General features: G+C 62.1%; 205 protein-coding genes, 4 pseudogenes and 1 riboswitch (2 of these 210 running past the window's edge). Of the genes and pseudogenes, 92 read left to right on the forward strand and 117 right to left on the reverse strand.

Annotation, left to right across the window (positions count from 1 at the left end; all coding sequences use genetic code 11):
* The 10 genes from F3J20_RS00005 to F3J20_RS00050 form a co-directional block, all read left to right on the forward strand.
* Positions 1-593, forward strand: a 593-nt coding sequence (locus F3J20_RS00005) for an MFS transporter (RefSeq protein ID WP_167281252.1), incomplete at its 5' end; no start/stop codon positions are given.
* 93 nt (positions 594-686) lie between these two features.
* Positions 687-1,562: a glyoxalase/bleomycin resistance/dioxygenase family protein gene (locus F3J20_RS00010; RefSeq protein ID WP_167281254.1), complete on the forward strand. Its 876-nt coding sequence runs from the start codon at positions 687-689 to the stop codon at positions 1,560-1,562.
* A 466-nt stretch (positions 1,563-2,028) separates the two neighbouring features.
* Positions 2,029-3,147: an iron-containing alcohol dehydrogenase gene (locus F3J20_RS00015; RefSeq protein WP_167281255.1), complete on the forward strand. Its 1,119-nt coding sequence runs from the start codon at positions 2,029-2,031 to the stop codon at positions 3,145-3,147.
* A 109-nt stretch (positions 3,148-3,256) separates the two neighbouring features.
* The gene (locus tag F3J20_RS00020) at positions 3,257-4,030 is read left to right on the forward strand and encodes an aldolase/citrate lyase family protein (protein WP_167281257.1); all 774 of its coding nucleotides are present in this window, start codon (positions 3,257-3,259) and stop codon (positions 4,028-4,030) included.
* Positions 4,027-5,478, forward strand: a complete 1,452-nt coding sequence (leuC, locus tag F3J20_RS00025; protein ID WP_167037127.1) for a 3-isopropylmalate dehydratase large subunit — start codon at positions 4,027-4,029, stop codon at positions 5,476-5,478. The genes F3J20_RS00020 and leuC overlap by 4 nt, the downstream gene beginning before the upstream one ends.
* Positions 5,475-6,098 carry a 3-isopropylmalate dehydratase small subunit gene (gene leuD / locus F3J20_RS00030; protein WP_167037130.1) on the forward strand — a complete coding sequence of 208 codons (624 nt, stop codon included), beginning with the start codon at positions 5,475-5,477 and terminating at the stop codon, positions 6,096-6,098. The genes leuC and leuD overlap by 4 nt, the downstream gene beginning before the upstream one ends.
* 137 nt (positions 6,099-6,235) lie before the next feature.
* Entirely contained in the window at positions 6,236-7,027 is a 792-nt protein-coding gene (locus tag F3J20_RS00035) for an ABC transporter ATP-binding protein (protein WP_345889813.1), read from the forward strand.
* A gap of 107 nt (positions 7,028-7,134) precedes the next feature.
* Positions 7,135-7,773, forward strand: coding sequence for an ABC transporter permease subunit (locus F3J20_RS00040; protein WP_205299163.1), 639 nt, complete (start codon positions 7,135-7,137; stop codon positions 7,771-7,773).
* Positions 7,770-8,567 carry an ABC transporter permease subunit gene (locus tag F3J20_RS00045; protein WP_167037133.1) on the forward strand — a complete coding sequence of 266 codons (798 nt, stop codon included), beginning with the start codon at positions 7,770-7,772 and terminating at the stop codon, positions 8,565-8,567. Before F3J20_RS00040 ends, F3J20_RS00045 begins: the two co-directional genes overlap by 4 nt.
* A gap of 32 nt (positions 8,568-8,599) precedes the next feature.
* A complete protein-coding gene (locus F3J20_RS00050; protein WP_167281258.1) occupies positions 8,600-9,610 on the forward strand; it encodes an ABC transporter substrate-binding protein in 1,011 nt (336 codons plus the stop codon).
* 129 nt (positions 9,611-9,739) lie between these two features.
* On the opposite strand, the gene F3J20_RS31940 is transcribed toward F3J20_RS00050, so the two are convergent.
* Positions 9,740-10,036, reverse strand: coding sequence for a hypothetical protein (locus tag F3J20_RS31940; RefSeq protein WP_240162653.1), 297 nt, complete (start codon positions 10,034-10,036; stop codon positions 9,740-9,742).
* Between F3J20_RS31940 and F3J20_RS00055 the strand changes: the two genes are divergently transcribed.
* From F3J20_RS00055 to F3J20_RS00085, 7 genes and pseudogenes are all read left to right on the forward strand, one after another.
* Positions 10,013-10,717, forward strand: a complete 705-nt coding sequence (locus tag F3J20_RS00055; protein WP_240162654.1) for a substrate-binding domain-containing protein — start codon at positions 10,013-10,015, stop codon at positions 10,715-10,717. The two genes, F3J20_RS31940 and F3J20_RS00055, sit on opposite strands and share 24 nt — an antisense overlap.
* Positions 10,718-11,253: 536 nt before the next feature.
* Positions 11,254-13,581, forward strand: coding sequence for a 4-hydroxythreonine-4-phosphate dehydrogenase PdxA (pdxA, locus tag F3J20_RS00060; RefSeq protein WP_167281262.1), 2,328 nt, complete (start codon positions 11,254-11,256; stop codon positions 13,579-13,581).
* A 270-nt stretch (positions 13,582-13,851) separates the two neighbouring features.
* Complete coding sequence (locus F3J20_RS00065) at positions 13,852-15,078, forward strand: porin (protein WP_167037145.1); 1,227 nt, start codon at positions 13,852-13,854, stop codon at positions 15,076-15,078.
* Positions 15,079-15,280: 202 nt separating this feature from the next.
* Entirely contained in the window at positions 15,281-16,069 is a 789-nt protein-coding gene (locus F3J20_RS00070; RefSeq protein ID WP_167281263.1) for a DeoR/GlpR family DNA-binding transcription regulator, read from the forward strand.
* On the forward strand, positions 16,065-16,520 hold the full coding sequence (locus F3J20_RS00075; protein WP_345889827.1) for an IS4 family transposase: 456 nt from the start codon (positions 16,065-16,067) through the stop codon (positions 16,518-16,520). Before F3J20_RS00070 ends, F3J20_RS00075 begins: the two co-directional genes overlap by 5 nt.
* A 124-nt stretch (positions 16,521-16,644) precedes the next feature.
* A pseudogene (locus F3J20_RS00080) lies at positions 16,645-17,162 on the forward strand (DUF2778 domain-containing protein).
* Positions 17,143-17,400 carry a hypothetical protein gene (locus F3J20_RS00085; RefSeq protein WP_167037151.1) on the forward strand — a complete coding sequence of 86 codons (258 nt, stop codon included), beginning with the start codon at positions 17,143-17,145 and terminating at the stop codon, positions 17,398-17,400. Before F3J20_RS00080 ends, F3J20_RS00085 begins: the two are co-directional and overlap by 20 nt.
* A gap of 76 nt (positions 17,401-17,476) precedes the next feature.
* On the opposite strand, the gene F3J20_RS00090 is transcribed toward F3J20_RS00085, so the two are convergent.
* The gene (locus tag F3J20_RS00090; RefSeq protein WP_167281265.1) at positions 17,477-17,800 is read right to left on the reverse strand and encodes a hypothetical protein; all 324 of its coding nucleotides are present in this window, start codon (positions 17,798-17,800) and stop codon (positions 17,477-17,479) included.
* A gap of 65 nt (positions 17,801-17,865) precedes the next feature.
* Positions 17,866-18,534, reverse strand: coding sequence for a hypothetical protein (locus F3J20_RS00095; RefSeq protein WP_167281267.1), 669 nt, complete (start codon positions 18,532-18,534; stop codon positions 17,866-17,868).
* Between F3J20_RS00095 and F3J20_RS00100 the strand changes: the two genes are divergently transcribed.
* A complete protein-coding gene (locus F3J20_RS00100; RefSeq protein ID WP_167037160.1) occupies positions 18,533-18,676 on the forward strand; it encodes a hypothetical protein in 144 nt (47 codons plus the stop codon). The two genes, F3J20_RS00095 and F3J20_RS00100, sit on opposite strands and share 2 nt — an antisense overlap.
* A 59-nt stretch (positions 18,677-18,735) precedes the next feature.
* Here the strand turns inward: F3J20_RS00100 and F3J20_RS00105 are convergent, their stop codons facing one another.
* Positions 18,736-19,776, reverse strand: coding sequence for an AraC family transcriptional regulator (locus F3J20_RS00105; protein ID WP_167281268.1), 1,041 nt, complete (start codon positions 19,774-19,776; stop codon positions 18,736-18,738).
* A 395-nt stretch (positions 19,777-20,171) separates the two neighbouring features.
* Between F3J20_RS00105 and F3J20_RS00110 the strand changes: the two genes are divergently transcribed.
* Positions 20,172-20,426, forward strand: coding sequence for a hypothetical protein (locus F3J20_RS00110; protein ID WP_167281270.1), 255 nt, complete (start codon positions 20,172-20,174; stop codon positions 20,424-20,426).
* Between the two features lie 123 nt (positions 20,427-20,549).
* Entirely contained in the window at positions 20,550-20,699 is a 150-nt protein-coding gene (locus F3J20_RS32490; RefSeq protein ID WP_345889814.1) for a hypothetical protein, read from the forward strand.
* 142 nt (positions 20,700-20,841) lie between these two features.
* Here the strand turns inward: F3J20_RS32490 and F3J20_RS00120 are convergent, their stop codons facing one another.
* From F3J20_RS00120 to F3J20_RS00150, 7 genes are all read right to left on the reverse strand, one after another.
* Positions 20,842-21,639 carry a 3-ketoacyl-ACP reductase gene (locus F3J20_RS00120; protein ID WP_167281273.1) on the reverse strand — a complete coding sequence of 266 codons (798 nt, stop codon included), beginning with the start codon at positions 21,637-21,639 and terminating at the stop codon, positions 20,842-20,844.
* Positions 21,640-21,675: 36 nt separating this feature from the next.
* Entirely contained in the window at positions 21,676-22,647 is a 972-nt protein-coding gene (denD, locus tag F3J20_RS00125) for a D-erythronate dehydrogenase (protein WP_167037172.1), read from the reverse strand.
* A gap of 135 nt (positions 22,648-22,782) precedes the next feature.
* Positions 22,783-24,063 (reverse strand): 3-oxo-tetronate kinase, encoded by a 1,281-nt coding sequence (otnK, locus tag F3J20_RS00130; protein WP_167281274.1) that lies wholly within the window; start codon positions 24,061-24,063, stop codon positions 22,783-22,785.
* Positions 24,064-24,247: 184 nt separating this feature from the next.
* Positions 24,248-25,099 carry a fumarylacetoacetate hydrolase family protein gene (locus F3J20_RS00135; RefSeq protein WP_167037177.1) on the reverse strand — a complete coding sequence of 284 codons (852 nt, stop codon included), beginning with the start codon at positions 25,097-25,099 and terminating at the stop codon, positions 24,248-24,250.
* A gap of 33 nt (positions 25,100-25,132) precedes the next feature.
* Complete coding sequence (locus F3J20_RS00140; protein ID WP_167037180.1) at positions 25,133-25,813, reverse strand: DUF4286 family protein; 681 nt, start codon at positions 25,811-25,813, stop codon at positions 25,133-25,135.
* 30 nt (positions 25,814-25,843) lie between these two features.
* Positions 25,844-26,653 (reverse strand): ThiF family adenylyltransferase, encoded by an 810-nt coding sequence (locus F3J20_RS00145; protein ID WP_167281276.1) that lies wholly within the window; start codon positions 26,651-26,653, stop codon positions 25,844-25,846.
* A complete protein-coding gene (locus tag F3J20_RS00150; protein WP_167281278.1) occupies positions 26,650-28,257 on the reverse strand; it encodes a CoA-transferase in 1,608 nt (535 codons plus the stop codon). The genes F3J20_RS00145 and F3J20_RS00150 overlap by 4 nt, the downstream gene beginning before the upstream one ends.
* A gap of 283 nt (positions 28,258-28,540) precedes the next feature.
* Between F3J20_RS00150 and F3J20_RS00155 the strand changes: the two genes are divergently transcribed.
* Both F3J20_RS00155 and F3J20_RS00160 read left to right on the forward strand, forming a co-directional pair.
* The gene (locus F3J20_RS00155; protein WP_167037189.1) at positions 28,541-28,996 is read left to right on the forward strand and encodes a MaoC/PaaZ C-terminal domain-containing protein; all 456 of its coding nucleotides are present in this window, start codon (positions 28,541-28,543) and stop codon (positions 28,994-28,996) included.
* Between the two features lie 90 nt (positions 28,997-29,086).
* Positions 29,087-30,145 carry a LacI family DNA-binding transcriptional regulator gene (locus F3J20_RS00160; protein ID WP_240158669.1) on the forward strand — a complete coding sequence of 353 codons (1,059 nt, stop codon included), beginning with the start codon at positions 29,087-29,089 and terminating at the stop codon, positions 30,143-30,145.
* Positions 30,146-30,149: 4 nt separating this feature from the next.
* On the opposite strand, the gene F3J20_RS00165 is transcribed toward F3J20_RS00160, so the two are convergent.
* Positions 30,150-31,106, reverse strand: coding sequence for an aldo/keto reductase (locus F3J20_RS00165; RefSeq protein ID WP_345889815.1), 957 nt, complete (start codon positions 31,104-31,106; stop codon positions 30,150-30,152).
* Positions 31,107-31,269: 163 nt separating this feature from the next.
* Between F3J20_RS00165 and F3J20_RS00170 the strand changes: the two genes are divergently transcribed.
* Together F3J20_RS00170 and F3J20_RS00175 are read left to right on the forward strand one after the other, a co-directional pair.
* Entirely contained in the window at positions 31,270-32,544 is a 1,275-nt protein-coding gene (locus F3J20_RS00170) for an MFS transporter (protein ID WP_167037198.1), read from the forward strand.
* A gap of 74 nt (positions 32,545-32,618) precedes the next feature.
* Positions 32,619-33,539: a DMT family transporter gene (locus F3J20_RS00175; protein WP_167281279.1), complete on the forward strand. Its 921-nt coding sequence runs from the start codon at positions 32,619-32,621 to the stop codon at positions 33,537-33,539.
* Positions 33,540-33,607: 68 nt separating this feature from the next.
* Here F3J20_RS00175 and F3J20_RS00180 read toward each other — a convergent pair whose 3' ends face one another.
* The 8 genes from F3J20_RS00180 to F3J20_RS00215 all read right to left on the reverse strand — a co-directional run bounded on the left by F3J20_RS00180 (position 33,608) and on the right by F3J20_RS00215 (position 41,076).
* Positions 33,608-34,423: an IclR family transcriptional regulator gene (locus F3J20_RS00180; protein ID WP_167037205.1), complete on the reverse strand. Its 816-nt coding sequence runs from the start codon at positions 34,421-34,423 to the stop codon at positions 33,608-33,610.
* Positions 34,424-34,590: 167 nt separating this feature from the next.
* Positions 34,591-35,331: a hypothetical protein gene (locus tag F3J20_RS00185; RefSeq protein ID WP_167037208.1), complete on the reverse strand. Its 741-nt coding sequence runs from the start codon at positions 35,329-35,331 to the stop codon at positions 34,591-34,593.
* A 38-nt stretch (positions 35,332-35,369) separates the two neighbouring features.
* Positions 35,370-36,164, reverse strand: coding sequence for an enoyl-CoA hydratase-related protein (locus F3J20_RS00190; protein WP_167281281.1), 795 nt, complete (start codon positions 36,162-36,164; stop codon positions 35,370-35,372).
* Positions 36,165-36,215: 51 nt separating this feature from the next.
* The gene (locus F3J20_RS00195) at positions 36,216-37,067 is read right to left on the reverse strand and encodes an ABC transporter ATP-binding protein (protein WP_205192501.1); all 852 of its coding nucleotides are present in this window, start codon (positions 37,065-37,067) and stop codon (positions 36,216-36,218) included.
* Positions 37,067-37,588, reverse strand: coding sequence for a MaoC/PaaZ C-terminal domain-containing protein (locus tag F3J20_RS00200; RefSeq protein WP_240162655.1), 522 nt, complete (start codon positions 37,586-37,588; stop codon positions 37,067-37,069). The genes F3J20_RS00195 and F3J20_RS00200 overlap by 1 nt, the downstream gene beginning before the upstream one ends.
* Before the next feature lie 13 nt (positions 37,589-37,601).
* Positions 37,602-38,609, reverse strand: coding sequence for an ABC transporter substrate-binding protein (locus tag F3J20_RS00205; protein ID WP_167281283.1), 1,008 nt, complete (start codon positions 38,607-38,609; stop codon positions 37,602-37,604).
* Between the two features lie 95 nt (positions 38,610-38,704).
* On the reverse strand, positions 38,705-39,571 hold the full coding sequence (locus F3J20_RS00210) for an ABC transporter permease (RefSeq protein WP_167281284.1): 867 nt from the start codon (positions 39,569-39,571) through the stop codon (positions 38,705-38,707).
* Between the two features lie 725 nt (positions 39,572-40,296).
* Positions 40,297-41,076 carry a YkgJ family cysteine cluster protein gene (locus F3J20_RS00215; protein WP_167281286.1) on the reverse strand — a complete coding sequence of 260 codons (780 nt, stop codon included), beginning with the start codon at positions 41,074-41,076 and terminating at the stop codon, positions 40,297-40,299.
* Between the two features lie 541 nt (positions 41,077-41,617).
* Between F3J20_RS00215 and F3J20_RS00220 the strand changes: the two genes are divergently transcribed.
* From F3J20_RS00220 to F3J20_RS00245, 6 genes are read left to right on the forward strand one after another with little or no spacing between them, the layout of a single operon-like run.
* Positions 41,618-42,136, forward strand: coding sequence for a DUF2778 domain-containing protein (locus tag F3J20_RS00220; RefSeq protein ID WP_167281287.1), 519 nt, complete (start codon positions 41,618-41,620; stop codon positions 42,134-42,136).
* Positions 42,117-42,377, forward strand: coding sequence for a hypothetical protein (locus F3J20_RS00225; protein ID WP_167281289.1), 261 nt, complete (start codon positions 42,117-42,119; stop codon positions 42,375-42,377). The genes F3J20_RS00220 and F3J20_RS00225 overlap by 20 nt, the downstream gene beginning before the upstream one ends.
* Before the next feature lie 49 nt (positions 42,378-42,426).
* Positions 42,427-42,600 (forward strand): hypothetical protein, encoded by a 174-nt coding sequence (locus F3J20_RS32495; protein WP_345889816.1) that lies wholly within the window; start codon positions 42,427-42,429, stop codon positions 42,598-42,600.
* 20 nt (positions 42,601-42,620) lie between these two features.
* On the forward strand, positions 42,621-42,881 hold the full coding sequence (locus F3J20_RS00235) for a hypothetical protein (RefSeq protein ID WP_167281291.1): 261 nt from the start codon (positions 42,621-42,623) through the stop codon (positions 42,879-42,881).
* Positions 42,835-43,104: a tlde1 domain-containing protein gene (locus F3J20_RS00240; RefSeq protein ID WP_240162656.1), complete on the forward strand. Its 270-nt coding sequence runs from the start codon at positions 42,835-42,837 to the stop codon at positions 43,102-43,104. Before F3J20_RS00235 ends, F3J20_RS00240 begins: the two co-directional genes overlap by 47 nt.
* Before the next feature lie 20 nt (positions 43,105-43,124).
* A complete protein-coding gene (locus F3J20_RS00245) occupies positions 43,125-43,433 on the forward strand; it encodes a hypothetical protein (RefSeq protein ID WP_205192503.1) in 309 nt (102 codons plus the stop codon).
* Here the strand turns inward: F3J20_RS00245 and F3J20_RS00250 are convergent.
* A complete protein-coding gene (locus F3J20_RS00250) occupies positions 43,423-45,429 on the reverse strand; it encodes a gamma-glutamyltransferase family protein (RefSeq protein ID WP_167281292.1) in 2,007 nt (668 codons plus the stop codon). The two genes, F3J20_RS00245 and F3J20_RS00250, sit on opposite strands and share 11 nt — an antisense overlap.
* 413 nt (positions 45,430-45,842) lie before the next feature.
* Between F3J20_RS00250 and F3J20_RS00255 the strand changes: the two genes are divergently transcribed.
* Positions 45,843-46,904 (forward strand): porin, encoded by a 1,062-nt coding sequence (locus F3J20_RS00255; protein WP_167037238.1) that lies wholly within the window; start codon positions 45,843-45,845, stop codon positions 46,902-46,904.
* Between the two features lie 46 nt (positions 46,905-46,950).
* Positions 46,951-47,325, forward strand: a complete 375-nt coding sequence (locus F3J20_RS00260; protein ID WP_240158677.1) for a BON domain-containing protein — start codon at positions 46,951-46,953, stop codon at positions 47,323-47,325.
* Between the two features lie 40 nt (positions 47,326-47,365).
* Here F3J20_RS00260 and F3J20_RS00265 read toward each other — a convergent pair whose 3' ends face one another.
* The 4 genes from F3J20_RS00265 to F3J20_RS00280 form a co-directional block, all read right to left on the reverse strand.
* Complete coding sequence (locus F3J20_RS00265; protein ID WP_205192505.1) at positions 47,366-49,297, reverse strand: alkyl sulfatase dimerization domain-containing protein; 1,932 nt, start codon at positions 49,295-49,297, stop codon at positions 47,366-47,368.
* Between the two features lie 73 nt (positions 49,298-49,370).
* Positions 49,371-50,672: an MFS transporter gene (locus F3J20_RS00270; protein WP_167281294.1), complete on the reverse strand. Its 1,302-nt coding sequence runs from the start codon at positions 50,670-50,672 to the stop codon at positions 49,371-49,373.
* Between the two features lie 82 nt (positions 50,673-50,754).
* Positions 50,755-51,939: an acyl-CoA dehydrogenase family protein gene (locus F3J20_RS00275; protein WP_167281489.1), complete on the reverse strand. Its 1,185-nt coding sequence runs from the start codon at positions 51,937-51,939 to the stop codon at positions 50,755-50,757.
* A gap of 12 nt (positions 51,940-51,951) precedes the next feature.
* On the reverse strand, positions 51,952-53,502 hold the full coding sequence (locus tag F3J20_RS00280) for an AMP-binding protein (protein ID WP_167037243.1): 1,551 nt from the start codon (positions 53,500-53,502) through the stop codon (positions 51,952-51,954).
* Positions 53,503-53,595: 93 nt separating this feature from the next.
* On the opposite strand from F3J20_RS00280, the gene F3J20_RS00285 reads away from it, so the two are divergent.
* Positions 53,596-54,513 (forward strand): LysR family transcriptional regulator, encoded by a 918-nt coding sequence (locus tag F3J20_RS00285; RefSeq protein WP_167037246.1) that lies wholly within the window; start codon positions 53,596-53,598, stop codon positions 54,511-54,513.
* A gap of 125 nt (positions 54,514-54,638) precedes the next feature.
* Here F3J20_RS00285 and F3J20_RS00290 read toward each other — a convergent pair whose 3' ends face one another.
* Together F3J20_RS00290 and F3J20_RS00295 are read right to left on the reverse strand one after the other, a co-directional pair.
* A complete protein-coding gene (locus tag F3J20_RS00290; protein ID WP_167037249.1) occupies positions 54,639-56,045 on the reverse strand; it encodes a sensor histidine kinase in 1,407 nt (468 codons plus the stop codon).
* Positions 56,032-56,697: a response regulator transcription factor gene (locus F3J20_RS00295; RefSeq protein ID WP_167037252.1), complete on the reverse strand. Its 666-nt coding sequence runs from the start codon at positions 56,695-56,697 to the stop codon at positions 56,032-56,034. The genes F3J20_RS00290 and F3J20_RS00295 overlap by 14 nt, the downstream gene beginning before the upstream one ends.
* Positions 56,698-56,939: 242 nt before the next feature.
* Here F3J20_RS00295 and F3J20_RS00300 point away from each other — a divergent pair, with 242 nt between their 5' ends.
* The 6 genes from F3J20_RS00300 to F3J20_RS00325 all read left to right on the forward strand — a co-directional run bounded on the left by F3J20_RS00300 (position 56,940) and on the right by F3J20_RS00325 (position 69,317).
* Positions 56,940-57,953 (forward strand): ABC transporter substrate-binding protein, encoded by a 1,014-nt coding sequence (locus F3J20_RS00300; RefSeq protein ID WP_167281296.1) that lies wholly within the window; start codon positions 56,940-56,942, stop codon positions 57,951-57,953.
* A 27-nt stretch (positions 57,954-57,980) separates the two neighbouring features.
* On the forward strand, positions 57,981-59,384 hold the full coding sequence (locus F3J20_RS00305; RefSeq protein ID WP_345889817.1) for an MFS transporter: 1,404 nt from the start codon (positions 57,981-57,983) through the stop codon (positions 59,382-59,384).
* Positions 59,385-60,497: 1,113 nt separating this feature from the next.
* Positions 60,498-61,352 (forward strand): hypothetical protein, encoded by an 855-nt coding sequence (locus tag F3J20_RS00310; protein WP_167037261.1) that lies wholly within the window; start codon positions 60,498-60,500, stop codon positions 61,350-61,352.
* 208 nt (positions 61,353-61,560) lie between these two features.
* Entirely contained in the window at positions 61,561-62,460 is a 900-nt protein-coding gene (locus F3J20_RS00315; protein ID WP_167037264.1) for a hypothetical protein, read from the forward strand.
* A complete protein-coding gene (locus tag F3J20_RS00320) occupies positions 62,460-68,822 on the forward strand; it encodes a type I polyketide synthase (RefSeq protein ID WP_167281300.1) in 6,363 nt (2,120 codons plus the stop codon). Before F3J20_RS00315 ends, F3J20_RS00320 begins: the two co-directional genes overlap by 1 nt.
* Positions 68,823-68,885: 63 nt before the next feature.
* Positions 68,886-69,317 (forward strand): DUF4188 domain-containing protein, encoded by a 432-nt coding sequence (locus tag F3J20_RS00325; protein WP_167037269.1) that lies wholly within the window; start codon positions 68,886-68,888, stop codon positions 69,315-69,317.
* A 270-nt stretch (positions 69,318-69,587) separates the two neighbouring features.
* On the opposite strand, the gene F3J20_RS00330 is transcribed toward F3J20_RS00325, so the two are convergent.
* Positions 69,588-70,712, reverse strand: coding sequence for an NUDIX hydrolase (locus F3J20_RS00330; protein ID WP_167281301.1), 1,125 nt, complete (start codon positions 70,710-70,712; stop codon positions 69,588-69,590).
* 632 nt (positions 70,713-71,344) lie between these two features.
* Here F3J20_RS00330 and F3J20_RS00335 point away from each other — a divergent pair.
* Both F3J20_RS00335 and F3J20_RS00340 read left to right on the forward strand, forming a co-directional pair.
* Positions 71,345-72,525, forward strand: a protein-coding gene (locus F3J20_RS00335) for an IS3 family transposase (RefSeq protein ID WP_167281303.1) whose coding sequence is annotated in 2 segments (ribosomal slippage) — positions 71,345-71,597 and positions 71,597-72,525 — 1,182 coding nt in all. Because the reading frame shifts where the segments join, the coding sequence is not laid out codon by codon here.
* A 161-nt stretch (positions 72,526-72,686) separates the two neighbouring features.
* Complete coding sequence (locus F3J20_RS00340; RefSeq protein WP_167281305.1) at positions 72,687-73,418, forward strand: hypothetical protein; 732 nt, start codon at positions 72,687-72,689, stop codon at positions 73,416-73,418.
* Between the two features lie 43 nt (positions 73,419-73,461).
* On the opposite strand, the pseudogene F3J20_RS00345 reads toward F3J20_RS00340, so the two are convergent.
* The 3 genes and pseudogenes from F3J20_RS00345 to F3J20_RS00355 form a co-directional block, all read right to left on the reverse strand.
* Positions 73,462-73,872 (reverse strand): annotated as a pseudogene (locus tag F3J20_RS00345) (transposase); the annotation flags it as partial.
* 228 nt (positions 73,873-74,100) lie between these two features.
* Entirely contained in the window at positions 74,101-76,761 is a 2,661-nt protein-coding gene (locus F3J20_RS00350; protein WP_167281307.1) for a glycosyl hydrolase family 28 protein, read from the reverse strand.
* A 106-nt stretch (positions 76,762-76,867) separates the two neighbouring features.
* A complete protein-coding gene (locus F3J20_RS00355) occupies positions 76,868-77,023 on the reverse strand; it encodes a hypothetical protein (protein WP_167281308.1) in 156 nt (51 codons plus the stop codon).
* Between the two features lie 626 nt (positions 77,024-77,649).
* Between F3J20_RS00355 and F3J20_RS00360 the strand changes: the two genes are divergently transcribed.
* Positions 77,650-79,335 (forward strand): methyl-accepting chemotaxis protein, encoded by a 1,686-nt coding sequence (locus F3J20_RS00360; RefSeq protein ID WP_240162657.1) that lies wholly within the window; start codon positions 77,650-77,652, stop codon positions 79,333-79,335.
* A 56-nt stretch (positions 79,336-79,391) separates the two neighbouring features.
* Here F3J20_RS00360 and F3J20_RS00365 read toward each other — a convergent pair whose 3' ends face one another.
* From F3J20_RS00365 to F3J20_RS00400, 8 genes are all read right to left on the reverse strand, one after another.
* Entirely contained in the window at positions 79,392-79,649 is a 258-nt protein-coding gene (locus F3J20_RS00365) for a hypothetical protein (RefSeq protein WP_167281310.1), read from the reverse strand.
* Positions 79,630-80,148: a DUF2778 domain-containing protein gene (locus F3J20_RS00370; protein ID WP_167037283.1), complete on the reverse strand. Its 519-nt coding sequence runs from the start codon at positions 80,146-80,148 to the stop codon at positions 79,630-79,632. The genes F3J20_RS00365 and F3J20_RS00370 overlap by 20 nt, the downstream gene beginning before the upstream one ends.
* Before the next feature lie 123 nt (positions 80,149-80,271).
* Entirely contained in the window at positions 80,272-80,661 is a 390-nt protein-coding gene (locus tag F3J20_RS00375; protein WP_167281312.1) for a hypothetical protein, read from the reverse strand.
* Between the two features lie 57 nt (positions 80,662-80,718).
* A complete protein-coding gene (locus F3J20_RS00380) occupies positions 80,719-81,477 on the reverse strand; it encodes an SDR family oxidoreductase (RefSeq protein WP_167281313.1) in 759 nt (252 codons plus the stop codon).
* Between the two features lie 129 nt (positions 81,478-81,606).
* A complete protein-coding gene (locus F3J20_RS00385; RefSeq protein ID WP_167281315.1) occupies positions 81,607-82,608 on the reverse strand; it encodes a substrate-binding domain-containing protein in 1,002 nt (333 codons plus the stop codon).
* Positions 82,609-82,645: 37 nt separating this feature from the next.
* Positions 82,646-83,605 (reverse strand): ABC transporter permease, encoded by a 960-nt coding sequence (locus tag F3J20_RS00390; RefSeq protein WP_167037294.1) that lies wholly within the window; start codon positions 83,603-83,605, stop codon positions 82,646-82,648.
* Between the two features lie 37 nt (positions 83,606-83,642).
* Positions 83,643-85,133 (reverse strand): sugar ABC transporter ATP-binding protein, encoded by a 1,491-nt coding sequence (locus tag F3J20_RS00395; protein ID WP_167281316.1) that lies wholly within the window; start codon positions 85,131-85,133, stop codon positions 83,643-83,645.
* A 147-nt stretch (positions 85,134-85,280) separates the two neighbouring features.
* On the reverse strand, positions 85,281-87,401 hold the full coding sequence (locus F3J20_RS00400; RefSeq protein WP_167281318.1) for a bifunctional rhamnulose-1-phosphate aldolase/short-chain dehydrogenase: 2,121 nt from the start codon (positions 87,399-87,401) through the stop codon (positions 85,281-85,283).
* 182 nt (positions 87,402-87,583) lie between these two features.
* Between F3J20_RS00400 and F3J20_RS00405 the strand changes: the two genes are divergently transcribed.
* Both F3J20_RS00405 and F3J20_RS00410 read left to right on the forward strand, forming a co-directional pair.
* Complete coding sequence (locus tag F3J20_RS00405) at positions 87,584-88,375, forward strand: DeoR/GlpR family DNA-binding transcription regulator (RefSeq protein WP_167037303.1); 792 nt, start codon at positions 87,584-87,586, stop codon at positions 88,373-88,375.
* On the forward strand, positions 88,372-89,784 hold the full coding sequence (locus tag F3J20_RS00410; protein WP_167281320.1) for an FGGY family carbohydrate kinase: 1,413 nt from the start codon (positions 88,372-88,374) through the stop codon (positions 89,782-89,784). Before F3J20_RS00405 ends, F3J20_RS00410 begins: the two co-directional genes overlap by 4 nt.
* 149 nt (positions 89,785-89,933) lie before the next feature.
* On the opposite strand, the gene F3J20_RS00415 is transcribed toward F3J20_RS00410, so the two are convergent.
* A complete protein-coding gene (locus F3J20_RS00415) occupies positions 89,934-90,893 on the reverse strand; it encodes a D-glycerate dehydrogenase (RefSeq protein ID WP_167281321.1) in 960 nt (319 codons plus the stop codon).
* A 272-nt stretch (positions 90,894-91,165) separates the two neighbouring features.
* On the opposite strand from F3J20_RS00415, the gene F3J20_RS00420 reads away from it, so the two are divergent.
* The 4 genes from F3J20_RS00420 (at position 91,166) to F3J20_RS00435 (ending at position 95,080) form a co-directional block, all read left to right on the forward strand.
* On the forward strand, positions 91,166-91,924 hold the full coding sequence (locus F3J20_RS00420; RefSeq protein WP_167037311.1) for an SDR family oxidoreductase: 759 nt from the start codon (positions 91,166-91,168) through the stop codon (positions 91,922-91,924).
* A gap of 53 nt (positions 91,925-91,977) precedes the next feature.
* Complete coding sequence (locus F3J20_RS00425) at positions 91,978-93,300, forward strand: MFS transporter (RefSeq protein WP_167281323.1); 1,323 nt, start codon at positions 91,978-91,980, stop codon at positions 93,298-93,300.
* 38 nt (positions 93,301-93,338) lie between these two features.
* Positions 93,339-93,731, forward strand: coding sequence for a VOC family protein (locus F3J20_RS00430; RefSeq protein ID WP_167037316.1), 393 nt, complete (start codon positions 93,339-93,341; stop codon positions 93,729-93,731).
* 104 nt (positions 93,732-93,835) lie between these two features.
* Entirely contained in the window at positions 93,836-95,080 is a 1,245-nt protein-coding gene (locus F3J20_RS00435; RefSeq protein ID WP_167037319.1) for a citrate/2-methylcitrate synthase, read from the forward strand.
* Between the two features lie 123 nt (positions 95,081-95,203).
* On the opposite strand, the gene F3J20_RS00440 is transcribed toward F3J20_RS00435, so the two are convergent.
* Positions 95,204-96,106: a LysR substrate-binding domain-containing protein gene (locus F3J20_RS00440; RefSeq protein WP_167281325.1), complete on the reverse strand. Its 903-nt coding sequence runs from the start codon at positions 96,104-96,106 to the stop codon at positions 95,204-95,206.
* A 115-nt stretch (positions 96,107-96,221) separates the two neighbouring features.
* Between F3J20_RS00440 and F3J20_RS00445 the strand changes: the two genes are divergently transcribed.
* Both F3J20_RS00445 and F3J20_RS00450 read left to right on the forward strand, forming a co-directional pair.
* Complete coding sequence (locus F3J20_RS00445; RefSeq protein WP_167037325.1) at positions 96,222-97,388, forward strand: mandelate racemase/muconate lactonizing enzyme family protein; 1,167 nt, start codon at positions 96,222-96,224, stop codon at positions 97,386-97,388.
* A 236-nt stretch (positions 97,389-97,624) separates the two neighbouring features.
* Complete coding sequence (locus tag F3J20_RS00450) at positions 97,625-99,037, forward strand: DUF2252 domain-containing protein (protein ID WP_167281326.1); 1,413 nt, start codon at positions 97,625-97,627, stop codon at positions 99,035-99,037.
* A gap of 15 nt (positions 99,038-99,052) precedes the next feature.
* Here F3J20_RS00450 and F3J20_RS00455 read toward each other — a convergent pair whose 3' ends face one another.
* The 8 genes from F3J20_RS00455 to F3J20_RS00490 all read right to left on the reverse strand — a co-directional run bounded on the left by F3J20_RS00455 (position 99,053) and on the right by F3J20_RS00490 (position 109,488).
* Positions 99,053-99,400: a DUF190 domain-containing protein gene (locus F3J20_RS00455; protein WP_167281328.1), complete on the reverse strand. Its 348-nt coding sequence runs from the start codon at positions 99,398-99,400 to the stop codon at positions 99,053-99,055.
* Between the two features lie 263 nt (positions 99,401-99,663).
* On the reverse strand, positions 99,664-100,446 hold the full coding sequence (locus F3J20_RS00460) for an ABC transporter substrate-binding protein (protein WP_167037333.1): 783 nt from the start codon (positions 100,444-100,446) through the stop codon (positions 99,664-99,666).
* 178 nt (positions 100,447-100,624) lie between these two features.
* Entirely contained in the window at positions 100,625-101,650 is a 1,026-nt protein-coding gene (locus F3J20_RS00465; protein ID WP_167281330.1) for an iron ABC transporter permease, read from the reverse strand.
* Entirely contained in the window at positions 101,647-102,636 is a 990-nt protein-coding gene (locus F3J20_RS00470) for an ABC transporter substrate-binding protein (RefSeq protein WP_167281331.1), read from the reverse strand. The genes F3J20_RS00465 and F3J20_RS00470 overlap by 4 nt, the downstream gene beginning before the upstream one ends.
* A complete protein-coding gene (locus tag F3J20_RS00475; RefSeq protein WP_167037340.1) occupies positions 102,633-103,439 on the reverse strand; it encodes an ABC transporter ATP-binding protein in 807 nt (268 codons plus the stop codon). Before F3J20_RS00475 ends, F3J20_RS00470 begins: the two co-directional genes overlap by 4 nt.
* An 11-nt stretch (positions 103,440-103,450) precedes the next feature.
* Positions 103,451-105,649, reverse strand: coding sequence for a TonB-dependent receptor (locus F3J20_RS00480; protein WP_240162658.1), 2,199 nt, complete (start codon positions 105,647-105,649; stop codon positions 103,451-103,453).
* 279 nt (positions 105,650-105,928) lie between these two features.
* Positions 105,929-105,992, reverse strand: a riboswitch (cobalamin riboswitch).
* Positions 105,993-106,060: 68 nt separating this feature from the next.
* The gene (gene zigA, locus F3J20_RS00485; protein WP_167281334.1) at positions 106,061-107,272 is read right to left on the reverse strand and encodes a zinc metallochaperone GTPase ZigA; all 1,212 of its coding nucleotides are present in this window, start codon (positions 107,270-107,272) and stop codon (positions 106,061-106,063) included.
* Positions 107,273-107,361: 89 nt separating this feature from the next.
* Positions 107,362-109,488 (reverse strand): TonB-dependent receptor, encoded by a 2,127-nt coding sequence (locus F3J20_RS00490; protein ID WP_167281336.1) that lies wholly within the window; start codon positions 109,486-109,488, stop codon positions 107,362-107,364.
* A gap of 172 nt (positions 109,489-109,660) precedes the next feature.
* Here F3J20_RS00490 and F3J20_RS00495 point away from each other — a divergent pair, with 172 nt between their 5' ends.
* Positions 109,661-110,104, forward strand: coding sequence for a Fur family transcriptional regulator (locus tag F3J20_RS00495; RefSeq protein ID WP_167281338.1), 444 nt, complete (start codon positions 109,661-109,663; stop codon positions 110,102-110,104).
* Between the two features lie 100 nt (positions 110,105-110,204).
* Here the strand turns inward: F3J20_RS00495 and F3J20_RS00500 are convergent, their stop codons facing one another.
* Complete coding sequence (locus tag F3J20_RS00500) at positions 110,205-111,095, reverse strand: LysR substrate-binding domain-containing protein (protein WP_167037985.1); 891 nt, start codon at positions 111,093-111,095, stop codon at positions 110,205-110,207.
* A 179-nt stretch (positions 111,096-111,274) separates the two neighbouring features.
* On the opposite strand from F3J20_RS00500, the gene F3J20_RS00505 reads away from it, so the two are divergent.
* Positions 111,275-111,793, forward strand: a complete 519-nt coding sequence (locus F3J20_RS00505) for a lipocalin-like domain-containing protein (protein WP_167281340.1) — start codon at positions 111,275-111,277, stop codon at positions 111,791-111,793.
* A gap of 261 nt (positions 111,794-112,054) precedes the next feature.
* Here the strand turns inward: F3J20_RS00505 and F3J20_RS00510 are convergent, their stop codons facing one another.
* The 3 genes from F3J20_RS00510 to F3J20_RS00520 form a co-directional block, all read right to left on the reverse strand.
* Entirely contained in the window at positions 112,055-112,561 is a 507-nt protein-coding gene (locus F3J20_RS00510) for a hypothetical protein (protein ID WP_167281342.1), read from the reverse strand.
* Between the two features lie 644 nt (positions 112,562-113,205).
* The gene (locus F3J20_RS00515) at positions 113,206-114,060 is read right to left on the reverse strand and encodes a restriction endonuclease (RefSeq protein ID WP_345889818.1); all 855 of its coding nucleotides are present in this window, start codon (positions 114,058-114,060) and stop codon (positions 113,206-113,208) included.
* A gap of 767 nt (positions 114,061-114,827) precedes the next feature.
* Positions 114,828-115,391 (reverse strand): hypothetical protein, encoded by a 564-nt coding sequence (locus F3J20_RS00520; RefSeq protein WP_167281346.1) that lies wholly within the window; start codon positions 115,389-115,391, stop codon positions 114,828-114,830.
* 734 nt (positions 115,392-116,125) lie between these two features.
* On the opposite strand from F3J20_RS00520, the gene F3J20_RS00525 reads away from it, so the two are divergent.
* Positions 116,126-117,496 (forward strand): hypothetical protein, encoded by a 1,371-nt coding sequence (locus F3J20_RS00525; protein WP_167281347.1) that lies wholly within the window; start codon positions 116,126-116,128, stop codon positions 117,494-117,496.
* Between the two features lie 265 nt (positions 117,497-117,761).
* Complete coding sequence (locus F3J20_RS00530; RefSeq protein WP_167281349.1) at positions 117,762-119,192, forward strand: cytochrome c peroxidase; 1,431 nt, start codon at positions 117,762-117,764, stop codon at positions 119,190-119,192.
* Positions 119,193-119,267: 75 nt separating this feature from the next.
* Here the strand turns inward: F3J20_RS00530 and F3J20_RS00535 are convergent, their stop codons facing one another.
* Positions 119,268-120,419, reverse strand: coding sequence for a hypothetical protein (locus tag F3J20_RS00535; protein ID WP_167281351.1), 1,152 nt, complete (start codon positions 120,417-120,419; stop codon positions 119,268-119,270).
* A 363-nt stretch (positions 120,420-120,782) separates the two neighbouring features.
* On the opposite strand from F3J20_RS00535, the gene F3J20_RS00540 reads away from it, so the two are divergent.
* Positions 120,783-122,081 (forward strand): hypothetical protein, encoded by a 1,299-nt coding sequence (locus tag F3J20_RS00540; protein WP_167281353.1) that lies wholly within the window; start codon positions 120,783-120,785, stop codon positions 122,079-122,081.
* Between the two features lie 211 nt (positions 122,082-122,292).
* Here the strand turns inward: F3J20_RS00540 and F3J20_RS00545 are convergent, their stop codons facing one another.
* From F3J20_RS00545 to F3J20_RS00585, 9 genes are all read right to left on the reverse strand, one after another.
* Positions 122,293-122,892, reverse strand: a complete 600-nt coding sequence (locus F3J20_RS00545; protein WP_167037374.1) for an amino acid synthesis family protein — start codon at positions 122,890-122,892, stop codon at positions 122,293-122,295.
* Between the two features lie 73 nt (positions 122,893-122,965).
* Positions 122,966-123,742, reverse strand: coding sequence for an alpha/beta hydrolase (locus tag F3J20_RS00550; RefSeq protein WP_167281355.1), 777 nt, complete (start codon positions 123,740-123,742; stop codon positions 122,966-122,968).
* Positions 123,739-124,839 carry an ABC transporter ATP-binding protein gene (locus F3J20_RS00555; protein ID WP_167037988.1) on the reverse strand — a complete coding sequence of 367 codons (1,101 nt, stop codon included), beginning with the start codon at positions 124,837-124,839 and terminating at the stop codon, positions 123,739-123,741. Before F3J20_RS00555 ends, F3J20_RS00550 begins: the two co-directional genes overlap by 4 nt.
* Positions 124,836-125,627, reverse strand: coding sequence for an ABC transporter permease (locus tag F3J20_RS31945; protein WP_167281357.1), 792 nt, complete (start codon positions 125,625-125,627; stop codon positions 124,836-124,838). The genes F3J20_RS00555 and F3J20_RS31945 overlap by 4 nt, the downstream gene beginning before the upstream one ends.
* Positions 125,624-126,565: an ABC transporter permease gene (locus F3J20_RS00565; protein ID WP_167281359.1), complete on the reverse strand. Its 942-nt coding sequence runs from the start codon at positions 126,563-126,565 to the stop codon at positions 125,624-125,626. The genes F3J20_RS31945 and F3J20_RS00565 overlap by 4 nt, the downstream gene beginning before the upstream one ends.
* A complete protein-coding gene (locus F3J20_RS00570; protein ID WP_167037386.1) occupies positions 126,451-127,554 on the reverse strand; it encodes an ABC transporter substrate-binding protein in 1,104 nt (367 codons plus the stop codon). The genes F3J20_RS00565 and F3J20_RS00570 overlap by 115 nt, the downstream gene beginning before the upstream one ends.
* Before the next feature lie 53 nt (positions 127,555-127,607).
* Complete coding sequence (locus F3J20_RS00575; RefSeq protein WP_167037389.1) at positions 127,608-128,651, reverse strand: LLM class flavin-dependent oxidoreductase; 1,044 nt, start codon at positions 128,649-128,651, stop codon at positions 127,608-127,610.
* A gap of 37 nt (positions 128,652-128,688) precedes the next feature.
* A complete protein-coding gene (locus F3J20_RS00580; protein WP_167281360.1) occupies positions 128,689-130,203 on the reverse strand; it encodes an aldehyde dehydrogenase in 1,515 nt (504 codons plus the stop codon).
* A complete protein-coding gene (locus tag F3J20_RS00585; RefSeq protein ID WP_167281362.1) occupies positions 130,204-131,181 on the reverse strand; it encodes a flavin reductase in 978 nt (325 codons plus the stop codon). It lies immediately after the preceding gene.
* 198 nt (positions 131,182-131,379) lie between these two features.
* On the opposite strand from F3J20_RS00585, the gene F3J20_RS00590 reads away from it, so the two are divergent.
* On the forward strand, positions 131,380-133,161 hold the full coding sequence (locus tag F3J20_RS00590) for a helix-turn-helix domain-containing protein (RefSeq protein WP_167281364.1): 1,782 nt from the start codon (positions 131,380-131,382) through the stop codon (positions 133,159-133,161).
* Positions 133,162-133,200: 39 nt separating this feature from the next.
* Here the strand turns inward: F3J20_RS00590 and F3J20_RS00595 are convergent, their stop codons facing one another.
* The 6 genes from F3J20_RS00595 to F3J20_RS00620 all read right to left on the reverse strand — a co-directional run bounded on the left by F3J20_RS00595 (position 133,201) and on the right by F3J20_RS00620 (position 139,560).
* Positions 133,201-134,190 (reverse strand): ABC transporter ATP-binding protein, encoded by a 990-nt coding sequence (locus F3J20_RS00595; RefSeq protein WP_167037401.1) that lies wholly within the window; start codon positions 134,188-134,190, stop codon positions 133,201-133,203.
* The gene (locus tag F3J20_RS00600; protein WP_167281366.1) at positions 134,187-135,248 is read right to left on the reverse strand and encodes an ABC transporter ATP-binding protein; all 1,062 of its coding nucleotides are present in this window, start codon (positions 135,246-135,248) and stop codon (positions 134,187-134,189) included. The genes F3J20_RS00595 and F3J20_RS00600 overlap by 4 nt, the downstream gene beginning before the upstream one ends.
* Positions 135,245-136,033: an ABC transporter permease gene (locus F3J20_RS00605; protein WP_167037407.1), complete on the reverse strand. Its 789-nt coding sequence runs from the start codon at positions 136,031-136,033 to the stop codon at positions 135,245-135,247. Before F3J20_RS00605 ends, F3J20_RS00600 begins: the two co-directional genes overlap by 4 nt.
* 9 nt (positions 136,034-136,042) lie before the next feature.
* Positions 136,043-136,981: an ABC transporter permease gene (locus F3J20_RS00610; protein WP_167037410.1), complete on the reverse strand. Its 939-nt coding sequence runs from the start codon at positions 136,979-136,981 to the stop codon at positions 136,043-136,045.
* A 61-nt stretch (positions 136,982-137,042) separates the two neighbouring features.
* Complete coding sequence (locus tag F3J20_RS00615) at positions 137,043-138,527, reverse strand: aldehyde dehydrogenase (protein ID WP_167281368.1); 1,485 nt, start codon at positions 138,525-138,527, stop codon at positions 137,043-137,045.
* A gap of 52 nt (positions 138,528-138,579) precedes the next feature.
* Positions 138,580-139,560 carry an aldo/keto reductase gene (locus F3J20_RS00620; protein WP_167281370.1) on the reverse strand — a complete coding sequence of 327 codons (981 nt, stop codon included), beginning with the start codon at positions 139,558-139,560 and terminating at the stop codon, positions 138,580-138,582.
* A gap of 97 nt (positions 139,561-139,657) precedes the next feature.
* Between F3J20_RS00620 and F3J20_RS00625 the strand changes: the two genes are divergently transcribed.
* Both F3J20_RS00625 and F3J20_RS00630 read left to right on the forward strand, forming a co-directional pair.
* Positions 139,658-140,449 carry an alpha/beta fold hydrolase gene (locus F3J20_RS00625; protein ID WP_167281371.1) on the forward strand — a complete coding sequence of 264 codons (792 nt, stop codon included), beginning with the start codon at positions 139,658-139,660 and terminating at the stop codon, positions 140,447-140,449.
* 118 nt (positions 140,450-140,567) lie between these two features.
* Entirely contained in the window at positions 140,568-141,206 is a 639-nt protein-coding gene (locus F3J20_RS00630) for a GntR family transcriptional regulator (protein ID WP_167037422.1), read from the forward strand.
* Positions 141,207-141,328: 122 nt separating this feature from the next.
* Here F3J20_RS00630 and F3J20_RS00635 read toward each other — a convergent pair whose 3' ends face one another.
* The 7 genes from F3J20_RS00635 to F3J20_RS00665 all read right to left on the reverse strand — a co-directional run bounded on the left by F3J20_RS00635 (position 141,329) and on the right by F3J20_RS00665 (position 149,375).
* Complete coding sequence (locus F3J20_RS00635) at positions 141,329-141,922, reverse strand: amino acid synthesis family protein (RefSeq protein WP_167037425.1); 594 nt, start codon at positions 141,920-141,922, stop codon at positions 141,329-141,331.
* A 2-nt stretch (positions 141,923-141,924) separates the two neighbouring features.
* Positions 141,925-142,332, reverse strand: a complete 408-nt coding sequence (locus F3J20_RS00640) for a carboxymuconolactone decarboxylase family protein (RefSeq protein ID WP_167037428.1) — start codon at positions 142,330-142,332, stop codon at positions 141,925-141,927.
* 31 nt (positions 142,333-142,363) lie between these two features.
* A complete protein-coding gene (locus F3J20_RS00645; protein WP_167281373.1) occupies positions 142,364-143,209 on the reverse strand; it encodes a hypothetical protein in 846 nt (281 codons plus the stop codon).
* Entirely contained in the window at positions 143,206-144,960 is a 1,755-nt protein-coding gene (locus tag F3J20_RS00650) for a hypothetical protein (protein ID WP_167281375.1), read from the reverse strand. Before F3J20_RS00650 ends, F3J20_RS00645 begins: the two co-directional genes overlap by 4 nt.
* A 204-nt stretch (positions 144,961-145,164) precedes the next feature.
* Complete coding sequence (locus tag F3J20_RS00655; protein WP_167037436.1) at positions 145,165-146,337, reverse strand: porin; 1,173 nt, start codon at positions 146,335-146,337, stop codon at positions 145,165-145,167.
* Between the two features lie 241 nt (positions 146,338-146,578).
* Positions 146,579-148,120, reverse strand: a complete 1,542-nt coding sequence (locus F3J20_RS00660; protein WP_167037439.1) for an ABC transporter substrate-binding protein — start codon at positions 148,118-148,120, stop codon at positions 146,579-146,581.
* Between the two features lie 349 nt (positions 148,121-148,469).
* Positions 148,470-149,375 (reverse strand): LysR family transcriptional regulator, encoded by a 906-nt coding sequence (locus F3J20_RS00665; protein ID WP_167281492.1) that lies wholly within the window; start codon positions 149,373-149,375, stop codon positions 148,470-148,472.
* Between the two features lie 173 nt (positions 149,376-149,548).
* On the opposite strand from F3J20_RS00665, the gene F3J20_RS00670 reads away from it, so the two are divergent.
* Positions 149,549-150,994: an MFS transporter gene (locus F3J20_RS00670; protein WP_167281377.1), complete on the forward strand. Its 1,446-nt coding sequence runs from the start codon at positions 149,549-149,551 to the stop codon at positions 150,992-150,994.
* 156 nt (positions 150,995-151,150) lie between these two features.
* Here the strand turns inward: F3J20_RS00670 and F3J20_RS00675 are convergent, their stop codons facing one another.
* From F3J20_RS00675 to acnA, 10 genes are all read right to left on the reverse strand, one after another.
* A complete protein-coding gene (locus tag F3J20_RS00675) occupies positions 151,151-152,059 on the reverse strand; it encodes a DMT family transporter (protein WP_345889819.1) in 909 nt (302 codons plus the stop codon).
* A gap of 130 nt (positions 152,060-152,189) precedes the next feature.
* Positions 152,190-153,023: a shikimate dehydrogenase gene (gene aroE, locus F3J20_RS00680; protein ID WP_167281494.1), complete on the reverse strand. Its 834-nt coding sequence runs from the start codon at positions 153,021-153,023 to the stop codon at positions 152,190-152,192.
* The gene (locus tag F3J20_RS00685; protein ID WP_167281379.1) at positions 153,023-154,243 is read right to left on the reverse strand and encodes a CoA transferase; all 1,221 of its coding nucleotides are present in this window, start codon (positions 154,241-154,243) and stop codon (positions 153,023-153,025) included. Before F3J20_RS00685 ends, aroE begins: the two co-directional genes overlap by 1 nt.
* A complete protein-coding gene (locus F3J20_RS00690; RefSeq protein WP_167281381.1) occupies positions 154,243-154,704 on the reverse strand; it encodes a MaoC family dehydratase in 462 nt (153 codons plus the stop codon). Before F3J20_RS00690 ends, F3J20_RS00685 begins: the two co-directional genes overlap by 1 nt.
* A gap of 3 nt (positions 154,705-154,707) precedes the next feature.
* A complete protein-coding gene (locus F3J20_RS00695; RefSeq protein WP_167037450.1) occupies positions 154,708-155,100 on the reverse strand; it encodes a VOC family protein in 393 nt (130 codons plus the stop codon).
* Positions 155,097-156,047, reverse strand: a complete 951-nt coding sequence (locus F3J20_RS00700; protein ID WP_167281383.1) for a ketopantoate reductase family protein — start codon at positions 156,045-156,047, stop codon at positions 155,097-155,099. Before F3J20_RS00700 ends, F3J20_RS00695 begins: the two co-directional genes overlap by 4 nt.
* A 201-nt stretch (positions 156,048-156,248) precedes the next feature.
* Positions 156,249-157,475: a YeeE/YedE family protein gene (locus F3J20_RS00705; protein ID WP_167281385.1), complete on the reverse strand. Its 1,227-nt coding sequence runs from the start codon at positions 157,473-157,475 to the stop codon at positions 156,249-156,251.
* Between the two features lie 363 nt (positions 157,476-157,838).
* On the reverse strand, positions 157,839-158,573 hold the full coding sequence (locus tag F3J20_RS00710; protein WP_167281386.1) for an ABC transporter substrate-binding protein: 735 nt from the start codon (positions 158,571-158,573) through the stop codon (positions 157,839-157,841).
* On the reverse strand, positions 158,570-159,505 hold the full coding sequence (locus F3J20_RS00715; protein ID WP_167281388.1) for a GntR family transcriptional regulator: 936 nt from the start codon (positions 159,503-159,505) through the stop codon (positions 158,570-158,572). The genes F3J20_RS00710 and F3J20_RS00715 overlap by 4 nt, the downstream gene beginning before the upstream one ends.
* A gap of 30 nt (positions 159,506-159,535) precedes the next feature.
* On the reverse strand, positions 159,536-162,178 hold the full coding sequence (gene acnA / locus F3J20_RS00720) for an aconitate hydratase AcnA (protein ID WP_167281389.1): 2,643 nt from the start codon (positions 162,176-162,178) through the stop codon (positions 159,536-159,538).
* Positions 162,179-162,218: 40 nt separating this feature from the next.
* Here acnA and F3J20_RS00725 point away from each other — a divergent pair, with 40 nt between their 5' ends.
* The 3 genes from F3J20_RS00725 (at position 162,219) to F3J20_RS00735 (ending at position 165,799) form a co-directional block, all read left to right on the forward strand.
* Positions 162,219-163,328: a lactonase family protein gene (locus tag F3J20_RS00725; protein ID WP_345889820.1), complete on the forward strand. Its 1,110-nt coding sequence runs from the start codon at positions 162,219-162,221 to the stop codon at positions 163,326-163,328.
* A gap of 56 nt (positions 163,329-163,384) precedes the next feature.
* Positions 163,385-164,710 (forward strand): MFS transporter, encoded by a 1,326-nt coding sequence (locus tag F3J20_RS00730; RefSeq protein WP_167037467.1) that lies wholly within the window; start codon positions 163,385-163,387, stop codon positions 164,708-164,710.
* A gap of 72 nt (positions 164,711-164,782) precedes the next feature.
* Positions 164,783-165,799: an ABC transporter substrate-binding protein gene (locus F3J20_RS00735; protein WP_167281391.1), complete on the forward strand. Its 1,017-nt coding sequence runs from the start codon at positions 164,783-164,785 to the stop codon at positions 165,797-165,799.
* A 92-nt stretch (positions 165,800-165,891) separates the two neighbouring features.
* Here F3J20_RS00735 and F3J20_RS00740 read toward each other — a convergent pair whose 3' ends face one another.
* Both F3J20_RS00740 and F3J20_RS00745 read right to left on the reverse strand, forming a co-directional pair.
* Positions 165,892-166,917 carry a hypothetical protein gene (locus tag F3J20_RS00740; protein ID WP_167281393.1) on the reverse strand — a complete coding sequence of 342 codons (1,026 nt, stop codon included), beginning with the start codon at positions 166,915-166,917 and terminating at the stop codon, positions 165,892-165,894.
* Positions 166,918-167,625: 708 nt separating this feature from the next.
* Positions 167,626-168,396: an IclR family transcriptional regulator gene (locus F3J20_RS00745; RefSeq protein WP_167281394.1), complete on the reverse strand. Its 771-nt coding sequence runs from the start codon at positions 168,394-168,396 to the stop codon at positions 167,626-167,628.
* Between the two features lie 308 nt (positions 168,397-168,704).
* Between F3J20_RS00745 and F3J20_RS00750 the strand changes: the two genes are divergently transcribed.
* From F3J20_RS00750 to F3J20_RS00775, 6 genes are all read left to right on the forward strand, one after another.
* Entirely contained in the window at positions 168,705-170,060 is a 1,356-nt protein-coding gene (locus F3J20_RS00750) for an MFS transporter (RefSeq protein ID WP_167281396.1), read from the forward strand.
* Between the two features lie 19 nt (positions 170,061-170,079).
* Complete coding sequence (locus tag F3J20_RS00755) at positions 170,080-171,075, forward strand: asparaginase (protein ID WP_167281398.1); 996 nt, start codon at positions 170,080-170,082, stop codon at positions 171,073-171,075.
* A gap of 37 nt (positions 171,076-171,112) precedes the next feature.
* Positions 171,113-172,054 carry a polysaccharide deacetylase family protein gene (locus tag F3J20_RS00760; RefSeq protein WP_167281399.1) on the forward strand — a complete coding sequence of 314 codons (942 nt, stop codon included), beginning with the start codon at positions 171,113-171,115 and terminating at the stop codon, positions 172,052-172,054.
* Positions 172,051-172,812 carry a glucose 1-dehydrogenase gene (locus tag F3J20_RS00765; RefSeq protein WP_167281401.1) on the forward strand — a complete coding sequence of 254 codons (762 nt, stop codon included), beginning with the start codon at positions 172,051-172,053 and terminating at the stop codon, positions 172,810-172,812. The genes F3J20_RS00760 and F3J20_RS00765 overlap by 4 nt, the downstream gene beginning before the upstream one ends.
* 68 nt (positions 172,813-172,880) lie before the next feature.
* Positions 172,881-173,705, forward strand: a complete 825-nt coding sequence (locus tag F3J20_RS00770) for a phytanoyl-CoA dioxygenase family protein (RefSeq protein ID WP_167037518.1) — start codon at positions 172,881-172,883, stop codon at positions 173,703-173,705.
* Between the two features lie 103 nt (positions 173,706-173,808).
* Entirely contained in the window at positions 173,809-175,155 is a 1,347-nt protein-coding gene (locus F3J20_RS00775; RefSeq protein ID WP_167281402.1) for an MFS transporter, read from the forward strand.
* Positions 175,156-175,237: 82 nt separating this feature from the next.
* Here F3J20_RS00775 and F3J20_RS00780 read toward each other — a convergent pair whose 3' ends face one another.
* The 4 genes and pseudogenes from F3J20_RS00780 to F3J20_RS00795 form a co-directional block, all read right to left on the reverse strand.
* Positions 175,238-176,089: a phytanoyl-CoA dioxygenase family protein gene (locus F3J20_RS00780; protein WP_167037524.1), complete on the reverse strand. Its 852-nt coding sequence runs from the start codon at positions 176,087-176,089 to the stop codon at positions 175,238-175,240.
* A 463-nt stretch (positions 176,090-176,552) separates the two neighbouring features.
* Complete coding sequence (locus tag F3J20_RS00785) at positions 176,553-177,029, reverse strand: OsmC family protein (RefSeq protein WP_167281404.1); 477 nt, start codon at positions 177,027-177,029, stop codon at positions 176,553-176,555.
* A gap of 62 nt (positions 177,030-177,091) precedes the next feature.
* Positions 177,092-177,885: pseudogene (dapF, locus tag F3J20_RS00790) on the reverse strand (diaminopimelate epimerase).
* Positions 177,882-178,640, reverse strand: coding sequence for an NAD(P)-dependent oxidoreductase (locus tag F3J20_RS00795; protein ID WP_167281405.1), 759 nt, complete (start codon positions 178,638-178,640; stop codon positions 177,882-177,884). The pseudogene dapF and the gene F3J20_RS00795 overlap by 4 nt, the downstream one beginning before the upstream one ends.
* A gap of 282 nt (positions 178,641-178,922) precedes the next feature.
* Here F3J20_RS00795 and F3J20_RS00800 point away from each other — a divergent pair, with 282 nt between their 5' ends.
* Positions 178,923-180,395: a PLP-dependent aminotransferase family protein gene (locus F3J20_RS00800; RefSeq protein ID WP_167281407.1), complete on the forward strand. Its 1,473-nt coding sequence runs from the start codon at positions 178,923-178,925 to the stop codon at positions 180,393-180,395.
* A gap of 51 nt (positions 180,396-180,446) precedes the next feature.
* Here the strand turns inward: F3J20_RS00800 and F3J20_RS00805 are convergent, their stop codons facing one another.
* Entirely contained in the window at positions 180,447-180,587 is a 141-nt protein-coding gene (locus F3J20_RS00805; RefSeq protein ID WP_167281408.1) for a hypothetical protein, read from the reverse strand.
* Between the two features lie 141 nt (positions 180,588-180,728).
* Between F3J20_RS00805 and F3J20_RS00810 the strand changes: the two genes are divergently transcribed.
* From F3J20_RS00810 to F3J20_RS00840, 7 genes are all read left to right on the forward strand, one after another.
* On the forward strand, positions 180,729-181,256 hold the full coding sequence (locus tag F3J20_RS00810; protein WP_167281410.1) for a Na+/H+ antiporter subunit E: 528 nt from the start codon (positions 180,729-180,731) through the stop codon (positions 181,254-181,256).
* On the forward strand, positions 181,249-181,509 hold the full coding sequence (locus F3J20_RS00815; protein ID WP_167037540.1) for a monovalent cation/H+ antiporter complex subunit F: 261 nt from the start codon (positions 181,249-181,251) through the stop codon (positions 181,507-181,509). Before F3J20_RS00810 ends, F3J20_RS00815 begins: the two co-directional genes overlap by 8 nt.
* A 3-nt stretch (positions 181,510-181,512) precedes the next feature.
* Complete coding sequence (locus F3J20_RS00820) at positions 181,513-181,755, forward strand: hydrogenase subunit MbhD domain-containing protein (RefSeq protein ID WP_167037545.1); 243 nt, start codon at positions 181,513-181,515, stop codon at positions 181,753-181,755.
* A 3-nt stretch (positions 181,756-181,758) separates the two neighbouring features.
* Positions 181,759-182,103: a monovalent cation/H(+) antiporter subunit G gene (gene mnhG, locus F3J20_RS00825; protein ID WP_167037548.1), complete on the forward strand. Its 345-nt coding sequence runs from the start codon at positions 181,759-181,761 to the stop codon at positions 182,101-182,103.
* On the forward strand, positions 182,100-182,312 hold the full coding sequence (locus F3J20_RS00830) for a hypothetical protein (protein ID WP_240162660.1): 213 nt from the start codon (positions 182,100-182,102) through the stop codon (positions 182,310-182,312). Before mnhG ends, F3J20_RS00830 begins: the two co-directional genes overlap by 4 nt.
* The gene (locus F3J20_RS00835; protein WP_240162661.1) at positions 182,300-182,890 is read left to right on the forward strand and encodes a hypothetical protein; all 591 of its coding nucleotides are present in this window, start codon (positions 182,300-182,302) and stop codon (positions 182,888-182,890) included. The genes F3J20_RS00830 and F3J20_RS00835 overlap by 13 nt, the downstream gene beginning before the upstream one ends.
* A gap of 252 nt (positions 182,891-183,142) precedes the next feature.
* A complete protein-coding gene (locus F3J20_RS00840) occupies positions 183,143-183,409 on the forward strand; it encodes a DUF4148 domain-containing protein (RefSeq protein ID WP_167037559.1) in 267 nt (88 codons plus the stop codon).
* Positions 183,410-183,615: 206 nt separating this feature from the next.
* Here F3J20_RS00840 and F3J20_RS00845 read toward each other — a convergent pair whose 3' ends face one another.
* The 7 genes from F3J20_RS00845 to F3J20_RS00875 all read right to left on the reverse strand — a co-directional run bounded on the left by F3J20_RS00845 (position 183,616) and on the right by F3J20_RS00875 (position 191,676).
* Positions 183,616-184,524: a peptidyl-prolyl cis-trans isomerase gene (locus F3J20_RS00845; RefSeq protein ID WP_167037562.1), complete on the reverse strand. Its 909-nt coding sequence runs from the start codon at positions 184,522-184,524 to the stop codon at positions 183,616-183,618.
* Positions 184,525-184,651: 127 nt separating this feature from the next.
* Positions 184,652-185,839, reverse strand: a complete 1,188-nt coding sequence (locus F3J20_RS00850; protein WP_167281411.1) for a fumarylacetoacetate hydrolase family protein — start codon at positions 185,837-185,839, stop codon at positions 184,652-184,654.
* An 84-nt stretch (positions 185,840-185,923) separates the two neighbouring features.
* Positions 185,924-187,708 (reverse strand): IlvD/Edd family dehydratase, encoded by a 1,785-nt coding sequence (locus F3J20_RS00855; RefSeq protein WP_167281413.1) that lies wholly within the window; start codon positions 187,706-187,708, stop codon positions 185,924-185,926.
* Positions 187,709-187,919: 211 nt separating this feature from the next.
* Positions 187,920-188,915 carry a LacI family DNA-binding transcriptional regulator gene (locus tag F3J20_RS00860; protein ID WP_167037571.1) on the reverse strand — a complete coding sequence of 332 codons (996 nt, stop codon included), beginning with the start codon at positions 188,913-188,915 and terminating at the stop codon, positions 187,920-187,922.
* Between the two features lie 127 nt (positions 188,916-189,042).
* A complete protein-coding gene (locus F3J20_RS00865; RefSeq protein ID WP_167037574.1) occupies positions 189,043-190,614 on the reverse strand; it encodes an alpha/beta hydrolase in 1,572 nt (523 codons plus the stop codon).
* Positions 190,615-191,071: 457 nt separating this feature from the next.
* Positions 191,072-191,287, reverse strand: a complete 216-nt coding sequence (locus F3J20_RS00870; protein WP_167281415.1) for a YMGG-like glycine zipper-containing protein — start codon at positions 191,285-191,287, stop codon at positions 191,072-191,074.
* Positions 191,288-191,298: 11 nt separating this feature from the next.
* Entirely contained in the window at positions 191,299-191,676 is a 378-nt protein-coding gene (locus F3J20_RS00875) for a hypothetical protein (protein WP_167037580.1), read from the reverse strand.
* Positions 191,677-192,437: 761 nt separating this feature from the next.
* On the opposite strand from F3J20_RS00875, the gene F3J20_RS00880 reads away from it, so the two are divergent.
* Both F3J20_RS00880 and F3J20_RS00885 read left to right on the forward strand, forming a co-directional pair.
* The gene (locus F3J20_RS00880) at positions 192,438-192,950 is read left to right on the forward strand and encodes a helix-turn-helix transcriptional regulator (protein ID WP_167281416.1); all 513 of its coding nucleotides are present in this window, start codon (positions 192,438-192,440) and stop codon (positions 192,948-192,950) included.
* 2 nt (positions 192,951-192,952) lie between these two features.
* Positions 192,953-194,278, forward strand: a complete 1,326-nt coding sequence (locus tag F3J20_RS00885) for a type II toxin-antitoxin system HipA family toxin (RefSeq protein ID WP_167281418.1) — start codon at positions 192,953-192,955, stop codon at positions 194,276-194,278.
* Between the two features lie 25 nt (positions 194,279-194,303).
* On the opposite strand, the gene F3J20_RS00890 is transcribed toward F3J20_RS00885, so the two are convergent.
* Complete coding sequence (locus tag F3J20_RS00890; RefSeq protein ID WP_167037589.1) at positions 194,304-194,981, reverse strand: FCD domain-containing protein; 678 nt, start codon at positions 194,979-194,981, stop codon at positions 194,304-194,306.
* A 217-nt stretch (positions 194,982-195,198) separates the two neighbouring features.
* Between F3J20_RS00890 and F3J20_RS00895 the strand changes: the two genes are divergently transcribed.
* From F3J20_RS00895 to F3J20_RS00905, 3 genes are all read left to right on the forward strand, one after another.
* Positions 195,199-196,983, forward strand: coding sequence for a gamma-glutamyltransferase family protein (locus F3J20_RS00895; protein WP_167281420.1), 1,785 nt, complete (start codon positions 195,199-195,201; stop codon positions 196,981-196,983).
* Positions 196,984-197,052: 69 nt separating this feature from the next.
* Positions 197,053-198,474 carry an MFS transporter gene (locus F3J20_RS00900; RefSeq protein ID WP_167281421.1) on the forward strand — a complete coding sequence of 474 codons (1,422 nt, stop codon included), beginning with the start codon at positions 197,053-197,055 and terminating at the stop codon, positions 198,472-198,474.
* Between the two features lie 27 nt (positions 198,475-198,501).
* Entirely contained in the window at positions 198,502-199,065 is a 564-nt protein-coding gene (locus tag F3J20_RS00905) for a GAF domain-containing protein (RefSeq protein WP_167281423.1), read from the forward strand.
* 103 nt (positions 199,066-199,168) lie between these two features.
* On the opposite strand, the gene F3J20_RS00910 is transcribed toward F3J20_RS00905, so the two are convergent.
* The 4 genes from F3J20_RS00910 to F3J20_RS00925 are packed head-to-tail and all read right to left on the reverse strand — an operon-like array spanning position 199,169 to position 202,602.
* On the reverse strand, positions 199,169-200,299 hold the full coding sequence (locus F3J20_RS00910) for a betaine/proline/choline family ABC transporter ATP-binding protein (protein WP_167281425.1): 1,131 nt from the start codon (positions 200,297-200,299) through the stop codon (positions 199,169-199,171).
* Entirely contained in the window at positions 200,296-200,949 is a 654-nt protein-coding gene (locus F3J20_RS00915; RefSeq protein ID WP_167037605.1) for an ABC transporter permease, read from the reverse strand. Before F3J20_RS00915 ends, F3J20_RS00910 begins: the two co-directional genes overlap by 4 nt.
* 10 nt (positions 200,950-200,959) lie before the next feature.
* Entirely contained in the window at positions 200,960-201,829 is an 870-nt protein-coding gene (locus F3J20_RS00920) for a glycine betaine ABC transporter substrate-binding protein (protein WP_167281496.1), read from the reverse strand.
* A 56-nt stretch (positions 201,830-201,885) separates the two neighbouring features.
* Entirely contained in the window at positions 201,886-202,602 is a 717-nt protein-coding gene (locus F3J20_RS00925) for an ABC transporter permease (protein WP_167281427.1), read from the reverse strand.
* A 651-nt stretch (positions 202,603-203,253) separates the two neighbouring features.
* Between F3J20_RS00925 and F3J20_RS00930 the strand changes: the two genes are divergently transcribed.
* Positions 203,254-204,303 (forward strand): serine hydrolase, encoded by a 1,050-nt coding sequence (locus F3J20_RS00930; protein WP_240162662.1) that lies wholly within the window; start codon positions 203,254-203,256, stop codon positions 204,301-204,303.
* Positions 204,304-204,380: 77 nt separating this feature from the next.
* Here F3J20_RS00930 and F3J20_RS00935 read toward each other — a convergent pair whose 3' ends face one another.
* From F3J20_RS00935 to F3J20_RS00965, 8 genes are all read right to left on the reverse strand, one after another.
* Positions 204,381-204,716: an RcnB family protein gene (locus F3J20_RS00935; RefSeq protein ID WP_167281430.1), complete on the reverse strand. Its 336-nt coding sequence runs from the start codon at positions 204,714-204,716 to the stop codon at positions 204,381-204,383.
* Positions 204,717-204,928: 212 nt separating this feature from the next.
* A complete protein-coding gene (gene nhaC, locus F3J20_RS00940) occupies positions 204,929-206,431 on the reverse strand; it encodes a Na+/H+ antiporter NhaC (RefSeq protein ID WP_167281432.1) in 1,503 nt (500 codons plus the stop codon).
* A 148-nt stretch (positions 206,432-206,579) separates the two neighbouring features.
* Entirely contained in the window at positions 206,580-207,827 is a 1,248-nt protein-coding gene (arcA, locus tag F3J20_RS00945) for an arginine deiminase (protein ID WP_167281433.1), read from the reverse strand.
* Positions 207,828-207,877: 50 nt separating this feature from the next.
* Positions 207,878-209,299: a basic amino acid/polyamine antiporter gene (locus tag F3J20_RS00950; RefSeq protein ID WP_167037626.1), complete on the reverse strand. Its 1,422-nt coding sequence runs from the start codon at positions 209,297-209,299 to the stop codon at positions 207,878-207,880.
* A 681-nt stretch (positions 209,300-209,980) separates the two neighbouring features.
* Positions 209,981-211,306 (reverse strand): HAMP domain-containing sensor histidine kinase, encoded by a 1,326-nt coding sequence (locus tag F3J20_RS00955; protein WP_167281435.1) that lies wholly within the window; start codon positions 211,304-211,306, stop codon positions 209,981-209,983.
* On the reverse strand, positions 211,303-212,043 hold the full coding sequence (locus F3J20_RS00960) for a response regulator (RefSeq protein ID WP_167037634.1): 741 nt from the start codon (positions 212,041-212,043) through the stop codon (positions 211,303-211,305). The genes F3J20_RS00955 and F3J20_RS00960 overlap by 4 nt, the downstream gene beginning before the upstream one ends.
* Positions 212,044-212,050: 7 nt before the next feature.
* Positions 212,051-212,173, reverse strand: coding sequence for a hypothetical protein (locus F3J20_RS32355; protein ID WP_345889821.1), 123 nt, complete (start codon positions 212,171-212,173; stop codon positions 212,051-212,053).
* Complete coding sequence (locus tag F3J20_RS00965) at positions 212,170-212,541, reverse strand: GFA family protein (RefSeq protein ID WP_167037636.1); 372 nt, start codon at positions 212,539-212,541, stop codon at positions 212,170-212,172. The genes F3J20_RS32355 and F3J20_RS00965 overlap by 4 nt, the downstream gene beginning before the upstream one ends.
* Before the next feature lie 465 nt (positions 212,542-213,006).
* Between F3J20_RS00965 and F3J20_RS00970 the strand changes: the two genes are divergently transcribed.
* Complete coding sequence (locus F3J20_RS00970; protein ID WP_205192517.1) at positions 213,007-214,050, forward strand: patatin-like phospholipase family protein; 1,044 nt, start codon at positions 213,007-213,009, stop codon at positions 214,048-214,050.
* A gap of 2 nt (positions 214,051-214,052) precedes the next feature.
* Positions 214,053-215,552 (forward strand): GntP family permease, encoded by a 1,500-nt coding sequence (locus F3J20_RS00975; RefSeq protein ID WP_167037639.1) that lies wholly within the window; start codon positions 214,053-214,055, stop codon positions 215,550-215,552.
* A gap of 79 nt (positions 215,553-215,631) precedes the next feature.
* Here the strand turns inward: F3J20_RS00975 and F3J20_RS00980 are convergent, their stop codons facing one another.
* Positions 215,632-217,038: a replication initiation protein gene (locus F3J20_RS00980; protein WP_167038007.1), complete on the reverse strand. Its 1,407-nt coding sequence runs from the start codon at positions 217,036-217,038 to the stop codon at positions 215,632-215,634.
* Between the two features lie 1,040 nt (positions 217,039-218,078).
* Here F3J20_RS00980 and F3J20_RS00985 point away from each other — a divergent pair.
* From F3J20_RS00985 to F3J20_RS00995, 3 genes are all read left to right on the forward strand, one after another.
* On the forward strand, positions 218,079-219,290 hold the full coding sequence (locus F3J20_RS00985) for an AAA family ATPase (protein ID WP_167037642.1): 1,212 nt from the start codon (positions 218,079-218,081) through the stop codon (positions 219,288-219,290).
* Positions 219,287-220,261: a ParB/RepB/Spo0J family partition protein gene (locus tag F3J20_RS00990; RefSeq protein WP_167037646.1), complete on the forward strand. Its 975-nt coding sequence runs from the start codon at positions 219,287-219,289 to the stop codon at positions 220,259-220,261. The genes F3J20_RS00985 and F3J20_RS00990 overlap by 4 nt, the downstream gene beginning before the upstream one ends.
* A gap of 2,375 nt (positions 220,262-222,636) precedes the next feature.
* Positions 222,637-222,990 (forward strand): hypothetical protein, encoded by a 354-nt coding sequence (locus tag F3J20_RS00995; protein ID WP_167281436.1) that lies wholly within the window; start codon positions 222,637-222,639, stop codon positions 222,988-222,990.
* Positions 222,991-223,163: 173 nt separating this feature from the next.
* Here the strand turns inward: F3J20_RS00995 and F3J20_RS01000 are convergent, their stop codons facing one another.
* Positions 223,164-224,078 (reverse strand): LysR family transcriptional regulator, encoded by a 915-nt coding sequence (locus tag F3J20_RS01000; protein WP_167281438.1) that lies wholly within the window; start codon positions 224,076-224,078, stop codon positions 223,164-223,166.
* Positions 224,079-224,173: 95 nt separating this feature from the next.
* Between F3J20_RS01000 and F3J20_RS01005 the strand changes: the two genes are divergently transcribed.
* Entirely contained in the window at positions 224,174-225,241 is a 1,068-nt protein-coding gene (locus F3J20_RS01005) for an SDR family oxidoreductase (RefSeq protein WP_167281440.1), read from the forward strand.
* 290 nt (positions 225,242-225,531) lie between these two features.
* On the opposite strand, the gene F3J20_RS01010 is transcribed toward F3J20_RS01005, so the two are convergent.
* Positions 225,532-225,813 carry a hypothetical protein gene (locus F3J20_RS01010; protein WP_345889822.1) on the reverse strand — a complete coding sequence of 94 codons (282 nt, stop codon included), beginning with the start codon at positions 225,811-225,813 and terminating at the stop codon, positions 225,532-225,534.
* Positions 225,814-226,494: 681 nt separating this feature from the next.
* On the opposite strand from F3J20_RS01010, the gene F3J20_RS01015 reads away from it, so the two are divergent.
* The 3 genes from F3J20_RS01015 (at position 226,495) to F3J20_RS01025 (ending at position 230,262) form a co-directional block, all read left to right on the forward strand.
* A complete protein-coding gene (locus F3J20_RS01015; RefSeq protein WP_167281441.1) occupies positions 226,495-227,943 on the forward strand; it encodes a basic amino acid/polyamine antiporter in 1,449 nt (482 codons plus the stop codon).
* Between the two features lie 547 nt (positions 227,944-228,490).
* A complete protein-coding gene (locus F3J20_RS01020; RefSeq protein ID WP_167281443.1) occupies positions 228,491-228,943 on the forward strand; it encodes a Fur family transcriptional regulator in 453 nt (150 codons plus the stop codon).
* A 512-nt stretch (positions 228,944-229,455) separates the two neighbouring features.
* Positions 229,456-230,262 (forward strand): porin, encoded by an 807-nt coding sequence (locus tag F3J20_RS01025; RefSeq protein ID WP_345889823.1) that lies wholly within the window; start codon positions 229,456-229,458, stop codon positions 230,260-230,262.
* Between the two features lie 61 nt (positions 230,263-230,323).
* On the opposite strand, the pseudogene F3J20_RS01030 reads toward F3J20_RS01025, so the two are convergent.
* Positions 230,324-230,686: pseudogene (locus F3J20_RS01030) on the reverse strand (transposase) (its annotated part continues 7 nt past the right edge of the window); the annotation flags it as partial.
* Positions 230,682-230,686 carry the 5' end (the start) of an integrase core domain-containing protein gene (locus F3J20_RS01035; protein ID WP_167037664.1) on the forward strand. It continues 115 nt past the right edge of the window, so 5 of the gene's 120 nt are visible here — the first part of the coding sequence; the start codon lies at positions 230,682-230,684; its stop codon lies off the right edge, out of view. The pseudogene F3J20_RS01030 and the gene F3J20_RS01035 sit on opposite strands and share 12 nt — an antisense overlap.

The raw sequence follows: 230,686 nt of genomic DNA on the forward strand, positions 1-230,686 counted from the left end.
TCGGCCAGTTCGCCGGCAACTCGACCGTGGTGTTCTTTCTCACGTGGTTTCCGACCTATCTGGTCACCGAGCGTCATATGGCGTGGCTCAAGATCGGCTTCTTCGCGATCCTGCCGTTCCTCGGCGCTTCGGCCGGCGTGCTGTTCGGCGGCTGGGTGTCCGATCTGCTGCTGCGCCGTACCGGCAACGTGAACCTCTCGCGCAAGCTGCCGATCATCACCGGCCTGCTGCTGTCGGCGTGCATCGTGGTCGCGCTCTATGTGCAGAGCGATACCGCCGTGATCGCGGTGCTGTCGCTCGCGTTTTTCGGTCAGGGCATGGGCGGGCTCGGCTGGTCGATCATTCCCGATATCGCACCGAAGCGCCTGATGGGACTTACCGGCGGCATTTTCAATTTCACAGCGAACATCGCCGGCATCGTCACACCGATCGTGATCGGTGCGATCGTCTCACTGACGGGGTCGTTCTACTGGGGGCTGATGTTCATCGGCGCGGTGGCGATACTGGGCGCGGCGTCGTACATCTTCATTCTCGGCGATATCAAGCGGATCGAATTGCCGGACGACCATAACGTAGCAAGAAAGGCAGCATGAGTCATGGATGCGTCGAACGTCGAGACGCATCCTGATTGAATGCATTCGTATTCCGCTTGTTACTTATCGTTCCCATCTTCCGAGGGCCATGCAATGAATCGCTTTGATTACGCGCGTGAGGACACCGGCAATCTCGTGCTGCTGGAGCATCTCAACCTCACGATACCGGACCAGCGCGCCGCGACCGCGTTCTATGTCAGCGGACTTGGACTGACGCGCGATCCCTATCTGATGACCGGCGTCACCAATATGTGGATCAACGTCGGCCGCTCGCAGATTCATCTGCCGCACGGCGACGCGCAGCGTCTGCGCGGGCATGTCGGACTGATCGTGGGCGAACGCCAATCGCTCGTCGAACGCCTGAGAGCCGTGCAACCCCTGCTCGACGGCACGGCGTTCGGATGGACCGAGCGGGACGACCGCGTAGAGGTGAATTGTCCGTGGGGAAACCGCTATGACTGCCTCGACCCGGAGACGTATCGGCAGAACGCCGCCGGGCCGGCCATCGATCTCGGCATGGCCTATGTGCAACTCGATGTACCGGCGGGTTGCGCGCGTTCGATTGCGGCTTTTTATCGCGAGATGTTCAACGCTCCTGTCGAGCTTCTCGATGACGGCGGATTGCAACAGGCAGTCATCGCGATCGGCACGCATCAGCAACTCATCTATGCCGAAACGCTCGAGGCCAACCCCGAATACGACGGCCATCATATCCAGGTCTATGTGAGCAACTTCTCCGGGCCGTACGCACGACTTGCCGAACGCGGGCTGGTCTATGGCGAGGAACCGCATCAGTATCGCTTCGCGACGCTGATCGATCCCGAGAGCGGTGCGGACTGCTTCAAGCTCGAACATGAAGTGCGTAGCCTGCATCATCCGCTTTATGCAAGACCGCTTGTGAACCGCAATCCGGATCAAGGCAACCGGAATTATCGAAAGGGCGGCGACAGGCGCAACGGCGTGTTTTAGCGAGCGCCGCTGCCGCAGTGACCGACTGCTCTTCGCAACCGTGACCGTATCCGGCACGATCGACGCAAGCTCATCCAATACCGCCGGCTCGGCGCGAACAGGCTCATCCCGCACGACATGCCGTGGCTGTCGTGCAAACCCACGGCGCCGCAAGAACATCCTCGTCGGCGCCGGCGTGTCGCTATCACCCCCACCCTCTCGCCCCCCGCATCACCCAGCTTGGCGCCGATTCACCGGCGCTTCAGGCACAGACCGCCGCCACTCGCCGAAATCACGAATTCCTCTTACAAAACATCAGCTTAAATTCGCCCCGACGAAATTTCACGCATCTCTGTCATCCGTCAAAAAGTCTTCTTGCGCGAAAACTTATATTTAGTATAATCGTTTTCAAGGGATGAGAAGCGCGCCGCTGGCGCGACGAAGTGCGGGTCTGCCTATCCCTATCTACATGAGGGAATGAGCGTCCATGCCGATATCGTCGTCATCCATCACCCTGGTTCGTCCGCCGGTCATCGAGTTCGGGCCGGGCTCCGTCTCGAAGGTCGGGACATGGAGCGGTAGCCGTTTCAAGCGCATCCTCGTCGTCGCCGACGCCTTCAACGCCCAGCGCGTCGACGTGCTCGGTCTGAGCGGCGCGGTCACGGTTTTTGCGGATGTCTGCCCCGAGCCCGATGTCGCCAATCTGGAAGCGTTGCTGGCCGTCGCGGAAGAGGTGCGGCCGGACCTGGTGGTCGGCTTCGGCGGCGGCAGCGCCATGGACCTCGCCAAGCTCGCCGCGGTTTTGCCGGGCAGCGGTCAAGGCATCGCCGACGTAGTGGGTGTCGAGCGGGTTCCGGGCAAGCGCGCCGCGCTCGTTCAGGTGCCGACCACTGCCGGGACCGGTAGCGAGACGGGAACGCGTTCGCTGGTGACGGACCCGCTCACGCAGAACAAGCTGGCCGTGCAAAGCAACCACATGCTGGCCGACCTCGCGGTCATCGATCCCGCCTTGACCCTGACCCTTCCCCCGCAAGTGACGGCAGTGACCGGCGTCGACGCCATGGCGCATTGCGTCGAGGCATTCACGAGCCGGCGCGCGCACGTCACCATCGACATGTATGCGCTCGAAGGCGTGCGGCTCGTCGGGCGCTATCTCAAGCGGGCGGTGGCAGACGGCGCCGACATGGAGGCACGTTGCGGCCTGTCGCTGGCGTCGCTTTACGGCGGCTACTGTCTCGGTCCGGTCAATACGACTGCCGGGCACGCTGTCGCCTATCCGCTGGGGACGCGTTATCACGTCGCTCACGGCGCGGCGAACGCGCTGATCTTCCCGCACACGCTGGCCTTCAATGCCGACGCGGCGCCCGAAAAAACGGCCGCGGTCCTTGCCGCGCTAAACGCGCCGGAACGCGCCTCGGTCTTCGAGGCCGCCTATGAATTCTGCGTGGAACTCGGCTGCGAGATGAAGCTTTCGGGCTTCGCCGTGCCGCGCGACGATCTGCCCGCCATGGCGGAAGAAGCACACGCCATCCGGCGTCTGCTCGACAACAATCCACGCGACATCTCGCGTGACGACATCCTCGCCATCTACGAGGCGGCTTACTGACCAGGCTTGCTGAGCATTGCGCCACTGCGGCAAAACGCGGGGGCATATCGGCCATTTTTTAATACTTATACTAAATATAAGTAACATATCCGTTGGAGGCGACGAAGCCGTGACGAGAACGACAGAAAAGAAACCATCCTTTATTGGCGAAATGCGCGCCGGCCGCCAGCAGATCGGCCTGCGCTCGCAGCTGTGCAGCCCGATCGCCGCTGAAGCGCTCGGCTTCAGCGGTTGCGACTACGTCTATATCGACATGGAGCATTCCCCCAACGATCTGATGTCGGTGCTACAGCAGGCACAGGCCCTTGCGGGCACGCCAGCGCATGTCCTCGTGCGGCTTCCCAAGCTGGATTCGCTGCTGATCCAGCAGCTGCTCGATTTCGGCATCGAAAACATCGTCGTGCCGATGGTGGAGACCGTCGAGGAAGCGCAAATGGCCGTCGCGGCAACGCGCTATCCACCGCATGGCGTGCGTAGCGTCGCCAAGGTCCATCGCGGCAACCACTACGCGGGCGGCAGCGATTATTTCGATGAAATCGATGCGCGCGTCTGCCTGATCGTCATGATCGAGACGCGGGCGGCCTTGGGCCGTATCGAAGAGATCGCAGCCGTGGACGGCGTGCACGGCGTGCTGATCGGCCCGGCCGATCTCGCCGCCGATCTCGGCCATGCGCGCGCATCCGGCCATGCCGATGTCATCGCGGCTATCACCGGCGCAATTCCGAAGATTCGCGCCGCCGGTGCGTTCGCCGGCATGTCCGCGGGCGACGGCGCCACCGGCCGGAAATGGCTGGCGGCCGGCTGCCAGTTCGTCTCGGTCGCGGGCGATATCCAGATGCTCGCCAGCCAGGCGCGGTCGATGGTCGAAGAGGCGTCGGCATGAAAGGCGCCCCCTCGCATCCGGCCGCGCCCCTGACCCTGTTCGAGAAGCTCTGGAACAGTCATGTGGTGGTCGTCTCGCCGCACGGCGAGGACCTGCTCTACGTCGATTTCAACATGATCAACGAGGGCGGCGCGTTCCTCGCGTTCGACCAGCTCCGGCTGGAAGGACGCAAGGCACGCCGGCCGACGCAGCAGATGGCCGTCACCGACCACTATCTGCCGACCATCAACCGGGCGGCCGGAACGGCCGGCATCGCCAATCCGGAAATCCGCCGCGTCGTCGAAATGCAGGCGGAAAACGCCCGCGACTTCGCCTTGCCGCATATCGACATGCATCACCGCATGCAGGGCATCATCCACGTGATCGCGCCGGAACTCGGCATCGCCCAGCCCGGCATGATGATTACCTGCAACGATTCCCACACGGCGACCAACGGCGCCTTCGGCCTGCTGGCGTCGCCGATCGGCGCGTCGAACCAGCTGCGGCACGTCATCGCCACCCAGACGGTGTGGATGAGCCGCCCGAAGCCGATGCGCATCGTGATCGACGGCGAACTGCCGGACGGCGTGACGCCGAAGGACATCATTCTCAGCATCATTGCGCGCATCGGTGTGGGCGGCGCGGTCGGCCATGCCATCGAATATGCCGGCTCGACGATCCGCGCGATGTCGATGGAAGGCCGCATGACGATCTGCAACATGTCGGTCGAGGCCGGCGCCAAGATCGGACTGATCGCGCCCGACGACACCACCTTCGCCTATCTCGCAGGCCGCCCCAAGAGCCCGCAGGGCGACGCCTGGGACAAGGCGCTGGCGCACTGGCGCACGCTGCACAGCGACGAAGGCGCCGTCTTCGCCCGCGAACTGCACATCGACGTCTCGACGCTCGCACCGATGGTCAGCTGGGGAACGAGCCCGGAAGACTGTGCGCCGATCGACGGGACCGTGCCCGATCCGGCGGCCATCGCCGATGCCGACCGCCGCCGCCATGTCGAGCGCGCGCTCGAATATCTCGGTCTCGCGCCGCTGACGCCGCTACAGCAGATCCGCATCGATCGCGTTTTCATCGGCTCCTGCACCAACAGCCGCATCGAGGACCTGCGCAGCGCCGCCGCGGTTCTGAAGGGCCGCCGCTGCGTCGTTCCCGGCATGGTTTCGCCCGGCTCGTCGTCGGTCAAGCGCCAGGCCGAAGCCGAGGGGCTCGACCTCATTTTCAAGGCCGCCGGCCTGGAGTGGCGCGATTCCGGCTGCTCCATGTGCAACGGCTCCAACGGCGAACTGGTCGCGCCCGGCGAACGCTCGGCCTCGACCACCAACCGCAATTTCGAAGGCCGCCAGGGCCGCGATTCCCGAACCCATATCATGAGCCCCGCGATGGTTGCCGCCGCCGCCGTCGCCGGGCACCTGGCCGATGTCCGCAGCATGGCCGTCAAGGAGATAGCGTCATGAAGCCGTTCGTGACATTGACCGCAATCGCGGCGCCCGTGGAGATCGCCAAGATCGACACCGGCATGATCCTGCCGGGACGCTACATGCGCCGGCATCGCCGCCCCGGTCACGACTACAGTGAAGCCTTCCTGCACGATCTTCGCTTCGACGAAAAAGAGCAGCCGCGGGCCGACTTTTCGCTCAACCAGCCCGCCTATCAGCACTGCGAGATTCTCGTCACGGACGCCGATTTCGGCTGCGGCTCGTCGCGCGAGGGCGCCGCTTACGCGGTACTCGATTTCGGCCTGCGCGCGCTCATCGGACCGAGCTTCGGCGATATCTTCTACGCAAACTGTCTGCAGAACGGCGTGCTGCCGATCGTGCTGCCCTACCCGGCGATCCATGCCCTGTGGCGGCAACTGCGCGCGACGCCGGGCGCGACGATCACCATCGACCTGCCCGCGCAATCGGTCATCGCGCCGGACGGATCGACGTTCGATTTCGAGATCAACGCCCTGCGCAAGCAGCGGCTGATCGACGGCGTCGACGATATCGACGTCACCCTCGGCCATATCGAGGCCATCAGAGCCTTCGAGGAGGCACGCCAGGCCGATATGCCATGGCTGCCGACATCCGGGTGACACCGGGCGTATCGCTCATATTCAATATCAGTCCCGCGACGACGTAACACGGTCGTCTCCGGGACGAAGAGAAGGAGGAGATTCCTTTGCTTACCAATCTTGACAATTCCGCTTCCGCGTCGACGCATCCCGCCATCGTGCGGCTGAACGACGTCAGCCAGGTTTTTCCGTCGCGCGGCGGTGCCCCTGCCGTCCACGCGATGGGTCCGATCACGCTCGATCTGCGCCAGGGCGAATTCTTCTCGATCGTCGGCCCGTCCGGCTGCGGCAAGTCCACGTTTCTGGAAGTGCTGGCTGGCCTCGCGACACCGACGGGCGGCGAAGTGCTGATGGACGGCAAGCGGGTCCAGGGCAGCATTCCCGACGGCGTGGGCGTGGTCTTCCAGGAAGACGCGAGCTTCCCCTGGCTGACGGTCTGGAAGAACATCACCTTCGGCCTGAAGCGCAACGGCGTCGATCCGAAGATCGCAGCGGAACGCGCCGAGCGGGCGCTGGCGCTGACCGGTCTCACCGCATTCCGCGATTCCTATCCGGCGCAGCTGTCCGGCGGCATGCGCCAGCGCGTCTGCATCGCGCGCACGCTGGTGATGGAGCCGCGCCTCATTCTCCTCGACGAACCCTTCGCCGCCCTCGACCAGCAGACGCGATTGCTGATGGGCGACGAGGTCCTCAACCTGTGGCGGGCGACCGGGGCGACCGTCGTCCTCATCACTCATGCGCTCGACGAAGCGGCCATGCTGTCCGACCGCGTCGGCGTGATGTCGGCGCGGCCCGGCCGGTTTATCGAAATCATCGAAACGGGCTGGAGCCGCGAGCGCGACAGCCGGATCGCCTCGTCGGACAAGTTCGGCACCTTGACGGCACATCTCTGGTCGTTGCTGCGCGAGGAATCGATCCGCGCCAGCCAGTATGCGAAGGCGAAATCATGACACTCGGACGCATCAGACTACTTGTCGTCGTGCTGTGCGTCATCGCGCTCGAGATCGTCTGCCGTACGGGCCTGATCGACAGCTATACGCTCATTCCACCGAGCAAGATGGCGGTGGCGCTGTTTCACCTGCTGCGCGACGGCAGCCTGACCGCGGAGATCGTCGCGACCTTGGGCGCCGTTCTCATCGCCATCGTCGGCGCGGTGATCTTCGGCATTCTCGGGGCGGTGATCCTGCATGCCCTGCCCCGCCTGCGGCGCGCGATCGACCCGGTTCTGTCGATCTACTATTCGATCCCGATGTTCGTGTTCTATCCGTTGTTCATCGCCCTCTTCGGCCTGACGGATACGCCGAAAGTGCTGCTGGGCTTCCTGCTTGCCGTCGTTACCATGATCGCCAGCACGCTCAACGGGCTCGACCGCGTTCCCAAGGTGATGCGCAAGACGGCCAGGGTGTTTCGCCTGAGCAAATGGAGCACGGTGCGCGAGGTCATTCTTCCCTCGGCCGCCCCGCACATATTCAACGGCGTCAAGCTGGCGATCGCGCAGGCGTTCGTCGGCGTGCTCGGCGCCGAATTCATCCTGTCGACTGGCGGCCTCGGCTACCAGATCTTTTACGCGTTCCACGACTTCGACAACAACAAGATGTACGCGATCGTTCTGCTGGTGCTGATCATCGTGTCGATCGTCAATACGATCCTTCTTGGCTGGGAACGTCGCTTGCGCCAACGCAGAGGGCTCGCATGAACATCATCGGCAACTTCAATACGATCGACGGCACGGCCAGGCCCTCGATGTGGAAACAGCATCAACGTTCCTTCGACCTGCTGATGATCGCCGTGGCGTTCGTCGTGCTCTGGCAGGTTTTCTTCCAGATCGGCGGATCGGTCGCGCTTGCCTCGCCGTGGCAGGCGACGCGCACCGCCATCGCCATGCTCGGCTCGGCGGATTTCTGGGGCGACATCCGTACGACGTTCTCCGCCTTCGGCTTCTCGGTCGTCATCGAGGCGGTGCTCGGAATACTGCTCGGCGCGATCCTCGGTCTGCGGCGGCTGACCGGCGATGTGGTGGAGCCGATGATCGCCGGCCTCTATTCGATTCCGAAGCTGATGTTCTTCCCGATGATTACGCTGTTCTTCGGCATCGGCATCAGCTCGGAAGTCGCCTTCGGGGTCCTGCACGGCATCATCCCGATCATTCTTTTCACGATGAGCGCCGTGCGCAACATCAAGCCCGTCTATCTGAAAAGCGCTCGCACGATGGGCCTGTCGACGACGCAGACCCTGTTTTCCATCGCCTTGCCGGCAGCCATCCCGGAAATCTTCACGGGTTTGCGCATCGGCATTTCGGGCGCCCTGATCGGCGTGATCCTTTGCGAGATGTTCGGCTCCAGCAAGGGCGTCGGTTTTCGCCTGATGAACGCCGTGGCGAACAATGTCGTGACCGACATTTCCGCGATCACGCTGATCCTGATCGTGTTCGCCGCGGTTCTCAGCGGCGTGTTGATGAAGCTGGACGAGCGTTTGCATCACCGGATCTGAGCTAACCCAAACAGCAGAATGGAGAAGTGACAATGAAAGCAAATACAAGGAGACGCGGACTGTGGTCCGTCGTGGTCGCCGCGGCACTGACGTGCGGCGTGATGAGCACACCGGCGTCGAGCGTCGAGATCGCCGCCACGAATTACGGCAGCTCCGTCATCGGCATGCCGTGGGCGATCGCGCTGGCGAAGGGTTATTTCAAGGACGCCGGCGTCGACGTTTCAGCCGTGATCGGCTCGCCCGGCGGCAGCACCGAGGTGCGTAACCTGATCGCCGGCGATCTGCCCTACGCCGACAGCGCGCTGATTCCGACGCTGAAGGCGATCAAGAACGGCTCCGATCTCCGGATCATCAGCGACAACACCCAGACCTCGGCACAGTTCGTCTGGCTGGTCAAGCCCAATTCCCCGATCAAGACCCTGGCCGATCTGAAGGGCAAGCGCATCTCCTTCACGACCCCGCTGAGCACGAGCCAGTCGCTGGACTTCCTGCTGATCGAGAAAGCCGGTCTGAAGCCCTCGGATGTCAAGCTGATTTCGACGGGCGCATACGGCGCGGCGCTGACCGCGCTGCAAAACGGCGGCATCGACCTCGCGCTCGTGTCGGAGCCGACGTACACGATGAACAAAAACACGTTCAAGCCGCTCTTCTGGTCGCGCGATCTTTTTTCGGCGGTCAACACCTCGGTCGGCGTGACCTCCGTCAAGACGATCAAGGAGCATCCGGACATGCTCAGGGGCATCATCGCGGCGCGCCGGCGGGCGGTGAATTTCATCAAGACCAATCGCGATGAATCGGTAGCCATCATCGCCAAGGTCTACAAGATGGACCCCAACGTCGTGAGAGCGATGCTCGCCGAACTGGTCGACCGTCCGTCTGCCGACGGCTCGGTCTTCTTCGGCCAGGGCGACATCAACCCGAAGGGTCTCGACGCGCTTGTCGACCTCTCGCAGAAGACCGGCGACCTGAAGGAGAAAGTCGACTGGCGCGACTACGTCGACCAGAGTTTTCTGCCCGCCGACCTGCAGCGCAAGCTGAAGTAGGCCACGGCTCGACGCATCCTGAGCAGTTGAAAACATGAGAAAATCCCGGCGCGGCGGGCGCCCCCGGCGCGCGGGTCCAACTGGAAGTGGAGAGCCTCGACATTGAACACCCCGAAAGTGCCGCGTTCTTCATCGACGGACGGATTGTTTGGCGACAAGATCAATTTGCATCGGCTTGCGATCTTCGTTTCGGTTGCCGAAACGGGCAGCATGAGTGCGGCGGCCGAGAAATTCGGCCTTTCGCAGCCGGCCGTTTCGCAAGCCATCGTCAAGCTCGAGGAAGCAAGCGGCATCGATCTGTTCGATCGCTCGATCCGGCCGCCGGTCCTGACACTGCGAGGGGCCGCCTTCCTCAAGCAGGCTTCCGCGGTCGTGGAAAGCATCCGGCGGCTGCAAAGCAGTTTGCGCCTCGACAACGCGGCGCAACTGCCTATCCTGCGCGTCGGCATGCTCAACAGCTTCGCCACGACCCTCGGCCCGTTCATGCTCAAGAGCCTGCAGGAAACGGCGGTGCAGTGGTTCGTGGACACCGGCTACGAAGCTTCGCGAATCATCGCGCTCCTCGATCGCCGCTGCGATTTCGTAATCACAGCCGACGATGCGCCGCCTCCGCAAGGGTTGATCGCGTTGCCGGTCTTCTCCGAGTCCTACCGCATCATCCTGCCCGACGAACCTGAGAAGGCGCACATACCGGTTCTCGAACGCATCGCCGGCATGAGCATGATCCGCTTCGGCCGCGATCCCCATATGCTGTCCAGCATCGATCGCTGGCTGGCCGCAGCCGGTATCGAGACCTCGACCCGCTATCACCTGGATACGGTCGAAGGAGCGGCGCAGATGGTCGTCTCGGGGCTCGGCTGGAGCCTGCTGCCGCCGCTCGCGTTCTTCCGTCTGATCGAGCGCGGCGACCGCATAACCTCCGTGCGCTTTCCGGGCGTTCCGATCCGCCGCACGATCGTGGTCGTCGCGCGCGAAGACGAAGGCGCAAGCATTGCCAAGCGGATACAGCAGACTGCGCTCAGTCTGATCAACGACATCTTCCTGCCGAGCCTGCGGCAAAATCAGCCTGACGCGCTCGAGGATATCGAGGTCTACGACGGCAAATGAGCGAGTCGCGCGCCGTGGTGTACGGCCCCGGCGAGGCATTGGATCGCGCGCCCGCCGCCATTGCCATTCCATCGGCCGGCCAGCGTCGCGCGAACTTCCGCGATTGAGCCGCGACCACGCGGCCCGGCAACCTGCCCCGCTCCGGTAACTGGACCGCACGCTGTTTGTCTCTCCACAGCAAACGTGCAAACGCCCGTCAAAATCCCCTCAAATTGATCGATTCAATCATTTCAAGGGTTTTCCCTCGGTTGATTTGAGCATTTCGATTAAATAAAATGACTTAAACGGTCAATATTCGACCAGACAGGGGCCGCAACGCAACCCGAACTGACCGAATCAATCAGGCAATCTCGCTGGAAGCGATCAGGACAGGCAGGAGCATCGCGATGCCTCGTCCGTTGCACACCGCGATCGGCGCGCCTGCCTGACGCAGCGTCGCCCTGCACGGTTTGCCCGACACCTCGCCCGTGTCCGCGAACAGCCGGAAGGGCTCGGCACCGAACGCACTCCGCAAGACCGCAATCGAAACTCACGACATGAACACCGCCGCCCCCCGCAACGAGCGCCTGCTGATACTCGGAGACGACCTCTCCGGCACGGCCGACTGCGCCGTGAAGTGCACGCATCATGGCCTCGCGAGCGTGGTCTGTCTGAACGCCGCGGCGACGCCCGGCATCGCGGCCACAACCAACGTACTCGCGATCGACACCGATACCCGCCGCGCCGCGCCCGCCGAGGCGGCGAGTGCGAATGCGCAGGCGTGGCGCGCACACGGCGCCGGGCGACGGCTCTACAAGAAAATCGATTCGACGCTGCGCGGCAACGTTGCCGCGGAAGTGGCCGCGCTCGCGGCCCACGCGGGCATGGCGATCGTCGCGCCCGCGCTGCCCGAGGCTGGGCGCACCACGCGCAACGGCTGTCTCCTCGTGCACGGCGTGCCCGTCGAAGCAACGGAAGTCTGGCGCAACGAAGGCATCGGCGGCACCGGCCATCTACCGTCGATGCTCACGGACGCCGGCCTGAAAGTCGCGCACATCGATCTGCAAGCCATGCGCGAAGGAGCGGCGCCGTTGCGCGCGCGTCTCGAAGCCTTGCGCGCCGCGCAGTGTCAAGCCGTGGTCTGCGACAGCGAAACCGATGCGGACCTCGCCGTGCTCGCGCAGGCCTCGGCCGCGCTCGATGGCGTGTTCTGGGTCGGCTCGGCCGGACTCGCACAAACTTTGATCGCCACGCTGGCCGACGGGAACGGGCAGCGCAGCGTCATGCCCACCACGCCCGCTGTGCCCGTCACGACCGCGCAACACCCGCGTGGTGTGCTGGTGGTCGTCGGCAGCATGTCGGGCGTCTCGCACAAACAGGTCGCCACACTGCGTACAAACACGGGCGACACCTTCGATGTCTTCGATGTCGACGTCGTTGCGCTGCTCGATCCGCTGCACGCCGAATCGCTGACGCTGGGCACGCGCGTGGCGCACACGCTCACGCACGGCCGCCACGCGGTGATCGCATTGAGCCAGGCCGAGCGCGTGCCGGTTGCCGATGGCGAACTGCTCGCGCGCCGGCTCGCGGCGCACCTCGCCCCCGCCGCTGCACATGCCGCGGCGCTGATCGCCACGGGCGGCGAAACGGCACGCGCGCTGCTCGCCGCCATGGGCATCGCGAAGCTGCGCGTGATCGAAGAAATCGAAAACGGCGTGCCGCTCATGACCGCCGCCGAAGCGGCTCACACGCTGCCCGTCGTCACCAAGGCGGGCGGCTTCGGGGGCCCCGATACCCTTTATCGCGCATGGCAGCGGCTCGCCGCCATGACGCAAGCGGACGCGCAAGCGCCGCGCCAACCCTGCGAAGAGGAAACCATGGACTATCGTCCCGTAATCGGCATCACGATGGGCGATGCCGCCGGCGTGGGCCCGGAAATCATCATGAAGAGCCTCGCGCACCAGTCGGTGTATGACGGCTGCCGCCCGCTCGTGATCGGCGATGCCAGGCGGCTCGTCGACGCCGGACGGCGCACGAACGTCACGCTCGAAGTGCGCCCGATCAAGGCGCCCGCCGAAGCGCGCTTCCAGCCCGGCGTGGTCGATTGCATCGACCTCGGCCTGATTCCCGAATCGATGCCCTATGGCCAGCTTTCCGCCGTCGCCGGCGACGCCGCCTATCAGTACATCGCGCGCGCGGCCGAGCTGACCTCGGCAGGCGAACTCGACGCGATCTGCACCGCGCCGCTCAACAAGGAAGCGCTCCATGCGGGCGGCCACATCTTCCCCGGTCACACGGAAATGCTCGCGCACCTCACGGGCATCCCCGAAGTCTCGATGATGCTCGTCGCCCCCAAGCTGCGCGTGATTCACGTAACGACGCATATCGGCCTGCTCGACGCGATCCGCAAGATCGAGCCGGGCCTCGTACAACGCACGATCGAGCGCGCGCACGAAACGCTGCTGCGCGCGGGCATCGAACAGCCGCGCATCGGCGTGTGCGGCATCAACCCGCATGCCGGCGAAAACGGCCTGTTCGGCTATGGCGAGGAAGAGGAAAAGATCATGCCGGCGGTGGCCGTGCTGCGCGAGCGCGGCTGGGACGTGGAAGGCCCGCTGCCCGCCGACACGCTGTTCTTCCGCGCGGGCCGCGGCGACTTCGACGTGGTCGTGGCGATGTATCACGACCAGGGCCACGGCCCCGTGAAGGTGATGGGCCTCGAAGCCGGCGTGAACGTGACCGTGGGGCTGCCGGTGATCCGCACCTCGGTCGATCACGGCACGGCATTCGATATCGCCGGCAAGGGCATCGCCGACGAACGCAGCATGCTCGAAGCGCTGAAGCAGGCACAAGATCTCGCCACGCGCCGCGCGGACCGCCAGTAACGAACGGTTCGCGAACGCCGGCTTCCGGGTGTCCGGTCGATGACCGGAGTCGGCGCAACGGCAATCGGTAGAGCCGGTTTCGTGAGATCGGGCAAGGCATCAAACGGATGATCGGCCTGGGAGCGGCGCGAATTTTCGCCGCTCTCAGGGTATTTCAATTTGCATCCCTAACCGTATGGGAGGAAGCCGAAGCAATCCCCTGATGGTGTTGGCGTTTCAATTCTGGCGATACATGGCATCGCACTAATTAGAAATACTGGAGGAATGGAGATGAAGCAATACAACCCGCTCAAGCTCGCTGTCGCCGCCGTGGCGGTGATGACCGCAGTGCCGGCATTCGCGCAAAGCAGCGTGACGCTGTACGGTGTCGTCGATACAGGGATCGGCTATTTGAGCAACTCGAGCAGTCTGGGCGCAGTAAGCGGCGGCCGCTCGAAGGTCTACATGAATCAGGGCGTCTGGTCAGGCAGTCTGTTCGGCTTGACGGGCTCCGAAGATCTGGGCGATGGCACGAAGACCATCTTCAAGCTGGAAGGCGGCTACAACAGCGCAACGGGCGCCCAGCAGTTTGCGAACACGCTCTTCGGCCGCCAGGCCTATGTGGGACTGACGAACAATCGCTACGGTACGTTGACCGCCGGCCGTCAGTACACGTCGTATTTCCAGCTGCTTCAGCCGTACAGCTCGCCCAACTGGCTGAGCGGCGGATTCGGCGCACACCCCGGGGATATCGACGGGCTCGATAAAAGCTTCCGCATCAACAACAATTTTGTCTATACGTCGCCGAGCTTCGCGGGCCTGAAGGTGAGCGGCTCGTACGGGCTCGGCGGTGTCGCGGGTGCCACGGGCAGCGGGCAGACCTGGAGCGTCGCGGCTCAGTACGCACAGGGGCCGTTCGGCATCGCGACCGGATTCATGCGCGTCAACAATTCGACCGTGAACGGCGGTGCATGGGGCGCCAACTCCACTGCGCTCAGCGGTGGCGCGCAACCGGCGGTGTCGGCGATCAACTATGGCTATGCGACCGCGGCCAATCAGCAGCGCTTCGCCGTGACGAGCGGCTACACCTTCAGCCCGGTGTTCGATATCTCGGCTTCGTACTCCAACGTGCAGTACCTGCCCGGTATCGCGTCCGCCTTCCACGACAAGGCCATCTTCAATACGGGTGGCATCGTGCTGCACTGGAAGGCACTTCCGGCCCTCGATCTCGCAGCGGGCTATAGCTATACGGCGGCGACCAAGGCGAACGGCATCAGCGACGCGGCCAGTTATCAGCAGTTCAATCTGACGCAGTTCTATTCGTTGTCCAAGCGAACCGGTCTCTATGCGCTCGAGGCTTATCAGCGTGCGGGTGGCAAGACATTGACGCCGAATGCCGCCGGCACGAAGACCAGCATCATCGACGCGACGGCCTCGATTGGGGACGGTCAGAACAACACGCCGTCGTCGTCACGCAATCAGATAGCGATCATCCTCGGTATCGATATGAAATTCTGACGCACGATTCAGGCAGGCAGCAGGCATCCGGTCATACGCATCGCGGGATGCCTGCCTCGCAAGCCACCGGCATTCCATGCGTTAGCGACACGAGCAGCGCCGGAACGGGGATAAAGGACAAGGTAAACTACGTGCGCATCGTATTGCCCACGCCGTCTGCCTCGCCGCGCGGCGACGTCCCGAACCCAACGCCGAACATCTCATGAAAGTAGCCCGTCGCCGCGAAGCCATGCTCAAGGCCGTTCTCTCCGGCATGACCGAAGTGTCCGAGCTCTGCGAACACTTCGACATGTCGGAGGCCACCGTGCGCCGCGACCTGCGTGCGCTCGCCGACGAACGGCTCATTCTGCGCACCTATGGCGGCGCGGCTTCGGTCGGCAAGCATGCCCCCGAGGAGTCGCTCGAACAGCGCCGCCAGAGCTTTCAGGCGGAGAAGGATGCGATCGGCCACGCGGCAATGGCCCACGTGCGCCCCGGCGACACCATCTTCCTCGACAGCGGCACCACCACTGCCGCGCTCGCGCGCGCGCTCGCGCAGGCGGGCCAGCACGACATCCGCGTGGTGACGAACAACCTGCTCGCGGTTCAGGCGCTGGCGGGCAGCAGCGTGCCGCTCACGCTGATCGGCGGCGAGGTGCGCGAGCCGAGCATGAGCACCCTCGGGCCGATCGCGCACCTCGCGCTCACGCGCGTGACAGTCGACAAGGCGTTCCTTGGCGCCGATGGCGTGGTGCCGGGTCGCGGCCTGTGCGAAGCGACGGCCGACCAGGCCTATCTCAAGGAATGCCTGATGCGCCAGGCGGCCAGCCTCTTCGTGCTCGTCACCGCCGACAAGCTCAACCGCGACAGCCAGCAACACTGGGCGCCCATCGACAAGCCGTGGACACTCATCACCAACGCGAGCGCCTCGCACGCCGGGCTGCAAGCGTTCCGCAGTCTCGCGGGGCTCACGATCGAGACGATCTCGGTGCCCGGGGAAAGCGCGCATTGAAAGACGGAGCGTTCGGCAAACTCCCGAACTGATCAATTGGTATCGGACGCGATGGGAAATCGAAATCTATTTCCACGTGCTCAAGAATAGCTGCGAAGTCGAGACGCTGCAATTGGCCGCCGTCGACCGGATTGAGCGTGCGCTGGCCTTGTTCATGGTAGTGGCGTGGCATGCGACCTACCCGATGCGTAAAGGTCGCACCTGTCCGGATCTGGACGCCACTTTGTTCTTCGATCCAGATGAAATTCGCGGCGCCCATCTGCTGGCAAAAAAGAAGATGCCGGCGACGACGCCCACCGTGAACGAGGTCGTGCGGCTGATCGCGCAAATCGGCGAGCGCCCTGGCCGAAAGAGCGACGGCGAGCCCGGCGCCAAAACCATCTGGCGCGGCCTCGACAAAGTTCTCACTGCCGCTGACACGTTACGTGCGCTACGCGAAGGACTCGACTGACTTATGTATAACGCTATGCCTCTAATCCCACACAGATCGACAGCACGGATTAAGAATCGTCTGATTGCCCGCCGCCCGTCCTTGTCGCTACCGTGGGCGTTTCACCAACGGAAGTAGTTGAGTAATGGCTTTTACTGGCAAGTTTGTAGTAGATAACCAGGATATATGTAAGCTTGCTATTGTGGGACTCGGCACGTTTAAAGCTTACTCCGGGAACGATCAATACAAGAATCGCGGCGGCTGTACGGATGTTCCAGACAATGGACCGATTCCGGCCGGAAAGTATTGGATCGTTGACCGACCTACAGGCGGATTCAGGTCGCAAGCATGGGCCACAGCAAAGGATATAGGAAACTCCATAATCGGGTCGCCGGTAGACCATCGGGAATGGTTCGCGCTCTATCGCGATGATGGTGTGATTGATGACGTGACCTGGATAAACGTGTAGAGCGGGGTAATTTCAGGTTGCATCCGTTTGGAGGTCGCGGTATTTCGCCAGGATGCATTACTCTGCTAAACCATGCCGATTTTATGTTTATCCGGCGCGCCCTTCTGGGAACCACTACCGTCTCCGTCCGTAATTCTGGGCTTCGTGCATATGGAACAATTGAGGTAGTGACCTATGGCAACACTTGCCCGTAAGCTTTTCAAGGTTGCACTATTCTGCGTGCTGTTCCGCATCTCATTGGCCTACGTCCACACATACCCGATGCCTATGCCAGAAAGCCAGGGTATTGCTTGGTTGCATGCAGCAAATCGGCTCGGGATTCGCGACCCGGACGATTTATACATACCCGTTATCCTGGTAGTCAATCTGTTCGTTGCCGCATTGCTCTATATGGCGATCATGAAGCTATGGCGGCGGTATCGCTCAAAGTAAAGCCACGTCATGCAAAAGCCCGGACGCTACGCACCGTCCAGGCTGGTGCGGCCCTCCGTAGCGGGTGCGGTTGGCGTTACGCGGTAACTTCAAAAATGTTTTCGTTGATGTAGCGGCTAATTGCAGGTTTCAGGGTTCCGAATCCGGTACGCTTGCAAAGCGCCTCAAATTCCGTAATGTTCGCAGTCGCTATATATCGGGTGTCCAGATAGGCGCGCGCGATGATGACGGCGCAATCCTCGCCTACCTTGTCGCCGTTCGACATTTCATAACCCTTGATGATGCGCAATCCGCAGCAGGCGCAAATTTTCCAGGTGTTGCGCGGAGGCGAAACCTTTTTACCCGAAAGAAAATCAACAGCGCGATCATCAAACATCCTGAGTTGGCGAATCAATTGCATGTCGTTCCCCTTGCCCGCGTACCAGTGGGCAGAATTGGAGGCGCTGGGTGGTCTGAAGCATGTCGTTATACGCAACGTGCCCGTCGTTCGGCGACGGCGGAGATAACGGCAATGACGACAACCCAAAGTCCGACGGCACCCAGCCCTATTCGGTCGCCTACACGGAGCTCAATGCAGGCGCGGGCATTAGCGGAACGCCGTGGGCCGGCGCCTCGTTCGTCGACAACATGCCGACCAAAACCAATGCGCAGACGCTGACGCAAAGCGGCTGGACAGGCCAGATCACCTACGGCGTTTCCGGTAGCCCCAAAACCTTGCAGGTCAACAATACGGCCAGCGCCAACCTGAGCCCGATCGGCATCGTCGGCAATACGTCGGTCCGCCTCTTCGATCCTGACGACGCGACCGGCACGCCGCTCGGCACGACCACCGAGCCGAATCTCGACGGCGCGTTCGAAATCTGCGCTCCGGCTCCCGCAGGCAGCATCAGCGACAACGGCTATGCGACCACGGACATCCTGATTACCGGCAGTGCAAACCAGGCCACGAACGTCGCCGAGCTGGCGGGCAAGAGCTTCGTGTTCAACCAGTACTGCGACCCGATCACTCAGGCCGCGCCGCAAACGCTGACGTTCGACTCCGCCGGCAATGCCAGTTTCGAGCTGTACGGGCTCGACCAATTCCGGGCCGCTGACTGCCGTGCCGGTTCCCGCCGCAGCGTTCCAGAGCGCCATGACCGGCACACCCTATGGCGACGCGCAACAGGGACAGACGCTCTGGACGGTCTACCGCTTCGTGACCGCGACACAGACCGTGAAATACGTCGTCGTGGAGCGGGGCTCGGCGGACGGCAACTACATCGGCATGTGGTACTGAGCCCGGGCGCATCGGCGTGCCGTGCAGCCCCAGCCGGCACGACACGCCGATGCGAGCCGCTACCGCTCTGGCGCTACGCGCAGGCTGTCGTGATACTCCCGCATGTCCTGCGGCGCGAGGCCGTAAGCGCGCCGGAATGCCCGCGTGAAATCCGATGCGCTTCTGAAGCCGTGCGCATAGGCGACGTCCCGCACCTGTACACCAGGCCACGCGACGAGTTCCGCGGCGGCGGCACGCAGGCGCACATGGCGGATATAGGCGCCCAGTCCCCCGTCGTGCTCAAACAGGCGATAGACCGTGGGCCGCGAAAGGCCCAGCGACTCCACGACCCGCTCGGGCGAAAGATCGTCGTCGTGCAGGTTCGTCTGCACGTAGCGGCGCGCCTGGTCGAACGCCATGGCCCGCGCGAGCGCAACCTTGCTGCCCTTCAGCCCCGCCTGTTCGCCGAACGTATCCGCGATCTGCAGCACGATCTCGCGCAGAACGCGGTAGGCGTCCCAAGGCGCCATGCGGCGTATCTGCGCGGCAAACGACAACACGCGGCCCGTCAGATAACGCACCGCGGGCAGGTGCGGCGAGAGCGCGCGTCCATGCAGGGCCGAGGGGTCGGGAAACACGTCTTGCAGCAGTTCGCCCGGCAGAAAAATCGTGACGTGCCGGCAAGGCGCGCGCCGGCACTGCACCGGCTGGTCGAGATCGACGGCGAAGATGCCGCCTTCGAGCGCCGCGTCCTTGCGCTTGCCCAGATAAACGAGCTCGCTGCCGTGCGTGTCGCCCAGGAACACATGGAAGACGATGCTGCGCGCGTTGTCCCGCGAGATTCGCGCGATCGTGCGGTCTTGCGTGATGCGGTCCGTGTAGCAATCGGCAAACAGGAATTCGCCCACGACGTAGCGGTCGATCCAGCCTCGAAACGGCTGCCTGTGCTCATCGCGCGTCGTCAGGAGATCGACCACGCCGATCATGCGCTCGCACCACGCCAGAAGCTGCTGCGAGGCGGGCAGCGCGGCAACGTCGAAATGCTGGTGCACGATTTCGAGCTGCCGGGCCGGGTCGAGGGTGACGGGTAGATCCTGAAAGTGTGTCTTGACGGCGGACATAGCGAAAATTCAGTGGATCAGCCGGACAAGCGGAAAAACCGCTTTGCCTGCTCATGCGTGGCAAAGCAGTCATGATAGACGCATCCGCTTTTTCAAGCGGCGGCAATCATCGCGGCGCTCGAACCCGATTACTCGCCCACCTTGAAGATCGACACCGCCGCCCGTGGCGTTTCGGCCTGATTGGCCGTCGCCGGCGCCGCGAACGCGATTTCTCCCATGATGTCTGTGCCCCCTTGAAGCGTGCCTTGTGCGGGCTTTTTGGGATGACGTTAATTCTCGTCAATTCATATTCTTCTTGGCCCCGGATCACGGCCTCATCTTCCATCATTATGCAACGCCTATCCCTGCCCGCAATTCAGGGCTTAACGCCGACGGAATAATTGAGGTTATGACGCATGACAACACTTGCCCATAGGGTATTCAAGATCGCCCTGTTCATCGGGCTCTTTCTTATTTCAGTTCGTTATATCCCGCTATCGAACGAGTGGTCGACAAGCGAAACGCGTGCATGGTTTGCCGCTTCGGATTTGCTCGGTGTCCGCGATCCCGATGACCTGTATTTCGCGGTGTGGCTGACCGTCGAACTGATCGCGGCAGTGCTTGCCTATGTGGCAATTGTGAAGCTATGGCAGTGGTATCGCACGAAGTAATTGAGGTTATGACGTATGACAACACTTGCCCGTAGGGTGTTTAAGGTTCTGCTGTTTATAGGTCTGTACCTTCTGTCATTCCGCTTTGTCCGCCCGTACGACGATGGGTGGACAGAGTCCGAGATGCACGCATGGATACGCGCTTCGGAGCGGTTAGGCATCGACGATCCGGAAAACCTGTATATCGGCCTATGGATGACCATCGAACTGGTCGCGGCGGTGCTTGCCTATGCGGCGATCATGAAGCTATGGCGGCGGTATCGCACGAAGTAGATAAAGAAAGCCCCGGCGACGGGGCTTTCTTTTTGGATTTTTGGATATTACCTACGCGAGCCCCACCGCGTAGCGCGCGGGTCCACTGCCGAAGTGCGCGCCAACACCTGCCGCCGTCCACTCGTACCCGGGGCCGCGATCTTCAGACCCGATGAATATGAAGACCGCCGTCGATATGAAAAGAATCGCCCGTGCTGAACGGGAAACAGCCCGACGCCAATGACGCAACGGCCTTGCCGATCTCGTCCACGGTTCCCCAGCGCGGGATCGGCGAAAAACCTTGCCGCAGCTTCTCGTCGTAATCGGCCTGCGCCACTTCCGTCATTCTGGTCTGAAAGATGCCCGGCCGCACCTCGTACACCGGTACGCCAAGCTCGCCGAGCCGCGCGGCGAACAGCTTCGTTACCGTGGTCAATGCCGACTTCGAGATGCAGTACTCCGCTCTGTTCGGCGCGATCAAAAATGCGTTCGCCGAGGAGATATTGATGATCGAACGGGCGCGCCCTTCGGCATCGGCGTCCGCCGCAAAACGGCGAGCGAGGCGTTGCGTCAGAAAGAACGTGCCACGCAAGTTGATGTTCAGCAGCCGGTCAAAGCTCTCGGGCGTGACATCGAGCAGGTCGCCGCGTTTCTCCACGCTCACGCCCGCATTGTTCACGAGGCAATCCACGCTCCCCAACGACGCCTGCACTTCGTCGAGCAGCGCGTCATGTCTGCCGAGGTCGGCGATGTTCGCCTCGAAGAAAGCCGCGCGCCGCCCCGCTGCCCGTATCGTATTCAGCGTTTCGTCGGCGTCGCCATCGTGTTCCAGATCCGCGATGGCGATATCGAATCCGCTTGCGCAAAGCGCTCTCGCGATTGCGGCGCCGAGCCCGCGCCGGCCACCCGTAACCAGCGCGACCGGAGTCGATGAAACTTTCTTTTCGAGGGTAGGGTTCATATGCACATTGCTGGCTGAAGGATGTCTGTTCGGTACTTACGCGCTCAAGCCTTCATCGGCCAGGTACGCGCGAATGACGTCGGCGAAGTTCTCGTCACCGGCGAGACCGAGCGCATGCGCACGCGCGACGTCCCACTGGCCCGGCCAGCTCCCCACGATCTTTTCGACGCGCTCGTCGCGTTGCCAGTCGATGCGCGCCACGGCTTCGTCGCCCGCTACTTCGCGCAGCGCCGCGATCATCTCGTTCACGCTCACGGACAGGCCCGGCAGATTGATGACCGGCCGGTTGCCGAACTTCGCGCGATCGATCTCGCAGCCGGCGATCAGCGCCTTGACCGCGCTCTTCGGCGACAACAGCCACAGGCGCGTTGCGCCGTCGACGGGGCACACCGAGCGCTCGCCGTTCAGCGGCTCGCGGATGATGCCGCTCGCGAACGAAGAGGCCGCCGCGTTGGGCTTGCCCGGCCGCACGCTGATGGTCGGCAGGCGCAGCACGCGGCCGTCGACGAACCCGCGACGCGAGTAATCGCACAGCAGCAACTCGGCAATCGCTTTCTGCGCGCCATACGACGACTGGGGATTGAGCGCGGTGTCGTCCTGCACTACATCGGGCAACGCGCCGCCGTACACCGCAACCGAACTCGTGAACAAGACGCGCGGTGCATGACCCGCGGCACGACACACTTCGAGCAATGCGCGCGAGGCGTCGAGGTTGATCCTCATGCCGAGATCGAAGTCCGCCTCTGCCTGGCCGCTCACGATCGCGGCGAGGTGGAAGACGGCTTCCGTGCCCGTGTCGATGTAGCGCTCCAGCACCGCGCGATCGGAGATGTCGCCGGTCACGGCTCGCACGCGCGCATCGCCGAGCAGACGGTCGTTGGTCGGGCGAGCCACGTCGAGCAGCACGACTTCCGTGATGGTCTTGCCGTTCAGCGTGTTGCCCGCGAGCAGCTGGCTCGCGAGACGCTGGCCGAGAAAGCCGGCGCCACCGGTGATAAGGATCTTCATGGGGTTCGTTCCAGGTGTGTTCGGAGGTAGGGTTGGCCGGCCAGGGCCTTCGGATACGCGGGCTTTCGTGACCGGGCGAATCAATCGGAATCAGGCGAATTCAAAAGCAGATGCAAGCATGGCGCAGAGGCGCAATCACAACGCGCTCAACGCTTTCGCGAAGAAATCGATCGCGCCGAAATTGCCGGACTTGAGTGCAAGCGCGAGCGGCGCATCGCCGGCATTCGCATCGATGGACTGCGTCGCCGGTACGCCGGGATCGATCTGCGGCCCGATGCGCAATGAACGCACGCCGAGCGCCTGCACGACCGCGCCCGACGTCTCGCCGCCCGCGACGACGAACTTTCGCACGCCTTCGTCGCGCAATGTGCGCGCGATGGACGCGAGTGCGTCTTCGACGAGATGCCCCGCCTTCTCGACGCCGAGTTCCTTCTGTACGGCCTTCACTTCGTCCGGCGACGACGTCGCGTAGATCAGGACGGTTTCATCGTTTTTCATATGAGCACGCGCGAATTCGACGGCCTGTTCGACCACCGCCTCACCGCGCGACAACGCCAGCGGATCGATGCGAAAGCCCGGCTTCGACGCACGCCACTGCGCAACCTGTGCGTTCGTCGCTTTCGACGCACTGCCTGCCAGCACCACCGACTTGCCTTCGATCTTCGGCAGATCGGCCGCATGCTCCGCGTGCTCCAGCAGATTCGCCGCGCGGAAGTTGGCCGGCAAGCCAAGCGCGATGCCCGAACCGCCCGTAATGAGCGAAAGATCGCGGCATGCTTCTCCGAGCACGAACAGATCTTCGTCGCAAATGGCATCCGCAATCGCAACACGTACGCCGTCTTTTTTCAGCGCTTCGATACGAGCGCGAATCGCCTCGGCACCCTGCGCGATCGTGTCGTAGCGGATCAGTCCGACCTTCGAGCGGGTCTGCCGCTGCAAGACGCGCACGAGGTTCGCATCGCCCATCGGCGTGAGCGGATGATTTTCCATTCCCGACTCGTTCAGCAGCACGTCGCCGACGAACAGATTGCCGCGAAAGATCGTGCGACCATTTTCTGGAAACGCGGGGCAAGCGATCGTGAAATCGTCTTTCAACGCATCGAGCAACGCGTCCGCGACCGGACCGATGTTGCCTTTGTCCGTCGAATCGAAGGTTGAGCAATACTTGAAGAAGAACTGCCGGCAGCCTTGAGCGCGCAGCCATTCGAGCGCTTCGAGCGACTGGCTGACCGCGGCGTCGGCCGCGATCGTACGGGACTTGAGGGCGACCACGAGCGCATCGGCCTCAAGCGGCGCGCCGCTCGCCGGCACGCCGATGGTCTGAACGGTGCGCATGCCGCCGCGCACGAGCATATTGGCGAGATCGGTCGCGCCGGTGAAATCATCGGCGATACAGCCGAGCAGTGCCTGCGCCATTATTTCGCTCCCTTCGGGACTTCCATGTCCGCAAAAATCCTGATAACCGCAAGAACCATCCTGGCCTCCAAGGCCAGCGGCAACCGCCGCGCCTCGCTGCAAGCCTGTCTGCACCAAGCGAACCGACCCGGCCGGTCGTGTCGTTCGACTCATGCCGCCGGGTCGATGATGCCACTACTGATGATTACTGCTCGCCCCAACGGCCGACGACCTGCTCCTGCACGCCGAGACCCTCGACGCTCAGACGCATCACATCGCCGGGCTTGAGATACTTTTCCGGCTTCATGCCGAGCCCGACGCCCGGCGGCGTGCCCGTGGTGATGACGTCGCCCGGCTCCAGCATCACGAACTCGCTGATGTACGACACGAGCTTGCGGATCGGGAAGATCATGTCGGACGTCGACGAGTTCTGGATACGCTCGCCGTTCAATTCCAGCCACAGCGACAGGTTCTGCACGTCGCCGGCTTCGTCGCCGGTCACGAGCCACGGGCCGAGCGGGCCGAACGTCGGCGCCATCTTGCCCTTGACCCACTGCCCGCCCTGTTCGAGCTGGAACGCGCGCTCCGAGACGTCGTTGCACACACAATACCCTGCGACGTAATCGAGCGCATCCTGCTCGCTGACGTTGTGCGCGCGCTTGCCGATCACCAGTGCGATTTCCACTTCCCAGTCGGCCTTCGTCGACTTCAGCGGCAGCAGCACGCGGTCATTCGGGCCGCAGATGCAGGACGGCGCCTTGTTGAAGAGGATCGGCTCCGCGGGAATCGGCGCATTCGTTTCGATGGCGTGCTGTACGTAGTTCAGACCCACGGCAATGAAGTTGCCCGGACGCGAAATGCACGCGCCAATGCGAGGATTGCCCTCGACGACGGGCAGCGTCGCGAGATCCAGCGCGCGGATTGTCTCGACGCCGTTGTCGGCGAAGAACGCCGGATTGAAGTCGCTCACATGCGCCGACAGGTCGCGAATCTTGCCTTCCTGATCGACCAGACCGGGCTTTTCCTGCCCCGCGTTACCAAAACGTACCAGTTTCATGATGGATTTCCGTTATGCAAGGATGAACACCGATCAGCGCGACTGCCCCAGTCTGCTGATCTCGAGGGTATAGATCTGACAGGGGTCGCCTGCCGCCGAGTACTGCTGCCAGTCGACGTCGCCCAGCGCGCGCGCCGTTTCGCTCGCACCGTGTTCCGTCGTGCATTCGATCAGAAGCACACGCGAGGGCACCGCGAACGCGCCGCCGCGATGTTGCGCCTCCGTCGTTTTGACGTTGCTCGCATCCGTGTCGGCGGCGAACAGGTGGGCGGCCACCACATCCGGCCGCTTCAGGATGCGCGGAAACAGCTCCTGCGCGACGAATTCGATCAGCCGCTTCGCCGCGCCCTCTTCCACGCGCAGTTGCAGCGTGATCGCATAGGCGCCGGTGCTATCGCCAGTGGAATGCTCGATCTGGCAGATCGAGCGCGCGGTATTGCGGAAATGCTTGACGTTGGCCTGCGTCGACGGCGCCGGATTGTTCAGGCGTTCGAGATAGGCGGGCCCCGTCAGCGTATCCAGATCGACGGCCTCGTAGACCGTCAGCCATTCGGGCGACGCACTCGCGCCGCGATAACGGCGGCCGCGCAGGAACCCGTCGATCGACAGGCGTTCAGGAATATGGTCCTTGTTGTGCCATTCGTAGAAGTCCGCTCGCGCCTCTTCAACGATATCGTTCCAGATGAGAACGAAGGCGGAACCCAGCAACGACATGATGGATGTCTCCGGTTGTGATGACGGCGGTTAGCGGATATGGAAGAACTCGAGGATCGCGTCGATCTGTCCGGTGTGCATGTCGACACCCGTCGCGGTCGGACAGCCGTACCGGCGCGCATGAGCGATCAGCGCACTCGGGCGATCGGCCGGGCGCAGCACCACGTCGCCGACAATAACCTGACTGTCGAGCGGACCGAGGTCGACCGGCATGCCGTCGTCATCGCGCATCCCGACGATCGACGCATTGACGATCAGATCGTGACCGGCCGCGCTCGCGGCCGCGCTGCGCACGTCGCATCCATCCGCGTCCCGCGCAAGCAGGTTCGCGAGATTCGCCGCACGCGCCGTGTCCTTGTCATAGACGCTGAGCGCCTTCACGCCCGCGTCCAGCAGTGCGCCCGCTATCGCGCTGCCCGCCCCGCCGCAGCCGATCACAAGCGCGCGCTTGCCGGCCAGCTCGTGTCCATGCGCGATCAGCCCGCGCACAAAACCCTCGCCATCGAACATGTCGCCGAACCAGCCGCCGTCCGCTTCGCGGCGCAATGCATTGACCGCGCCCACGCGCTGCGCACGCGGATGCACACGATCGGCGATCGCGAGCGCGTCGGCCTTGAACGGCGCCGTCACGAGCACGCCGTCGAGATTGCGCAGCTTCAGCAGCGCCGGCAGCACCTCGTGAATCTCGGAAGCGGCGATGTGCACCGGCACGAGCACGGCGTCGATGCCCGCCTTCGCCAGCTCCCCGCAATAGACTTCCGGCGAGCGCACCTGCACGACCGGATCGCCGACGATGGCATAGAGGCGCGTCTTTCCTGTGATCGAAGGTAGCGTGCTCATGCGTGGCTCCCGTACCATTCGGCGACGCGCTGCGAGCGATAGCGGCGCGCCTTGCCCGACGTTTCCGCGGCGAGGCCCATGAGACCCGGCGCGAAGATGCGTGCGTCCATTTCGCGCAGATCCGTTGCCACGGGCGTGCGGAAATCCATCTGCGAGAAGATGTCGCGTTCGAGATCGACGCCCGGCGCGACTTCGATCAACTCCAGGCCCGCTGCGCCGACCCGGAACACCGCGCGCTCGGTCACGAAGAGCGCGGTATTGCCGCGTTGATGTGCGAGCGCCGCGTTGTAGCAGATCTGTTCGAGAGAACCGACGAATTTGCGGTGCCGCCCTTCCTGCACGATCGTCGTGCGGCCGCCGTTCCACTGCACGTCGAGACCGCCTGCGGTCAGCGTGCCGCTGAAAATCACCCGCTTCGCGTTCTGGCTGATATTGATGAACCCGCCGACGCCGACGATCTTGTCGCCGAAGCGGCTGATATTGACGTTGCCATGCGCGTCGACTTCTGCGAAAGACAGGAACGCCAGATCGAGGCCGCCGCCGTCATAGAAGTCGAACTGCGAGGGCTGCTCGATCATCGCCGCGAAGTTCTGCGCGCCGCCGGAGTCGCGCCCCGTGATCGGCGCGCCGCCGATCAGCCCCTGCTCGTTCGTCAGGATGACCGAATCGAGCAGACCTTCCTCGGCCGCGACGGTCGAGAGTCCGGTCGAAATGCCCGCGCCGAGATTGCAGACCGCCGCCGGATACAGTTCCATGGCCGCGCGCCTCACAATCACCTTACGCGGCCCGAACGGCAGCGGCTTGATTTCGCTCAGCGGCACGCGCAGCTCGCCCGCGTAGCTCGGGTCGTAGTCGGTCGCGTAGGTTTGCCGCTGTTCGGATTCGACCACCACGAAGTCGACGAGAATGCCGGGAATCTTGACCTGCTTCGGCGGCAGCGTGCCGCTACGCGCCATGCGCTTCACCTGCACGATCGTGATGCCGCCCGCGCGGCGCGCGGCCTGCGCCATCGCGATCATTTCGCCGAGCACCGCTTCCTGCTCCATCGTGATGTTGCCGTCCTCGTCGGCCGTCGTGCCGCGCAGGAAAGCGACGTCGATCGGGAACGGCTTGAAGCGCAGCCACTCTTCGTTGTCGAGCGTAATCAGTTCGACGAGCTGCTCCTCGGTGCGCGGACTTTGCCGGGCGCCCTGCTGGCGCGGATCGACGAACGTGTTCAGGCCGGTCTTCGTGATCAGGCCGGGGCGGCCGCCCGCCATTTCCCGCATCAACTGGGACAGCACGCCCTGCGGCAGCGTATAGGCCTCGATGCGATCCTGAGCGGCCATCTCCAGCAGCCCCGGCGAGTCGATCAGCGCGCTGGTGATCGCCCGCTTGAGCAGACCGTCGTGAGCGAGGTGGCTCGCGCCGAGCGCGGCGCGGTCGCCGATGCCGACGACGCTGATCGACGTGAGATCGCGCGGCTGCTGCTCGGCGAGAAAACGCCGCTCGACGGCCGCGAGCAGCGCCTCGGGGACCGCATGCCCGCCGCCCGATCCGCTGATCAGGACCGAGTCGCCTGTACGCACCAGGCTTGCCGCTTCGTCAGAAGTAATTCGTTGCATGAGAGTGTCTGCGTCCGGTTGAATTTGGAAGGCCGCCCGCGCGGCCCGGCAATCTCAATGTAACCGGTCTCATAAATATCCGCAAGAACGACCGCATTATTCCAGGGAAGACCCCTATGTTTTGCGTATTAGACGCATATTTCACTGGATAGACGTTGCGAAAAACAAAATGTAACCGGTATTATTTCTGCACCACGGCGGGTTTCATGCCGCGCCGGCAACCCGACCGGGTGCCGCCGGCGCGCGGCACCGCCGCCCCCAGCCACGTCACAGGAGAGATCAGATGGCAATCAAAGGTGTAGAAATTGGCGACGAATACCGTTTCGCGAAGACCGTCGGCGAGACCGACGTCACATTGTTCGCGGGCCTGACGGGCGATTTCAGCGATACCCACATCAACGAGCAGTACATGCAGGAGAAATCCGCGATCGGCCGGCGCATCGCGCACGGCGCCCTGCTGGTGGGCTATATGTCGACCGCGTCCACGATCAGCATCGCGCACATCATCCACCGCACCGATCTCGACGAATTCCCCGTGTCGGCCGGCTACGACCGCATCCGCTTCATCAAGCCGGTGCTGCTCGGCGACACCGTGACCGTCATCTACCGGGTCGCGGAAATCGACGAGGTGAAGCGCCGCAGCACCGCGGACATGGAAGTCGTCAACCAGCACGGCGAGGTCGTCGCGGCGGGCCGCCACCTGATGAAGTGGGCCAGCAAGCTGTCCAACAAGAGCTAGCCCGGGGGCGCGCTGCCGCACCGCTATAATTCGGACAGACAGCGCAAACGGACCGGGAACCGGCCACGCATGGTGAAGACGAAAACGACAATGGAAGATACGGCCACCGCCCGCAAGACCCGCGTGACGAGTGTCACCCTGCGTGACGTAGCGAAATTCGCCGGCGTGTCCTCGGCTACCGTCTCGCGGATGATGAACGCGCCGGAGCTCGTCTCGGACGAACTCCGGGCCCGCATCACCGCCGCGATCAATCACCTGGGGTGGGTGCCCCACGCCGCCGCGCGTGCGCTCGCCACCCAGCGCACGGCGACGATCGGCGCGGTGTTCCCGACCGTCTCCAACGAGCACTTCGCCACCGCGATCCAGGAGTTGCAGGAAGCGCTGGAATCCGCGGGCTATACGCTGCTGCTCGGCTGCTCCCAGTACGACGTCAAGCGCGAACTCAATCAGGTTCGCAACATGCTCGAGCGCGGCGTCGATGCGGTCGTGCTGGTCGGCGAATCGCATCACCCCGATCTCTACTCGCTGCTTGCGCAGCGCAAGGTCCCGTTCGTCAATACGTTTACCTTTCACAGGAACAGCGAGCACCTGTGCGTCGGCGTGGACAATCACCGGGCGTTTTTCGAATTCACCACGTATCTGCTCGGCCTCGGCCATCGGCGCTTCGCGATGCTGTCCCAAACGGCGGATTCGAACGATCGTGCGCTCGCGCGCCGGGAAGGCGTGCGCGATGCGCTCGCGGAACACGGCCTCGGCATTTCGGCGGCACATATGGTCGAAGGATTCTGGGGCGTGCGCGTCGGCCGCGAGCTGTTCTCGCGCGTAATGAGCACGCCGCAGCCGCCGACCGCCGTCATCTGCGGAAACGGCTCGTTCGCGATCGGCGCAATGCTCGAAGCAATGCAGGCCGGCTACGAGATACCGAAGCAACTGAGCCTCGCGGGCTTCGACGACTTCGAGGTCATGTCCGAGCTCCCCATTCCGATCACCACCGTGAGCGTGCCCAGCGCGCAGATCGGCCGCAGCGCCGCGCAGATGATCCTCGCGGAGCTGTCGGGCGGCGAACGCGCGCAGAGCATCGAATGCGAGGCGGAGATCATCATCCGCACCTCGTCGGGGCCGCCGCCGCGCAGCCGAAGCCCGAAGTAAGGCTTCAGGGAACGGGCCGGCCGCGGGCGGCTTCGAGAATCGCGTACCAGTCCTGCCGGTCCAGTGCGATCCGCAGCCCGTCGACGGCGGCCTGCACCGAGTCGAGCCGGCGGCTGCCGACGATCACGTACGGCGCGCCGGGCACGCGGAAAATCCACGCGTAGGCGATCGCCAGCCAGCTCGCGGCGCCATATTTCTGCTGCAAGCCGGCCATGACGCCGCGCACGCGCCGGGCCGCCTCGTCCGTCGCGGAGAACAGGCGTCCACCGCCGAGCGGCGACCAGATCATCGGCGACACCTTCGCCTGCGCGAGGACGGCGAGCATATCGCTATCCAGCGCACCGGTGGCGAACGGGGAGAATTCGATCTGGTTGGTGGCGAGCGCCGTCCTCGCGTGCAGCAGCTCGAATTGCCGCACCGAAAAATTCGACACGCCGAATGCGCGAATCTTCCCCTGCTCGACGAGCGACTGGGCGGCGAGCGCGATGTCATCCATGTTCATCAACGAATCGGGCCGATGGATCAGGAACAGGTCCAGATGGTCGGTCCCGAGCCGCCGCAACGATTGTTCGACGGCTTCGCGCAGATAGGCGGGGCTGGAATCGTAGTACTTGAGCGGGCCTTCGCCGGCCGGCGATGCGGCCGATGACGCGCCCAGCCGGATTCCCGCCTTGCTGACGATCTGCATCCGGCCGCGCAGCGACGGGTCCAGCGCCAAGGCCTCCCCAAAAAGGGACTCGACCGCCCCGCGGCCGTAGATGTCCGCATGATCGAAAGCCGTGACGCCGAGCTCGATGCAGCGGTGCATAAAATCGACGAGTTCGCCGGCGGACATGCGCCAATCGCAAACACGCCACATCCCCGCCACCACGCGTGGCATGCCGAGTTTCGCGAGTGCGTCAGTCGATTCGCCGGGCAACCGGTCTTCACTGGATTTTTCCATTTCTGTAAACGGTCTCATAAATCGGATTCAGAGTATCGGTGCGCCTTATTGTCACGTATATACCCCATGAATTCCAATGCTTTAGGTGTATTCCCTGGATTCGTGGAATCGTCGTTGCCTCCTTTAATGAGACCGGTTACATTACCGACTCGATCATAGAATCCGGTTGGGTGGAGACAACATGCAATCTGAAGTTACCTTGCCCCGAAAGACCTCCAAGCGCTGGTACCGTGAAATCACGGCGTCCCAGTGGCGTGTGCTGATTGCCGCATGGGGCGTCTGGGTCAACGATGCGCTGGACTTTCTCGCCATCACCTTCGTGCTGCGCGACATCGCGCGCACCTTTGGCGTTTCTCTCGACACCGCCTCGCTGCTGCTTCTGGCAACGTACGGCGTGCGCTGGATCGGCGGCCTGCTCTTCGGCGGCCTGAGCGACCGGATCGGACGCAAAATCCCGCTTCTCATCACGCTGACATGGTTCACGGCCGGGGCCATCGCCACCGGCCTCTCGTGGAACTTCACCTCGCTGGTGGTGTTCCGGCTGCTGCTCGGCTTCGGCATGGCGCCCGGCTTCTCGCTGGGCGCCGCGATGGTCGCGGAATCGTGGCCGGAGCGCTACCGGGCAATCGGCATCGGCATTCTCGATACGGGCTGGGGTGTGGGCGCGATCGGCGCCGCGCTCGCCTACGAGTTCATCTACCCGGCCTTCGGCTGGCGCGGCATGTTCTTCGTCGGCTTGCCGCCGGCGCTGCTGCTCGCGCTCTTCATCATCTTTTTCGTCCCCGAATCCGCGGCGTGGAAGGAAGGCCGGACCAAGTCCAGCACGCAGGGCCAGAAGAATCCTGTTGCCCAGCTCTTCAAACGCTATCCGGGCCGCGTCGCCTATCTCGCGCTGCTGATGTTCGTGCTGTGCTTCGGGTCGTGGCCGTTCCAGGCGCTGCTGCCCACGTATCTGCGTTCGCTGGATTTCCCCGCCGGCTTCGTCAGTTCGGTGGCCATGGCCTCCGCCGTCGGTCAGATCTTCGGCTTCGTGGCATCGGGCTTCATCGCCGAACGAGTCGGCCGGCGCCTCGCGATTGCGCTGATGATCGGCCTCGGTTCGCTATGCGTGGCCGGCGTAGTCATGACCGCCTCCAACACGCTGCTTGCGCTGGCGTGCGCCTTCCTCAGCGGATTCTTCCTCATCGGCTCGTCGGGCATCTGGGGCACGATCCTGACGGAAAACCTGCCGCGCGACGTCCGTGCCTCGGGGGTGGGCTTTCTCTACAACTTCGGCGTGATCGGCGGCGGTCTCGCACCGTTCATCGTTCTCTCGACCATGCATCGCCTGTCCCTGTCCATGGCTAACGGCATCATCGCGTTCACGATCGGCGCCGCGATTCTGGGGATGATCCTGCTGCGTTTCGCACGCGAAACGAAGGGTATCGATCTCGCGCAAATCGATATGGAAAGCTGATGAGCGTCTGGCCGACATAAGTCCCGGCCGATCCGACAGGTATCGCCACACGACAGCACACCGGGGGGAACCCAATGGCAACCTTGGAGAGCAAGGCAGGAATCCGGATCAACACCGACAGCACCGGTGCCGGCATCGTTCTCATGATTGTCACGACGGCAGTATTCGCGGCCAGCGATACGACCGTGAAAGTCATCGGCTCCACGGTTCCCCTTCTGGCGCTGCTCTGCGTGCGCTATCTGTTTCAGGTGATCGCGTTAGGCATCTGGCAGGTGCGGCGCGATCTCTCGGGACTCTTCCGCACCGGAAGCCTGCCCCTGCAGATGGCGCGCTCGTTGCTGCTGCTCAGCAATACCGCCTGCACATTCGCGGGCCTGAGGCATCTGCCGCTGCCCGTCACCACCTCGCTCGCCATGCTCGCACCGCTGATCTCCACGCTGCTGGCGGCGCTCGTCCTGAAAGACGACGTGCCGCTGCGCAAATGGGCGATGGTCATGCTCGGCTTCATCGGCATGTTGCTGGTCGTGCGGCCGGGGAGCAGCCAGTTCACGTGGACCGTCCTGTTCCCGATCGGCGCGGCCACGAGCTTCGCCTGCTATCAGGTCGTATCGAGCCATCTGTCGCGCATCGACGATCTCAACACGACGAACTTCCTGACCGCGCTCGGCGCGACCGTGGTACTCGGCGTGTTCCTGTGGCTGGGCCGGCATGACATGCTCCCGGCGCTGGCTCGCGTGCAGCCGAAGAGCTGGCTGCTGGTCGCGCTCATGTCGAGCGTGGCGACGGCGGGTCATCTGCTCATGTTGCAGGCGCTCAAGCGCGCGCCGCTCTCGCTGCTGACGCCCTTCGCTTACGGGCAGCTGGCATTCGCGGCGGTTTTTAGCTGGCTGATATTCGGTCAGACACCGGACCTGTGGACGGCCATCGGCATGTGCGTGATCGCGGCGAGCGGCATGGGCACCGTGCTCATGCGCAAACAGAGCGCCGCGCGATGACTGCCGATCTGTTCGATGCTTCGTTTAATGCGTCGCTTAATGCTTCGTTTGACGGCAGGTTCGAGAGCCTATGCGGCAACCATTCGGCTGGTCGAGGCGACCTGACTGGAACGAATCCGCAACGGCCAGAAGGAAGCGAGTTCGGTAGCGGTTTGCAGCACCAGCGGCGCCATTTCGCCGACCCGGTCCTCCGTCATGCGCGCACTCGGCCCTGCGATGCTGACGACGCCGAGCGCCGCGCCACCGCCAGCGGGACGAATCGCCGCCGCGATCGCGCTGACCCCGGGCTCCCCTTCGTTGACCGCGAGGCCATAACCGCGGCGCTTGGTGGCCTCCAGTTCCTTCAACAAGGCATCCAGCGAGCGGATGACGTTCGGGCCATATTTTTCGGCTTCCCCGAAGCCGACACGCAGCACGTTTTCCACGGCCTGCTCGAGAGGCAATGTGGCGAGCCACACCTTGCCGGTGGCCGTCGCATGCAATGGCACCGTGTTGCTGCCGAGGGTCGGCTGATAGAGAAGCCCGCCCGTTGCGCCTTGCGCGTGCGCGACCCAGGTCAACGAAGCGCCGTCGACCACGGCCAGCCGGACGAACTCGCGCGACTGGCCGGCGAGGCGATCCACCAGCGGCTGGCAAATATCGGGGATACCTGTCGCGACGAAAAACTGCTGCCCGAGGATCGCGAGGCGCATCGTCAGCCGATAGAAGCCGGTCTCCGCATCCTGCTCGGCCCATCCCAGGTCGACCAGCGTCGCGAGCAATCGATGCGCGCCGCTTTTGGCCAACTGCAACCGCGCTGCGATTTCGCCGAGCGGCATCGCAACGGCACCATCGGCGAGCAGTTCAATGATGTCCAGGCAGCGCTCTGCGGGTATGTGAGACATATGAGTACCGGTCAAAAAGATGAATGACGCGCGGCGTGCTGACTGATGTCGATGAAGCCGACGCCTCCAACGACGGGGCCATCGGAACGGCCGATATTAACATTGCCTCGCGCACGGCCCCCGGCGAACGGGAGCCTGCGAAGCCCTGTCGAATACGGCCGACGGGTTCAGCGTTCCGCCGCCGGCGAAGGTAGTCGGCAAATCTCCAGCGAATAAACCGCGCCATCCGGGCGCACCGTTGCGCCCAGGTCTGCGAGCTTGCGTACGTCGACGAGATCGCGGGCGCTTGCGGCGGCCTGCGGCGTGGTCGTCTCGATCAGCACGACCCACGCCGGCACGTCGAATTCACGCGTGTCGGACTCGGCCGTGTTCAGGTAGCTGCCCGGCTGGTCGGCCATATACAGATGACAGGCGACCACGCTGGTCAGCGTGGCGATGCGCGGAAACACGTCCGCGCAGAAGTACTCTTTCATTGCATCCGCTTGGGCCGCGGCGACGTCCACGCGCAGCGCAAGGGCGTAGCCGCCGCTGCTCGAACCGAGCGAATGCGCGATCCGGCACACGGCTCGCGACGTGTTGCGGAAATAGCGCAGCGTATCGACCGTGGCCGGCGTCGGATTGTTGAGCCGCTCCAGATAGGTCGGCGAGACGACCACATCGAGGTCCGCCGCTTCGTACAAGGTCAGCCATTCGGGCGAATGGCCGGGGCAAATGTAGCGCCGTCCGCGACGAAATCCCGGAATGGAGAGACGCTCCGGAATATGCTCCCGGTCATGCCACGCATAGAACGGGTCGAGTCCCGACGGGTCGACGTCGTTCCAGATAAAAACAGCGCCGTCGCCGAGCATTGCGCCGCTCGTGGTTTGAACGTCCCCAAGGGGCAAGGCTGCATGCTTCAGTTCGCTCATGATGTCAACCTGGTTCAGTGATTGTTTCAGTGGCCGCTTCAGTGCCCAATAAAGGACGGCGAACGCTTCGCGAAAAATGCCGCGACGCCCTCATGCAAATCGTTGCTGTCGAATATCTTCTGCTGGGCTACGGTCGACATCGACAGGCCCGCATCCAGCGGCAAATCCTGCGCGGCATCGGCCAGTTCCTTGCCGAGCCGGTTCGATACCGGGCCTCGGGCGACGATAGTCCGCGCCATGTCGTAGGCGAGGTCCAGCGCCGAACCGTCGCGCGCAACGCGGTTCACGACGCCCCAGGCCAACGCCTGGTCGCAGTCGATGGTCTCGCCGGTGAACAGCATTTCCTTCGCGCGCGCCGGACCGATCAGGCGTGTCAGCCTCACCGACCCGCTGCCGGCCAGGCCGCCCAGTCGCGACTCGGTCAGCCCCATGGCGATCCCATGCCGCGCCACGCGCAGATCGCAGGCGAGAGCAAGCTCGAGCCCGCCGCCGAGCGCCGCGCCGTCGAGCGCCGCGATGGTCGGCGTGGGCAGGCGTGCCAGCCGCCGCAGCACCATGTCCTCGAAAAGGATTTTGAATTCGCTGGCGTTCTCGCGAAGATGCGCGAATTCCTTGACGTCGCTGCCCGCGCAAAAAGCGCGTGCCTGACCGCCGTGCACGATCAGGCAGTAAATGTCGTCACGAGCCGCGATTTCCGATAACGCATGGTTCAGCGCACGCAACAGTTCGTGGGTGACCAGGTTGAGCGGTCCGTGGTGAATCCCAAGCGCGGCAATCGCTCCATCCACGTCGAGGGTGACCAGGCGACTCGCGTTTTCCGTTGCAGTGTTCATCTTGCTTCGCTCATGTTGTCCGGCTCATGTTGCCCATTGCAGCGCACAGGTTCAGGAAGCGTGCGTACCGGCCTTCGGAACCCCAATGCCGTGCAGCACGCCCATGCGTTCGAAGTGCCCATAGATGCGATCCACGTAGGCGGCGAATTCCGGCGCATCGCCGAGCACGATCGGCCGCGGACGCGGCAGGTCCACCACGATCTCGTCCACCACTTCGCCCGGGCTCGGACTCATGACGAAGATGCGGTCCGACAGGCCGACTGCCTCTTCCACGCTATGCGTGATAAAAAGAACGGTAGGCCGGCGGCGCAGCCACAGCGCTTCCAGATCCATCCGCACCTGGAGTCTCGTCAGTGCATCGAGTGCGCCGAACGGTTCATCCATGAAGATCACGGACGGGTCGTGAACCAGGGTTCTGACCAACGAGACACGCTGACGCATGCCGCCCGACAACTGGCGCGGATACTTCTGCATCGCATGCGTCAGGCGCAGCTGCTCGAAAAGCTCCTTCGCGCGCGCCTCGATCTTTTTCTTCGGCAGTCCGCGTATATCGGCCTGCAACATCACGTTCTCGAGGGCGGTGCGGAATTCGAGCAGCAGGTGATCCTGAAACGCAATGCCGACGTCGGTGATCGGTTTGGTCACGGCTTTCCCGTTGACCAGAATCTCTCCCCGGCTTTGCTTGAGCAGCCCCGCGACCATCAACATCAAGGTACTTTTTCCGCAACCCGACGGCCCCACGATCGAGATGAACTCTCCCGGGTTGACGTCGATGTTGACTTCTTTCAACGCATGAAACGGCTTGTCGCTTTCTTCGCCAAATGTTTTCGCTACTTGCCGAATGCTAATAGGCACACCCGATTGGGCATCCGCCTCCTGCCTGTCCGCGACTTGCCTGTTCATCACGTTGACTCCTGACTGGCCGAGGGCGACGCCGTACTGGCGGCAACGGCGGAGAGGGGGACCCTGGACACCAGCAAGGCCTTTTTGCCCTTCTGGACCACGCGGCCGTCCTGATCCACGATCTCGACGTCGAAGGTCGCGATCGCTTGCGTGGGCCGCGACTTGCTCTCGCGAAGTTCGCAGATCTGATAGTTCACGAAGATGGTGTCGCCGACGAAGATGGGATTGAGGAACTTCCATTCGCTAATGCCGAGGAAGGCAATCGCCGTTTCGCGCAGCTCGCCCGTGCGTGCCCACATCAAACCGTGCGCATAGGCGAGTCCGAGCATGCCGTGAGCGACACGGCGGCCGAACTGGCTGTTCTTCGCGTACACGTCGCTGGTGTGAAGCTCGGAGAAGTCGCCGGTGAGACCCGCGAATCCCACGAGGTCCGCATCCGTGATCGTTCGTCCGGGGCTGCGGAAATTCATGCCGACGTAGAGATCGGTGTAACGCAGTCCAATGTTCCGTTGTTCAGTCATAGTAGCCTCTGGTTTATTTGCAGGGACGCAGCGCCGAATCCGGCGGCAGGTAGTCGTTCGTGTAATAGCTCTTCGGGTCGCGTCCCTGCGGCAACAGCCCCACCTGAGACAACTGATCCTGTGTCTTCACCCACAGCGCGTCTTCCGCCTTGCCCACGTACTTCGCGCCGCCGCTGCAGAACAGCGGAGCGACGGCGGCCATCTCGGCGGTTGCCGTCTTCTCGCTCATGTTGGGAAATACCTTCTTCAACGACTTGACTGCCTTCGCCGGATCGTTGAGCGCGGTGCTCCAGCCCTTCAGGCTGGCCGCAATGAACTTCTTGACGACGTCCGGGTTTTCTTTCAGATACGTGTTATTGGCGAATATCGACGTGCTCACGGTCGGAACGCCGTAGTCGGCAAAGCGGAAGTTGTTCAATTGCGCACCCTGCGCTTCCAGTTGAATCTGGTATGAGTCGACCGAGCCCAGAATGGCGTCGACCTGGCCCTGCAGCAGAGTCGGCACCAGCGACGTAAGCGGCATGTTGACGAGATTGACATCGGATTCCTTGAGTCCGTTGGCTTTCAGGAACAACGGGAGCATCGTCGTCTGCGACGAGCCGGACGGCACGCCGACCCGTTTGCCGATCAGATCCTTGATCGATTTGATGCCCGACTTTTTCAGTGCTGACACTTCATTCGGATTGGACTGATAGAGCGTGGCGACCACTTTCATCGGCGCCCCCTTGGCAATGAGCTGGCTGACGGCGACCGCGTCGGCATAGGCGATCTGCGCCCGATTGGCGGCGACCAGTTGAGCCGTGGTGGCCGAGCCGTTGCCCTCCACCAGCGTGACGTCGAGGCCGGCGTCCTTGTAATAGCCTTCCGTCAGCGCGACCGCGAAGCCGGCGTTCGGACCGCCCGCCACCCAGTTCAACTGAAAAGTAACGGGCGTAGCTGCGGCTGCGGTGCCGGTGCTACCCATGACCAGGGCCGAGGTTACGGCTCCGGCGGCGACCAGATTGCGAATAAATCGGTTCATCGTTGTGTCTCCTTATTTTTGGATCGAACTCGGACCGTGTCCGGTTGTTGAGTCGTACTGGCTTGTGCGCCTGCTTGTGTGCCGGCTTCTGCGCTTTATTGCTTGCTGCGTTGCCACGGCGTCATGGCCCACTCCGCAAACTCGACGATATAGTTGATGGCAATACCGATCACTGTCAGCACGGCGATGACCGCGAACGTCAAACCGATATCCATCGTGCTGGTACCGCGCAGCAGCACGTAACCCAGGCCCTTGTTCGCGCCGACGAACTCGGCGACGATGGCGGCCGTGGCGGCGATGGTCGCCGAGGTCTTGATGCCGGAGAAGATGACCGGCAGTGCGGCGGGAAGACGCAGATAGCGGAAGGTTTGCCACGAGCTGGCGCCCATCGACTTCGTCAGATACAGCAGACGGTTATCGAGAATCTGAAAACCGCTCATGCTCGCCAGCAGCAACGGGAAGAAAGTCATCAGCACGGTCAGCAGAATCTTCGATTCGATACCGAAACCGAGCCATACGAGGAACAACGGAGCAACGGCGATTTTCGGCACGAGTTGCAGGAACATCAGCGGCGGATAAACCACCTGCTTCGCGATCGGAGACAAGGCGATGACCAGCCCGAGCGGAATGGCGGTCAGAATCGTCAGTCCAAAACCCCACACGATTTCGGCAACCGTGACGAGGGAGTTGTCCCACAGCTGAGGCACTTCCTCGATCAGACGCGAGAACACCAGACCCGGCCCGGGCAAAACATAGGACGGAATATCGAAGAGCCGCACCACTGCGGCCCAGAACGCGACGATGGCGACAAACGTCAGCGGCGGCAGCAAATTCCAGCAGATGCGCTTCAGCTTGCGCATCCCTCGCGACGGCCCGGCAGTCGAATTGCCGGCGCGGGCGGATGGGTCTTCGCTGGTGCTGCTTACGCCATCGACCTGGTGCGACGATACCTTGAGTGACATGCCGTCTCCTCTCTGATGGATAGAGTGCGATGCAGGTTTAGCCGATCCCTAACCAGAGCAGCGCGACAGTTGGGATTCATGCCTGAAACGTTGCGGTGTTGCGGTGCCGTGTCAGCCCATGAACAAAGATGCTATGACGTTCTTTGATTGAACTCTATTCCATCTTGAGAAAAACACCTCTAGGGAATTCCACCTAAGGGAAGCCGCCGACTGTCCTGGCGGGGTGTTCAGGCGAATGTCCAGGCAGAGGTGCAGGCGGATAGACAGGCCGGTTGGGGTCTGATTTCAGGCAATTGGGGCGGGATCGTGATGCGGCGCGAGCACGCTTTGACTTTGGCGGGATATTGAGGACGGCCTCGCCTGGTATCTGATTTGTACGTAGCAGATAACGGAAATCTTCTAAAGCCGCATGCCGGATTTGGCGACATCGAACACAGGGGTTGCATTCGAACCCCGCACACACAGGCAATCGCAAGCTTGAATGCCAGGAGCATCGAATTTGCACCGAGCTCTTTCACGATGCCCAATGGGATAACCGATAAGGCGTAACTGATCAATACGATCGCCAATGAATTCCGTCCAACCCTCACGCGCACTGAAGACTAGGCTGCACACAAAATTGCGACCACACGCGCAACCTGGTGCCCTGTTTTTTTAAAGTGTGGAATAAATAAGAACGAGCGCCGATGGTGCCGCGTCATCACGCAGAAAGTCCCGCATCACCATCAGTCAGCCGCATGAAACGCGAAATAGCGGAATCCGCTCGTGGCGCTGTCTTCCGATGGCGTGACCTTCGCGCCGATTTCATCGAGAACCTGACGCGTCGAAGAGCGGTTGCTCACGAACGACCATTGCATCGGGTCGACAGATTCGCTGCCGGTCGATTCGCGCGCAGCGGACAGTGCACGGAGCATCGAGTCGCGATCGGGTGAATGGATGGCGAAACCTTCATTCGCCAACGCCGCCGTCGAGATGCCGAGAGCGGCGCATGCTCTCGCTTTCGTGTCCACGTCCTGCGCGTCGACTCTTCTTGACTGTGCCGCAAGCTCCGCGATTTCCGCATCGACAATGACGCCGTGACGCGCGAGAACACGGTTGTCCTGACTCCATGCCTCGGGCGGACAGGCCTTGCTGCCGGGATCGAGCTCGATGAATGGATTGACTTCGGCGGGATAGATCCGGCAGACGCGTGGACGCTTCGTGTACGCACCGCATCGCATGTCCGTCTGCAGAAACGGACACGCCCCTTCGAACGAAGCCACCAGGTTGACGACAATCCGGACCGGAAGCTCGCCACTGGCTGTGGCAAACGATCGCTGCCGCTTATGACGGGCGAGCAGATTATCTTCGGGTGGCTCCTCCGGCCACGGAATCGCCTCGCAGAAGAACTCGACCTCGCCACCATCGCGAAGCCAGACGATCGCTTCATCGATACTCAGTGGCAATCGCAGGTCGTGGCAACACTTTCCGCACATCGTGCAGGCGAAATGAATGGTTTGGCTCATGGCAGGGACGTTGTCGAATTCGGGCTTGTGTGTGCCATGGTAACGTTAGTTCGCTTTTTTCGCGTTTTCTGGAAGACAGGAATCTGCAGAGACGGCTTATGCAATGTGCGTAAACCGTCATGTTGTTTTGGATTGGGTAGCGAACAGATCGGCTCGGTGTCCAAATACGCAGTCACTTTCTGGTTTTGCGACCTGAGATGCGTGAAGCCATAAACGGCTCAACGGCTGGGCAAGCAACCTGACACGCAAGACGGTACCTGGAACCAGGCGCACTGCAACGACCGCCATCTCCCCGGCGGTTTTTTGCGATGGCGTTAATTCTCGTCAATTCGCATTTTTCTTTGCCTTGGGTCACTTCCCGATTCTCCGTTATTGAGGCAGTGTAGCGAAGGCGTCGCCCAGGCCACGCGCGCCTTGACTGAAACGCCTCTCTCAATATTAGGATGTCTTACTTGTTATGATCGAATCACGTGGCATTACTTTGATTGCAATATCAAATACACAAACTCGTGCAATGAACGCGGATAAGGGTGCGTGAAAGATGGCTTATACAGGGAAGTTTGTGGTCAATAACGAGCCTCTATCACCGCTCACTATTGTCGGCCTCGGCACATTTAAAGCGTATTCGGGCGACCATCAATATAAAAATCGCGGCGGATGTACGGCGGTACCTAACGACGGCCCCATACCAGCGGGCAAATACTGGATCGTTGATCGCCCTACGGGTGGCATGCGCTCCCAGACTTACACGTGGGCTAAAGACACCTTCAATTCCGCATTCGGCACGCCATCGAATCACAATGAATGGTTCGCGCTGTATCGAGATGATGGCATCATTGATGACGTAACCTGGGTCAATGGTGTCAAACGCGGGCAGTTCCGGTTGCACCCGGCAGGCGGTCAAGGTGTTTCACTTGGCTGCATCACTCTGCCACGCCATACTGATTTTATGTTTATCCGGCACGCACTTCTGGGCACCACTACTGTCCCCGTCCGTAATTCGGGGCTTCACGCATATGGAACGATCGAGGTAGTGACATATGGCAACACTTGTCCGTAGGGTGTTCAAGGTCGCGCTGTTTGTCAGCTTGTTCTGTCTCGCCGTGCCCTATGTTCATACGTACCCTTGGCCGATGCCGGAAAGCCAGTCGGCGATATGGTGGGGTGTGTCGCGCTGGCTTGATATCCGTGATCCCGAAGATTTGTATTTCGTGGTGTGGGTCACCATTGATCTGCTTGTAGCTGCGCTCGTGTATCTCGCGCTCATGAGGCTATGGCGGCACTATCGGGCGAAGCAGTAATCACAGCGCATGTTTCGCCCTGTATCGGAATGACGGTGTAATCGATGATGTGACATGGATCAATGGTGTCAAGCGCGGGCAGTTCCGGTTGCATCCGGCTGACGGTCAAGATGTTTTGCTTGGCTGCATCACTCTGCCCGCCATACCGATTTTCTACGTGTCTGGCGCGCACTTCTGCACACCGTCACTATGCCGTCCGCAATTTTGGGTTTCATGCGTATAGAGCGATCGAGGTAATGACACATGGCAACACTTGCCCGTAGGATGTTCAAGATCGCATTGTTTTTCTGTCTATTCGTTCTTTCGGTTCGCTATGTCCGCCCGTCTCCCTATCCAATGACGGAAAGCCAGCTAGACGTCTGGTGGCGTGCTTCGGATTGGCTCGGCATCCGGGACCCAGAAGATCTTATTTTCGTGGTGTGGGTGACGATAGAACTGATCGTGGCAGTGCTTGCCTATGTGGCGATCATCAGGTTATGGCGGCACTATCGGGCGAAGCAGTAATCACAGCGCATGGTTCGCCCTGTATCGGAATAATGTGGCAATCGATGATGTGACATGGATCAATAGTGTCAAGCGCGGGCAGTTCCGGTTGCATCCGGCTGACGGTCAAGGTGTCTTACTTGGCTGTGTCACTCTGCACGCCATACCAATTTTCTGCGTGTCCGGCGCGCACTTCTGCATACCGTTACTATGCCGTCCGCAATTTTGGGTTTCATGCGTATAGAGCGATCGAGGTAATGACACATGGCAACACTTGCCCGTAGGATGTTCAAGATCGCATTGTTTTTCTGTCTATTCGTTCTTTCGGTTCGCTATGTCCGCCCGTCTCCCTATCCAATGACGGAAAGCCAGCTAGACGTCTGGTGGCGTGCTTCGGATTGGCTCGGCATCCGGGACCCAGAAGATCTTATTTTCGTGGTGTGGGTGACGATAGAACTGATCGTGGCAATGCTTACCTATGCGGCAATCATCAGGTTATGGCAACAATTTCCTCACATCCTGACCGCGCGGCGCACTACCAGCCGCCGCGCGGCCCCCATCATCAAGGCTTGAACGTATCGCCAAGCGCAACGCCTTCGCGGCGCGGATCAGTGCCGCCTTGCAGCACGGCGGACTGGCCCAGCGTGACACGCATCACCGTGTTGATGCCGCTTGCCTGCGCGGCCGTCGACACCTTATGTCCGAGCGCAGTCAGGCCTGCGATCAGCGGATCGTGCACGCCGTTATCCGACAGATCGAGATCCGGGTGTTCGCCGCCGATCGTCGTAGTCGGACTGTTGCTCGCGCCGAAGTCCATCAGGCCGGACGACTGCTGCGCGTCGAGCCCCCAGTCGAGCGTACCGACGAGCGTCTTCACCACGTATTGCGGAATCGTGCCGCCGCCCGGCGAACCGGTCGCCATCACGAAGTCGCCCCTGGAGCCGTCCGGCGCGATCTTGAACACCAGCGTCGGCGCCATCGAACTGCGCGGACGCTTGCCCGGCTGCACGCGGTTCGCGATCAGATTGCCGGCACTGTCCGTCGGGGCCGCGGAGAAGTCGGTCAACTGGTTGTTCAGCAGCAAGCCGTGCGTCATGTGGAACGAACCCATGCTCGACTCGACCGTCGTCGTCGCGGTAAGCACGCTGCCGTCGCCGTCGACGATCGTGAACTGGTTCGTGCCGTGCTCGATCTGATTGGCCGCGACACCGACCGGCACCGCGCCGAGATCGCCCGGCTGTGCGGTGCCCATACTCTTCGACATGCTGATCAATGCCGAGCGGCTCTTCAGATAGGGCTTGTTGAGCAGCGTATCCCAGGTGCCGCCCGGTAGCGGGACGAAATCGGTATCGGCAACGTACTTGTCGCGGTCGGCATACGCGAGCCGCTCGGCTTCTGTGATCAGATGCACGGCGGCAACGGTCGGCTTGCCGCCTTCGAGATCGAGCGCGGTCGGCGGCATCGATTTCAGATCGAAGTTCTCGAGAATCCCGAGCGCCGACGCAACCGCGATCCCGCCCGACGACGGCGGCGGCATCCCGCAGACCCAGTAGGCGCGATACGTCGTGCAGACAGGTTCGCGGACTTTCGCCTGATATCCGGCGAGGTCGGAGAGCGTCGTCTTGCCGGGCGTCAGCGTCGAACCGTCGGCGCCCTTCGCGACCGCGATCTTCGCGACGATATCCTGCGCGATCGGACCGGTATAGAGCGCGTTCGCGCCTGATTGCGACATCTGCGTCAGTGCGTCCGCATACGCCGGGTTCTTCAGGATCGTGCCGAGCGCCTTCGGCGAGCCGTCCGCATTCATGAAATACGCGGTCGCTTCGGCATCGCGCTTCAGGCTCGATGCGTTCGACGCGATTGCCGCGGCAAGGCGCCCGCCGATCGGAAAACCGTTCGTGGCAAGCGAAATCGCGTCGTCGAACAGGCCTTTCCACGGCAGCTTGCCATGATCGCGTTGCAGCGCTTCGATCAGGCGCGGCACGCCGATTGTGCCGATCGAGCGACCGCTCGCGCGCGCGTTGGGTTGCGGCGTCGAGTGATCGCTCGTGTCGTCGACATATTGCAGATAGTTTTCCGTCGCGGCAGCGGGCGCCGTTTCGCGGCCGTCGTAGGCCTGTAGTGTCTTGTTGCGGCCGTCGTAGTACAGCAGCACGCCGCCGGAACCGAGGCCCGTCGCCTCGGGTACCGTGAGGCCGAGCACCGCCTGCACGGCGACGGCCGCATCGGCTGCCGTGCCGCCCCGTTTCAGCACGGCGCAACCGGCCGCGCTGGCGTAAGCGTTCGAGGTCACGACCATATAGGTTTTTGCGTAGCTCGGTTTGAGTCCTGTCCGGTATCCGGACGCGGCTTCGGGAAGCGACGGATCGCCGGGCTGGTTCGAGCCGACCACGACGGTCGAGCCGTTGTTGTCGACCGCGAGGCAGCTTGTGTCGGCGGTAGGCGGCGACGTCGGAGACGGAGAGGTCGACGGCTGAGACTTCAGGTTATCGGAATCGCCGTTGCAGGCGCTCATCAAGGCAGCGGCGAACAGCACGGAAGCGTAAGGCCGGATCGTGTTGATTTTCATTGTCGAGGTTCGGCGTTGTCGTTCAGGAGATCGGAATCGAGGTGGGGCCTGCCGCTGAATGGTTTATTAAAATATTCGGAAAGGCAATTGGAATAAATCCCACTTACGGAGGGATTACAGCAATCGCCTGCGGTGCCGGCCACAACCCGCCGATATCTCGTCGCCGTCCGCATCGCGGCCCTTGCCGATACCCAACGCGACCACACGCTCTGCCGGAAACAGAGGCCCGGCTACCCCGGCCTCGCGTTAACACGGACATTTCCACAAGGAATGGTTCTATTCCCGACGCTTGATGGCCGAGGGCGTTCTCCTGCTCCACACTATCCGAAGGCGGCGACGAATCTGTCGGGACGAATCTGTCATCCCCCATCACTTCGCAGGCCTTATCGAATAACAACGAACGAAGGAGACACATGAAAAAGATCGTTTTATCCGCGCTGATTGCCGGTCTGTCACCCTGTCTGTCCCATGCGCAATCCAGCGTCACGCTGTATGGCGACATCGGCGCAGGCGTGCGCTGGGTCAATAATCAGAAGGGCGGTAGCGCAGTCATGTTCAACAACAACATCCTCGCCGTGAATCGTTTCGGCCTTTACGGCAAGGAAGACCTCGGTAATGGCCTCTCTGCGATCTTCAAGCTCGAAAACGCCTTCAACAGCGGAACCGGCGCCTTGAAGAACGCCGGCGTGCTCTTCTCGCAGGCAGCGTTCGTCGGTCTTTCAAACGACTTCGGGCGGCTGACCTTCGGCCGCCAGGTCAGCGCGAGCGAGTACTTCGCCACGCTCGTCGATCCCACCGGCGGTCAGGCACAGTCGCTCGCCATCCAGCCCAACGCGCTCTACTTCTTCAACTACTTCACCGACGACACGCGCTTTAACAACACGATCAGCTATATCGGCCACGCGGGCGGCTTCCACTTTGGCGGCAGCTATTCGCCGGGCGGCGTCGCCGGCAATCTGCGCTCGGGCACCAATGTCTCCGGAACCGCCATGTACCAATGGGGGCCGGCACTCGCCGGCTTCGGCTATCAGAAGACCTGGAGCGCGACCGCGACGCAATGGGCTCAGACCTTCCACACCGGCGGCTCGCTGCAACTCGGTCCTGCGCGCCTCTACATGAGCTACGCCGATTTCAGCGTAAGCGCCGCCACCGAAGGCCAGCCCACCCGGCGCGATCATATTCCGAGCATCGGCGTCATGGTCGTGGCCACCCCCGAGCTGCAATTCACGGCGGCCGCGTACTACGACAGCGCCCGTCATCTCGCCAACGCCCAGGACGGCAGCGGGCACAAGGTCACGACCTTTGCCATCGCCGAGTACTACCTCTCGAAGCGCACCGAGCTTTACGCCGAAGCCGACTACAACGGCTTCTCCGGCGCCTATCGAACCGATGCCCTGAACATCGCGGGGCTCGGCATGCGCAGCGGCGCAAGCTCGACGACCGGCGTCACGCTCGGCCTCATGACACGGTTCTAGGTAGTTTTGCCGCGCCTTTCCTTACTCTGCACTCACACGTCACAACATGAAGATATCCACTCGCATCCCATGCATCGCCGTCGCGGTGATGCTCGCCGTGCTCAGCGACTGCGCGAGCGCCCAACCGGCTGCCGCTGAGGCCGCGCCCTCGTCCGCGACCGGCACGAAGGCCGCCGCAAGCGACGCCAAAGCCGCCAGGGCCGCGAACCGCAAGCTCGCGCACCGCGTGGAAAACGCGCTGGCGCGCACGCGCGGCCTGAACTCCGCGCGCATCATCGTGACAGTACGCGACGGACACGTCACGCTCTCCGGCGCCGTGAACTACAACGAGCAGATTACGTTCGCGGTCGAGGCCGCGCGCAAGGTTGAAGGCGTCATCGACGTCGATAACCGCATTCGCGTATCGGGCGCCTCGCTCTGACGGTCGCATCCGGCTGCGCGCCGGATGCGCCTGCACGACATCACGGCTCGACGACGTTAAAACGTCCGTCGGGCTTTTCCAGCGTCTTGAGGAACGCGCCGAACAGCGCCTTGGTGCCTTCGAGCACGATCTCGCCTTCCGCCAGAGCGGCACCGAACTGCGTCTGGCCGAGCAGAATGCGGTCGAGCGTGGCACGCGTCATGGCGATATCCAGGTCGTGGCCTTCGCGATGCGGCGTAGCCGACCAGGTCAGCGCGCCATGCTTCAGATACAGCGCATAGCACGCATCGCGGTCGGTGAAACGCCACGTCATGCGAATGTCGAGCGTCTGCGCCTTGAGGCCGTCGACCATCACGGCCAGGTAGTCGAAAAAAGCTCCATCGCTCAGCACGCGCACGAGGTCCTGGCTGCGCATGATCTGCCCAGCCCCCGCTCCCGCGCCTTCGCGCAACTCGCGCGCGCCAAGCAGGTAGGCATTGCGCCACGTCGCGGATTCCGCCTGAAAGCCCATCTGTTCGAGCGCCGCCGCGCCCAGTTCGCGCGCCTCGCGCAGCGTCGGCTGCGCGAACACGAGGCGGTTCATCACCTCGGCGACCCAGCGATACTCGCCGCGCTCGAAATCGCGGCGCGCGCGTTCGAGCATCGCCTCGGCACCCCCCATGTACTCCACGTAGCGCGGCGCGGAAAGCTCGTCCGGCAAGGCGTGCAGATGCGCCGGATTGCCGTCGTACCAGCTCAGGTAGCGCTGATAGATCGCCTTCACATTGTGCGACACCGTGCCGTAATAGCCGCGCGTATGCCATTGCGCGGCAAGCGTATCGGGCAGCGTCATCCGTTCGGCGATTTCGGCGGCGGTTCCGCCGCGATTCATCATGCGCAGCGTCTGGTCGTGCAGATACTTGTAGAGGTCGCGCTGCTGTTCGAGAAAGCGCGTGAGGCGCGCGGTGCCCCACGTGGGCCAGTGATGCTGCGCGAACACGACGTCCGCGCCGCCCGCGTAGCGTTCGAGCGCCTGATGCAGATATCGCGACCAGGCCTTCGCGTTGCGCACCTGCGCGCCGCGCAGCGGACACAGGTTGTGCAGCGTGCGCGTGCCGTTCTCCGCCACGTTCAGCGCCCGCAGTTGCGGAAAGAAGAAGTGCATTTCGGCAGGCGCCTCGCTATCGGGCGTGAGCTGGAACACGATCTCGATGCCGTCGATCGTATGTGTTTCGCTTTCCTGATGAATCAGTTGGGTCGGCTCGATGAGCGTAACGGTGCCGTTCGGCATCGTCTTGCCGAGCCCCGCGTCGATCTGGCAGCAGGCATTGCGCGCGAGCGTCTGGCCGAACTGGAATTGCGAGCGCCGCTCCATGGCCGTGCCCGCCATCACGTTTTCCGCGACGGCCTCTTCCATGAAACCCGCCGGTGCGATCACGGCGACCTCGCCCGCGCGCACGCGTGCCTCGTCGACCACGCCTTTCACGCCGCCAAAGTGATCGGTATGGCTATGGCTGTAGATCACGGCCAGAACAGGCCGGCGCGGCCGGTGCGCGTAGAAGAGTTCGAGTGCCGCCTGCGCCGTTTCGCGGCACGTGAGCGGATCGATGATGATGAGCCCCGTATCGCCTTCGATCAGCGTCATGTTCGCGAGATCGAAGCCGCGTACCTGATAAATGCGCGGCGTGACCTCGAACAGCCCATGCAGGCGATTGAGCCGCGCCTGACGCCATAGCGCGGGATGCGCCGTGGGCGGCGCGGTTGCTTCGTCGAGAAACGCATAGTCGGCCATGCTCCAGACGAGCCGGCCATAGGCATCGCGAATCTCGGCGTCGGCAAGCGTGCCGATAAAGCCGCGTTGCGCTTCTTCCATGTCGAGATCGTCGTTCGCGGGCAGAGCCTGCAACGCATTGCGATGAGCTTGCCGGGTCGCCTCGGTCGCGCGCTGCACGGGCAGATCGGCAAGCGCCGATGAAGTCGGAGTGTTTTGCATGGCGTGATGAAATGAGAGACGCGCAGGACCAGCGGCCCTGCGCCGGGGAATAACCGCGAAAGCGCCGCCGCGCTCAGGACAAAACGGCTTCGGCTTCGCGCACGGTTTGCATGGCGGCGCGCGAGCGCTGCGGGTCGAGCCAGCGCGCGCACAGCACGCCGCAGCCGATCAGCACGAGGCCGCACAGTACGCACGATTGCTCGAAACCTTGCGCCGTGGCCGTCACGCCGTGCGCGTGCTGGATCAGCACGCCCGTGAGCACGGGCGCGGCGAGTCCGGCCAGCGAGCCAATCGCGTTGCTCAACGCGAGGACCACGCCGCGCTGACCATCCGGTGCGACTTCGCTGAGCATGGCGGGGCCGACCGAATACATCGCGAGCGTGAGCCCGCTGCTCAGCGTGAGCATCAGTACCTTCACGAGCGGCCCGAGCGCGGGCAGATACACCGCGAAGCGCAGAACACCGGCCGCCACCAGCGCAATGGCGATAAAAACGCCGCGCGACTTGCGCGACGGCACCCCCGCGCCCAGCAGATGCTGCGAGAACCACGCGAGCCCAAGGCCCATCGGCGTAGTGATCGCGACGAACAGCGCGAAAAGCCGCCCCGAATTCGCCGCGCTGAAGCCCAGTCCGGCCTGGAGATAGTGCGGCATCCACGTGAGGCTCGTGGCGAGCACCCAGTTGGCTGCGAAATGCCCGCAGAAATTGCCGGCCACGGTACGGTCGGCCAGCAGCGTGCGCCAAGGCACGCGCCGCTCGTCACGCAGGGCGCGCGGCCGTTCGAGCGGACCCTCGGCGCCGAAGAAAAACCAGCACACGCACCACACGAAGCCGAGCGCGGCCAGCACGGCGAAGTTGGCACGCCAGCCCCAGCGCGCGGTGATGACCGGTATCGCGAGGCCGGCAACGAACAGGCCCAGCGCGCTGCCCTGATAGAGCACGGCAGCGGGCAGCCCACGCTTCTGGTCCGGAAACCACTTGTAGAGCGCGTGCAGCGAAACGGGCGACGCCGGACCTTCACCGGCACCGAGCAGCACGCGCGTGACGAGCGCGACCGTCATCGAACCCGCGAAGAGCATCGGCAATTGCAGCAGCGACCACGAAAGCGCCATCAGCAGCAGGATGGCGCGCGTGGCAACGCGGTCCGCCAGCACGCCGCCCACCACGGCGGCAATCGCGAAGAGCCAGTTGAGGCTGCCGCCGATCAGCCCGAACTGCGTGGGCGTGAGGTCGAGGTCGCGCATCATCGGCACGGAGATCATGCCGAACACCACCTTGTCGAGGAAGTTCACCGTCATCAGCAACGCGAGCATGATGGCGATCGACCACGCGCGTGCGGGCCGATAGTTGTGGTTGTCTCTGCCGTATGCGGACATCCTTGTCTCCAGTCTTTTTCTCTTGCTCGCCGCCAGGCGGCAGCGCGAACCCCACGGGTTCATCCAGCCTGCTCTTTACCGCTTACGAGCCCTGCGCGCCGCCGGTATCGAGAATCGCGCGCGCAATCGTGTTGCGCTGAATCTCGCTCGTCCCTGTGAAAATGCGGAACATCCTCAGCTTGCGGAACGCCTGCTCCACCGGGTGATGACGCGTCACGCCCACGTTGCCGTGAATCTGCACTGCCTTGTCGGCAATCTCGAAGCAGCGTTCGGAAACGAACACCTTGCACGCGGCCGCCTTCATACGCAGGTCGCCGCCGGCATCCGCGAGCATGGCCGTCTGCGCAATCATGCTTTCGCAGGCCCACAGCGCGGCCGCCATGTCGGCCAGCATGTGCTGGATCGCCTGAAACCTCGCAATCGGACCGCCGAACTGCCGCCGGCTGCGCGCGTAATCGAGCGACGCTTCGTACACCGAGGTCGCGAGCCCGAGCATGGTCGGGCAATGTAGCAGACGGTTCACGTTGATGCGCGACATGCCGAGCTTGAAGCCGTTACCCGCGCCGCCGAACAGGTTGGCGCGCGGCACGCGCACGTTCTCGAAGCGGATGTCCGCGTCGATATGCTGGCCCGACATCGGCACGTACGCCTGTTCGACCGTCACGCCCGGCAGATCGAGATCGACGAGTACCGCACTGATGGCGTGCGGCGTGGCCGTGGCGTCGGTCACGCACATCACGATTGCGAAGTCCGCGAACGGCGCCCCGCTGATGTAGTGCTTATGGCCGTTCACGATCAGATCGTCGCCGTCCGCCACGGCGCTCGTCGCGATGCTCTGCGCGTCCGAGCCCGAATGCGGCTCGGTCAACGCGAAGCAGGTCGACTTCTCGCCGCGGATCACCGGCATGAAGTAACGCTGCAACTGGTCCGGCGTCGCGTACTTGAGCATGTTGCCCACACGCGGCGGCCCGCCCAGATCGCCGTGCACGTGCATCGCGAGCGAGCAGCCGCTCGCCGCGAGATCGGCTTTCAGCGCGCACTGCTGCAGAATCGAAAAGCCCTTGCCGCCCAGTTGCACCGGCAGGCACGCCGAGTAATAGCCGAGTTCGGCGGAACGCCGCCACACGCGCCGCAACACGTCCTTCGGCCAGACGCTCTCCGAATCGAGACCGAGTTCGCGCTCCATCGGCTTGAGTTCATCGGTCACGAAATGGCGAATGCCCTCGCGCGTGGCGTCGAATACCGCGTCGCCTACCTGTTCGAACATCATGGGGAATCCTCAGTTGATGCGCCGCTCCGCGCCTTGCCAATACTGTTCGCGCACGATCTTGCGCGCGATCTTGCCGCTCGCGTTGCGCGGCAGTTCCGCGACGAAACTGATCGAGCGCGGCAGCTTGTAGTCGGCGAGCAGGCTGCGGCAATGCTCGACCAGCGCGTCCTGATTCGCCGTACGTTGCGGCTTGAGCACCACCGCCGCTTTCACGCCCTCGCCCCAACGCTCGTCGGGCACGCTGAACACACAGGCTTCGAGCACGTCGGGATGCTGATAGAGCACGGCCTCGACCTCGGTCGGATAAACGTTGAAGCCGCCCGAAACGATCATGTCTTTCTTGCGGTCGACCAGATACAGGTAACCGTCTTCATCGGTGCGCGCGAGATCGCCCGTCATCAGCCAGCCGTTCACGAGCACTTCGGCCGTGAGGTCGGGCGCGCCCCAGTAGCCCTTGAAAACGTCCTCGCCGCGCACCGCAATCTCGCCGACTTCGCCCGCCGCCAGCGGCCGCCCGTCTTCGCCCAGCACGCACACTTCGGTCTCGCCCATCGGCCGCCCGCACGAGGCGAGACGTTCCGGCCGCTGCGCAATCGCATACGCGTGGTCCGCAATCGTGAGACGCGTGACGCCCGAGGTCGATTCGCTCGCGCCATAGCCTTGCGAGAGAATCGGCCCGAAGCGCGCCCACGCTTCCTGAATGCGCGCGGGAGCCATCGGCGCGGCGCCATACGAGAGCGACTTCAGCGCGCTCAGGTCGGTGTGCGCGAGCGCGGGCTCGTTGAGCAGCATGTTGATCATCGCCGGCACCATGAAGACGTGCGTGACGCGTAGCCGTTCGAGATCGGCGAGAAATTGCGCGGTCTCGAATGCGTCGAACAGCACGAGCGTGGCGCCGCAATAGAGAAACGGCTGCATGAGCATGCCCGACGCGTGCGTGATCGGCCCGACGAGCGCGAGCCGGTCACCGGGGCGCGGCTGCGTGTCCATGCCAATCAGCAGCTTGCGCAGCGACGCCATGCGGTTGCCGTAGCTTTGCATCGCGGCCTTGATCTTGCCGGTCGAACCCGACGAGAAATGCAGCACGGCGAGATCGTTCGCGTGACTGGCGAAATCGGGCGCGTGCGAGGCGGCCCGGCCCAACAGCGCTTCGTAATCGACATAGCCTTCGGCGCCGCCGATGGCGATGAACGTCTCGACGCTCGCAAAGCCCAGTGTGGCGCGCGTATAGCCCGTATAACCGCGGCCCGCGATCAGCACGCGCGGCGTGCAGTTTTCCACCACGTCCGACGCTTCGGCCGTCGTAAAGCGCGGATTGAGCGCCGCTTTCACGAGACCCGTCTTGTACAGCGCGCTTTCGATCTCGACCAGTTCCGTGCAGTTGCGCGACTGCACCGCCACGCGGTCGCCGCGTCGCAGACCAAGGGCGATAAGCGCGTGCGCAAGCTGGTTCGAGCGCGCCTCGAGTTGCCGGTAAGTGAGCGGGCGGTCGCGATGGATCACGGCGGGCACGTCACCCCAGAAGGCCGCCGCGCGCCGCAGAAAATACGGAAAGCTCATTCAGGTCTCCAATGAATGTCGAGCCAGTGTGTAAGATATCGCTCATTCCCGCAATGAAGCGGTGGCTATAAACCCATAACCAAGGGGAATGGCATGGAGACACGCGATCTGGACTATCTGCTGGAAGTCCGTCGCTGCGGCAGCATCGGCAAGGCCGCGGAAGCACTCGGCATGAGTCAGCCCGCGCTGACCAAAGCGATCAAGCGCATCGAGAATGAAGTGGGCCAGGCGGTGTTTCATCGCGGCCCGAACGGCGTCGCGCTCACGCCTGGCGGCGCGGTGTTCGTCGAGCGCGCGCAGCGTATCGCGCTCGAATACGAAGACGCGCTCAAGGAACTGCGCGCGATCCAGACCGGCGAGCAAGGCATTCTGCGCGTGGGCTATTCGCCCACGGTGCCCGACTCGATCGTGCTGCGCGCCTGCCGGCAGTTGATGAACGAGCGCCCGGCCGCGCGGCTGCGTCTGCGGCGGCGGCTCGCGAACGACCTGTTCACGCTGATGAAGGCCGGCGAACTGGACATGGCCGTCGCGCCCGAGCCGCCGGACATGAGCAAGGAGTTCGACACGCTGCCGCTCTTTCGCGATCGTCTGCATGTGATGGCCGACGAATCGCACCCGCTGCACCGCAAGACGCGGCTCAGGCTACACGATCTGGCGAATGAGGAATGGTTGCTGCCGGGCATGAACATCCCGCTGCGCCGCCAGGTGAACGACGCTTTTCGCCACCAGGGATTGCCTGAACCGGCGTTGCGGGTCGAAACGGACTTCGCGATTCCCGCGCTGCTCGAACTGGTGCGCGGCTCGCGCATGCTCTGCATCGCGGGCAATGCGACGGCCAACTCGCAGAGCGGAATCTTGCCTCTGAATGTCGACGAGACCGAGTTGAATCTCGCGCGCAACGTCGGCGCGGTGTTACGCACGGGCGGCTATGTCTCGCCGCTCGCGCAGCGGCTCGTGGAGTTGCTGCAACGCGCGCGGCCGCACGCGGGCCGGCTTGTGCCGATGGAGTGAGGTTGCGCGGTCGATTGCAAGCGGATATGCGATGGCAATGCGATCGGAAAACTAGCGGTGGTCTCGTGAACTGATTGAACGGGCTGAACTGACCGGGTTGGCTGAGTTGAGTTGCAATACCCCCGTTATTCGCTACCTGCCCCCGGTGGCCGTGGAAGTACCAGAACCACCGAGAATCCACCAGACGGGGGCAACGCGAAATGCACGCTTCCCCCGTGAGCCTTCATCACCTCGTCGACGATCGCCAGCCCAAGCCCGGAACCCGCGCGCGTTCCCTGCCCCGTTTCGCCGAGCCGCGAAAACGGGCGCAGCGCGGCATCCCAGTTCTCCGGCGCAATGCCCGGCCCGTTATCGGTAACGGTGACGTGGAGCGTGTCACCCTGAGCGCTTATCGATACGTCGATGGTATCGGCCTTCCCGTGGAGCAAGGCATTGTGCAGCACGTTGGAGATCGCTTCCTGCAGACTGATCGCGTCCGCGGACAGCCAGATCTGCTTGCAGCCGCTCTCGAACGACACTCTCACATCGCGCTCGCCGGCCAGAGGAATGGAGCGCCCCAGTACCTCCTTGACGAGACTCACGAGTTCCACGGGCTGAAAGGGAATGACTTCGTTGCGATGAATCACCATCGCGTGATTGAGCAATTGGCCCGTGAGCCGGCCGACATCCGAGCTGGTCTTGCGCAATGCCGCGAGGCGCGCGGCAACCTGCGCGGGATTCGTTTCGCTGTCGAGCAGTTCGATCTGCGCGTCGAGTCGAGCCAGCGGCGTACGCATCTGGTGCGCCGCGTCGGCGATAAACCGCTGCATGGCGGTAATCCGCTCCGCCAGGCGCGCGATCAGCCCGTTGATCGCGCCGATGATCGCCTGCATCTCGCTCGGCGTTTCGACCGCGACGGGACGCAGGTCGGCCGGGTCCCGCGCGGCGATGATGCTCTCGATCTGCGCGAGGGGCCGCAAACCGCGCCGTATAGCAAGCGCGCTCGCCACGATGGCGAGCGCGCTCATCAGCAGGATCAGTGTCCAGACCTTGAAGCTCATTTCGTTCGTCAGTTGCTGACGCGCGTTGGTTGTCTGCGCGACGGTGACCGATGCCCAGCCCGGCGTCCGTTCTTCCGGCATATAGCGGGCTATCGTCGCGATGCGAACAGGCTTGTTCTGGTATGAGCCGTTCGCGAATACCGGACCCTGCTTCGCCGCCGCGAGATTCGCCGCGCTGTCGAGGTCCGGGTAACCGGCGACCACCATGCCGCGCGAATCGATCACCTTGTAGTACACGCTGTCGTAGCGGGACAGCGTGGACAGTGCCGCGACCGGCGGGCTCAGCGCAAGGACGCCGCCCTGAACGTAAAGGTTCTCGGCAACCTGAATCGTCGCGCCGGCGAGCAGTTGATCGTAGGCGCGCTCGGCCGCGACGCCCGCATAAAACCGGGCGATGATGGCGAGGGCCGCCGCGCCCGTCGCCACGACCAGTGCGATGAAGAGCAACGTGCGGCCGAACAGGGTCCCGGCAAACCGGTCAAAGCGTCGCAATTTGATATCCCACGCCGCGTACGGTGCGAATCTCGACGCCCGCGCCCTGGAGCTTCTTGCGCACACGGGTCACGTACTGCTCCACGGCGTTCGCACTCGGCTCCTTATCGAAGTTGAACAGCAGCGTCAGCAACTCTTCCTTGGAAAACACGCGTTGAGGACGGCTCGCGAGAATCTCGAGCAGTGCGAATTCCTGGCGCGACAAAGGGAACGGCTTTCTGTCGCACTCGGCCAGCCGGTTGGTGCGGTCGATCACGAGACTGCCGAGCCTGATGAGGTCATGCGCCTGGCCGCTACCGCGACGCAGCAGTGCCTGGACACGCGCTTCGAATTCGCGGTAGTCGAATGGCTTGACGAGGTAGTCGTCGGCCCCGAGTGCCAAACCGCTCACGCGATCGTCGATTGCCGACCTCGCGGTCAGAAGCAGCAGCGGCGTTGTATTGCCGGCCGCGCGCAGGTTGCGCAGAATCGCGAAGCCGTCAAGCGTCGGCAGCATGACGTCCAGCACGACGAGGTCGAAGGTCTCGACCGCGAGCAGGTTATTTGCGACGCCCCCGTCCATCTCAAGGTCGACCGCATGACCCAGCCGGCTTAGCCGGCCCCGGATTGCAGCACCGATCTCCGCATCGTCTTCGACGACAAGAATGCGCATGTTGTCTTTCCGGCGCTTAGGTTCAGATTCCGGTTTTCCCGTGATTCATGGCAATTTTTCGAGCGCGGCGCCGGTATTCGACGATGACCGCACTGCCCCTTCCATGACGCGAAGACTCATATTGACGCCTTCGGCCCCGTGTCGGATCACGGGTTTTCCCCAAGGCTCGATGTCAGCATTTTCTCAGATTCAGCCGATAACCTGTACTGACCAGATAAGAATCCGATGGAGGAGACAGTTCGATGAAGCCGTCGTTGCGACGCCGTGCGCTCATCGCCGGGGGGCTTGCCGCGTCGATTGCGCCAGCGCTCGCTTTTGCGCGTCCCCGCACGGTTCGCATCTCGAAGGGTTACGGCCTGCTTTATCTGCCGCTCCTGGTGATGGAGAAGCAACGCCTTTTCGAGCGGAATGCCGCACGCCACGGTCAGCAGGCCGTCAACGTCGAATGGGTGCTGCTCGACGGCGGGAACTCGGTCGACGACGCGATGATGGCCGGCACGCTGGACTTCGCGAGCGCCGGTGCACCCGGCTTCATCGAGTTGTGGGCCCGCGCACGCGGCATACCGAATGTGGAAGTGATCGGCATATCGGGGCTATCGACAACCGCGTTGTCGCTCAACACGAACCGGCAACAGATCGTCTCATTGGGCGACTTCACCCAGGCTGACCGGATCGCCGTGCCGGGAATTCGCACGTCGCTGTCCGCAGTCGTGTTGCAGATGCTCGCGGCCAGGTTGCTCGGAGCGCAGCACTTCGCCCGGCTCGATTCCATCACCGTGAACCTGCCTCATCCCGAAGCAATGCGCGCGCTGTTGCAGCACGAACAGGGCATTACCGCGCACTTCACGTCGCCGCCGTTTTCGACGCTCGAACTGCGTCAGCCCGGTATTCACCAGGTCGCGGACTCGGTCGATGTGCTGGGGCCGCTGACGCTGGACGTCGTATTTTCGCCGAAGCGCCTAGTGGACGACGAACCCGCGATGGTATCGGCCTTCCTCGACGCACTGGCCGAGGCGAACCGGCTCATCCGTCAGGACCCTGGCGCTGCCGCCGCGATCTACGTCGCGGCATCGGGCCTGAAAGTGTCGAAGGAAGATGTCGTGCAAATGCTCGGTACGCCGCACACGCGCTTCTCGCTACAGCCGGATCAATTGATGGATTACGTCCAATTCCTGTCGATGGCGGGCACGATCAAGAACAAGCCTCGCGCGTGGCAGGACATGTTCGTCGCGGAGCTCGGCCAATACCCGGCCTAGCGCCCCGGCTGGCGGAGAGTCATTCGATTGCTTGTCCGCGATTTTTCATCGATACGCGCGACATCCTTTAAGGATGCCGTATCAGTTCATCAACATGAATATCTGGAGGAATACGCGATGAACGCCAATCCGGCCACAGAACAGCGCAATACGGAGGAACAGCAGGTCATGGCAAAGATGTCCCGACATCTTCTGCCGATCCTCGTCGTCATGTTTCTGATTTCATTTATCGACAGACAGAACGTCGGGTTCGCGAAGCTGCAGATGGTTCATAGCCTCGGCATGACCGAAGCCGCATTCGGCCTCGCCTCTTCGCTGTTTTTTATCGGCTACCTGATTTTCGAAGTACCGAGCACGCTGGCGCTGCATCGTTACGGCGCCCGTATCTGGCTTGCCCGCATCATGCTGACGTGGGGCCTCATTACCGTGTTGATGGGCTTCACCACGTCCGTGCCGGTTTTTTACGGCCTGCGCTTCGTGCTCGGCATCGCCGAGGCGGGCTTTTATCCCGGCGTCATTTATTACCTGACGCTCTGGTTTCCGCAAAGCTACCGTGCCCGCGTTCTCGGTGTCTTCACGCTCGGCAGCGCGCTTGCGAACATGCTCGGCTCGCTCGTGGGCGGCCTGCTTCTGAGCCTCGACGGTGCCGCCGGCCTCGCGGGCTGGCAATGGGTATTCATCGCGACCGGGTTGCCTGCCGTGCTCGTCGGGGTTCTCGTGTTTCGCATCCTGCCCGCGTCGTATCGCGAAGCGCGCTTCCTGAACGAGCGGGAAAAGCAGGTAGTCGCCGCGGCACTCGAGCGCGAAAAGCCCGCGAACGCCGTGCACTCGCAACCGTGGAAGGCACTGCTGGACCCGCGCGTCATGCTGTTCGCCGGTACGTACATGCTGATGTCGACGTCCCTGTATGGCGTGACCTACTGGCTGCCGACAATCGTGAAATCGTTCGGCGTGTCGAACACCACGAACGGTCTTCTGAGCATGCTGCCGTGGGCGCTCGCGGTCCTGTTGCTGCTGTATCTGCCGAAGCGGCTGCGTCATGGCAAAAGTATCCTGCGCACGATCGCAATCGTCGCCGCACTCGGCTCGCTCGGTTTTCTTCTCAGCCTGCTGCTGCCCACTACACCGTTGCGCTTTATTGCGCTGGTTCTTGGCGGTGCGTGCATTCCGCTGCTTTACCCGTGCTTCTGGTCGATGCCGCCGCGCTATTTCACGGGTGCCCGCGCAGCCGCGAGCGTCGCGGCAATCAATTCGATCGGCAATCTGGGCGGCTTCTTTAGCCAGAACCTCATGCCGCTCGCCGGCAAGCTCACGGGAACAGCGTTCGGTCCGATGATCGTGCCTATCGCCTGTCTCGCGCTGCTGGGGCTCGGCGCCATCGTGGCCTGGATGCGCGCGGGTGAAGAGCAACTGGCCGTTGCGAGAGCCTGAACGAGGCTCGATGTCGAACCACGAAGCCGATACGAGCGACGACGTTGTGTCGCCTGCCATGCCGCCTCGATTTGCACGCTCGGTCCGGATACGGTGAGCGCGTGCGGATCGAGGCACAATGATCGAACCCACGGGCGCCTGTGTTCCTGGTGTGACCCAGGCGTGCCTCAGGTGTGAAGGTGCGCACCACTCGCCAGCGTACGGTCGGAAAATCGCCCGACACAGTGCTGCGCGCATAGCAGCCGGCGTAACGTCCGGCCGCCCGTGGCCGCTTATTCTCCCCCTTTCTCCACGCCCCGATCTGCGCGAACTATCTCGCGCACGATGACGCACGCGGCGAGTCCCGTCGCTCATACCACTCGGCATCCGACGTTCACAAACGATGGTGTGCTTACTGACTGAGTGGCGCGATGAAATCCGTCCTGTGGCAGCGCATCCATATCGTCCCATGAACCGAACGTCGAGGATCGTTCTCGCGAAAGAACTTCGACAAGTTTCGGCATGCCTGGAAACATTTCAAACAGTAACCCGTAAGCATCAGGCCGATGCACCGCACCGGCCGGTGCACGTCTCGAATCTACCCTGCATAACCAAATCCCCAGCCGACGCGCCATCACATCGATCTCTTGACTGTCTCTTTATTCTGACTATGATTCACGCACTCGCATCGTGTTAAACAAGTTCAATCGAATACTTGATGCGCATGCGAGGCCGACATACGGGGGATCACTTTGACCACAGACCAGCGCAACGCAATCCACTCCCTATAGTCAGGATGGCAGATCAACTTGCCATTTCCTTACCGGATTTTTTTGACCGGCTGATGACAGCTCGCGCGTAGCCGATCCGGCGTTTGCCGATCGACGCACGACAGAACGATTCGACTGGATTTATCTGCACATAACCGTTGCGCCAATGGCTAGCCAGGCCGTCGGCTGGCTGTACGCACCTCTATGCAATAGACAGATTTTTCCCTGAACAGTGGGAGAAAGGCGTAGTAGACGTAGCTCGATCAGCATGGATTTTCGAATGGGTCATTTACTTCGCATACCTTATGGAATGAAAGCATGGCCCGAGTTCCATTCAGCGCAAGACTCTTTGGAGAAGAGAATCATGACGGACAAAGTCTTATCGTGGTTGACCCTGCACGACCCGGTATTGTTCACGGGCCCGAATGGCATTCATACGCCTGAAGTCAAGGACACGCTGCGCATGGTCGCAGCGGCAAATGGCTCCACCGAAAAGGCGCCGTCACAAGCGACGCTGACGGGTGCGGGCGCATCGGCCGCCATCGCCACGGACAAACAGGCGCAAGCGCTTCTCAAGGCGAAGGGTCCGAGCGATCCCGGCTTCCTCGACCTATGGAATCAGGACCTCGTCGGCGGCGCAATGACGCTCTCGGAAATGGCGCGCAACGCGGCCGGCTATCAGCCGCAAACGCTGACCAACGACTCGGCATCGGCCGCCGCCTATCAGGAATATCTGCGCCGGATCGGCAGCTGCCCGCTGTTCGTGCTGAAAATGTCGGACCGGCTGACCATCACGAAGCAGACCTCGGACTGGAACACGCTGATCGACGCGATCGCCGACACGTTCACGGGCATCGCCAACGAAGACAAGAACTCGATCGTGTCCGGCCTCAAGCAGTTGGCGCAGGCTGCTTCGAGCACGATGGAAACGACCGAGACCGAAAACGTGTTCGTGCAGAACGCGATGAACGTCGACGGCGTCATCAGCTTCTACCTGTACAACAGTACCGTCAGCTTCTACGAGAAAAAAGGTAAGGGCTACGACACGAAGCAGAGTTCCTACGACGTGACACGCCTGCGCCTCGAGTTCCAGAGCAAGCTGTGGCCGCAATATGCAGCAGCGGTTGCAGCCAAGTACACGTCGAGCATCGACGATTGGCTCAACAGCAACGCGACCAGCACGGCCGGCACGCAGCCGATCCCGGCGCTCAACGGCTAACCGCGCGGGTCGAGCTGGCCGGATGAGTGCCTGACAGCAGCCGTTTTGCTTCATCCGGCCGGATTGCATCAAGGCGCGCGGCAGCGCGCGTACGCGAGGTTCCGTTCAGTGTCATGACGGAATCTCGCGCATTGCCCTGCCGCGCCAGCGCGATCCTCATCGAATGTTCGCGCTGTTTTCCACGCCCTCGTCGTGAAGGTGAAAACTGATGGCTGAGATCAATACCGGTATCGCCGCGTTCGAACAATGGGTCGCTCGCAACGCCCACCCTCATGCGCCCGATACGGTTCGCGACGTCGCCCGCAAAATCGCCGTGGTGTCCAGCAGTGTGTTGGCCACCCTGCCTCACATCGAGTCGCTGGTGGCGACTGCGAACGGACAGCCGGTGGTGTCGAACGGCAAGCTGGTCGGGCCGAACGCACAGCAGGTATTGAACGCCGACCAGGCGGTTGCGCGCGCCCGCGCGTCGGGCCAGCCGCAACAACTGCAAGCCAGTCTCGCGGCCAGCCCCGCGACCGGCTGCGCGATGGCGATGAGCCTCGCGCAACGCGCCTCGGGCTTCAACCCGTCGAGTCCCGCGGCGGCCGGCAATCTCAACGGCTTTCTCGCCTACGTCGGTCAACTCCTGCAATGCCCGCTATTTTCCGCGCAACTCAAGGACGAAGTGACGCCGAACATGTCGGGCGACTGGAACTCGGTCATCAACCAGATCGTCGGGTATTACGTCGGCATCGCCGCTCAGGACCTGCAGGACATTCGCGCCGGACTCTGGTCTCTCGCACAGGCCGCGTCGAGCACGCCGTCGACCAACGAAACGCAGAACCTCTTCACGCAGAACACGCTGAATGCCGGTGCCGATTTGCAGGTGTACCTGTATCAGAGCTTCATCGATATGAGAACCGATGTTCAGCACGGCGGCAAGCATTCGCCCGATACCGTGACCAACAACGCATCGCTGCAGTTGTGGCGCACCATTCTGCGCTTCGACAGCCAGCATTGGCCCGCGTACGCGCCGGTCATCATGAGCCAGACCGACGCCACGCTGCAAAGCTGGCTGAACGATACGACCACGCCGCAAGGCCCCGTTAAAGTTAACTGGAATATCTGATGAACCGTCGCCTCGAAGACTGGCGTAGCGCCGACGCGTTGCGGCCAGATGAATCCGTTTCCGCGCGCGATGCGCGCATCGCGATCGTCGGCATAGGCTGCCGGTTCCCGGGGCCCGCCATCTCGCCCGACGCCTACTGGCGCATGCTGCTGGAAAGCACGAGCGCGGTTGGCGAAGTGCCCGCCGGGCGCTGGAGCCTCGAACGCTTTTTCAACCCGGACCCGAACGTGCCGGGACGCGCCTATGTGCGACGCGCGGCGTTCCTGCAGCAACCGCTCGACCGTTTCGACGCGGCCTTCTTCGGCATCTCGCCGCGCGAGGCGATGCTGCTCGATCCGCAGCAGCGTCTGCTGCTCGAAGTCGCGGCCGAAGCGCTCGACGACGGCGGTATTCCGCTCGACCGGCTGCGCGGCTCGCAGACCGGCGTCTATGTCGGCGGCTTCATGCTCGACAACCAGACGCATCTGCTCAACACCTACAACCGCGACACGATCACGACCCACACGGCGATCGGCTCGACGATGGTGATGCTGTCGAATCGCCTCTCGTACACGTTCGATCTGCGCGGCCCCAGCATGTCGATCGACACCGCGTGTTCGTCGTCGCTCGTCGCGCTGCATGTGGCTTGCAGCGCGCTTCTCGCGGGCGAATGCGAGATGGCACTGTGCGGCGGCGTCAACGTGATGCTGCGGCCCGAGTATATGGTGGCGATGTGCAAGGGCGGCTTTCTCGCGCCGGACGGCCTCAGCAAGGCGTTCGATGCGAGCGGCGACGGCTACGGCCGCGGCGAAGGCGCCGGCCTGCTGATCCTGAAGCCCTTGCATGCAGCGTTGCGCGACGGCGATCCGATCCGCGCGGTGATCGCCGGAACCGGCATCAATCAGGACGGCCGCACCGAAGGCATTACGACGCCCAACGCAGCGGCGCAAAGCGCATTGATCCGCCAGGTGCAGGCAAGCGCGGGCGTGAGCCCCGATGCAATTCAATACGTCGAGGCGCACGGCACCGGCACGCGTGCCGGCGATCGCGCCGAAAGCGGCTCGATCGGTGCGAGCATTGCGACACAGCGCAACGGTCGCGACGCGCTACGCATTGGCTCGGCAAAGACCCATATCGGCCACCTCGAAGCAGCGGCCGGCATGGCCGGCGTCATCAAGACCGTGCTCGCGCTCGAACATCGGGTGATCCCGCCGAACCTGCACTTCAACACACCGAACCCCGACATCGACTTCGCTGCGCTGCGCCTGCACGTTCCGGTCACGCCGGAACCGTGGCCCGAACACGACGGGCCCGCCGGTGCCGCGATCAACGGTTTCGGCTACGGCGGCACCAACGCGCACGCGATTCTCTTCGAAGCGCCGCAGCGCCCGTGCGCCGTGCCGGAAGAACGGACGCACCCCGCCGTGTTTCCGCTATCGGCCGCGAGCGAATCCGCGCTCATCGCACGAGCCCGTCAGTTCGCCGATCTGCTCGACGACAATCCCGCCATGACGCTCAACGACATCGGCTACACCGTCGCGCGCCATCGGACGCAATACCCGCACCGCGTCGGCATCGTTGCGGATTCGCCGGACAGGCTCGCGCAGCAGTTGCGCCTGCTCGCCGACAAACAGGCCGTGGATTCGCTGATCGTCAGCGGCCCCCATGCGGCGCACACGCGGCGCAAGGTCGCTTTCGTCTTCACGGGCATGGGCCCGCAGTTCTATGGCATGGGCGTCGAATTGCTCAAACAAGAGCCCGTCGCGCGCAGCCTGTTCGAACGTTGTGACGCAATCTGGCAGCCGCTCGCCGGCTGGTCGCTCGGCGAACTGTTCACGCACGCGAGCGGCGAGCCGATGACGGCGCCCGAGCATGCGCAAATCGGCAACCTCGTCTTGCAGTTGATGCTCACGGAAGTCGCGCGCAGCTATGGCCTGCACCCCGAGGCCGTGGTCGGCCATAGCGTCGGCGAAATCGCGGCGGCTTATGCGAGCGGCGCACTCAGCCTCGCCGATGTACTGCTGCTGACCTATCATCGCAGCCGGCTCATGCAGCGCACGGCCGGGCTCGGCAAGATGCTGGCGGTCGACCTCGGCGCGCACGAGATCGCGCCGTTCCTCAAAAGCGTCGAGGGCCGCGCGACGATCGCGGCGGTGAACAGTCCCACGTCGGTCACGGTCGCGGGCGATGCGGACGCCATCGTTCAGCTTAACGAAGTACTGACGGTCGAGCATATTTTCAGCCGCATTCTCAAGGTCGAAGTCGCGTATCACAGCCATCACATCGATCCGTTCGAGGCCGAATTCAATGCCTCGCTCGCGTCGCTCGTCGCGCATGTCCCGAGCTTGCCCGCGTATTCGACCGTGAGCGGCACGCTGCTCGACACGGCGGCTCAAACCACTGCGTACTGGTGGCAAAACGCGCGTCAGCCAGTGCGCCTCGCCGACGCGCTCGCCACGATGATTGCCGACGGCTACGACACTTTCGTCGAAGTCGGTCCGCATCCGGTTCTTGCTGTCGCGATCAATGCGTGTCTCCGGCATGCCGGCGCCGAAGGTATCAGCGTGCCGTTGCAGCGGCGCGATCAGGACAGCCGCGACACGCTGCTCGGCTGCGTCGCGCAACTCTATTGCCGTGGCGCCGCGATCGACTGGCGCGCGCATTATCCGGCGGGACAGCGCGTGGCGTTGCCCAACTATCCGTGGGATCGCGACGTGCTCTGGAGCGAGACCGAACTCTCGCGCGCGGACCGGCTCGGCAGCAACAAGGTACATCCCCTGCTCGCGCAGCGGCTGGACGAACCGCACGCGGCATGGGACGGCGAACTGGCCGCGCATCTCTACCCCTATATGCAGGACCACCAGGTTCAGGGCGAAGCGATTCTGCCGGCCGCCGCCTTCATCGAAATGGCGCTCGTTGCCAAGCGTTCGAAGGGCGAGCCCATTGCCATCGACGCATTGACGATTCATCGCTCGCTGAGCCTCGCGCATACGCCCATCGTGCGGCTGCAACTCGACGACGAAGGCTCGCGCTTCACGATTCACAGCCGTGCGCGCGACGCCGCATCGCCGTGGTCGCTCGGCGCGTCGGGACGGCTCTCGGCGATACCCGCGCCCGCGCGCAGTGCCGCGCTCGACCACACTGCGCTGGCGACCCGTTGCTCGCTGCCGGTCGATCTCGACTCGTTCTATCGCACCTTTGCCGGTCTCGGTCTGCAATACGGCCCCGCGTTTCGCTGCCTGCAAACGGTCCGCACGAATCCCGGCCGCGACGAAGCGCAAGCCAGCATCGAGATCCCCGTCGAGCATGCGGCCGATACGATCGACTACTACGTGCATCCCGTGCTGCTAGACGGCGCACTGCAAACCCTGCTCGCGCTGAAAACGGCGGATGCGCCGACGGATCGCTCGATCTACCTGCCCGTTTCGATCGATCAGGTTCGCTTCCAGCACAAGCCGGGCACGATGGCGATCTGCCATGCGCGGCTGACGCGCGAGCCCAGCGGAGAAGCCGACGAAGTCTCCGGCGATCTGGTTCTCTACGATGCGCACGGTCAGGTGGCGGTCGAACTCTTCGGCGTGCGCGCCCGAGCCGTAAAAGTCGTGGCCGAGGCGGAATCGTCACGCGATGCGCTTCTGTACAAGACCGACTGGCGCAAGCAGACCGCCAAAACCGGCAAGGCATTTCTCACGCAACAATGGCTCATATTCAACGATGCCGGCGGAATGGGCGACGAACTGGCCGCACGGGCGCACGAACAACGCATCGCCTGCATCACCGTGACACCGGGCGAGGGTTTCCGTCAGACCGGCGACGCCAGCTATGAGGTGGCGCGCGAGTCGCGCGACGACATGGCGCGCCTGATGGCCGCACTCGCCGACCGTAAGCTCGACGCGGCAATCTATCTATGGGGACTCGACGCCGCCACCAACATGTCGGCAAGCGAATCGCGCGTCGCGACCGGCATCGTCGATACGATCGACCTGCTGCATATCGTGCAGGAATTCGAGCGCGCCCGTCCCACCGACGATCTCGCGCTCAGTATCGCCACGCTGCGCACTCAGCATGTCGTGCGCGACGAACTTCACGACGCACCGGGCCAGCACGCGCTGCTCGGCGTCGGCCGCGTTCTGACGCTTGAGCGGCCGCAGTCGCGCGTGCGCATGATCGATCTGAACAGCGCGCAGCCGCTGAGCGCGGCCGGAACGCTGCTCGGCGAACTCGTGAGCGGCAGCGACGAAACCGAAGTGGCGTTCCGCGACGGCGAACGCTACGTCGCGCGCATCGTGCCCTGGCGCGAACCGCGCCGCGAACCGGCGCGCTCCACGCCGGCCACCGGCTACGCGATGCAGGCTGTCGCGCCGGCTCCGAACGCGAGCATCGTCTTCCATGAGATCGCGCGCTGCGCGCCACGCGACGGCGAAGTCGAGATTGCGTTGCAGGACTATGCAATCGACGTCTCCGATACCGGCGAACTCGACGGCCGCGCGAGCGGCATCGTCGTGACGGCGGGCCGCGAGGCCGGCGGCCTGCAAGTTGGCGACCGCGTCGCAGTGCTTGCGCCCACCTCGTCTCTCGTATCGCACGTCACAGTGCCTCATGCGTATGCGGTCCCATGCCGACCGGCGGTTGCCGCGCATCCCGCCGCGACCCGGCTCGACTGGGCGCTCGCGTGGCACGCGCTCTTCGACATCGCGCAGTTGCGTCACGGCGAGTCGGTGCTGATTCATCGCGCTGAAAGCGGCTTCGGGATCGCCGCGGCACAACTGGCGCGCTGGAAAGGCGCGACCGTGTTCGCGACTGCAGGCACGGCGGAACAATGCGACCTGCTGCGCGATTTCGGCATCGCCCATGTTTCCGATGGCCGCTCGCTGCGCTTCGTCGATGAAGTCAGCGCATGGACCTCGAACGCCGGAGTCGACGTGGTGCTGAACCGTGCATCGGGCAATCTGCGCGATCGATGCTTCGGACTGCTCGCCTCGCGCGGCAGGTTTGTCGACATCGCGAAAGCATCCAGCGCGCGGCAGCGTGCAAGCGTGCCGCCGGAGGTCTTCGAACGCGGCTTCGTCTATGTGCCGCTCGATCCCGAGCGCGTCCGCCGCGAGCAGGCCGACACATTACGCCGCGCGCTCGATACGCTGACACCGCTGCTCGACGACGCAACGTTCAAGCCTCTGCCGACCTCGGCGTTTCTTCTCACGCACGTCGACGAGGCCTGGCAGATGCTGGCCAAAGACACGCACAGCGGCAACGTCAGCATCGATTTGCGGGATCAGGTCGTCGAACTGGAAACGTGCCTGCCGCGCCCACTCGCGCATGAACAAGCCTGCTATCTCGTGACGGGCGGCTTCACCGGCCTCGGTCTCGAAACCGTCAAATGGCTCGCGATGAACGGTGCGCGCCATATCGCGGTATTGAGCCGCAGCGGTCCGCGCACGGAAGAGGCACAACGTGTGCTCGATTCGCTGCGCGATGAACAGGTACAGGTGTGGAGCGAACAACTCGACATCGCGGATGCGGCCGCCGTGCAACAGGCGATTGCGAAGATCGAACGGAATATGCCGCCGATACGCGGGGTGATCCATTCCGCCGGACTCGCCGAAGATGCCGGCATCGCCACGTTGCAGGCCGCGGCGGTCGAACGTGTGATGCAGGCCAAGGCGGTCGGCGCATGGAACCTGCATTGCGCGCTCGCGCAGTCGAAGCTCGATTTCTTCGTCTGCTATTCGTCGGTGAGCGCGGCGCTCGGCAATGCCGGCCAGCTCAACTATGCGGCGGCCAATGCGTTCCTCGACGGACTCGCGCTGTACCGGCGCGCGCAGGGTCAAGCGGGCACGAGCATCGGCTGGGGCGTCATCGGCGATGTCGGCATGGTCGCGCGCGATGCGTCGCTCGCCGGCCACCTCGACCTGCTCGGCTTGCGCGGCATGGCGTCGGCGCAGGCGCTCGCGGTTCTCGAAAGCGCGTTGCAGGAGCACTGGGGCCAGTTCGGCGCGTTCGACATCGACTGGCAACGCTGGCAGGAACGCCTCGCGGGACCACCGGCGCGGCGCCTGTCGGAAATGCTGTCGGTATCGGCCGACAATAGCCATCCCGCTGCGCCGTTCCGCCAGAACGTCGCGACGGCGGCATCGGAAGAGCGCTGGCAGAAGGTCTACGCCGAAGTCGCGGAGCGAATTTGCGGCGTGCTCAAGCTGCCCGCGAGCCGCGTCGATGCGCTCAGCAACCTGACCGATCTCGGCGTCGATTCGCTGATGGCGACCGAGATCGCACTCGTGCTCGAACGCTGCACCGGATACCGGTTCCGCGCGCTCTTTCTCGTGCGCGGCCCGACCATCGCCGAACTGTCCACGCAGATTCTCGATGACATCCTGCAAGCCTAGAGGCGTGACTCGCGACGGTGCGAATGCCGAAACACCGTCGTCGCGAGTCATGCAGACCCGGCGATGATTCACGGTCGCGTGACCGCTGAAATCGAGGGCGACTTCGTCGTGTTCATGATCGGCATGCGCATCAACCGGCTCTGGAAAATTCACCGCTGGTTACCGGTGGTGCGCGCGCTGCCGCGCATGCTGCGCGAGCTGAAGACGATGCCGGACGCAGGTCTGCTGTCGTACGAAATGTGGCCCGGACGCACTACCATCGCCGTGCAGTACTGGCGCTCGCTCGAACAACTGCGCGCCTATGCCGCGAATCCCGCAGCGAAACATCTGCCCGCGTGGCGCGCGTTCAGCCGTTTGAGCGGCACTCGCGGTGACGTCGGCATCTGGCACGAAACCTATCTCGTGACTGCCGGTTCGTTCGAGAACGTTTATGTGAACATGCCTCGGTTCGGGTTGGGGAGAGCCGGGGTGTTGAGGTCGTCGCGCAATACGTGAGGCGGGATGTGAACGTGCTTCGTGTGGTGGTCGGGCCCGGTGGGGCGCACTCGCCAGCAACTTAAGGTGCCTGAGTGTCCGAGGTTACAGGCTCAACTCCAATTCCTACGCAATTCGAGAGAAGTCGGTATGCCGCACAGCGACAACAGGCGACATACCGAACACTCGGTTAACGGATTCGAGATTCGCAGGAAACTTCAATGCCTCCTATGAGTTTCCAACGCCGCTCGATGGATGGTCATGAAATTCAGTGCACGCGTTATTGCCTATTCAGGAAGCACGACTATCAATCGGAGCCCCAATAGCCGGGGCGTTTACATTTTGCTTAAGCAGAGCCATAAACTGCTCCGGAGTGTGAGTGCCTTTGTGTGGAAGAATGCTAGCGAACGCGGCACCAAAAAACTCGTGCTTCAACGCGTCAGAATCAGATTCGAACAAGCGAATCGCAGATGCCAGGGAAGTCTCATCAATCAATTTGATCGAATCGTTTTCGGATAGATCGATGACCGCATTTAATCCCAGACTGACGCCGTCCTGGGTGTCATAATTCGAGTCATCGAAGCATTTTTCCAGATCGGAGGTAATCACATCTGAGCACTCGCTCTTAAATTTTCTGATGAGATCTGCTGCACGGTCGCGAACTTCCCGATTTCCCAGGTCTGCCGGCTCGAGGCCGTTGCTCTTATCGCCGAATACAAGCTCTACCGCTGCGGCATAGAAAGGTTTCGCTCTTGAGAGTTTTTCATTCAAGACAGATACCTCACGATTCAATTGGTCTGCCGGGACAATCTCTCTATTTACATAGAGCCCTGTAACATTAAGGAATAGATTTCCGGGTTTGGCCTGCACATCAACGATCCGCTTGGCGATCTCAGCAGCCGACGTTCCGATCTGATTACGCCCGTTTATAGCTCTCAAATTGCGCTCGTCAAGCGTATTGAACAGAGGACCACCGGGAGTGGGATTGCCGAGTTCTTCGAAAAATTCTCGCTTGGCGGTTTGTCCGATCGATTCATTCTTTTCGCACGCACCGTTAGTCTGGACAACCAGTTTTCTCCGTTGACTGTTTGCCGCGACCAGGAGTAAACCCGATTCAGTGTGCACCATCATCATGACAGCACCACTCGCATTCACGGAGTGGTTCATTGCATGTTCCAGCAGCCCTCGATTCTGTTGCGTCTGCCTCCTCGTCGGTAGAGCATCGAAGAGCGAGTCAATCACGCGCCATGTTGGGATTTTCAGCTGTCTCGCTGTGTAGTCCAGGATCGAACTGGATACAAAATCCGGGTTTTCATACACGTCACCTGGAAGCCACCCATCCTTGAGACCGACTTTCGGAAGCTCGTCGAATTTAATCGGACTGACAGGTCGAGTGGTGTGCTGGATTGCGTTCATATTTGGTACCGTGACAAGGTTCTTGTCCTTGACCAAACCGGCGAGTGGGCCATCGACGTTACGACGCGCCCGAGTCAGACTTGCCGTGGGAGGACCGCTCCGCTCAAGTGGGTCTGATAGGGCAGGGGAAACCGTAGTGCGGTTGGAAATGGAGGGTAATCTGGACATAAACGGGTAAGTTCGAGTTAAAAACGTTTTTGTACGGAAAAAATGAGTTCCGTACTCGGTGTAGGAATGCCGGCGACCAGCGGACTATCTGGGAAATGTTACATACACATCGTTTTTGCCTGAGTCGCTTTGCGAATACCGTGCACACGGCACGAAGTTAGTCCCGATGGTCGATCACATGGACCGTTTAACAGCAGGTAAACCTCGCAGGCCATTTCCGCCATGACCGCTTCGCATTTAATGAGCGGACTTCGCTTCTGTCGGGACTTTTCCAGTAGAAAGAATGAACCTAGCAGACAGTTGAAATAGCTCCTGCCATCATCATTGGAACGGAAGTGGTAAGTGTCGAAAAAAGAACGGACAACACTGAGATCGAAACTATGCGCAAAGCTGACGGTGAGCTTCCCCTGAAATTTCGTCTTCCAGCAGGTCGCGTATAAACTCGACCCAAAGGAAGAAAAGCAATGTTCAAGGTACCGCACCAGGTGTACACGGCGGAGTTCAAGGAAGCCGCCGTGCAACGAATCAAGGACGGGCAAGGCGTGAGCGCCGTGGCCCGCGAATTGGGTATGTCGACGCAGACCCTGCGCAACTGGCTGAAGGTTTTTGAGGCCGGCAAGCTGAATGGTCCCGGGGCGAAGGCCGTCACGGCGGAACAGATGGAGCTGTCGCGACTTCGAGCGGAAAACAAACGCTTGCAGATGGAGCTGGAAATCGCAAAAAAAGCGGCGGCGTTCTTCGCGAAGGACCTCCTGTGAAGTTCGCCTGGATTGACACACAGTGCCGGCAATATCCGCTTGCCGCGCTGTGCGAGGTCCTTTGCGTGAGCGTGAACGGTTATCGTGCATGGAAGCGCGGCGGCACGCCCGAGCGCCAGCGGCTAACCGATGCACAGATGCTCACGTTGATTCGGACGATTCACGCCGAGGTCAAGGGCGCCTACGGCTCGCCGCGCATGACCGAAGAGGTTCGCTCGCGCGGCTTCCCGGCCAGCAAGGCACGGGTCGAGCGGTTGATGAGCGCCAACGGTATTCGAGCCCGCCACAAGCGCCGTTACCGCGTGACAACCGATTCCCGGCACAAACTGCCCGTCGCGCCAAACGTGTTGAACCGCAACTTCACGCCGGTCGAGCCCAATCAGGTGTTCACCTCGGACATCACGTACATCTGGACCGACGAAGGTTGGCTGTACCTGGCTGTCACGCTGGACCTGTTCAATCGGGAGGTCGTGGGCTGGTCCGTCAAGCCGCGCATGACGACGGAGCTCGTGACCGACGCGCTGACGATGGCATGGTTCCGCCGCCGGCCCGCGCCCGGCGTGCTGCATCACTCGGATAGGGGCAGTCAATACGCCAGCCGCGACTTCCAGCGCAAGCTGGACTCGTACGGCATGCAATGCTCCATGAGCCGCAAAGGCAGTTGCTGGGATAACGCACCGACGGAGAGCTTCTTCAACAGCCTGAAGAACGAGCGGGTGCATGGCACGAGGTATCGCACGCATCGCGAAGCCGTCGCGGACTTGTTCGAATACATCGAAGTGTTTTACAACCGCAGTCGTCGTCATTCATCGCTTGGCTTCATGTCGCCAACCCAGTTCATGCAAGACTGGTTTGCGGCTCAGCGGACAAGGGATGCGGCGGCATAACCCGGGGCCTCTGGAAAGCGAAAAACCGGGGGAACCTCACTTGTGCTGTACAGCCGTTCAACCAGCATGCGGGTTGATCGATTTTTTCATCTATGCACTCGATTGTGATTTTCCGTGAATGCTATTTATAGGTTCTCAACCTCTACTTTTAGGTTTTCAAAATGCAACGAATTACCGATCAAGTTCGCCATCTTTGGGATCATGTAAAGGGCAAGTCGTCAAATATTAATGCAAACCCGACTACCTATTCCAATCGACCTGCACGAAGAGCCTCACTAGATGGCCTGAACAATTTGCCAACGGAATTGAAATCTCACATCGCGAGCCTCGCACAACCTGAAATTCGAAATAACTTGAGACTACTCAACCACGAATGGTCGGCCATCGCGAATTATGCAACGCAAGCAGTCGTCCTCCGGGACGTCGAACATCTGACAGATGTTCTGAATAAGTATCCGATGTTGCGTGATATTGAGGCGGTTGGTCACAGGCTGGAAGAAGCGAAAGATGATGTAAAACAGGAAAGATTGACCGACAAGGAAGCGCAAGAAATTGCGAATTCAGCCGTCAACGTCACCCACCTTGATCTAGGACACAATCGGATCGGTGACGCGGGCGCGCAAGCACTGGCGACGAATCGTACGTTTACCCGTGTGAATCTTGAACGCAACGCCATCGGGAATAGCGGCGCGCAGACCTTGGCAGAAAATGACACGCTCATTGCGCTTGATTTGAGCTTCAACAACATCAAAGATGCTGGCGCGAAGGCACTAGTGAACAGTACCTCCCTCGTCTATCTTGATCTGCGTCACAACCCCATCACCCCTGAAGCAAAGGAATGGATTCGGGATAAGGCAGCTGAAAATGAGATGGAGGTCCATCTGTCGGACTAGACCTGAAAGCCGTGGCGAAATTAAATTTCGGGTCTGTCTGTACGGGACGAACCTGTACAGCGGCAAAACGTGAGGAAAGTGTCGCGTTGCTGCTTTCCCGCCATGTAATCGTTTGCCAGGCGTTAAGGGGTAATTGCGTGGCCAGTTCCTTGACCGCGAACGGTTCATGGCCGGGCGCACGCCGCAACAATGTCGGCGGCTTGCTGCGGACCTGGATGGAAGTGGTGCCGTACCAAGCGCCCACACAGAGGTGCCCGACTGCCCCCTACCGCGTAGAACAAACCCAGTCCCGTTACGCCATCCCGGAAAGCGGTTTCGTCGCCGCATCCGGCATCGGCCAGCACGATCCCCGGCGCAACGCCGGATGCTATAGCCTCACGAAGCTGGGCCAGCGCAATCTATGGCCTGCTTTCGAAGGCCAGATCGTCTGGGGAATGCCAGCGCAGCGGGCACGTTCCCGGCCGCCAATCCATTCCCTGGAAACATACGTGTGACGTCAGGACCTCATCCACCAACGACTGTTTGAATTTCCGGCAAGTACTTTGCCATGTACTCCCCCAAAGAGAGCAGACGGGCGTCCAACATTTAATGGCATCGAGTTCACTCGCGGGGCTTTCCCTCCTGCATCCAGCAGGACTCGCGGCATCACACCGCGAGTCCCGCACCTTCAAGAGAACAATCTTTACTTCACATTCGGAAACACCGGCCAGGACGATGCCTGATCGCACAGCGACAGCTTCGGATTCTGCGCGACGATCGTCGCCGCGGGGTTCGTGTCGCCCGCCGCGCCCGCGTCGTCGCTGCCGTTGACGGTCAGGTTCAGCGTGTTCGTCGTGGCCGTGTACTTGCCAGCGCCGCTCGACGTGTTCGTCAGAATACCGCCTGTACCGTGAGCGAACGACTGGCCGATCAGGCTGACATTCGCGCCGAGGTTCAGCGTCGCATTGGCCGCCTTCGATTGCGAAGAACCGTCGGTCGAACCGATGTTCACCACGCCCTTGCTCAGGTTCGAGATGCCGAGCACGACGTCGTTATCCGCAACCACGTTATTCATGTTCAGCTGAATGACGCTTTGCGTATTGGCGAAGCTCGTATCGGCATGCAGGCCGCGGAAGGTCAGATTGCCGCCACCCGCTTTACCCGCCGACTTGTTGGCCGGGATGTTCATCATCCGGACGTTGCTGAGGTTGATGTCGTGGAAGCTCGGAATCAACCAGCCAAGACCGGTGTACGAAATCGGATCGGCACTCGGGCCCGTGTAGTACATGTCGAACACGAGGAAGTCCTTCACCCCACGCATACATGCGCCGTCGTAGTAGATGTTGCTGACGTCGCCACCGCGCGCCTGGCCGCTCTTGATGCGCAGACCCACGATGCCCATATCCGTCGACGCATTGGTGCCGTCGTAGATATTGTCGAAGTAGTTGTCGTAGAAGTGAATGTTTCGGACACCTGCATTGGTCGGGCTGCCGATCGACAGGCCGTGACCGTTGTAGTTGTGGTTGTGCGCAACCGTAATGCCGTAGGTGCGGTTCGACGAAACGTCGCGGTTGCCGTCGATGCCCCACGCCATATTGGCCGCCGCCGAGCCGTTCTGTGCGCCGTGCGTCGCGGCCGGACGCGGGTCCTGCAGGCCGCCCTTGAACGCGACGTTGTCGTCGGACGGGCTCAGGTAGTTGTAGACGATCGCGACGTTCTTCACATAACCGTCGAAGTAGACCTGCCCCGCCGACGTCGTCGTGCTGCCCGTGCCGAGCGCAGCGTGCTCCGGCCCCGCCGCAACGCTCGGATCGACGCCATCGGTATTCTTCACGCCGGTCGAGCTGGCGTCGATCGTCGCGCCCGTGTAGAGATGCGAGTACGAACCGCTGACGCCGTCGAAGCCGTCGTTGTTCATGCCGACGCTCGCCTGATTCGCCGCGTCGGGCAGCAACGGCGTGATGATCTTGATGCCCCACACGCTCAGGCCATCCACGCCGTCGGCTTCGACGGTGAAGAAGGTGCTGTTGCGCAGCGTGATCTGATACAGCGAGAGGTTCTTCGATTGTTGCATCCAGACCATGCCGGGGTTGCCCTGGAAGCTGTACGGGCCGCCGCCGATGTCCTTGTTGCCGTGATACGAGATGTCCCACCAGCTCGCCGGTACCCAACGCGCGCAACCGGCCGTGCCGGCATTGCAGCCCCCGCCCGTGACCGTCATGCCGCCCGGCACGCTGGTCGCCTGGCGGTTCACCACATAGGTGACGGCCGGCGTGGTGAGCGTCGTCTTGCCCATCGCGGTCACGACGTCGCAAGCGGTGCCTTCGGGCGCGAGCGTGCCCGCACGGTAAGCCGCGATCGTGTTCGTGCAGCTGAACTTCGGCGTCGTGACGCCGCTGATGTTGTTGCCCGAATACGTGAACGCCTCGGTGACGCCGGTTGCCCAGCGGATCGTCGGATACTGCGACGACGAGCTGATGAGCGGCATATAGCCACGCGCGTCGATCGAGCCGTTACCCATGATCGAGGTATTGACCGTATGCGTACCGCGAATCAGCGGATAGCAGTTCTGCATGCCGCTGACGCCCGCGAGCGTCGCCTGGCCCGCGTTGACAGTGCCGGCCGGTGCGGGCAGCCCGCTCGGATTGTTGATCGCGGCACCGCAGGTGATCGCGTTCGGCCGGTCTTGCGCGCTCTTGTCGTAGACCACGACGTCGCGGCTCGCGAACAGCGTGACGCCGTCGTCGATCCACAGCGTCACGCCCGACGGCAGCACGAGCGGACCGCTCAGGAACGCATTGCCCGCGCCGCCGCTGTTCCTGACCAGACGCACCGCGAATTTGGTGGCCTTGTAGGACGGATTCGAGAGTGTTTCGCTTGAGGCACCCGCGATGTTGACGAGCGGATTATTGGCCGCCTGTTGCGTGGCAGCAGCCTGCTGATCGGCCTGCACGATCTTCGCGCCGACTTCCGCGTCGACGGTTGCGCCGCATGCGTCGAGCGCGGCCTGGATGCGCGCCTGGTCCGGATTGTTTAGCGCCGTCGTCGCGCCACCATAGGTCGCGGGCGTCGGGTCCGCGCTGACCGGCAGCGAGCCGTCCGCGTTCTTGACGAGCTTGTTGCTGGCTTCGAGAACCGAGCAAACCTGGGTATCCGACGGCAATGCCGGGGAATCGGGCAGGTTCGCGTCGGCGGCGTAGCGGCCCGGCGTCCAGGCCGGGGTAGTCGGCGTGGTCGGGTTGGTGGGTGGGGGCGTCGTCGAGCTGGTGCTGGAGCTTGCAAGGCCGTTTCCATCGCCGCAACCGGCAACGGTCAGGACCAGCAGGCCGAGCACGACCAGCTCTCGGGCTGAGCGCATCTTCATGAGTCATCTCCTTGGGGTGAATCCAGTCCGTGCTCTTGTCAGACCTCTTCCGCTCCTCGTGTCGATGCCGGGAACGCAGCAGATCAGGCAGAGACGTTAGTGTTTGTTATAAGACATCGTATAAGAAATAACCTAAATTCCCGACGGCGAGCCAGTCCGCGAAAACTTCCACGGATATCGCGACACGTATGCCGACAGGGCGATACAGCCACGGGCCGAACGCCTGAAAACCGCGCTGCAACAGGAATTTTTCATCCTGCATGAGGCGATGTCTCGCCGCTGATTGCCTACTAGGCCAGCCGCCCGGCAACGACCGGCCTCGGCAAACTTCACGGAGCAAAGTCGTCGAGCAATGACGTAATTCATCGTACAACGTGTGCCGAATAATGCGTCAGCCGACCCGGCTCTTTCAATTACAGTAAACCCCACCCTTTCGGAGCAGGATCGCGTTGGGACGGGGTAAAGAGAAGCTGAATGGCGCGATTTTCGGACATGCCATCCGGCTTGATCGGTCGAAGTTTGTGAGGCTCATGTTGTCAGTCATATTTATCCAAAGCCTGACAAATCATGAGCGCAGCGAGAGACCTTGCTGACAGATACGGACGGATCGCCCATGCGATCGTCCGCGCCGCGCAACCTCATGCCACGCGAGCACCCGACACCAGACGAACCACACAGGGCTTCTTCTGCAAGAAAGGGGGACGCTAAAGAATTTCCCCGATGCGTCGTTAATCCTTACGGCGACTTGATCGACATCTTCGGCCCCCGTTCTTTGGCAACACGCCCGCGTGCCATGCGATTTGATACCGCTGCTCAGGCGACGCATTCCAGGTGAGCCGACGTGCATCAGCACCTTACGTCAAACCACATCTCCTGAAGGGACTCCTTTTGAACCAGTTTTTCTCGACTGTCAGGTCCAAGATCATCGTGGTATTCGTGACCTGCATGGCACTCACCTTGATCATCGGCGCCTTCGGCCTGCGTGGGATATCGGCACTGAGCGAATCGCTACATGACACCTACGCCAACATCGTCATCCCGATGAACAACGTGAATGCCAGCGGCGCCGACCTGCTGCATATCCGCCTGATGCTCTGGCGCACGCTGGCGCAAAAGGACATGACGCTGGTTTCGAAGACGCGCAACTATTCCGCACAGTTGGAAAAGGACTGGAAAAGCTACTACCCGAACGGCGTGTCGAACAGCGAAGAACGTGCAGTGGCCGACAAGATGGATGGTCAGATTACCCAGTACCGCGAAGCCGTCGACAAGGAATTGCAGATCATCGAGCAAGGCTATTTCGACCAGGCGGCCAGTTGGCAGGGGCAATCCGTCACTCCGGTGGGCGACAGTCTCACCGCCCTGCTTGCGCAGGATGCGCGGATCAACGCCAACCATGCAAGAGACAACGACCGCGATGGCACGACTCGCGCCGGACAACTGAAATGGATTTCCGGCGCGCTGCTTCTCGCCGGCACCTTGTTGTCCATCGGCGCGGCGGTCTATCTGGTACGCGCCATTACGCGGCCGCTGGACCGGACCGTGCGCATCGCCGGCAACATTTCGCAAGGCCGGCTCGACGGTCAGATCACCGTGGATGTGGGCGGCGAGTTCGGCCAGTTGCTGGAAGCCATGAAGACCATGAGCCGGCAACTGGCCACCACGATTCGCGGCATTCGCGCCGGCAGCGAATCGGTAACGGTCGCTTCGGGGCAGATTGCCGCGGGCAACCAGGACCTCTCGGCACGCACCGAAGAACAGGCGGCGTCGCTCGAACAAACCGTCGCGAGCATGTCCCAACTGACCGAGACGGTCAAGCAGAACGCCGAAAACGCCCGCCAGGCCAATTCGCTCGCGGCCAATGCGCGCGAGATGACCGATGCGGCCAGCACGGCAGTCGGCACGATGGTGGCGACGATGCGGGAGATCAGTACCGACTCCGCAAAAATCGCGGAGATCACCGCGATGATCGAGGGCATCGCGTTTCAGACCAACATCCTGGCGCTGAATGCGGCAGTCGAGGCAGCCCGTGCCGGTGAGCAGGGCCGCGGCTTCGCGGTGGTCGCCGGCGAAGTGCGCTCGCTGGCGCAACGCGCGTCGGCGGCGGCCAAGGAGATCAAGGAGCTAATCGAGGCGTCGTCGGGCAAGGTTCAGCGCGGTGCGCAGCAGGCCGGCGAAGTGGGCGGAACCATGGACAAGGTCATCGAAGCGATTGGCCGGGTATCCGATATCGTGGGCGAAATCTCGGCGGCCTCGGACGAGCAAAGCAAAGGCATCGTTCAGGTACACCAGGCGATCAACCAGATCGACGAGGTGACGCAGCAAAACGCGGCACTGGTGGAAGAGGCTGCTGCTGCGGCTCAGTCGCTGCAGGAACAGGCCGGCAAGATGAAAGCCGACGTGATGTTCTTCAGGCTCGGCGAGGAAGTATCGTCGGTCCAGCAGGCTGCTTTCAAGGAGACGAGAGCCGCGCAGCCGGTGAAGCCGCAGGTGGCGAAGGTAACAGCTGCGGCCCTGCCGGCACCGGTTGCGGTCGCGGCAGCCAGCAATGCGCAGGAATGGGAAAATTTTTGAGCGGCGTGAAGTGCTGCTGATGGCTTTGAAAAGAAGCCCCGTCGCCGGGGCTTTTTCTACTTCGTGCGATATCGCCGCCATAGCTTCATGAGCGTCAGATACACCGCAGTGGTGACGATCAATTGAATAGTCACCCACATCACGAAATATAAGTCCTCGGGATCGCGAATACCGAGCCATTCCGAAGCATTCCACCACACGAGCAACTGGCTCTCCGTCATCGGGTCGGGGTACGTATGGACATAACGAATCGCAAGAACAAACAGGCCGAGAAACAGCGCGACCTTGAAAATCCTACGGACAAGTGTTGCCATATGTCACTACCTCGATCGTTCCATACGCGTGGAGCCCCGAATTACGCACCGGGATCGTAGCGGTGTGCAAAAGCGCACGCCGGATAATCAAAAAGTCAGTATGACGCGACAGGGTGATGCAGCCTAATGAAGTACCTTGGCCGCCTGCTGGATGTAACCGGAACTGCCCACGCTTGACCCCATTGACCCAGGTCACATCATCAATCACCCTATCATCCCGGTATAGGGCGAACCATTCAGCGTGATCGGACGGAGTCCCCTTGATGGCATTCCATGTATCTTTCGTCCATGCATAAGTCTTCGAACGGATGCCACCAGTAGGACGCGCGACGATCCAGTACTTACCAGCGGGAATCGGACCGTTATCGGGCACGGCCGTGCAGCCACCCCGATTGCGGTATTGCTTGTCACCCGAATACGCCTCAAATGTGCCGATACCCAAAAAGCTGAGTGGCGATAGAAGCTCGTTATTGACCAGAAACTTTCCCGTAAGAGCCATCTTTCACGCCTCCCTATCCACGCTTACTGCACGAGTCTGTGTATTTGATATTCCCATCAAGGCAATGGCACGTAGTGCGAACATGCTAAGTCAGACTTCCTAATATTGAGAGAAGCGTTTCAGTCAAGGCACGCCTTGCTTGATCAACGCCTTCGCTACACTGCCCCAATAACGGAGAATCAGGAAGTGATCCAGCGCAAAGAAGAATGTGAATTGGCGAGAATTAACGCCATCGCAAAAAAGCCCGCGCAAGGCGGGCTTCGTCGGGGCAGTGGGCGGCACGCTGAAGTCACCTGTCCCCGGTAGCTTGTGTGGGTACGGCGTGCGCATGTCAGCACTAGCCTCGATCCACTTCACGGTAGCCGCGCGCAGGTCGCCGCCTTTTTGCTGTTCCGGTTCGTAGCGGTTGTGTTCGGGGTTGCGATCGCGGCAGAAAACAATGTGTCGGAATGGAAAATTTCTGAGCAGCGTAAACCGCCGTCGATCGAAAAGCCATAAGCCGGATAGAGGCACGCGCCCCTATCCGGTCCATGACTTGATCCGCCCTATTGCAAGCCGCCTGAAAACACCCTATTGCGTCGTATAACCGCCATCGACCACAAGGTTTTCTCCATTGATCATGGCCGCAGCATCGCTTGCGAGATAGAGCGCGGCGAACGCAATTTCATCGGGTTGCGCGAAGCGGCCCGACGGAATCTTGCGCTTGAACTGCGCGCCGACTTCGCCGGCCCATGCGCGCCGCCCGAGTTCCGTTTCGACGACGGTCGGTGAAATCGCGTTGACGGTAATGCCGCGCGGCCCCCATTCGCCGGCCAGCACGCGGGTCATGCCGAGTAGCGCTGCTTTGCTGGCACTGTAGGCCAGATGCTTGTCGAGCCCCACGAGCGCCGCCTGCGACGCCATGTTGACGATGCGGCCCGCGCCCCGCTCCAGCATATGCCGCCCGACCTCGCGCGTGTAGAGAAAAGGGCCCCTGAGATTGATCGCCATAGTCTGATCCCAGAGCGCCGCGCTCATGTCCTCGGCCTTCTCGATCAAGCCGATGCCCGCGTTGTTGACGAGTACGTCGATGCGTCCGAAACGGGCAATAACGTCCGCCACGATAGCTTGCGTGCGCGCTTCGTCGCTGACGTCGCCACACCATCCGGCACTGCCGTTGCCGAACGACGCCGTAACGCGTTCGACCTCGTCGCTGATGTCGACCAGCGCGACGCGCGCGCCCTGGGCCACGAACTGGGTGGCAATGGCAAGGCCGATACCCGAGGCACCGCCGGTAATCAGAACGACCTTATGGCTAAAGTCGAACGCTTGCTGAAAAGATCCGGGCATGACAACACAACCTTTCTAGATACGGAGTACGGGGAAAAACTGGCCGGAGCAGAGACAAACCCGCAGATCAATCCGTAGATAAACCCGGCGGACAAACCCTCCGCACCCCGGCCAACGCATCACGCTTTCCTAACGCGCCGTCTCGAACTGCGCAGCGTTCGCTTTCGTCACTTCGGTCCAGGGCACCGCGTACAGTTTCGCGGTACCGTCGCCCCACGGCATGGTACTCGCGTACTGCTGCCAGATCGTCGACTGCGGCTTGTAGCTCGGCCCGATCTCGTGACGCAGCATGATATCGAGCGCGCCTTGCGCCTGCGCCTTGGCGTCCTGCCGCTCGGTCAGCACCATCTCGCCGCGGGCGATGGCCTTGATCGCATCGGTCACGCCGTCGATGCCGGCGATGGGGATCGTCTTCGGATCGATATTCGCGGCCTTCAACGCAGCAATCGCGCCGAGCGCCATTTCGTCGTTTTCGGCAATCACGCCATTGATCTGCCCGGGATGAGCCGTGATCCAGTTCTGCATCAACGTCAACGCTTCGGCACGCGACCAGTTGGCGGTCTTGCGCTCCAGCACCTTGATGCCCGGGTTCTGCTTGAGCACCTTGTCGATGCCTTCACCGCGCTGCATCGCGCCCATTTGTCCGACCGGACCTTCGAGAATCACGACGTTGCCTTTGCCGCCGAGTTTCTTCACGACCGCGCCCGCTTCGAGCTCGCCGCCGAGCACGTCGTTCGAGCCGATATACGAAACCAGTTGATCGCTCTTGACCGGGCCGTTCGATCCGACGACCGGCAGACCCGCGGCGGCGGCCTTGCGCACCACATTGCCGCCGGCAATCGAGTCGATCGGGATATAAAGCGCACCATCGTATTTCTGCGTAATCATCGTATCGAACTGGCCGTCCTGCGTCATGTGATCGTAGCGGCCGTCGAAGACCGTCAGATTGACGAGGCCGCTCTTCACCGCGGGGTGATCCTTCAGCGCATTCACCCATAGCTGCGCATACTCGTTTCTCTGCCCATACACGGCCGCGCCGATTTTCCATGTCTTGACCGGCGCGCTTTGCGCGAACGCCGCCGCGCACGCGACACCGAGCGTAACTGCCGTGAGCCATTTTGCTGATTTCATATCGTCTCCTGGTTGTAAGTTTGCGCGAGGCAGGGCCTCAGTTGCTTTCCCGGCGCGCGGCGATATCGAGCAGAACCGCGCACACGATGACCGCGCCCTTGATGACTTGCTGGTAATACGAAGACACGCCCATCAAATCGAGTCCGTTGTTGATGACACCAATGATCAGTACGCCAAACAGCGTGCCCGCGACGCCGCCAATCCCGCCCGACAGACTCGTGCCGCCGATCACGACGGCCGCAATCGCATCGAGTTCATACCCCACCCCCGCCTGGGTCAGCGCCGAAGTCGTGCGCGCGTTGAGCACCACGCCGGCGAGTCCCGCGCAACCGCCGCAGATCGCATACACGGACAGCAGGATCAGCCGGGTCGGCACGCCACTCGCACGCGCGCTCTTTTCGTTGCCGCCGACCGCATAGACATAGCGGCCAAAGCGGGAATAGCGCAGCACGACGAGCGAGGCGGCGAACAAGGCCAGGAAGATCAGCACGGGAATCGGCACGCCGGCCACCTTCCCCTGGCCAATCAGCAGAAACGCATCGGACAGGCCGGAGATCGGCATGCCGTCGTTGTAGATCTGGGTCGCACCGCGAGCGATGCTGAGCATGCCGAGCGTGACGACGAAAGCCGGCACGCGAAAGCGGGCAATCACCAGACCGTTGAGCGCGCCGGACGCCACGCCGACCGCGACGCCCGCAACAACTGCAAGGAACGGAGCGTGCGGTGCATCGCCCGCGACGACGCTCGCCGCAACCATGCCGGCAAACGCGAGCACCGAACCGACCGACAGATCGATTCCCCCGGCGAGAATCACGAAGGTCATGCCGATGGCGAGCAGACCGTTGATCGACACCTGCTGCAGGATATTCAGCAGATTGTTGATGGTCAGAAAATACGGATTCATCGACGACAGCGCAATACAGATCGCGACAAAGGCCGCGACGATGCCATAGCGCGACAGGTGCTTCATCGACAGGGAGCGTTGTGCAAGCATCATGATGTGGAGTCCAGATAAGTGCGGGAACAGGCAGCGCCTACGACGCGAGATGCGTCAACGCATGATGTGAAGCCTCGGCGCGTGTCAGCGTGCCGGTGATCCGGCCGCGCGCGAACACGGCGATCCGGTCGCTGACCTGCATCACCTCGTCGAGCTCCGACGACACGACAATCGCGCATCGGCCATCCGCCACGAACGTGTTGAGAAACTCGTAGATCTGCTGCTTGGTCCCTTCGTCGATACCGCGAGTCGGTTCGTCGCACAGCAGAATGCGCGGCTGCGTGAGCAGAAAACGCGCGAGAATGACTTTCTGCTGGTTGCCGCCCGAGAGTTGCTGCACGGGAATTTCAGCGGAGCTGGTGCGAATCGAGAATTGCTGGACCATCTGCGCGAGGGCGTGCCGTTCGCGTTCGGCGCGAATCCAGCCGGCTTTCGAATAGCCGCGCAGCGCCGCGAGAGAAACGTTCTCGCGCACCGAACGACAACCGACGAGACCCGTGTCCTTGCGATCCTCGGTGATAAGCGCGAGGCCGTTGCCGAGCGCATCGGCCGGCTTGTCGATGCGCACCGGTTTTCCGTCGATCAGCAGCGTGCCTTCGTCGGGCCGCGTCAGACCGAATACGGCATTGAGAAATTCGCTGCGGCCCGCGCCCATCAGCCCATAAATGCCGAGAATCTCGCCGCGCCTGACCTGCAGATCGATGCCGGTAAAACGCTTGCGCTGCGCGTAGCCGCGCGCTTCGAGCATGACCGGCGCGTCGGGCAGCGTGGTCGGGCGCTGGCTCTTCGTCACGCGCTCGCCGACGATCCCATGCACCAGATGCGCGGCGTCGATATCCGCGAGCCTCCCCGCTTCGATAAAGCCGCCGTTGCGAAAGATCGTGTATTCGGTGGCGATCGAAAATATCTCGCTCATGCGGTGCGAGACGTAGATCACGCCCACCCCGCGAGCGGTCAGCCGGTGGATCGCGTCGAAAAGGATCGCCGTTTCGGCCTCGCCGATCGCGGAAGTCGGCTCGTCCATGATCAGAATATCGCTGTCGTAGCTGATCGCCTTGGCGATTTCGACAAGCTGGCGCTTGGCGAGACTCAAGCGTCGCAGCGGCGCCCGCACGTCGATCGAGAAACCGAGCGACTCCATCAGTTCGGCCGCGCGTTTGAAGAGGCGGCGGTAGTCGACGACGAGCCCGCCGAGCTTCATCGGCTCGCGGCCGAGAAACAGATTCTCCGCGACGGTCATGTCGAGCAACGGGTTCAGCTCCTGGCTGATCATCGCAATGCCGGCCGCCAGGGAGTCCGCCGGCGACTCGAAATTGACCGGCCTGCCCTTGCAACTGATCGTGCCGCCGTCGCGCCTCAGCATACCGGTCAGGATGTTCAGAAACGTCGACTTGCCCGCGCCGTTGCCGCCGCACAATGCGTGCACCGTGCCCGGCCGCAGTTCGAGCCGGCCGTCGCGCAGCGCCGGCACGCCGTTGAACGATTTCTGCACACCCGCGGCATGCAGCAGGTAGTGATCGTTGTCCATGTCTCCACCACGTTGCGTTTTTATACGGTGTCCCGATCGACGCCGAAGATTCGCTGCCGCCCGCTGTGGGGTGCGTGCGGCAGCCGGTGGCTCAGCGGGCTCAGCGGGCTCAGCGGGCTCAGTGGATCTCAGCGGATTTCACCGGATTCACCGGGTAAAGGCGGCAGCGTTGCCGGCGTCGACGTTGAGGATGTTCCCGGTCGACTTGGCCGACAGATCGCTCGCGAAGAAGTACACGCCTTCGGCAATGTCTTCGGGCAGCACGCTAAGCTTGAGCATGCTGCGCTTGCGGTAGAAGTCTTCGATGTCGTCCGTCGCGATCTTGTTGGTGGCGGCGCGCTCTTCCTTCCACTTGCCGTCCCATATCTTCGAGCCGCGTATCACCGCATCGGGATTCACGACGTTGACGCGAATGCCGTGCTCGGCGCCTTCCAGCGCGAGACAACGCGCCAGATGGATTTCCGACGCCTTGGCCGTGCAATAGGCGGCCGCGCCCGCCGACGCAACAAGCCCGTTCTTGCTCGCGACAAATACGATGCTTCCGCCGACACCCTGCTCGCGCAACAACCGATACGCAGCACGCGCGACCAGAAAATAACCGGTCGACAGAATGTTCATGTTGCGATTCCAGAGGTCGAGGCTGGTATCGCCGATCGCCGCTGAGGACGCGATGCCCGCGTTCGACACCACCAGGTCGAGCCCGCCGAAACTCGCGAGGGCCGCGGCCATCGATGCCTGCACCGACGCCTCGTTCGTCACGTCGGTCACGGCGCTGGCCACCATGTCCTTGCCGAAACGCTGGCGCAGGCTTGCCTCGGCTTCGGTCAAGGCGTTCGCATCGATGTCGGCGAGCAGCACGCACGCGCCTTCCTGCAAGAAGCGCTCGGCGGTCGCCCGGCCGATGCCGCCCGCCGCCCCGGTGACCAATGCGATGCGGCCCGCCAGGCTCTTCGGCTTGGGCATGCGTTGCAGCTTGGCCTCTTCGAGCAGCCAGTATTCGATGTCGAACGCTTCCTGTTCGGGCAGACCGACATAGCGGTCGACACGCTGCGCCTCGCGCATCACGTTGATCGCATTGATGTAGAACTCGCTCGCGATGCGGGCCGTGGCCTTGTCGCGCGCGAAGCTCAGCATACCCACGCCGGGGATCAGGTAGATCACCGCGTTCGGGTCGCGCATGGCCGGGCTGTTCGGACGCTTGCAGCGTTCGTAGTAGTCCCGATAGTTCTCGCGGTATTGCTCGAGCGCGACGTCGAGGCCCGCGATCACCTCGTCGAGGTTGTTGCGCTGCGGATCGAAGTCCAGCACCAGCGGATAGATCTTCGTGCGCAGAAAATGATCGGGACAGGACGTGCCGAGCGCGGCCAACGGCGCCAGTTCCTTGCTGCACACGAATTCGAGCACTTCCGCGCGATCGTCGAAATGCCCCTGCTTGTACTGGCCGCCCGCCGCCGCGCCGCTAATCTTGCCGCGCAAAACCGGAACGAGCCGCTCGACCACGCGCAACCTCGCCTCGCGGTCGAGCGGCGCCTGCACCGCGCCGCCGAAGGCCGGTTTGTCGCTGTGCGCGGCAAGCCACGCATTGGCCTGCGCGATCACGCGCACCGTGTTCTCGTAACACGCCTTCGAGGTGTCGCCCCAGGTGAAAAGGCCGTGGTTTTGCAGCACCAGGCCTTTGAGCCCCGGATGGTCGCGAGTGATGTTGCCGAGCTGGACACCGAGGTCGAAGCCGGGACGTTGCCACGGCACCCAGGCAAGCTCGCCATGGAAGATCTCGCGCGTCAGCTGCTCGCCGTTCTGGCTCGCCGCAATCGCGATCACCGCATCCGGGTGCATGTGATCGACGTGCGCCTTCGGAATGTACGCATGCAGCGCGGTGTCGATGCTCGCGGCGCGCGGATTCAGGTTGAAGGTGCAATGCGAGGCCATCGCCACCATCTCGTCCTCGTGAGCGAGTCCGCGATAGCGCGACTTGAGCGCTTGCAGCTTGTCCATATAGAGCGTGGCAAAGCCGTCGAGCTTCATACTGCCGACGTCGCCGCCCGATCCCTTGACCCACAGGACCTGCACCGGCTGCCCGGTCAGGGGATCGGGCATGTCGATCTTGCCGGACGTATTGCCACCACCAAAATTGGTGATGCGCAAATCGCTACCCAGCAGATTGGAGCGATACAGCAAAAGCTCCGGCTCGGACATCGATGCAGCCCGCGTGTCGTCCCACAGGGAGACGATCGGGGTCGAAGCGGCAAGATCGGAAGAGGTCTTCATGGAAGCGTTGTCTCGCGGGTTTCGTGGATTGATGGAGCGCAGTTTGTCCACAAAACGCTCATTTTTCAATCGAATTTCGATCAACTTTTTGATTGTTTTGAGCGAGGGTTTTCCATTATCAGGCAATTGATGATTGTTCCGTGAGCGAATGACATAATCCGCCTGAACATGGAGAACCGGCCTTGATCAACCATACGCGGCGCAAGAAATTGCTGAAAATCCTCGCTGAGCGGGGCAGCGTGACCGTCACCGAACTCGAGGGCGCGCTCAACGCGTCCGCCGCCACCATCCGGCGCGACATCGCGGTGCTGGCAACCAGCGGACAACTCGTCAAGGTGCACGGCGGCGCGCAGCATATCGCGCCTGACAAACCGGGCGGACTGGTGGGATCGAACTTCCGGGAAAGCACGGCGGTGCATCCCGAGCGCAAGCGGGCGATCGCCCGGCGCGCGGCGCAGATGTGCCTCGATGGCGAGACCGTCATCATCAATGGCGGAAGCACCACGCACATGATGGCGGAGTACCTCGCCGAGAGTCAGCTCACCATCCTGACCAACTCGTTCCTCACGGCCCAGCAGTTGCTCACGCAGAGCCGCAACGAGATCCTGCTGCCGGGCGGCAAGGTTTATCGCGAGCAGAACGTGATCGTCAGTCCCTTCGAGAACGACGTGATCCAGAATCACTACGCGAGCAAGATGTTCATCGGCGCCGCCGCCGTCTCGCCGTTAGGACTGCTCGAAAGCGATCCGCTGCTCGTGCGCGCCGAGATCAAGCTGATGAAGCAGGCCGACGAGATCATCGTGCTCGTCGACAGTTCCAAGTTCGCGAGCCGGCGTGGCGGACTCATCGTATGCCCGCTCTCGCGCGTGAAGATGCTGATCACCGACAGCGGCGTCGCGGCGGAAACCGTGGAGATGCTGCAAGGCCAGGGCATCGACGTGATCGTGGTCGAGGCCGACCCGGTGGCATCATGAGTGCCGCGCCAGGCCGTCCGGGCGGCGGCAGGGTCGCGGTGTTCGACATCGGCAAGACCAACCTCAAACTCAGCCTGATCGACGAGAACGGTACCTCGCTTGCGGAAGCCCGCCGCGCCAATCATGCCGTGAACGCGGGCCCTTATCCGCACTTCGACGTCGGTACCATCTGGGACTGGCTGCTAGGCGAACTGGCGCGATTTTCCGAGCCGCACCGGATCGGCTCGATCATTACGACGACCCACGGCGCCACCGTTGCGCTGCTGGGCGACGCGGAACTCGCCCTACCCGTGCTCGACTACGAATTCACGGGCATAGAGGAAGTCGACGCCGCCTATGCGTCGCTGCGCGACGATTTCGATCGCACGTTTTCGCCGGCACTACCCGGCGGCCTGAATGTCGGCAAGCAACTGTACTGGCAGTCGCTGCGGTTTCCCGAGGCATTTGCGCGGACGCGCGCGATCGTGCCTTATCCGCAGTACTGGGCGTGGCGTCTGTGTGGCGTGGCGGCGGGAGAAATCACCTCGTGGGGTTGTCATACCGACCTGTGGGACGTGGCGAACGGCGAACTCGCGCCGATGGTACGCAAGATGGGCTGGCAGGATCTTTTTCCGCCGCTGCGCGAGGCCGATGCGGTCCTCGGCGTATTACGGCCGGAAGTGGCCGCGCGCACCGGCCTGCCCGCCGATTGCCGCGTCGTGTGCGGCATCCACGACAGCAACGCGTCGATGGTCAAGCACGTCTATGGCGCGCAAGTTCCGCAAGCGCCGTTGAACGTCATCTCGTCGGGTACGTGGACGCTCGTAGCGGGTATCGGCGCACCGCTCTCGGTACTCGATCCACGACGTGACATGCTGGCCAACGTCGATGCGTGGGGCCGTCCGGTCGCATGCGCCCGCTTCATGGGCGGACGCGAATTCTCGATACTCAATGCGGGACACGCGAACGACTGCCGCTGGGAAGATATCGCCGCGCTCGTCGCGCGCCGAACCCTCGCGCTACCGAGCTTCGCGCCGCTGGGCGGCCCCTGGCCTGACCGGCGCGGTGAAATTCGCGGACCGCAACCGACTTCCGCACAGGAATCCTATGCACTGGCCACGCTCTACACCGCTCTGGTCGCCGACGATTGCCTCTCGCGCCTGAATAGCAGCGGAGAGATCGTGATCGAAGGCCCGTTGACGGCCAATCCCCACTTCGCCGCCCTGCTCGCGACACTGCGGCCCGCACAGGCGGTGTGGGTATCCGAAGACCGCTCAGGGACGACCGGTGGCGCCTATCTTCTGGCGTGCCGGCCCACGGCATACGACCCGCCGCGTTCGCGCGCGCGGCCCGTTGCGACGTTGCCGATATCGGACTATGTCGCCGATTGGCGCAATGCGTTGACACACGCACCGCACGCGCATCCTTAAGCCCTCGCTCAATACGCCGGCGCGCAACCATCCTTGCGATGCCCGGATGCGCCGGCCGCGCAGCGCCGCAAGCGGATCGGCATTCGGCAATGCCGACGGTTCAGCCGTCGGCGAGCGCTCCGTTTTCGCGTTCTGCGTGAAAACGAACTTCAGACCGGGTTCAATGCGAACCGCCCATCAAGCACCGCCGCAATGTTGTCCAAAGCAGTGAAACCCATCTGGTCGCGCGTCTCGACTGTCGCACTCGCCATGTGAGGCGAAAGGAACACGTTATCGAGACCGGCGAAGCGCGGGTCGACGTTGGGCTCGTTCCGGTAAACGTCGAGTCCCGCGCCGAACAGATGTCCCGATGTCAACGCATCGTAGAGCGCTTCTTCGTCGACCAGCGCGCCACGAGCGGCATTGACGAAAACCGCTCCCTTCGGCAGCAGGGCGAATTCTTTTTTCGTCATGATCGGCGTGCCGCTGCCGGGAACGTGCAGTGTCAGTACCTCGCAGTGCGGCAGCAATTCGTCGAGACTGCCGTAAAACGTCGCGCCATTCTCCAGCGACGGCGACGCACGCTGGATGTCCGTATAAACGACGCGCATGCCGAATCCTTGCGCGCGTCTCGCCACGGCTCGTCCGATACGGCCGAATCCGACGATCCCGAGCGTCCGTCCATGCACACGCGTTCCCAACATGTCAGTCATGCCAAACGATTTCCCCCAGCCCTGGCGCATGATCCGTTCGTATTCGGACGCGCGCCGGCTCGCGGCGAGAACCAGCAGCATGGAAAAATCGGCGGTGCATTCGGTCAATGCATCGGGTGCGTTCGTCACGGCGATTCCGCGTTCGCGGGCGAACGCGACGTTCATATGATCGATACCCGCACTGGCATTCGCAATGATCCTGACGCTGGCAGGCAGTTCCGCGATGTGCTCCTTCTGCAAGCCCGATTTCTTTCCGATGAGAACAGCCGGCACCTCGTGCTGCTTGCAGAAGTCGACGACCGACCACGAGTCCATATCGGCATCGGTCACGAAGGCATGAAAGTCATTGACCGCGCGACTTGCCACGGCAGTGGGAACCCTTCGGGCAACCAGGAGTTGGGGTTTGTTTTCAGACATGAGAGGTTCCTTGAGATCGACAGGTACGCCTAGGCTACGAAAACCGATCCCGAGCGGTCAATATTGATTGGAAGAATCAACTTGAACGCGCCTCCATGCGTCCCTGTTTCGGCCGACACAGCACGTCCACCTCTCGAACCTCAGGAAAACCCTGATGTCAGGCCCGCCAGTCAAGACATTGGATGTTGATTCAACGAATCAAGATTGCCTCGCACTTTGTGTCAATGCAATTCTTCTTTCGTCATCACTTCACTGACGAGGAGCATCGAGCAATGTCCGCACTGAAGAAATTCGCCGCCGTCACGGGCGCCGGCTCAGGCATCGGCCGCGCCGCCGCGCAGGCGCTGGCCGCCGCGGGATTCACCGTCGCGCTGATCGGGCGCCGGGAAGAACCGCTGCTGGAAACGCTGGAGGCCATCAGGTCCGAGGGCGGCGAGGCGCGGGTGTTTCCTGCGGACGTCACCAACGAAGCTTCCGTCGAGCATGCGTTCTCCCGTATTGCGCAGGAATTCGGCCGCCTGGACGTGCTCTTCAACAATGCCGGCCGGAACGCCGGCGCGGTTCCTCTCGAAGAATACGAACTCGATTTCTGGAGCGATGTCGTCGCGACCAATCTGACCGGCGTGTTCCTGTGCGCCCGGGCGGCATGGCGTCTGATGAAAACGCAAACGCCGCAAGGCGGAAGAATCATCAACAACGGATCGATCTCGGCGCATTCTCCTCGCCCCAATACGATCGCCTATACGGCGACGAAACACGCCGTCACCGGCATCACAAAATCGCTGGCTCTCGATGGACGCGCCTACCACATCGCTTGCGGCCAGATCGACATCGGCAACGCGGCCACGCCGCTCACCGAGCGCATGAAACGCGGCGTCCTGCAAGCCGATGGAAGCACCGCTCCCGAGGCAAGAATAGACGTCGGGCACGTTGCCGACGCCGTCGTGCAGATGGCGAGTCTTCCGCTGGAGGCCAACGTGCTGAACATGACGATCATGGCGACTGCCATGCCTTTTGTCGGCCGCGGATAACCCGGCTTCCCGCCAGATAACGACAACAACAGGCGACTGTTAAGGAGACACCGATGAAAGCGGTAGGAGAACAACCGATGTCGATTCAGGATTCGTCCGACTACGTCATCGCGGCCAAACCGTCGAAAGTCCGATACGTGGTGCTCGCGATGCTGCTCGTCGCCACCACCCTCAATTACGTCGACCGATCGGCACTCGGTATTGTGGCACCCGGCCTGTCCAAAAGTCTGTCGCTCGACAAGATGCAGATGGGCGAGCTGTTCGCCGCCTTCGGCCTCGCCTATTCCTTCGCGCTGCTGCCAGGCGGGCTGCTCGCCGACGTATTGGGCTCGCGGCTCGCCTACGCGCTCTCTCTCGTCGGCTGGTCCTTCGCTACGCTGACACAGGGTCTCGCCAACGGTTATCACATGCTGCTCGGCTCCCGGCTCACGATGGGCGCGCTCGAAGCGCCCGCCTTTCCGTCCAATGCCCGTTCGGTGACACTGTGGTTTCCGGCCCAGGAACGCGGCTTTGCGACCAGCGTCTACGTGATGGGGCAATACATCGGAACGCCGCTTTTCACCGGGCTGCTGTTGTGGATCTCCACCACCTACGGCTGGCGCTCGGTCTTCTTCGTCACGGGCGCATGCGGTATTCTCTTCAGCCTCGTCTGGTATCGCCTCTATCGCGACCCGCATCAGCACAAGACCGTCAACGCAGCGGAACTTCAATACATCAACGAAGGACGCTCGACAGGAGCGCAGAAAGCCCGCGAGAAATTCAACTGGCGCATGGCGATCCAGTTGCTGCGCTACCGGCAGATTCTCGCGATCTGCCTCGGGAAATTCTGCAATAACACCCTGCTGGTTTTCTTCACGACCTGGTTCATGACCTATCTGATCGAAGCGCGTCATATGTCGATGATTAAGGTCGGCATATTTCAGGCACTTCCATTCCTCGGTGCAACGGCAGGCATTCTCGTCGCCGGGTCGCTGTCGGATTTCTTCATCCGGCGCGGCGTGTCCGTTTCCGCGGCCCGAAAGGCGCCGCTTATCATCGGCACGCTGCTCGGTGCCTCCGTTGTCTTCGTGAACTTTGTCGAATCGAACGCCATGGTGATTGCGATCCTGACGATTGCATTCTTTGCCCAGGGAATCGGCTCGATGTCGTGGGCCGCGGTTTCGGAAATCGCGCCGCGACAGTACGTGGGCCTGACCAGCAGCATCACCAGTCTCGCGGCAAACATCGCGGGGGTGACGACGCCGCTCATGATCGGCTATATCACGCACCATACCGGCCACTTCTACTGGGCACTCAACCTGATGGGTGCCATCTGCCTGCTTGGCACGTTCTCCTATTCGATTTTTCTCGGGAAACTTTCCCGTATCGAACTTTGATCCAGAAACATCCGGTGAAATAGATCAGGTACAACGACATGATTGAATTCAAATGGGACCATCTCCAGCTCTGTTCCACCGACGCCGAAGCGACAGCTGCATGGTTTGCCCGCTGTCTGAACGCCGAAATCGTACGTCGCCCCGCAAGAGTGGATCTTCGTCTCGGCAGCATCAATCTCTTCATCACCGCACTGACGCAAGCGCACGCTGTTCAGTTGCCCGCGGGAGCCCGGAAAGAAGGCATCGATCATTTTGGCGTCACCGTGAATGATCTGGACGCGGCATTCGAACATCTGATCCACTGCGGAGCGGATATCGTCGAGCCCATCAAGCCGGTTCGGGCCGGTGTCCGGGCCTGCTTCGTGCGTGCCCCGGGCAACATCCTCGTCGAAATCCTGGAGCGCAAGCCCGCCGAGATGACTTTTACCTGAAAAGCGGTCAATATCGAAGCCGCATCGATAGCGACGGCGCGCCATGTGCGATCACTATCGTGCGGTCTTCCCTCTCATCCACTGCATCGCGACGCATCCATTTCATGCGCAACTGGATCACCCTGACTGAAGCGGCCCGACAACTCGGCGTACAACCGCAAACGGTCTACGCGTACGTCAGTCGGGGCAGCATTGCCGTCATGCCCGATCCGCTCGATCCGAGAAAGAGTCTCTACCGGGCCGAGGACGTGCTCGGGCTCTGCCGGAAAAAACAGGTCGGGCGCAAGCGCGAAGCACTCGCTGCCGGGACGATATTCGGTGCCGAGCCTTGCATCTATAGCGGTATCACGACCTTTTCGAAGGGGCGTGCGTACTATCGCGGACACAACAGCATCCGGCTATCGGAGACGGCGACGCTCGAAGAAGTCGCCGCGATCCTGTGGAACGCGCGGCCGCCCATCTCTTTCGAGTCCGCCAGCATCCCGCTGCAAGGCGACGAGCGCGGCAGACAATGCGCGTTCATGTCGCTCGCGGCGCTGGCCGCCAACGGACACTCCACGCACGGACGTACCGACAGTGCGCTGCATGCCGAGACAGGCCGGCTGGTCGCGGTTGTCGCGCAGGCGTTCGGCGCGCAATGCGACGGCCATGCCCAATGGACCCACGAGCGGCTTGCCCTGGGCTGGCGGCAGGACGCCGCCGTGGCCGATCTGATCCGGCGAGCGCTGGTACTGATCGCCGACCACGAAATCACCAGTTCCACGTTTGCCGCGAGAATTACCGCGTCTACCGGTGCATCGCTGGCCGGGTGCCTGCTGACCGGGCTCGCCACGTTCTCCGGTCCCTTGCATGGTGATGCATCGGGGCGCGTGCGCGCGGTCTTCGACGACGTCGAAAGACTGGGCGCCGAGCACGTTGTCAGCCACCATCTGCAATCCGCGATCCCGATTCCCGGCTTCGGGCACCATCTTTATCCGGACGGCGACCCGCGAGCGCGTGCCTTGCTGGATCGGCTCGATCCGCCCAAGGAACTGGCGTCGTTCATCGACAAGGTCGTGACGCTCACGGGTCTGCAACCGACTATCGACGTCGCGCTCGCGACGTTGGCCACGCAATTTCAGCTTCCGCGCGACGCCGCATTCGGTCTGTTTGCAACCGCCCGCAGCGTCGGACTGCTCGCGCATTGCATCGAGCAGCTCAGGGTAGGCAAAGTCATCCGGCCGCGAGGACGCTATACCGGCCCGGCTCTAGAAGAAAGCAGAACGGATGGATCGGCGGAGAACGAAGACAAAACGCTCGATCCCGTCCTGCTCGACAAGAATCGGGTCTTCAAGACGATTGCCCGCTGAACGGGCCGACGTGTTCGAGATCCGCCCGAACGCCGTTCGAATCTCACCCGAAACGCGACAACGCCCAAACGGCAGCGATGCAGCCCGCGTGCCGCGGCACCTCTTCGCCCCCGCCGTCAAAATCTACGCCCCATGCCGCCCAAACCGCTCCGCCAGAAAGTCGATAAAAGCGCGGGCACGCGCCGACTGATTGCGCCGGTTCGGGTAATAGACGAACAGGTCGGCCGACGGCTGCACGAACTCGGGCAGCACCACGCGCAAGCGGCCGCTTTCGAGGTATTTCGCAAGGTCCCACTCGGAGCGCAGCAGAATGCCGTGACCATCGAGCGCCCAGCTCAACACGATGTCGCCGTCGTTGCTCGACAGCACGCCGCGCACCTTCACCGAGTGCGGCTCGCCGTTGCGTTCGAGACGCCAGATGCCGTAGGCATCGTCGTTCTGCCGATGGACGATGCACTGATGGCTCGCGAGATCGGCCAGGCTTTCGGGCGTGCCGTGTAACTCGAGATAACGCGGCGACGCGCATAGAAGGCGCCGGTTCGCCATGATGCGGCGCGCGTTGAGTCGCTTGTCAGGCAATTCGCCGAAGCGAATCGCGAGATCGACTCCGCTTTCGACAAGATCGATCGGCCTGTCGGTCACGTCCAGTTGCACCTCGACATGCGGATAGCGCTTCGCGAACTCGGACACGAACGGCGCAATCGTCGTGCGGCCGAAGCCGAGCGTCGCGTTCACGCGCAACAAGCCGCGCGGCACCGAACGGCTCGACGATACGATGTCTTCCATCTCCCTGACTTCGGCGAGAATCCGCGTCGCGTAGTGCAGGAAGGTCTCGCCCTCGGCGGTCAGACTGACACTGCGCGTGGTGCGATTCATGAGCCGCACGCCGAGCCGCGCTTCGAGTTGCGCGAGGCGCTTGGTCGCCGCCGGCGGCGTAATGTCGAGATCGCGCGCGGCGGCCGACAGGTTGCCGTAGCGCCCGAGCAGGACGAAAAACTCGAGGTACGAGGTCAGGTCGTTTTTCACCACAGGTTAATAAAGAAGTGAATTCAGGTGAATCATAGTACCGATTCCAACGCCTAATCTAGCGCCTTGAACCGCCAGTCATTCCGAACACTGGCCGTGACATCTGGAGACATCCATGAAAATCGTAGAAATCCGCGAAAAGACCGTTCCGATCAGCTCCTCGATCCGCAACGCCTACATCGACTTCAGCAAGATGACGCTGAGTCTCGTCGCCGTGGTCACGGACGTGATCCGCGACGGCAAGCCCGTCATCGGTTACGGCTTCAACTCGAACGGCCGCTACGGCCAAGGCAAGCTGATGCGCGAGCGCTTCATTCCGCGCGTGCTCGACGCCGATCCGGCGACGCTCGTCAACGATGCCGGCGACAATCTCGACCCGCACCGTGTCTGGGCGACGATGTTCACGAACGAAAAACCGGGCGGTCACGGCGAGCGCTCAGTCGCCATCGGCACGATCGACATGGCCGTGTGGGACGCGGTCGCGAAGATCGCAGGCAAGCCCCTGTTCCAGCTGCTCGCCGACCGCTACGGCAACGGCCAGCCCGATCGCAAGGTGTTCGTCTACGCCGCGGGCGGCTACTACTATCCGGGCCAGGACCACAGCAAGCTGAAGGACGAAATGCGCAGTTATATCGACCGTGGCTATACGGTCGTGAAGAAGAAGATCGGCGGCGCGTCGCTCGACGAAGACCTGCGCCGTATCGACTCCATCCTGAGCGTACTGCAAGACGGCCAGAAACTCGCCGTCGACGCAAACGGCCGCTTCGATCTCGACACGGCGATTCAATACGCCAAGGCGCTCTCGCAATACGATCTGTTCTGGTACGAGGAAGCCGGCGATCCGCTCGACTTCGAATTGCAGGCGACGCTGCGCAACTACTACGACAAACCGATGGCGACCGGCGAGAACCTGTTTTCGATGCAGGACGCGCGCAACCTGATTCGCTACGGCGGCATGCGTGCCGATCGCGACTGGCTGCAATTCGACTGTGCGCTGAGCTATGGCCTCGTCGAATATCTGCGCACGCTCGAGATGCTGCATCAGCATGGCTGGTCCGCGAGCCGCTGCATCCCGCACGGCGGCCACCAGATGTCGCTCAACATCGCGGCGGGTCTCGGCCTCGGCGGCAACGAGTCGTATCCCGATCTGTTCCAGCCGTATGGCGGCTTCCCCGACGGCGTGAAGGTCGAGAACGGCTACATCACGATGCCCGAGTTGCCCGGCATCGGCTTCGAAGGCAAGGCCGATCTGTTCGCGGAAATGCAGAAGCTCTCGGCATAACCGCCCGGCGCATGTGCCGGCCACCGCAAGCCGGCACATGCGCACGAGCAGTCCTCTATGGAAATAACGGCGCGGACACGCTAGAGTCCCAGCAGGTTAGAGGCACGTCGCTGCTGCCTTCATGTACTGCGCCGAACGGCTTTGCAACGGTTTGGTGAACTCGGCGGCCGGCGTGCAGGCAAGGTTTTCGTCGTGTGCAAACGAACTGAATAACGCCGCATTTCCAGGGACCAACGATGACGCCATTCGAATCGCTCGCGCAGCGTAGCGCGACCGGCCGCAACGCACGCAAGAACGCCCCACGCAGCGCCCACGCCGGGATCGGCAAGGTCGATCGCGATCCGGTCCGCCTGCTGCGCGAAAGCAGCCGAGGCCGCGTCGAAGCTCTCGTGCCGCTGCGCTACGGACGCATGCTCGAATCGCCGTTCACGTTCTATCGCGGCAGCGCGATCATCCAGGCGCATGATCTCGCGGCGACCGCGAACAGCGGCTTTCATTTCCAGATTTGCGGCGACTGCCACCTGATGAATTTCGGCGGCTTCGCGACACCCGAGCGCGCGCTCGTGTTCGACATCAACGACTTCGACGAAACCGCCGTCGGCCCGTGGGAGTGGGATCTGAAGCGCCTCGCGGCGAGCCTCTATATCGCCGTCCGCCATCTCGGCCACGGCGACAAGCTCGCCGACGAAGTCGTCGCGCATTGCGCGCAATGCTATCAGCACTGGACCGCGCGCTACTCGAACATGAGTCCGCTCGAACTGTGGTACGAACTCATCACGTTCGCGCGTCTCGAAGAAATCTCGCCGACCGAGGATGCGCGGCAACGCATCCGCAACAGCATCGCCAGAGCATCGCGCCGCACGCATGAAACGATCCTGCCGAAGCTCGCGAACCGCCGCGAAGGCATCTGGCAGATTCGCGACGTGCCGCCGACCGTGTTCCACGTGCACGGCAAGAGCACGCTTTTCACGCACGAGGACGACTGGCTCGGCCTCGGCGACTGGCGCACGTTGATGGCGCCGATCTACAAGCACTACCTGAAATCGCTCAGCACGGTGCGGCGCACGCTGCTCGATCACTTCTCGATGCACGACATGGCGTTCAAGGTCGTCGGCGTCGGCAGTGTGGGCACGCGCTGCCTGATCCTGCTGATGGTCGATCAGCACGAGAAGCCGCTCTTCATCCAGTTCAAGGAAGCGTCCACCTCGGTCGTGACGCGCTACTTCAAGGCGCCGGGGCCGAAGCATCAGGGCCAGCGCGTCGTCGATGGACAACGGCTCATGCAGGGCGCGAGCGATCCGTTCCTCGGCTGGACCACCGGCCCGTTCGGGCGCGCGATCTACGGCCGCCAGTTACGCGACATGAAGATTTCGGCCACGCTCGAACTGTTTGCGAAAGACACGTTCCGCCAATATGCGGGCATGTGCGGCTGGGTGCTCGCGCGCGCTCACGCGAAAGCGGGCGGACTCGCAACCGAAGTCGCGGCCTATCTCGGCAATGGCGATCAGATGTCCGAAGCACTCGTCGCTTATTCGCGCGCCTACGCGGATCAGGTGGAGAAAGACTACGAGGTATTCCGCGCCGCCTGCCGCAGCGGCCGGCTCGAAGCGCGCACCGACGCGGACATGGCGGCCGATTTCGTCGCGTAGGCGCACAGGCGTGCATCAGGTTTTCGGCATGCTCCTATCGCCCTCATCGTCCTCGCCGACGACGCCGAATTCGACCGCCGTCTTCACATAGAACAGATGCAGCCCCTCGGCGCGAAGCCGCTCGAACAACTGCGCGGCTTCATCGGCCGTGACCGCCATCACGACGGACAGCGGCTGATCCGCGAGCTCGAAGAAGTGCGCGGAATGAATCCGGTGATGCTGCCCGACACCCTCGCAGGCCGGAATCACGGTCGCACCGCGCAGACCGAGTTCGCCCGCCAGATGCACGAGCCAGTCGGCGAGCGGTTTGCCATGATGGCTGCGCGCCTGCTGGGTAAAGAAGGTGATCTGATAGCCGTTCATGTCGAGGCTCCCCAACCTTCAGTGCATCCGGTTTCGGGACGGGTATGAAACCAGTGTAGATGGCGGGCGGCGGCAGCGCCAGGTGGAGAAGCGCGACCGGTATGGGTAGCGTGGCTACGCGTTCCTATACGAGGCTTCGAGCGGCATACGCTGGGGGTAATGCGTGCGCCGTCCGCCATAAGCACTGCGGGGTCTTGCCCGTGAAGGCAAGACCCCGCGATGTTTTCGCGCCGTATCGACAGCGCGTGGTTGCTACGGCGAGATTACTGGCCGTACACGTCGAAATCGAAATACTTCTTCGCGATCCGGTCGTACGTGCCATCGGCGCGAATATCGGCGATCGCCTTGTCGATTTTTTCCTTCAGGTCGGTATCTTCCTTACGCAAGCCAATTGCCGTTCCGCTGCCGAGCGTTTTCGCGTCGTAAAGCGGATTGCCGGCAAATGCAAAGTCCTTGCCGCGCGGCGTACGCAGGAAGCCGATTTCGGCTTGCACCGCGTTCTGCAACGACGCGTCGATGCGCCCGGCGAGCAAGTCCGAGTACACGAGGTCCTGGTCCTGATAAGGCACGATCACGGCACCGGCGGGTTCCCAATACGTCTTCGCATAGGTCTCCTGGATCGAGCCCTGTTCGACGCCGATGCGCTTGCCCTTCAGCGCTTCCGGCGTCGGCACGATCGATGAGTCCTTCTTCGCGACGAGACGCGTCGGAATGCGGAACACCTTCGATGAGAACGCGATCTGCGCCTGACGCGCGGGCGTCATCGACATGGTCGACAGCACGCCGTCGAATTTACGCCCCTTCAACCCCGGGATCATGCCGTCGAACGAGTTTTCGACCCACACGCATTTCGCGTTCAGACGACGGCAGATTTCATTGCCGAGGTCGATATCGAAACCGACGAGCTTGCCATCGGCGGCCTTCGATTCGAACGGCGGATAGCTCGCGTCGACGCCGAATCGCATGGTCGACCAGTCCTTGGCGATCGCGCTGCCGGACGAGACGGCGAGCAACGCAAGCGTCAGGGCTGCAAGCGTGGTTTTCATTTTGGCTCCTTTTACTCTTCTGAAGAAAGACGGATACGCGGCGCGCTTCACCGCGTTGGCGCACCCCGGCGCCCGGAACCCGACATTCGACCGTGATCTGCGTGGCCGCGCAAATTCATTTAGAGAATTAATTTATGCGTGGAGCGCATAGACCGTACAACAAGCCCACCCTCTCGACTCAATGCGGACTACGCACTAACCACACGAAGAAGACGCCCCCGAACAAACCCGTCACCACACCGATAGGCAGATCGTCAGGCGAGATCAGCGTACGCGCCGCCACGTCGGCCCAAACCAGCATGATCGCGCCCACGAGCGCCGACGTCGGCAAAAGCCGTGCGTGCCCTGCGCCGACCAGCCGGCGCGCCGCATGCGGCGCCACGAGGCCGACGAAGCCGATCGCGCCGCTCACCGCGACCATCCCCGCCGTGAGGAGCGAGCACACGACGAACAATTCCCGGCGCAGGCGGGTCACGTTCACGCCGAGCGTCACGGCAACGACGTCGCCGCTCATCAGCGCATCGAGTTCGCGGCGGCGGCCGATCAGCAGAATCAGGCTGATGCCGACGAGCGCCGCCGGTACGTCAAGCAGGTTCCAGCGCGCAAGCCCAAGGCCGCCGAGCATCCAGAACAGTACCGACGAGGCAGCGCGTTGATCGCCGAGATAAAGCAGCAGATTCGCGAGGGCCATCAGCACGAACGAGATCGCGACGCCGGCGAGCAGCAGGCGCTGCGCATCGACTCGCCCGCCGCGCGCGCCGCATGCGATCACGAGCGCCGTTGCCGCGAGCGCGCCGGCGAAGGCGCAAACCGGCAGCGTCAGCACGCCCCACGCCGCCCCGATCCACAACGTCGCCGCCACCGCACCGACGCTCGCACCCGCGCTCACGCCGAGCAGATGCGGATCCGCAAGCCGGTTCGAGGTCGCGGCCTGCAAGACCGCCCCCGCGACCGCGAGCGCCGCGCCGACCAATGCACCGAGCAGCACACGCGGCACGCGGATCATCCAGACGATGGCGTCGTTCATGTCGGCCGGATCGGCCGGATGCGTGCGGCCAGCAGCATGTGCGGCGATCGTACGCATGACGTCGCCCGCCGCAATGCGTGTCGAGCCGAAGCCGATCGCGAGCACGATCGACACCGCCAGCACGATCGCGAGCAACGCGAGCGGCAGCACGCGCGCGCGTCGGCCTGTCGCGCTCATCGTGAAACGCGCGGCGTGCGCGCAAACGCTTCGGGATGCAAACCGCGCGCGATGGTCCTGATCGCTTCCGCGTTCCGCACGCCGGGTGTGGCCGCATCGTAGGGCACCACGATAAAACGCCGCGCGCGAATCGCCGCGACGTTCGCGAGCGCTGGCGACGCAAGCAGGAACGCCTCTTTCTGGGCGGCCGTCACCGCGCCATAGTCGACGATCACGATCACTTGCGGATCGCGCGCCACCACGCTTTCCCAGCTCACCTGCGCCCAGCTCTGGGCCACGTCGTCCATCACATTGCGTCCGCCTGCCGCGCGAATCAACGCGGTCGGCATCGCGAGCTTGCCGGCGGTAAAGGGCTTGTCCTCGCCGCTGTCGTAGACGAACACGCGCGGGCGATCATGCGTTCCGTTCAACGCGCGAGCGACATCGGCGATGCGTGTCTGCATGGACGCGATCACGCTTTGGGCCTGCGCATCGGCATCGAAGATCGCGCCGAGATTGCGCAGATCGTTGTAGACGTCGTCGAGCGAGGCGGCGGGACGCGGCATCACATGCCCGCACGATTCGGAGAGTTCGTAGGTCGCAATGCCGAATGGCGCGAGCGTCGCGGGCGTAATCGGGCCGCCCACGCGCATGCCGTAATTCCAGCCCGCGACATAGAGGTCGGCCTGCGCGGCCACGAGCGTTTCGAGCGACGGATAACGTTGCGCGAGTTCGGGCAGGCCGTTCAGTTCTCCCGCAAACGCGGCATCGGCGCTCTTCCAGCCGCTGATGCCCGTATAACCCGCCATATGCGATCGCACGCCGAGCGCGAGCAGCATCTCCGTGAGATTGACGTCGTTGCTCACCGCGCGCGTTGGCGCTCTGGTGAAGGTGACGTCGCGGTTGCAGCTATGCACGGTCACCGGATAGTGGCCCCCATGCGCCGCAGCACTCGCGCCCGCGAACAGCCATGCGCCAAGCACGGCGCGCAGTCGTGTCGTTTTCATCGTTGCGATCCCGTATGCGCCGCAATCAGGGTAATGCGCGGACAGTGATTGATGGGGTGGCGATCGACGAGTGCGTCAATGCCATAAACGCGCCTGAGCAGTGTCTCGGTGAGCACGGTTTCGGGGGTGCCGTACGCGACGATCTCGCCCGCATGGATGACGAACAGCCGGTCGCAGAACGCGGCGGCAAGATTGAGGTCGTGAATCGTCGCGAGCGTCGCGATCCGCTGGCGCTTCACCAGCGCGAGCAGTTCAAGCTGATGGCGCGGATCGAGATGATTGGTCGGCTCGTCGAGCATCAGCACGGCCGGCTGCTGCACGAGCGCGCGCGCAAGCAGCGCGCGTTGGCGCTCGCCGCCCGAGAGCGTCGCGAACGGCCGCGCGCGCAGATCGGCAAGACCGACGTCGTCAAGCGCACGCGCTATCCGGGCGCGGTCGTCCGGCGTTTCGCCTTCGAGCGCGCGCTTGTGCGGCATGCGTCCCATCGCGACGACCTCCTCCACGCTCAAGCCGAAGTCGTCGGGCGCATCCTGCAGCAGCACCGCGATGCGCTGCGCGCTCCAGCGTGCCGGGTGCGCCCAGACATCCTCGCCGTCGAACGTGACCGTGCCGCGCTGCGGCTTCGCGTAACGAAACGCACAGCGCAACAGGCTCGTCTTGCCGCTGCCGTTCGGCCCGATCAGTCCGACGAATTCGCCGGGCCTGACGTCGAGGACAATCGAGCGCAGCAGCGCATGCTCGCGCCGCGCGGCATCGCCGTCGCGCGGCGACCACTCGAGTCCGTCGATACTCAATGACGACATGGTTCGCGACTCTAGAAGTTCAGCGTCGCCGTGACCCAGCCCGAACGCGGCGCGCCGAGCAGCCACTCGCCACCGTCGTTCTGCGTCGTGACCACATACGTGCGGTTCGTGAGATTGCGCAGATAGAGCGCCAGCGTGAGGTTGCGCGTGGCGCGCCACGACGCCGAGGCGTCGAACAGCGTGTAGCTCGGAATCGGCGCGGTATTCGCGTTGTCGCCATAACGGCGGCCCACGTAGTGCAGGCCCGCGCCGGCGCGCCAGCCCGGCGCGAACGCCCAGTCGAGCCACAGGTTCGCGGTCTGCTCGGGAATGTTGTACGGCACGTTGCCCGAGCGCGAGAGGCTCTGGCCATTCACGTCCTCGTTGAAGTCGTCGTAACGCGCGCGCAGCAGCGAGGCGTTTGCGTTGACCGACACCCCGCCGCCCAGTTGCAGCGCGCCGGTCCACTCGACGCCGCGCGACGACTGCTTGCCGACCTGCTGCGTGAGATCGGGATTCGACGGATCGGTGCTGAGCAGGTCGTGCTTGACGATCTGGTAGAACGCGAGCGTCCACCACGCGCGTCCGTCCAGTAACTGCTGCTTGACGCCGGCTTCCCACTGCGTGCCGCTGGCGAGCGAAAACTGACTGCTCGACTTCGAGAGCGTGACGAGCGAGCCCACGCCGTCGGCGCCCGTCGTGTACTGCGCATAGACCGAGAAATCGGGTGTCAGCGAGAACACCAGCCCCGTGCGCCAGCCGGTATGCGCAAAGGTCCGGTCAAACGACGAGGCCGGTCCGTTGACCGTCGCGAAGGTATCGCGGTGGTAGTCGAGATGGTCGTAGCGCAGGCCGGAGACCCACGCGAGCCGATCCGTCAGTTCGAGCCGGTTTTCCGCGAAAACAGACGCCTGGTGCGTCGTGGTCTGGAACTGCGGCACGGTCGGGTCGGGGCTGGCGAACACGCCCGGATCGAAGCCGAATGCCGGCACGATCGAGGCGCCGTCATACGGCGAGTTGCTCGTATCGAGGAACGAAATCACATTGAAGTCCGCGCCGACGACGAGCCGGTTCTGACGTCCGAGCAGCCGGCCATCGAAGGTCGCGTCGAGCGAATCGCCAACCTGCTGTTCGCGGTGCAGGATTTCGATGTAGTCGGAGCGCAGCACGTTGCCGTCGCCGAGCAGCTCGTAGCTTTCGCTGTCGTGCCAGTGGCGGTTGGTCAGCAGATAGTAAAACTGATTGCGCAGCGTGATGCCGGGCGCGGCATTCCATCGGGCGGAGAGGCGCGTCCACTGGTCGTAGTACGAGATCGACGCGTTGCCGACGTTGTAGTTCTGGCGTGCCAGTGCGGGATCGAGTGCGCCGTCCATAACGGGCACGCCGAAGTAGCGCGCGGGAAGCTGGCGGCCGTAGTCGTAATCGAGCGTGAACGACAGGCGCGGATTCACGTCGAGACGCAACGCGCCGCCGAGCGCCGTCGTGTGCGAATCGCCGCGCGGCAGCCAGCCGTTGTCGCGGTCGTCGGCGATATAGAAGCGGTACGAGAGCATCGGACCCAGCGCGCCCGTGGTGTCGAGCGCGACGCGCTTCTTGCCGTAAGTGCCGGCGCCGAGCTCGATTGTCGTCGCGTAGTCGCGCTGCGGCGCCTTCGGCACGATATTGATGACACCGCCGATACCGCCTTCTCCGTAAAGCACCGAGGCCGGTCCGCGCAACACTTCGATGCGTTCGGCCGACCACGTATCAAAGGGAAACGACACGGTGCCCGCGCCCGCGTACATGCGCACGCCGTCGTAGAGCGTCGTGACCGATTCGGGACCGCTGAAGCCGCGCACGGACAGCGACGTGCCGCCGTTGCCCGGTGCCGCGTCGGTCGCGAAACCGGCGGCCCGCGTGACGGCTTGCGTCACGTTGTTGTCGCCGCGCTCGGTCAGTTGCGTGCTGCCGATCGCTTCGACGCTTGCAGCCGTATCGAGACTCGAGAGGCCCAGGCGGCTGCCCGTCGTGAGCGGCGTCGTGAGGTCCGGAACGTTCGAGTTTGCGTTGTTCCCGGCGGTGCCGGTGACACGCACGGCGGGCAAGGTGGCCGTCTGCGGAGATGAATCGGTGGCGGGCGAAGGGCTGCTGGTATCGGCGAAAACCGGCGTCGTGTTGACGAGCCAGGTGCAGGCGATAGCGCTACGCAGGGCGAAGCGCCGCGCGCGGAAAAGCGGTGCGGATGCGTCCATTTTTTTGTGATTCGTTATTGTGATGTGGCGCGCTCGCGACGGGCGCGCGTGCGCCCGCATCGATGCGATGCGGGCGGCAAACCCGGAGAGCGGAAAACGTCGGCGGCTAGCGGATCGACGTGCGTTCAGACGTGGTGATCGACGTTGCCCGACACGCGCGGGAATGGCCGAACGATGAATGGCGGGCACCTGTGCGCCGCACGCTGACCAGTGCAGTCATGCTGATTTCTCCTGGGGTTTCGCGCCCCGCAAGTACGGTTGGAATGAGCCGATGACCAGGTCTGACTTTCGGCGCGAAGGCCGATCACAGTGGCGCGACCGCGCTGGATTTGCACCAGCTTCCGGACATGGCGGGTGGATTGTACCGGGTTGTGGTCGACGCCGTGCCGTAATAGATTTTCGCTTCGCAGGTCAAACTGTCTCCGGCACGCGAACGCCCCACTCCGGAAACGGGTCCGCATACCCGATCCATGCTTGAGGTCCATCGGCCATCTCCGCGTCCGTGAGCAGACAGGCATCAAGCCGTTGGCGCATGCCGGGTTCGTCGATATCGATACCGATCAGTACCAGTTCCTGTCTCGCATCGCCAACCTCGGGCGTCCAGTTCGCATTGATGAAGGCGAGCGATTCGGCGTCCGTCGGCCAGTCCGCTTTCGGTACGGCGGCCCACCAGCGTCCCGCTAAGCCATGGCGGCAAACCGCGCCCGCCTGCGACCAGGAACCGGCATGGGAGGGACGGCTTGCAAGCCAGAAGAATCCCTTGGAGCGGACCACGCCCGGCCATTCGCTGTTGATCAGATTCCAGAACCGCTCCGGATGCATCGGCCTGCGCGCGCGCCATACGAAGCTGCGGATTCCATACTCTTCGGTTTCCGGCGTATGTTCGCCGCGCAGTTCCTTCAGCCAGCCAGGTGCTCTGGCGGCTTCCTCGAAGTCGAACAGCTGGGTATCCAGCACCCGATCGAGCGCGACACGACCGAACGTCGACATTTCGATTTTCGCCCGCGGGTTGAGGCTGCGCAAAATCGCCGTGAGCCGTTCAAGGTCCGCCACTTTGACCAGATCCACCTTGTTCAGCACGATCACGTCGCAAAACTCGACCTGTTCGATCAGCAGATCGACAACGGTCCTGTTGTCCTCAGCGCCCAAAGATTCTCCGCGCGATTCGAGGCTATCCCGGGAACTGTAGTCACGCAGAAAATTGCATGCGTCGACGACGGTCACCATCGTGTCGAGCCGCGCGACATCGGCCAGGCTTTTGCCGTCTTCGTCGGCAAACGTAAAGGTTTCCGCAACCGGCAACGGCTCGGAAATGCCGGTCGATTCGATCACGAGCTGATCGAAGCGGCCTTCCCTCGCGAGACGGCTCACCTCCAGCAACAGATCTTCACGCAGGGTGCAGCAGATACATCCGTTGCTCATCTCCACAAGCTTCTCATCGGTTCGCGAAAGCTCGGCACCACCGTCGCGGACAAGCGCCGCATCGATGTTCACCTCGCTCATATCGTTGACGATGACAGCAACTCTGCGGCCTTCGCGGTTGTTCAGGATGTGGTTGAGCAGCGTTGTCTTGCCTGCGCCCAGAAAGCCGGAGAGAACGGTCACGGGCAATCGGTGGTCCATAGAGATGCTCCTCGTGTGTAATAGCGTCGGCCTTGCCGGTGCAAACGGCTTGCGCTGGACGTGTCGCCGGCGCAAGCCCGGGTCATGCGTTAGAACGTGCTGCGCAAACCGACCATGACGCTGCGCGCGCCTTGTGGAGCGATGTCGCGGACAACCGAACTCGCGTAGCGGATTTCCTGATTCGTCAGGTTGTCGCCACGAACATAGGCTAGCCAGTTCGTGGTGCCGACATGAAACTTGTACGTCAGGATCAGATCCAGCTTCGTGTAGCTCGTCGTCGGCAGATCATTTTCGGGTACGCGGTGTTGACCCCATGCGTGCTGTACTTCCGCGCGCGCGCCAAAGGGGCCGTACCCGTAGTCAACCGAAAAGGTGGCACGCAGCGGCGAAATGCGCGGCAACGGCTCGTCGTTGTCCATGTTTCGCGCATGCGTATAGTCGCCAACCAGTTCCACATCCACCTGATGCGCGCCTTTCTCGAACACGCGCCATTTGCCGTCGAGTTCAATGCCGTAAAATTCCGCGCGCACGCCCTTGTAGACGGCTTCGTTCAGTGCGTCGTCGGTTCCCGGCGGAACCACATTGTCATCGTCGTCAACAAGCCGTCCGGTGTTGAATTCGGTCAGGTAATTCTTGAATCGACTGTAGAAAACGCCGACGCTTCCCTTGTTCGGCCCGCTGGCAAAACGCAGCGAAAGATCCGTCGATACCGCTTTTTCTTTCTGCGCTTCGGGGTCGCCAATCAGGTATTGCCCCGTCGCGTCATGAGGCCCGTTCGCATACAGCTCGTAAAGCGCGGGAGCACGTTCGGTGTACGCAACATCGCCCGCGACCGACCAGATCGGCGAGAGCTTGTATAGCGCACCCAGCGATGCACTGACGGCATTGAAATTGCGTCCTGTCGCGCTCTCGAATTTTTCGTTGCCGGCCGCCGTCGGGTCCTGCTTCACATACTCGTAGCGGGCGCCGGCGCTGAGTTTCAGCGCATCGGTAACGTTCCATTCTTCGAGGCCGAACAGCGCGACGTTCGTTGTCTGGGTCGTGGGCACGAGCGCTTCATCGCCAAGCGCAGAAAAGGTGTTCTGGCTTATCTGCACGCCGACTACGCCTTCGAGTGGGCCTATTTTGTGGTGACGCGCCTCGATTCGAGCCTCATAGCCGTGGTTCCGGAAGGTGGTTCCCGTTTCGCCGTTATCGATTTCCTTGTGTTCGTAATCCGTGTAACCGAAGTCGAACTTCAACTGCGAGAAGGGACCTTGCAGATTACGGACCTCGGATGCGAATGCCACATGATCCTGATGCATGCGAAGCCGGACGTCGTCCTCGGCCACCGAACCGTAGTTGGCTTCATAGCCGTTGTATGACAGACCCGCGTAACCGTCCGCCCACGTGTAAGCGCCGCCCACCGCGCCGCCGGACCATCGTCCATCGCTATTCGGAATGGTGCCGTAGGCCTGTTCGGCATCGGGTCCATCGAGCACACGTTGCTGTGCCGAATGGGCATAGCCGGGAATGCGCTCGTTGCTGGTTTGCCGATCGAATGCATCGACGTGGAAAGCGAATTGACCATTACCCCCTTCGACCTGTGCCGCGCCGGCGCGAGCACGGTTGGCTCCGCCATAGCTTGCGTCCACCTCGCCGTTGACACCCTTGACCGGCTCGCGCGGAATCCGGTTGTCGATCGTGTTCACGACACCGCCAATCGCATTGCCGCCATAAAGCAACGCCGCCGGTCCGCGCACGATTTCCACCCGCTCGATAGTCATGGGTTCCTGGGGCACCGCGTGGTCATATGACAGCGACGATGCGTCCCACGCGGCCACGCCGTTCTGCAGAATCCGGATCCGGTCCCCGTCCATCCCCCGGATGATCGGCCGTCCGACCATCGGGCCATATGTCGTGGTCGACACACCGGGCAGGCCGTTGAGGGTTTCACCGAGCGAGTTCGACTGACGAAGGGTCAGCGCGTCGCCGTACAACGCCGTAGCCGGGGCAATCAGGTCTGTGTCGCCCAGCGGATTGGCCGTCACGAATACGGGCGCGAGAGAGCCGCCCGGGATTGCACCGGCTGATGCGTCCCGTGAAACGTTGCTCGACTGGGCATGTGCAAAGGCGGCACACAAAGCGAGGGTAAGCGGAGAAAAGCGGACGAGGCGTGTCGTCGGGAGGTGGTTTTGCACGGTTTTTATGGAGTGTGGTCGAAAGCTACCAGGCATCGATACGAAACGTTATAACATAACATTACATGTCGATACTTGGCCCCCTATCCAAAAGACATCGAATCATGGTCCCTCACAGGACGATTTCGATTCCTTTTGAATTTGTGAAATGATATAACGTATCATTACATTGGTAAAGTTTGAGGAGGCAACGTGGTTAGATTCGCAAATGACTGGATTTGTTAGCCTGCCGGCAATGGACGCACTGGTGGCACGCTGCATGGCCGATGGTCACCGGCTCACCGCTTTGCGCCGGGATGTGCTCGGCCTTCTGGTGAAGCGCGGCGGCCGTGCTTCGGCATATGAACTCATTAACGAGCTGCCGGGTATTGGTCGGCACGATGCGCCCCCATCGGTGTATCGCGCGCTCCATTTTCTGATTTCCGCGGGCGTCGTGACGCGCATCGCGTCGACCAATACCTTCGTCATCGCGCCGAGGGCTCCAACGCAACATGTGGCTTTTCTCGTATGCAATACCTGTGGCGGGGTAAAGCCCGTGGATATGGCTTGTCTCGATGGCGCGTTGACGCATGCGGCGAAAGCGGCGCAATACGAGATCACGCATCGTCATACGGAGATCAATGGGATTTGTGCCGCGTGTCGGGGGGAGTGAGGGGTGAATCGATGAGATGCTCCCTGCAATTCTGTTTGGCATGATAGAGCATCATGGCAGAAACCGGATTGCGGTCCAATGCCGGAGAAGCTTAATCGGCTTATCGAGCAGACTGTCGACGAGCATGTTCCGTAGCTGATGGAAGGAGGTTAGCTGTCGCATTCTCAATCACGGCGCGCTTCAACTGAGCCAAGGCAGGTGGAATGTCCCGGAGCCCGGAGTGCAGGCAGAGTTCGACAGTCGGCAGAGGCGGAAGGCCGTCTTTCTCATCGAGTCGTCGTAGGGACGATGGTATTCCGGCCGCCGTTCTCAACGTGATGCCAAGACCCGCTGCCACACCTGACCAAAGACTTTGGAGGCTGGCCGTGGTATACGCCAGTCTCCAGGAAATATTTGCGCGATCAAGGGCTTCAATGCCGGCGCGACGGAAAAAACACGGCGGATTGTATAAGGCCAGGTCCAACGGACGGCCGGGACTCAGGGCAGTGTCGATTCCAACCGCTCCGATCCATGTCATTTGCAACGTGGCGAGGTGTTCAGCGTCTGAACGACTGCCATATCCCATGACCAGCACGAGATCGAGTTCCTCTCGGTCCAGTCGCTCAAGCAACACACCGTTTCGCTCGACGGCAACTTCCACACGAACCGCAGGATGTGCCTTCTTGAATTGTCCCAGAGCAACCGGAAGCCAGGTCTCTGCGAAATCGCCCGGTAGGCCGAAGCGCACGAGACCCTCAACAGAAGCCCCTCGAACGGCTCGAACAGCTTCATCGTTGAGATCCAAAATGCGGCGCGCATATGAAAGGATCAGATCGCCGGATTCCGTCAGGACCAAGCCTCGTCCTTGCCGGCGGAATAGCGGCTGTCCGACTTGTTCCTCAAGCTTGCGCATCTGCTGGCTCACGGCCGATTGCGAACGGCCTACGCGCTCAGCAGCGCGGTTCAGACTTCCCAGTTGCTGAGTCGCCAAGAGCGTCCTCAGAGCGTCCATATTGAGGTCGGGCGTAGGCACAGTTCAGTTTTTCTAAAGAGATGATGCCGAATTATTGCATTCATTACATATTCGTCCGGCTATTATCAACGGCGCGTTTGATCGCTATGGGCAGGCCGTGAACATTGCGAGCAAGCCTCGATACAAAACGGGTTGAGAGCCAAATCACGGAGAACTGTATGAGACGCCAGATAATTCTTAAACGAGGCATTCCGGTCGCCGTTTTATCGGTGTGCCTATTGTGGACGGCTGTTGCACGAGCCGACGCAACCGCTTTCGATCCTTCACTAGTGGGCAGCTGGACTTTGGTGGCAGCAGATGTCCAACATCCCGATGGCTCGCGAGCATCGGACTACGGCGCCGCCCCCAAGGGGCTGCTGCTCATCGACGCGCAGGGACATTACTCGCTGCAAATTTTCAAGGCAGAACGCCCTCAATTTGCTTCCGGCGACAAGGGAGCAGGAACACCAACCGAGTACAAAGCCGCCGTCATGGGATCGAGCACGCACTTCGGCACGATCAGCGTCGATCAGGCTGGCGGAACTTTGACTTTCCATATTCAAAACGCCTCTTTCCCCAACTGGGAGGGAGCGCAGCAGAAGCGAAGCTACGAGCTTAAAGACGGCAAGCTGAGCTACCGGGTCACTCCTCGACCGAATGGAGATATACCGATTTCGATCTGGCAACGTCTGAACTAGAAGAACGATCGAGCGCTACCGATACCTCTTTCTTGTGGCAAGTGGCATCCCGGATGGCCGCGATCGGTCAAGAAACAGCCGTTCAAGCAAAGCATCTGAGCGGCTCAAGCTCGCCGGCTACTGCGCGATGCGGTGCGGTCGGCTGTAGTAGACCCTTTGCAGCCGCTCATACCCATAGTTTCGCTACGGCAGACCCGGCGGGGCAACGGACATTCTGCGGATCGATGCTGAAGAGCTGATGTTTTTTGACTTGATCCGACGCTACCTACGGCTTCGACGCCAGAGCAGCAACAGGCCATCTATTGCGATCATCATTTCTCCAGTCCGCCGGATACCTGCGCTCAAACTCTCGTATTGACTATTGAGCCAGCCTTGCGTCAGTTTGAAGACGACTGTTCCGGAGACGACTAGCTTTGAAAGGCGTCGACCACAAAATTCCGCATGTGCAGTCGCGCCAGTTAGCCGTCGAAGCGAGCGATCTGGAATCTCGCAACCTGACTTGCCGCCACAGTAATCAACCACCACGTTATCGGCCTGGACGCGTTCCAGGTAGTAACTACGCTCAAAGTAGCGCAGAACGCCGTCAACCAGGCGATCAGGCAAGGTATCCCCGTGTGCATCCGTCGCACAGATATTGGTGATCTGTTCTGCGTGCCACGGCGTGAAAAACGATATGGTTACAGCCAACGCGCCAACGCAGATAAATGATCGGGCGGTTTGTTCAGCTTTCTCTTTCGCTAGTGTCATGGAAACGATGGCGCTGCGCATACGTTAAAGGTGCGACAGGTGACTGCGGTGCGGCTCCCGAGTTGTATACCAGCGCCGCTCCGAACGCGCCAGAGGTGGCCGATTGCTCTGCACAGCTTCGCCACCGGTCTTGCACTGCCTTTTTTGCGAGTTTTCGCTGCCGTTACGGGCTGAAGTCGATCTACGTAGCATCTGCTATTGACCGCGACGCTGTCGTCTGAAGGCCGCGAAATGCGGCTAGTAAACGGCAAAAACTGGCCGCCCCCGGTCCAACACAGACCGCCGGGCGTGGCTGGGCATAGACCGGCCGCGCCAGACAGCAGTCGCCCCTTCTCGGCCGCTCTCCCTTCCACAAAGCGGACGCTCGCGCGTTCGGTTGCGTCCAGCGAGTGCAGCGCCGTCAGTCGCGGGGCGTATTGCTCGCCTCGGACGCGTTCGCCAGTTCGATGAAACGAAACGCGCCGCACCGGGCGATCCCGATTGCCGAGATCCGGCGCGAGTGCGGCTTGACTATCACCGATAGCGATCGGGAGATAATCGCCTTCGGCTACAAAACCACATCGCAAAGTAGTAGCCCCGCCACGCTTAGCTGCTACTGCTTCCGACAACGGTACATTTGGAACTTCAACAGATGGATAGCCTGCTGTACGCCACCGAAACCGGCTTCAACGCCGCTTTCGTCGTCCCGGCATAACCATCGGAGTGACGGGCAACGGGCTACCTGAGTAGAACTCAGAAATCAGACGCTTGCGTCCGATTTCCGCAAATGCAAAACCGTTTATCCAGATAGCATTTTCGGTGTGTGGCTGTACGATGAGATATCGCCCTCGCATTGCGTCGGCGGTCAGGATATAGGCGCCAAGATGTCGCATTCCCAGCCCCCGCACAGTCCACCGAGGCGTCAAATGACACACCCTCGCATACTCCTCAGCGTGTGCGCGCGAGATGAACAGCGCTCCAAAGAGCTCATCCCCTTGTGCAAAGGAATAGGGTTCTTTCGTCTCAGGGTCGTACAACGTCCAGAATGGTTCGCCTTTCACCTCGGGGCCAGGCATCACAACATCGTCCAGGCGTAACGCAAGAAGTTGCCCTATGGACGGAAGCTCTTCAACCGACAGCACTTTCAGGCCATTTTCGTTGGCGGAGTCAACGGCCCCGCGTTGATAACCGTTGGCTGAAACGATGATGCCGACCAAGCCTTGGCAATCATGCACTTTCATCGCGAACGCCAGAACATCGTCCCTTTCCATAGGGCGGGTGGTGTTCTTGCATTCGATCGCAACCCGGTGCCGCACACCAGCAATTTCAAATTCGTAGTACACGTCTATCTGGTAAACACTCCCCCTTGATCCTCGTAAACTGACTCCACGCCCAACGACAGCGTTCTCAAGTTCAAGATCAAGCAAAGTCTGATAGACATTGCGGACGTGGTCTTCGAATCCCGGCCCGTCTCCTACTTCGGGTCTCGTGGTGCTTTGTTTTAGTACAGCTATAACACCTGCCATCGAGCGTTGGTTCATGATTTACGAATAGCGCTTTAAAATTGACGGCCCAACAGGTCGTTGGGATCTCACGTGCCGGAGATCGAACTCACGGCGCGCGTTGGTCAGTCTAACGTTAGGGTTCGTGCCGTTGTCAACGAATTGAGCAGGTATCGAACAGCCGTTTGTGGCCGGGGTGTGTGAAAACGCATGTCGAATGCGGTGTTCATAAAAATCGGCCCTTCAGATCGTGCTGTAGTGGCTTGACCGCAGCTCGGGGAGGGTAAAGCGACATCAGAGGACGGAGTACTTTTGCGTTTTCACACGGCCTCGACCCGTTGCCGCCGCCAAGATCCTTTGACGTTCACGGCCGGTATGAAGCTGGGTTCGGTTACCGGAGCCGCGCCTGGCGTCCAGGCAAGGGGGCGTCTGTGTGCAAATCAGTGTGTGACTACGCGCGCGAAACCGGCTTGCAGAAGATGGACGGCTCAACGAGCGCGCGCTAAGTTTCCGCTGCGCCAGCTTGCGGCATGGCGGCACTGCGTCCGCTGTTGAGGAACGGTCCCAGGCAGGTCGCGATTGCACGCGGCCTCGCGCTCACGTCTGCCAAGACGAGCTTCGACTTCGCCGGAGGCGGGCTGCGGAATGCGCTTGATCCTCGCAATGAGATGCCGCGCTTCAGCGGATCGTTGATCCGCCATCCGGGCGTGCACCCCAGCTAGCACCTGTGCTGCGCACAGGGAAATGACACGAGCTCGCGAATCGACGACACCGGCTTTTCCCGAGGGCGGCAGTTACGCGATGCGCTAACGTGGATTAATCTGCTTGACGATATCAGCCACGATGGCACGAGTCTGCCTGTCGGTAGTCGGTGCGAAGATGCCCTCCCATGCCGAAGACTTCGTGTTGTAGGAGCGCTCCCCGAATACCTGGTCAGTCTGCAGATCGCGGAAAGTCACCTTGGCTCGCATGAAGGCATTGCCTGTCATGATTCCAAATGCGATCCGGGCACCTTGCGAGACGAAGTGGTAGTCGTCGACATAGACATCAACGACTGTGCCGGCGCCGCTCCGCGCTGCCATTCCCGCCGTTTCGTCGATGAAGGTCAGTCCTGCCGGGGTCGAGGCACCTTGCATGGCTTCCCGCCATTCCGCCTGCACCCGAGGCCAGTCGGACGAGTCCGTGGCTACTTTCGATCCGGTCATACGCAGTACAACTGTATGGGTCGAAGCAGGCGGCACGACGATGCTAGCTTCTGCGGTCCTTTCACCCGACGACGAATTGTCCTGGGTTTGCAGCGTGGCCGCGCATCCGCCGAAAAGAGCTGTGCTTGCGCTGACGATAAGAATCGGAAGTAGTCGTCTCTGCATTCGGGTGTTCCGGGCAACGAAATCGATTTGTGGAATGGAATTACAGACTGTTTGTCGGCATAAGATCGCCAAACTTGACAGCATCCGCCGCTAGACAATTCTTGCGAGTGATGACCGCCGCTTCGGCTACGCGCTTCGGGCAGGACATCGCGCAAAAGCATTAACCAGAACCATGGACAGCAGTCGCCCCGTTGCTGGCGGTGGCAATGAAAGACTTCCGGCCGAAATAACACTCAAGCGGTCGTCCGAATGACAAAACCCCAGCGATGCTGAACGACGTTTCATGGCCGACAATGCGCATCCCCGACCTCGCCGGAAAACGGCCGTTGACTACTCCCGCGTCAGCGCTATAGAACGTTTTCGGACCTGGTGCTCCCGGTCACAATCTGCCGCCCATCGCGTTGAGAACCTGCCAACGCTATGGCTGCACTACTCCATTAGCCACCACCCGCACCAACCCGCCCCCATCCGCTCGAACAGAATCTGAACATTGGGCTGACCGACTTTCATCCCACAGCATGTCCATCAGGACGGCGCAGTATTTCACGTAATCGCGCGAATTCATATGCGGTAACGACACGCATCGGGTTGTAATGAATCTGAATGCCTAGAGCGCCTGATATCAGGCTCCGAGCAACGAACCCATCACCCGTTAGACATTCGTAATAATTATGTCATTCACGAATGTAAGACTTTGTATTGCTTTCGTAGGCAAACTTACATTCACATCAATAATGAAAACGTCCCCCAAGATTTGCTCCCTCGCTTTCGGCGCTGCCCTGCTCGCCAGTCTGGCTATCAGTGCATGCGGCGGCTCCGACGACAATGACAATGGCAACAGCCCCGCCACCGGTGCAAGCGCTCCCCAAGGCGCAAGCCAGCCGTCGGCCCCCGCTGCCAAGGCATTCTCGCTTGCACTGTTCGGCGATGTGCCCTACGGCAATCCCAATCCGACCGCGGGCGCAGCTCCCGGCGACGATCTGTACGAATTCAAGCACCTGCCGCAATACCTGTCGGCGATCGCGAGCGATAAAGATGTGAGCGTTGCCTTCCACGTCGGTGACTTGCATTCGGGCTCGGAGAACTGCACGGCAGTCTACGACCGGGCTATTCAAAGCTTCTTCTCGCAGTTCACGCTGCCCCTCGTCTATACGCCGGGTGACAACGAATGGGAAGACTGCCAGGTACCGAAGGAAATCGCCGGCTTCTACTCCGATACAGACCCGCTGCTGGGCAACGTCGCCGGAACGCCTCAGCCGAGCTACAGCACGGGCTCCAATAAGGCTGGCAATCCCGTGGATAACCTGAACCTGATTCGCCAGCTGTTCTTCCCCGCCGCGGGCTCGACACTGGGTTCGGGTACGCTCCAGGTTCACAGCCAGGCCCAGGAAGGGACAACCGATACAGACAAGCAGTTTGTCGAAAACGTATGGTGGGCGAACCAGGGCGTGGTGTTCGCTACCGTCAACATTCCAGGCGGCTCGAACAACGGGACCGACGTGTGGTTCTCGGGCAAGAAGCCGGAAACGCCGGACACGGCGAATATGACTGCGCAACAGGCGACGGAAGTCGCGAACCGTACGCAGGCGACCAAGGATTGGCTGAACAACGCATTCGACCAGGCCGAAGCACAGAAGGCAACGGCACTGGTCATCGCCGAACAGGCCGACATGTGGGACTCGGAAAACCTCGGCGACAATCCCCGTCTGTCGCAATATGCACCGTACGTGGACATCATTGCTCGCCGTACCGCTGAATTCGGCAAGCCCGTCGTGGTCATCAACGGGGACTCGCACCTGTACCAGTCCGACAATCCGCTGATGCCGAATCAGGCGTGCGTCCACGAAAACGTCAAGCCCGTTACTCAGGTCTATGACGCATCGACCCCGTTCACCGCGGCTACGCCCTGCTCGTTCGACCCCTACGTGCTGAACCCGGTGGGCACGAGTTACAACGTGCCGAACTTCCACCGCATTATCGTTCACGGTCAAACCACGCCGATGGAATGGACGAAGTTCACGTTCGATCCGACGAAGAACGCACCGAATGGCATCGATGCCTATGGTCCGTTCTCGTGGGCGCGGCAGCGGGTCACGCTGAACTAATTGCGAAGCTGACTCGCGGAGGGTTTGCCTCGGCAAACCCTATCGCCGTGATGTTTGACGAAGACGAATCGGGTTCGACCAGTTGCTGCGGGCGGCTGGCATCCGTCGCTGTCGAGCGCGGCCACTGCGCTGTATTCGACAACAAGCCGGGCAAATTCACCCGGTGGCAACCGCAGCCTGAATTGCCCATCAGGCACAGTCTGGTCTGAACCCTAAAGCCGGGTCCCTACTTGGGTGCACCCGGCTCTTTTACGCCTACACCTCAATGCGCGTTCCCTCTTTTACTCCTGTCTTTCTTGTACTTCTCCTGAGTTCAGTACTCGCCGCGTGTTCAGGTGGCGGAGATTCATCGAATGCCGGGGCACCGAATGGGGCCTCTGCGCCTTCCGGAGCGTCAACTCCCGATCACCCAACCCAGCCACCAGCGTCCCAGTTGAGCGCCAAGGCGCAGCTAGGTAAAGCTCTCTTCTTTGATCGCTCGCTATCGAAGAATGGCAATATGTCGTGCGCCTCGTGCCACGATCCGGCCTTTGCTTATGGGCCGCCCAACAATCTGGCTGTCCAGTTGGGCTCGGACGCCACACAGTCGGGAGTCCGTGCGGTTCCGAGTCTTCGCTATAAGGACATGACGCCCGCCTATTCGGATCAGGCCATGAATCCGGATGGCATTACCGGTTCGGCCCCGGGTGGCGGCTTCATGCTCGATGGGCGGGCACCGTCGTTGTCTGCTCAAGCCGCGTTCCCGCTGTTGAACCCGATTGAAATGGCGAACGCCTCCCAGTCCGCTGTGGTGACTGCGATCCAGAGCGGACCCAGTGCGGCGGCATTCAGGACCGTTTACGGTTCCGACGTCTTCACCAACGTAGAACAGGCGTTCTCCGATGCCGGCGACGCCCTGCAGGCTTTCCAGGTCGAAGATCCGAGCTTCCACCCCTATACGAGTAAATGGGATCTGGTACAGGGGCATAAGACCGGCGGCGTATTCACCGCGGCTGAGAAAAGAGGTCTCGCTCTGTTCAACAACACGGTGACCGGCGCGGGTTGCGCGGCCTGTCACTATGCCGGTGCGAATTTCGGGGGCGCCTCGGGTCTGATGACCGACTTCACGTACCAGACCCTGGGCGCCCCGCGTAATCCCGCGATCCCGGCCAACAGCAATCCCCAGTACTACGATATGGGGCTCTGCGGTCCCGATACGACGATTCACCTGCCACAGGCCGGGCAAGATGATCCGTACTGTGGGGCATTCAAAGTTCCAACCCTGCGTAACGTCACCACGCGCTCCACGTTCTTCCACAACGGCGTATTTCATTCGATCGAACAGGTACTGAACTTCTACAACACCCGGGATACGAATCCTGAATACTGGTATCCCTCGACTGGCGGTTCGGGCACACCGGTAGCGGCCCCTGGCTGGGCTCTGGTTCCCTCCTATGTGCCGGGGGCTCAAATACAGGTATTCAACGACCTGCCTCCTCAATTCCAGGGCAACGTTGATGAGGAACTGCCCATGGGACAGGGACAAACGTCTCAGGGTGGAGCAACGGCTTCGGATGGTGCATTGGCTCGTCAATTCCATTCGCAACCCCAGCTGACCCAGCAAAACATTGCCGATCTCGTGTGTTTCCTGAAAACACTCAACGACGGCTATCAGGTACCCGCTCAGGCCCCGACCTCGGGCCCGTGTGTCGACTAGGAATAAAGACCGAACAGGAAAGAGAAGTCGATGATGCGAATGAACACGCGTGCGGTACTCGCGCGGTACTCCCATTCATTCGCGAACCTGCATCCCGGCGATCGCCGGCAAACCCGCGAGTGCACGAACCAGGTCCTGCTGTCTACGATAGCCCGCCTTACCGAGTACCGCGCGTAGCTGATTGCGTGCCGTCGTAATCGTCACGCCGCACGCATTCGCATATTCGTCGAGCGAAAGTCCCTTTGCGAGGCCATGCGCGAGACGCGCCTCGGCAGCCGTCAAGCCGAACAACTGGGATAACTGACGTTCGGAAGCCGCGGCGCTGCGCTCTGCTTCGGTCACGACGATCATGAGGTCGGCGCTCGCGAGGGTGAGACCGCGCCCGGCGCCCAGCGCACGCGGCAACGCAAGCACCGTGAGATAGCGCGTCTGCGCGCCCACGCCCACGGGTACGCTTTCGGGCTTGCCGCTCTCGCGCACGCGGCCCATCGCGCCGGAAAGCGTGTCGTTCCAGAAGCTCGCCGACTCGACGCGGCGGCCCGACACGCGCAGGACGCGCCGCGCCTTGAAGAGGACTTCAGCGCTGCGGTTGCAGAACACGACCTCGTTGGCCGGATTGAGCACGACGATCGCCTGATCCATCGACTCGAGCGCCATTTCACCCGCGACGATCCCGGCACGCAGCGACTCGCTGCGCAGCATGAGTTTTAGCGTTTTCTGCAGATGCGGCATCAGTCGGCCGACAGCCTCGACCTGCTGCGCCGAGAACGACGGCTGGCCAACCGCGTGATTGAACACCAGGTAGATATCGAGCGCGTCTTCACGATAGACGCAGCCACCGAGGATATAGCGCATGCCGTTGGGAATCAGAAGATCCTGATAGAACTCGCTGCGATCCACGTAGCGGTTGTCGAAATAGTCCGCGCACCGGAACACGCACCCCACCGGCTGATTCAGCACCACGGCCCGGCGCGGGTCGATCTTGCCGTAGTACTCCGCGTAGGCTTCGCCCGCATGCATGTATTCGGCACGCGTCATCAGGTTGACGGGCGCGCTCTGCGTACGCGCGTCCCAGCCGACCATATGCGCCAGACGGCTGCCGATCCAGTGATCGAATTCCGTCAGCGCACGGAGCAGCGCGCTCGGGTCGAGGATCGCGTCGTAGAAACGCACGATCATCTCGTCCAACGTTTCCGGCTTGCCGGTCATGACTTCACGTGTTGCCATCAGCTGTCACTCGGCTTCGGATATTCTTTTTTCTGATTTGCGTTCAGTGTGCGACAGCCCCGTTTCATTCACATGATCAATTTTGATCATGCGTCCCCCGGCGCACTCCCGGGAGAATGCCACATCGACGGCCCGTAAAGAGTATTTCCTCCCAAAAGGAATGGGCAACCCGCTATTGACCGCCTGTATATGCAATAGATTGGCCGCCCATCCAAGGAAAATTCAAGGGAAATTTGCAGTGTGATTCATGGCTGTTTTACGTTTGCGGGCCGATAAAAATCGAATAGCGGAATCGCCCGGTGAAGTCATCATCGGCGGAAAAATAAAATTTCATAACTCAAATAATCGGAATCGGGATTCATCATGAAAAAGACGCTGGTTTGCATTGGGGTATGCGCAGTGTTGTCGGCTTGCGGCGGGAGTAGCGGGGGCAGTGGAAGCACCGGCAACAGTACAAGCAACGGCAGCAGCGGCGGCAACGGCTCTAGCCAATCGGGCGGGGGTTCGCAGGCAGCGCAGGCACAGCCGCTTGCCGCGCAGCAGACGTATATCGGCACGGTCAGCTTCGGCGACACGATCTCCGTGCAGATCGACGCGCCCGCCAAAGGCCAGATCACGACGACCTTCATCAATTCGCAGTTCGGGCTCGCCGGCAAGCTCGTGGGCAACTACACGCTGACGAACGGCAACTACGTCGTCACCTCGTTCGCGGCAAGCGGCACGGTGCCGGCCGCACTGGCCGCGGGCGCGAACGCCGTCGGCATGCAGTTCGCGGTCACGGCCGACAGCGGCAACCACGGCGTCCTGAGCGGCCAGCTCAGCAACGTGCCGAACGTGGCGGCAGGCAGCGGATCGCAAACGCTCTCGGGCCAGATTGCCGCATCGAACAACGGCGTCACCACGGTCGCCGGCCTCGCGGGCACCTACAGCTTCATCAAACTCTCGGGCGACTACACGGCCGCCGGCGTGCCGGTCGGCTCACAGGACGCCGACACCGGCCAGATGCAGATCAACGCCGACGGCACGTTCCGCGCGTGCCCGAGCGCCGCCTACAGCGCGAACTGCATGGACGACAGCGACGCGAGCATCGCCGACACCGGCTCGATCACCGTCGATCCCGACCAGGCCACGTATCCGGGCGCGTTCGACATGACCTTGAACGGCAAGTCGTTCGGCCGCCTCTTTGCAAGCACGAGCGGCGGCAACCTCACGCTGATGCTCGATCAGGCCGGTACGAACAGCGAGGGCACGTTCCGCACCGGTTCGTGGGTGTTCCAGACGGCGCAGGCACTGGCGAGCGGGACCTACGACGGCACGTGGCTGTGCTCGGAACCGAACACCAGCGACAACAACCAGTTGCTCGGCAACATCGTGACGAATCGCGTGACGATTGCGGGCACGACGCTCACGCCATCCGGCCAGTACGCGTCCCCGTTCACGCTGAACTTCAACGCGACGTTCAATGCGGCGTCTTCGTCCTCGACGCCCACACTGACAAACGGCGTGAACGGATTGATGGCCGGACTGCTGCGCACCACGAGCAATGGCAGCACGGTGCAGAGCGCGATGATGTTCCTGCCGGTTTCGTCGACGAACCTCTACTACCTCGACGAAGTCAACGGCAATGGCTTCTTCGTCGAAGGCCTCTGCGTCAGGCAATAGACGCATGTCGGTAGTGGGTCCCACCTCGCGCGCTCTGCGCCCGCCAGCCACCCGGCACAAGATGACGTTCGCCGATCGGGGATATCGGCGCGTGAGGATGCGGTGTCCGGCTTTCGCGTCACGCTCGATCGATTTTTACCTGTTCTTCCCGACAGCCTGACAGATCGCACCGGAGCACCACCGCGTCGAGCAACATGGCCCGAAAGGCGGCCTAGGCGCCCGCAGCCCGCTTGGCCTCCTCCTCGATTTCCATCGTGTCGAGATGCCGGTTGCCGATACGCGGATGCGCCCGGCCGCCGGTCGATGCACCCAGTACGATGACAATTTCATCCGGGCACGGCGCATCCGGAATCGACATCTCCAACGTGATGAAATGCGAGCGCGCCGAACCGTCGTGCAGGTGCTTCATCGGAATCTGCAGCGACGTTCCCAGACCTCCGCGCTTGTTCGTGAACGTCAGATAACTTTCTGCCTTCAGAGCATTCCGATATTGATTGCCGAAACGCAGATTGTGAATCACCGCCGAAGCATGTTCGATTTCGCCGGCTGCACCGACCACGGCCGCCTTACCGTATGCTTCGATCTCTTCGACTTTCAATTCGGCGAGCACCCGCTCGACCATCATGGTGCCGAGCGGACCACAGCCGGCGCGCTGCTCGGGCGAGAGATCCTCCACATAGCCGCGTCCTGCCCATGGATTGCGAATCACCGCCGCCACGCCAACCATCGTGATTGGCCGGTCGAGGTGACGGCCGCCTTCCCGACATGTCGTGTCCTTGTATACGACGACCTTGCGTACTTGAAAAGTCACGATTGCTCCTATTGGTCAATTGGAAAATGCCGTTGTTGATTCGTGCGAACAAGGGCAGCAGCGTTGCCGGGTGTCAAGCCGGATGACGCTGCAAAAAAGAATCGATTTGTAATGCGACCTGATCCGGCGCTTCGAGTAGCACGCTGTGCTTGAGGCGCGGAAAGATCACACAGGGCGCACGCAGTTGTTGCGCCATCAGCTGTGCCATGCGTGGCGTCGATCCCGCATCTGCTTCGCCCGTCATGACGATGGCGGGCAGATGCAGTTTGCTCAACTCGTCAGCCAGGTCCCCGGTTGCCAGGACCTTGTAGGCGGCGGCATAGCAAACGGGATCGTTTGCCAGGCTGCGGGCCATACGGGCCGCCACGACTTCCGGATGCGCGAGCTTGAACTCGTCCGTGAACCAGCGCGGAACCGATGCCTCCATATGTGCTCGCGCACCTTCCCTCGCGAGCGTTTCGGCGCGTGCCAACACGCGCGCTTTCTCTTCATCCGTGCGGCCGCCGACCGAACTGATGATGGTCAGCGTCCGCACCCGATCGGGATAATCGAGCGCAAAGCGCTGTGCGATCAGTCCGCCCAATGAAAAGCCGACAAGATCGAAGCATGCCCAACCGGCTTCGTCGACAATCGCGAGAAGATCGGCGGAGAACATCTCCAGCGAATATTCTCCGTGTGTCTTTACCGATTCCCCATGACCCCGCAAGTCGAATGTCAACGCTTCGACACGGGTCTGAAGACACGATAGCGTGCCTTGCCAGCTCTCCAGATCGGCACCGACGCCATGCACGAATACCACTTTACGGCCCGAGCCGCTGCGTTTGACGTTGAGACCCTCAGCATGACTCATGAATTGACCTCCCGGGTATCGGATGCCCGCCACGACACGACAACCGGCTCGCCGATCTCGAACGTACGCTGCCCCTGAACAGCGAGTTGCTCGAGCGCGACAATTTCGGTTCCCGTGGCGGTCCTGACCAGATATTTACGTGCCTGCCCAAGATAGGCGACTTCGCTCACGACCGCCGGCAGCACGTTTTCGCACGCAGGTTCATGCGAGGCGTGGTGTACGCGAATACGCTCGGGACGCACCGCAACAACGATCGATTCATCCTTTCGCGCGGCATTGGCTTCCGCGAGCCTGATGGTCGCGCCGCAAGGCAGTGCGCACCACACGCCGTCGGCGCCGATCGTCTGTATTTTTCCGTCGAAGAGATTCGATTCACCGATGAAGTCCGCGACAAAACGGGTTTTCGGCGCATCGTATAACTCGCTCGGCGTACCGATCTGGTCAATGCGGCCGTGATTGAACACCGCAATGCGATCGCTCATGACGAGCGCCTCCTCCTGATCGTGCGTCACATAGATGATCGACACACCCAGCTCCCGATGCAAGCGCATGATCTCCATTTGCATCTTCGCGCGCAGCTTCTTGTCGAGCGCCGCGAGCGGCTCGTCCATGAGCAGAAGACGAGGTTCGAACACAATGGCGCGAGCAAGCGCGACGCGCTGCTGCTGTCCACCGGACAGTTCGGACGGCAAGCGGTTGGCATGTTGAGGCAGACCGACGAGTTCGAGCACGCGTGCGACCTTTTCCTCGATCTGAGCCTTCGGCATTCGGCGAATGCTGAGCGGATAGGCGACGTTCTTCGCGACCGTCATGTGCGGAAACAGCGCATAGCTCTGGAACACCATGCCGATATTGCGCTGGTACGGTTCAAGCGGCAACAAAGGCTTTCCTGCCAGATCGATGCTGCCCGCGGACGGCTGAACGAAACCGGCAATGGACATCAACACGGTTGTCTTGCCCGAGCCTGACGGACCGAGGAACGTCAGGAGCTCGCCTTCGCGCAATTCCAGCGAGACATCGGCGATCGCCGCAGTCGATCCATAGTGCTTCTGCAAGCCGGATATCTTGAGCAGCGTTTGCTTGTCGTTGTGCTTCATTGTTCCGTGGCCTCCCCGCGACCGAAAATTGCCTCTAGCAACAGGATGAGCAGCGCGAACACAAATAGAACGGATGCCAGCGCGGCGATGGTCGGATCGACGTCGCCACGAATGTTGGACCACATCTGAACCGTCACGGGTCGCGCATCGGGCCCGCTAACGAACATCGACACCACCACTTCGTCGAAGGACACCACCAGCGAGAAGAGGAAGCTTGAGATCACGCCGGACGAAATCGATGGAAAGGTCACTCTGCGGAACGTCGTAAAGGGCCTCGCGCCGAGACTCGCGGACGCCTGCGCGATTCGCCAGTCGACCATCGCCAGTGACGACGTGATAGTCGTTAGCGCATAGGGTATGCACAAGACCGTATGCGCAACGATCAGTCCCAGGACCGTGCCGTGCAGGCCAAGCGGCCTGAACACGCTATAAAACGCGACACCGGTAATGATTACGGGAATCACGAGAGGAGACAAAAGGATTCCGCGTATCAAAGGCGCGCCGGGCAACCCTTCCCGCCGCAGCATCAACGCGGCCCCAAGGCCCAGACACGTCGACAGCAAAGCGGCCGGTATCATGACTTCCACGCTCGTGGCGAGCGACGATGTCCAGGCCGGGTCGTTCAACGCGCGATACCATTGCAGCGAGAAGCCCGGCGGGGGAAACGAGAGAAACTGCCCCGACGAAAACGAAATCACCACGACGATCGCAATCGGCACCAGCATATACAGTGCGACGAACAAACACACAGCGCCGCGCAACGTCCGCCAGATGCAACCCGGTTTCATCGGCGTGCTCCTTTGCGGGTGGCGCCCGTCGCGCGTTTGATGACCAGGAAGATCATCGCGGTGCCGCATAGCAGGATCACGGACAGCGCCGCCGGCACGCCCCACGTGCCGATATCCGCGACCTGTTCGTCGATCAATTGCGCAACCATCATGTCGCGTAGTCCGCCGAGCAGTGCGGGAGTGACGAAATAGCCGAGCGACGTAACGAATACCAGCATCGAACCGGCGACGATGCCCGGCATCGAAAGCGGGAAATACACGCGCCAGAATGTGGTGAAAGGCGAAGCACCAAGGTTTGCCGAGGCTCGCATATAAGCGTCGTCTATCTTCGACAACACATTAAAGAGCGGGAAAATCAGGAACGGCAGTTGCATCTGGACCATCGCGATGAAGAGGCCAGTGCGGTTGAAAATCAGTTCGAGCGGGTGCTCGATCAAACCGCTCGCCAGCAGCAGCGAATTGATGACGCCGTGCGGCTGCAGCAGGATCATCCACGAAAATGTCCGCACAAGCAGACTCGTCCAGAATGGGATCAGAACGACGAAGATCATCAGACGCCGGCGCCGCCCCGAAGCACGTGCAATCGTGTAAGCAACCGGATAACCGAGCAGCAGCGTGAATATCGTCGTGGTCGCGCTAATCACGACGGTATTCAACAGTACTTTGGCGTACACGCTGTCGGTCGCGACCGACACGAAGTTTTGCAGCCCGACATGAGGATCGGTGACACTTTTTGCCAGAAACGACACGACCGGCCAGGCGAACATCCCCAGAACCAGCAGTACTGCGGGTACACCCAGCCAATCACTGCGCCGCACGAGCCTCACGACAGCCGCCACGCGTTCCAGCTCGCGTCGAGGGCTTCGAGCTTGTCCTGCCACCAGGCTGCATTCAATATCACGCCCTTGGCAACATTGTCCTTCTGGGTCGCGAGCCATGGCGAGATGGCCTTGTCGATCTTCGAGAAGGCAGCGGGATTAACCGGCGAATACGCGGTGTTGTTCGAGAACATCGCCTGCGCGTCGGGCTGAATCGATCGGTTCACGAGGTGCATCGCCACATCGAGGTTTTTCGTGCCCTTCAATATGACGAGGTAGTCGACGGATTGCAGATTCTGTGCCCATTCGATCGCAATCGGCGCGCCTTTTCTCGACGCGTCGTACGCGCGGCCATTCTGGATGACGCCACAACTGACCGCGCCGTCGACAATCAGTTGCTGCGACTGCGAAGGCGTAGTCCACCACGTAATATGATCTTTGATCGTATCGAGCTTCTTGAGCGCGCGATTGACGTCGAGCGGGTAAAGCTTCGCTGGATCGACGCCATCGGCAAGCAAAGCGATTTCGAGCGTCGCATAGACGCGATTGCGGAACATCCGCTTGCCCGGGAAGCGCTTGACGTCGAACAGGTCCGCCCACGTTTTGGGGCCTTTCCCCACGCCGAAGGCCTTCGTGTTGTAGGCAACGTTGTAGCTCCATGCACAGGTGCCAATGCCGTAATCCGTCACGTACGCGGGCTCGACCATCGACTTGTTCACGATGCTGAAATCGAGCTTTTCGAAGAGGTTATGCGCGGTGCCGTTGAACAGGAACGTGTCGGTCACGTCGATCACGTTCCAGTCGGGATTCCCGCCCGCGGCGACCATCGAGCGAATCTTTGCCTCGTTGACTGGACCATCCTGAATGATCCGGGCACCGGTCTCCTTCGCGAACGGATCACAATACGACTTCTTCTGAAAGTCCTGGTAGACGCCACCCCAGCTGACGTAGACCAGTTGCTTCCCGTCGAAGCGCCCGGCTTGCGCTCGCGCCAGCGGATTCAGGAGCGCGCCTGCCGCGAGTGCGCCCACTCCCTGCAATACGCGACGGCGACGAATCGACGCTACTGCGTCTTTCGCACAGGCCCGAACCGGCGCTACGTTATCCATTTCATTCTTCACAAAAACCTCCTGGCATGGCTTGCAACGCGTAAGTTCTCGAATTATCTGGCCTCGTTGAAATGCGGAAGCACGTCCTTGCAGAACAACTCGATAGATCGCTTGACACGATCGTATGGCATGCCGAAAAAGGCGCCGTACATGAAGTAGTCGATCCCGAGTGCCTCATACGCCTTGAGTTTTTTGACGACTTCGTCCGGCGTGCCGAACATCATGTTTTCGCGCAAGGACTCAGGGGCATAGTCGGAACGATTCGACACGGTTTCATAACCGACCGGTTCGCAAAATCCATTTTTTACCTTACCGAGATTCTTCAAAAGATTCTCGAAATAGCGGCCGTAGTTAGTCAGCGATTCAACCGGCACCTGCCAGTCCTTCGCGTCTTCGTAGACCGCGGTACGGCGCAGCATCATGAGTTTCGGCCGTTTGACGCCGGGATTGTTCTCAAGCGTGGTTTCAAAACGGCTGACCAGATTCTCGACTTCCGAGAACGGTGCGTGCAACGGCGTCGCCATGATCGAAAGACCGTTTTTGACCGCCCAATCGAAAGAAGCCGGATCGCGTGCCGCGCACCACATCGGCACCTCGCGCTGCAATGGCTTGGGTACCGAAGTGGCGGCGGGAAACTGAAAATACTTGCCGTCGTGCGCGTAGTCGCCCTTCCATAGCTCCCGCACCACCGGGATGATCTCTTTCATATAGGCGACACCCTCCTGCTGCGGCATGCCGTCTTTCATGCGGTCGAATTCGTATTGATACGAACCGCGGCCAATGCCAATTTCGAGTCTGCCGTCGGTGATGATGTCGCAAAGGGCCGCTTCCCCAGCAAGCCGGATCGGGTGCCAGTATGAAGCGGACAGTACCCCCGTACCGAGACGCGCCCGCTTGACGGTGCGCGACCACGCAGCCAGTACCTGGAACGGGTTCGGTGCAATGGTCGCTTCGATCGTATGGTGTTCGGCCGTGAAGATCATGTCGAATCCACCTTCGTCGGCCAGCCCCGCCATTTCGTCGACGCGACGCCAAACCTCTCGCATCGACAGGTCTTCGGAAAAGCGATCCATGTTCAGTACAATTGAAAATTTCACTTTCGCGCCTTTTTTGACGTATCAATCCGATTGCCGCTCAGCCGCTTACGCGCATGACGAATGGATTCGGCGTATTGCCGGAATAGTCGACGACTACGCTTTTCGCACGCGAGTACTCGCGCATCGACTCGAGGCCGTAGTGCTTACCGTAGCCGCTCTCCTTGAAACCGCCCATCGGCGTGGTAAATGACGCCGCGCGATAGGTATTGACCCAGATCGTGCCCGCTTCGACATCGCGCGCAAATCGCATCGCCCTGTCTATGTCGCGAGTCCATACTCCCGCTGTCAGCCCGTAGCGCGTCGCATTAGCCAGTCTCGCAAGGTCGCGCTCGTCTTCGAACGGCTGTATCACGCCCACTGGGCCAAATACTTCTTCCTGAACGATTTCCATCGACGGCGCGACCTGATCGAGCAGTGTGGGTTCGTAAAACCAGCCCTGATCGAGCGGCGCGGCGGCACGCTTACCCCCCGCGAGCAGGCGCGCGCCCTGCTGCGTGGCATGCGACACCATCGATCCGATCTTTTCTAGCTGGGATTTGACTGCGACCGGCCCCATCTGCGTATCGTCCATGAGTGGATCGCCGAGTTTCACGGCACGGGCTCGTTCGATAAGCGCGTCGCGGAACGCATTGAAGATGGTCCGCTGTACGTAGATCCGCGACCCCGCCACGCATGTCTGCCCGCCCGCCGCGAAGATTCCCGCAACGACGCCATCGAGTGCCCGCTCGAAGGGCGCATCGTCGAACACACAATTGGGCGACTTGCCGCCGAGCTCCAGATTGCATTGCGCAAAGTGATCCGCAGCCGCATGAGCAACCTTGCGGCCGCTCGCGGTACTGCCGGTGAACGCGACTTTCGCCACGCGGGCATCACGCGTCAATGCTTCTCCCGCACTCGCGCCCAAACCCGTTACGACGTTAAAAACACCGTCGGGAATGCCCGCTTCCTTGATCAGTTCAGCCAGCGCCAAGGCAGAAGCCGACGTATGTTCAGACGGTTTGACGACTACGGTATTGCCGCAGGCCAGCGCGGGCGCGAGTGTCCAGCTCAACTGATAGAGCGGCGAATTCCATGGCACGATCACACCGACGACGCCGATCGGCTCGCGCGACGTATAGGCAAGCACGTCACGTCGATTCACCGGAATGGTGGTTCCTTCGAGCTTGTCTGCCGCGCCCGCGAAATAGTGGAATTGATCCGGCAAGATACCGATTTGCGCGCGCATTTCCTTCAGCAGCTTGCCGTTGTCGTGCACTTCGAGCCGCGCAAGACGATCGACGTTGGCGCGGATCAACTCCGCGAGCTTGCGCAGCAGGTTCGCGCGATCGGTCTGCGTGATCCCCCGCCACGCGGGATCATGCAGCGCACGTTCGGCGGCCTGAACCGCTTGCCCGACATCGTCCGCATTCGAATCGGCGATCTGATACCAAGCCTCGCCGGTGAACGGATTGAAGCTGTCGAGATAGGTCCCGCTCGCGGGTTCGTGCCACGCGCCATCGATCCAGTTGCGAGTGCGCGTGCCAGTCAGACTTTCGACACTGATCGATACCATTCAAGATCCCATATCGAGTTGATTGAAAGGTTTGAGCGCACCGTCGAGCATCGCGACCTTGCCGCCGTCGGCGCTATCCATATAGATGCCGAAGCGCGCATCGGCGCGTTCGAGGAAGTAGCGGCGCAGCATATTGCGAGTCTGGGAAGAACCGATCTGATCCCACGGCATCGTTTCCTGCGTGAACAGAGCGGCACTTTTGGTCAATTGCGGCTCATCCGCGAGTGTGCCGCGATAGACGATAAAGCTCTCGCCGGCATTCTCGAACACCGAGTAGAGGAACGACAGTTCGACCGTTGCGCCAAGTTTCGCGACAAGATCCGACAGACCGCCCGGTGCGTGCTGGTCCGTGCCGTGTCCTGCGGTCGGGATCGTCCAGCTTCCCTTGAGCGGATCACGGACCATCAGCACCGCGTCGCCGAGATTCGCAACACAGCCGTAGTTCAACGATTTGCCGGCACCGACCGCCTTCTGTTCGAGACCGAAATCAATGTAGCTGCCGCGGCAATAGGCGAGCGGAACGCCGCCCGTATGGCCGAAATCGAGCACACGGCCGATCAGCATCGTGTGATCGCCAGCGGTGACGAACTGTTCTTTCGCGCAATCGAACCATGCGATCGCGCCTTCGAGCAGCGGTGCGCCGGTTGTGGCAACGTGCGTCGGCACACCGTGAAACTTGTCCGGAGCGCGCGACGCGAACGTATTCGAAACGTCTCGCTGCCCTGCCGCGAGAACATTCACGGCGAAGCTCGATGCCTGCTCGAATACGGGGCAGGTCGTCGCCTTGTTGTCGATACACACCAGCACCAGAGGCGGATCGAGCGACACCGAGGTGAACGAGTTGGCGGTCAGACCTCGGTAGTGGCCCTGGTCGTCGATAGCCGAAACGACGGTCACGCCCGTCACGAAGCTGCCGAAAGCTTTCCGTAGCCCTTGTACATCCAACGGGCTTGCCTCTCTCTCTTGTGACGTATTCATCGAGAATGTCTCCTTCAGTGAAAACATTCTGGGTCGTCACTTTTCGATCTGCCATCTAGGGAAAATAGTATTTTCGAGTGGCGAATTCGAGCTTTCGACGAAACGCGGCAAAGAAATGAAAGCACCTGATCGTTAACACCAATGCACGGGCACTATGAAAAGTTGAAACTGAAAATTTGTCACAGTACGATCCGCTGCATGGACAACACTTTTCCAGCTTCAATAGCCGTCAAGTCATCCCAAGCTCATTTCTCACGCCTCGCCGACATCGCGAAACTGGTCAACGAGAGCAGCGATCTAGGCACGTTGCTTGACAGCATCACCAATGCCACCTGTCGTTACACGACATGGGACATGTGTTCGATCATGAGCGTCGACGAAAACGCGGGACTGTCGGTTCTGATGGCACGCTTCGACCCGTTCCTCGTTGATCCGTCAAGCGCCTCGACGCGTTGGGAACTGGCGACCAGTCCGGTCAGGAAGGTGCTCGACGAGCAGCGGCCGCTCATCATTCCGGATGCGCAGCGCTCCGATTACTTGCATTACCAGCAAGACGCGCTGGCCCGCCACTATCACACCGTGACGATCCTGCCGCTACCGGCAACCGATCAGTACGAACGGCGAATGATCCTTGCCGTGCAGTCGCGAGAGATCCTCAACGTCGACAATGACGAACTCGCCTTCCTCAAGGCGATTGCGCAGCTCGCGGCGATCGCGGTCGGCAAGGCCCAGCGTCTGCGCGAGGAAACGGTACTGTCCACGCGCGTCAAACATACGATCGATTCGGTTAGCGAACTGATGCGCCGCGTTCTGTCCGACGAAGCGCCAACCGCGGTACTGTCCGCCGTCGAGTCGCTGCTCGATTGTCCGATCGCGGTGGTCGACCGGCCCGCTCAAGCCTTGATGAAAGGGCAACGCGCCGCTGATCCGCAATACGCTAACGCGCTCGCGGAGATGCTGCGAATCGAGTTGAACGACGAAGCGCAGTGGCAAGCAAAAACATCCGACGATTCGACAAGCCCCACATCCACGCCTGTGCATCGGCGCGAGGTGCTGCGCGTCGACGGCCAGCAGGCCGGCGCACTCTATCTGCTGACCGATGAAGAACGCTTCGATCCGGTGGACGAGCTGCTGATCCGGCAAGTCGCGTTTGCGCTGTCGGTCATGCTGATGCGTACAGTCATCCGCTTCAAGGAGCGCACGGAGTCCCAGTCGAAAATCCTCGACGATCTGCTCTCGGGGCGCGACCTCGACGACGACCTGCTGTCGCGGGCAGCGCATTGCGGCCTACCGCTCGGCACACCGAACCGGCTTGTGCTGATCGGCATCCGGGGAGACGCTGAAAGCGCGCGGCAAATACTGCGCGGCAATCATCGTGCGATCTCGTCCGCTCTCGCGAACGCCTGGTCCGCCAACATCACCGTGGTTCCCGCGGGAACGTTGCTGATGGCGCTCATCTCCGAAGCCGAGGGCATTCCGGAAGCGCGGCGCCGCGACCTGATGCGGCGCTCACTGGAACTCACCGACCGGCTGACCGGCAGCGCTTGCGTCATCGCGCCGGGTCCCGTATGCCATGCTCCGCATGATTACGCGCCGGCATGGCAGGCGTGCCAGCGCGCGTTCCGGCTTTCCGATCGTTTCGCACGTAGCGGTGTCGTCCACGAAGAGGACTTCGGCCCTTATGGACTCGTGTTCTCCGCGTTGTCTTCCTCGCAGGTCGACGTTTTCGTCGCCAACACGCTCGGTGCGCTCGATCAGTATGACGCCCAGAATCGCGGCGATCTGCTGAAGACACTCGAAGCTTATCTGGACTCGGGTTGCAGGCTACAAAAATGCGCTGATGAACTGAAAGTACATGTGACGACGATTCGCTATCGGATGGAGCGTATTCGTGAGGTGCTGGGCAAAGACGTCGACGACGCAGAGACTCGATTCAGCCTTGAACTCGCGTTCCGCCTGCGCCGCTTGCAACACATGTGAGTACCGGGCGTAGCCCCGCCAACGAAACCAGAACCGCGCCTACAACACGTCGTCGCGAATACACGCCTTGAAATGCAACGGCGCAATTTCGCGCAGCACCGGACGTTGTTGCGCGCATTCCGGTTTCGCGTAAATGCAGCGTGTGCGGAACACGCAGCCGCTTGGCGGCGACACCGGATCGGCCACGTCGCCTTGCAGCACGACACGCTTGCGTCTCATGTCGGGCCGGTCGTCAGGCACCGCGGAAATTAGCGCCTCGGTGTACGGATGCTTCGGCGTTTGTGTAATTGCTCTCGCCGGGCCGATCTCCATGATCTGCCCGAGGTAGACGACCGCAATACGATCCGACAGATATTCCATCACGGCAAGATCGTGCGAAATGAACAACATCGCGAGGCCCAGCCGCTGCTTCAGCTCGTCGAGCAGGCTCACGATCTGCGCCTGGATCGACACGTCGAGCGCGGAGATCGGCTCGTCGGCCACGATGAACTTCGGATTGACCGCGAGCGCCCGCGCAATGACGACACGTTGCCGCTGACCGCCGGATAACGCGGTAGGACTCCGGTCCTTGTAGTCGTCGGACAGCGACACGAGATCCAGCAGTTCGCTGACACGCCGATCGACGTCGCGTTCGGTCGCATGAATCTTTTGCACGCGCAACGGCTCGGCGATCACGTCACGAATCTTCATCCGTGGATTGATCGAGGCAAACGGGTCCTGAAAGATGATCTGCGCGCTCTTCCGGTAATCCCGCAGTCCGGCCGCGTTGAGCGCCATCACGTCCTTGCCGTCGAAGCGGATCGCACCGTCGGTCGGTTCGATCAGCCGTAACACCGAGCGGCCGATCGTCGTCTTGCCCGAACCCGATTCGCCGGCAAGGCCAAGCGTCTCGCCTGGCGCGATGTCGAACGACACGTCGTTGACCGCATGCACGTGACCGACCAGCTTCGAGAACAGGCCACGGCGAATGTCGTAGAGCTTGCGCAAATGACTGACGCTGATCAGCGGTTGCGTGGAAGTCGGCGTCATGATGGTTGTCCTTGCAATACGGGCGCGCATTGCGGTACTTGCCGCAATTCCCGCCAACGCAGGCAGCGCACCTGGCGAAGCCCGTCATCGGTCGTTTCGAGGGACGGCACCTGCGTATCGCAGCGCCCCGCGACGGCATGCTCGCAACGCTTGTGAAACGTGCAGCCGGCCGGCAGCGCGGCCGGATTGGGCGCGCCGCCCGGAATCGGCTTGATGCGATGACGCACGTCGCCAAGACGTGGACGGGAACGCATCAACGCCTGCGTGTAAGGCATCAGCGGCTGGTTGAACAGATCGCTAACCGGACCCGCCTCGACGATTTGCCCCGCGTACATCACCAGCGCGCGGTTGGCGATTTCCGCGACCAGCGAGAGGTCATGCGTGACGAACAGGATCGCCATCTGCGTTTCCTGCTGCAACTGCTTCATCCGCTCGACGATCTGCGCCTGCACGGTGACGTCGAGCGCGGTGGTCGGCTCGTCGGCGATCAGCAGCCCCGGGTGGCAGGACAGCGCAATCGCAATCATGACCCGCTGCCGCATGCCGCCCGACAGTTGATGCGGATAGCTATTCAGACATTTGGCGGGACTCGGAATGCCAAGCATTGAAACGAGCCGCAGCGCCTCGGCCGCGCGTTCCTTCGACGACATCCTGCGATGCACGCTGAGCGCTTCCTCGATCTGCGCGCCGATCGTGTACAACGGATTGAGCGACGACATCGGCTCCTGGAAGATCATGGCCGCGTCGTTGCCACGCACGCGCCGCAATTCGCGCTCGCGCAACCCGACGATATCGACGGTCTTCCCGCCCTTCTTCGCCAGATTGATCGAGCCTTTCACCGACGCGTTGCTGCCCGGATTCAGGCCGAGCAGCGCGAGGCCCGTCGTCGATTTACCGCAGCCCGATTCGCCGACGATCGCCACGATCTCGCCCTTGCCGATCGAGAACGACACGTCGCGTACGACCGTGACCGGCGGCGTATTGCGTTTGCCCGTATCGAACGATACGGACAGATGCTCGACCGAGAGAACGCGTGAATCTTCGAACGTGGTCGTCATTTGATGCTGGTTCCGATCAGGTAGAAGCCGAACACGGTCGCCGCAACCGCCGCGCCGGGCGCAAGGCTCATACCGGGATTCATCGCGAGATAGTCGAAGCCGGAGCGCACCATGGCGCCCCAGTCGGGGGTCGGCGGCGGCATGCCGAGGCCGAGAAACGACAGGCTGGCCGAGGTGAAAATCGAATACGCGACGGTCAGCGCGAACTGCGCGGCAACGATGCGCATCGTGTTCGGCCACACATGCTTGAGCATGATCCAGTCAGCGCGCGCGCCGACTGCCTTCGACGCCTCGACGAACACCGACTCGCGCAGCGCGAGCGTCTGCCCGCGCACCAGCCGCGCGATCCGCGGCCAGCTGACGAAGCCGAGCACCAGCACGAGATTGAATAACGTGGGGCCCACCATCGCGGTGATGATGAGCGCGAGGATCAGACCAGGCAGCGCGATGAAAATGTCGATGATCTGCGTCGCGAACAGGTCCACGCGACCGCCGAGATAACCCGCCACGAGCCCGACCGGAATGCCGATGATGGCGGCCATCACTGCCGCGCCGATACCGACGATCAGCGAAGATTGTCCGCCGTAGATCAGCCGCGAAAGAATGTCGCGGCCGAGCTCGTCGGTGCCGAGCAGGTTGTCCGCGCCGGGAGGCGCGAGAAACATCACGCTGCTCGCGGTCGGATCATGCGGCGCGATAAGCGGCGCACATAGCGAAATCGCGATCATGACGAGCAGGATGAACGCGCCGATCTGCACCTTGGGACGCATCAGGATTTCGCGCATGAATAGCTCCTAGTTCAGCCGGATCTGAGGATTGATCAGCGTATACACGACGTCGGCGAGCAGATTCATCAGGATCACCGCGACGATGATGAACATGCCGATCGCGAGCATCACCGGATAATCGCGCGACAGGATCGACGTGACGAACAACTGGCCGATGCCGGGCATCGAAAAGAGCGTTTCGGTCACGACCGCTCCGCCCATCAGTTGTCCGAGACTGATGCCGATGTACGTAATCACCGGCAGGATCGAATTGGGCAGAATATGGCGGAATGACACGCGGTGTTCGGACAGCCCCTTCGCTCGCGCGACACGAACGAAGAGACGCTCTCGCACCGCCTGGTATTCGGCGCGATAGACGAGCGTGAACGCGCCGAAGTAGTACGCGGCAAGCGTGATGGTCGGCAGGATCAGATGCTGGAGGTGCGTGAGAAGACCGTGGTCCCAAGGCACCCAACCCACCGACGGCAGCCAGCCGAGCTTCACGGAGAAGATGAAGATCGCGACCATGCCGAGCATGAAGTTCGGCACCGTCATGCCGATGATCGACAGCACGGTGACGAACGTGCCGATCACACGCTGGCCGACGGTCAGGCTGCTCAGCCCCACCGAGACCACGGTTGCAAGCAGGATCGACAGCACGGCCAGCTCGACCGTGACCGGCAACGAACGCATCAGCATCTCGGCGACGGTCTGATGCGTCGTGTACGAGCGCCCCAGGTCGCCGGACAAGGCGTGGCCCATCCAGCTCAGATATTGCGTGACCACGGGCCGGTCGAAGCCCATCTGATGGCTCAGTTCGGCAACGGCCTGCGGGGTCGCATCCTGGCCGAGCATCAACGCGGCCGGGTTGCCGAAGAACACCGCGACGCTAAAGAACAGCAATACGGTCACGAAGATCAGATTGGGCGCGGCCCAGACGAGCCGCCTGCCTATGACTGTCAGCATAAGAGAATGTCCCTGTATGGCACCTACACGTACGCGAACGCCGCTGCGCGTATGGCTGCGCCTAGCGCATCACGAACGGATCGGCGAGCGCCTCGCCCCCCACTTCGATCATCACCGCCTTCGTTTCAGTGTAGTCCTTGAGCGCGTCGATACCGGCTTCGCGACCGTAGCCGCTCTGCTTGAATCCGCCGAACGGCACATTCACGCCGGTGACGCGATAGGTGTTGATCCACAGGCGGCCCGCCTGCACCGCACGCGCGGTACGCATCGCGCGTGGAAAGTCGCGGCTGAAGATGCCGCCGGCGAAGGCATAGTCGCTATCGTTAGCGATGCCGATCGCTTCGTCGTCGGTGCGGAACTTCAGCACCGACAGCACGGGACCGAACAATTCCTGGCGCACGACCGGATAATCGCCGCGATCGCATAGCGCGATCGTCGGCTGGAAGCACTGGTTATGCGGCAGCCCCGCAACACGCTTGCCGCCGGCGACGACCTGCGCGCCCTGCTCGACCGATTGCGCGAGCAGCGTCTCGATGCGGGCGACCTGCCGCTCCGTTGCAAGCGGCCCCATGTTGGTCGAGGCCTCCATCGGGTCGCCGATCGCGATCGTCTTCACCCGTTCGACCAGACGCTCGACGAGCGCGTCGTGAATCGATTCGTGCGCGATCAGTCGCGAGCCCGCCGCGCAACTCTGTCCGCTCGCGCCGAAAATACCGGCCACGATACCGTTGACGCAACTGTCGAGATCGGCGTCGTCGAACACGATTACGGGCGACTTGCCGCCCAGTTCGAGCGAGAGCTTCGCGATGTTATGCGCGGAGTTCGGAATCAGCTTGCGTGCGGTCTCGACACCACCGGTGAAGGCGATGCGGCGCACGAGCGGATGACTCGTCAGCGTGATCGCGCACGGATTCGCGCGGCCCGATACGAAGTTGATGACGCCCGGCGGGAAGCCCACTTCATGCGCGAGCCTCGCGAGCGTGAGCAGCGGTGTCGAGGCATCTTCGGAAGCCTTGACGACGATCGTGTTGCCGGTCGCAAGCGCCGGCGCGATCTTGTAGGCAGACAATTGCAGTTGCGAATTCCACGGAATGATCGCCGCGACAACACCCACCGGCTCGTGCAGCACGAGATTGAGCATGTTCGGCGCGGACGGCGGAATGTCGCCTTGCAGCTTGTCGGCGAGACCGGCGAAATACGTATACGCACGTGCCGTGTGCGCGGCCTGCCAGGTTGTTTCCTTCAGCAGCTTGCCCGTGTCCTGCGTCTCGACATAACCGAGCCGGTCCTTGTGTTCGACGAGCTTGTCGGCGAGCTTCTGCAGCAGCGCGGCACGTTCGTTCGGCGTCATCTTCGGCCACGGGCCGCTCGTGAACGCGCGATGCGCGGCCCGCACGGCGCGATCGACATCGGCGGCGCTCGAGTCGGGAATCGTCGCCCATGCGCGGCCGGTCCACGGATTGACGCTTTCGAAGGTGCGGCCGTCCTCGGCCTGTACGAATTCGCCGTCGATATACATCGCGAAACTTTCGGTTTGCTGATTCATTGGCATGCCTTGAGAATGTGCAGCAAATGAGGGGAAACGCGCAGCGGCTGCCTCAGTGGCTTTTCGCGCCGAGCGGACGCGTTTCGTAGGTGCCGGCGAGCGCTCGCAGTTCGTCCTCGTCGAGCTTCAGATCGAGTGCGGCGACCGCGCTCGCGACGTGCTCAACCTGCGTCGCGCCGAAGATCGGCGAGATGATGCCAGGCTGCGCGAGCGCCCACGCCAGCGCGACCTGACTCGGTTCGACTCCGCGCTTTGCGGCGATCTTCGCGACGCATTCGAGTGCCGCGAAATCGCCCGGGCGGTGATAGTGCTTCAGTGTGTAGTCATCCGAATCATGTCGCGCGGTCGCGTTGCGCGCATCGCGCCGGTCCGCGCACAGGAAGCCGCGCGCGAGCGGACTGAATGGGACCAGCGCGATATCGTAGGCGCGGCAGAACGGTATCAGTTCGCGCTCGGCTTCGCGATGACAGACGTTGTACTCGCACTGCATCGACACAAACGGCGTACGTCCCATCTGTTTCGCGAGATTCACGCATTGCACGAAAGCCCAGGCGGGCATGGTCGTGGCGCCGACGTAGCGTACCTTGCCGCTCTTCACGAGATCGTCGAAGGCGACGACGAGTTCTTCGAGGTCCGTGTCCGGTTGCCAGATATGCGTTTGCAGCAGATCGACGTAATCGGTCTTCAGGCGCTTCAGCGACGCATCGACCGCGCTGAAGATGTGCTTGCGAGAGTAGCCGCGCGCATTCGGATGCGTGCCCATCGGATTGCCGAGCTTGGTGGCCAGCACGATCTCGTCGCGGGATGCGTAATCCCATAGCGCATTGCCGAGCACGGTCTCGCTGGCACCCGCCGAATAGAAATCGCAGGTATCGACGAAATTGATGCCCGCCTCGACCGCCGCGCGCAGGATCGGCCGTGCTGCGTCTTCTTCGAGCACCCACTTGCGCCACCCCGGGTTGCCGATACCCATCGCGCCGAAGCCAAGGCGGGAAATGCGCAGGCTCGAGCGGCCTAATCTTGCGTACTCCATGGATGGAGGTCTCCGTATTCGCCAGATGTTGAGGTCAGTCTAGTCGAAATATTTTTTGTCAGCTAGTATCTTGTATACCAACAGATTAACGGAGACGATGCAAGTGGAAAAATATGTTTCTGCCGACGGCCTGGAGCTTGCGTACAAGATTCAGGGGTCCGGACCATTTGTCACGCTGATACACGGCATCGGCGCGGATCACGCAAGCTGGGACGCGATCGCGAGCCAGCTCGAGGCGCACTTCACGGTGCTACACGCGGACTTGCGCGGCCACGGCGCATCGAGCCTGATCACGCGCTGCTCGCTCGATGACTTCGTCTCCGATGTCGACGCGCTGCTCGATGCTGTCGGTGTGCAAAAAACGCATCTGGTGGGCTTTTCTCTCGGCGGCCTCATCGCGCAGAAATACGCGGTGGAAAACTCGGCGCGTCTGAACCGGCTGGCGCTCATCAGCTCGGTCGCGGAGCGCACCGACGAGGAACGCGCGCGCGTGCTGAAACGCGCCGACCAGATCGACCGCGAGGGCATCGCGGCGGTCGTCGCGGCGGCGGAAGATCGCTGGTTCACGCCGGCGTTCAAGGCGGCCAACCCGCAACGCGTCGCGTACCGTCTCGAACAACTGGTGAAGAACGATCATCGGTCGTACGCGGCCGCGTATCGCGTGTTTGCGGCAGCGGATCGCGGCATCGCATTCGATCGCATCAGCGTACCGACGCTCGTGATGACCGGCGAGAACGACCCCGGCTCGTCGCCCCGGATGTCGCGCCTGTTACATGAGAAAATCGCCGGATCGCAGCTTCGCATCCTGCCGGAGCTGCGTCATAGCGTGCTGCTCGAAGCACCGGACCTGATTGCCGGCCTGCTGCTCGAGTTTCTGCAGCCGGAATAAAACCCAGCACGGGCCGCACATGACGGCCCGCATTCAAACATAGGGTGGAACGATGACAGAAGACGCAACGGTTGCCCAACAAGTAGGCTTGAGCGTCGCCAAAAACGAGACGATCCGCATGAAGACGCTAAACGTTCTGCGTGAAGCGATCATTGCGGGACGGCTCGCGCCGGGCCAGAAGCTGATCGAGCGCGATCTATGCGAACAGACCGGCGTCAGCCGCAGCAGTATCCGCGAGGCGTTGCGCAATCTCGAATCGGAGCGTCTGGTCGAGAGCCTCGATACCAAGGGCGTCGTGGTTGCAACTCTGACGCCCGAAATCGCCACGGAAATCTATGAAATACGGGCGGCGCTCGATTCCGAAGCGGCATTGCATTTTGCCCAGCGCGCGACCAGTGAGGACCTCGCCGAACTCGAAGACACCTTCAATGCGCTGAAGAATACGCCGGTCGAAAACGACGAAGCGTTCCTCGCCGCTTCGAATCGCTTTTACGCGATCCTCTATCAAGGCGCGCGCAACGAGACCGCCAAGCACGTCATGCAGCTTCTCGGCGCCCGCATCAGTTTGCTGCGCGCGACCACGACGCGGCGCTCGCCGGTGGAACGCCGTCACGGAACGGTCGAACTCATGGGCGAGATTTTCAAGGCACTCAAGAAGCGCGACGGCAATGCCGCTGCCTTGACGATACGCGCGCTCATCGAGCGATCGGCGCAGTCGGCGACGGCCCTGCTCAAGGACGGGCAGGCGAATCGCTAGACACGCTCCACGCGCTGTGCCGCTGACAGCAGCACAGCGCCACCGGACCTACGCGGGGTGATGCGGCGGCGGCCGTGCCGCCTCATGCCATGGCATTGCCGCCTTCCCCACGCCCGCCGGTCTCAGTGCGCCGCGTTCTCGCGCTCGATCTCCTGCATGTCCTGATGCCGGTCTCCGATACGCGCGTGCGGTCGTCCGGCTGTCGACGCGCCAAGCACGATCACGATCTCATCGGGATTCGGTGCGTCGGGAATGGCGAACTCCAGGGTGATGAAGTGCGAACGCGCGGCGCCGTCGTGAATGTGCTTGATCGGCACCTGCAGCGACGTGTTCAGTCCACCGCGCTTGTTGGTGAACGACAGAAAGCTCTCCGCTTCGACCGCATGGCGATAGTGATTGCCGAAGCGCAGGTTGTGAATCACGGCGGACGCGTGTTCGATTTCTCCGCCTCCACCGACTACCGCGCTCTTGCCGTAGGCTTCGATCGCCTGCTTGCCGCCGATCTCTTCGAGCATGCGTGCCACCATCACCTTGCCGAGTTCGCCGCAGCCATCGCGCTGCTCCGGCGAGAGATCCTCGACGAAGCCGCGCCCGAACCACGGATTGCGAATCACCGCCGCAACGCCGACAAGCGTAACGGGCGTAGCAAGCGCCTTGTCGCCTTCAATGAAGGTCGCTTCCTTGTAGACCACGATTTTGCGAATCGAAAACGGCATCGTCATTCCTTGGGATCAGCAGCAGGTTGAGAGGCGGCGGCGAGTTCAGCCAGCACCTTGCGCGCCACGCGAAAACAGTCGACACCGACGGGGATGCCGCAATACACCGCGATCTGGATCAGCGCCGCGCGCAGTTCCTCGTGGCTCAGGCCGTTCTTGAGCGCCCCGCGCACATGCAGCTCGAACTCGTGCATCTTGCCGAGCGCAGCGATCATGCCGAGATTGAGCAGACTGCGCTCACGCGGCACGAGCGTCGGGTCGCCCCAGCACGTGCCCCAGCAATACTCCGTGACGAGCTCCTGGAACGGCCGGTTGAAATCGTCAGCACTCTTGAGCGACTGATCGACATAGGCATCGCCCAGCACATCACGACGGCGGCGTTCGCCGGTATTGAATCGTTCGATATCCAATCCTGATCTCCTCAAAACGACTGTCTTACGATCACGGTGTCGGACTCGCAGCCTGGAAGCCCGCCTGGGCCCGCGAGCGCTCCGACGAGGGCGCCCAGGTACGTGTCTCGAGTTCGTACAGGAACCTGAGGTCGGCGGTAGCGACGTCGACTCCGTGCGCATAGGCCCGTCTCAACGCACCGCTCACATCCTTGCAGCCCATGCCGGAACGACGGGCCGCCAGCTCGGCGAGATCGTCTCTCGCGACGAAAGGAAATGCGATGAGTTCGAGGGCCGAGGTTCCGGCACCGGTTGCATCGGCTGCCAGCAAGGCCGCGGCGGATGGCACGTCGCCGACTTCGTGCAGCAGAACCATCAGGTCATGAATCGCGGCGCCGCCAGGATCGCTGGTCAGCGACGTTATCGCGCCGCCGCTCGTGGCAGTATAGAACCGCCATGCGCCATGCGGGTCGCCATTCGTCAATAGAAGCCCGATGCCCCGCTGCGCGGCGATCGTCGCCGTACCGGCCAGGCCGATCTCGTCCGCGAGGTGGTTCACGGTGATACGCACGGCGCCGCGCCTGCGCCTCGCGAGCCCGGTGATCAGATCGACCGCCCGGGGTCCGATATCGAGCATCGAACGGCCCGCTGCGTCGATAACGCCGCTCGTTTCGCTCGTGCGATCGAAGCGCGGTTCATCGCTCGCGAATGCCGCGAGCAACGCGGCTTCGTTGCGACGCAGCGCGGCAAGCGTATCGCCGTCGAGCACTTCGGAACAGGTCAGCACGCGCGCCATGGCTTCGACCGCGCCGAGCGGGCAACCGAACGCGCGCAGACTCCACCAGGCGACGCGCGTGATTTCCGATACCGCGGCTGAGGTGTAGGTCGGCTGGGTCATGACAGCATCTCTGTCTGGGTGGCGGGCTCGGCCGGGTAGCGCCAGTCGCGCGTCGTGCCCTCGGCGATTTCGGCCGGCAGCGGAACCCCCTGGAAGAAGACGCCTCGCACATAGCGAATCGACAGCGGCGTCGAGCATTCGATGCCGAGCGACGCGAGGAAAAAGCGGATCAGTTGCGCCGGGACAAAATCCTTGTGGATCAGGTTGTCGCGAATCTCCGCATAGGGAAGGCCATCGAGATACTGCACGCGCGACACGGCCATCTCCAGATCCGGATGCGCGAACATCAGCTCGCCGACCAGTTCATCGTCCGCGTAGCTCGCAACGACGCAGGCGAGGCGCTGCACGATGCCAATGTGATCGACGAACGATTCGTACTCCTCGCCAGGATCGAGCACGCGTTCGCCGCGCCGTTGCTCGCCGTTGTCGACGGAGTGATACCAGAAATGCTGACGCGTCTTCGACAGCAGCGTGTCGTAGCGCAGCGCCCACGCATAGTTCTTGCGCAACAGGCCGCGCAACTCGCCGACCGTCATCTCGGCGACGACGCCGCGCTCGCGCGCCGCGCCGATCACGAGGTAATCGGCGAAACGGTCCGATACGTCGGGGTACAAATCGATCAGCGCGGAGTTCAGTTGCTCCTGCGTTTCGGCATCGAATGCCGACGCGGCCTGCGCGAGATCGTTCCAGAGAGAAAAAGCCCGGGACCCATCGAGCCAGCCGACGATGGTGCGCAAGTTCGCCGCGATGACCTTGTTCGGCACGACATAATCTTCAGACTGAACCTGGACCGTGTCGCAGTACGCGGCCACACGGGCGACCAGGCTGACGAGACGCTCGCGGCTCGCCGCATCGACGGGCATCGACTTCGCGTATGCGAGGGCGGCTTCGCGCACGGTCAGCCACGTCGACACCCAATGCGGCCAACGCTGCAACGCCACGCACATGCCCTGCCCCGACGAGTTGCCGACCGCGAGATAACGCGCGACCTCTTCGGAGAGTTGCGCGGCGCGCGGATTACGCGCACGGGCGATCGCGTTGACCAGATCGATCGACACCTGCCGAACCATGTAGAGACCGAAGAGATCCGCGAAGAAGGGATGGCACAGCGGGTGGTCGGCGGCGATGCCCTGATACGAGATCGATCCGTTGCGGCCGCTGCCCTGAAATCCGCCGTTGCGCAGCAGATAGGCCGAGGCGCTGCCGATCAGGCCCGGCTCCGGCTGATGACCGGCCACGAGTGCATCGACGACGTGATCGAAAATCCGCGCGCTGCGATTGGCCGGGGTCCAGCCGAGCACCACGGCATCCGTGCGCATCGTCTCGACGTTTTTCAGATCGAACGTGGCGAACTCGCGCTCGATGCGCGCCGCGTCCGGTGCTCCGACAAACAGTGCGCCGAACATGTCGCGATTTGCGCCATCGGAGCGGCGCCCCACCTTCTCCTTGCCGTCCCACTCGTATGCGCGCGCAATATAGGTGAAGTCGATTCCGCGTGCGCTGATGCGGTAGACGAGGCGGCCTTGCCCGTTTGCGTCCGCCTCGCAGGTTTCGAGCGCAATGCGCCAGCGCTCGTCGATCATGCGGCGCGCGAGCACATAGGCAAAGCTCACGCGCGACGCCTTCATCGCACCCATCAACGGACCCTGCATGATCGACTCGGCGGGCCGCATATAACCGATGATCTTCTCCGCGGCACCAGCGCCAGCCAGTTGCGTCGCGGCGGCTTCCAGAAAGGGGGGCAACTCCATCGGCATTACAAGTCCTTTCGCGTTGCTGAAATGAAGTGCTCGGCACGTTGATCGAGCGATGTCTTATTGTATACCATCTTCCAATGTGTTCCTAGTTGCCGTGTTTTAGCCGGCGCCACCGGCAATTGCCGATGGCAGATCGGCGCCGGCGATCGTCCGCATTCGCGCGCGACGGCAGGCGCCGCGCGCGAAAGGCGGCAAGGCTCAGAACTTGTGCCGGATGCCCGCGACCGCGACGACCTGCCGGTTCGTGGACGACTGCGTCGCGAAAGCGATCTGCGCGACTGCGTTGGCGCCGGTCGAGTCGTGTCCCGATGCCTGCTGATAGATGCCGACCAGGTATAGATCGGTGCGCTTCGAGAGGTTGTAATCGACGCCGAGATTGACCTGCTGATAGCGCGCACCCGACAGCCCGCGCAGGCTGCCTGCCGCCGTGTACGTGTACGACGCGCCGAGTTGCAGCGCGGGCGTCAACATGTACTTCGCGTTCGCTTCGATGATGTTGAATACCGCCGTGCCGCGCAGCCCGTTGCTCGCGCCCGCGACCGCCAGGGTGCCGAGATTGTTGAAAGACGCGTGGCTATAGATGGCGCCGAGGGTCGCATCGCCGATCTTGTAATTCACGCCCACCGCGGCGACATCCTGCGAACCGGCGGTGGCAAGACCGGAAATCACCGGACCCGACATGTTCGAACCCGTGCTGCTGTCGTTGGCCTTATTGCCCCACAGCGAATAATTGGGGTTGCTTGCGTGCGTGTATTGGGCAGCAGCGGTCAACGGCCCCATGCTGTAGCCGGCCGCGAGCGAGTAGATCTGGTTGCGCGAGAAGTCGCCGGCCACGCCGCCGAACGAATAAGTGCCGCCGAACGAAAAGCCGCCGAAGCTCGGCGACTTGTATTTGACCGCGTTGTTCACCCGGTACGTGCCGTCGAGATTGTCCAGATCGGCCGGATGCGCGCCGAAACCCGCGCCGCCGAGCGCCCACTGCGCGGCCGCGGTCAACGCGCCGACGTAGTCATAGCCGCTCAGATACTGACGTCCGAGCAGCACCTGCCCCCACGTCGGCGCCGCCAGCCCGACGTAGGCCTGGCGACCGAAGAGATCGCCGTTCTGCCCGAGCGCGCCGGTCGATGAACTGAAGCCGCCTTCGAGCGTAAAGACCGCGGACAGTCCGCCGCCCAGGTCCTCGGCGCCGCGCAGGCCCCAGCGGCTACCCGATTCGCTGCCGCTCGCGAGCGCGAACTGCTGCCCGGTACGCGCGTTGTTGTTGAACATCAAACCTTCATCGACGATACCGTATAGCGTGACGCTGCTCTGCGCCATCGCCGCGCCGGAACCGCCCGCGAGAAGCAGGACTGCCAGGGAAATCTTTTTCATTTTGTCTCACCAGTAGGAAGGAGCTTGGGATCACCTATGCATCATCCATCACAACATATGGATACCTAATCGATATGCAGGCGCGACGATGCCTCTCCCCACACCGGAGAGATACGTCGTCAGTCCGTCACGCCCGCCCGGCTTTGGCTCATCCGCGCGGGACCGATGCTACGATGCGCTTGCCGTACCGCGCCGCCGGACGGCGCTCCCTGCCCGCCCCGGCCTGTTCGGCGTCGCCGCGCTACGCCGGCGACTTCCACATGTTGCGGAAACGTGGAATCTCGTCGGGCAACCACACGTGGTTGTGCACGTTGTTGCGCATCGCTGCGTATTCAATCGAAAAGAACAGCGGCACGTACGGCAGATCGCGCGTGACAATCGCCTCGACCTGACCGTAGAGCCTCCTGCGCGTCGCCTGATCGGAGGCGTCGCGCGCCTGCTGCAACAGTTTGTCGACGTCAGGGTTGTGGTACTTCGTCGTGTTCTGCGCGCCGGTGCTGCCGAGCAGCAGCGGAAACAGGCCGTCCGGATCGGGACGCTGCGACCATCGGATCGGGCTGAAGTTGATGAGCCCCTGCGAGAGACGCGGGTACCAGTCGCTTTGCGCAATAGGATCGAGCCGCACCGCAATGCCGACCGCCTTCAGCTGCTCCTGAACGAGCTGGTTGATCTGCTGCATCAGCATGATCTGCGGCGTCGACAGGCTGACCGAAAGGTTGGTGACGCCCGCTTGCGCAAGCAGCGCCTTCGCCTTGGCCGGATCGTACGGATACGACTTCACCGTGGGGTCATACCACCACGCGCCCGGCGGCGCGATCGACTCGGCGATCGGCGCCTTGCCATTCATCAGTATCTCGACCATGCGTTTGCGGTCGATCGCATACGCCACCGCCTGGCGCACCAATGGGTTGTTGAACGGCGGCCGGTCGACCTGCCATTGCAGCGCGTACCAGCGGCTCGCCGGGCCCGCGTCGAGCACGATGCCGGGCTGGTTTTCGATCGGGCGGATGTCGATCGGCGATAGCGCCGAGATGTAGTCGACCTCGCCGGTGCGCAAGCGCTGCATCGCGATGATCGGATTGGACGTATCGCTGAATACGACGCGATCGAGATACGGCTTGCCGGGCTCCCAGTACTTCGGATTCCTGTCGACGCTCAGCGAGTTGCCCGGAATCCACTCCTTGAACACGAACGGGCCGGTGCCGACCGGGTGTGTCGCAAAGTCCTTGCCGTATTTTTTCATCGCCGTCGGCGACGCCATGAAGCCTTCGCGCTGCGCGAGCATGCCGAGCAACGCCGGGCTCGGCGATTTCAGATGCAGCGTGACAGTCTGCGGATCGTTCACTTCCACGCTGTCGAGAATCAGCGTCAGTTGCGGCCGCAATGGCGAGCCGACCGCGGGATCGAGCCGCCGGTCAAGATTGTCCTTGACCGCGGCGGCGTCGAACGGCGTGCCGTCATGGAACATCACGCCTTTGCGCAGATGCAGCACGAGACGCTTGCCGCCGTCGAGCGTGTCCCAGCGCTCGGCGAGTTCCGGGCCGATGGACGCGTCGGGGTTGATCGACAGCAAGGTGTTGTAGATGAGGTAGAGCGGCTGGCGCTCGGAGAAATTGACCGAAAACGTCGGATCGAGCGTCTTCGTGTCCGACGCAAACGCCACGCGCAGCGTGCCGCCGCTGACCGGTTTGGTCGAAGTATCCACGGCGGCCCGGCCGCTCTGCATGAACAGCATCCCGGCGGTGGCAGCGCTGGTGGCTGCCAGGAAGGTACGGCGACGCATCGGACAGACTCCTATAGCTCAAATACCTAGCTGATCGGATGTAGAATGATAGTATTCTGTCTGACAAGCAATCGGAAAAAAATAAGTAGTTTCCATGTTGTGGTCGATACAACACCTGGCATCGCGGTGATGAGAGGGGGCTCCGCCCGATCAGTCGCGATCAGGCAGGGAGATCAGCAGGAAAGCGGGACTTACACTTATGCCGGCGAAAGTTGACGCGCAAAGGCGCAGGTGTCTGCGGCCGCACCAATGCCATATGCCACGAGAAAGCAGAGCGGCGGATAACCGCGCGGTCGCAACCCCGCTCGAACTCGCGCGGCGTCCCAGCCTCGGTGGAACGCCGTCGAAATCATCGAGTTCCGCCAAATAACTCCGCCACCACGCCGCGCAACCAGCGATTGCCCGCTTCGTGATGGTACTTGGCATGCCAGTGTTGACGGACCGCAAAGCCATCGACCGCAAACGGGCATGAATGAATCGCGATGTCGTTCATCTCGGCAAGCGTTTCGCCGATGTTGCGCGGCAGCGTGGCAATCAGATCGGTCGTCCTGATGATCGAGCCCAACCCCAAAAAGCCCGGCAGTTCAAGTACGACGTCGCGGTCGATGTTCTCGCGCAGCAACGCCTGCTCCAGCAGCTGCGCCCCCGTGCCGGCCGCTATCACCACATGCCCCTCGGCACGGTATTGCCTGAGACTGAGCCGGGTCCGCACCCGCGGATGATTACGGTTCGTCAGGCAGACCCAGTCCTGGTTATACAGTTGCTGCTGGTACATCCCACCGCCGAGCCACGGCACATACCCGATCGCAAGATCGGCCTCCCCCGACTCCAATGCCCGCTCGGTATTGCCGTCGATCCTTGCCGCTTCGAGGCGGATGCCCGGCGCCTGATCCCGCACGTACGCGAGGATTCGGGGAAGCAGCGTGACATGGCTCGCGTCGGTCATGCAGATGCGAAAGCGCCGCCTGGCGGTGGCGGGATCGAAGGCGATCTCCCATGCGGCAAACCGCCGAAGCAACTCCAGGATTTCGCGGCACGGGCCGATCAATGCATCCGCTTGCGGAGTCGGCGTCATACCGCCCGGCGTGCGGATAAACAGGGGATCGCGCAAATGATCGCGCAAGCGTCCGAGCCAGATGCTGACTGTCGGCTGGCTTTGCCCCAGTTGCTCGGCGACACGCGTCACGCTCCGCACGTCATACAGCAGGTCGAAGAGCTGAAGCAGTTTCAGATCGGGAAGCTCGGTGAGATCCATGAGGTTATTGTCGCTCGCAATATCCTCATTGTAGTCATTGCATTGCGCATGTGAACCTCGCCTCGTATCGTTGGCGGCGATTCCCATGCGCCGGGGCTCGGCGCCGAATCAATCCACTCCCAGAATCGCAGCCATCGACGCTGTGCCAGTCAATCCAGAATCAGGAGACACTCATGCAAATCAAACTGCCATCGCATGGCAGCCCCGGCGACAACGCCGCCGACGCGAAAGCTCGCAAGCAGGCGAAGAAGGCCACCGCCAGCGGCTGGATCGGCTCGGCGCTCGAGTACTACGATTTTTTCATCTACGCACAAGCCGCCGCCCTGATCTTTCCGCAGATATTCTTCCCCAAGGGCAATCCCACGATCGCGATCGTCGCTTCACTCGCGACCTATGGCGTCGGCTACGTGGCACGACCTATCGGCGCATTCGTACTCGGTCACTGGGGCGACACGCACGGCCGCAAGACGGTACTGCTGATCTGCATGTTTATGATGGGCTTCTCCACGATGGCCGTGGGTCTGCTGCCGACTTATCAATCGGTCGGCCTGCTGGCGCCCGCGCTGCTCGTCGTGCTGCGGCTGGTACAGGGTTTCGCCGTCGCGGGTGAAATTTCGGGCGCCAGTTCGATGATCATGGAGCAGGCGCCGTTCGGCTACCGTGGTTACTTCGCGAGTTTCACGCTGCAAGGCGTACAGGCGGGCCAGATTCTCGCTGCCGCCGTGTTTCTGCCGCTCGCGTACTACATGCCCGAGAATGCGCTCGTTTCATGGGGCTGGCGCATCCCCTTCCTGTTGAGCGCCGGCGTTCTCCTGGCCGGTTACATCATCCGCCGCGAGGTCGAAGAAACGGCAGCCTTCGCCAAGGAAGACGAAAGCGGCCAGGTCGCGCGCGCGCCGATTCTCGAAGCGTTCAAATATAGCTGGCCCGACATGATTCGCGTCTTCTTCATGGCGTTCATGAACGTGATTCCCGTGGTCGCGACGATCTTCGGTGCCGCCTATGCCGTTCAGCCTTCATACGGCATAGGGTTTCATCCCAGCGTGTATCTGTGGATTCCGGTGGTCGGCAATATCGTGGCGGTCATCGTCATTCCGTTCGTCGGCAATCTGTCCGATCGCATCGGGCGCAGAATGCCGATGATCTTCGGTGCCCTGTCATCCGGACTCCTGTCGTTTGCGTATCTGTACGCCATCAACATCCACAATCTGCCGCTTGCCTTCGTCATGTCGATACTGATGTGGGGTGTCGTCTATCAGGGCTATAACGCCATCTTCCCGAGCTACTATCCCGAGCTTTTCCCGACCCGTTTCCGCGTCTCGGCGATGGCCATCGCGCAGAATCTCGGCACGACCCTCACCGCGCTGCTCCCCGCCCTTTTCGCGGCAGTGGCCCCGCCGGGGTCTCACAATGTGCCGATGCTCATCGGCTCGCTGACGTTCGGCGCGACGGTCGTTTCCGCACTGGCTGCATGGAGCGCCAGGGAGACCTATCGGGTACGGCTGCAAGACCTCGGTGACGACAACGCGGTCCCCATCCCGAAGGAACAGTATGAATGGCTCCGGCAGCAAGCGCTCACCGGACCGGAGCTCGCGAAGACGGCGGTACAAGCCCGCTAAGGGTGGATGAGACCGCTCGCGCGGCAACGCGCGGCGCGGTCTCGACGTCCGGCGCGTTGCATCCGCGCCGCCTTCGCGCACGGCACTGCCCGCGGTTGTGCAAACATGATATGCAACGCTGCTTCGCCTCGCCGCCCTTGCCCTTGCCGGGAGAGATCATGCCGGCAGCGCACGACCACGCGCATGCAGAACGATCGTGCCTAGTCCACTGACGGCAATCACGATCATGCCCACGGCAGTCCAGACGCTGGGAACCCTGCCAAAGAACGCCCAGCTGAATAGCGTGGCGAAAGCAAGCTGCGCATAGCCGAATGGCGTGAGCACGGCAAGCGGCGTTCGGCGCAACGCCTGAAGCATCAATAGATGGCCGAGCGTCGAAAGAAAGCCCATCGCGAGCACCATCAGCCAGCTACCCACGGTCACTTTGCGGATTGCCGGCAAAAGGTCCGCCTGATCGACCCATAGCAGTCCCGCGAGCGCGATACTCGCGACCACGGCGGTGATGAGATTGGTGGTGATCGGGTCGCCTGCGGTCGAAAGCCGGCTCGATACGACCTGAAAACATGCGAAGGTCGTGGCTGCACCAATGGGAAATGCAACCGCCCAGCTGAATTCGCCGCTGCCCGGCTGCACGACGATCAGCATGCCGATAAAGCCCAGAACGACCATCGACCATTTGCTCTTCGTTACGTCTTCGTTGAGCAGAATGGCCGCCAGCAGCGTCGAAATCAGCGGCGCCATCATCGCCAGCGAAGTGGTGACCGGAAGCGGCAAATAGCGCAGGCCGGCAAACGTGCAGGCCGAATTGACGAGGAGAAAAAAGGCGCGCAGGAATTGCAGTTTCAGCACGCCGACCTTGCGAAAATGCCCGGCACCGCGCCGCGCCTGCCAGGCGCCGAGGGCGACGGCCTGAAAGCTGTAGCGGCCGAAAAGAAGAGCGAGTAGTGGCACCGAAGCGCCGATGGCCTTGACCACCGAATCGCTCGCGGCAAACGTGGCGGTCGTCGCGACCATCATCGCAATGCCGAACTCGGCGGTCATGAGGAACGTAATCTGGCGCTTCAATTCAATCCCTGTGATGTTGCATGCCTCGAAGCGCTTTTCGATGCATTTTTCGCTACGCCCCTCGCTGCATTTTTCGCGCGCCGGCTCGCCAGTGCTAAACGTGATGGAGCCGGCGTCGCGCGGATCAGCGTCAATCGAGCGGCACGGTCAGCCGGTCGATCACTGCTCGCGTCTGCGGACGAACGCCGCGCCACCATTCGAACGCTTCGGCCGCCTGTTCGACCAGCATGCCGACACCGTCGGCGATACCTTGCACGCCCGCCTCGCGCGCAAGCCGCAGAAACGGCGTGAGCCCTTTCCCATAGGCGAGTTCGTACGCGCCACCAGCCGGACTGAATACGCTGGGCGAAACAGGCGGCAAGTGACCGCCAAGGCTCGCCGACGTCGCGTTCACGACGAAGTCGAACGGCCCCGTCGCGTCGAGGTCCCGGTAACCGCATGCGATCAACGGACAGCTCGTTGCGACTTGCGCCACCAGCGCCTCGGCCTTCGCGACGTCCCGATTCACGACGACCAGCTCCGCCGGCCGCGCCGCGATAAACGACAGCAAGGCGCCGCGCACCGCGCCGCCCGCGCCCAGTACGAGCACGCGCTTGCCCGCCATCGGCCGGTTCAGATTGACTTCGATGTCGCGCACGAGGCCGACGCCGTCGAAATTCTCGGCAACGATCCGGCCGTTTTCGAACTTCATCGCGTTCACGGCACCGGCAAGCGCCGCGCGTTCGCTGCGCTCGTCGGCCATCGCGAAGGCTTGCAGCTTGAACGGTGCGGTGACGTTCAAGCCCCTGCCGCCCGCGGCGATAAACGCCCTGACCGTTTCGGCAAACGCGCCGGCCGGCTCGAGCGGCCCTTCTATCGCCGTATAGGTGATGTCCTGCCTGGTCTCCTGCGCAAACAGGCCGTGGATCAGCGGGGATTTCGTGTGTCCGATCGGATGGCCGATCACCGCATATAAATCAGCCATCATGCAGCCCTCTTCGAAAACAGCACGCCGTCGGCCTGCATGGCGTCGATCTGCGCAGCGTCGAAACCCAGCGACTGTGCAACTTCAGCATTGTGCTGACCGAGGTCCGGGCCGACTTCGCGGATCGACGTATCGCAGTCGGAGAAACGGAACGGCAGGTTCGGCAGACGCAGTTTTCCGAAGCGCGGATGGTCCTGCTCGATCACCATGCCCCGCGCGACGATCTGCGGATCGGCAACCACCTCGTCGATGCGCTGAACCTTCGCGCACGGTACGTCGACACCGTCGAGCAGCGCCAGCACCTCGGCCACCGGCCGCGCGGCCACCCACGGCTTGACGACAGCGAGGATGTCCTCGCGATGGGCGTTGCGTCCGTTCAGCGCGTGGAATCTCGCGTCGGCACCGAAGCCGGCCGGACCGCCGTGCTGTTCGACGAGCGCAGCGAAGCGCGCCCACGAATCGTCGACCTGCGCGGCGATCACGAGATCGCCGTCGGCCGCGCGAAACACGCCATACAGCGTCGACGTCGGCATGTCGTGACCCGTCTGCTCGGGCAGCACGCCCTGCATCGTGTAGCACTGCACCGCGTATTCGTGCATCGACACCAGCGTGTCGTACAACGCCATGTCGATATGCTGGCCGCGGCCGCTCTTCACGCGGCCGAGCAACGCGGCGTTGATCGCGGCCACCGCATGAATGCCCGTGTACATGTCACCGAGCGAAATCCGCATCAGCGGGGGCGGCTCGCCGGGATTGCCGATCATCTGCATGATGCCGCTCTTCGCCTCGGCGATCAGGCCAAAGCCCGCGCGATGCGCGTCGGGTCCGGTATGGCCGTATGCCGAGATCGAGCAGTACACGAGGCCCGGATTACGCTCGGACAGCGCGGCATAGCCGAGGCCGAGCTTGTCCAGCGCGCCGGGTCGATAGTTTTCGATAAATACATCGGCCGAATCGCACAGGCGCCGCATGAACTCCTTGCCGCGCGCATCTTTCATATCGACGCTGACGCCGCGCTTGCCCATATTGAGCTGCAGGAAGTAGGCGCTTTGCTGGTCGTCGAGGAGGGTCGCATGCTGCCGGCCAGCGTCACCGCTGCCGGGACGCTCGACCTTGATGACTTCGGCACCGAGCGCCGCGAGACAGCGGCCCACATAGGGACCGGCGAGAAAGTGGCTGTAGTCGACGACGCGAATACCTTCGAGAGGACGGGCCTGCATCAGTTCGCTCCCGGGCGGCGCGGCACCATCAGGCGATGTTCGCCGCGCTGGACCACCTGGCCGTCCTGATTGATCAGCTCAGACGGCAGCACGACGATGCCCCAGTCCGGACGGCTCTTGCTCGCGCGCATGTTGCTCACGCGAAACCTGACGTGCAGGACGTCGTTGACCTTGATCGGCAACAGGAAATCCCAGGTCCAGCCGAGCGACATGCCCGGCAGGAACCGATAGTCGCTCTGCGTCTTCAGGCCGTCCGCAATCGACAGCCCGAACAGCCCGTGCGCGACGATCGAACCGAAGTGGCTCGCGTTCGCGTAGGCCTCGTCCACATGCACCGGCGTGTGATCGCCGGTCAGATCGGCGTAGGCGAGAATGCGTTCTTTCGTGACCGTATAGGTCGGGCTCACGCACTCGTCGCCGTCCTTCGCGTCGTCCCAGTACTTTTCGATGATCGTGCTCATGCTTTACGCCTCCGCGCGTGGATTGATCGCCAGCGCCTGCGCAACGCACGCGGCAGGTTTGGCCTGAATGAGTTCGACCGCGAGCCCGTCCGGCAAGCGCAGCCAGTTGCGTCCCTGCGGCATTTCGCCGACACCGAACGCCTGCGCCGCGGCGAGCGCGGCCTCGAGGTCCTCGCACATCACGCCGAGATGGCCGAGCCGGCCCTCAGGCCCGTCGAAGCGCGGCTCGTGAATGAACTGCAGGCCGCCGAGCGTCCAGTACTGACGCGGCGCCTCGCGCGTGCCGTCCACCTCGCGCATCGTCATGCCGAGGACTTCCTCGAAGAAGCGGATATGCCACTGGATATCCTTCACCCAGATCGCGACGTGCTCCAGATACGCTTTCGTGCCGCTCATGCCGCCGCTCCTGCTTTCTGGCGATCGGTCATGGCCCGTTCGATGCCCTTGATGCATGCCACGAGCGTCGAATTAACAGGAGTCGGCACGCCGAGACGTTGGCCCCAGCGCACGACCGCGCCGTTGATGAAGTCGATTTCGGTAACCGAACCTTTTTCCAGGCTTTGCAGCATCGAGGTCTTGAAGGCAAGCGGCAAACCTTCGGCGGCGAGCGTCCACGCCTCTTCCGCCCGGGTCATCGAAAGACGAATGCCGGCGGCCTTCGCCGCGGCCATGGCCTCTTCGATCGCGGCCAGCGCGGTCGCTTTCAGAACCGGCTCTTCGTAGAGTTGCCCATACGTCAGACCGGTAACGCCGGTGATCGCGCCGGTCGCGACGTTAATCAACAGCTTGTCCCACATCGTGCCGAGGATGTTGTCGCTGACCGTGGTCGTCAGGCCGGCGCTGTTGAACGCATCGGCGATGGCGCGGACCCGCTCCGTCACCTGGCCGTCGAGTTCGCCGATGATCGTCAGTTTTCCGCTCACGCCCGACTCGATATGTCCGGGCGCCTTGAGTACGCCGCCGACATAGGTCTTGCCCGCCAGCACACGCTCGCGGCCGACGATTTCGCTCAGCACGTCCTCATGGCCGAGGCCGTTCTGCAACGACAGGACGAGCGTGTCGGGACCGACGAGGGCGAGCGCGCCGCGCATCGCCGAATCGGTATGGAAGGACTTGACCAGTACGATAACGAGGTCCACCGGTCCGACTTCGGCGGGGTTCATCGTGGCGCGGACCTTGACGCGGCGCGAGCCGTTGGCGTCGTCGACTTGCAGGCCGTCGCGGCACATGGCCTCGACGTGCGCCGCAAAGCGGTCGACCAGCCACGTCTCGTGGCCGCCTTCGGTGAGTGCGGAGCCGATGGCGCAACCTAACGCACCGGCTCCCAGAAATGCGATCTTCATGCGGGTCTCCGTGATAGTGAGACCACGATACGATTCCCGCGTCATGTGCGCAATGCAATGGAATCAATGACGTCATTGCGAACGGCAATACGAGCCGAACGGCATGACGCCTTTGCGTTCACGGCCGAGGCATAAAAAAAGGCAACGCGTCACGCGTTGCCTTCCTGATTACACCGGCAAATAGAGGTCGCAGCCGCCCGCTCAACAACCCGTCTGCTTCACGCGCTCGACCGCGAGCCCGAAGACCGGACGCAGCTTCGTGCCGACCACGTTGCCGAAAAATGCCGCGACGAGCCAGAGCCAGCCATGCAGGCTGCCCGACACGATACCGCTGAAATACGCGCCGATATTGCAGCCATACGCGAGGCGCGCGCCATAGCCGAGCAGCAGCCCGCCGACGATGGCGGCGATCAGCGAGCGCAAAGGCAGACGCCATACCGGCGCGTAGCGGCCGGCGAGCGAAGCGGCAACCATCGCGCCGATTACGATGCCGATGTCCATCACGGACTTCACGTCGTGGCTGATCGGCGCGGCCAGGGCGGCCGCGTTCGGGCCGGTGCTCCACACCGGCCAGCTTGCGACGTCGATGCCCAGCGCGGAGAACGCCTTGGCGCCCCACAGCGCGAACGCCGACGTGATGCCCCAAGGGTGGCCCGACAACGCGAGCGTCACGAAGTTGAGGATCGCCAGCACGACACCACCGGCGAGCAGCGGCCACGGGCCATGCAGCCACGGCGACGCGTTCGGCGCGCGATCCACGTCGCTCACGAGATGGCCGTGACGGCGCTTCTCGATCAGCACGGTCAGCGCGGCGATCGCCGCGAACACCACGAGATTCAGCGCGATCGCCGGACCGACGCCGAGCGTCTTCACGAGCGAGATCGGCTGGAGATGCGGCAGCGCGGACCAGAACGGCATGTGCGCGGTGCCGACCACCGAGCCGACGATAAACGCGATCAGCGTGACCACCATCCGCGTGCTGCCGCCGCCGACGGTGTACAGCGTGCCGGACGCACAGCCGCCGCCGAGCTGCATGCCAACGCCGAAAATGAACGCGCCTATCACGACCGAGGTGCCGGGGGGCGACACTTCGCCGACAACCGGATGACCGAACAGCGTGCCGGCAGACAGCGCGGGGAAGAACAGCAGCACGCCGATTGCGAGCATCAGCATCTGCGCGCGCAGGCCGGCGCCGCGGCCGTCGGCGATGAAGACCCGCCATGCGGACGTAAAGCCGAACGCGGCGTGATAGAGCGTGACGCCAAGCAGCGCGCCGAGGACGTACAGCGCGGCCTGCGTCACGCTGACGGTCTGCGCGAGATAGACGGCACCGATCACGACGAGCGCGAGCGCGACGGCGAGCGGCTTCGGATTGATGTTGACGAGACGGCGGGGCGCGCCGCCGAACGGCGTGGATAGATCGGACATGATGAGCGGAGACGGACGCGCCCATCGCGTGCGCACAGCACACCGCTGGCGGGTCAACCGGGCGGTCGCTGCGCGGGCGAAAAGCCGCGACAAATCGTTTTAGAAGAAGTCCGTGAGTATACCGAAATGTCACGTTGCGGCCGGCGCCCGCCACGGCGCCGCGTTCCTCGACGGCGCAACCGCGCGCGCCGCCCCATGAGCCTGAGAAGCTTGCTGCACGGGGCCTGGCGAGAATCGACGCCATTTCTGGCGGTCGCTTAATAACCCGTTGTCATAGCGACATTTCGAATCTGCCTTAAAACAGCCATGTTTCAGGGCCGATTTTTCAGAGGCAATTCCCTCCTCTTCCCCGGAAGCCGTCGTTTATTCGAGCGGCGCAACCGAAGCGCCTGCAATGCGATGGCGTTCCAGTGCCTGCGCGACGAACCCGCTGCGTTTCATCTCTTCGACAAACTCGCGTAATTCCTCGGCCGCCCGTTCTCCCCGGCTCTTTGCGACGCCCATTGCCTGCCGGATCACCATGAAACGCTCGTCGAGCAAGCGCAGTCCGCTGGTTTTCGCGGCATCGGCTTCGAGTTGCTGCCTGACGCCGGCGGCCACTTCAAGCGTTTGTTCGAGGAAGGTTTGGACCACCGTGGGCGAAGTCGGCGCACGCACGATCTGCGCGGCTTTCAGTTCCCGCGTGAGGAACAGGTCGTAGGCGCTGCCCTTGCCGACCGCCACCCGGTTATGCGGATAATCGACATCGGCATTGGAGCGGATCGGCGAAGCCTCGCGTACGAGATAGAACCCTTCAATCAGCACGTACGGCGCGGTAAACGCAATGGTTTCGCCGCGCTTCGGGTCCACGGCGAAAAAGCCGAAGTCCGCGCGCTCGTCGCTGACGGCCTCCACGGACTTGCCCGCCGCGTCGAACACGACGAGTTCGAGCGGCACACCGAGGCGTTGCGCGAACGCGCGCGCGAGATCGACCGATACGCCGGCCGGCTCGCCCGACTGCGGACTCAGGTTGGCGAGAATCGGATTGCCGAGATTGATGGACGCACGCAGCGTTCCGGTGGGCGCGAATGCCTTGACGATGGCGGAATCGATATTCATAAGGTCGTGGCGGATTGAACCGTGTGTTGATCCTCCTGCGCCGAGCCGAGGATTTCCTGGATGCTCGCCAGAGCCTCCAGCGTATGCAAAAGGTGCTGGCGTAATGCTTCGGATGCCTCTTCGTTGCGCTCGCGCTCCAGCAGTTCGAGCACGTGCAGATGCTGCCTGGCATGCTCCACATAGCGCTTGCGATGCTGCATCGAACGGTACGAGATCAGCCGGCGCACCCGGTTGACACGGCGAATGGTGTCGATAAAAAAACTGTTGCCCGACGCCTCGACGAGCGATTCGTGAAAGCGCACGCCGCGCTCGTGCAACTGATCGGCGGTATCGGTTTCGATGCCGCCCGCGAGCAGATGCTTTTCGACCTCGCGGCAACGTTCGAGCACCTTGCGCTCGAGCCGGTAGCCGGGTTCGAGCAGCGCCGCCGGCTCCAGCGCGAGACGCAGCCGGTAAGACTTGAGCAGGCTGTCGGGCGTCGTGAGCATGGGCGAGAATTCCCAGCCGTAACCGGGCTTGCGCTCTGCCCAGCCCTCCTGCGCAATCCGGTTCAATAGCGCGCTCAATTGCGCGCCCGTGAGACCGTAGCGCGTGCGGATCATCTGCTCGGATACAACGTCCGGCAGTTCCCCTTTGAGGCGATCGTCGGCGATCTGGAAATAGACGCTCGTCACGATGCCGGTCCCGGCGAGACCCAGTTCGCTGACCACGTCGGCCAAGGGATCGACGAGCGGCCGCGCCACGAAGAAGCCGCGATTTTTCTCGCGCGTCAGCACGCCCTTCTCGTGCAGCAGCGCGAGCGCTTCGTTCACGGGCGAGCGCGACACGCGAAGCCGGTCGGCCAGCATCTGCGCGGGCAGATGCGCGCCGGCTTCGAGCCCTTCGTTGCTGATCAGTTCGAGTATCTGGGTGGCAATGGAGCGGTCGATCATCTCAGTCGGTCAGGTTCGCCGCGCGGGAGCTCAGTCTGCGCCCCTGCCGCGCGCGAGGTTGTTTTGCAGGATCAGCGGAATTACGCCGCCCGAACGCAGCAGCCTGCATTCGAGGCGCGTCTCCACGGCCGCGCGCACGTCGATCGCCTCGACGCGGCCGTCGGCACGCACGATACGCACGGGCACCGTGCAGCGCGGCGTGATCGTGGCGGCGTCCGCTGCGACTTCGAGCATATCACCCGGCCCGAGCGCGAGGGTGTCCGGATGGATGCCGGGCGCGAAACGCAGCGGCAGGATGCCCATGCCGATCAGATTCGAGCGATGGATGCGCTCGAAGCTCGCGGCCAGCACCGCGCGAATACCCAGGAGCCGCTGCCCCTTCGCGGCCCAGTCGCGCGACGAGCCCGTGCCGTAGCGTTCACCCGCGACGAGCACGACGGCATCGCCCGCGTCCGCATAGCGCCTGGCGGCCTCATGAATCGGCAGCACTTCGCCGCTCGGCACGTGCAGCGTGTGAGCAACCGGCATGCCGGGCTTGAGCCGGTTCTCCAGCGTCTTGCTGTAGAACGCTGCACGCATCATCACTTCCCAGTTGCCGCGGCGCGAGGCGAACACGTTCAGGTCGTTACGGTCGTCGCCGCGCGAGACGAGAAAATCGGCAACGAAGCTGTCTTTCGGAATCGCGCTCGCCGGCGAGATGTGGTCGGTCGTGATGTCGTCGCCGAGCACGAGCAACGGATACGCGCGATAGTGGCCGAGCTGGCTGCCCTGATCGATGGCCGCGAACGGCGGCCGGCGTAAAGCCGTCGACGCCGGATTCCACGGAAAGCGCGCGCCCGATGGCGCTTCGAGTTCGTGCCATGCCGGATTGCGGCTCGCCACGGCAAATGCGCGGGGGTAGTCCTCGGGGTCGGCCGCCTGCTCGACGAGCGCGGCCACCTCCTCGCGCGTCGGCCACAGATCGCGCAGCAGGACCGGCGTACCGTCGGCCGCGCATTGCACGGGCTCGCGGCTCAGGTCGGTTTCGGCATTGCCCGCAAAGGCGAACGCGACCACGAGCGGCGGCGACATGATGAAGCCGAGATCGAGATCGGGGTGAATGCGTCCCGCGAAATTGCGGTTGCCCGAGAGCACGGCGACGGGATAGATGCGGCCTTCGGCCTGCGACGCGCGCACGCTTTCGGTGAGCGGCCCCGAGTTGCCGATGCAGGTCGTGCAGCCATAGCCGACGATGTCGAAGCCCACGGCGGAAAGATCGTCGATCAGACCGGCACGTTCCAGATACGCAGCGGCGGCCGGCGATCCGGGTGCCAATGAGGTCTTGATCCACGCCGGCACCGCAAGGCCTTTCGCGCGTGCCTTGCGCGCCACGAGCCCGGCGGCGATCAGCAAGGCGGGATCGGACGTGTTCGTGCAACTCGTGATCGCCGCGATCGCCACGGGGTGACGCGGCATCGGCTCGTGCGGCGCTTTCGATCCGCCTTCCGGCTTGAAGCCGAGCTTCGCGAGCGCGGCGGGCAATGCCGAGTAATCGAGCAGATCCTGCGGGCGGCGCGGGCCGGCCACGTGCATGCCGATGCTGGCGAGATCGATGTCGATCGCGCGTGTGTAGCGCGGCGCGGCCTCGGGATCGAACCACAGGCCGGCCGCGCGCGTGAACGCCTCCACCAGTTGCACGGCTTGCGCCGCGCGATGCGTCGCGTGCAGGTATTCGAGCGTACGTGCGTCCACGGGGAAAAAGCCCGTCGATGCGCCGTACTCCGGCGCCATGTTCGCCACGACCGAGCGTTCGCCCGCGCTGAGCGTCGACACGCCCGGCCCGAAGAACTCGACGAACTCGCCCGAGACGCCGATCGCGCGCAGCCGCTGCGTGACCGTCAGCGCGAGATCGGTGGCGAGCACGCCCGGCCGCAGCGCGCCCGTGAGACGCACGCCGATCACATCGGGAATGCGCTGCATCACCGGCATGCCGAACATCACCGTCTGCGCTTCGAGGCCGCCCACGCCCCAGCCGAGCACGCCGATGCCGTTGATCATCGGCGTATGGCTGTCCGTGCCGATCAGCGTGTCGGGCACGGCCCACGGCTCGCCGTCGCGCGTGACGCGCGTCACCACCGTCGCGAGCTGCTCCAGGTTGATCGTATGCATGATCCCCGTGCCCGGCGGATGGATGCGCACGCCCGTCAAGGCCTGCGAAGCCCAGCGCAGAAAGCGGTAACGCTCCGCGTTGCGGCGCAGTTCGAGCGCGAGATTCCGCGGCGCGGCGTCGGGCTTGCCGAAGTACTCGACCGCGAGCGAATGATCGACCGACGAATCCACCGGCAGCACGGGATTGAGCGCGGCGGGGTCCGCGCCCGCCTCGGCCAGCGCGTCGCGCATCGCCGCGATGTCGACCAGCGCGGGCGTGCTCGTCGTGTCGTGCATCAGCACGCGGTTGGGCTGAAACGCGATTTCGTGCTCGCTGGTGGCGCGCTCGCGCCACGCGAGGATCGCGGCGACCGCCTGAGCGCGCTCTTCGCCATCCGTATTACGAATCACGTTTTCGAGCAGCAGGCGCAGCACGACGGGCAGTTCGCGCAGCTTCGCGCCGAACATGCCGGGCAGATCGACGAAACGCAAGCTCGCGCCGCCAGCGTCGAGATGGGAGATGAGGGGGGTGTCGGTGTTTTCCATAACTGTATTTTTGCACTTCATATAGTCAAAATGCAATCCAGTGGAAACCCGCAATACGAGGCACACCGTTTTGAAACAAAAGACCCCCCTGTTTGCTTATGTCGGTTCGCGCACGACGCGCGAGCGCAACGCCCGCGGCGACGGCATCAGCGTCTATCAGGTCGAGACGCAGACCGGCGCGCTGACGCTCGTGCAACTCGTCAAGGATCTGGTGAACCCGTCGTTCCTTGCGCTGAGCCGGAACGGCGAGCATCTCTACAGCGTGCATGGCGACATGAGCGACATCAGCGCGTTCAGCGTGGACAAGGCGAGCGGCAAGCTCACGTTCCTCAATCGCCAGAGCACCGAAGGCAACAATCCCGTGCATCTCGCAATCGATCCGGGCGGCCGCTACGTGGTCGTGTCCAATCACATCGGCGCGAGTCTCGCGGTGCTGCCCATCGCCGCCGACGGCTCGCTCGAACCGCTCACACAGCTCGTGCAGCTGGACGGCCCCATCGGTCCGCATCGCATCGAACAGAAGCAGGCGAAACCGCACTTCAATCCGTTCGCGCCGGACGGGCGCTTCGTGATCGTTCCGGACAAGGGACTCGACCGCACATTCTCGTTCCGCTTCGAAAACGGCCGGCTCACGCCCGCCGCGACACCCTTCGTCGCGGCTCGCGAGGGCGCGGGACCGCGCCATATCGCGTTCCATCCGGATGGCCGCCATGCGTGGGTCGTCAACGAACTCGATTCGACGGTTACGGCGTATGGCTACGATGCGGCCAACGGCTCGCTCACGCCGCGGCAGGTGCTGTCGAGTCTGCCGGATACCTGCACGGGCAATAGCCGCGCGGCGGAAATCGAAGTCGATCCCACGGGCCGCTTCGTCTATGCGTCGAACCGCGGTGACGACAGCATTGCCGTGTTCGGCATCGATGCGTCGAATGGCCGGCTGCGCTTTCTGCATGCCGTCCCCACGCAAGGCAAGACGCCCCGCTTCATGACGGCCACACCCGATGGCCGCTTCATGTACGTGCTCAACGAGGACAGCGACACCATCGTCGTGTTCTCCGTCGATGCGTACTCAGGCGGCCTCGCGCCGACCGGCTTCGTTGCCTCGTCGGGCAGCCCGGTCTGCCTGGTGTTCTCGCCGCCCCACGCCTGACACACGTTTCCGATTCACGCGAAGCCTGGCGGACTCGGCCGCCAGCGGAGAAAGCCATGACAGCCAGCCCCGCAATCGACGAACACGCACTCGTACGCAAGATCACGTGGCGCATCATCCCGTTCGTTTTCATCCTCTACATCATTTCCTACATCGACCGCGCGAACATCGGCTACGCGGCGTTGCAGATGAATCACGAGCTGGCGCTGACGGGCGAGGCATTCGGCTTCGCCTCGGGCATCTTCTTCATCGGCTACTTCCTGTTCGAAGTGCCGAGCAACGTCATGCTCAACCGGTTCGGCGCGCGTGTCTGGATTGCCCGCATCCTCGTGACCTGGGGCATGGTGTCCGTGGGTTCCGCCTTCGTGCAGAACGCCACGCAGCTTTATGTGCTGCGCTTTCTGCTCGGCGTGGCCGAGGCGGGATTTTTCCCCGGCATCATCGTCTATCTCACGTACTGGTTCCGGGCCAGGGAGCTCGCGACGACGGTCGCGCTCTTCACGGCCGCCATTCCGGTCTCGTACATCATCGGCGCACCGCTCAGCACATGGGTGATGGACCACGCGCAGTGGCTGAACTGGAGCGGCTGGCGCTGGATGCTCGTGCTCGAAGGCGCGCCCGCGCTGATCGGCGGCGTTCTGTGCTTCTTCTATCTGACCGACCGGCCCGCCGACGCGAAGTGGCTCAAGCCTCACGAGCGCGAATGGCTGCAGGGCGAACTCGCCAACGATCGAAAGGCCCGCCCTCACGCAAAACATTTCGGCTCGCTCAAGGCGATGACCAATCCGAAGGTGCTTTACCTGTCGTTCATCTACTTCGTCTATCAATGCGGCAGCCTCGGCGTCGGCTACTGGATGCCCCAGATCATCAAGGGATTCTCCAGAACGCTGAGCCACACGCAGATCGGCCTCATCGCCATGATTCCGTACCTTGCCGCGACGATCGCCATGGTGCTGTGGTCCAGAAGCTCGGATCGCCGCAACGAACGACGCCTGCATTCGGCGATCCCGCTCGGCGTTGCGGCGCTCGCCCTGCTGGGTGCGGGCCTCGCGACGAATCCCTATGTATCGATCGTGATGATCAGCCTGAGTCTCGCCGGACTCTACGCGTTCAAATCGCCGTTCTGGGCCCTGCCCACGCTGTTCCTCAGCCGGTCCACGGCGGCGGTCTCCATTGCCGTCATCAATTCGGTGGGCAATCTGGGCGGCTTCGTTGGCCCCTTCGCCATTGGATTCATCAAGGGCACAGGAAAGAGTGCGACGCCGGGCCTGCTGTTTCTCTCGGCGCTGCTGGTCGCGTCGTTCCTGATGGCGTATTTCATTCGCATCGACGAACCCGGCACAGACGACGCGACCGGCGCGGTCCCGAATCACAGCCATTGAGTTTCCCTCGGCTAACCAGCGCGTCTGGTTCCCGGCTATTTTTGACCCGAAGACCCTTGCGAGAAATAAATCATGAATAACGCACCGAAAGCACGTCTTTTCTGCACCGCCGTCGCATTTGCGAGCCTCGTCGCCATATCGCCCGCACGGGCCGACGATAGCCCGACCATCTCGATCATGGTCGGCGGCATCTCGAAGTTCATCTACCTGCCCGCGAAGCTCGCCGATCAGCTCGGCTACTTCAAGGACGAGAAACTGAACGTCGAACTGCTGTCGCAACCGGCCGGCGTCGATGCCGAAAACGAACTGCTGTCAGGCTCCGTTCAGGCCGTCGCCAGCGCCTACGACCATACGATCGACCTGCAGAGCAAGGGCAAGGAAGTGCGATCCATCGCAACGTTCCTTCAGGTGCCGGGAGAAGTCGAAGTCGTATCGAAGGCGTCGCCGATGAAAAGCATGGCCGACGCGAAAGGCAAGACCCTGGGCGTGACGGGCCTGGGCTCGTCGACCGACTTTCTTACGCAGTACATGGCGCTCAAATACGGCATTACGTCGAAGGAGTATTCGACGCTGCCGGTTGGCGCGGACAATTCGTTCATCGCCGCCATTCAACAGCGGCGTATCGATGCGGGCATGACGACCGAGCCGACCGTGTCGAGACTGCTTCAGAAGGGCGATGCGTCGGTCATGGTCGACATGCGAACCGTCGAGGGAACGCAGAAGGCGCTCGGCGGCATCTACCCCTTTACGGGGCTATACGTTAACGCCGACTGGCTGGCATCGCACAAGCAGCAGGCGGCGGGTCTCGCGCGCGCGATCGCCCGAACCATGGTCTATATCCATACGCACTCGCCCGAAGAAATCGCCGACAAAATGCCGAAGGATTACTACGGTGGCGATAAGGCGCTCTACGTGCAGGCCCTGAAGTCGACCATGGCGATGTACACGCCCGATGGAAAGATGCCTGCGGGCGGGCCGGAAAATGTTCTCAAGATTCTGTCGACGATCAATCCGGCGATCAAAGGCAAGCATATCGATCTCAACCGGACTTATACGAACGAGTTTGTCTCGGCGGCGAAGGGATCGTGATTGGTCTTTCTCCCGGCGACGGTTGGATGCCGTGCCGGGAGTATTTTCGTGGGGGTATGCTGCAGCTGTCGTTCGGGGAACGGCCGGCTTCCTCACCGCGGATTACTCGCTTTCTTCAGCACGCCTTCAAGATCACTCAAAAGGTTAAGGGCGTCAGACTGCGACTCCTCATGAGACCACTGTCCGGCTTGTGTCCGCATGTCAGCGACCAGTTGCCGAAGCTCACCGTGCGGTAAATCGCTTGTGTGATTGAGGTACACCTCGTAAGCATCGTCGAGATCTTCCTCCGGTATGTGACGCATGGCGCCGTAAAGCTTGCTGTACAGCTTGCCCCGCTCAGGTTGAGCGATATCGTCCGCGTTGCGGACGAGCTCATCGAAATTGCTGATAGGCACCGTCGTCAAGGGCAAGTCGTCAATCATCCGCTCTACAAGCGGCGCAACGTTAGCTTCACGCGGCCACTCGGCGAATATTGCATCGTGCAGCGCCTGGAGATTGTCCGGTTCAAGGTGTTGCGCACCTATCTCCGCCAGAGCAAGCGACACGTCGAGTGCGTCTTTGTCATCCAGATAGGCATTCTGTTTAGCCATTGTATTGAGCAGCCTCGCGACCTCTTTCTGTTTTTGCCTGGGGGGCAAAGGCGAATTGGCAACGAATGGCCCTGCGAGCTGCGTCAGCTCTTTCATAGCGCCCGCGCGCTCTCCGTCTAATATGTGCTTGAGAAAGTTCTCGCGCATCTTGCTGAAAAACTCCATGCGGCCGGTCGGAGACAGTTTGGACCACGCAATCCGTATTTGCTTCCCCACCTCCTGTTCGTTGCGTCTATTTTCCGACTCCACGCGAACCAGGCCGCGGTTCCTTCGACGCTTGCTCATGGCCTCCGTCCCAGCAAACCCTTCGTTCGCCAGTCTACGATCTATCGCTTCTTCCAGGATTGCTTTCGACGAACTGCCACCCGTTTTGCGTTTGCCTAGAACAGAAGCGGGATTCTCGGGTAACGGTCCATTGAAGCGATCCGTTGGCACCGGCGTCGCGGCGGAACGAGTCAATGCCGATGATTCAGCAGAACCGAGTGGCGAGGGCACCGGGGCTTTGATCAGGGTCCTGAACTGGGCCAAGGCATGCTGCTCGGTCTGCCTGGCGGAGGCTCGGTAACCGTCCTTGCCAGTCGGCCTGGTGGCCCCAGACTGTGGAGCGGCAACGTTCAATGGTGGCCGTCCGAGCGCCGATTCCCGACTCCCGAGATCCTTCAACAGGCCAGGCACTGCGGGCCTGGCGCGCAGGACACCATGGCCCTCCTCGCCTGCCTGTTTCTTTCTCCGGGACTCCAGCTCGTCATGCCAGGAAGCGTCAACGCTCGATTTCCCGGAAGAAGGTCCGGCATCCGATGAAGCATTGGGGGAGTTCGATCTGGAGGTTTTCACGGTGAAATAGGTTACCCGTATGAGATGTCAACTGAAGTCAACACTTGCAACTGGAGAGAGTGCATCTGCTGCGCCATTGTTTATTTCGGCGCGCACAGTTCAGCAGCCTTCTGAGCATCGCTGATCGTCATCGGGCAGCCACTGCGCCCCGGGAAAATCAGCAAGAGGGGGATAGGCCAATCATTCTTGCCCTCTCTCATCGCAACCGACCGCTCAGGCGCGAAGATCCGTTCAGAAACACGACACCAGCGCGCGAGTTTCCCTCGCCGTGTGGGATCGGCGAATGAGGGGAAATATCAGAGGAAACAAATGAGCGCCCGCCGCCGGGAGGCGAAAAAATACGCCGTCAGCTAATGGGGCCTGCTAATGAGGCCCGCCAAGGAAGCCCGCTAACGAACACCGTTAGCCGCCCGTGTCGCCAAGCGCCGCGGCAATCTGCGCGGCGGCGGTACGCAACGGTTCGACGAGATCGGGCAATTGCTCGAACGGCACGCGCGCGCTGGGGCCCGACATGCCGATACACAGAAAATCGCGCTGCGTCGACAACGGAATCACCACCGCGCAACCGATCACGCCCTGACCGTATTCCTCGTTGCTGAAGGCCCAACCGTGCTTGCGCACTTCGCGTATGTGCGCGGCGAATGCGTCGCGCTCCGTGATGGTGTTCGGCGCGAGTGCAACCAGCGGATGCGCGTCGAGCCACGCATCGAGCGCCTCGTCGCCGAGCGACGCCAGATAGAGCTTGCCAATCGACGTGCAGTGCAACGGCGCGCTACGTCCCTGCTCCAGTTGCAGCCCACTCGCGCGCCGCACCTGTACCGCGTCGATGTACAGCACCTCGCCGTTGGCGATCGTACCGATCTGGCAGTGTTCCTGAATCTGGGCAGCGAGCCGTTCGAGGATCGCATGCGGCTCATCGGCGACAACCGCCGCCTCCAGCACCTGACTACTCAACTCGATCAGCTTCGGCCCCGGCAGCACGAGTTTCTTCGACCCGATCGCGCGCTTGAGCAAGCCGCGCTCCTCGAGGTTCCCGACCATCCGATGCACCGTCGGCGCCGGCAGCCCCGCCGCGGCACCGATCTCGGCAAGGCTCAGCGCGCGGCGCGCTCGCACGATCGCGCCGATCACGGCAAAGATGCGATCGATGGGCTGGTCGTTGGACGGCGTCATGGGCATGTACGTATTCGAAGCGGGTTAAAGAATTCGCCCTCACGGACGGCACCCGGCATTTTAGCCTGGAGTATTTCCGGCGATGCGCCACGCGCCTTGCGGGGCGCGGTTCGGCAAGGTTTTCGACGCACCCGTTCGCCCCTGCGCGCGATCGGCTGGAACCGGTCCCTGCTGCATCGCAATTTTGAAATCGATTGACGAACCCCCGAAAAAATCTCTAATATCGGAATTGTTTATTCCGTTTTATGGAATAAACACAGACCACCCTTTGACGGCACAGGCCGAATGCATCTGTAAGGTAGACCAACATGAATCTCGAATCGACGGCCGATATCGCCTCGAACGCGCCAGCATCGGAAGCCGCGTTGTCCGCCACGGTCGGGAGGGTGGCGCGGCGGCTCATCCCGTTCCTGTGCATCCTCTATTTCTTCGCCTATCTGGATCGCTTCAACGTCGGCTTTGCCGCGCTGACGATGAACCAGGATCTCGGGTTGTCGGTCGCCACCTACGGCTTCGCGGCATCGATGTTTTTCTGGGGCTACATCCTCTTCGAAGTCCCGAGCAATCTCGTGCTCGGCAAGATCGGCGCGCGCTTCTGGATTTCGCGGATCATGATTACGTGGGGTCTGATTTCGGCGGCCACCATCTTCGTGACGGGCAGCACGAGCCTGTCGACGCTGCGCTTTCTGCTCGGTGCCGCCGAGGCGGGATTTCTGCCCGGCATTCTCGTGTATCTGACCGAGTGGTTTCCACGCGCCGACCGCGCCCGCATGATCGGCCTGTTCCAGATCGCGATGCCGCTCTCCGGCGTGCTCGGCGCACCGGTCTCGTCGCTGATCCTCGCGCATATGCATGGCGTGGCCGGTCTCGCGGGATGGAAATGGCTCTTCCTCACCCAGGGTCTGCCGTCGGTGCTGCTCGGCATCTCGTGCCTGTGGCTGTTGCCGTCGCGCCCCTCGGAAGCGAAATGGCTCGGCAATCGCGAACGCATCGAACTCGAACGCGTGCTCGACGCCGAGCGCCAGCAGACCGAAGCCGTGCGCGTCTTCTCGCTGCGCGAGGGCTTCACCAATCCTCGTGTGCTGGTGCTGGCGCTGCTGTTCTTCTGTCTCGTGTGCGGCTCGACCGGCGTCGGCTTTTTCCTGCCACTGATCGTCAAGGACTTCGGGCTGTCGACCGTACAGATCGGCGTGGTCACCGCGATTCCCTATCTGCTTGCCGTGATCGGCATGGTGTGGTGGTCACGCCGCTCGGACATCAAGGGCAAGCGCATCGAGTACGTCGCGCTCGCGGCGATTTTCGCGGCCGCGGGTTTTCTGCTCGCCGCGTTCACGCTGAAGACGCCCGTCGTCGCCGTGATCGGCCTGAGCATGGGCTGTGTCGGCATCTTCGCGAGCTTTCCGGTGTTCTGGACCTTGCCGCCGTCGTTTCTGACCGGCACGACGGCCGCCGCGTCGATCGCCTTCATCAACTCGCTCGGTAACGTCAGCGGCATCGTCGGGCCGGGCGTGATCGGCTGGACGCGCGACGTATCCGGCGGCTTCACGCTCATGCTGGGCATCCTCGCGGTATTGATGGCAATCGCCGCCGCGCTTTCCTCGGTGTTCGCCCGCATGAACGCGCGCAGCGAACCCCATCTCGCGCAACCTCATCCGAACCGCTGATTTTCCGGAGACGACTCGCATGCAAGGCTTACCCGAAATCGCGTTGATCGGCTGCGGCGGCACGATCTCGACGCTCGCCACCGATCCGCTCGACACGATCGACTATCCGGAAACAGGCGAACGGCTCGACGTGGCCGCGGTACTCGAACGCGTCCCGCTCGCGCAGCGCTTTGCGCGCATCCGCGCCGTGCCGTTCCGCGCAACCGGCTCGTCCGCATTCGGTCCCGCGGAATGGCAGGATTTGCGCGCCGCCATCGAGGCGGTCGCGCCGACCGTACAGGGCGTCGTCGTGCTGCATGGCACGGCCACGATCGAAGAAACCGCGTTCTTCCTGCACATGACGCTGCGTACCGCGACACCGGTCGTGCTGGTGGGCTCGCAGCGTCCGCTGAACGTGCTGTCCAGCGACGCCGCCATGAACCTGCTGGCCGCGCTGCGTGTGGCCGGCTCGGCCGATGCGCGCGGTCATGGCGTGCTGGTCGTGCTCAACGACGAAATCCACAGCGCGCGCGATGTCGTCAAGACGTCGAACTACCGGCTGCAGACGTTCGCGTCGCCGCTTTATGGTCCGCTCGGCTACGTCGAAGGAGACGGCGCGTATTTCGCACGCCGCTCGCTGCGCCGTCACGCGCCGGATAGCGCACCCGCCGCATGGACGGCCGACGCGCCGCTGCCGCGCGTGGACGTCGTGTACTCGGTCGCGGGCAACGACGGCGCGCTGATCGACGCGTCGTGCGACGCGGGAGCACGCGGCATCGTGTGCGCCGGTCTCGCGCCGGGCCTGCCCTCGCCGGCCGAACGCAAGGCGCTGCTGCGCGCACGCGAGCGCGGCGTCGCCGTCGTGCAGACAAGCCGCGCACACAGCGGAATGATTCCCGCGCGACGCTGGCTCGCCGAACACGGCATCGTCGCCGGCAGCGATCTCACGCCTCAGAAATGCCGGATTCTGCTGATGCTCGGCATCGCGCTCGGCTACGACACCGGCGGATTGCGCGAACTGTTCGCCACGCACTGAGAAGACTATCCGTCGCCCCAACATGAAAGGAGAACTCATGCTGAAACTGCCCCATCACAACCGTTACGAATACAGCGCGATCAACAACCGCAAGGACTACAGCTGGCCGGGCGGCAAGCGTCTTGCGCTCTACTTCGGCATCAACATCGAACACTTCTCGTTCGGCCACGGCATGCGCCATGCGATTTCGACGCAGCAGGTGCCGCCCGATCCTCGCACGTTCAGCTGGCTCGACTACGGCAACCGCGTCGGCGTGTGGCGGCTCTTCGATCTCTTCGACGAGATGAAGCTGCCCGCGTGCCATCTGATCAATACGACCGTGTTCGATTACGCGCCGGACATTCTCGAAGCCATCAAGGCGCGCGGCGATGAAATCATCGGCCACGGGCGCACCAACGCCGAGAAGCAGGGCGACATGTGGGAAGAAGACGAGGCGCGTTTTCTCGCCTATATCCACGACAAGATCCGCACCGACAGCGGCACCGCGCCGCGCGGCTGGATGGCGCCGTGGATGTCGCAATCTCACGTCACGGCCGATCTTCTCGACGAAACCGGCTTCCGTTTCGCGATGGACTGGCCGTTCGACGACCAGCCGATCTGGATGCGCACGCGCAACGGCCGCCTGATGTCGCTGCCCTATCCGCTCGAAATCAACGACTCGCCGCAGGTCGTCGTGCAGAAGCAGACCGGCGAAGCGTTCGCCCAGTCGATCATCGATCAGTTTGACGAAATGATCGAGCAATCCGAAAAGCAGCCGCTCGTCTGCGGCATCGCGCTGCACACCATGGTGGTCGGTCAGCCGTTCCGTTTGCGTGCGTTGCACCGCGCGTTGCAGCACATCGTCTCGCATCCCCTGTTCGACCGCGTGTGGCTCACGCGCCCCGGCGCAATCTACGACCACTGCTGTTCGCTGCCGCAAGGCACGATTCCCGGCGACGACTACCCGTGGCGCGAGGGCGCAAGAGAGGGGACGCGATGAAACTCGCCGACAAGGTCGCCATCGTCACCGGCGCGGCGTCCGGCATCGGCGCGGATGCGGCCCGCACCTTCGCGCGCGAAGGCGCGAAGGTCGCGCTCGTCGATCTGAACGGCGATGCGCTCGCGAGCGTCGAGCGCGAGATTACCGAAGCAGGCGGAGAAGCGCTCGCGATCTGCGCGAATGTCGCCGATGCCGAAGCGGTGCAAGCCGGCGTCGCACGCGTGCTGTCGTGCTGGCAGCACGTCGACGTATTGCTGACCTGTTCGGCGATCTCGCCGGGCGGACGCGTCGACGAACTGGACGAGGCGACGTGGGATCGCGTGTTCGACATCAACGTAAAGGGCTGCTTTCTATGGGCCCGCGCCGTCCTGCCGACGATGCTCGCGCGGCAGCGCGGCTCGATCGTCTTCGTCGGCTCGCAACTGGTGGCGTCGAGCGGCGGCGGCAACGCCTCGTATGTCGCGAGCAAGGGCGCGGTCGCCACACTCGCGAAGACGATGGCGGTGGACTACGCATCGCAGGGTATCCGCGTGAACGCGCTGATGCCCGGCGTGATCGACACGCCGATGTCGCGTACCTCGATCGGACGCAGCGCCGATCCGGACGCGACCCGCACGCGCTGGCAGAACCGCCATGCGATGAAGCGCTTCGGGCGCGTGGAAGAAACCTCGCGCGCGGCCCTCTTTCTCGCCAGCGACGATTCCTCGTTCACCACTGGCAGCTGGCTTTTCGTGGACGGCGGCTGGTCCGCCACCTGAGCGCACGCGGGCCGTATCCGGCCCGCGCATTGCGCAACATCAACAGTCATTGAAGGACACTTTGCATCATGGGCAAGAAACTTAGCGACGCACAGATCCAGCACTACCGCGACTTCGGCTACGTCAGCCCGGTCGACGCCTTTCCGGCCGATCAGGCCGCGAACTATCTTCAGCAACTCGAAGCATTCGAGGCAACCCGCAACCAGCAGATGGGCAAGGGCTTCAATTTCAAACCGCATCTGCTCTTTCCGTGGGTGGACGAAATCGGCCGTCACCCGGCCGTGCTCGACGCCGTGGAAGACCTGATCGGCCCGGACATCCTGCTATTCAATCTCGCCGTGTGGCCCAAGAAAGCGCATGACCCGGCTTATGTGTCCTGGCATCAGGATTCGACCTACTTCGGGCTGGAGCCCAGCACGCAGGTCACGATCTGGGTCGCGCTGACCGATGCGTCGATCGAAGCGGGCTGCATGGAAGTCGTGCCCGGATCGCACAAGCTCGGCCAGCTGCATCACGGCGAAGTGCCGTCCAAAGACATTCTGTTGTCGAAAGGCCAGACGATCGACGTCGACTACGATCGCAGCAAGACCGCCTTCATGCCGGTCAAACCCGGACAATTCTCGATACACGACACCTATCTGATCCACGCATCCGGTCCGAACCAGTCGGATCACCGGCGAGTGGGGCTCGGCTTCAGCTACATCCCGACGCACGCGCGCAATGTCGGCTCGACGCGTCTGACGGCCATGCTCGTGCGCGGCGAGGACACATTCGGCTATTACGACGACGAACCGCGTCCGCGCGTGAACAACGGCGAAGCGGAGCAGGCCTTTCATCAGGAAGCGGTTGCCCGCTTCCAGCGAGGACTCGACGAGCAGGCCGCCAAGTATTGAAGCGTTAGCGCGCGGGAGTTCGTGTATCGCGCTCCCGCGGCGATCGGGCATCGTCGCCGTTAAATGCTGTGCAAGAAAACTCACCAGGAAAGGAGTAGGGACAATGTCACAGTCATTTTCGCAAGCCGCATCTACGACTGCCTCGAACCGGCTGGTCAGCGCGACCACCTCGAAGGTCGCCCGCAAGCTGGTTCCGTTCCTGCTGGTTCTGTATTTCTTTGCCTATCTCGACCGCTTCAATGTGGGCATCGCTTCGCTCACGATGAACAAGGATCTGGGTTTATCCATGGCGGCCTATGGATTTGCCGCTTCCATGTTCTTCGTGGGCTATATCCTTTTCGAGGTTCCGAGCAACATCGTTCTAGGCAAAGTCGGCGCGCGTTACTGGATCGCCCGCATCATGATTTCGTGGGGCGTGCTGTCGTCCGCCATGGTCCTCGTGCAGGGTGAGACCAGCATGGCGGTTCTGCGATTTCTGCTGGGTGTGGCCGAAGCGGGCTTTTTCCCCGGCATCGTCGTTTATCTGACGCAATGGTTCCCGAGGTCGACCCGGGCCGGAGCCCTGGGCATGTTTGCGGTGGCCATGCCATTGGCCGGCGTCGTGGGCTCGCCCATTTCCGCCGTGATCCTGAACTACACCGATCATGTGCTGGGCATGCAGGGCTGGAAATGGCTGTTCCTGCTCGAAGGCTTACCCTCGGTACTGCTTGGCATTGCCTGCCTGTGGCTGCTGCCCTCGCGGCCCGCGGACGCAAAATGGCTGAGCGCCGCCGAGCGATCCGCCCTCGAAGCGGTGCTCGAAGCCGAGCGCAAGGAAACCGAGGCCGTGCATAAGTTTTCGCTGATGGAAGGCTTCATGACCCCGCGCGTGCTGATCCTGGCATTGCTGCTGTTCTGTCTGATCTGCGGCTCGTCCGGGTCCGGGTTCTTCCTTCCCCAGGTCATCAAGGATTTCGGCCTCGGTACGGTTCAGGTAGGCGTCGTGACGGCCATTCCCTATCTGCTGGCCGCGATCGCGACAGTCTGGTGGTCGCGCCAGGCGGACCGTCATCATGGGGGCATACGCTATGTGGCGATTCCCGCGGCCTTCAGCGCCGTCGGCTTCCTGATCGCGGCGACTTTCTTGCAGACGCCGTTTGTCGCCGTGATCGGTCTCAGCATGGCGTGCATGGGCATCTTCGCGACGTTCCCGGTTTTCTTCACAGTGCCCCAGACCTTCATGACCGGCCTCGCCGCCGCAGCGGCGATCGCGTTCGTCAATTCCTTCGGCAATATCAGCGGTATCGTGCTGCCCGGGTTTATCGGCTGGACACGCGACGTATCGGGTGGTTTTGCGCTGATGCTTTATATCCTGTCGGGGATTTTCGCTTTTGCCGTATTCCTGTGCTGGTGCTTCTCGGCGATCCATCGCCGGCAGCAGGCAGCGGATCGTCAGCAAGCGCTGGCATAGCACGAGAAGAGGTCGTCCGGCGCAACCGTGTAAGCGGGTTCCCAGCCTCGGGAGAGCAAGAGAGGCTGGTCCCGGTGCAAGCTCAATAGCGCTTCGCCTGCTCGGCGTTCAGTTCCTGGAAGCGGCCCAGCGAGAACTGATGCGCCGCCTGTTCCGCTTCGCCATAGTCGACCTTCGGACGCGGCTCGTCGTCGAAATTGCCGTACCTGTCTTCGCCACGCATCAGCATGGCGCTCAGCCTGACATCGCTCTTGCATCGCGACGAAGCCGGGATGTAGCTCAGCGCCATGCCGACACGCCGAAAATCGGACTCGTTCGGACCCGATGCGTGAATCAGAAACGTATCGTGCAGCGAGCACTGACCTGCCTTGACCGGCATGAATTCAGTACGAGACTTGTCGTACGGCACGTCGATGGTCTGCCCGCGCGACAGCAGAATATTGTCGGACTTGACCTCCGCGTGATGCAGCTGTCCCAGCTTATGCGAGCCCGGCACGACCTCCATGCAGCCGGACTCGATCGGCGCATCGGCCAGTGCGATCCAGACCGCAACCTGCGTGGAAGGGTCCAGCCCGAAGTAGGTCGCGTCCTGGTGCCAGCTGACGTAGGCCGGATCATGAGCATCCTTGGGCCACACCGCCATATTGAAGAGCCGGATATCAGGCCCGATCAGATCTTCCACGTAATCGAGAATGATCGGGTTATGAACAATTTCGTCGACCCAGCGAAACAGCAGATGCGGCTTGAAGTTGAAACCCTTACCTTTGCGCGGCGTGAAACCCTGCGCCTTGTTCTGCTGGTTCTGGCTGGCCTCGAATGCTTCCAGCTGATCCAGATAACCCTTCGCCTGCTCCTTGCTGAACACGTCCAGCGGATACAGGAAACCGTTGTCGTTGTATTTGTCGACCTGCGCTTGCGTTAATCCTTTCAGCATTGCCTTCTCCAAAAAAATGCCCCGTCGCGCGGGATGCACGGTGCGAGCACACTTCGTCATGACCGTTATACAGATCACTCTCCCCGACAATTTATTCCATATTTCGGAATTATTTATTCTATATTTTAAAATAAATGTCTCAGGTGTCAAGCAAACGCATTCCCTGACAGGAGACGTTGGGGGATGGGCGACGCGGGTTTCGTGGGGATGAAAGGAGAAGGTCCGGCTCGCCGCCGGGGGCTGCAACGTCCCGCCGGAGCAGGAAAAGATGGGGATCGGGAAGAACGTCCGGGACAGGCGTCAGCGGATCTGGCAGAGGGTGCCGACGTGCGGAGGTGGGGCATCGATCCCGACACGCCAGCGTGCCACGAAGCGCTTCTTCGCGCCATGACCGGGTGTCGGGTTGAGGGGAGTATGAGGAGAGGCTACCGAAGCCTCTGAAGCGGAAAAACGTGCGCGAAGCTCAGGACGCCGCCTGCTCGATCACCGGCTCGCATCGAATCGGAAAATTGACCGAGTTCGCGATATAGCACTTCTGATGCGCAACATGATGCAATGCTTCCGCGAGGCTGCCGTCGTCGCCGGCTCGAATCGTCACGCGCGGGCGCAGGACGATCTGCGTGAAACGCCCCTGTTCGGGGTCGTCCATCATCGTGCCGTCCGCCTCGTCCGCATACGCCAGCACACAGACACCCACATCCGCGCACAGATGCAGATACCACAGCTTATGGCAAGCCGAGGCCGCGGCTACCAGCAAATCTTCGGGATTCCAGCGCGCCGCGTCGCCGAGAAACGCGGCGTCGGCCGAGCCTGCGATATCGGGCTTCGCGCCCGCGCGAATCGTATGGTCACGGCCATAGTCGCGATATCCCGACGTGCCGCTGCCCTTGTTGCCGGTCCAGTCGACCGTCACGCGATACGTGTGCTTACCGTAGGCCATCGTGTTCTCCTCTGAAGTCGAAGCGTTGCAGCGCTGCATGTGAGCGCCGCCCTCATCGCAAATCAGAGCATACCGTGGAACACCGGCTCGACCGGACCGGTCAGCACGACGCCACCCCGCCCGTCCCATTGCACCGTGACCGGCCCGCCGTCGCATTCCACCTCGACGGTGTCGTTCAGCAGCCCACGCCGGATACCGCCGACCGCCGCGCCGCACGCGCACGAACCCGAGCCGAGCGGAATGCCGCCGCCGCGCTCCCAGATACGCAGCCGGATGCGGTTGCGGTCGATTACCTGAACGAAGTGGACATTTGTCCGCCTGGGAAAAGCGGATGCGCTTCGATCCGCGGACCGAGCGCGCCGACGTCTACGACCGAAAGATCGTCGACGAAAAAAGTGCAATGCGGATTGCCCATGCTGCAGGCGACGGGATCGCCTTCGAGCGGCAAACGGATCGTATCCACGGCCCACGCCAGCGGAATGTCGCGCCAGTCCAGCAGCGGTGCGCCCATCTCCACCGACACACCTCGCTGCGCGTGCCGGACGCAGGTGAGCAGGCCGCGCGTCGTGCGCAGCACGACCGACGCCAGGCCGCGCTCGCGCATCAGCAGATCGGCGACGCCGCGCGTGGCGCTGCCGCAGGTGTCGAGCGCGGAGCCATCCGCATTCCAGAACACGAGGCGGGCCGCGGCATCGTCGCAATCAAGCACGACCACGAGCTGATTGAAGCCGATGCCCCGCTGCCGGCTCCCGAGTCGGCGCGCCATCTCGCCCGTGATCGGGTCGTCCTGCCCGCGCCTGTCGACGATCACGAAGTCGTCGCCGTTCGCGTGCATCTTCAGGAACGGCACCGTCATGCAAGGTTCGTCGGAGCGGGATGCCCGGCCCGCGCATCCTTCGACGGATGCCAGCCCAACTCGCGTTTCGCCTTGCCGGTCGAGACGGCGGGGTTGTCTTCGGCGATGTTGTAGATGCCGCCTTCCGATCGCTTGAGGGCGAGGCACGCGGCCCGCGCCGCGTCGACGACGTGGACCGGGCTGACGCCCGTGGCCTGCTCCGCGCCCGTGCCGGGTCCGTACAGTTGCCCGTAGCGCAGCACCGTGCCGACGAGCGGCGCCGCCAGCACCTGACGCTCCAGCGAAACCACGCCGTTGATGGTGACATGACGGTCGCCCTGCGTGTCGACGTCGAGCGGAGCGGTCTCGTCGAACGGCATCGGGCCGGCGCGATACGCCCACGCGATACTCTGGGCGACGAGGCGCGCCGCCTTCACGGCGACGGCCGCCGCGACCAGATTGCGCGTGCCCTCGTCGCGGACACGAGTGTTGCGCCCCACGGCCTCGCGCATCAGTGTCGGGTTGAGCCCCGCGGGAAGATCGGTGAGCTGGTGGATCACGCTATCGGGCACGATGCGCGCGAACGCCTCGTCGAGCGCGTGCGCGTCGAATACGTCGAGCACGACCGGCGTCGCGCCGAGCGCTTCGAGCAGCGGCGCCCGCGCCGCCTGGCGCGTGCTGCCGTACACGGCGTAACCGGCCTCGACGAGCATCGGCACCAACGCCTGGCCAATCGCTCCCGTCGCCCCCGCCACGAACACTTTCCTGCTGGCCATTCTTTTCTCCTGGCAAAACCATTTCAACGACAATCCCGCCGTCAGGGCGAGCCATGCGCGGCAAACGGCGCGCACGTAGAATTCACCGTCATACGCGCTGCGCGCCGCCTGCCGAGTATAGGATCGGACGGGCTCGCGCGTGGGCCATAAAGGATGGTGCGAATTGGGCCAACGGCTGCACCGGCTCGCCTGTTTTCCTCGCGACGGGCGCTGCGACGGGCGCTGCGACGGTCGCAGCGTGGGTCACCGCGCGGTCACCATATAGGCAACATGGAAGGGACTGTGATCGATTTTCTGATTGAGCTGGGTCAGCACGGCACGCTGCAGCAGCGCGTCTACGAAGGCATTTATGCGGCGCTGCGCGACGGGCGTCTTCAGCCGGGACAGCGGCTGCCCGCTTCGCGCATCTGGGCCATCGAACTGGGTGTTCCGCGCAACACGATCCGCGAAGCCACCTCGGCGCTCGTGGCGGAAGGCTGGCTCGAAGCGCGCACCGGCACGGGGCTCTTCGTGCGCGACGTGCCAAGGCCGTCCGTTCGCGATGGCGAACCCGGCGCGGACACGCCGCACGACGTATCCGCTACCGCCGCGCCCGCCCGCCCCACGCCCGCGCTGTCCGCCTGGGCCGCACGGCTGCCCGCCGCGGAAGGGCTGCTGCCGGTTCACGCGCTATCGATCGACTTCCGGCTCGGTGCCGTTTCGTCGGGGGCGGAGCGGCTCTTTCGCTACCGGCGGCCAGGCGCGCTCGACGGAGACGCACGCGCCGCCCCGCTCGCCGCGTACGGCGACGCGGCCGGCGAGGCGCGTCTGCGTGAACGGCTTGCCGCCTATCTGCGCCAGTCGCGAGCGGTGCGTTGCACGGCCGACGACATCGTCATCACGAGCGGCTCGCATCAGTCGCTCGATCTGCTGTGCCGGTTGCTGCTCGACCCCGACCGCACGCTCGCGGTCGAGGACCCCGGCTATCCGGTGGCCGTGCATCTCGCGCGGCTCGCGGGCGCCGATGCGCTGCCGGTGCCGGTCGACGACGACGGCCTTGTCGTCGACGCGATTCCGGATGGCGTGGCCGGCGTCGTCTGCACGCCGAATCATCAGTTTCCGCTCGGCGTGGCGATGTCGCCGGCGCGGCGCGAACGGCTGCTCGCACGCGCCGCGCGCGCGCCGTTCTTCGTGATCGAGGACGACTACGACTGCGAGTACTATCAAGGCACCGCGCCCGCGCCGAGCCTGCAATCGTTCGACTCGCACGAACGCGTGATCTACGTGGGCTCGCTCTCGAAGATCCTGGCGCCGGGACTGCGGCTCGGCTACATCGTCGCGCCTCGCTGGTTGCGCGATCCGCTGCGGCACGCGCGCTGGATCGCCGATCGGCAAAGCTCCACCTATCTGCAGAATGCGCTGCTGACGGTCATGGCGAGCGGTGACTTCGCGACGCATCTGCATCGCATGCGCGCCGAATATGGCCGACGCCGCGCGGTTCTGCTCAGGGAACTGGAACGCACGCTCGGCGCATGGCTCAGTCCGCTGGCTTCGCGCTGCGGGATGCACGTGGCGGCACGCGTTCGCGGGCCGCAGGGTGCCGCGCCGCTATGCCGGATTGCCCGTGACGCGGGTATCGGAGTCTACGAAGGCCAGCGCTTTTCGATGACGGGAGCCGCATCGGACATCATGGTCTTCGGATTTGGCAACGTGACGGAAGCGCAGATCGTCGAGGGAACCGCGAGACTCGCCCATGCGTGGCGGCAGAGCGCCTGACGTTCTCCGGGTCGTCTCCGGGTCGCCCACTCAATGACACGGCAATGTCGTTCAGATCACCTTGCAAGCGCGTGCCTGTTCGATCCGATTCGCGGTACGGATAAATCGTCCCGCTTCATTTTTTGCCTTGCCTGAAGGCAGATCAGCGTCAACCGGCGGTCGCTCGTCGAACCATGCGATTGCGCTATTCACGTCGTATTCCTGCCGTTCGGCCAAGCTCCCGGCATGCACGCAATACACACTTGTGAACTCTTCACGCGGCGCCGCTTCGGTTGCTTTGCCCTACGTTGTCACCTAGAATTTTCGGCAGCGCCTTTTCAAGGATCGGATGACGTGGCCTCGCACAACGGAAAACCGGTGTCGTCGTTTGTTCCTCGGGGGATGCCCGGCCTCTGGGCCGTCCTGTTCGCGATCTGGATGATCGCCAATGCGTCGCTTGCGATCGAGCCCACGCTCGTCGGTCTTGCCATTACATGCGTCATCGCCCATGTCTTCGCCTCGTCGAGCGAAGCATGGCGCCGTCTTCGCATCAGGCCCGGCACGCTCTATCACTTCGTTGCCTATAGCGCGACGTTTCTCGTCGAACTCGTGCGCGCGAATCTCAACATGATGGCGTACGTCTACTCGCCGCGTATCGACATTCACCCCGGCATCGTCAAGGTGCGCACGCGTCTGGCGTCGCCGCTCGGCCGGCTCGCGCTGGCGAACTCGATTGCCCTGACGCCCGGTTCGCTCGTCATGGACATCCGCGACGACATCGTGTTCGTTCATTGGCTCGACGTGAAGACGACCGATATCGACTCAGCCACTCAAATACTTGTCACTCCTTTCGAACGACATCTGGAGAAAGTCTTTGGCTGAGATCATGTTGCAGATCGCCTCGGTGCTGATCTTCTTCGCGATCCTGTTCGGCGTGATCCGCCTCGTGCTCGGCAAGACGCTAATCGACCGGGTCGTCGCCATCGACATGCTCACGGTTATCTCGATCTCGCTGATCGCGCTTTACGCGCAGACCTCGGGCCGTTTCGTCTATATCGACGTCGCGCTCGTCTACGGTCTCCTGAGCTTTCTCGCCGTGCTCGCGATTGCACGCTTTCTCGAAAGAGGGCTGTGAGCCATGTTCGACCTGCTCCTGCTGCTGATATGCGCCAGCATTCTCGCGAGCGGCCTGCTCGCGGTCTGCCTGAAAAACCTGATGGCCGCGATGGTGAGTTCGGGGCTGGCGAGCCTGTTCGCCGCGCTGGCCTTTCTGCTGCTCGCCGCGCCCGACGTCGCAATGGCGGAGGCTGCCATCGGCTCGGGGCTCGCGACCTTCATCTTTCTCTACGCGATCCGCAAAACCGGCTATCAGAAGGGCTAGCGCATGTTCGAACTGGTCGGCAGCGTGTTCATCCTCGTGGGCGCCGTCTTTCTGTTCTCCGCGGGTCTCGGCCTGCTGCGCATGCCGGACGCGTATACGCGCATCCAGGCCGGCACCAAGGCATCGACGCTCGGCAACATGCTCGTGCTGATCGGTCTCGCGTTCTATCACCCGGACTGGACGTTCCGCCTGATTCTCGTCATTTACTTCGTGCTGGTAACGAACCCGGTGTCCTCGCATGCGCTGTCGCGCGCGGCATGGCTGATCCGCACGCCGATGGCTTCGGCCACGATGATCGACGTGCTTGCCGACGAAGCCGGGCGCGCCGCAAGGGAAGCGGAATCATGATGCGTCGCGCCGCCGCCGCACTGACCGTCGTGCTGTTCGCGCTGGTGTTCTGGCGCATCGTCGGCGGCTACACGGAATGGCAGGCACTGCGCCCGCTCGCCGCGCACTATGTCATGCGCGGGCCGCTCGAACTCGGCGCGCCGAACATCGTGACCGGCATTCTGATTGCGTATCGCGGCTTCGATACGGGCTCGCCGTGTGCGGACTGATCGTCACGTGCGCCGGCTTTCTCTACATGCTGCGCCTGCTCAACGGCATCTTTCTCGGTGCGCGTTCGCCGCAACGGCCCGCGGTCCGCGAGGCGCCGGTCATGCTGCTCGTGCCGCAGTTCCTGCTGGTGGTCGGCATTGTCGTTCTGTCGTTCTTTCCGAAGCTGCTGATCGAGCCGGTCTCCGCCGCAATCGACCCGCGGTTCGCGGCGACGCTCGTGTGGGGCGGCATGTCGCTCGAAAGCATCTACGGATTCTGGAACCCGACGCCGGTCGTGATCGTCGTGCTGATCGTGTCCGCGATCGTGCTCGGACTCGGCGTGCTGTTCTATCGCAACCGGCGCGGCAACGCGCGCAATGCGCCCGATTTCTACCACTTCTATCGGCCGCTGCTGGGCCGCACGGTGCCGCCGTTCGCGCAGATGTTCTGGCGCGGCGCGGCACATTTCGCGCTCGCCGCGGCGGCCCGGATACGCCGCATCTATACCGGTAACGGACAGACTTACGCGCTTTACGTGCTGCTCTATTTTCTCGTGATCTATTTCGCGAGCACGGGGCTGACCGGGGCCCGGACGTAGTCGGGAGGTATGGCCACGCCGCGCTCGTGATCTTCATGCCGTCATCACGTGACGATCGCAACCCCGCTTATCGCCTGTTTGTTGCTTCGAAGATTGACGGTTGCAGGCCTAGCTATCTCAAAATTATTCCAGTTTTCGAAACAGTGAGTTTGTGAATTAGGTATTTACCCTAGTGTTCCGTTCCCCTAAACTGCCTTCATCGCTGCAGACAAACCAGTTCGCAGCCGAACAAGATAAATTTGGAGGTAGGTCATGAAATCGCTCATTCAAGCTGTGGTTATCGCCGCTACTCTTGCTGCTCCGGTCGCTGTTTTCGCTCAATCGAACCAGCCCGTGACCCGCGCACAAGTCCGCGAAGAGCTGATCCAGATCGAAAAGGCAGGTTACAACCCGGCACTGTCGAACCCGAATGAATATCCGGGCAACATCCAGGCTGCCGAAGCTCGCGTTGCCGCGCAAAACAGCGCAGTTGGCGGTGTGAACAGCGGTTCGTCGCAGCAAGGCCACGCAGCCCAGTAAGCCATCAGTAATCTGTCCGGTAGCCGGAAAGAAGAATGGCTGTAGCCGTACCTGTCGGAGCGCTCTGCCGTTAGTGCTTCGACCGTTTCCCCTGCTGGCCCGCCATCGCGGTTGAATGCGATGGCGGGCCAGTTCCGTTTCAGGGCGGCCTTGAACCCGCATGCCTCGCACGCCTCATTAGCAGCACCCTGTATGGCTGCGTCCTGTCACGGCTGGATGCTGGCGCCCTTGATCTGCGCGGCGGTGAAGTCGGTGGCGGCCTTCTGCAGCGCGAGCGTCTCCAACTGCTGACGCAGCATCCCCTGCGCCTGGTCGAACGCCGGAACCTGTGTCGGGCGCTTCGCGTCGAGCTTGACGATCGTCCAGACATTGCCCACCTGGAACGGCTGCGGCGTCATTCCGCCCACCGGCAACTGCGCGATGGTCTGCGCAAGCGCCACCGGCAAACCCTGCGTCCTGCCCTCGGTCACCGGCACCGGGAAACTGACCCACGGCATCTCGCCGCCGCTCTCCTTGCTCGGCGCCACGCTGTACTCTTTCGCCAGGGCCTCGAATGGCTGGCCCGCCTTCAATTTATCGACGACCTTTTTCGCGGTCGCATCGTCGCCCACGGTGATGATGCGCGGCTTGAACTCGTCCTTGCCGAGCGAAGCGACGATGGCGTCGTAACGCGCCCTCACCTGAGCGTCCGTGACCGCCTCGGGGTGAATGCTGTCCTTCAGATACAACTGGATCTCGGTGCTGACCTTCGCCGCCGCCGGCGCCTGCCGCACTTCCGGCTTCTGATCGTAGTGGGCCTTCTCCGCGTTCTGCCGCAGCACCTCGCGCGCCACCAGCCCGCTGCCGAGCAGCTGGCGCAATTGCGGTGTGTCGGGCTGCCCGGTCTTTGCCGTGACCGTCCGCACGGCGTCGTCGAGTTCGCTGCGCGCCACCGGCACGCCGTTGACGACAGCTACCGCGCCGGCGGGCAGGTTCGATGCGGGCGCATCGGCTGTATGCGTGATCTGCACCACGCCCTGGTCGATGTCGGCGACCTGTCTGCACAGACAGGCGCATTCGACATTGCAGACAGGCGGAAACAGCGAGCGACGGCGAGTGCCGTCATGATTCGCCATCGGCCGTCACCGGCGCTGATTGCACGGGTGAGTCTGGCGACAGGCTGGCAGTCCCTCGCCGCACCGCGACGAGGGTTCATGGCGCGAAGAGCTCGCGCCGTCGATATTCAAACTCGCGACAACGGCGTCACGCGGCACCCAGCAGACCACGGACCGCGAGATTGCGATACAGCGCCCGCACGCCGAACGTCCACGGTTCGATTTCCGTCGAGAGGCGCACGGTGTTGATCAGCGCGCCGAGTTGCGGCGTCGAGATCGTCACGCGATCACCGAGGTGATGCGTGAAGCCGCCGCCGGGCGCGTCGCGGTCCTTGATCGGCGAGAACATCGTGCCGAGGAACAGCATAAAACCGTCCGGATACTGGTGATGGCGGCCGCAGGTTTGCGCGACGAGGTCGGCCGGGTCGCGGCTGATCTCGCTCATATGGCTTACGCCGTCGAGCACGAAGTCGTCGTCGGCGCCTTCGACACGCAGCGACACGCTCGCGCTGCGCACCGAGTCGAGCGAGAACGTGTCGTCGAACAGACGCACGAACGGGCCGATCGCGCACGAGCCGTTGTTGTCCTTGCACTTGCCGAGCAGCAGCGCCGAGCGGCCCTCGATGTCGCGCAGGTTCACGTCGTTGCCGAGTGCCGCGCCGACGATGCCGCCGCGGCTATTCACCGCGAGCACGATCTCCGGTTCCGGGTTGTTCCACACCGACGCGGCGAGCAGGCCGACGTCCGCGCCGAAGCCAACCGCCGACATCGGCTGCGACTTGGAAAATACTTCGGCATCCGGACCAATTCCGACTTCCATGTATTGCGACCACGCATTGCGCCGTTCGAGTTCGGCCTTCAGCTTCATCGCGGCTTCCGAGCCTGGCCTGATCTTCGACAGGTCCGTGCCGATCGTCTGCGCTATCGTCTCGCGCACTTCCGTTGCCCTCGCCGGATCGCCGCCCGCCTGTTCCTCGATCACACGCTCGATCAGGCTGACCGCGAACGTGACGCCGCAGGCCTTGATCGCCTGCACGTCGCACGGCGCGAGCAAACGCACGGCCGGCACGCCGGCGCCAGCCAGATTCGCCTCGATCAGCTGCGCGACCGGCCCGAGCGATATGCCCGGCGTGCTGCGCGTAAACTGCGCGGCATCGTCGCGCTCGAACAGATCCGCGGTGGTCGACACCGCCGCAGTGATGTCGAACACCTCGCCGCCGCGCACGACGACCACGCAGGGTCCTTCGTGCTGTTCGGTCTTGCGCCACACGCGGCCGACGAGCAACGCGTCGTTCAGGTCGCCAGGAAGAAAGCGGGAAGGGGACGTTGCGGACATGGAACGGGCTCTTTCGGATAAGTGGGGAAACGGGCAAGACCGGACGTCGCATCGCCTGCGAAGCCCGGTCTTGTCACCTGCATGTCAATGCGAATGCCGCGGATTGCCACGCTCGGCAATCACCTTCAGATAGAGCGTTGCCGGTTCGAGACAGCCGCCGGTCGAAAGCTGGCCGACCGTCTTGCGATACAACTCCTGCCACGGCGTTTGCGCGGGCGGAATCTCGAACTGCATGGTTTCGCGGCGTCGCGCGAGTTCTGCTTCGTCGACCAGCACGTCGACGCGGCGCGAATTCAGATCGACATGAATGCGGTCGTTCGTGCGCAGCAACGCGAGGCCGCCGCCCACCGCCGCTTCCGGCGACATGTTCAGAATCGACGGACTCGCGGACGTGCCGCTCTGACGTCCGTCGCCGAGCGTCGGCAGCGAAGTGATGCCCTCGCGCACGAGCGCCGCCGGCGGTGCCATGTTGACGACCTCGGCGCTGCCCGGATAGCCGACCGTGCCCGCACCGCGAATCACGAGAATGCAACGCTCGTCGATCGCGAGCGACGGATCGTTGATGCGCGCGTGATAGTCCTCGGGACCGTCGAACACGATCGCGCGTGCCTCGAAGCTGTTTTCCGCGCCGGGCTCGCTCAGGTAGGTCTTGCGGAACGCCTCGCCGACCACCGACATCTTCATGATCGCGCTGTCGAAGAAGTTGCCCGACAGCACCATGAAGCCCGCGCCGTGCTTGAGCGGATCGTCCGTCGTCCTGATGACCTCGCGATCCGGCGTGGACGCGGCCGCTGCGATCTCGCCCATCGTGCGGCCCGACACGGTCAGGCATTGCTCGTGCACGAGGCCGCCCTTCGCAAGCTCGCGCATCACGGCCGGCACGCCGCCGGCGCGATGGAAGCTCTCCCCGAGATATTCGCCAGCGGGCATGCAGTTGACGATCAGCGGCACCTGTTCACCGACTCGCTGCCAGTCGTCGAGACTCAGTTCGACGCCCATGTGCCGCGCGATCGCGATCAGGTGCGGCGGACAGTTGGTCGACGCACCGAGCGCCGACGCGACCACGATCGCGTTTTCAAAGGCTTGCTTCGTCATGATCCGCGACGGCCGCACATCCTCGCGCACCAGATCGACAATGCGCTTGCCGGTCACGTAGGCCATCTGGCCGCGCTCGCGGTACGCGGCCGGAATGCTCGCGCAGCCGGGCAGCGACATGCCGAGCGCTTCGGCAAGGCTGTTCATCGACAAGGCCGTGCCCATCGTGTTGCAATGGCCGATCGACGGCGAGGACGCCGTGGTCAACTCCATGAAGCCTTCGTAGTCGATCTCGCCGGCCGCGAGCAGATTGCGCGCATGCCAGATCACGGTGCCCGACCCGATGCGCTTGCCGTCGTGCCAGCCATCGAGCATCGGGCCGCCGGACAGCACGATCGCCGGCATGTCGACGGTGGCCGCCGCCATCAGGCAGGCGGGCGTGGTCTTGTCGCAGCCGGTGGTCAGCACCACGCCGTCGAGCGGGAAACCATGCAGGATTTCGACGAGGCCCAGATACGCGAGATTGCGGTCGAGCGCGGCGGTCGGCCGACGGCTCTGCTCGGCGAGCGGATGTACCGGAAATTCCATCGGAATGCCGCCCGCGTCGCGAATGCCGGCCTTCGTGCGTGCCGCGAGCTCGATGTGATGCCGGTTGCACGGCGCGAGGTCACTGCCCGTCTGCGCGATGCCGATGATCGGCCGGCCCGATTGCAGTTCTTCGCGCGTCAGACCGTAGTTCATGAAACGCTCGACGTACAGCGCCGTCATATCCGCGTGCGCGGGATCGTCGAACCATTCCTGGCTGCGCAGCCGGCGTGGGTTGGATGCTGACATGATGCTTCTCTCTGTCCTGAGGGTTACCTGGGCGTGTATAGTTACCGGTAACATATAGGTTCGTCGATGTTACGCGTGGCGTGGCATCCGAACAACCAAGGGATATCCCTGGCTGCTTATGTGGCCCTGCAAAGCGCCTCGTGATTCAGGAGCCCCGGCGATGCCGTACGGCGCCGCTACGCCTGCGGCCTGCGTACCGGCTCAGGTATTTTCAGGCGCTTTCACGCGGAATCACCGTGAAGTCGATCTTTACCGCTTTCCTATGCGGCTCACGCCCGGCCTCGCGATCGGCCAGCGCGGCGAGCAATGTCTCGCCCGCCCGCAAGCCGATTCCGTATGCGTCCACTGACACGGTCGTCATCGTCGGCTGGCAGCACCACGACACCTCGAAGTTGCCGAAACCGGCGATGGCGATATCGTCCGGCACCGACAGCCCGCGGCGATGGCACTCCATGATTGCGCCGAACGCCGACATATCGCTCACGCACATCACGGCCTCGGTATCGGGCCACGTTTCGAGCAAGGCACCGAGCGCCGGCGCGCCATGACTCATGGTGATCGGCGAATCGCCGAGCCGGATCACGCGCGGCGCGCCGAGCCCGAGCGCCTTCATTTCGGCGACGTAACCGCGCATCCGGTCAAGGCCGCGTCGGTCGCGTTCGCTCTCGCCCGCGATAAAACCGATGCGCCGATACCCGCGTTCATGCAGATGCCGGAGCATCGCGCGCGCCGCCGCCGAGTTCGAAAAGCCGACGGCCGTATCGATCGGATCGGCCGGCAAGTCCCACATCTCGACAACCGGGATGCCGGCGCGCTGCAACAGCATGCGCGTCGCCTCGGTATGCCGGCTGCCCGTCAGCGCGACGCAGCGCGGCTGATGACGCAGCATCGAACGCACGAGCAGTTCTTCCTGGTCGAGACGGTAGTCGGTGTCGCCGAGCAGGAGCTGCAAACCGTGCGGGCTCAACGCGGCATTGAGCCCGCGCACCGTGTCCGAGAAGTTCGAGCTCGACAGCGACGGCACCAGCACCGCGACGAACTCCGAGCGTCCCGACGACAACGCGCCCGCCGCCGCATCGGCGACGTAGCCGAGTTCGTCGATGACCTTCATGACCCGCTCGCGAGTCGTCTGCGACACGCTGCGTCCCGCGAGCACACGCGAGACGGTCATCTTCGAAACGCCCGCGCGCCGGGCAACATCGGACATGCGGGGCGGAACAGGTGGCCTGGACGTCATGGTGTGGCGCGGGGCGAGTACGCGAAAGTCACGGAACGCACATCATACCTGGCGACGCTCACCGCCGGCCCGATTCAAAACGCCCGCACTTCAAGGCTCAAGGCTCTGGCTCGCCGGAACCGGCCTGCTCGAGCGCATTGAGTTCTTCCTCAGCATCTTCGGGCTGCCCCGCTGCGGTTTCATGTGTACGCGGCGGCGATTTGACGACCGCCGGCGGCAACCTGCCGATGCCTTCGTCGATACGTTGCAGCAGATACGGGAAGAACGGATTCGACGCGATGCGAAACATCGAGTCGAGCGTCAGAATCAAGGTGCCGCGTTCACCACGTGGCGCGAGTGTGCCGAGGTTCTCGTTGAAGTTTTCCGAGTCGTCCGGCGCAATGCCGTACAACGCATCGGTGATCGGGAACGGAATCGCGACGTGCGACAACGAGAAGATGTCCTGAGGATAATCGATGTCCAAAGGCTGCACGCGCGTTTGCACTTCGCCCGCATAGACGCTGCGCTCGATCATATGTGCCGAGTCCGGCGACGCATTGGCGATGACCGTCGTGCGATAGTTCTGCGGACCAATGCGCAGCAGCCGCGACAGCGCCGTATAAGACGCGACGCGCAGGAAAGTCCTGAAACGCACGCTGCGATTGACGTCGAACAGGACGACCTCGCTGCCGTTCTCGGGAAGCTTGTCATAGAGCAACGACATCACCGCGGGCGTGCTGACCGTGAAATCGGTCACCGACTGGAACGTGAGAATCGGCGGCAACGTAGCAAGCCGGTTCTCGCGCTCGAGCCTCGCAATCTGCTCCTGAATGACGCTCGTGAGCAGATACGACTGCCGCGCGCCATTCACCGGGAACGAGTTGTACTTGAACGGATTGAACTCCGGCACGATGCCAAGCCATGCGGCGCGCTCGAATGCCGGCAATATCGCCGGCAGTCCCGCGAGACCGGCAAAGCGCGCATAACGCGTCACGCCGATCATCGGTGAAATCAGAATGACGCGAGTCGGACGCGTAAGCGCCGGGTTCTCGATCGCATCCAGTGCATATTGCAGCGCCAGCGCGCCGCCATTCGAGAAGCCGACCAGTTCGAGCGGCTTGTCCGGGCCGATACGCCGGCGCGCTTCGCGCACTGCAAGCCGGGTGGCCGCGGCCCATTGCTGCCAGTGAACGTCGGTCAACCCGGCCGGCACGGTGCCGTGCCCCGGCAAGCGGATGCCGATCGCGACAAAACCGCGATCACGATAGTTGCGTGCGATATGCCGCAAGCTGTACGGCGAATCCGTCATGCCATGCAGCAACACCACCGCGCCAACGGGCGGCCCCGACGGTTCGAGTATGTATGAGTGATTCCAGTCGTAGGCAAAATGCGGCGGAAAGATCGGCGAGCCCTCGTAATACCGGTTTGCCGCAACGCGCTCGGACGGCTTCAGCTTTTCGACGACATTGACGCGCACGTCCTCGAAAATGCGCGCTTCCGCTTTCATATAGGCGTTCCAGTCGCCGGTGTCCATCTCTTCCGCGGTCATTTCGCGCGGCACATAGGTATGCCAGACCGACAGCGCCGGACCGCGCTGCGAGTACCATGCGCGCAGACCGAGTGCGAGTACGGCCGACAGAATCACAACCCATGCACTTATCTTGATGACCTTCAGCGACGTGCGTAGCATTCGTGTTCTCTTGATGAAGGTTGCACCGCAACGCAGACTGCTGTCCGCGTCGGACGCTGAGACCGTCGTGTCGACGGCGTTCCGGTCTGGATATCCTAAGGTCTTTTAATCATCCGTTCAAACTCTATGGCCGTTGCACGGCAGGCACTGCCGGATGATTAGCATAACGACCTGAGGTGCGCGGCGATGCCGCAAGCGCGAATGAAACAGGCCGATCAGATCGACGCGCTGCGCTATCCGGAATTCGACGCGAGGAAAACTGCACGGAATTCCCGCACTCATCGTGGGGAGGTCGTGGGGAAGTTGTGAAGGAGCCGATGCAACGAACACCTTTCAGCGGCATGGAAAAGATCGACTCGCCCGATGACTCGCTCAATCGGATCAAGCCATCCGGTTCATGAATAAAGTACGGGACGCGATACATGCCGCGTCCCGTACACCCCTGCTCATCGTTCCATTAGCGGCCGCGCATATTGCCGGCCACACCGCCCGCCGCACCGCCGATGATCGCGCCGGTCCAGGCATCGCCACCCGAGATCGCCGCAATCCCCGCTCCCGCGCCGGCGCCGAGCGCGGCGCCGCTCATCGTTCCCTGCGCCTGCGGGCTCATGTCCGTGCAGCCGATCATCGCAACCAGCGTTCCGATGCTCACGATCCATCCAAGTCGTTTCATGATCGTTCTCCTTATTGGTTTTTCTTCAGCCCGGGCACGACCATCTGGAACCAGAGGGTCTCGATCACCGGGTGCTGGATCATCGTCGGATTGGATGCGTAATAGTTGTCGAGCCCCACGCGCACGCTGTCGAGCGTCTGCCCCTGCATGCCTTTACCAAAGCGCTGCGCGATGTCGCTGGCGTTCGCCGCATTGCCGGCATAGGCGCGCTCGACTTCGATCAGATTGGCAATCCCGACGAGATAGGCTTTCTTCGCTTCCGGCGACGACTCCATCCATTGCTGACCCGTGACAATTGGAATGTTGTCCGCGCGCGCGACGTTGCTCATCACGGCCAGCGACAGGAAAGTCAGAGATAACAGCGTTCGCCATTGTGGTTTGATTGCCATTACATACTCCATGGAAATAATGTTCTCCAGCGGCCTGCCGCCGAAATACCCGCGGCATCGATCGAGTTATTTGGAAGAATGATCGGTCTCGTTCTCGTCGAATCTCCTTTTCAGGTTCACCGGGTCGGCATGGTTCATCGAATCAGGTTCAATAGAGAAATAGCTATTGCGAGACCTGAAATTCTCTCGACGAATTCAAATGGTTTGCTAACGCGCGTGCGCCTCAGGCACGCCATAGAGTCTACAGAGTTTTCTGTAATTTCCAAGCCTGCTGTCGTGCCCTTCGCGCAACAATGCTATTGAATAAATTGACGATCGAATAACGGGTAAAGGAATGCAATGCGCGTAAACACTCATCGCTTTATTGAACGAATCTTTTATATGCCGGAAGCATTACATATGAGTTTCGTCACTTTTTTGTGAAATATGATCTTCTATTTTTCCTCTCAATTTTCAATGTTTTTACATTAATCAATAAAGAGCGATTGACGTTTCAATTATTCAAATTCGATCGGTTCAGTTACGCTCGATCGCGACCTGATGGCAATAGTCTGGAATGGCTGCAAAGCAGCGAAAGAAGGGGTTGAAGCTGTTGACCGTTAGTTGCGTTAAATGTTCTATCCGCGTCACGCCGATCCGAACGGCCATATCTTCGGCATTAACAGTCTTTAGCTTGTATTTGAAAAATACAGGGTATAGACTGTACGAGTCATTTACAGGCTTTGGCCTGTTGTCACGCCGAAGCCGGCCGGAGACCTGTCGTGGACTACCCCATCAAGACGCTGAGCCAGTTGAGACCGATCCTGCAAGGCTTCAGGAAAGCCGCCGCACTCACCCAGGCCGCGATGGCCAGCCGCCTCGGCGTCACGCAGCAGACTTACGCGCAACTCGAAGCGAATCCGGCCGCCGTCAGCGTCGAACGTCTGTTCAAGGTCTTGCGGATATTGCAGGTCGATCTGAAACTCGTGCAGACCGGCGCGGCGCCAGGCGAAGCCGCCGAGGCAAGTGTCACGCCGTCATCAACCAGCCGTGCGCCCACCCGGCGCGTCGGCGGCAAAACCACTACCACGGCAGGCATCGGCGAAAAGCGCACCACCGCAACGCCGCGCAAACAGCCAACATCGGCGGCGAAGTCCGCTCGCCCGCGAACCGCCGCGAAGAAGCCGCCCGCCAGCACGACCACGCGCCGCGCCGCGCGCGGCAATAGCGCGTCCGAACCGACGCGCGCCGCCGCGAAATCCGCAAGCACCGGCAAAAAACGCGAGGAATGGTGAGCATGGCACGCAACACACAAAGCCGCCTGAATCTGTGGATGAACGGCTTGCAGGTCGGCTATTGGGAAACGACACGCAACGGCGAGCGTTTGACGTATCTCGACGAATGGATCGACGATCCGCAAGGGCGCCCGCTCTCGCTGTCACTGCCTTTTACACCAGGCAATCAGCCATATCGCGGCCAGATCGTCGCGGACTATTTCGACAATCTGCTGCCCGACAGCGAACCGATCCGGCGCCGCATCGCCACGCGTTACAGGACCGGCAGCACCGCGCCGTTTCCATTGCTTGCCGCGCTCGGCCGCGACTGCGTCGGCGCGCTGCAGATGCTGCCGCCCGACGAAGCGCCCACCGACCTCACGAGCATCGAGGGACGCGAGCTTGGAGAAAGCGACGTCGCCGCCCTGCTGCGCGGCACGACCTCGGCGGCACCGCTCGGCCAGCACGATCCGCTCGAAGACCTGCGCCTGTCGATCGCCGGGGCGCAGGAGAAAACCGCGCTGCTTCGTCATCGCAATCGCTGGCTGCTGCCCGAAGGCAGCACGCCGACCACGCATATCTTCAAGCTGCCGCTCGGGCTCGTCGGCAACATGCGCGCCGACATGCGCACGTCGGTCGAAAACGAATGGCTCTGTTCGCACATCGTCGCCGCTTACGGCCTGCCCGTTGCCCACTGCGAAATCGCGCGCTTCGACGAAGAGAAAGCATTGATCGTCGAGAGGTTCGATCGCAGACCATCGAGCGACGCAACGTGGATCGTGCGGCTGCCGCAAGAAGACATGTGCCAGGCAACCGGCACATCGGCGCTTCATAAATACGAATCCGATGGCGGCCCGGGTATCGAGACCATCATGGAAGTACTCGCCGGCTCGTCTCGCGCCGCAACGGACCGGCGCAACTTTTTCACGACGCAGATGATTTTCTGGCTACTCGCCGCCACCGATGGCCATGCGAAGAACTTCAGCATCGCGCATCTCGCAGGCAATCGTTACGAATCGACGCCGCTTTACGACGTGCTCTCCGCGCATCCGATCATCGGTTCGGGCCCGAGCCGTCTAGCCGTGCAAAGAGTGAAACTCGCGATGGCCGTTCGCGGCAAAAACGTCCACTACCTGCTCAATCAGATCCAGCGAAGACACTGGATTGCCGAAGGACAACGCACCGGTTTTTCCGCCGCGGCCGTCGAAACGATGATCGACGAACTGACCGCGCGAACCGATACGGTCATCGATGAAGTATCGTCGCAACTGCCCGACGACTTTCCGATGGACGTCGCCGATGCGGTGTTCAACGGCATGCGCCGGTTGAACAGAAAACTGGCGCAGTAGAAAAAAAGCCGGAAAAACGCATTCTTCAAATCTGCCGCGCCACGACTTCATCCACCTTCGCCGACGCGCGCCACTGAACACTCAGCAAATGCTCGCGCATGTAGCGCGCCGCCGCTTCCGCGTCGCGTGCTTTCAGCGCATTGACGATCTCCTGGTGCTGCTGCGCGAAATACTGCCGCGTCTCCTGCGCGGCCGTTTTTTCGCGGACCTCCGGTTTCACACGCATACCGTTGATGACTTCCATCAACGCAATCAGCGCGGGATTTCGCGTAGCCTGACCAATCAGCAGATGAAAGCGGTGATCCCATTGCTGCCATTCGTCGTCGGTTTTCGCGGCAGCATTTTTACGCGCGCACTTTTCCAGCTCCTGCAGATCGTCACCGCTCGCCTTCGTCGCCGCCAGTGCGACAAGCGCCGGTTCGAACAGCAGGCGCATTTCGGCGATGTCCGCCGGACTGGTGCCGACGCGCAGCCCCCGCAGCGTAGGCGCGAACTTTAGCGGCCGGGCGCCGAGATAAGTGCCACGGCCGACGCCACGCCACACGCGGCCCGAGGCTTCCATCGACGCCAGCGCCGAGCGCAACTCGCGGCGGCTCACGCCCAGTTCTTCCGCAAGCGTCCGTTCGGGCGGCAGCGCATCGCCATCCTTCAGGCGATGCTGGGCAATGTAGTCGAGCAACGCATCCAGTACTGGCTTTTCCATTTTTTCCGAACCAATATTAATTGGTTTAAACGATATCAGAATCCCGGCGAGACCGCACGCCGTCCTTCAGGGTATTTTTTATCCGCTATACTGGCCGTGTATATCGGGTTAACACCGGGTGCAACCGGGTTGCATTAGCCTTACTCTTCTATCTTTTACAATGGAACCATTCATAATTGGTTCTATCATTGGTCCCGCTGTCGCAAAGGAGTCGCGCATGTCGTTTACAACCCGTCCGGAACTGATCGGCACCTTCGGTATGGTGTCCTCGACACATTGGCTCGCGAGCGCCTCGGCAATGGCCACCCTCGAAAAAGGCGGCAATGCGTTCGATGCCGCCGCGGCAGCCGGCTTCGTGCTGCAGATCGTCGAGCCGCATCTGAATGGTCCGGGCGGCGAACTGCCGGTCGTGTTCTATAGCGCGCGCGAAGACCGGGTGCGCGTACTGTGCGGCCAGGGCGTAACGCCCGAGCGCATGACCATCGAACGGATGCGCAACCTGGGGCTCGACGTCGTGCCGGGCACGGGTCTGCTGCCCGCGGTGGTGCCGGGCGCGTTCGGCGCATGGATGGCCATGCTGCGCGATTACGGCCAGTTGCCGCTCGAAGACGTGCTGAGCTACGCGATCGGTTACGCGGAAAACGGCTATCCGGTGCTGCCGCGCATGGCGGCGTCGATCCTTGCGATCAAGGACTTCTTCCGCACCGAATGGACCACCTCGGCCGAGCAGTGGCTGCGCAACGGCGAAGTGCCGACGCCCAACCATCTGTTCGCCAATCCCGCGATCGCGGAGACCTACAAGCGCATCCTGCGCGAAGCGAATACGCGCAGCGACCGCGCCGAACAATGCGAACGCGCGCGCGACGTGTTCTATCGCGGCTTCGTCGCCGATGCGATCGACCAGTATTTCCGTTCGACGGCCGTGCTCGACACCTCGGGCCAGCGCAATTACGGCCTGCTCGATGCAGGCGATCTGGCGCGTTGGGAGCCCACCTACGAAGACCCGGTCTCGTACGACTACGCGGGCCTGCGCGTTCACAAGACCGGACCGTGGGGCCAGGGGCCGATGTTCCTGCAGCAGCTCGCGCTGCTCAAGGGTTTCGACCTCGGCGCCATGGACCCGCTCGGGCCGGACTTCGTTCATACGGTCATCGAGTGTTCGAAGCTCGCATTTGCCGATCGCGACGTGTTCTACGGCGACCCCGCGTTTTCGCATGTGCCGATGGACGTGCTGCTCAGCGATGCCTATAACGACGAGCGTCGCAAGCTCGTCGATCCGCGCCGCGCGTCGTTCGAATTCCGCCCCGGGCAACTCGGCGACAGCGAACAGCGCGCCGCGCGCATCATCGCGAATGCCGGCCGCGAACAGGCGGGCGGCTTCGGCCAGGGCGAACCGACGTTCGCGCCGCTGCCTGAACTGCGCGGCGATACGGTGCATCTCGACGTCGTCGACCGCTGGGGCAACATGGTTTCGGCCACGCCTTCCGGAGGCTGGCTGCAGGCGTCGCCGGCAGTGCCCGGCCTCGGCTTCAACGTCACGACGCGCGCGCAGATGTTCTGGATGGAAGAAGGCCTGCCTTCGTCGCTCGGTCCGGGCCGCCGTCCGCGCACCACGCTGTCGCCCACGCTCGTCACGCGCGACGGCAAGCCCTACGCGGCCTTCGGCACGCCGGGCGGCGATCAGCAGGATCAATGGTCGCTGCAGCTATTCCTCAAGCACGTGCATGGCGGCATGAACTTCCAGGCCGCCGTCGATGCGCCGTCGTTCCAGACCGCGCACTTCCCCGGCTCGTTCTATCCGCGTGCGATGCAGCTCGGCAAGATGTCCGCCGAGTCGCGCTTCCCGGAAAGCACGCTCGCCGAGTTGCGCGCGCGCGGTCACGACCTGACCGTCGCGGAACCGTGGGCGCTGGGCCGCGTGTGCGCGGTCAGCATCAGAAACGGTTTGCTGCGTGGCGCCGCCACGCCGCGTCAGATGCAAGCCTACGCAATCGGGCGATAAGCAGCCCGAAGTACAGAACGCGCGGCGCTCGCCGCGCCATTTTCATCAGCATCATCAGGAGAAGTTGCCGTGTCCGCCGTCGCCGCCCGTCTTGAAAGACTGCCGATATCGAATTTTCATCGCAGACTGCTGCTGATCGGCGGACTGGGATACATGTTCGACGGCCTCGATTCGTCGTCGCTCGCCTTCCTGCTGCCGGTCGTGAGCAAGCTCTGGCAATTGACGAGTGCCCAAACCGGCCTCGTCGCGAGTAGCACCTATATCGGCTACTTCTTCGGCGCGTTCCTCTCGGGCGTGCTTGCCGACGTGATCGGCCGCCGCCGCATCATGATGAGCGCGCTCGCGATCTACTGCGTCGCGTCGCTCGCGAGTGCCACCGCACAGGACTGGCACACGTTCTTTGCATTACGCGTGGTCGCCGGTTTCGGCTCAGGTGCGGAGACCGTCGTCATTGCACCGTTCCTCGCCGAATTCGTGCCGCGGCGCTATCGCGGCATGTTCTGCGGCGCGCTGGTCGGCTTCATGTCGTTCGGCTACCTGAGCTCTTCGATTCTCGGTTTCGCCGTGGTGCGCAACTTCGCCGATGGCTGGCGTTATCTCGCGGTCATCACCGCACTGCCCGTCGTCATGCTGCTGTGGTGGCGCAGAACGCTGCCCGAATCGCCGCGCTGGCTCGAAAGCCAGGGCCGCGCGACCGAGGCAAACGACATCGTCAGCGCAATCGAAGCATGGTTCGTCGGCAAAGGCATTACGCTCGCCCCCGTGAGCGCGGCAAGCGCCGCGCCGCTGCCCACGGCCGCGCCCGCGAGCGGTGGCGCGTTGCACAACGTGCTCGCGCTGTGGTCGCCGCGGCTCGCGCGCACTACCGCCGTGAGCTGGCTCATGTGGTTCTCGGTGGCCTTCGCGTATTACTCGTTCTTCTCGTGGATTCCGAGCCTGCTCGTCAAGGAAGGACTCACGATCACGAAGAGCTTCGGCTATTCGATTGCGATTTACGGCGCGCAGATTCCCGGCTATTTCTCCGCTGCATGGCTCAATGAAAAGATCGGCCGCAAAGGCGTGGTCGCGTCTTACATGCTGCTTGGCGGAATTGCGGCGATCACGCTCGCGTTCTCTCACTCCGGCCTCGAGATCATGGCCGCGGGCATCGCGCTGTCGTTCTTCATGAACGGCGCTTTCGCCGGCGTCTATGCCTACACCCCGGAAGTGTTTCCGACCGCGGTGCGTACGACCGGCACCGGATCGTCGTCCTCGTTCGGCCGCATTGGCTCAGTGAGCGCGCCGATTCTGGTCGGCCTCGTTTATCCGCTATCGGGCTTCCTCGGGGTGTTCGCGATGACCACGGCGGTGCTGCTGATCGGTGCTTGCGTCGTGTTCTTCCTCGGCATCGAAACGCGCAACCGCTCGCTGGAAGACATCGAGGCCAGCGAGTTCGCAGCGGCGCCTGACGCAGCGGGCCAGCTCAAGTCTTCTTCCCGCCTGCACAGCTGAACGCACCGCCCTTTTTCGGACTCTTCCATGCAAACGATGCAAGCCAACCCGACCGAGCCTGCGCTGCGCGACACGCAGGCACTGACCATTGCCGACCTCGAACGTCTCGCGATGGCGATCCGCCTGAAAGATCAGCCGCACGAAATTTTCCGCGCGGTTCATGAGGTAGCCGCGAGCACGATAGGCTTCAGGCTGTTGACGATCATGTCGTACGACGCGCAACACCACGAAGTCGAACGCGTCTACACGAACATGCCGGACGTTTATCCGCTTGGCGGCCGCAAGAAGAAGCAAGGCACCGCTTGGGCAAAACAGATCTTGCAGGATCTCAGGCCGTTTCGCGCCGCCACCTCGCAAGGCATTCGCGAAGCGTTCGACGACCACGCGGTGATGGCCGGCATGGGCCTCGGCTCGATACTGAACATTCCCATTGCCTACGACGGTGTGTGCATCGGCACGATGAACCTGACGCACGAAGAAGGCTGGTACGCGAGCCATCACGAAAGCATGGGCCTCACGATCGGCGCTTTCCTGGCTCCCGCACTGCTCAAACAGAATGCGCAGTTCTCTGCCGGTGCGGTTCATTCCTGAAAGATGCCTCACGGCATCGCACGCTTCCCGTTTTGCGACGTGCTTGGCAAAACGGGAAGCGTGTTAACGATTCGATGCCGCGCGCACCGAATCGCGCTGACCCTCAGGCGGCCATCGCCTGGCGCGAGCGGCCCGAACTCAGGTACTGTGCAATCGAGTCCTGCGTAATTTCGCCGAGGTAGCTCCCCTCGTTGTCGAGCACCGGCAACCACGACGCGGCGAACTGGTACATCTTCGACAGCACGATACGCAGGTTGTCGTCGATCGACGCCGTCGCGGGAAAGTTGCTCAGCCGGTCTCCGCATACCCCCTCGGCGCCGCGCGCCGCCCGGCGGGCCACGTATCCGAGCGCCCGCCCGGTTTCATCGAGCACGGTCAGGTGGCGCGTGTCGCTTTCATCCATCGTGGCAAAGGCCTGAGCCAGAGACGTGCCGGCCTGCGCGGTCTCGGGCTGCGTGGCGGCGTCGCCGGCCTTCACGAGCAGCAGGCGCTTGAGCGTGCTGTCCTGACCCACGAACTGCGCGACGAACTCGTCGGCAGGCCGCGCGAGCAGCGTGTCGGGGTGGTCGTACTGGATCAGCTGGCCGCGACGGAACACCGCGATGCGGTCGCCGAGCTGGATCGCCTCGTCGATGTCGTGACTCACCATGATCACCGTCTTGCCGAGCTGGCGCTGCATCTGGAAGAACTCGTTGCGGATCGATTCGCGGTTAATCGGATCGACTGCGCCGAACGGTTCGTCCATCAGCAGCACCGGCGGATCGGCCGCGAGCGCGCGGATCACGCCGATGCGCTGTTGCTGGCCGCCGGACAGTTCGCGCGGATAGCGCTTCAGGTATAGCTTCGGATCGAGTGCCACCATCGACATCAGTTCGGCCGCGCGCGCGGCGCAGCGCTGCTTGTCCCACCCCAGCAAACGCGGCACGACCGTGATGTTCTCCTCGATGGTCATGTTCGGAAACAGGCCGATCTGCTGGATCACGTAGCCGATACGCCGACGCAGGCTCACTTCGTCGAGGCCCGCCGTATCTTCGCCGTTGATGAGCACGCGCCCGGAAGTCGGCTCAATCAGGCGGTTGATCATCTTGAGCGTGGTCGTTTTCCCACAGCCCGACGGCCCAAGGAACACGCAGATTTCCCCCTCCGGCACCGAAAGGCTCACCGAGTCGACGGCGCGCACGGTTTGCCCGTCCTTGCGCGGGAACGTCTTGGTCAGCTTGTCGAGTTCGATCATGTTTTTTGTACTCCCTTCGGTGTCAAGGCGCGTTGCAGCGCCTGCAGAATCAGGTCGGCGACAATGGCCAGAATGCTGACGAGCACCGCCCCTACCACGAGCTTCATCATGCTGCTCTGGCCGATGGCCCGCACGATCAGCGTACCAAGGCCGCCCGCACCGATGACGGCGGCGATCGTCATCACGCCGATGTTCATCACGACCGCCGTGCGCACGCCCGCCAGAATGACCGGCACCGAAAGCGGCAAATCGACGAGCCGCAGCCGCTGCCAGGCCGTCATGCCGATGCCCGTGCCCGCTTCCTTGATACCGGCGTCCACGCTGGCAAGCGCCAGGTGCGTATTGCGCATGATCGGCAGAAGCGAATAGAGAAACACGGCCGTAATCGCAGGCAGCGCGCCGATGCCCTGCCCGAAGCGCGAGAACACCGGAATCATCAGCCCGAACAGCGCGATCGAGGGCAGCGTGAGAATCACGGTCGCGAGACCGAGCAGCGGCCCGGCGAGCCACGCGTGACGATTGATCAGGATGCCTAGCGGAACGCCCGCGACGATCGCGCAGCCGACGGCAATGCCCACGAGATTGATATGTTGCAGCGTGAGGTGCAGCAGGTCCTGCCAGTTCGATAACAGATAGTCGATTACGCTCATGCGGACTCCTTCACGGTAAGGTATGCGTGCGCAGGAACTCGGCGGCGACGTCCTGCACGGGTTTGCCGTCCAGATCGACCTCCTTGTTCATCTTCTGCAGCACGTCGTTGTTCAGCACCGCGGAGAGTGCGTTGAGCTGCTTCGCGAGTTGCGGATTGCGTTCCAGCACTTCCTTGCGCACGATCGGCACAGCGTTGTAGGGCGGAAAGAAGTGCAGATCGTCTTCGAGCGGCACAATGCCGAAGCCGTTCACGCGGCCGTCGGTCGTGTACACGAGCCCGATCGTCAACTGGTCGTTATGCAGCGCCGTATAGACGAGCCCGGGGTCCATCTGCTTGAGCTGCGCGCGCCGGAAATGCATGCCGTAGGCCGCGAGCAGCGGCTTCAGACCGTCCGGGCGATTGGCGAACTCGGCATCCATGCCGAAGACGAAGTGCTTCGATTCCGGATGCTTCGCCAGGTACGCGGCAAGTTCCGAAACCGTGCGAATACCCGTGCGTTGCGCAACGCGGCCCGGCAGGCCGAGCGCATAGGTATCGTTGACCGGCGACGCGTCGAGCCAGATCAGACCACGCGGTTCGTCGAGCGCCTTGACGCGCTCGTACATCTGCTGCGGTGTGAGCTTTTCTTCGATCTTGTCGTAGACGAGCGCCGCCGTGCCGGTGTAATCCCACACCACGTCGAACTGTCCGTTTTCCAGCGCGCTACGCATCAGCGTGCTGCCGAGACCCGAGTGCGCCTCGACGGTGTAGCCGCGCGAGCGCAGGTATTGCGATGTGATTTCCGCGAGAACGTATTGTTCGGTGAAGTTCTTCGCGCCGAGCCGGATGGTCGACGCGAATGCCGAAGCGCACGGCGCCGCGACGAGAAGCGCGATCATGCAGGCGCTTGCGAAACGCAGAACACGGCGTATGCCGCCTTTCGTCAAACGGGAAATCATGCCACGGCTCCATGTCGAATGAGCCACTGGCGATTGCCCGCCGCGACGAGCATGTCGAGCGCGAGCGCGATCAGGGCGGTGAACGCTGCACCCAGCAACAGCAAGGGCTGATTGTCGAGGTAGATGCCGGGAAAGATCAGCGAGCCCAGGCTATCGGCGCCGATCAGGTAAGCGAGCGGTGCAGTTCCGACGTTGATTGCAAGTGCGGTGCGCACGCCGCCGATGATGATGGGCATTGCATTCGGCAACTCGACGCGCGTGAGCGACTGCCAGCCGGTCATGCCGATGCCGCGCGCCGATTCGCGCAGCGCGGCGGGCACGTTCTTCACGCCTTCGTAGGTATTGCGCGTGATCGGCAGAAGCGAGGCGAGAAACAGCGCGACGATGGCCGGCACGCTGCCGATGCCGAAAACGCCGAGCGCGATGGCCAGCACGGCCAGCGAGGGAATCGTGTTACCGACGTTGAAAATCTGCATCGCGCGTTCCGCATGCCGCCTGAATTTCGGCCGGCTGAGGATGACCCCGGCCGGCACGCCCACGAGAATCGCGAGCGCCATCGAATAACCGACGAGCAGCAGATGCTGCCCCGTGTAGTAGGCGAGATCGCCAGCCCGGCTGCGGAATGTGTCGGCACCGATGCCGAGCGCCAGTGCCGCAGCGATGGCGACGACCACAATCAGACTGCCCATGATCCGGGCGGTGCGTTGCGTCATGACGAGACTCCTCCTTGTCGATTTAGCGTGTGATGAATACGGACAGGAAAGACGCTATATCGAACGACATGAGGAAGCGGACTGCCCGGCGCATCGGCCATGCAGCAAGCCAGGCCCCCTATGGCGATTGAGCGTGATCGGGGACCTGACAAACGCTCACGCGTTCGTACAGTTGTCGCTTTCCGCCCAGCAACGCGTAGCGCGTTGGAGCACGATGCCGCCCGACGGCGGCAGAAATTGCGGCAGCACGATAGGTGCTGCGCAAGGACCGGAGGCCCTGTTTGATGCGGTGAAACCTACACGAATTGCCACTCTGGACAGGACGCGCGGTACACCATTGGATATGTCATTACGTGATGGAAACGCAGAAAAGTATAAGCAATTCGTGCAGTGACGTCTACCTTTGCAAAATTAGCGTCCGATATAGCACCCCGTCATACCGGTAAAATCGACACCTATTATCGGATCATTTTTCCAATTAAATTGGATAACGAAATAAATACAAGCGGCTTCCGTCCATTTCAGGGTTGACGGCATAAAGCCGGGTACCGCAAACTATTGCCCTTCGGCAGAAGGACTCGCGGCTTTTGCCATTCCGTTTCGTCCGGTGCGCCCTGCCCCGCAAGGCGGCCGCAACAGGGAGATGGCTGTTTGATTGGGGTAGCCGCACGCTTGATTCGTGGTCGCACGTGCCGTGTCATGGTTGTCGCGTTCGCCGTTGCATCCGCATTCGTGACCAACGCATTCGCGTCGCATCCAGGGAGTGCGTCCGTGCAGGGGCCATCCACGAGCAACGGCAAATCGTCCAGGCGTCGGCCAGCGGTGACATCGCATCCATTGCGCGTGCAGCATCATATCGCCGGGCACAAGCGCAGACGCCTGCGGCACACACGACACACTGCACACCACAGCACTGCGGGGCCACGCCTGCTCGCCCGCTGCGGTTACGACAGGCACGCGGCTCATCGGCTCCATTCGGACTCGCTCTATGTCGTCGACGTCCGAACCGGAAAGGCACTCCTCGCCCGCCGTGCCGACAAAGTCCGGCCCATTGCTTCGATATCCAAATTAATGACCGCAGTGGTCGCGCGCAAAACTCATCGGCCACTCGACGGCGTTCTGCAGGTCACGGCGAGTGATCGCGACATGATCAAGTTCACGGGGTCGCGGCTGTCGGTCGGCTCGCGGCTTTCGCGCCGCGATATGTACCATGTCGCCTTGATGTCTTCGGAGAACCGGGCCGCCGCAGCCTTGAGCCGCGATTTCCCGGGTGGGCGGCCCGCATTCGTGGCAGCGATGAACGACGAGGCTCGCACACTCCAGATGCGTCGCACGCAGTTCCGTGACCCGACGGGCCTGTCGCCGCATAACGTGTCGACAGCAACAGACCTGGCCCGTCTCGTTGCCGTTGCGGCGCGCGATCCGCTCATCCATCGGTTCACGACGGACCGTACTTACGTCGCCCACCCCGGCTATGGCGAACTCCGCTACGTCAACTCCAATCCGGTGGTTCGCTTCGACAACTGGCCTATCGTGTTGCAGAAAACCGGATTCGTAAACGAGGCCGGCCACTGTGTCGTGATCCATGTACTCGTACACGGCAGGCCAGAGACTATCGTATTACTCGGGGCGCCGACGCGGCAGGAGATGGTGCTCGATGCGAGCCTCATCCATCACTGGCTCACGTGTTCGCTGACCTGATCCGCCAGGCGCAGTGCATCGACTCACGTAACGAAGCGCGGACATGCGCGCATGTCCGCGCGCGCAATGTCACTGCGTCATTGCGTGCCGCTGACGATCGTCGAAATGGCCCAGTTGTTCGTCGATACGAGCACATAATCCCCGTTGATCCCAAGCCATCTATGTCCGCGCGGGGGCGCCTTGAGGCCGTGCCCGCGCCAGTCGTCCATGACGAAATTGTTATGGCGGTATTCGTTCGGCACACGCTGGCCGTTGTGCCAGTCCCGATGCGGAATGGACGGCATCACCTGCTGACGGCCCGGTCCGGCCATCGGGCCACCGCCCGCGTCCGGCGGCGGTCCCGCCGCAATCGCAATCAGAGAAATACCGGAAAAAGAGAAGGCAACGAGCTGCGAGATAATGCGTCTGTTCATGGTCAAACCTCCCTGCGGGAAAAGAAAGGAATGAACTACGAAATCAGGGCTTTCTCGAAGTCGTTAAAAGTATAGTAAATAGCTTTTCGACTTCAAGCGGCCCGGCAAACCAACACGACATACATCACAACGAGAACTGAAAAGAACGCTATTCAAACGATTCGTGAGCATGGCGAAATTGCCTCCGTTCGAATCAATCGCCTTACCAGGTTTCATTCGTCTGGATACGATGACGCGGACTCCGTCGAAGCGGATGCGGATGCAGACCCCTCTGTAGCACCGGCCGCAAGACGTGGCATGCGGATACCCGCGTAGGCAATCGCAATCGTCAGCAGCGGACTCACGAAGCAGAACACCGCGAATGGCGCGTAACTGAGTGTGGACACGCCGAGCGTCGCCGCCATATAAGCGCCGCAGCTATTCCACGGAATCAGTGCCCCGGTTGGCGTGCCCGTATCGCCGACCGCACGCGACAGCACAACGGGCTCGAAGCCGCGTCGTGCGAAAGCCGACCTGAACATGCGCGCGGGGAGCACGACCGCGATGTACTGATCGGCGGTCACGATATTGGTGGCGAGAATCGCGCCTACCAGCGAGGCCACCAGCGCGCCCGCGCTCTTCGCTTTCTGGATGACCGGCTCGATCAGACGCTCGAGTACACCGCACTTTTCGACCACACCGCCAAATGCGAGCGCGGTAATGATGAGCCAGATCGTGCTGAGCATGCTCTCCATGCCGCCACGTGTGACGAGAATGTCGAGTGCGGGATTGCCCGTCGACGCCTTGTAGCCGCTCGCGAGCGCAAGCCATACGCCTTTGACGAGTGCGAGCCACACGGGCACGTCGGACCTCGCGGCAGCAAACGCGATCACGCGTTCGGGCGCCACGCAGACCGCGAGCAAGCCGCCCGCCAGCGCGCCGAGAAAGATCGCGGTAAATGGCGGTATTTTGAAAACGGCGAGCACGATGACGAGAATCAGCGGCAGAAACAGCCACAGCGAGATATGGAACGCACCGCGCATCGCCTGAATCTCGACGCTCGCGTCGAAATCGCCGGGCCGGCCGAAAAAATAGAACACGCCGAGCGAGATGACCATCGCCACCGCCGAGGTTAGGAAAACCTCGCGAAGATGCCGGTACAACTCGACACCGGCTGCGGCGGCAGCGAGATTGGCAGAGTCCGAGAGCGGCGAGGATTTGTCGCCCAGATACGCGCCCGAAATGATTGCACCCGCCGTGATCGCGGGGCTCAGTCCCATGCCTTGCGCGATGCCCATCAGTCCGATACCGATCGTGCCGGCGACGGTCCATGAACTGCCGATGCTCATCGAAACGAAACCGCAGATCGCCGCCGCCGTCACATAGAAATAGTTCGGACTTAGCAGTTTCAGCCCGTAATAGACCATGCCCACGAGCGTGCCGCTCAGCGCCCATGTACCGATCAGCGCACCCACCGCGAACAGGATGAAGATCGCACCGATGCCGGTGCTGACACTGGCAACCGCGGCTTCGCCGAGCGAAGCCAGCGTGTGTCCGCGGCGCCAGCCGATAAACACCGAGATCATCGTGGCGACGACGAGCCCCACCTGATTCGGGCCGCTCGCGCCCGCGTCGCCGAACAGGTAATAGGACAGTCCCACCAGTACGACGAGGCTGGCGATCGGAATGATCGCCTCGGTCAGCGTGACCGGCTGAGGTGACTCGGGCCTTTTCATTTGAGCTCGTCCCCGTATTTGGCCGCAACCGGACAGCGGCCGCAACGAAGTTGCGTCCGCCCGGCAAGATCCGGTCGCCGTGAATGCGCTGCCGCTTGCCGCAAACGCGGCAACCGAACGATGCCTTTCCGGTTATCTGCTGGAGCGGTTAATAGTTCACTGCATCGCGAATGATCGGGCACGTCATGCAGTGACCGCCACCACGTCCGCGCCCAAGCTCGGCACCGACGATCGTAATCACCTCGATGCCCTGCTTGCGCAGCAGCGTGTTCGTGTACGTGTTGCGGTCGTAGGCATAGACGACACCGGGCGCCGCGCACACGAGGTTCGCGCCGCTGTCCCACTGCGTGCGCTCGCGCTGATAATCGCTGCCGCCCGCCTCGACAACGCGCAACCTCTTCAAACCCAGCGCTTCGGCCACCACGTCGGTGAACGGCTGGTTCTCCGCGTGCAGTTCGACACCGCTCGGATGGCTGCTCGGCCGATACGAGAACGTGCGCGTCTTCGCCATGAAGTCCGGCGCAACCAGCACGCAGTCGCGATCGGCGAACGTGAATACCGTGTCGAGATGCATGGCCGCGCGAATCTTCGGCATGGCCGCAACGATCACGCGTTCGGCCGCGCCCTTTTTGAACAGCGTGGCGGCCAGCTGGCTGATGGCCTGACGCGAGGTGCGCTCGCTCATGCCGATAAGTACCACGCCCTTGCCGATCGGCATCACGTCGCCGCCTTCGAGCGTCGCGAGACCGTGGTCCTCGGTCGGATCGCCCCACCACACGTTGACCTTGCCCGCGAAGTCCGGGTGGAACCTGTAGATCGACGTCGTGAGGATCGTCTCTTCATGCCGCGCGGGCCAGTACAGCGGATTCAACGTCACGCCGTCATAGATCCAGCAGGTCGTGTCGCGCGTGTAGAGCGTGTTCGGCAACGGCGGCAGCAGATATTCGGTGCCGCCCGCCGCTTCCTTCGCGACTTCGAGTGCCTTGCCGCCGTGCGCTTCCGGAAAGTCGTGCGTCGACAAACCGCCAATCAGCGTTTCGGCGAGCTTGCGATTGTCGAGCCCTTCCAGATAGCTTCTCAATTCGTCGATAAAGCCGAGGCCGACCTGATTCGGCACGACCTGGTTATCGAGAATCCACTTCTTGCCTTCGGGCACCGCCACCGTTTCCGCGAGCAGGTTGTGCATCTCCACGACTTCGACACCACGGTCGCGCATCTTCGTCACGAAGTCGAAGTGATCGCGTTTCGCGTTCTCGACCCACAGCACGTCGTCGAACAGCAATTCATCGCAATTGCTCGGCGTGAGCCTCGAATGCGCGAGCCCTGGCGCGCACACCATCACCTTGCGCAATTGCCCGACCTCGGAATGAACACCCAACTCACCTGTATTCGCCATGATGCTCTCCTGAATTCCAGTGTTGATCCGCCATGTTCGATCGAATGCCGTCAGATCGTGATCGTTCCGCTCGCAAGACCATAGATGCCGACGAGCGCGCCAAGGACTACGACGATAAAGATGATCCAGTCGGAAGTAATGAAGACGGCCTTGCTCTGCTCGCGCCTCGCCCAGATATAGAGCGCCGTTCCCGGCGCATACAGCACGGCGGACAGCAGAATGAATTTCAGCCCGCCCGCGTAAATCATGAAGACCGTATAGATCACGGCGATGGCCGCCATCACGAGGTCGCGCTTGCGCTCTTCGGGGCGCACGTCGTAGCCTTCGCCGCGATTCGAAATCATGAACCCGTACGCGGCCACGAACAGATAGGGAATCAGCGACATCGCACTGGTGAGGTTGAGCATCAGCGCGAACGCATCCCGCGAGAAGTACGTGCTGATGACAAGAAGCTGCACCACGATGTTGGTCAGCCACAGCGCGTTGGCCGGCACCTTGTTGGCATTCTCTTTCGCGAAAACGGCGGGCATGTCCTTGGTCTGTGCCGCCGTGAACAGCACTTCGGCACAGATCAGCGACCAGGCAAGATAGGCGCCCAACACCGAAACCAGCAGGCCTACGCTCACGAAAATCGCACCCCAGTGCCCGACCACCGCTTCGAGCACCGCCGCCATCGAAGGCTGCCGCATGCCCGCGATGTCCGCGCGTTGCAGCACCGCGTACGGCAGCATCGTCACGAGCACCATCAGCGAAGTCACGACGATAAAGCCGAGGATCGTGGCCTGCCCGACGTCTGAGCGCTTCTTCGCATAACGGGAATAAACGCTCGCCCCTTCGATCCCGATGAACACGAACACGGTAACGAGCATCGTCGCTCGCACCTGCTCGAAGATATTGCCGTCGAGCCCGCCGCCGTACAGGTTCGCCTGAAACAGATCCATCCTGAAGCCGAAGATCAGGATGACGATGAAAACGAGGATCGGAATGACCTTGGCGACCGTCACGATACTGTTGATAAAGGCGGCCTGCTGGACCCCTTTCAGGATCATGAAATGGAATAGCCAGATGCCGAGCGATGCGACGACGATCGCCACCGCGGTATTGCCCTCGCCGAATACGGGAAAGAATGCGCCGAGCGTCGACTTGATCAACACCCAGTAGGAGACGTTGCCGATACAGCTACCGATCCAGTAGCCGAATGCCGAGAGAAAGCCGGGGTAGTCGCCAAAGCCGGCTTTCGCATAGGCAAACACGCCGGCGTCCAGTTCGGGCTTTCGTTCCGCGAGCGCCTGGAACACGCGCGCCAGCATATACATGCCGGTGCCGGCAATCAGCCAGGCAATGACGGCGCCGAGCGGCCCCGTGGCATTGGCGAAAGTCCGTGGCAGGGAAAAAATCCCGGCGCCGACCATGCCGCCCACGACCATGGCGGTGAGCTGCATTCTCGACATTTTTTGGGGAGTGGACGCCATTCGGATTCCTTTTTAGTTACCTTTTTAACGAGGTTGGTAATCAGATTCGAACGAAACGTTTCTCTCAGCCAATCGCGGCCGGATCGGCAACCTTACTCAGCAACCGCCACACGTGAAAAAGAATGGTCCGTCCGCTGGCTTTTGTCAATTGAGTGGCAGAGCGAATAAGGCTTATGCTGTGCAATGTGAATAAATTATTGAGGCAATGCTTGATGCCGATGAGTGAATTGATAGCATTTTCGTGAATGCCTGTGCCATTGCCATCGATAAATCGTAATCGCGCTGCGGCTCAAGCGCGGGATCATCGGCCTGATCGAAAAATCGAGTCAAATCAACTGCATAGATTGTTCCGAAGTATGGGATTCGCGGCATGAGAATGGACGCCGGCCATGCATGCGTTGCGTCGCGCAACACTTCGCATTCAATGGCGGCCGGTGAATAAAAGCCTAAAAATGTGAACTCGATTCACATCGATTTTTTACAGATATGCTCCGCGTACCAGGGAAAACACGAGCCACCCCGGAAATCAAATATCGATTGCAGTGCAATAAATACTGCCATCGCCCATTTGAAAATCGATGTCATTTTTTTGCTTCTATTTCACAACCATGCTGTCTGGGCGACGATGTAATAATGCATATCGGGTACGCAGTGGATTCTCCGGCTATTGCACTGCCCGATTTACGTCCCGGATAATTTTCTCAACGTCAGTCTCGCTTCGAGCCCTCCGCCGACGCGGTTATGCAATGTGAGCGTCGCATCCATGGCGAGCGCAAGTTGCCGGGCAATGGCAAGACCGAGCCCCGTGCCGCCCGTTTGACGATTGCGCGACCCCTCAAGCCGGTAGAACGGCTCGAACACGGTCTCCAGCGATTCAGGCGGAATGCCCGGGCCGCGATCGAGCACCGAGACGGTTGCCTCGCCGTTGTGCAAAGCGCCGATGTCGATCTGCGCCGCGCCGCTGAACTTCAGCGCGTTATCGACCAGATTGCCGACGATGCGGCGCAATGCCTGCGGACGCAATGTCAGCGATTGGCCGAAGCTGCCCTGCAAGGACACGTCCTGACCGGCATCGACGTAATCGCAAACGAGGCTGTCGAACAGCGCATCGGGATCGATACGACGCGGCACTTCGCTCGTGCCGTGCATCGTGCGCGCATAGGTGACGCCCTCCTTCACCAGCGCTTCCATCTCCTGCAGATCCTGGCGCAGCTTGCCCGCTTCCGCTTCGTTCTCCATCACGTCGAGGCGCAGACGCATGCGCGTGATCGGCGTTTGCAGATCGTGTGAGATCGCCGCGAGAATCTGCATGCGCTCGGTCATATAGGTTGCGATTCGATCCTGCATCGCATTGAACGCGCGCGCGGCGCGTGCCACTTCCGAAGGCCCTTCTTCGGGTAGACGCTCGGCCTTCAGATCGGGGCCGAGCGTATCGGCCGCCACGGCAAGCTGATGCAGCGGACGCGTCGCGAGCCGCACCGCGAGCCAGCAGCACGCGGCAAGCACGATCAGCTGCAATATCAGTACGAGCGGCAACCAGCGCGACAGCGGCGCACCGGACATCGGCCGCAGATCGATGGTGAGCGGCATACCGTCGCTCAGCCGCAGATGAACCTGTAAACGCTCGCGGTCACCCGGCACCGCATTCACGCTCAGCGGATAACGCTTGCCGATGCCGTCGCCGATCGACTGCGCGACGCGCGCCGACAGGCTCGCATCGACCGGCACGCCGGGCACGCCCGGCCCCAGCATGAACTCGTAGCTGCGCCGCGCGAGACGCGGCAGCCACTGCGCGCGCGCGCCGGGCGGCAGATGATCGAGCAGCGCGACCGAGCTCGCGACCTCGCGCTCGATGTAGCCCATCATCACATTGGTCATCGTCTGGTCGCGTTCGGTCATCGTGAGCCAGAACGACATCGTCTGTGCGAGCGCGAGACCGACGAACAGGATCAGCGCCAGCCGCGCGAACAGCGTACGCGGACCGTGCAGCCACGCTGGCCTGCTCATTGCGGATCTCCGATCGCGGTTACCGCCGCCGAAAACACGTAGCCTTCGCTGCGCAGCGTCTTGATGTAACGCGGCTCGCGTGCGCCATCGCGCAGCCGTTGACGCAGACGGCTCACCATCAGATCGATCGAGCGGTCGAATGCATCGGCCTGGCGCCCCTGAGTGAGGTTCAGCAACTGGTCGCGCGTAAGCACGCGCTGCGGATGATCGAGAAACACGCGCAGCAGACGGTACTCGGCGCCGCTCAACGCGACCATCGTGCCTTCCGCGTCGAGCAGATGGCGCGCGGTCGTATCGAGCCGCCAGTCGCCAAAGCACAGCATCGGCGCCGATTCGGTCACTTCCATGCCGGGCGGCAGCATGCGCGTGCGGCGCAGTACCGAGCGAATCCGCGCGAGCAGTTCGCGCGCGGCGAACGGCTTGGACAGATAATCGTCAGCGCCCATTTCAAGGCCGACGATGCGGTCGGCTTCCTCGTTGCGCGCGGTCAGCATCAGCACGGGCACCGCGCTGAACTTGCCGGCGCGCAGCTCGCGGCACAGCACGAGGCCGTCTTCACCGGGCATCATCAGATCGAGCACGATCAGATCGGGCGCGCCGTTATCGAGCGCGGCGCGCATCTGCCGGCCGTTGGCCGCGAGCGAGACGCGCATGCCGTTTTTCTCGAGGTAGCCGGCGAGCAGTTCGCGGATGCCGCGGTCGTCGTCGACGATCAGTACGTGGTCGGGATTTTCCATCGCGAGATTATCTCTTGCGGCGCTTGAGCTGCACACCGTTCGCCTGAATGAACGAGCACCTGAACGGATGTGCGAGTTCGGCCGCAAGGCCGCCGGCGACGAACACCGCGATGGCAACGAAGCGTTTCACGCGCCCTCCAGCACGGAAAGGCTCGCGCCATCCGCAACGCTGGCTTCGAGCGCATAGGGATCGACACCGTCGAGGCAGCCGATATTGACGCGCCACAGTTTCGGGTCTTTACGCGTCTGATGAAACGGATAGATACCGCAATGCTTGCAGAAATAGTGCCTCGCGACCTTCGTGTTGAACTGGTAAAGCGTGAGCGACTCTTCGCCGCTCAGAATCTTCAGTTCGCCGGCGGGAAAGAGTGGCGTCATCAGCGCGCCCTTGCGGCGGCACAGGCTGCAATTGCAGCGGCCAGCCGGAACGATCGGGGTACGGACTTCGAATTTGACGGCCCCGCAATGGCAGGATCCTTGCAACAGCTCGGTGCTCATGGTGTTCTCCGTGATCGGGCGATGTTGGCGTTATAGCCTGACCCGTCGGTCGAATTATGTCGTAATGTATCTGCGCACTCAGCCGATACATAACATTGCAATAAACCTTGCCGATTGCGGCGGACTCCGCGTTTGACCTCGCCTCGCAGCGGTACCCGGCGAGCACGAATGAATGACGGATCGCGCTGGCGGATTCGATCGATCTCGCAAGACACGATCGTTACGCACGGGCATGTGAACAATTATCACAATAGCGCTATTGGGCGTAATGCCAGTGAATCAAAACGAATACGCTTGACTTTTAAGCATCGCCCACTTTCAATACGGATGTTGCAGTGCGGCGGCTCGCATTTAAAACACGCTGCATGCCGTTGAAAAGTTCACAAGTTTAGCCAGCAATTCCTTCGCCCGCCGGACATTCGGCGCCAGCTCGTGAAATGGAGCACTCCTCAACAAGGAGTCGTCTTGGCTGCAACGAAAGCTCGATCAACTCATCGCGCACCCGCTCGCATCGACCTCGCATTGCAAGGCGGCGGCTCGCACGGTGCTTTTACATGGGGCGTCCTCGACCGTCTGCTCGAAGAACCCTGGCTACAGATCGAAGGTATCTCGGGCACGTCGGCCGGCGCAATGAATGCCGCCGTGCTCGTGAGCGGTTATCAACTCGATGGCGCGGCTGGCGCACGCGCCACGCTCGAAGCGTTCTGGCGACGCGTGTCCGAGGCGGCAGTCTTCAGTCCATTTCGCCGCAGCCCGTTCGACGTGCTGATGGGCCGCTGGACGCTCGATTATTCGCCGCTTTTCATTGCGATGGATCTCGCGGCCCGCATGTTCTCGCCATACGACATGAATCCGCGCGGCGTCCATCCGCTGCAGAAGATTCTCGAAGAATCGATTGACTTCGCCCATCTGCGCGACGCACCGATCAAGCTCTTCATCACCGCGACGCGTGTGCGCACCGGTCAGGCACGCGTGTTCCGCAACGCCGACCTGTCGCCGGACGTGCTGCTCGCCTCAGGCTGTCTGCCGACGCTGTTCCAGGCGGTGCGGATCGATGGCGAGGACTACTGGGACGGCGGCTACGCGGGCAATCCGACGATCACGCCGCTGGTGCGCGAATGCACGTCGAGCGACACGCTGCTGATTCAGGTGAATCCCATCGAGCGCGATGAAACGCCGCGCACCGCGCGCGAGATCATCAGCCGCCTGAACGAAGTCGCGTTCAACGCACCGCTCATGAAGGAGCTGCGCATGATCGCGCTGCTGCGCCGCGCGGCGGACGCCGGCAGCGACGAAGGCCGCCACTGGGCGAAGATGCGCATTCACCGCATCTCGAGCGACGTGATGACGGAACTCGGCTACTCGTCGAAGCTGAACGCCGAGTGGAGTTTCCTGACGATGCTGCGCGACGAAGGACGGCTTGCCGCGCAAGCGTTCCTCGACGAGCACGGCGACTCGATCGGCGTGCGCTCTTCACTTGATCTCGACGCGTTGCTCGACGGAGTCTGACCATGGACGTCACTACCCTGTCACCGCTCGCGGTGGGTCTCGGACTGTTCGGCATGCTCGCCAGTCTCGCGCTGCTGATCGGCTTTGCGTATCGCGGCTGGACCGTGTTGCTGCTCGCGCCGTTCGCCGCGATGCTGGCCGCCGCCATTTCGGGCGAGCCGATTCTCGCGCATTGGACACAAACCTTCATGATCAGCGCCGCGCGGTTTCTCGCGCAGTTTTTCCCGCTGTTCCTGCTCGGCGCGCTGTTCGGCAAGCTCATGGAAGACAGCGGCTCGGTGAAGGCGATTGCGAGCTACATGACGGACAAACTCGGCGCGCATCGGGCGATTCTCGCCGTCGTGATGGGCGGCGCGCTCGTCACGTATGGGGGCGTGAGTCTCTTCGTCGCCTTCTTCGTGATCGCACCGATGGCGACCGCCCTCTTCCAGGCCGCCAATATTCCGCGCCGTCTGATGCCAGCCGCGATCGCGCTCGGCACGTCGACCTTCACGATGTCCGCGCTGCCCGGCACGCCTGCGATCCAGAACGCGATCCCGATGCCGTTCTTCGGCACGACGCCGTTTTCGGCGCCGGGGCTCGGCATTATCGCGAGTATCGTGATGGCAGGCTTCGGGCTCTGGTGGCTGTCTTTGCAACAGTCGCGCGCGAGAGCGGCCAACGAAGGCTTCGATGGTTCGAACGCGGCGGCTGCGCCCACCGCGAAGCCCGCGGCCGATTCGAGCCTCGTGCGCGAGCGCGCGACCGTATCGCAAAGCTTCGATCCCGGCGAAATCGGCCACGGACACGTCAGCGAAGATCAGCCGTCGTTCGGTGTCGCGATCACGCCGCTCGTGCTCGTCGTACTCACGAACTTCGTGATGAACGTGATCGTGTTGCCGCGTCTCGACGCCGACTATCTCGCGGACGCCCGCTGGGGCGAAACCTCACTTGCGGCCGTCGGTGGCGTGTGGGGCGTATGCGTCGCGCTCACCGTTGCGATCGTCGCGCTCATTCTGCTCAATCGCCGTCGCTTGCCCGCTTTGCGCGAGACCATCGACGCGGGCGCGAATGCGTCAGTGCTGCCGGTCTTGAGCGTCGGCAGTCTGGTCGGCTACGGTGCGGTGATCGCCGCACTGCCCGCGTTCGCGCTCGTGCGCGAATGGGTGCTCGGCATCGGCGGTGGTCCGCTCGTCTCGCTTGCCGTTGCAACGAATCTGCTGGCGGCGCTAACGGGCTCGGCATCGGGCGGCCTGACCATCGCACTCGATGCGCTCGGCAGCACCTATCTGCAACTGGCCGGTCAGTACGGCATCGACCCTGCACTGCTGCATCGGGTCGCGGTGATTTCGTCGGGAACGCTCGATAGTCTGCCGCACAACGGCGCAGTGGTAACGCTGCTTGCCGTGTGCGGCTCGACACATCGCGAAAGCTATCGCGACATCGTCATCGTCGGGATTCTGGGCGCGCTGCTCGCGCTCGTCGTGGTGATCGTGCTCGGAACGCTGGTTGGATCGTTCTAGAGAGAGGGGCGACGCTCGCGCAGGTCGCGAGTTATCGATCGTCAGCGCCGCATCGCTGATGGCTCACGCGGGGCGGATGTCAGGCCGCGGCAGCCCGGGCCGCATTCATCCGGCCAAAAACGAACTGACCGAGATACCAGACCAGTTCGGTATTCGCGAAGATCGCCTCTTCCGTCACCGTCGACGGTTCCAGCTTCATACGACGCAGCATCAACTTGCCCTCGCGCGACATCGTCCACGCGTGCATCAGTTCCTTGCGCGTCTTTGCGTCGGCGGCACTGAAGTGGTCGCGGCCTTGGCGCGAATCTTCGTTCATGCGCGTGCGCACTTCCTCTTCGCGCGTGGCGATGCTGTGCGCCACCGACTTCCTCGCCACGGTTCTGGCTTCCTGCTCCTGCGTCTCATCGGCAAGCAGTCTGGCCTGGACGTCGACCATCGTTCGCTCGGCGTCGGACATCTTCCAGTTGTCGCGCAGCGCGCGCATCAGATAGCCCGCCGGACTCTTCTTGACCTGGCCGCGTTTGATTCTGAAGCGCGTGTATTCGACCGCCTGCTGAATGCGCTCATCGGTCCACACGTCGCGATTCTCGGAAATCTCGGTGAACTGCTTGGTCGATAGCCCGAATTCGTCGGTGAGAATCTTGTACAGATGACTCGCATCGGCAAGGCTCGCGAGCACGGCATCGGCCGTGTCCTTGCGCTTGAGCAGGAAGCGGATGCGATCGATTTTCTTCGAGGTTGTCGACGCCGTCCGCGTCTCGTACGAAAGTTCGACGTCCGATACATCGTTGATCTCACGGACCGCCGGCTCGAGCCAGTCGCGCTTGAAGTACTTGAAGATAGCCGCGTTCGCGCCCATTTTGCCGGGCCAATTGCGCATCTCTTCGAGCTGAATCCAGTCCGTACGCCCCGCGGGCACGTACGGCAAAACTTTGTCGTAGATCGCGCGCGCGAGGCTGCGCGTGAACGCGGTCGAAATACGCAGACTCAGCCAGTGCGATTTCTGCGGATCGCGGATGTGAGGCACGAGCCGCGGATGGACGTCGAAACGCATTCGCCCGCGATGAAAACCGACCATGCCGATAAGTTGAACCTGGACCCAGAGATCGTCCTCGTTCGGATCGCGGTCCGCCGGCGTATTCGTCACGCGGACTTTCGCGTTCTGCGCTTCGTCGGCAATCGTGCGTAAATGCTTGAGATTGCGGCTGTCGTAACGCATCAGCCACTTGAAATAGTTAAGCTCGATGTCGTACTGATCGCGCTCCTCGGGCTCCTGCGCGACGATGAAATACGCAGCGTCGAGAAAGCGCCGCGCGGGTAGCCCCATATTGACGATTTCGGTGAAGAAGTCGTTGCGCTGATAGCCGATCTCCCGATTGGCTTCGTTGATGCGCAACCCCTGGTCGAACATGTCTTCGAACAGCGCGAGTGCCATCTGGCGTGAGGTGGCCTTCGACTTGCCCCCTTCCGGATTGTCCGCCGTCATGTTCTTCATCCACTTTTTTCGCTTCCGGGACTCTAGCACGTGGTGGTGAGCTGTCAACACACAGAACCTCACCATCAGGGCGTGGCCTCGCGGCAAGGAAGTTCGTGCTGCGGATGAGCACACAGAATCTCACCCGAGACACAACCAACCTCACCGACGGAGCGGCTCATTGTGGAGCCAGGCCTTGTATGACAGCACTTCTGGCCGATTCCGATGGCTTTGCACAACCCACCTCACCTTTGCAGTGGCAAGCGTCTGTCATGCACACCGGGCCTCACCTTGATGGGGAAAGAGCCTCACCTTCCTGCACAACAGGCCGCACCTTTACGCACATTCCACCTCACCTTTGGCACAACCCACCTCACCTTTCTGAAGTTAAGTAGTTGAATTAACTGGACATTGAAACTTCCTGTTGGTTTGTTGGTTCGTTCTTGTTTTAAAAACAACCCACCAACTGCAATTTGCAAAGCTGAAAAGAGAAATGACGCAATGCAGCAAGGTGAGGTTGATTGTGCGCGTCTGGAAAGCGCAATCTCGATTTTGGGTGATGGTGAGGTTTGTTGTGCTGCTGGGTGAGATTGAAATACCCTGGTTTGGTTATGGATCGGCTCCTTAGCCGTTGAGTTCAGGGCCATGTAGGTGAGGTTGATTGTGCGTAGGGGCTTTCGAAGCGATTCTGATCCCGTATGGTCGCGTTTCGCCCGGCAATTTCGAGGAAAGGTGAGGTCAGTTGTGCTGTAAAGGGTTCGTCAGTGAGACGCGAAAATGAGAAAATGCACAAATGACCTCACCAGACGCCAATTTTTTAGGCACGCTGAGACTTGCTCCGGGGATTTTTCGGATAAAGGTGAGGTCATTTGTGCCTCGTCGAGGTCGCTCAAATAGTCGTGTTTAGCGAGCAAGAGCGCGATCGCCTCCGAAATTGGGCTCTGAAGTGTGTCGAAGTGCGAAAAATCTGCATAAAAACAGTAATTTAAAAAGCTATTTTCAAGCATTTCCTGTATTCTGAGGTTTCTAGAATTTTATGGGAAAACCTCAGAATGGTCAGAACGAGCCAACTTCCTGCCGTAGACCGAACCGTTCACTTTGAGCAGATCAGCCAGTTTGCGGAAAAGGTCACGATTTTTACCAATGAGCTGCGTGACACGATTCTGGCTCCGCGTCCGCGAAAGACGGCTCCTGTTTTCAAGACGGGTGAGATTGCCGAGATGTGCAATATCTCTCACTCGCAGGTTCAATATCTTGCGACCAAGGGCGACGGTGAATTGCCCTCGGGCACCGCTGCCGGCACCGGTCGCACCCGCACGTTCACCCTCGAAGAAGCGCGCATCTGGGTGCAGAAAATTTCTGATATCTACCAGACTCCGCTCGTCACCCGCGTGAAGGAGCCGGACGGAAAGATCATCATTACCGCTCAGCTCAAAGGTGGGTCCGCGAAGACGACAACGACCATGTGCCTCGCTCAAGGCCTATCGTTGCGCGGCCGCAAGGTACTTGTGGTCGACCTCGATCCGCAGGCGTCACTGTCGGAACTGTGCGGACTGTATGCGGAAAAAGATGTGACACCGGAAGATACGGTGCTGCCGTACGTCTATGACCAGGATATCGAAGGGGGTCTCGAAGGCCGGGTGCAGTCGACTTACTGGGATGGCATCGATGTCATTCCGGCGCACACGGAGCTGATCGGTGCTGAGTTTCATTTGCCGGCAATGCAAAAGGTGAGGCCGGGTTTCCGGTTTTGGACAGTCCTTCGCCAGGGCCTCGAACCGCTACGGAAGAAGTACGACTACATTCTGATGGACACATCGCCGTCGCTGTCATACCTCAATCTGAATGCACTCATGGCGGCGGATGCAATGGTGATGCCGATGGTGCCGGAGAACCTCGACTTCATCAGTTCGCTGTCGTTCTGGAGACTCTTCTCGGACGTGTCGAAGAGCTTCATCAAGTACGAGAAGGACAAGAAATACGACTTCGTCTCGCTGGTGCTTTCGAGGGTCGATTACGGGCGAAACTCGTCGGCGCCCATCGTGCGTGCGTGGGCACAGAGCGCATACGAAAACTGGCTGCACTCGATTGAAGTGCCGGCGAGCTCGGTGATGAGTACGGGCGCGCTGGCGTTCTCGACGGTCTTTGACATCAGCAGCACCCACAGCGCAGCCAAGTCGCTGCAGCGTGTACGGCAGCCGCTGGTTGACTATTGCCGATGGATCGACGAAATCTATTCGGAAAAATGGAGGAACGCGCAATGAGTAATATGCGAGAACAGTTGCTGGCCAAGACGTCCGGCATTCGCAAGACCTCGGCCATCAATGAGGACGAGGTGAAGCGCAGCAATCGCACTCAGACAGCGCCCGGCCTCGCGGGCGCGCTAGCCGTTGCGCAGCTTCGGGTACAGGAGCTGGAGGCAACCGGTGTTGCATCGCAGTTGGCGGTGGCGGGAATTTTGCCCAATCCCTGGCAGCCTCGGCGGGTGTTCAACGAAGCCAAGCTTGCGGAACTCGCCGAGTCCATCCGTGAGGTTGGGCTCATGCAGCCGATCGTTGTGCGTCGTGTCGCCGACGATTATCAGATTGTTGCTGGTGAGCGGCGTTGGCGAGCACACAAGATGCTCGGACTCGATACGATCAAGGCGGTGGTGGCGGACTGCTCCGACTCGGATATGGCCGTTCTGGCGATGGTCGAAAATATCAGCCGGGACGATCTGGCCGATTACGAGATCGGGGTTGCTATCCGCAGATCGGAGACGGAGTTTCCGAACCGGAAGCGACTGGCGGAGGCGATGGGTTTGTCTCGTGCAGGGCTTTACCAATTTCTTGCGTTCGACAATCTTCCGGACTTTATCAAAAAGGATCTGGATATCCAGCCGCGGCTTCTTGGTGGAACTGCGGCACAGGCGATTGCCGCGGCGATCAAAAAACACGGCGAGGATGGCATCAAGGCCGCGCGTGAAATTTGGCCGCTGCTGGTGAGAGGCGAAATGGATCAGGGCAAGATCGCCTCGGCCATTGTGGCGCTGGCCACGAGACAGACGACGTCAGGCGGAGCGAGCGGACGCAGCATCGAAAAGTTTTTCTCGGGACGGGAGCACGCAGGAAGTATCACGAAGGACATCAGCAACTTTACGATCAAGATCAAGACCGGAGTGATTACCGAGGCGCAGGAGATTCAGATACGTCAGCTTATCGGGCAGATGTTTCATGCGCAGCCCAAGACGAATTGACTAATCGTTGGTTTGTAAGAGAGAAGCCCGCCTCGTGCGGGCTTTTTTGTTGGTGGCGGGCGGGTTGTTCTGGCGGGATGGAGAGTGTCTAGAGTCTAGACACTTTGGGTGGCTGGCCGAGTGACGCCTGTGTTGTCAGGGTTGCGCGAGGGGAAAAGGCGATCTGCTGGTCTGTTTGATTGCGACTCTCTTTGTCTCGCTTTGGGGTGGGCAGCCGGTTCTCAACGGGCGTTGGCCGCTCAGGGATCGCTCGGTTGGAACGGCCGTTCAGAAAGATATTTGATCTCGATTTTTTATCACCACTTCGCTTGCTGGGACGGGAGGGAAGTATTCGATCGACACTCAAAGCGAGATTCACCGTTCCCTCGCTTGGCATCTGGGTGATCTCGTGTTTGCCGGCGATGATCCGAGCCTCGGCGCCTTTCTCGATCCGTTGATGCAGTTGGACGAGGCCATTGGCTGTCCCATCGAAGATGAGATGGTGAGCGCGTATTTAGAAGCGGCGTGTGGAACGGTCACTTTGTTGCTTATCTCGTCCGCTCGTGTTCTTTCTCATCCGGCTGCTCGGTATCGGGCGATATCTCCTAAACATAACGTGGCCCGAGGGTGGGCGCGTCGAACAGATAAGTTGGTAGCCGTTCGTCGAATAAACCCCACTTGTTGACGCGAGAGTGAACTCCGTGCGTAAGGAGTTACTTGAAGGTATTGCGTCGGCTCATTGGTGCCGCCGTATGCGCTGACATTTCTACGGGGAGAAGCAGAATGCGGGGTCTGGGTATTCCAGCTCAGATACCCGCTACTGCAGTCTGCCGAAATATTTGCTGCGTGGTCCGATCTCTACTTACGCCCCGTTTCCCTTGAGAGGCTCGTTCTCGACGGCCATCACAACGATCAGGCTCGCACAAAAAGTCGCATGGAGTTTTTCTCGCGTCCTCCGTTTGCCGTGTCATTGACGGCGTGCAGCAAAAACGGTCTGCTGACCTTCTGTCATCGGCCTCGCTCCATTGCCGTGTGCACCTTGAGGACCGATTTCACTACATGGCTTTGGCGCGTATAAACATTGGCCATCTTCCTTATATTGGGTTGTGCTCTGGGAAATGGACCCGTCGCAGAGGGCCTGTCTGGTTCGACTAATAATGAGGAGCAGATTCAGTTGTCTCTAACGATTACGGCGCCGGCGTGAACGATCCGCGGATCACGTGGAGTTTGGCCTACTGGTCTGGAGAGCGACGATCAAGCCAGCATGGAGGCTGGAACGTCCAATCAGTAGAGAACGTCCTGAATCGATATTCACGGAAGAGTTCGCTGGCTTACCGTAGGGTCGGCAAATGCGCTATCGAGGTGCCAAAAATCCTCCCTTGTCAGGGGAAGCCGGCTCAACCCATGAGGGGAAATTTCAAAGCTGCCAAGAACAATGGCGGGCTAGCATCAATGGCAACAGCCTGATAGATAGCCTTTTACAGGTCCGACAGGAACAGGATTTACGTCTTGATCCTGATGCAGCGAAGCCGACTCTTCTTCCTCTACGAAGGCCATATGGGGATCGTAGATGTTCTTAGGCCAAGTCCTGCCTACACGAGACTTGGTGCAAACAGACGCTAGCTTCATGACTGCAACAGCGTAGTCCCGCAGCACTACCCGGCATGCTATCGCGATTTACTTCCCGTTCTGAACTCCGCAGAGCTAGGGTCAATGCCTGTCGGCGATCAGCAGCCGTAAGAGGGTTACGGTAAAGATAACAGCGCAGCGATCCGGCGGTTTTCCTAGCGAATCGCCATCTCATCATTCTCAAGCCGATCGGTATAGGCGTGGGAACATATCGCTTTATCCACGGACACCACGCGACAGCATCCTTACCGAAACCCACGTGTCAGGCGAGCGAACAACAGGGGAGGGAGGTAATATAATTAGGGGCCATATCAATTGACCAGCCACAAGCAGTTAAATTGCGCAAAGCAATACCAATTTCGACAATATATGCACAAGTTTGTGATTCCCGAGCCAATTTAGCGTGTAGCCGCATCGTGAAACAATATAAAACGGCGGGAAAACCAAGCAACTCACTGTTTTATAAGCTGTTTTTAGAAATTATGAATTATGTTTCACGAAAAAAGGGCGTTTGCCAAGCGAAACGAGAGTTGTTCTCGCCGGATGGGATGTATATCGGAAATATCTAAGAAAGTATCGACGAGCCGTAGCATTCAATACGTAATTTGTAGCGAACGTCAACGCTCCATCCAACGAACTCCCACCGTTCCGCACCCATAACCGGGATCACGAAATTCAGTAGTACGCGCGCAAAAACTATCAATTTTATTTGCGGACCGACACCCGAATAATCCGTCTCACGCTCTCACCACAATGACGGTGACAGCATGTCAAAACCCACCCGCATCCAACGCGGAATCCGCCTTTACAGCGATCGGCATGAGTGCTTCCTGCGCAAGCTTGACCTCGAGGGCTACATTGCCGAAGCGGCAAAAATCGGCGCCAGTGGCATTGAAATCGTAAGCGAGCAGATGATTCCCAACGCGTCCGATGCGTTTTATGCCCAATGGCGCGAATGGAAAGCGCAGTACGGCACGACACCGGTTTGTCACGATCTCTTTCTCGACACGAAGCGCTATCCCGACCGTCGCCTCGCCGATGACGAATGCGTCACATCCATCGAGGCCGATTTGCGTCACGCGTCCAGACTCGGCTGCACGCTTCGTGCGCGTACTCGTTAGCGTATCCGCCGCATATTCTCTCGCGCTACACGTGATCGCCGCCGTGCCGCGTGCGCGTCGCGCAGGATGGAGAGCGCGATGCCGAACACGGCAGCGGCGCAGCAGGGCAGTGACGCGTCATATCGCCAACAAACAGAATCACTCTCCGTCCAGCGGACACTCGAAGCCCCCGCTCATCGAATTTGCAAATGAGCTTCGAGCGTTTGCGCCAGCACATCGATTTTCGGTGTGCGCCGCCGCGCAACCGGCCATATCAGGCTGAGCGGTAAGCCGTCGGTGGCGGCGTCCGCGAGGATTTCGACCACGCGTCCAGCCTTCAGATCGTCTCGCACCAGCCAGGTGGCGAGCTGCGCAATGCCGAGTCCCGCCCGTACGAATGCGAGTTGCGCCTCCGCGTCTCCCGCCACGATGCGGGAGCGAACGACGCGCTGGCCAATGTGCCCGTCCGCCTGGACGTACGACCATGCCGATTGCGTGCCGTCCGGCCGTCCATAGACGATGCAGTCGTGCCTTTCCAGATCGTCGATCGTCAGCGGCGCGCGGTTCCGTTCAAGATAGGCCGGTGCCGCACAGAAGATCAGTCTTTCATGGCCCATGGCGTGGTGTGCGAGCGACGACGGCAGATCTTGCGGGCCACCGATGCGCACGGCCAGATCGACGCCTTCGTCGGCCAGGTCGACGAAACGGTCCGCGAACAGCAGATGCGGCCGCACCTCCGGATACTGCGCGGCAAACCGCAGCAATACCGGCACGACACACAGCCGCCCGAACGATGCCGGCAAGGCAATGCGCACGGTGCCGACCGGCTCGCGCTTTTGCGCGGCGAGCGCGGCTTCCGTCTCCGCAAGCTCGCCCAGGATGTTCGTGCATGTGGCGTAGAACGCGTGTCCCGCATCGGTGAGCGACAGGCTGCGCGTTGTCCGCTCGAACAGCACGACACCGAGCCGCTGTTCGAGCCGAGCGATGCTTTTGCTCACAGCCGAGCTCGTCAGGTTCAGTTGCTGGGCGGCGGCGGTGAAACTGCCGGCATCGGCGGCACAAACAAAAGGCACGATGCCTTTCAGACGTTCGTTCGGGAAAGTGGTCAATTGATGAAATTAATTCTCGAAAATGATGAAATATTATCCGAGATAGGAATTCATGTCTGAAGTACCCTCATCCGGTCATCAATCCGGAGAAACAGATGAGCAAGAAAGCATTGATCGTTGGCGCAAGCGGCGTAGTAGGGCGGGCCCTGGCGGAACGCCTGTTGTCGACCGGCTGGACTGTCTATGGACTGTCGCGCGGGCGCAGTGCCGCCGTGCCCGGCTGCGTGCCTGTCGTCGCGGACCTGACCGCAGCCGATTCGGTTGCCGCTGCGACGGCGGGCCTCGACGTCAGCCATGTCTTTTTCACCGCCTGGTCACGTCAGGCGACCGAGAAGGAGAACATTCGCGTCAACGGCGCGATGGTTCGCCATGTCCTCGGTTCTCTCGCGCACTCCACGAAGCTCGAACACGCTGCACTGGTGACGGGCCTCAAACACTATCTGGGTCCGTTCGAAGCCTACGCATCCGGCGCTGTCCCCGATACGCCATTTCGCGAAGTGCAGGGCCGTCAGCCGGTCGAAAATTTCTACTACGAGCAGGAAGACCGGCTTTTCGAAGCAGCAGCCCGCGACGGCTTCACCTGGAGCGTGCATCGCCCGCACACGATCATCGGGTTTGCACCGGGCAATGCCATGAACATGGGGCAGACGCTGGCCGTCTACGCAACACTGTGCCGGCATAGCGGACAACCGTTCGTCTTTCCCGGCTCCGCGGCGCAGTGGAACGGGCTGACGGACATGACCGATGCGCGTCTTCTGGCCCGCCATCTTGAATGGGCCGCTACGAGCACGGCTGCGCGCAATGAGGACTTCAACGTTGTCAATGGCGATGTGTTTCGCTGGAAGACGATGTGGGGACAACTGGCCGATTACTTCGGCATCGAAGCCGCACCGTTCGACGGTACCGTGCGGCCACTCGAAGGCCGGATGCAGGACGCGGCGCGCCAGTGGCGCGACATTGCGAACTGGCACGGACTGAAAGAGCAGAACATCGACCGGCTGGCTTCATGGTGGCACACGGACGCCGATCTCGGACGTCCGATGGAAGTCGTGACGGACATGACAAAGAGCCGCAAGGCAGGGTTCCTGGATTATCAAGGCACGCCAGATGCGTTCTTCGATCTTTTCGGACGCCTGAAGGCGGAGCGTCTCATTCCGGGTTGAGAGCTTGGTTGCCCGCCTCAACCTCGCGCGCGCATTCGGGCAACACATCCTTGAATCACATGTAAGCCGGATCGTTGTCGCGCATCATCAGCTTACTTACCGCGGATCGTCGATTCATTTCGTGCCGACAACGCGGAACGTATTGAAACCGGAATTTTCCAGCTGAAACCAGGGCGGAAAAGTTCTGTTCAGGTCGCCCGTTCCTGATTGATGCGCAAAGTAAAAAGCCGCCACCGTGAAGTCACGATGACGGCTTTCCATCCGGCTGTTGTTTTGAGTGGCGCTTCCTGTTATTGAGGCGTCGACGCCGACATGGCGGCGGTCGCGCGCTGACGCGATTCCTGAACAGACTGATTGCGCTCGGCGCTGGCCTGACGCCGCTGTTCTCTCATTTTCGCGCGGGCCTGCGCATTCGCCGCGCGCTGTTTCTGATTAGCCTGACGCACTTCCGTCCGTTTCTGAACGATCGGGTCGCTATGCGTCGCACTGGCCGCTGCGGCGGCCGGGGCGGCAGCATCGGGCTGAGCCGGTTGCTGCGCAAATACCGATCCTGAAGCGATCGCGCCGAACACGAGCAATGCAGAGGTGATTCCAAGAATAGTACGTGACATCATTTAACTCCACCAGTTAAGATGACTAATTACCTTACATACCTACCTGAAATATGTTTCTTTGACCGTGCCTCATGCGCTATGACTCATAGTCGGTGCCGCGGCGTTTCAAATTTACCGATGACATATCATGGCGGCGTTATTCGTTTCGCCGGCAGCAAAGGACATGTACGTGGCACGCAGGGGCCACTTTAACACTCTGTTCGATGCATGCAACTGGTGTGTCTCCAAAGATTGAGGAATTAATCGTTATTGAGCATGGTAAATATGAATTAGTTGTCAAATTCATGCGTACCTGACGTAATGAAATGGACCACTCGCTGCGCATGAAAGAACAATTCACTAAAAGTTGAGTGATGCCATATCGGTAAAGATAATTTATTATGGCTGCGATGATGGTTTGGGCTACTCAGGTTCGCTCGGCGAAACCTGCATGTCGAAGCCTCTTTGAAGCGAACTTTTAACCACTACGACGAGGACATTCCCGACTAGGACACAGGTTGCCTGATCGGGAGAATGGTTTGCATCGCATGCGGAGTGGGTGACATGGATGCATTGCACAACGAGAAGCATATACCGTGTGCGTGCTGATTCCACGTCAGTCCTTTTCCGGAAGAAATCGGCTTCTCCGAATGGTGGACGATGACAACCCAGGTTGAGACGAAACTGTCGTTGCCCGCATTGACCGCGATGGTCGTCGGCTCCATGGTGGGGGCGGGGATTTTCTCGCTGCCGCGCAACTTTGCGCGGGCGACCGGGCCGGCTGGCGCGATCATCGCGTGGTGCGTGGCGGGCATCGGCATGTATGCACTGGCGCGCGTTTTTCAGGCGCTGGCCGAGCGGCGTCCCGAACTCGATGCCGGCGTGTTCGCGTACGCAAGGGCGGGCTTCGGCGACTACGCGGGCTTTCTGTCCGCATTCGGCTACTGGATGGCGGGATGTTTCGGCAATGTGTCCTACTGGGTGTTGATCAAGTCGACACTCGGTGCATTCGTTCCCGCATTCGGCAACGGCAATACGGCGATTGCGATCATCGTGTCGTCGCTGGGCATATGGCTGTTTCACCTCGTGATGCTGCGCGGCGTGCAGCAGGCGACGATGATCAATACGATCGTCACCGTTGCGAAGGTGATTCCGATCGTGCTGTTCATCGGCATTCTGATCGTCTTGTGCCGCGCCGATATGTTCCGCGCGAATCTCTGGGAAGGTCATGGCGAGTTGGGAGCGGGACTCTTCTCGCAGGTGCGGGCCACGATGCTCGTTACCGTGTTCGTCTTTGTCGGCATAGAGGGCGCGAGCGTGTACTCGCGCTATGCGAGAAAGCGCGCCGACGTCGGCACCGCCACGGTCTCGGGCTTCGCGGCGGTATTGTGCCTGCTGGTTCTCGTGACGCTGCTGCCCTACGCGACATTGCCGCGCGCCGACATTGCGCTGATGCGCCAGCCCTCGATGGCCGCGGTGCTCGGTGCGCTGCTCGGTCCATTCGGTGTGGTGTTTGTCAGTGTGGGGCTGATCGTTTCGATTCTCGGCGCTTACCTCGCATGGTCGCTGATCTGTGCCGAGGTGCTGTTTGCCGCCGCGCGCATGGAGACGATGCCGCGCATCTTCTCGCGGCAGAACGAGCGCAAGCTGCCGGTCGCCGCTATCTGGCTGACCAGCAGCGTCGTGCAGATGTTCGTGATCAGCACATACTGGTCGACCGATGCATTCGCGTTGATGCTCAATCTCACGAGTTCGATGGCGCTGATTCCGTATTTTCTCGTGGCCGCGTATGGCATCAAGGCTGCGCGTCACGATCGCGAGCATAGCGAGCAACGTGGCGACCGTGCTTTGAGCCGCGTGTTACGCAGGGAATATTTCATTGCGGCGTTCGCGACGTTGTATACGGCCTTTCTGCTGTTCGCGGGGGGCGCCAAATTTCTGATGCTGTCGGCGTTGCTCTATGCGCCGGGTTCGGTGCTTTACGTGCTGGCGAAACGCGAGCGTGGCCAGCGTGTGTTTTCCAAGGCTGAGTGGGTTATCTTTGCCGTCGCGGTGTGTGGTGCTGTTGGCGCGTTGGTTGGTCTTGTGTCTGGGGGCATTGTCATTTAAGACTTCGGGCTTCGCTGTCGTGATCTGCAAATGTTCACGCAATTCGGGGTACTGCGTGGCAAACCATAGCAACGGAGCGTTTCCAAACCGGCGCGTGAATTCGTCGTCGAATCGCGTATGACAGGAAAATGAATACCTAAAATTATCGCGAATATTGCAGCACTCCATCTCAAGCGCGGCAATGCTGCCGCTTCATGAATTGCGATAACTCGCGAACATCATGGACAACTGTCAACAAAAGCGGGTATAGGCCGGTCGATCTGGCGATCGCGCATCACATTGCAGGCGGGAGCTAAAACTTCTTCACGTCGCATGCAGCCAATGAATTTCTCATGGCAACACCTGGCGCGAAGCCATGGCATAAAAACGAAATTCGCCGCAACTCAACAACGACCTTAAGGTTCTCCTAAGGATGCAGCTCTCATAGTCTCTCCTCTTGCCATTCGTCCTGCGAGAGCCGGGCGATAACCGTCCCGCCCCTTTCTTCGCATCGACCGGCGACGACAGTCCTCTCCAACGGCGCGATCGCCTGCGCCGCGTTGCCATCATGTCCATGAACATTCATCGAATTCTCGAGCAGGCCGGCTTGCGGCCCACGCTTCCGCGTGTCCTCGTGCTGGAGTTTTTTCATCAGCACGCCCATGAGCATTTCAGCGCGGATCAGGTCTACAAGCGCCTGAATGGCGATACGCCGAATATGAGCCTGGGGACGCTTTATCGCGCGCTAGGTCTGCTCGTGGACAGCGGGTTGTTGAGCAGCGTTGCACTCGGCGAAGGCTGCCTGGTTTACGAGTTCAATGACGGCAAGCCGCACGATCACATCGTGTGTACCGAATGCGGCGGCATCCGCGAGTTCTTCGACGAAGAGATCGACGCGCGTCAACAGGCGGTCGCGGATCAACTCGACTTCGACGTATCGGGACGGCACCTCGTACTATTCGGCCTGTGTCCCGACTGTAGAACGGGCAAGGTGCAGGTGCGCATGGTGGGCAGAAGATAGCAGAGCACATCCGACGCCACTCGTTCCGACTGGTCGCGTGCGCCGCACACCCGAGCAGAAAATAAGCAATTCGAAACATTCGATAGACGAATCGGTCCTAGCCTCGGCAACGGCGGTCCGTGTGTGCAATCGAGCGCACCCGCACGGCCGTCGTCACGGTCATCGACTCGGGTAATATCGTGCCGTTGCCGCTGGCGCATGATGAACGACGAGGGCTGTTCGTGAACGCCCAGGCCGGTGCCCGGTTGCAACGTCGCGCCCGGCAACGGGCACGAGGGCCACGGCGGTTGCATGATCGACAAATCCGGCCATGACTTCAACGATCAGACGTTGCCGATCGGTGTCGCCTGCCGGGCCATTTTTGTCGAGCAATACTCCCTGTAGTCCGACATTCGCAATGTGCTATCGCTGACTGGTGCGGCGCCGGATCGGCGGCAAGACTCTACCCATAACGATGCCGACAACGAGGAGTCACATGAAATATAAGAAGACCGTTTTGTGCTGCAGCAGCGGTGCTGTTTTCTCACACGGCTTGGGCCGACTCGTATTTTCAGCGAGTGCTGTCCGAGTGGCCGTCGATGCCATCCGCTATCCAGCAGAGCGGCATTTCGCTCTATGGCGCCGTCGACATGGGCCTCAATTTCCAGAGTGTGAGCGGCAATTCGCGCTGGCAGACGCAGAGCGGCGGCGTTCACACGTCGCAATTCGGCTTGTTCGGCCGGGAAGACCTCGGTGGCGGCCTGAAGGCGGAATTCAATCTTGAAAACGGCTTCATGGCGAACAACGGCACGTTCGGCACCAGCAATACGCTGTTCGATCGCGCCGCGTGGGTTGGCCTCAATTCGGCAAGCTGGGGCGTGGTGCGCCTCGGCCTGCAGCCGACCGCGAATCTGCCGCCCTTCGTCGACCCGTTCGGCGAAGTGACGACGAATTCGGTCGTCACGTGGCTCGTGGGCGGTGCGGTGCAAACGCCGAAGGGTGTCGGCTACAACGCCGACCTCGGCCCGGGTTCGAGTCAGGTGCTCGTGCGCACAAACAACGCGGCAACGTGGACCACGCCGCGCATCATGGGTTTCGGCGCAACCTTCCTCTATGCGTTCAACGGCCAGGCCGGCGTGTCGCCGAACGCGTCGAACGAGGGCGCTGTCGCGTCGTGGACGAACGGCACATGGTATCTGGCGGCGCATATATTCGCCCGTGCGCGCTGGTGCGTGGACGCGATGGCTGACCAACAAAACGGGCTTGCAGCCATTGCCGATTGTGCCGAAAGCACAACCCTTACCGCTGCCCGAGATCATTGCGCGCCAGGCGCGCATTGAAGTGCCGGCCACGAGGAGCGAGCGGCGCAAACCCCGCTGAGGGGTGCCCCTATGTCCTTCGTCAAGCGTTAGGGGCTGACTTGGGTTGGTAAATGGAGCCGTCGCGCAGCATGGCGAACAGGACGTCGCAGCGTCGCCGTGCCAGTGCGATGAGGGCCTGGTTATGTCGCTTTCCCTGCTGGACCTTGCGTGCGTAATAAGCCCGTGAGACGGGGTCTCTCAAGGCCGCGAAGGCAGATAGAAACAAGGCGCGTTTGAGCACCTTGTTGCCGCGCCTGGACGGATGCTCGCCACGGATGGATGAGCCTGAGCGCCAGGTAACCTGCCGAAGCAAATGCTTTGTGTGCGACCTCGGTGAGAAGTCTGGCGGCGGTCCTGACGCCGACTCCCGGCATGCTGGTCAGGACCGGCCAAAGAGGGTGAG

Origin of the sequence: Paraburkholderia sp. Cy-641 (assembly GCF_011752945.1) — a bacterium.
Taxonomy (GTDB): Bacteria; Pseudomonadota; Gammaproteobacteria; order Burkholderiales; family Burkholderiaceae; genus Paraburkholderia.

Excerpts from the sequence above, each read along its gene's own strand:
- F3J20_RS00010 (WP_167281254.1), top strand. The coding sequence starts at position 687 with ATGAATCGCTTTGATTACGCGCGTGAGGACACCGGCAATCTCGTGCTG.
- F3J20_RS00015 (WP_167281255.1), top strand. The coding sequence starts at position 2,029 with ATGCCGATATCGTCGTCATCCATCACCCTGGTTCGTCCGCCGGTCATC.
- leuC (WP_167037127.1), top strand. The coding sequence starts at position 4,027 with ATGAAAGGCGCCCCCTCGCATCCGGCCGCGCCCCTGACCCTGTTCGAG.
- leuD (WP_167037130.1), top strand. The coding sequence starts at position 5,475 with ATGAAGCCGTTCGTGACATTGACCGCAATCGCGGCGCCCGTGGAGATC.
- F3J20_RS00040 (WP_205299163.1), top strand. The coding sequence starts at position 7,135 with ATGGCGGTGGCGCTGTTTCACCTGCTGCGCGACGGCAGCCTGACCGCG.
- F3J20_RS00045 (WP_167037133.1), top strand. The coding sequence starts at position 7,770 with ATGAACATCATCGGCAACTTCAATACGATCGACGGCACGGCCAGGCCC.
- F3J20_RS00050 (WP_167281258.1), top strand. The coding sequence starts at position 8,600 with ATGAAAGCAAATACAAGGAGACGCGGACTGTGGTCCGTCGTGGTCGCC.
- pdxA (WP_167281262.1), top strand. The coding sequence starts at position 11,254 with ATGAACACCGCCGCCCCCCGCAACGAGCGCCTGCTGATACTCGGAGAC.
- F3J20_RS00065 (WP_167037145.1), top strand. The coding sequence starts at position 13,852 with ATGAAGCAATACAACCCGCTCAAGCTCGCTGTCGCCGCCGTGGCGGTG.
- F3J20_RS00070 (WP_167281263.1), top strand. The coding sequence starts at position 15,281 with ATGAAAGTAGCCCGTCGCCGCGAAGCCATGCTCAAGGCCGTTCTCTCC.
- F3J20_RS00085 (WP_167037151.1), top strand. The coding sequence starts at position 17,143 with ATGGCAACACTTGCCCGTAAGCTTTTCAAGGTTGCACTATTCTGCGTG.
- F3J20_RS00090 (WP_167281265.1), bottom strand. The coding sequence starts at position 17,800 with ATGCAATTGATTCGCCAACTCAGGATGTTTGATGATCGCGCTGTTGAT.
- F3J20_RS00100 (WP_167037160.1), top strand. The coding sequence starts at position 18,533 with ATGACCGGCACACCCTATGGCGACGCGCAACAGGGACAGACGCTCTGG.
- F3J20_RS00095 (WP_167281267.1), bottom strand. The coding sequence starts at position 18,534 with ATGGCGCTCTGGAACGCTGCGGCGGGAACCGGCACGGCAGTCAGCGGC.
- F3J20_RS00105 (WP_167281268.1), bottom strand. The coding sequence starts at position 19,776 with ATGTCCGCCGTCAAGACACACTTTCAGGATCTACCCGTCACCCTCGAC.
- F3J20_RS00110 (WP_167281270.1), top strand. The coding sequence starts at position 20,172 with ATGACAACACTTGCCCATAGGGTATTCAAGATCGCCCTGTTCATCGGG.
- F3J20_RS32490 (WP_345889814.1), top strand. The coding sequence starts at position 20,550 with ATGCACGCATGGATACGCGCTTCGGAGCGGTTAGGCATCGACGATCCG.
- F3J20_RS00120 (WP_167281273.1), bottom strand. The coding sequence starts at position 21,639 with ATGAACCCTACCCTCGAAAAGAAAGTTTCATCGACTCCGGTCGCGCTG.
- denD (WP_167037172.1), bottom strand. The coding sequence starts at position 22,647 with ATGAAGATCCTTATCACCGGTGGCGCCGGCTTTCTCGGCCAGCGTCTC.
- otnK (WP_167281274.1), bottom strand. The coding sequence starts at position 24,063 with ATGGCGCAGGCACTGCTCGGCTGTATCGCCGATGATTTCACCGGCGCG.
- F3J20_RS00135 (WP_167037177.1), bottom strand. The coding sequence starts at position 25,099 with ATGAAACTGGTACGTTTTGGTAACGCGGGGCAGGAAAAGCCCGGTCTG.
- F3J20_RS00140 (WP_167037180.1), bottom strand. The coding sequence starts at position 25,813 with ATGTCGTTGCTGGGTTCCGCCTTCGTTCTCATCTGGAACGATATCGTT.
- F3J20_RS00145 (WP_167281276.1), bottom strand. The coding sequence starts at position 26,653 with ATGAGCACGCTACCTTCGATCACAGGAAAGACGCGCCTCTATGCCATC.
- F3J20_RS00150 (WP_167281278.1), bottom strand. The coding sequence starts at position 28,257 with ATGCAACGAATTACTTCTGACGAAGCGGCAAGCCTGGTGCGTACAGGC.
- F3J20_RS00155 (WP_167037189.1), top strand. The coding sequence starts at position 28,541 with ATGGCAATCAAAGGTGTAGAAATTGGCGACGAATACCGTTTCGCGAAG.
- F3J20_RS00160 (WP_240158669.1), top strand. The coding sequence starts at position 29,087 with ATGGAAGATACGGCCACCGCCCGCAAGACCCGCGTGACGAGTGTCACC.
- F3J20_RS00165 (WP_345889815.1), bottom strand. The coding sequence starts at position 31,106 with ATGAGACCGTTTACAGAAATGGAAAAATCCAGTGAAGACCGGTTGCCC.
- F3J20_RS00170 (WP_167037198.1), top strand. The coding sequence starts at position 31,270 with ATGCAATCTGAAGTTACCTTGCCCCGAAAGACCTCCAAGCGCTGGTAC.
- F3J20_RS00175 (WP_167281279.1), top strand. The coding sequence starts at position 32,619 with ATGGCAACCTTGGAGAGCAAGGCAGGAATCCGGATCAACACCGACAGC.
- F3J20_RS00180 (WP_167037205.1), bottom strand. The coding sequence starts at position 34,423 with ATGTCTCACATACCCGCAGAGCGCTGCCTGGACATCATTGAACTGCTC.
- F3J20_RS00185 (WP_167037208.1), bottom strand. The coding sequence starts at position 35,331 with ATGAGCGAACTGAAGCATGCAGCCTTGCCCCTTGGGGACGTTCAAACC.
- F3J20_RS00190 (WP_167281281.1), bottom strand. The coding sequence starts at position 36,164 with ATGAACACTGCAACGGAAAACGCGAGTCGCCTGGTCACCCTCGACGTG.
- F3J20_RS00195 (WP_205192501.1), bottom strand. The coding sequence starts at position 37,067 with ATGAACAGGCAAGTCGCGGACAGGCAGGAGGCGGATGCCCAATCGGGT.
- F3J20_RS00200 (WP_240162655.1), bottom strand. The coding sequence starts at position 37,588 with ATGACTGAACAACGGAACATTGGACTGCGTTACACCGATCTCTACGTC.
- F3J20_RS00205 (WP_167281283.1), bottom strand. The coding sequence starts at position 38,609 with ATGAACCGATTTATTCGCAATCTGGTCGCCGCCGGAGCCGTAACCTCG.
- F3J20_RS00210 (WP_167281284.1), bottom strand. The coding sequence starts at position 39,571 with ATGTCACTCAAGGTATCGTCGCACCAGGTCGATGGCGTAAGCAGCACC.
- F3J20_RS00215 (WP_167281286.1), bottom strand. The coding sequence starts at position 41,076 with ATGAGCCAAACCATTCATTTCGCCTGCACGATGTGCGGAAAGTGTTGC.
- F3J20_RS00220 (WP_167281287.1), top strand. The coding sequence starts at position 41,618 with ATGGCTTATACAGGGAAGTTTGTGGTCAATAACGAGCCTCTATCACCG.
- F3J20_RS00225 (WP_167281289.1), top strand. The coding sequence starts at position 42,117 with ATGGCAACACTTGTCCGTAGGGTGTTCAAGGTCGCGCTGTTTGTCAGC.
- F3J20_RS00235 (WP_167281291.1), top strand. The coding sequence starts at position 42,621 with ATGGCAACACTTGCCCGTAGGATGTTCAAGATCGCATTGTTTTTCTGT.
- F3J20_RS00240 (WP_240162656.1), top strand. The coding sequence starts at position 42,835 with ATGTGGCGATCATCAGGTTATGGCGGCACTATCGGGCGAAGCAGTAAT.
- F3J20_RS00245 (WP_205192503.1), top strand. The coding sequence starts at position 43,125 with ATGGCAACACTTGCCCGTAGGATGTTCAAGATCGCATTGTTTTTCTGT.
- F3J20_RS00250 (WP_167281292.1), bottom strand. The coding sequence starts at position 45,429 with ATGAAAATCAACACGATCCGGCCTTACGCTTCCGTGCTGTTCGCCGCT.
- F3J20_RS00255 (WP_167037238.1), top strand. The coding sequence starts at position 45,843 with ATGAAAAAGATCGTTTTATCCGCGCTGATTGCCGGTCTGTCACCCTGT.
- F3J20_RS00260 (WP_240158677.1), top strand. The coding sequence starts at position 46,951 with ATGAAGATATCCACTCGCATCCCATGCATCGCCGTCGCGGTGATGCTC.
- F3J20_RS00265 (WP_205192505.1), bottom strand. The coding sequence starts at position 49,297 with ATGCAAAACACTCCGACTTCATCGGCGCTTGCCGATCTGCCCGTGCAG.
- F3J20_RS00270 (WP_167281294.1), bottom strand. The coding sequence starts at position 50,672 with ATGTCCGCATACGGCAGAGACAACCACAACTATCGGCCCGCACGCGCG.
- F3J20_RS00275 (WP_167281489.1), bottom strand. The coding sequence starts at position 51,939 with ATGTTCGAACAGGTAGGCGACGCGGTATTCGACGCCACGCGCGAGGGC.
- F3J20_RS00280 (WP_167037243.1), bottom strand. The coding sequence starts at position 53,502 with ATGAGCTTTCCGTATTTTCTGCGGCGCGCGGCGGCCTTCTGGGGTGAC.
- F3J20_RS00285 (WP_167037246.1), top strand. The coding sequence starts at position 53,596 with ATGGAGACACGCGATCTGGACTATCTGCTGGAAGTCCGTCGCTGCGGC.
- F3J20_RS00295 (WP_167037252.1), bottom strand. The coding sequence starts at position 56,697 with ATGCGCATTCTTGTCGTCGAAGACGATGCGGAGATCGGTGCTGCAATC.
- F3J20_RS00300 (WP_167281296.1), top strand. The coding sequence starts at position 56,940 with ATGAAGCCGTCGTTGCGACGCCGTGCGCTCATCGCCGGGGGGCTTGCC.
- F3J20_RS00310 (WP_167037261.1), top strand. The coding sequence starts at position 60,498 with ATGACGGACAAAGTCTTATCGTGGTTGACCCTGCACGACCCGGTATTG.
- F3J20_RS00315 (WP_167037264.1), top strand. The coding sequence starts at position 61,561 with ATGGCTGAGATCAATACCGGTATCGCCGCGTTCGAACAATGGGTCGCT.
- F3J20_RS00320 (WP_167281300.1), top strand. The coding sequence starts at position 62,460 with ATGAACCGTCGCCTCGAAGACTGGCGTAGCGCCGACGCGTTGCGGCCA.
- F3J20_RS00325 (WP_167037269.1), top strand. The coding sequence starts at position 68,886 with ATGATTCACGGTCGCGTGACCGCTGAAATCGAGGGCGACTTCGTCGTG.
- F3J20_RS00330 (WP_167281301.1), bottom strand. The coding sequence starts at position 70,712 with ATGAACGCAATCCAGCACACCACTCGACCTGTCAGTCCGATTAAATTC.
- F3J20_RS00340 (WP_167281305.1), top strand. The coding sequence starts at position 72,687 with ATGCAACGAATTACCGATCAAGTTCGCCATCTTTGGGATCATGTAAAG.
- F3J20_RS00350 (WP_167281307.1), bottom strand. The coding sequence starts at position 76,761 with ATGAAGATGCGCTCAGCCCGAGAGCTGGTCGTGCTCGGCCTGCTGGTC.
- F3J20_RS00355 (WP_167281308.1), bottom strand. The coding sequence starts at position 77,023 with ATGCAGGATGAAAAATTCCTGTTGCAGCGCGGTTTTCAGGCGTTCGGC.
- F3J20_RS00365 (WP_167281310.1), bottom strand. The coding sequence starts at position 79,649 with ATGGCAACACTTGTCCGTAGGATTTTCAAGGTCGCGCTGTTTCTCGGC.
- F3J20_RS00370 (WP_167037283.1), bottom strand. The coding sequence starts at position 80,148 with ATGGCTCTTACGGGAAAGTTTCTGGTCAATAACGAGCTTCTATCGCCA.
- F3J20_RS00380 (WP_167281313.1), bottom strand. The coding sequence starts at position 81,477 with ATGCCCGGATCTTTTCAGCAAGCGTTCGACTTTAGCCATAAGGTCGTT.
- F3J20_RS00385 (WP_167281315.1), bottom strand. The coding sequence starts at position 82,608 with ATGAAATCAGCAAAATGGCTCACGGCAGTTACGCTCGGTGTCGCGTGC.
- F3J20_RS00390 (WP_167037294.1), bottom strand. The coding sequence starts at position 83,605 with ATGATGCTTGCACAACGCTCCCTGTCGATGAAGCACCTGTCGCGCTAT.
- F3J20_RS00395 (WP_167281316.1), bottom strand. The coding sequence starts at position 85,133 with ATGGACAACGATCACTACCTGCTGCATGCCGCGGGTGTGCAGAAATCG.
- F3J20_RS00400 (WP_167281318.1), bottom strand. The coding sequence starts at position 87,401 with ATGAAGACCTCTTCCGATCTTGCCGCTTCGACCCCGATCGTCTCCCTG.
- F3J20_RS00410 (WP_167281320.1), top strand. The coding sequence starts at position 88,372 with ATGAGTGCCGCGCCAGGCCGTCCGGGCGGCGGCAGGGTCGCGGTGTTC.
- F3J20_RS00415 (WP_167281321.1), bottom strand. The coding sequence starts at position 90,893 with ATGTCTGAAAACAAACCCCAACTCCTGGTTGCCCGAAGGGTTCCCACT.
- F3J20_RS00420 (WP_167037311.1), top strand. The coding sequence starts at position 91,166 with ATGTCCGCACTGAAGAAATTCGCCGCCGTCACGGGCGCCGGCTCAGGC.
- F3J20_RS00425 (WP_167281323.1), top strand. The coding sequence starts at position 91,978 with ATGAAAGCGGTAGGAGAACAACCGATGTCGATTCAGGATTCGTCCGAC.
- F3J20_RS00430 (WP_167037316.1), top strand. The coding sequence starts at position 93,339 with ATGATTGAATTCAAATGGGACCATCTCCAGCTCTGTTCCACCGACGCC.
- F3J20_RS00435 (WP_167037319.1), top strand. The coding sequence starts at position 93,836 with ATGCGCAACTGGATCACCCTGACTGAAGCGGCCCGACAACTCGGCGTA.
- F3J20_RS00445 (WP_167037325.1), top strand. The coding sequence starts at position 96,222 with ATGAAAATCGTAGAAATCCGCGAAAAGACCGTTCCGATCAGCTCCTCG.
- F3J20_RS00450 (WP_167281326.1), top strand. The coding sequence starts at position 97,625 with ATGACGCCATTCGAATCGCTCGCGCAGCGTAGCGCGACCGGCCGCAAC.
- F3J20_RS00455 (WP_167281328.1), bottom strand. The coding sequence starts at position 99,400 with ATGAACGGCTATCAGATCACCTTCTTTACCCAGCAGGCGCGCAGCCAT.
- F3J20_RS00460 (WP_167037333.1), bottom strand. The coding sequence starts at position 100,446 with ATGAAAACCACGCTTGCAGCCCTGACGCTTGCGTTGCTCGCCGTCTCG.
- F3J20_RS00465 (WP_167281330.1), bottom strand. The coding sequence starts at position 101,650 with ATGAGCGCGACAGGCCGACGCGCGCGCGTGCTGCCGCTCGCGTTGCTC.
- F3J20_RS00470 (WP_167281331.1), bottom strand. The coding sequence starts at position 102,636 with ATGAAAACGACACGACTGCGCGCCGTGCTTGGCGCATGGCTGTTCGCG.
- F3J20_RS00475 (WP_167037340.1), bottom strand. The coding sequence starts at position 103,439 with ATGTCGTCATTGAGTATCGACGGACTCGAGTGGTCGCCGCGCGACGGC.
- F3J20_RS00480 (WP_240162658.1), bottom strand. The coding sequence starts at position 105,649 with ATGGACGCATCCGCACCGCTTTTCCGCGCGCGGCGCTTCGCCCTGCGT.
- zigA (WP_167281334.1), bottom strand. The coding sequence starts at position 107,272 with ATGGACCACCGATTGCCCGTGACCGTTCTCTCCGGCTTTCTGGGCGCA.
- F3J20_RS00490 (WP_167281336.1), bottom strand. The coding sequence starts at position 109,488 with ATGCCTGGTAGCTTTCGACCACACTCCATAAAAACCGTGCAAAACCAC.
- F3J20_RS00495 (WP_167281338.1), top strand. The coding sequence starts at position 109,661 with ATGACTGGATTTGTTAGCCTGCCGGCAATGGACGCACTGGTGGCACGC.
- F3J20_RS00500 (WP_167037985.1), bottom strand. The coding sequence starts at position 111,095 with ATGGACGCTCTGAGGACGCTCTTGGCGACTCAGCAACTGGGAAGTCTG.
- F3J20_RS00505 (WP_167281340.1), top strand. The coding sequence starts at position 111,275 with ATGAGACGCCAGATAATTCTTAAACGAGGCATTCCGGTCGCCGTTTTA.
- F3J20_RS00510 (WP_167281342.1), bottom strand. The coding sequence starts at position 112,561 with ATGCGCAGCGCCATCGTTTCCATGACACTAGCGAAAGAGAAAGCTGAA.
- F3J20_RS00515 (WP_345889818.1), bottom strand. The coding sequence starts at position 114,060 with ATGAACCAACGCTCGATGGCAGGTGTTATAGCTGTACTAAAACAAAGC.
- F3J20_RS00520 (WP_167281346.1), bottom strand. The coding sequence starts at position 115,391 with ATGCAGAGACGACTACTTCCGATTCTTATCGTCAGCGCAAGCACAGCT.
- F3J20_RS00525 (WP_167281347.1), top strand. The coding sequence starts at position 116,126 with ATGAAAACGTCCCCCAAGATTTGCTCCCTCGCTTTCGGCGCTGCCCTG.
- F3J20_RS00530 (WP_167281349.1), top strand. The coding sequence starts at position 117,762 with ATGCGCGTTCCCTCTTTTACTCCTGTCTTTCTTGTACTTCTCCTGAGT.
- F3J20_RS00535 (WP_167281351.1), bottom strand. The coding sequence starts at position 120,419 with ATGGCAACACGTGAAGTCATGACCGGCAAGCCGGAAACGTTGGACGAG.
- F3J20_RS00540 (WP_167281353.1), top strand. The coding sequence starts at position 120,783 with ATGAAAAAGACGCTGGTTTGCATTGGGGTATGCGCAGTGTTGTCGGCT.
- F3J20_RS00550 (WP_167281355.1), bottom strand. The coding sequence starts at position 123,742 with ATGAGTCATGCTGAGGGTCTCAACGTCAAACGCAGCGGCTCGGGCCGT.
- F3J20_RS00555 (WP_167037988.1), bottom strand. The coding sequence starts at position 124,839 with ATGAAGCACAACGACAAGCAAACGCTGCTCAAGATATCCGGCTTGCAG.
- F3J20_RS31945 (WP_167281357.1), bottom strand. The coding sequence starts at position 125,627 with ATGAAACCGGGTTGCATCTGGCGGACGTTGCGCGGCGCTGTGTGTTTG.
- F3J20_RS00565 (WP_167281359.1), bottom strand. The coding sequence starts at position 126,565 with ATGGCTCGCGACCCAGAAGGACAATGTTGCCAAGGGCGTGATATTGAA.
- F3J20_RS00570 (WP_167037386.1), bottom strand. The coding sequence starts at position 127,554 with ATGGATAACGTAGCGCCGGTTCGGGCCTGTGCGAAAGACGCAGTAGCG.
- F3J20_RS00580 (WP_167281360.1), bottom strand. The coding sequence starts at position 130,203 with ATGGTATCGATCAGTGTCGAAAGTCTGACTGGCACGCGCACTCGCAAC.
- F3J20_RS00585 (WP_167281362.1), bottom strand. The coding sequence starts at position 131,181 with ATGAATACGTCACAAGAGAGAGAGGCAAGCCCGTTGGATGTACAAGGG.
- F3J20_RS00590 (WP_167281364.1), top strand. The coding sequence starts at position 131,380 with ATGGACAACACTTTTCCAGCTTCAATAGCCGTCAAGTCATCCCAAGCT.
- F3J20_RS00595 (WP_167037401.1), bottom strand. The coding sequence starts at position 134,190 with ATGACGCCGACTTCCACGCAACCGCTGATCAGCGTCAGTCATTTGCGC.
- F3J20_RS00600 (WP_167281366.1), bottom strand. The coding sequence starts at position 135,248 with ATGACGACCACGTTCGAAGATTCACGCGTTCTCTCGGTCGAGCATCTG.
- F3J20_RS00605 (WP_167037407.1), bottom strand. The coding sequence starts at position 136,033 with ATGCGCGAAATCCTGATGCGTCCCAAGGTGCAGATCGGCGCGTTCATC.
- F3J20_RS00610 (WP_167037410.1), bottom strand. The coding sequence starts at position 136,981 with ATGCTGACAGTCATAGGCAGGCGGCTCGTCTGGGCCGCGCCCAATCTG.
- F3J20_RS00615 (WP_167281368.1), bottom strand. The coding sequence starts at position 138,527 with ATGAATCAGCAAACCGAAAGTTTCGCGATGTATATCGACGGCGAATTC.
- F3J20_RS00620 (WP_167281370.1), bottom strand. The coding sequence starts at position 139,560 with ATGGAGTACGCAAGATTAGGCCGCTCGAGCCTGCGCATTTCCCGCCTT.
- F3J20_RS00625 (WP_167281371.1), top strand. The coding sequence starts at position 139,658 with ATGCAAGTGGAAAAATATGTTTCTGCCGACGGCCTGGAGCTTGCGTAC.
- F3J20_RS00630 (WP_167037422.1), top strand. The coding sequence starts at position 140,568 with ATGAAGACGCTAAACGTTCTGCGTGAAGCGATCATTGCGGGACGGCTC.
- F3J20_RS00635 (WP_167037425.1), bottom strand. The coding sequence starts at position 141,922 with ATGCCGTTTTCGATTCGCAAAATCGTGGTCTACAAGGAAGCGACCTTC.
- F3J20_RS00645 (WP_167281373.1), bottom strand. The coding sequence starts at position 143,209 with ATGACCCAGCCGACCTACACCTCAGCCGCGGTATCGGAAATCACGCGC.
- F3J20_RS00650 (WP_167281375.1), bottom strand. The coding sequence starts at position 144,960 with ATGGAGTTGCCCCCCTTTCTGGAAGCCGCCGCGACGCAACTGGCTGGC.
- F3J20_RS00655 (WP_167037436.1), bottom strand. The coding sequence starts at position 146,337 with ATGAAAAAGATTTCCCTGGCAGTCCTGCTTCTCGCGGGCGGTTCCGGC.
- F3J20_RS00660 (WP_167037439.1), bottom strand. The coding sequence starts at position 148,120 with ATGCGTCGCCGTACCTTCCTGGCAGCCACCAGCGCTGCCACCGCCGGG.
- F3J20_RS00665 (WP_167281492.1), bottom strand. The coding sequence starts at position 149,375 with ATGGATCTCACCGAGCTTCCCGATCTGAAACTGCTTCAGCTCTTCGAC.
- F3J20_RS00670 (WP_167281377.1), top strand. The coding sequence starts at position 149,549 with ATGCAAATCAAACTGCCATCGCATGGCAGCCCCGGCGACAACGCCGCC.
- aroE (WP_167281494.1), bottom strand. The coding sequence starts at position 153,023 with ATGGCTGATTTATATGCGGTGATCGGCCATCCGATCGGACACACGAAA.
- F3J20_RS00685 (WP_167281379.1), bottom strand. The coding sequence starts at position 154,243 with ATGCAGGCCCGTCCTCTCGAAGGTATTCGCGTCGTCGACTACAGCCAC.
- F3J20_RS00690 (WP_167281381.1), bottom strand. The coding sequence starts at position 154,704 with ATGAGCACGATCATCGAAAAGTACTGGGACGACGCGAAGGACGGCGAC.
- F3J20_RS00695 (WP_167037450.1), bottom strand. The coding sequence starts at position 155,100 with ATGAGCGGCACGAAAGCGTATCTGGAGCACGTCGCGATCTGGGTGAAG.
- F3J20_RS00700 (WP_167281383.1), bottom strand. The coding sequence starts at position 156,047 with ATGAAGATCGCATTTCTGGGAGCCGGTGCGTTAGGTTGCGCCATCGGC.
- F3J20_RS00705 (WP_167281385.1), bottom strand. The coding sequence starts at position 157,475 with ATGTCCGATCTATCCACGCCGTTCGGCGGCGCGCCCCGCCGTCTCGTC.
- F3J20_RS00710 (WP_167281386.1), bottom strand. The coding sequence starts at position 158,573 with ATGAATATCGATTCCGCCATCGTCAAGGCATTCGCGCCCACCGGAACG.
- F3J20_RS00715 (WP_167281388.1), bottom strand. The coding sequence starts at position 159,505 with ATGATCGACCGCTCCATTGCCACCCAGATACTCGAACTGATCAGCAAC.
- acnA (WP_167281389.1), bottom strand. The coding sequence starts at position 162,178 with ATGGAAAACACCGACACCCCCCTCATCTCCCATCTCGACGCTGGCGGC.
- F3J20_RS00730 (WP_167037467.1), top strand. The coding sequence starts at position 163,385 with ATGACAGCCAGCCCCGCAATCGACGAACACGCACTCGTACGCAAGATC.
- F3J20_RS00735 (WP_167281391.1), top strand. The coding sequence starts at position 164,783 with ATGAATAACGCACCGAAAGCACGTCTTTTCTGCACCGCCGTCGCATTT.
- F3J20_RS00745 (WP_167281394.1), bottom strand. The coding sequence starts at position 168,396 with ATGACGCCGTCCAACGACCAGCCCATCGATCGCATCTTTGCCGTGATC.
- F3J20_RS00750 (WP_167281396.1), top strand. The coding sequence starts at position 168,705 with ATGAATCTCGAATCGACGGCCGATATCGCCTCGAACGCGCCAGCATCG.
- F3J20_RS00755 (WP_167281398.1), top strand. The coding sequence starts at position 170,080 with ATGCAAGGCTTACCCGAAATCGCGTTGATCGGCTGCGGCGGCACGATC.
- F3J20_RS00760 (WP_167281399.1), top strand. The coding sequence starts at position 171,113 with ATGCTGAAACTGCCCCATCACAACCGTTACGAATACAGCGCGATCAAC.
- F3J20_RS00765 (WP_167281401.1), top strand. The coding sequence starts at position 172,051 with ATGAAACTCGCCGACAAGGTCGCCATCGTCACCGGCGCGGCGTCCGGC.
- F3J20_RS00770 (WP_167037518.1), top strand. The coding sequence starts at position 172,881 with ATGGGCAAGAAACTTAGCGACGCACAGATCCAGCACTACCGCGACTTC.
- F3J20_RS00775 (WP_167281402.1), top strand. The coding sequence starts at position 173,809 with ATGTCACAGTCATTTTCGCAAGCCGCATCTACGACTGCCTCGAACCGG.
- F3J20_RS00780 (WP_167037524.1), bottom strand. The coding sequence starts at position 176,089 with ATGCTGAAAGGATTAACGCAAGCGCAGGTCGACAAATACAACGACAAC.
- F3J20_RS00785 (WP_167281404.1), bottom strand. The coding sequence starts at position 177,029 with ATGGCCTACGGTAAGCACACGTATCGCGTGACGGTCGACTGGACCGGC.
- F3J20_RS00795 (WP_167281405.1), bottom strand. The coding sequence starts at position 178,640 with ATGGCCAGCAGGAAAGTGTTCGTGGCGGGGGCGACGGGAGCGATTGGC.
- F3J20_RS00820 (WP_167037545.1), top strand. The coding sequence starts at position 181,513 with ATGTTCGACCTGCTCCTGCTGCTGATATGCGCCAGCATTCTCGCGAGC.
- mnhG (WP_167037548.1), top strand. The coding sequence starts at position 181,759 with ATGTTCGAACTGGTCGGCAGCGTGTTCATCCTCGTGGGCGCCGTCTTT.
- F3J20_RS00830 (WP_240162660.1), top strand. The coding sequence starts at position 182,100 with ATGATGCGTCGCGCCGCCGCCGCACTGACCGTCGTGCTGTTCGCGCTG.
- F3J20_RS00840 (WP_167037559.1), top strand. The coding sequence starts at position 183,143 with ATGAAATCGCTCATTCAAGCTGTGGTTATCGCCGCTACTCTTGCTGCT.
- F3J20_RS00845 (WP_167037562.1), bottom strand. The coding sequence starts at position 184,524 with ATGGCGAATCATGACGGCACTCGCCGTCGCTCGCTGTTTCCGCCTGTC.
- F3J20_RS00850 (WP_167281411.1), bottom strand. The coding sequence starts at position 185,839 with ATGTCCGCAACGTCCCCTTCCCGCTTTCTTCCTGGCGACCTGAACGAC.
- F3J20_RS00855 (WP_167281413.1), bottom strand. The coding sequence starts at position 187,708 with ATGTCAGCATCCAACCCACGCCGGCTGCGCAGCCAGGAATGGTTCGAC.
- F3J20_RS00860 (WP_167037571.1), bottom strand. The coding sequence starts at position 188,915 with ATGTCCGATGTTGCCCGGCGCGCGGGCGTTTCGAAGATGACCGTCTCG.
- F3J20_RS00865 (WP_167037574.1), bottom strand. The coding sequence starts at position 190,614 with ATGCTACGCACGTCGCTGAAGGTCATCAAGATAAGTGCATGGGTTGTG.
- F3J20_RS00870 (WP_167281415.1), bottom strand. The coding sequence starts at position 191,287 with ATGAAACGACTTGGATGGATCGTGAGCATCGGAACGCTGGTTGCGATG.
- F3J20_RS00875 (WP_167037580.1), bottom strand. The coding sequence starts at position 191,676 with ATGGCAATCAAACCACAATGGCGAACGCTGTTATCTCTGACTTTCCTG.
- F3J20_RS00885 (WP_167281418.1), top strand. The coding sequence starts at position 192,953 with ATGGCACGCAACACACAAAGCCGCCTGAATCTGTGGATGAACGGCTTG.
- F3J20_RS00890 (WP_167037589.1), bottom strand. The coding sequence starts at position 194,981 with ATGGAAAAGCCAGTACTGGATGCGTTGCTCGACTACATTGCCCAGCAT.
- F3J20_RS00895 (WP_167281420.1), top strand. The coding sequence starts at position 195,199 with ATGTCGTTTACAACCCGTCCGGAACTGATCGGCACCTTCGGTATGGTG.
- F3J20_RS00905 (WP_167281423.1), top strand. The coding sequence starts at position 198,502 with ATGCAAACGATGCAAGCCAACCCGACCGAGCCTGCGCTGCGCGACACG.
- F3J20_RS00910 (WP_167281425.1), bottom strand. The coding sequence starts at position 200,299 with ATGATCGAACTCGACAAGCTGACCAAGACGTTCCCGCGCAAGGACGGG.
- F3J20_RS00915 (WP_167037605.1), bottom strand. The coding sequence starts at position 200,949 with ATGAGCGTAATCGACTATCTGTTATCGAACTGGCAGGACCTGCTGCAC.
- F3J20_RS00920 (WP_167281496.1), bottom strand. The coding sequence starts at position 201,829 with ATGATCGCGCTTCTCGTCGCGGCGCCGTGCGCTTCGGCATTCGCGTCG.
- F3J20_RS00925 (WP_167281427.1), bottom strand. The coding sequence starts at position 202,602 with ATGACGCAACGCACCGCCCGGATCATGGGCAGTCTGATTGTGGTCGTC.
- F3J20_RS00935 (WP_167281430.1), bottom strand. The coding sequence starts at position 204,716 with ATGAACAGACGCATTATCTCGCAGCTCGTTGCCTTCTCTTTTTCCGGT.
- nhaC (WP_167281432.1), bottom strand. The coding sequence starts at position 206,431 with ATGAAAAGGCCCGAGTCACCTCAGCCGGTCACGCTGACCGAGGCGATC.
- arcA (WP_167281433.1), bottom strand. The coding sequence starts at position 207,827 with ATGGCGAATACAGGTGAGTTGGGTGTTCATTCCGAGGTCGGGCAATTG.
- F3J20_RS00950 (WP_167037626.1), bottom strand. The coding sequence starts at position 209,299 with ATGGCGTCCACTCCCCAAAAAATGTCGAGAATGCAGCTCACCGCCATG.
- F3J20_RS00955 (WP_167281435.1), bottom strand. The coding sequence starts at position 211,306 with ATGAGCAGGCCAGCGTGGCTGCACGGTCCGCGTACGCTGTTCGCGCGG.
- F3J20_RS00960 (WP_167037634.1), bottom strand. The coding sequence starts at position 212,043 with ATGGAAAATCCCGACCACGTACTGATCGTCGACGACGACCGCGGCATC.
- F3J20_RS00965 (WP_167037636.1), bottom strand. The coding sequence starts at position 212,541 with ATGAGCACCGAGCTGTTGCAAGGATCCTGCCATTGCGGGGCCGTCAAA.
- F3J20_RS00975 (WP_167037639.1), top strand. The coding sequence starts at position 214,053 with ATGGACGTCACTACCCTGTCACCGCTCGCGGTGGGTCTCGGACTGTTC.
- F3J20_RS00980 (WP_167038007.1), bottom strand. The coding sequence starts at position 217,038 with ATGACGGCGGACAATCCGGAAGGGGGCAAGTCGAAGGCCACCTCACGC.
- F3J20_RS00985 (WP_167037642.1), top strand. The coding sequence starts at position 218,079 with ATGGTCAGAACGAGCCAACTTCCTGCCGTAGACCGAACCGTTCACTTT.
- F3J20_RS00990 (WP_167037646.1), top strand. The coding sequence starts at position 219,287 with ATGAGTAATATGCGAGAACAGTTGCTGGCCAAGACGTCCGGCATTCGC.
- F3J20_RS00995 (WP_167281436.1), top strand. The coding sequence starts at position 222,637 with ATGTCAAAACCCACCCGCATCCAACGCGGAATCCGCCTTTACAGCGAT.
- F3J20_RS01005 (WP_167281440.1), top strand. The coding sequence starts at position 224,174 with ATGAGCAAGAAAGCATTGATCGTTGGCGCAAGCGGCGTAGTAGGGCGG.
- F3J20_RS01015 (WP_167281441.1), top strand. The coding sequence starts at position 226,495 with ATGACAACCCAGGTTGAGACGAAACTGTCGTTGCCCGCATTGACCGCG.
- F3J20_RS01020 (WP_167281443.1), top strand. The coding sequence starts at position 228,491 with ATGTCCATGAACATTCATCGAATTCTCGAGCAGGCCGGCTTGCGGCCC.